135 protein-coding genes, 2 tRNA genes, 1 other RNA gene, 1 pseudogene and 1 riboswitch are annotated in these 165,241 nt (G+C 71.2%); of the genes and pseudogenes, 86 read left to right on the forward strand and 53 right to left on the reverse strand.

Translation table 11 applies throughout. From position 1 onward, the window contains the following. Window positions 1-171: 171 nt before the first annotated feature. Genes ACZ607_RS29065 through ACZ607_RS29085 form a run of 5 tightly spaced genes read right to left on the reverse strand, consistent with a single transcriptional unit; the run spans window position 172 to window position 5,643 of the window. Complete coding sequence (locus tag ACZ607_RS29065; RefSeq protein ID WP_469739412.1) at window positions 172-1,485, reverse strand: DUF58 domain-containing protein; 1,314 nt, start codon at window positions 1,483-1,485, stop codon at window positions 172-174. A 10-nt stretch (window positions 1,486-1,495) separates the two neighbouring features. Further along, window positions 1,496-2,515: an AAA family ATPase gene (locus tag ACZ607_RS29070; RefSeq protein WP_469739415.1), complete on the reverse strand. Its 1,020-nt coding sequence runs from the start codon at window positions 2,513-2,515 to the stop codon at window positions 1,496-1,498. Then, entirely contained in the window at window positions 2,512-3,741 is a 1,230-nt protein-coding gene (locus ACZ607_RS29075; RefSeq protein ID WP_469739418.1) for a DUF4350 domain-containing protein, read from the reverse strand. The genes ACZ607_RS29070 and ACZ607_RS29075 overlap by 4 nt, the downstream gene beginning before the upstream one ends. Then, the gene (locus tag ACZ607_RS29080; RefSeq protein ID WP_469739420.1) at window positions 3,738-4,427 is read right to left on the reverse strand and encodes a DUF4129 domain-containing protein; all 690 of its coding nucleotides are present in this window, start codon (window positions 4,425-4,427) and stop codon (window positions 3,738-3,740) included. Before ACZ607_RS29080 ends, ACZ607_RS29075 begins: the two co-directional genes overlap by 4 nt. A 4-nt stretch (window positions 4,428-4,431) precedes the next feature. Continuing rightward, window positions 4,432-5,643 (reverse strand): proline-rich domain-containing protein, encoded by a 1,212-nt coding sequence (locus ACZ607_RS29085; RefSeq protein ID WP_469739421.1) that lies wholly within the window; start codon window positions 5,641-5,643, stop codon window positions 4,432-4,434. Between the two features lie 140 nt (window positions 5,644-5,783). Between ACZ607_RS29085 and mtnA the strand changes: the two genes are divergently transcribed. From mtnA to ACZ607_RS29120, 7 genes are all read left to right on the forward strand, one after another. Next, window positions 5,784-6,929 carry an S-methyl-5-thioribose-1-phosphate isomerase gene (mtnA, locus tag ACZ607_RS29090; RefSeq protein ID WP_469739422.1) on the forward strand — a complete coding sequence of 382 codons (1,146 nt, stop codon included), beginning with the start codon at window positions 5,784-5,786 and terminating at the stop codon, window positions 6,927-6,929. Window positions 6,930-6,933: 4 nt separating this feature from the next. Continuing rightward, on the forward strand, window positions 6,934-7,623 hold the full coding sequence (mtrA, locus tag ACZ607_RS29095) for a two-component system response regulator MtrA (RefSeq protein ID WP_187281934.1): 690 nt from the start codon (window positions 6,934-6,936) through the stop codon (window positions 7,621-7,623). Window position 7,624: 1 nt separating this feature from the next. Further along, the gene (gene mtrB, locus ACZ607_RS29100; protein WP_469739425.1) at window positions 7,625-9,658 is read left to right on the forward strand and encodes an MtrAB system histidine kinase MtrB; all 2,034 of its coding nucleotides are present in this window, start codon (window positions 7,625-7,627) and stop codon (window positions 9,656-9,658) included. Further along, the gene (locus ACZ607_RS29105; protein ID WP_469739428.1) at window positions 9,648-11,507 is read left to right on the forward strand and encodes an LpqB family beta-propeller domain-containing protein; all 1,860 of its coding nucleotides are present in this window, start codon (window positions 9,648-9,650) and stop codon (window positions 11,505-11,507) included. Before mtrB ends, ACZ607_RS29105 begins: the two co-directional genes overlap by 11 nt. Window positions 11,508-11,593: 86 nt before the next feature. Then, entirely contained in the window at window positions 11,594-12,376 is a 783-nt protein-coding gene (locus ACZ607_RS29110; protein ID WP_469739430.1) for a ComF family protein, read from the forward strand. Window positions 12,377-12,705: 329 nt separating this feature from the next. Next, window positions 12,706-13,395 (forward strand): ribosome hibernation-promoting factor, HPF/YfiA family, encoded by a 690-nt coding sequence (gene hpf, locus ACZ607_RS29115; protein WP_469739433.1) that lies wholly within the window; start codon window positions 12,706-12,708, stop codon window positions 13,393-13,395. 195 nt (window positions 13,396-13,590) lie between these two features. Continuing rightward, complete coding sequence (locus tag ACZ607_RS29120; protein WP_099172962.1) at window positions 13,591-14,343, forward strand: response regulator; 753 nt, start codon at window positions 13,591-13,593, stop codon at window positions 14,341-14,343. On the opposite strand, the gene ACZ607_RS29125 is transcribed toward ACZ607_RS29120, so the two are convergent. Together ACZ607_RS29125 and ACZ607_RS29130 are read right to left on the reverse strand one after the other, a co-directional pair. Continuing rightward, window positions 14,336-15,544 (reverse strand): winged helix-turn-helix domain-containing protein, encoded by a 1,209-nt coding sequence (locus ACZ607_RS29125; RefSeq protein ID WP_469739436.1) that lies wholly within the window; start codon window positions 15,542-15,544, stop codon window positions 14,336-14,338. The two genes, ACZ607_RS29120 and ACZ607_RS29125, sit on opposite strands and share 8 nt — an antisense overlap. A 10-nt stretch (window positions 15,545-15,554) precedes the next feature. Continuing rightward, on the reverse strand, window positions 15,555-16,145 hold the full coding sequence (locus ACZ607_RS29130) for a GNAT family N-acetyltransferase (RefSeq protein WP_469739440.1): 591 nt from the start codon (window positions 16,143-16,145) through the stop codon (window positions 15,555-15,557). 241 nt (window positions 16,146-16,386) lie between these two features. On the opposite strand from ACZ607_RS29130, the gene secA reads away from it, so the two are divergent. Next, entirely contained in the window at window positions 16,387-19,209 is a 2,823-nt protein-coding gene (secA, locus tag ACZ607_RS29135) for a preprotein translocase subunit SecA (RefSeq protein WP_469739442.1), read from the forward strand. Window positions 19,210-19,395: 186 nt separating this feature from the next. Here secA and ACZ607_RS29140 read toward each other — a convergent pair whose 3' ends face one another. Then, the gene (locus ACZ607_RS29140) at window positions 19,396-19,812 is read right to left on the reverse strand and encodes an Rv3235 family protein (RefSeq protein WP_469739444.1); all 417 of its coding nucleotides are present in this window, start codon (window positions 19,810-19,812) and stop codon (window positions 19,396-19,398) included. Between the two features lie 278 nt (window positions 19,813-20,090). On the opposite strand from ACZ607_RS29140, the gene ACZ607_RS29145 reads away from it, so the two are divergent. The 3 genes from ACZ607_RS29145 (at window position 20,091) to ACZ607_RS29155 (ending at window position 26,755) form a co-directional block, all read left to right on the forward strand. Next, complete coding sequence (locus tag ACZ607_RS29145; protein ID WP_469739446.1) at window positions 20,091-20,597, forward strand: DUF6912 family protein; 507 nt, start codon at window positions 20,091-20,093, stop codon at window positions 20,595-20,597. Between the two features lie 79 nt (window positions 20,598-20,676). Continuing rightward, window positions 20,677-21,348, forward strand: coding sequence for an HAD family hydrolase (locus ACZ607_RS29150; protein WP_469739448.1), 672 nt, complete (start codon window positions 20,677-20,679; stop codon window positions 21,346-21,348). A 373-nt stretch (window positions 21,349-21,721) separates the two neighbouring features. After that, a complete protein-coding gene (locus tag ACZ607_RS29155; RefSeq protein WP_469739450.1) occupies window positions 21,722-26,755 on the forward strand; it encodes an NAD-glutamate dehydrogenase in 5,034 nt (1,677 codons plus the stop codon). Between the two features lie 94 nt (window positions 26,756-26,849). On the opposite strand, the gene ACZ607_RS29160 is transcribed toward ACZ607_RS29155, so the two are convergent. Further along, window positions 26,850-27,650: an ABC transporter ATP-binding protein gene (locus ACZ607_RS29160; RefSeq protein ID WP_469739454.1), complete on the reverse strand. Its 801-nt coding sequence runs from the start codon at window positions 27,648-27,650 to the stop codon at window positions 26,850-26,852. Beyond that, the gene (locus ACZ607_RS29165; protein ID WP_469739456.1) at window positions 27,643-28,584 is read right to left on the reverse strand and encodes an ABC transporter permease; all 942 of its coding nucleotides are present in this window, start codon (window positions 28,582-28,584) and stop codon (window positions 27,643-27,645) included. The genes ACZ607_RS29160 and ACZ607_RS29165 overlap by 8 nt, the downstream gene beginning before the upstream one ends. A gap of 142 nt (window positions 28,585-28,726) precedes the next feature. Between ACZ607_RS29165 and ACZ607_RS29170 the strand changes: the two genes are divergently transcribed. After that, a complete protein-coding gene (locus ACZ607_RS29170; protein ID WP_469739458.1) occupies window positions 28,727-29,332 on the forward strand; it encodes a TetR/AcrR family transcriptional regulator in 606 nt (201 codons plus the stop codon). Here ACZ607_RS29170 and ACZ607_RS29175 read toward each other — a convergent pair. After that, complete coding sequence (locus ACZ607_RS29175) at window positions 29,322-32,717, reverse strand: bifunctional glycosyltransferase/CDP-glycerol:glycerophosphate glycerophosphotransferase (RefSeq protein ID WP_469739460.1); 3,396 nt, start codon at window positions 32,715-32,717, stop codon at window positions 29,322-29,324. The two genes, ACZ607_RS29170 and ACZ607_RS29175, sit on opposite strands and share 11 nt — an antisense overlap. Before the next feature lie 99 nt (window positions 32,718-32,816). On the opposite strand from ACZ607_RS29175, the gene ACZ607_RS29180 reads away from it, so the two are divergent. The 6 genes from ACZ607_RS29180 to ACZ607_RS29205 all read left to right on the forward strand — a co-directional run bounded on the left by ACZ607_RS29180 (window position 32,817) and on the right by ACZ607_RS29205 (window position 44,121). After that, entirely contained in the window at window positions 32,817-34,829 is a 2,013-nt protein-coding gene (locus ACZ607_RS29180; protein WP_469739462.1) for a CDP-glycerol glycerophosphotransferase family protein, read from the forward strand. A 115-nt stretch (window positions 34,830-34,944) separates the two neighbouring features. Then, window positions 34,945-35,679 (forward strand): methyltransferase domain-containing protein, encoded by a 735-nt coding sequence (locus ACZ607_RS29185; protein ID WP_469739465.1) that lies wholly within the window; start codon window positions 34,945-34,947, stop codon window positions 35,677-35,679. Between the two features lie 11 nt (window positions 35,680-35,690). Beyond that, the gene (locus ACZ607_RS29190) at window positions 35,691-36,563 is read left to right on the forward strand and encodes a TylF/MycF/NovP-related O-methyltransferase (RefSeq protein WP_469739467.1); all 873 of its coding nucleotides are present in this window, start codon (window positions 35,691-35,693) and stop codon (window positions 36,561-36,563) included. A 117-nt stretch (window positions 36,564-36,680) separates the two neighbouring features. Then, window positions 36,681-40,133, forward strand: coding sequence for a bifunctional glycosyltransferase/CDP-glycerol:glycerophosphate glycerophosphotransferase (locus ACZ607_RS29195; protein WP_469739469.1), 3,453 nt, complete (start codon window positions 36,681-36,683; stop codon window positions 40,131-40,133). Then, window positions 40,130-42,976, forward strand: a complete 2,847-nt coding sequence (locus ACZ607_RS29200) for a bifunctional glycosyltransferase/CDP-glycerol:glycerophosphate glycerophosphotransferase (RefSeq protein ID WP_469739471.1) — start codon at window positions 40,130-40,132, stop codon at window positions 42,974-42,976. The genes ACZ607_RS29195 and ACZ607_RS29200 overlap by 4 nt, the downstream gene beginning before the upstream one ends. Continuing rightward, entirely contained in the window at window positions 42,973-44,121 is a 1,149-nt protein-coding gene (locus ACZ607_RS29205; RefSeq protein ID WP_469739473.1) for a glycosyltransferase, read from the forward strand. The genes ACZ607_RS29200 and ACZ607_RS29205 overlap by 4 nt, the downstream gene beginning before the upstream one ends. 50 nt (window positions 44,122-44,171) lie before the next feature. Here the strand turns inward: ACZ607_RS29205 and ACZ607_RS29210 are convergent, their stop codons facing one another. The 5 genes from ACZ607_RS29210 to ACZ607_RS29230 all read right to left on the reverse strand — a co-directional run bounded on the left by ACZ607_RS29210 (window position 44,172) and on the right by ACZ607_RS29230 (window position 53,879). Continuing rightward, window positions 44,172-46,406, reverse strand: coding sequence for a bifunctional glycosyltransferase/CDP-glycerol:glycerophosphate glycerophosphotransferase (locus ACZ607_RS29210; protein WP_469739475.1), 2,235 nt, complete (start codon window positions 46,404-46,406; stop codon window positions 44,172-44,174). Between the two features lie 172 nt (window positions 46,407-46,578). Further along, a complete protein-coding gene (locus ACZ607_RS29215; protein WP_469739477.1) occupies window positions 46,579-47,493 on the reverse strand; it encodes a carbohydrate ABC transporter permease in 915 nt (304 codons plus the stop codon). 100 nt (window positions 47,494-47,593) lie between these two features. Then, window positions 47,594-48,967 carry a carbohydrate ABC transporter permease gene (locus tag ACZ607_RS29220; protein ID WP_469739480.1) on the reverse strand — a complete coding sequence of 458 codons (1,374 nt, stop codon included), beginning with the start codon at window positions 48,965-48,967 and terminating at the stop codon, window positions 47,594-47,596. Between the two features lie 4 nt (window positions 48,968-48,971). Then, a complete protein-coding gene (locus ACZ607_RS29225) occupies window positions 48,972-50,336 on the reverse strand; it encodes an ABC transporter substrate-binding protein (protein ID WP_469739482.1) in 1,365 nt (454 codons plus the stop codon). 204 nt (window positions 50,337-50,540) lie between these two features. Then, on the reverse strand, window positions 50,541-53,879 hold the full coding sequence (locus ACZ607_RS29230; RefSeq protein ID WP_469739485.1) for an FHA domain-containing protein: 3,339 nt from the start codon (window positions 53,877-53,879) through the stop codon (window positions 50,541-50,543). A 419-nt stretch (window positions 53,880-54,298) separates the two neighbouring features. On the opposite strand from ACZ607_RS29230, the gene ACZ607_RS29235 reads away from it, so the two are divergent. The 4 genes from ACZ607_RS29235 to ACZ607_RS29250 all read left to right on the forward strand — a co-directional run bounded on the left by ACZ607_RS29235 (window position 54,299) and on the right by ACZ607_RS29250 (window position 59,541). Then, window positions 54,299-55,933 carry a serine/threonine-protein kinase gene (locus tag ACZ607_RS29235; RefSeq protein WP_469739501.1) on the forward strand — a complete coding sequence of 545 codons (1,635 nt, stop codon included), beginning with the start codon at window positions 54,299-54,301 and terminating at the stop codon, window positions 55,931-55,933. A 146-nt stretch (window positions 55,934-56,079) separates the two neighbouring features. After that, entirely contained in the window at window positions 56,080-57,318 is a 1,239-nt protein-coding gene (locus ACZ607_RS29240; protein WP_469739503.1) for a serine/threonine-protein kinase, read from the forward strand. A 70-nt stretch (window positions 57,319-57,388) separates the two neighbouring features. After that, window positions 57,389-58,495 carry a peptide chain release factor 2 gene (gene prfB / locus ACZ607_RS29245; RefSeq protein ID WP_469739506.1) on the forward strand — a complete coding sequence of 369 codons (1,107 nt, stop codon included), beginning with the start codon at window positions 57,389-57,391 and terminating at the stop codon, window positions 58,493-58,495. A gap of 359 nt (window positions 58,496-58,854) precedes the next feature. Next, a complete protein-coding gene (locus ACZ607_RS29250; RefSeq protein ID WP_469739508.1) occupies window positions 58,855-59,541 on the forward strand; it encodes an LPXTG cell wall anchor domain-containing protein in 687 nt (228 codons plus the stop codon). A 115-nt stretch (window positions 59,542-59,656) separates the two neighbouring features. Here the strand turns inward: ACZ607_RS29250 and ACZ607_RS29255 are convergent, their stop codons facing one another. The 11 genes from ACZ607_RS29255 to ACZ607_RS29305 all read right to left on the reverse strand — a co-directional run bounded on the left by ACZ607_RS29255 (window position 59,657) and on the right by ACZ607_RS29305 (window position 71,322). Continuing rightward, window positions 59,657-60,961, reverse strand: coding sequence for an MFS transporter (locus tag ACZ607_RS29255; RefSeq protein ID WP_469739510.1), 1,305 nt, complete (start codon window positions 60,959-60,961; stop codon window positions 59,657-59,659). Continuing rightward, a complete protein-coding gene (locus tag ACZ607_RS29260) occupies window positions 60,958-62,268 on the reverse strand; it encodes a hydrolase (RefSeq protein WP_469739512.1) in 1,311 nt (436 codons plus the stop codon). The genes ACZ607_RS29255 and ACZ607_RS29260 overlap by 4 nt, the downstream gene beginning before the upstream one ends. After that, a complete protein-coding gene (locus ACZ607_RS29265; protein ID WP_469739514.1) occupies window positions 62,268-63,521 on the reverse strand; it encodes an ATP-grasp domain-containing protein in 1,254 nt (417 codons plus the stop codon). Before ACZ607_RS29265 ends, ACZ607_RS29260 begins: the two co-directional genes overlap by 1 nt. A 78-nt stretch (window positions 63,522-63,599) precedes the next feature. After that, entirely contained in the window at window positions 63,600-64,544 is a 945-nt protein-coding gene (locus ACZ607_RS29270; RefSeq protein WP_469739516.1) for a transketolase family protein, read from the reverse strand. After that, on the reverse strand, window positions 64,541-65,371 hold the full coding sequence (locus ACZ607_RS29275; protein WP_469739519.1) for a thiamine pyrophosphate-dependent enzyme: 831 nt from the start codon (window positions 65,369-65,371) through the stop codon (window positions 64,541-64,543). The genes ACZ607_RS29270 and ACZ607_RS29275 overlap by 4 nt, the downstream gene beginning before the upstream one ends. Next, entirely contained in the window at window positions 65,371-67,224 is a 1,854-nt protein-coding gene (locus tag ACZ607_RS29280) for a M20/M25/M40 family metallo-hydrolase (RefSeq protein WP_469739521.1), read from the reverse strand. The genes ACZ607_RS29275 and ACZ607_RS29280 overlap by 1 nt, the downstream gene beginning before the upstream one ends. After that, window positions 67,221-68,297: an N-acetyl-gamma-glutamyl-phosphate reductase gene (gene argC / locus ACZ607_RS29285; RefSeq protein ID WP_469739523.1), complete on the reverse strand. Its 1,077-nt coding sequence runs from the start codon at window positions 68,295-68,297 to the stop codon at window positions 67,221-67,223. The genes ACZ607_RS29280 and argC overlap by 4 nt, the downstream gene beginning before the upstream one ends. Beyond that, window positions 68,290-69,609: a DegT/DnrJ/EryC1/StrS family aminotransferase gene (locus ACZ607_RS29290; RefSeq protein WP_469739527.1), complete on the reverse strand. Its 1,320-nt coding sequence runs from the start codon at window positions 69,607-69,609 to the stop codon at window positions 68,290-68,292. Before ACZ607_RS29290 ends, argC begins: the two co-directional genes overlap by 8 nt. Then, window positions 69,606-70,235: a DegT/DnrJ/EryC1/StrS family aminotransferase gene (locus ACZ607_RS29295; protein WP_469739529.1), complete on the reverse strand. Its 630-nt coding sequence runs from the start codon at window positions 70,233-70,235 to the stop codon at window positions 69,606-69,608. The genes ACZ607_RS29290 and ACZ607_RS29295 overlap by 4 nt, the downstream gene beginning before the upstream one ends. A 20-nt stretch (window positions 70,236-70,255) precedes the next feature. Further along, complete coding sequence (locus ACZ607_RS29300; protein ID WP_469739533.1) at window positions 70,256-71,137, reverse strand: RimK family alpha-L-glutamate ligase; 882 nt, start codon at window positions 71,135-71,137, stop codon at window positions 70,256-70,258. Then, window positions 71,134-71,322, reverse strand: coding sequence for a lysine biosynthesis protein LysW (locus ACZ607_RS29305; protein ID WP_469739535.1), 189 nt, complete (start codon window positions 71,320-71,322; stop codon window positions 71,134-71,136). Before ACZ607_RS29305 ends, ACZ607_RS29300 begins: the two co-directional genes overlap by 4 nt. A 230-nt stretch (window positions 71,323-71,552) precedes the next feature. On the opposite strand from ACZ607_RS29305, the gene ACZ607_RS29310 reads away from it, so the two are divergent. Then, complete coding sequence (locus ACZ607_RS29310; RefSeq protein WP_469739537.1) at window positions 71,553-72,479, forward strand: beta/alpha barrel domain-containing protein; 927 nt, start codon at window positions 71,553-71,555, stop codon at window positions 72,477-72,479. A gap of 122 nt (window positions 72,480-72,601) precedes the next feature. After that, window positions 72,602-74,551 (forward strand): helix-turn-helix domain-containing protein, encoded by a 1,950-nt coding sequence (locus ACZ607_RS29315; RefSeq protein ID WP_469739539.1) that lies wholly within the window; start codon window positions 72,602-72,604, stop codon window positions 74,549-74,551. Here ACZ607_RS29315 and ACZ607_RS29320 read toward each other — a convergent pair. Beyond that, window positions 74,527-75,825: an IS701 family transposase gene (locus tag ACZ607_RS29320; RefSeq protein WP_469739541.1), complete on the reverse strand. Its 1,299-nt coding sequence runs from the start codon at window positions 75,823-75,825 to the stop codon at window positions 74,527-74,529. The two genes, ACZ607_RS29315 and ACZ607_RS29320, sit on opposite strands and share 25 nt — an antisense overlap. Before the next feature lie 311 nt (window positions 75,826-76,136). Here ACZ607_RS29320 and ACZ607_RS29325 point away from each other — a divergent pair, with 311 nt between their 5' ends. Together ACZ607_RS29325 and ACZ607_RS29330 are read left to right on the forward strand one after the other, a co-directional pair. After that, a complete protein-coding gene (locus tag ACZ607_RS29325; protein ID WP_469739543.1) occupies window positions 76,137-77,672 on the forward strand; it encodes an Orn/Lys/Arg family decarboxylase in 1,536 nt (511 codons plus the stop codon). 4 nt (window positions 77,673-77,676) lie between these two features. Next, on the forward strand, window positions 77,677-79,239 hold the full coding sequence (locus ACZ607_RS29330; protein ID WP_469739545.1) for a class I adenylate-forming enzyme family protein: 1,563 nt from the start codon (window positions 77,677-77,679) through the stop codon (window positions 79,237-79,239). A 45-nt stretch (window positions 79,240-79,284) separates the two neighbouring features. On the opposite strand, the gene ACZ607_RS29335 is transcribed toward ACZ607_RS29330, so the two are convergent. After that, window positions 79,285-79,476 carry a hypothetical protein gene (locus tag ACZ607_RS29335; RefSeq protein ID WP_099172928.1) on the reverse strand — a complete coding sequence of 64 codons (192 nt, stop codon included), beginning with the start codon at window positions 79,474-79,476 and terminating at the stop codon, window positions 79,285-79,287. A 258-nt stretch (window positions 79,477-79,734) separates the two neighbouring features. On the opposite strand from ACZ607_RS29335, the gene ftsE reads away from it, so the two are divergent. The 5 genes from ftsE (at window position 79,735) to ssrA (ending at window position 83,645) form a co-directional block, all read left to right on the forward strand. Beyond that, window positions 79,735-80,424 carry a cell division ATP-binding protein FtsE gene (gene ftsE / locus ACZ607_RS29340; protein WP_014046319.1) on the forward strand — a complete coding sequence of 230 codons (690 nt, stop codon included), beginning with the start codon at window positions 79,735-79,737 and terminating at the stop codon, window positions 80,422-80,424. 23 nt (window positions 80,425-80,447) lie between these two features. After that, window positions 80,448-81,365 (forward strand): permease-like cell division protein FtsX, encoded by a 918-nt coding sequence (ftsX, locus tag ACZ607_RS29345; RefSeq protein ID WP_099172926.1) that lies wholly within the window; start codon window positions 80,448-80,450, stop codon window positions 81,363-81,365. Between the two features lie 68 nt (window positions 81,366-81,433). After that, window positions 81,434-82,621, forward strand: a complete 1,188-nt coding sequence (locus tag ACZ607_RS29350; RefSeq protein WP_469739548.1) for a S41 family peptidase — start codon at window positions 81,434-81,436, stop codon at window positions 82,619-82,621. A gap of 18 nt (window positions 82,622-82,639) precedes the next feature. After that, the gene (smpB, locus tag ACZ607_RS29355) at window positions 82,640-83,128 is read left to right on the forward strand and encodes an SsrA-binding protein SmpB (RefSeq protein ID WP_469739550.1); all 489 of its coding nucleotides are present in this window, start codon (window positions 82,640-82,642) and stop codon (window positions 83,126-83,128) included. Window positions 83,129-83,258: 130 nt separating this feature from the next. Continuing rightward, window positions 83,259-83,645, forward strand: a transfer-messenger RNA (tmRNA) gene (gene ssrA / locus ACZ607_RS29360). Between the two features lie 70 nt (window positions 83,646-83,715). Here the strand turns inward: ssrA and ACZ607_RS29365 are convergent. Next, window positions 83,716-84,927, reverse strand: coding sequence for an MFS transporter (locus ACZ607_RS29365; RefSeq protein ID WP_469739552.1), 1,212 nt, complete (start codon window positions 84,925-84,927; stop codon window positions 83,716-83,718). Window positions 84,928-85,010: 83 nt separating this feature from the next. Between ACZ607_RS29365 and ACZ607_RS29370 the strand changes: the two genes are divergently transcribed. From ACZ607_RS29370 to ACZ607_RS29430, 13 genes are all read left to right on the forward strand, one after another. Then, complete coding sequence (locus ACZ607_RS29370) at window positions 85,011-85,982, forward strand: LysR family transcriptional regulator (RefSeq protein WP_469739554.1); 972 nt, start codon at window positions 85,011-85,013, stop codon at window positions 85,980-85,982. 303 nt (window positions 85,983-86,285) lie between these two features. Further along, window positions 86,286-86,804, forward strand: coding sequence for a hypothetical protein (locus ACZ607_RS29375; protein ID WP_469739557.1), 519 nt, complete (start codon window positions 86,286-86,288; stop codon window positions 86,802-86,804). Further along, the gene (locus ACZ607_RS29380; RefSeq protein WP_469739559.1) at window positions 86,805-88,997 is read left to right on the forward strand and encodes a glycosyltransferase; all 2,193 of its coding nucleotides are present in this window, start codon (window positions 86,805-86,807) and stop codon (window positions 88,995-88,997) included. Beyond that, window positions 88,994-90,424: an acyltransferase family protein gene (locus ACZ607_RS29385; RefSeq protein ID WP_469739562.1), complete on the forward strand. Its 1,431-nt coding sequence runs from the start codon at window positions 88,994-88,996 to the stop codon at window positions 90,422-90,424. The genes ACZ607_RS29380 and ACZ607_RS29385 overlap by 4 nt, the downstream gene beginning before the upstream one ends. Before the next feature lie 142 nt (window positions 90,425-90,566). Next, window positions 90,567-91,898 carry a nitrate/nitrite transporter gene (locus ACZ607_RS29390; RefSeq protein WP_469739564.1) on the forward strand — a complete coding sequence of 444 codons (1,332 nt, stop codon included), beginning with the start codon at window positions 90,567-90,569 and terminating at the stop codon, window positions 91,896-91,898. A gap of 130 nt (window positions 91,899-92,028) precedes the next feature. After that, on the forward strand, window positions 92,029-93,174 hold the full coding sequence (locus ACZ607_RS29395; RefSeq protein ID WP_469739566.1) for a uroporphyrinogen-III synthase: 1,146 nt from the start codon (window positions 92,029-92,031) through the stop codon (window positions 93,172-93,174). A 20-nt stretch (window positions 93,175-93,194) separates the two neighbouring features. Continuing rightward, on the forward strand, window positions 93,195-93,758 hold the full coding sequence (locus tag ACZ607_RS29400) for a GNAT family N-acetyltransferase (RefSeq protein WP_469739568.1): 564 nt from the start codon (window positions 93,195-93,197) through the stop codon (window positions 93,756-93,758). Between the two features lie 99 nt (window positions 93,759-93,857). Then, window positions 93,858-94,451, forward strand: a complete 594-nt coding sequence (locus ACZ607_RS29405) for a CGNR zinc finger domain-containing protein (RefSeq protein ID WP_469739570.1) — start codon at window positions 93,858-93,860, stop codon at window positions 94,449-94,451. A gap of 130 nt (window positions 94,452-94,581) precedes the next feature. Further along, window positions 94,582-95,169 carry a sigma-70 family RNA polymerase sigma factor gene (locus ACZ607_RS29410; RefSeq protein WP_469739573.1) on the forward strand — a complete coding sequence of 196 codons (588 nt, stop codon included), beginning with the start codon at window positions 94,582-94,584 and terminating at the stop codon, window positions 95,167-95,169. Beyond that, window positions 95,166-96,032, forward strand: a complete 867-nt coding sequence (locus tag ACZ607_RS29415; RefSeq protein WP_469739575.1) for an anti-sigma factor family protein — start codon at window positions 95,166-95,168, stop codon at window positions 96,030-96,032. The genes ACZ607_RS29410 and ACZ607_RS29415 overlap by 4 nt, the downstream gene beginning before the upstream one ends. An 84-nt stretch (window positions 96,033-96,116) precedes the next feature. Further along, entirely contained in the window at window positions 96,117-98,486 is a 2,370-nt protein-coding gene (locus ACZ607_RS29420; protein ID WP_469739578.1) for a HelD family protein, read from the forward strand. A gap of 444 nt (window positions 98,487-98,930) precedes the next feature. Beyond that, window positions 98,931-100,364, forward strand: a complete 1,434-nt coding sequence (locus tag ACZ607_RS29425; protein WP_469739580.1) for an NAD-dependent malic enzyme — start codon at window positions 98,931-98,933, stop codon at window positions 100,362-100,364. 408 nt (window positions 100,365-100,772) lie between these two features. After that, on the forward strand, window positions 100,773-101,054 hold the full coding sequence (locus ACZ607_RS29430) for an HU family DNA-binding protein (RefSeq protein WP_003968811.1): 282 nt from the start codon (window positions 100,773-100,775) through the stop codon (window positions 101,052-101,054). 347 nt (window positions 101,055-101,401) lie between these two features. On the opposite strand, the gene murA is transcribed toward ACZ607_RS29430, so the two are convergent. Next, window positions 101,402-102,742, reverse strand: a complete 1,341-nt coding sequence (gene murA / locus ACZ607_RS29435; RefSeq protein ID WP_015608864.1) for a UDP-N-acetylglucosamine 1-carboxyvinyltransferase — start codon at window positions 102,740-102,742, stop codon at window positions 101,402-101,404. 297 nt (window positions 102,743-103,039) lie between these two features. Between murA and ACZ607_RS29440 the strand changes: the two genes are divergently transcribed. The 13 genes from ACZ607_RS29440 (at window position 103,040) to ACZ607_RS29500 (ending at window position 119,160) form a co-directional block, all read left to right on the forward strand. Next, the gene (locus tag ACZ607_RS29440) at window positions 103,040-103,612 is read left to right on the forward strand and encodes a YqgE/AlgH family protein (protein WP_469739583.1); all 573 of its coding nucleotides are present in this window, start codon (window positions 103,040-103,042) and stop codon (window positions 103,610-103,612) included. Between the two features lie 30 nt (window positions 103,613-103,642). Then, window positions 103,643-103,945: a DUF3039 domain-containing protein gene (locus ACZ607_RS29445; protein ID WP_042837321.1), complete on the forward strand. Its 303-nt coding sequence runs from the start codon at window positions 103,643-103,645 to the stop codon at window positions 103,943-103,945. Window positions 103,946-104,177: 232 nt separating this feature from the next. Further along, window positions 104,178-105,482, forward strand: coding sequence for an extracellular solute-binding protein (locus tag ACZ607_RS29450; RefSeq protein WP_469739586.1), 1,305 nt, complete (start codon window positions 104,178-104,180; stop codon window positions 105,480-105,482). A gap of 2 nt (window positions 105,483-105,484) precedes the next feature. Further along, on the forward strand, window positions 105,485-106,456 hold the full coding sequence (locus ACZ607_RS29455) for a carbohydrate ABC transporter permease (RefSeq protein WP_469739588.1): 972 nt from the start codon (window positions 105,485-105,487) through the stop codon (window positions 106,454-106,456). Further along, the gene (locus ACZ607_RS29460) at window positions 106,453-107,301 is read left to right on the forward strand and encodes a carbohydrate ABC transporter permease (RefSeq protein ID WP_469739590.1); all 849 of its coding nucleotides are present in this window, start codon (window positions 106,453-106,455) and stop codon (window positions 107,299-107,301) included. The genes ACZ607_RS29455 and ACZ607_RS29460 overlap by 4 nt, the downstream gene beginning before the upstream one ends. 7 nt (window positions 107,302-107,308) lie before the next feature. After that, window positions 107,309-108,949: a beta-N-acetylhexosaminidase gene (locus ACZ607_RS29465; protein WP_469739593.1), complete on the forward strand. Its 1,641-nt coding sequence runs from the start codon at window positions 107,309-107,311 to the stop codon at window positions 108,947-108,949. A gap of 249 nt (window positions 108,950-109,198) precedes the next feature. After that, complete coding sequence (locus tag ACZ607_RS29470) at window positions 109,199-110,095, forward strand: FAD binding domain-containing protein (protein ID WP_469739595.1); 897 nt, start codon at window positions 109,199-109,201, stop codon at window positions 110,093-110,095. After that, window positions 110,092-111,711 carry a (2Fe-2S)-binding protein gene (locus tag ACZ607_RS29475; protein ID WP_469739597.1) on the forward strand — a complete coding sequence of 540 codons (1,620 nt, stop codon included), beginning with the start codon at window positions 110,092-110,094 and terminating at the stop codon, window positions 111,709-111,711. The genes ACZ607_RS29470 and ACZ607_RS29475 overlap by 4 nt, the downstream gene beginning before the upstream one ends. A 79-nt stretch (window positions 111,712-111,790) precedes the next feature. Then, on the forward strand, window positions 111,791-114,127 hold the full coding sequence (locus tag ACZ607_RS29480) for a xanthine dehydrogenase family protein molybdopterin-binding subunit (RefSeq protein WP_469739599.1): 2,337 nt from the start codon (window positions 111,791-111,793) through the stop codon (window positions 114,125-114,127). A 188-nt stretch (window positions 114,128-114,315) separates the two neighbouring features. Next, complete coding sequence (locus ACZ607_RS29485; protein WP_469739601.1) at window positions 114,316-114,741, forward strand: hypothetical protein; 426 nt, start codon at window positions 114,316-114,318, stop codon at window positions 114,739-114,741. Window positions 114,742-114,754: 13 nt separating this feature from the next. After that, window positions 114,755-117,094: a hypothetical protein gene (locus ACZ607_RS29490; RefSeq protein WP_469739603.1), complete on the forward strand. Its 2,340-nt coding sequence runs from the start codon at window positions 114,755-114,757 to the stop codon at window positions 117,092-117,094. A gap of 25 nt (window positions 117,095-117,119) precedes the next feature. After that, the gene (locus ACZ607_RS29495; RefSeq protein WP_469739605.1) at window positions 117,120-117,800 is read left to right on the forward strand and encodes a hypothetical protein; all 681 of its coding nucleotides are present in this window, start codon (window positions 117,120-117,122) and stop codon (window positions 117,798-117,800) included. A 379-nt stretch (window positions 117,801-118,179) separates the two neighbouring features. Beyond that, a complete protein-coding gene (locus tag ACZ607_RS29500) occupies window positions 118,180-119,160 on the forward strand; it encodes a MarR family transcriptional regulator (RefSeq protein ID WP_469739607.1) in 981 nt (326 codons plus the stop codon). Between the two features lie 4 nt (window positions 119,161-119,164). Here ACZ607_RS29500 and ACZ607_RS29505 read toward each other — a convergent pair whose 3' ends face one another. After that, window positions 119,165-119,587 (reverse strand): hypothetical protein, encoded by a 423-nt coding sequence (locus tag ACZ607_RS29505; RefSeq protein WP_469739609.1) that lies wholly within the window; start codon window positions 119,585-119,587, stop codon window positions 119,165-119,167. An 84-nt stretch (window positions 119,588-119,671) separates the two neighbouring features. Between ACZ607_RS29505 and ACZ607_RS29510 the strand changes: the two genes are divergently transcribed. From ACZ607_RS29510 to ACZ607_RS29525, 4 genes are all read left to right on the forward strand, one after another. After that, window positions 119,672-120,484, forward strand: coding sequence for a helix-turn-helix domain-containing protein (locus ACZ607_RS29510; RefSeq protein WP_469739611.1), 813 nt, complete (start codon window positions 119,672-119,674; stop codon window positions 120,482-120,484). Continuing rightward, entirely contained in the window at window positions 120,481-120,672 is a 192-nt protein-coding gene (locus ACZ607_RS29515; RefSeq protein ID WP_469739613.1) for a DUF397 domain-containing protein, read from the forward strand. Before ACZ607_RS29510 ends, ACZ607_RS29515 begins: the two co-directional genes overlap by 4 nt. A gap of 245 nt (window positions 120,673-120,917) precedes the next feature. Then, window positions 120,918-123,173 (forward strand): DUF6571 family protein, encoded by a 2,256-nt coding sequence (locus ACZ607_RS29520; protein ID WP_469739616.1) that lies wholly within the window; start codon window positions 120,918-120,920, stop codon window positions 123,171-123,173. Between the two features lie 2 nt (window positions 123,174-123,175). Next, window positions 123,176-123,721 carry a hypothetical protein gene (locus ACZ607_RS29525; protein WP_469739618.1) on the forward strand — a complete coding sequence of 182 codons (546 nt, stop codon included), beginning with the start codon at window positions 123,176-123,178 and terminating at the stop codon, window positions 123,719-123,721. A gap of 135 nt (window positions 123,722-123,856) precedes the next feature. On the opposite strand, the gene ACZ607_RS29530 is transcribed toward ACZ607_RS29525, so the two are convergent. Continuing rightward, window positions 123,857-123,931: transfer RNA gene (locus ACZ607_RS29530), tRNA-Cys, on the reverse strand. Window positions 123,932-124,117: 186 nt separating this feature from the next. Here ACZ607_RS29530 and ACZ607_RS29535 point away from each other — a divergent pair. From ACZ607_RS29535 to ACZ607_RS29550, 4 genes are all read left to right on the forward strand, one after another. Then, window positions 124,118-125,596: an MFS transporter gene (locus ACZ607_RS29535; protein WP_469739620.1), complete on the forward strand. Its 1,479-nt coding sequence runs from the start codon at window positions 124,118-124,120 to the stop codon at window positions 125,594-125,596. Between the two features lie 210 nt (window positions 125,597-125,806). Further along, window positions 125,807-127,588, forward strand: coding sequence for a DEAD/DEAH box helicase (locus tag ACZ607_RS29540; protein ID WP_469739622.1), 1,782 nt, complete (start codon window positions 125,807-125,809; stop codon window positions 127,586-127,588). 529 nt (window positions 127,589-128,117) lie between these two features. Continuing rightward, complete coding sequence (locus ACZ607_RS29545) at window positions 128,118-128,759, forward strand: IclR family transcriptional regulator (RefSeq protein ID WP_099172898.1); 642 nt, start codon at window positions 128,118-128,120, stop codon at window positions 128,757-128,759. 119 nt (window positions 128,760-128,878) lie between these two features. After that, a complete protein-coding gene (locus ACZ607_RS29550) occupies window positions 128,879-129,667 on the forward strand; it encodes a S16 family serine protease (RefSeq protein WP_124276208.1) in 789 nt (262 codons plus the stop codon). Here the strand turns inward: ACZ607_RS29550 and ACZ607_RS29555 are convergent. The 8 genes from ACZ607_RS29555 to ACZ607_RS29590 form a co-directional block, all read right to left on the reverse strand. After that, window positions 129,597-130,952 (reverse strand): MFS transporter, encoded by a 1,356-nt coding sequence (locus tag ACZ607_RS29555; RefSeq protein ID WP_469739627.1) that lies wholly within the window; start codon window positions 130,950-130,952, stop codon window positions 129,597-129,599. The genes ACZ607_RS29550 and ACZ607_RS29555 overlap by 71 nt on opposite strands. A gap of 2 nt (window positions 130,953-130,954) precedes the next feature. Then, the gene (locus tag ACZ607_RS29560; RefSeq protein ID WP_469739630.1) at window positions 130,955-131,137 is read right to left on the reverse strand and encodes a hypothetical protein; all 183 of its coding nucleotides are present in this window, start codon (window positions 131,135-131,137) and stop codon (window positions 130,955-130,957) included. A 14-nt stretch (window positions 131,138-131,151) separates the two neighbouring features. After that, window positions 131,152-131,766, reverse strand: coding sequence for an ArsR/SmtB family transcription factor (locus tag ACZ607_RS29565; protein WP_469739633.1), 615 nt, complete (start codon window positions 131,764-131,766; stop codon window positions 131,152-131,154). 143 nt (window positions 131,767-131,909) lie between these two features. Then, window positions 131,910-132,878, reverse strand: coding sequence for a glycine betaine ABC transporter substrate-binding protein (locus ACZ607_RS29570; RefSeq protein WP_469739635.1), 969 nt, complete (start codon window positions 132,876-132,878; stop codon window positions 131,910-131,912). Continuing rightward, the gene (locus tag ACZ607_RS29575; protein ID WP_469739637.1) at window positions 132,875-133,726 is read right to left on the reverse strand and encodes an ABC transporter permease; all 852 of its coding nucleotides are present in this window, start codon (window positions 133,724-133,726) and stop codon (window positions 132,875-132,877) included. The genes ACZ607_RS29570 and ACZ607_RS29575 overlap by 4 nt, the downstream gene beginning before the upstream one ends. Next, window positions 133,723-134,991 (reverse strand): ABC transporter ATP-binding protein, encoded by a 1,269-nt coding sequence (locus ACZ607_RS29580; protein WP_469739639.1) that lies wholly within the window; start codon window positions 134,989-134,991, stop codon window positions 133,723-133,725. The genes ACZ607_RS29575 and ACZ607_RS29580 overlap by 4 nt, the downstream gene beginning before the upstream one ends. Next, window positions 134,984-135,631, reverse strand: coding sequence for an ABC transporter permease (locus ACZ607_RS29585; RefSeq protein WP_382984144.1), 648 nt, complete (start codon window positions 135,629-135,631; stop codon window positions 134,984-134,986). Before ACZ607_RS29585 ends, ACZ607_RS29580 begins: the two co-directional genes overlap by 8 nt. Window positions 135,632-135,647: 16 nt before the next feature. Continuing rightward, the gene (locus ACZ607_RS29590) at window positions 135,648-136,121 is read right to left on the reverse strand and encodes an Lrp/AsnC family transcriptional regulator (RefSeq protein WP_469739642.1); all 474 of its coding nucleotides are present in this window, start codon (window positions 136,119-136,121) and stop codon (window positions 135,648-135,650) included. 122 nt (window positions 136,122-136,243) lie between these two features. Here ACZ607_RS29590 and hppD point away from each other — a divergent pair, with 122 nt between their 5' ends. Continuing rightward, on the forward strand, window positions 136,244-137,389 hold the full coding sequence (gene hppD, locus ACZ607_RS29595) for a 4-hydroxyphenylpyruvate dioxygenase (RefSeq protein WP_469739644.1): 1,146 nt from the start codon (window positions 136,244-136,246) through the stop codon (window positions 137,387-137,389). An 81-nt stretch (window positions 137,390-137,470) separates the two neighbouring features. Here the strand turns inward: hppD and ACZ607_RS29600 are convergent, their stop codons facing one another. After that, window positions 137,471-139,186 carry a tetratricopeptide repeat protein gene (locus tag ACZ607_RS29600; protein WP_469739646.1) on the reverse strand — a complete coding sequence of 572 codons (1,716 nt, stop codon included), beginning with the start codon at window positions 139,184-139,186 and terminating at the stop codon, window positions 137,471-137,473. A 97-nt stretch (window positions 139,187-139,283) separates the two neighbouring features. On the opposite strand from ACZ607_RS29600, the gene ACZ607_RS29605 reads away from it, so the two are divergent. Further along, complete coding sequence (locus ACZ607_RS29605) at window positions 139,284-140,651, forward strand: FAD-binding oxidoreductase (RefSeq protein WP_469739647.1); 1,368 nt, start codon at window positions 139,284-139,286, stop codon at window positions 140,649-140,651. A 17-nt stretch (window positions 140,652-140,668) separates the two neighbouring features. Here ACZ607_RS29605 and ACZ607_RS29610 read toward each other — a convergent pair whose 3' ends face one another. Then, window positions 140,669-141,151 carry an SsgA family sporulation/cell division regulator gene (locus tag ACZ607_RS29610; protein ID WP_469739648.1) on the reverse strand — a complete coding sequence of 161 codons (483 nt, stop codon included), beginning with the start codon at window positions 141,149-141,151 and terminating at the stop codon, window positions 140,669-140,671. A 217-nt stretch (window positions 141,152-141,368) separates the two neighbouring features. Between ACZ607_RS29610 and ACZ607_RS29615 the strand changes: the two genes are divergently transcribed. Further along, window positions 141,369-142,904 carry an RDD family protein gene (locus ACZ607_RS29615; protein ID WP_469739650.1) on the forward strand — a complete coding sequence of 512 codons (1,536 nt, stop codon included), beginning with the start codon at window positions 141,369-141,371 and terminating at the stop codon, window positions 142,902-142,904. A gap of 123 nt (window positions 142,905-143,027) precedes the next feature. After that, complete coding sequence (locus tag ACZ607_RS29620; RefSeq protein ID WP_469739652.1) at window positions 143,028-143,675, forward strand: RDD family protein; 648 nt, start codon at window positions 143,028-143,030, stop codon at window positions 143,673-143,675. Window positions 143,676-143,682: 7 nt separating this feature from the next. Here ACZ607_RS29620 and ACZ607_RS29625 read toward each other — a convergent pair whose 3' ends face one another. Next, the gene (locus tag ACZ607_RS29625; RefSeq protein WP_469739655.1) at window positions 143,683-143,973 is read right to left on the reverse strand and encodes a hypothetical protein; all 291 of its coding nucleotides are present in this window, start codon (window positions 143,971-143,973) and stop codon (window positions 143,683-143,685) included. 380 nt (window positions 143,974-144,353) lie between these two features. Between ACZ607_RS29625 and ACZ607_RS29630 the strand changes: the two genes are divergently transcribed. After that, complete coding sequence (locus ACZ607_RS29630) at window positions 144,354-146,753, forward strand: immune inhibitor A domain-containing protein (RefSeq protein ID WP_469739659.1); 2,400 nt, start codon at window positions 144,354-144,356, stop codon at window positions 146,751-146,753. A 122-nt stretch (window positions 146,754-146,875) separates the two neighbouring features. After that, window positions 146,876-147,220: a hypothetical protein gene (locus ACZ607_RS29635; protein ID WP_469739663.1), complete on the forward strand. Its 345-nt coding sequence runs from the start codon at window positions 146,876-146,878 to the stop codon at window positions 147,218-147,220. A gap of 46 nt (window positions 147,221-147,266) precedes the next feature. On the opposite strand, the gene ACZ607_RS29640 is transcribed toward ACZ607_RS29635, so the two are convergent. Together ACZ607_RS29640 and ACZ607_RS29645 are read right to left on the reverse strand one after the other, a co-directional pair. Continuing rightward, window positions 147,267-147,851 carry an isochorismatase family protein gene (locus tag ACZ607_RS29640; RefSeq protein WP_469739665.1) on the reverse strand — a complete coding sequence of 195 codons (585 nt, stop codon included), beginning with the start codon at window positions 147,849-147,851 and terminating at the stop codon, window positions 147,267-147,269. Window positions 147,852-147,976: 125 nt separating this feature from the next. Continuing rightward, window positions 147,977-149,305: a nicotinate phosphoribosyltransferase gene (locus tag ACZ607_RS29645; RefSeq protein WP_469739667.1), complete on the reverse strand. Its 1,329-nt coding sequence runs from the start codon at window positions 149,303-149,305 to the stop codon at window positions 147,977-147,979. Between the two features lie 88 nt (window positions 149,306-149,393). Between ACZ607_RS29645 and clpS the strand changes: the two genes are divergently transcribed. The 7 genes from clpS to ACZ607_RS29680 all read left to right on the forward strand — a co-directional run bounded on the left by clpS (window position 149,394) and on the right by ACZ607_RS29680 (window position 154,224). Beyond that, on the forward strand, window positions 149,394-149,702 hold the full coding sequence (gene clpS / locus ACZ607_RS29650; RefSeq protein WP_031100168.1) for an ATP-dependent Clp protease adapter ClpS: 309 nt from the start codon (window positions 149,394-149,396) through the stop codon (window positions 149,700-149,702). A 41-nt stretch (window positions 149,703-149,743) separates the two neighbouring features. Continuing rightward, window positions 149,744-150,331, forward strand: a complete 588-nt coding sequence (locus tag ACZ607_RS29655; protein ID WP_469739669.1) for a DUF2017 domain-containing protein — start codon at window positions 149,744-149,746, stop codon at window positions 150,329-150,331. A gap of 357 nt (window positions 150,332-150,688) precedes the next feature. After that, window positions 150,689-152,119, forward strand: a complete 1,431-nt coding sequence (locus ACZ607_RS29660) for an amino acid permease (protein WP_469739671.1) — start codon at window positions 150,689-150,691, stop codon at window positions 152,117-152,119. 111 nt (window positions 152,120-152,230) lie between these two features. Beyond that, on the forward strand, window positions 152,231-152,665 hold the full coding sequence (locus tag ACZ607_RS29665; protein WP_469739673.1) for a M67 family metallopeptidase: 435 nt from the start codon (window positions 152,231-152,233) through the stop codon (window positions 152,663-152,665). A 96-nt stretch (window positions 152,666-152,761) separates the two neighbouring features. Then, window positions 152,762-152,875 (forward strand): putative leader peptide, encoded by a 114-nt coding sequence (locus ACZ607_RS29670; RefSeq protein ID WP_467263192.1) that lies wholly within the window; start codon window positions 152,762-152,764, stop codon window positions 152,873-152,875. A gap of 111 nt (window positions 152,876-152,986) precedes the next feature. Further along, window positions 152,987-153,274 (forward strand): MoaD/ThiS family protein, encoded by a 288-nt coding sequence (locus tag ACZ607_RS29675; protein WP_404072676.1) that lies wholly within the window; start codon window positions 152,987-152,989, stop codon window positions 153,272-153,274. Then, window positions 153,274-154,224: a PLP-dependent cysteine synthase family protein gene (locus ACZ607_RS29680; RefSeq protein ID WP_469739677.1), complete on the forward strand. Its 951-nt coding sequence runs from the start codon at window positions 153,274-153,276 to the stop codon at window positions 154,222-154,224. The genes ACZ607_RS29675 and ACZ607_RS29680 overlap by 1 nt, the downstream gene beginning before the upstream one ends. A gap of 78 nt (window positions 154,225-154,302) precedes the next feature. Here the strand turns inward: ACZ607_RS29680 and ACZ607_RS29685 are convergent, their stop codons facing one another. Beyond that, the gene (locus ACZ607_RS29685) at window positions 154,303-154,797 is read right to left on the reverse strand and encodes a type II toxin-antitoxin system PemK/MazF family toxin (RefSeq protein WP_469739681.1); all 495 of its coding nucleotides are present in this window, start codon (window positions 154,795-154,797) and stop codon (window positions 154,303-154,305) included. Between the two features lie 172 nt (window positions 154,798-154,969). On the opposite strand from ACZ607_RS29685, the gene ACZ607_RS29690 reads away from it, so the two are divergent. Further along, on the forward strand, window positions 154,970-155,722 hold the full coding sequence (locus ACZ607_RS29690) for an MBL fold metallo-hydrolase (protein ID WP_469739686.1): 753 nt from the start codon (window positions 154,970-154,972) through the stop codon (window positions 155,720-155,722). Between the two features lie 239 nt (window positions 155,723-155,961). On the opposite strand, the gene ACZ607_RS29695 is transcribed toward ACZ607_RS29690, so the two are convergent. Together ACZ607_RS29695 and ACZ607_RS29700 are read right to left on the reverse strand one after the other, a co-directional pair. Beyond that, window positions 155,962-157,227, reverse strand: coding sequence for a PTS transporter subunit EIIC (locus tag ACZ607_RS29695; protein ID WP_469739688.1), 1,266 nt, complete (start codon window positions 157,225-157,227; stop codon window positions 155,962-155,964). Between the two features lie 266 nt (window positions 157,228-157,493). Continuing rightward, a complete protein-coding gene (locus tag ACZ607_RS29700) occupies window positions 157,494-158,753 on the reverse strand; it encodes a PTS transporter subunit EIIC (RefSeq protein ID WP_469739690.1) in 1,260 nt (419 codons plus the stop codon). Window positions 158,754-158,934: 181 nt separating this feature from the next. Between ACZ607_RS29700 and ACZ607_RS29705 the strand changes: the two genes are divergently transcribed. The 4 genes from ACZ607_RS29705 to rdgB all read left to right on the forward strand — a co-directional run bounded on the left by ACZ607_RS29705 (window position 158,935) and on the right by rdgB (window position 161,254). Further along, complete coding sequence (locus tag ACZ607_RS29705; protein ID WP_469739693.1) at window positions 158,935-159,207, forward strand: PTS sugar transporter subunit IIB; 273 nt, start codon at window positions 158,935-158,937, stop codon at window positions 159,205-159,207. 191 nt (window positions 159,208-159,398) lie between these two features. Next, a complete protein-coding gene (rph, locus tag ACZ607_RS29710) occupies window positions 159,399-160,136 on the forward strand; it encodes a ribonuclease PH (RefSeq protein WP_329205832.1) in 738 nt (245 codons plus the stop codon). Between the two features lie 101 nt (window positions 160,137-160,237). Further along, window positions 160,238-160,630, forward strand: coding sequence for a hypothetical protein (locus ACZ607_RS29715; RefSeq protein WP_469739697.1), 393 nt, complete (start codon window positions 160,238-160,240; stop codon window positions 160,628-160,630). A 21-nt stretch (window positions 160,631-160,651) separates the two neighbouring features. Continuing rightward, window positions 160,652-161,254 carry an RdgB/HAM1 family non-canonical purine NTP pyrophosphatase gene (gene rdgB / locus ACZ607_RS29720; RefSeq protein WP_329205828.1) on the forward strand — a complete coding sequence of 201 codons (603 nt, stop codon included), beginning with the start codon at window positions 160,652-160,654 and terminating at the stop codon, window positions 161,252-161,254. A 54-nt stretch (window positions 161,255-161,308) separates the two neighbouring features. Here the strand turns inward: rdgB and ACZ607_RS29725 are convergent. The 4 genes and pseudogenes from ACZ607_RS29725 to bcp form a co-directional block, all read right to left on the reverse strand. After that, window positions 161,309-161,395: transfer RNA gene (locus ACZ607_RS29725), tRNA-Leu, on the reverse strand. Window positions 161,396-161,422: 27 nt separating this feature from the next. Then, window positions 161,423-161,533 (reverse strand): annotated as a pseudogene (locus ACZ607_RS29730) (HNH endonuclease); the annotation flags it as partial. A gap of 142 nt (window positions 161,534-161,675) precedes the next feature. Continuing rightward, complete coding sequence (proP, locus tag ACZ607_RS29735; protein WP_469739702.1) at window positions 161,676-163,172, reverse strand: glycine betaine/L-proline transporter ProP; 1,497 nt, start codon at window positions 163,170-163,172, stop codon at window positions 161,676-161,678. A gap of 129 nt (window positions 163,173-163,301) precedes the next feature. Beyond that, complete coding sequence (bcp, locus tag ACZ607_RS29740; protein WP_469739704.1) at window positions 163,302-163,769, reverse strand: thioredoxin-dependent thiol peroxidase; 468 nt, start codon at window positions 163,767-163,769, stop codon at window positions 163,302-163,304. A gap of 129 nt (window positions 163,770-163,898) precedes the next feature. Between bcp and ACZ607_RS29745 the strand changes: the two genes are divergently transcribed. From ACZ607_RS29745 to ACZ607_RS29755, 3 genes are all read left to right on the forward strand, one after another. Then, complete coding sequence (locus ACZ607_RS29745) at window positions 163,899-164,246, forward strand: DUF3618 domain-containing protein (protein WP_469739706.1); 348 nt, start codon at window positions 163,899-163,901, stop codon at window positions 164,244-164,246. Between the two features lie 76 nt (window positions 164,247-164,322). Then, the gene (locus ACZ607_RS29750; protein WP_469739934.1) at window positions 164,323-164,658 is read left to right on the forward strand and encodes a GroES family chaperonin; all 336 of its coding nucleotides are present in this window, start codon (window positions 164,323-164,325) and stop codon (window positions 164,656-164,658) included. Between the two features lie 53 nt (window positions 164,659-164,711). Continuing rightward, window positions 164,712-164,777: riboswitch (guanidine-III (ykkC-III) riboswitch) on the forward strand. Between the two features lie 36 nt (window positions 164,778-164,813). Next, a complete protein-coding gene (locus ACZ607_RS29755; RefSeq protein ID WP_104786197.1) occupies window positions 164,814-165,134 on the forward strand; it encodes a DMT family transporter in 321 nt (106 codons plus the stop codon). Window positions 165,135-165,241: the final 107 nt, after the last annotated feature.

Genomic DNA, 165,241 nt, shown 5'->3' on the forward strand with positions numbered 1-165,241 from the left:
CCCTGTGGGAGAGTAGGACGCCGCCGAACAATTATTGCGGACTAGCCCCGTGCCCTTGTGGCACGGGGCTTTTCTGCGTTTACCGGCCGCCTTCGCCGGCAGCCCCCATGCCGTGGTGGCCGGGAGGGCTGCCGTCCGAATAGCTGGCTTACGAGCTCCGTTTCAAGCGGGCTACAGCCGGCCTGCCGCCTTCAGCGCGAGGTAGGCGTCAGCCAGGGCGGGAGCGAGTTCGTCGGGGGCTGCGTCGACGACCGTCACGCCATGCCGCCGGAGCTGGTCCGCGGTGCGGCGGCGCTGGGCCTGTGCCTGTGTCCCTGCGGCCGCCTCGTAGATCGCGTCCACTGTGCCTCGCGCGCGGGCCATCGCCTCGACATGGGGATCCGCGACGGCCGCCACCAGAACCGTGTGGCGCTGGGTGAGCTGAGGAAGGACCGGAAGGAGGCCCTCCTCGATGGGCGCGGCGTCCAAGCTGGTGAGCAGGACGATCAGGGACCTACGGGGAGCATTCGCCAGCGCGGCTGTGCTCAGGCCGTGAGCGTCGGTCTCCACGAGCTCGGGTTCCAGTGTGGCCAGCGTGCTGACAAGCGTCGCCAGGACGTCCCCTCCCGCTGTTCCGGCCCGCACCTGGGCCCGGACACGACGGTCGTAGGCGATCAGGTTCACGCGGTCGCCCGCGCGGGTGGCGAGGGCGGTCAGGAGGAGCGTCGCGTCCATGGCGGCGTCGAGCCTCGGTACATCGCCCACCCGGCCAGCTGATGTGCGGCCGGTGTCGAGGACGACGAGGATGTGGCGGTCGCGTTCAGGGCGCCAGGTACGGACAGCGACCGCGGACTGGCGGGCAGTTGCCCGCCAGTCGATGGAACGGGTGTCGTCGCCCGGGACATAGGCGCGCAGGCTGTCGAACTCCGTTCCTTCTCCACGTGTCAGGACGCTGGTCCGGCCGTCGAGTTCTCGCAGCCGAGCGAGGCGTGAAGGCAGATGCTTCCGGCTTGTGAAAGGCGGCAGCGCCCGGACCGTCCACGGCACGCGGTGATACCCCTGGCGCGAGGCGAGCCCCAGCGGGCCGAACGACCTGACGGTGACGCGGTCGGCCTCACGATCCCCGCGCCGCGAAGGACGCAGGAATGTGGTCAGACGACGGCGCTCGCCGGCGGGCACCTCGAACTGGTGCCGGGACGAGGCATGTTCGGCCTCCGTCGTCCAGCTGCTGGGAGGCCAGGCGTCGCGGAGGTGGGCGCGGAGTCGACGACGGGACGGATTGGTCACTGTGAGTTGCACTTCTGCGGTCTCGCCGAGTCGAACGGATGTATCACCGGATCGGGTGAACTGCAGCGTACGTACTGGCGCTGCCAGGGCGTAGTCGCACAGAATTGCCAGTGAGAGCGGGACTTCGACGGTGAGTATGCCTGTCCAGCTCGGAGCCAGGATGCCTACAGGGAGTGACCCCAGAGCCGCCACCAAGGCGGCTCGACCGGTGAGGGCCATGGTCACCGCCTCACCGGGGGACGGGGACGTGGGCGAGGACAGAAGTGATGACGGAGTCCGCGGTGACTCCCTCCATCTCCGCCTCGGGCCGCAGCTGTATGCGATGGCGAAGTGTGGGCAGGGCGAGGGCTTTCACATCGTCCGGGATGACATAGTCCCGGCCGGTGAGCCAGGCCCAGGCCCGTGCGGTGGAGAGCAGTGCGGTGGCTCCTCGGGGGGAGGCGCCGAGGTTGAGCGAGGGGGATTCACGCGTGGCACGACAAATATCCACGACATAGGCCGCGATCTCGGGGGAGACCGAGGTCTTGGCGACGGCGGCACGTGCCGCTTCCAGGTCGGCGGGGCCGGCCACGGGCTGTATGCCCGCTGCCTTGAGGTCGCGAGGGTTGAACCCGTCCGCGTGGCGGGTGAGCACGTTGATCTCGTCCTCGCGCGTGGGAAGGGGGACCGTCAGCTTGAGGAGGAAGCGGTCCAACTGGGCCTCGGGCAACGGATAGGTGCCCTCGTATTCGACAGGGTTCTGGGTGGCTGCCACCAGGAAGGGGTCGGGCAGCGGCCGGGGGGACCCGTCGATGGTGACCTGGCGTTCCTCCATGGCCTCCAGCAGGGAGGACTGCGTCTTGGGCGGGGTCCGGTTGATCTCGTCGGCGAGCAGCAGGTTGGTGAAGACCGGGCCGGGCTGGAAGGAGAACTCGGCGGTGCGGGCGTCGTAGACCAGTGAGCCCGTCACGTCGCTCGGCATCAGGTCGGGCGTGAACTGGACGCGCTTGGTGTCCAGTTCGAGCGAGGCGGCAAGCGCGCGGACCAGGAGTGTCTTCGCCACTCCGGGGACGCCCTCCAACAGGACATGGCCTCGACAGAGGAGAGCCACGACCAGGCCCGTCACGGCGGGGTCCTGGCCGACGACGGCCTTGGCGATCTCGGAACGCAGGGCTTCCAGGGATGCGCGGGCGCTGTCGGAGTCCACGGAGGCCGCAGGGGCCCCTGTGGGTGCCGCAGGTTCGGCGGTCTCCGGGGTCGGGGCGCTCATGACGTGCGTACCTCTCTTTCGAGGGCGTCGAGTTGATCGGTCAGAAGGACCAGCGCGGCGTCATCGGCCGGCGCCGGGCCGAAGAGGAGGGCGCCGGCATCGCTGCGCTGACTGCTGAGGCGTGCGGCAAGGGCGGGAAGGAGCACGGCGGGGGAATCGGTATCACGGGGTGACACACCGAGGAGGGGTGAGATGCGGTTCCGCGTGGCGGAGCGCAGGGCGGCCGCGGCGCGGCCGCGGGCGTCGGCCCTGCGATAGAGGCGGGCCCGTCCTTCGGTGGATTCGGAGGCACGGATGGCGACCGGCAGCTTCTCGGTGACCAGGGGGCCGAAGCGGCGGCCGCGCCAGATGGCGGCGAGGGCGGCGGCGAGGGCCAGTTGAAGGGTGGCCCAGAGCCAGCCCGAGGGGATGAGGCCGATGAAGCCGCTCTCTCCTTCGGCTCCGCCGTCGGTGTCGTCGCCCGGGCCGGCCGTTGCGCCTTCGGCCGCTGAGGGATCGTCGAGCGAGGGGAGGTACCAGAGGAGATGTGGGCGGGATCCGAGGAGTTGCAGGCTCAGCGAGGCGTTGCCCTGCTGGTCGAGACGGTCGTTGTGGAGGAGGTCGGGGGAGCCGAGCAGCACGGTGTCGCCGGCTTCCTGGCCCGGCAGGACGAGGAGGGAGGCCAGTCCGTTGTCCGGGTAGCAGGCGGTGGTCCCGGGTGCGTCCGTCGCGTAGTGGATGCCACCCAGGTCGGTGGTTCCCGCGGTGCGGGCCGCGGGGAGCTCGCAGCGGGGGAGACGGGCGGTCACCGGGCCGTGTGCTGCCTGGTGCACACCGGGTGCGAGGCGGGCCACGGAGGGGCCGCCGGGGGCGATGAGGACGGTTCGGCCCGCGGAGTCGGCGGTCTCGGTATGAAGGCGCTGCTGCTGGTGCGCGGTGAGCGTGTTGGGCGCGGTGACGAGCAGTGTGGTGTCGGGGCCCGCCGCCCCTGTGGCCTCGTCGAGGGTGGTGGCGATGTCGATGGAGACGCCGCGGTCCTTGAGGAGTTCGGCGATGGCCCGGCTGCCGTGGGGGTCCGTGGAGCGGGGGTCGAGCGGACCGTGCCGGTCGCCGGAGCGTACGGCGGCGAGGGCGACCCCGGCGACGACGAGGATGAGGACGGCGAGCAGCAGCCCTCGGACGCGCTGCCAGATCTGTTGGGGGCTGCGGGACTGCGATGTGGTGGGGGCGGCCGCAGTGGCGGTCATGCGGCGGCTCCCCGCGCAGTGCCGGCGGCCGACAGCGGTTTGGCTGCTTCGAGATCGCGGTCGAGGGTGCACAGGGCCAGATACGCGGGCTCGTCGGCGGTGCGGCCGCCGTATGTGACGTCGTCGAAGACCCGGGCGGCGGCGCGGAGCCGGTCGGCATGCGCGGGCATCAGCCTGCCCGCCTCGGAGGCTGCCTCGTCGGCGGTGCGGCCGGGGCGCGGGTCGAGCACGGCCCGGTCCTCCAGGGAGCGTACGAGGGCGCGCATCCGTTCCTGGACGGCTTCGGTCCAGCGTCGGGCTTCGGCGTGTGCGGCGGCCGTGGCGCGGTGGTCGGCCGCGCTGCGCAGGGTGTCGCCGAAGAGCGTCTCCGGGGAGTGCGCGCTGCGCCGGGGGGTGCCGAGCCTCCACCACAGGGCGGCTCCCAGGCCGGCCAGGATCAGGACGAGCACGACGAGCCCGAGCGGGCCGCCGGGGGCGGACCCGGCGGCGCCGGAGAAGAGGTCTCCGACCCAGTCCCAGAAGCGGTCGAAGCCACGTTCGAGGAGGTTCGGGTCGTGTTCGTGGTACATCGGGTCGGACAGTTCGTCGCGCGCCGCTTCGCGGGCAGGGACGCGTGGTGTGTCCACGGGTATGTCCTCGCCCGCCCTGATGAACCGTACGGCTGTGGTGCCCCCCGCCCCCGTCACCGCATCAGCTCCTGGGGGTGTCGTAGCCGGGAACACCCGCGGCCCGGGCGAGTTCCAGGTCGAGCGCTTCGCGGCGGATGCGCTGGTCGACGTAGAGCAGGGCCATCACTCCGGCGGTGAAGGGGTAGGCGAGCGTCGAGACGATCACTTCGCCGATGCCCGTGATGACGAGGAAGGGCCAGCCGAAGTCCGCGGAGTTGCCGTTGAGGAGCTCGCTGAGGCCGTCGCTGTCCACGGTCACGGCGATGATGCCGAACGGGACCGTGATGATCAAGGTCACGACGATGACCAGCAGGTAGGTGAGGGCCAGGATGCCGAAGGTGCGCCACCAGTTGCCCTTGACCAGCTTGGCGGAGCGGCGCAGCGAGGTGAGTACGGGCTGCCGTTCCAGCATCAGCGCCGGCGCCGCGAGCGTGAAGCGGATCATCAGCCAGAGAACGACGGCACAGGCGCCGAGGAAGCCGAGGACCGTCAGGGCGAGTCCGCCCCCGCCGTCGCCGAGGGCCAGGCCCGGAAGCAGGCCCACGGCCGTGATCGCGGCGCTCATCAGGCTCAGCAGAAGGGTCAGCCCGAGGAGTGGCAGGAGCCGGGGGCGGGCCTCGGACCAGGCTTCGGCGAGGGTCACGCCCCGGCCCAGTACGGAGCGGCTGATCACCACGGTGAGCACCGAGGTGGTGATGAGGGTGGCGATCATCGCGATGAGCGTGCTGGGCGCGCTGGTGATCAGCTGGGACTGCGCCGAGTCGGTCGCCTGACGGATGGCCTCCGCCCCCGTCGCGTTGGGGTCGACCGACTTCTGCTCGGGCAGGACGAAGCGCTGCATGAGGATGATCAGGAGCTCGGCGATCACGGAGACGGTGAGGCTGATGCCCAGGACCGTGCGCCAGTGCGCGCGCATGGTGGACACCGCGCCGTCGAGGATCTCGCCGACGCCCAGCGGGCGGAGCGGGATGACACCCGGCTTCGCGGCCATGGGCGGGCGGCCCCATCCGGGCCCTCCCTGCGGCATGCCGCCCCAGCCCGGTGCGGGCGGTGGGGCGCCCGGGCCGCTGCCGGGGGCGCTCGGCGGGGACCACTGGCCCGGCGGCGGCTGTGCGGGAGACCACTGTCCGGCGGGCCCGCTCCCGTCGACGGGAGCGGAGGGCCTGGGAATGCCCTTCTCCTGGCCGTCGGAGGGGGCGGATCCGGGCGAAGCCCAGCCCGGAGAGTCGTTCATCGTCGCTCCTTCACAGTCCTGCCCGCTCATCGGGGCGGCAGGTTGCCAGCCATCGTGCCACGCGTGGGTCCGGTGCGGGCCTGGCGCCGTATCTCCTTCTTGCCTTCGTGTGCGGGCGGTTCAGCGGGCAGACTGGGCAGATGGCTGATCAGGACGCGCAATCGCCGGTGGGCATCGAGCCTCCGGCCCTCTCCGTACTCCGCTGGGCCGAGCCTCCGGAAGGTCCTGCGGTGGTGCTCCTCGACCAGACGCGGCTGCCCGCCGAAGAGGTCGAGCTGGTGTGTGCCGATGTGCCCGCGCTGGTGCGGGCGATCCGGACGCTGGCGGTGCGGGGAGCACCCCTGCTGGGCATCGCCGGAGGGTACGGGGTGGCGCTGGCCGCTGCCCGGGGTGAGGACGTGGCGCAGGCCGCGGAGCTGCTGGAGCGGGCGCGGCCCACCGCGGTGAATCTCGGGTACGGGGCGCGGCGGGTGGCGCGGGCCCACCAGGAGGCCGCCGGGAGCGGGTCCGGTCCGGAGGCGGCCGCCGCGGCCCTGGCCGAGGCGCGGGCTCTGCACCGGGAGGACGCGGAGGCCAGTGGCCGCATGGCGCAGTACGGCCTGGAGCTGCTCGCGGAACTCCTGCCCGGGGGCGGCGGACACCGGCTGCTGACCCACTGCAACACCGGGGCGCTCGTGTCCGGCGGCGCGGGGACGGCGTTCGCGGTGGCCCTGAGGGCGCACCGGAAGGGCGGCCTGCGGCATCTGTGGGTGGACGAGACCAGGCCGCTGCTCCAGGGTGCCCGGCTGACGGCGTACGAGGCGCGGCGGAACGGGATGCCGTACAGCTTGCTCGCGGACAGTGCGGCGGGTTCGCTGTTTGCGGCGGGGGAGGTGGATGCCGTAATCATCGGGGCGGACCGCATCGCCGCGGACGGCTCGGTGGCCAACAAGGTGGGGAGCTATCCGTTGGCGGTGCTCGCGAAGTACCACCATGTGCCGTTTGTCGTCGTGGCCCCGACGACCACCGTCGATCTGGGGACGGTGGACGGCACATCGATCGTCGTGGAGCAGCGTTCCGCGACGGAAGTGACAGAGTTCACATCGAAGCCGGGTGTCGGGGGCGGAGGTGAAGGGGGCGGGACGGTCGTCGCGCCGCCGGGGACCAAGGCGTACAACCCCGCATTCGACATCACGCCGCCCGAACTGGTCACGGCGATCGTCACGGAGGAGGGCGTAGTTTCCCCGGTCACGGGGGTCGGACTGGCAGAGCTGTGTGCCAGATCATCGCAGGTAACGATTAGCTAATGGGATGATGTCGTTTATGAAGGGACGCGTCCTTGTCGTCGACGACGACACCGCACTGGCCGAGATGCTCGGCATTGTGCTGCGGGGAGAAGGTTTCGAACCGTCGTTCGTAGCGGACGGCGACAAGGCACTGGCCGCATTTCGTGAGGCCAAGCCGGACCTGGTGCTGCTGGACCTCATGCTGCCCGGAAGGGACGGCATCGAGGTCTGCCGGCTGATCAGGGCCGAGTCAGGTGTGCCGATCGTCATGCTCACTGCCAAGAGCGACACGGTCGATGTGGTGGTGGGCCTGGAATCCGGGGCCGACGACTACATCGTCAAGCCGTTCAAGCCGAAGGAGTTGGTCGCCCGGATCAGGGCCCGTCTGCGGCGGTCCGAAGAGCCCGCGCCGGAACAGCTGGCGATCGGTGACCTGGTCATCGACGTGGCCGGCCACTCGGTGAAGCGGGAGGGGCAGTCCATCGCCCTCACCCCGCTGGAGTTCGACCTGCTGGTCGCTCTCGCCCGCAAGCCGTGGCAGGTCTTCACCCGTGAGGTGCTGCTCGAGCAGGTGTGGGGTTATCGCCACGCCGCCGACACCCGACTGGTGAACGTGCATGTCCAGCGGCTCCGCTCCAAGGTGGAGAAGGACCCGGAGCGGCCCGAGATCGTCGTGACCGTCCGTGGTGTCGGTTACAAGGCCGGACCGAGCTGACATGACCCTGGGCAGCGCTGCTCCGCCACCCGGGGTGCCCGGGGCCCGTACGGAGCGGGCTGCCGGTCCGGCACGGAGTGCTTCTCGTTTCGGGCGGGCCTCGCTGGGCGGCCGGTTGTTCCGCGACCGGACGCCCGGCGGCCCCGTGCCGCGGCTGCTGATGCGATGGATCCGCGGTCCGCTGCTGCCGGCCGTCCGCCTGTGGCGCCGCAATCTGCAGCTCCGCGTCGTGGCGGGCACGCTGCTGATGTCGATCGCCGTGGTCCTCCTCCTCGGCTTCGTCGTGATCGGGCAGGTCCGCAACGGGCTGCTGGAAGCGAAGGGCAAGGCCGCCCAGACACAGGCGGCCGGCGGTTTCGCCGCCGCCCAGACGAACGCGAACGCGCCGCTCGTCCCGGGTGACCAGAGCGAGGAGGGCGCCGACGGGATGACCGCCAACACCTCCTGGCGCACCGAACTCGTCGACCAGCTCGCCAGTGGCGGCACGAACGCCTTCAACGTGGTGGCGCTCAGCCCCGACTCCGTGGGCCACGGCACCACCAGCAGGGCCCCGCGCGGGTCGGGCAGCGTGGAGGCGTCCAGCATCCCGCAGAAGCTGCGGGACGACGTGGGCAAGGGCGCGGGTGCCTTCCAGACGTACTCGCTGATCCGGTACTCGTACGGGAAGGATCCGGAGCCCGGTCTCGTCGTGGGCAAGCGGCTCTACGACGTCGACCACAACCCGTACGAGCTGTACTACCTCTTCCCGCTCACGCAGGAGGAGAAGTCGCTGACCCTGGTGACGACGACCCTGGCCACGGCCGGTCTGTTCGTCGTCGTGCTGCTGGGTGCCATCGCCTGGTTCGTGGTGCGCCAGGTCGTCACGCCCGTACGGATGGCGGCGGGGATCGCCGAGCGGCTCTCCGCGGGCCGGCTCCAGGAGCGGATGAAGGTCACCGGCGAGGACGACATCGCGCGCCTCGGCGAGGCCTTCAACAAGATGGCGCAGAATCTGCAGCTGAAGATCCAGCAGCTGGAGGAGCTCTCCCGCATGCAGCGGCGCTTCGTCTCGGATGTCAGCCACGAGCTGCGCACCCCGCTGACGACCGTGCGGATGGCCGCCGACGTCATCCATGAGGCGCGCGTCGACTTCGACCCGGTCACGGCCCGGTCCGCCGAGCTGCTGGGCGACCAGCTCGACCGCTTCGAGTCGCTCCTGTCCGACCTGCTGGAGATCAGCAGGTTCGACGCGGGGGCCGCGGCTCTGGAGGCGGAGCCGATAGACCTGCGCACGGTCGTGCGGCGGGTGATCGGTGGCGCCGAGCCGCTGGCGGAGCGCAAGGGCACGCGGATCCGGGTGGTCGGTGACGAACAGCCCGTGGTCGCGGAGGCCGATGCCCGCCGTGTGGAGCGGGTCCTGCGCAATCTCGTCGTCAACGCCGTCGAGCACGGTGAGGGCCGGGACGTGATCGTGCGGATGGGTGTCGCGCAGGGTGCCGTGGCCGTCGCGGTCAGGGACTACGGCGTGGGGCTCAAGCCGGGTGAGGCGACCCGGGTCTTCAACCGCTTCTGGCGGGCGGATCCGGCACGGGCCCGTACCACCGGGGGCACCGGGCTTGGCCTGTCGATCGCCGTCGAGGACGCCCGGCTGCACGGGGGCTGGCTGCAGGCCTGGGGCGAGCCCGGTGGCGGTTCGCAGTTCCGGCTGACCCTGCCGCGTACGGCGGACGAGCCGCTGCGCGGTTCGCCGATACCGCTGGAGCCGGAGGACTCCCGGCGCAACCGGGAGGACCGTGAGCGTGCCGAGGCGGCACCGGCGGTGAGCGATCACCGGCTGATGTCCGTACCGAGCCAGACCGGTTCCCCGGCGCGTTCGCAGCTGGCCGGACCGGCGCACGGGTCCACGGCGTCGCGTACGACGGCGTCGGTCGATCCGGCGGCCCTGCCGGGCAGTGGGGCACGCGTGGTGTCGCGTCCGGCCGGGGAACGGCCGGGCGGGGGCACCGACCCAGAGGCGCAGGACCGGGAGCAGGAGGACACGACACGTGGACACTGACCGCCGTCGGGACCGCCGCGCGGTGCGGTTGTCCGTGCTGCTCGGCTGCGGCGTCATGCTGCTCGCCGGGTGCGGAGCGATGCCGGTCACCGGGGACGTGAAGGCGGTCGACGCCTCGCAGCCGGGCGATTCCCAGGTCCAGGTGTACGCCGTCCCTCCGAGGGAGGGGGCCACGCCCATCGAGGTCGTCGACGGCTTCCTGGAGTCGATGACCAGTGACGACCCGGACTTCCGTACGACCCGCCAGTACCTGACGGCGGAGGCCGGCGAGGCGTGGCAGCCGGGCGAGGGCATCACGGTGCTCGCCAAGGCGCCGAACCGCAACGGGCCCACCATCCACGACAAGGAACGCCGGAACACCGAGACCACCTACGCGCTGACCGGCGAGCAGGTGGCGGCGGTCGACGCGCAGAGTTCGTACCGGCCGCTGGCCCCGTCGGAGTACGACCAGATGCTGCACCTGGTCAGGGAGAAGGGGGCGGACGGCAAGCAGGAGTGGCGCATCGACATCGTCCCGGACGGACTGGTGCTCGGGCAGTCCGACTTCAAGCGCCTCTACCGGTCCGTGAACAAGTACTACTTCGCCGCCGGGCTGACGGACGAGTCGGCGGCACTGGTCGCCGATCCCGTCTACGTGCGGAACCGCACGGACCCCGTCACGCGGATGGACACGGCCACGCAGACGGTGCGGACGCTGCTGGAAGGCCCCTCGAACTGGCTGCGGCCGGTGGTCGATTCGCGCTTCCCGGAGGGGACGGCGCTGAAGAGCGGGGTCACCTCACTGACGACGGACGACCAGAACGTCCTGAAGGTGCCGCTCAACAAGAAGGCCGACGGGGCGGGGCAGGGCGCCTGCCGGATGATGGCGGCCCAGGTGCTCTTCACGCTGCGGGACCTGACGTCCGCCCGGGTGGGGCAGGTCGAGCTGCAGGGTGACCGGGGGCCCTTGTGCTCCCTCGGCGCCGACGAGGCGGAGGACTTCGCCTCGGGCAACGGCTCCGGCGAGCCCGCCAGCCAGTACTTCGTGGACGACAAGGGGCACGTCCAGCGCATCCCCGGGAGCAGCAAGGGCGGCGGGGAGCCGGAGCCGGTGATCGGCCCGCTGGGCAACGGGGCGGCGGCCATGAGCGCCGTGGGCGTGGCCAGGGACGAACAGCAGGCCGCCGCGGTCTCGCAGAACCAGCAGCACCTCTACGTGTCCTCCCTCGGCGAGGAGAGCGAGCTGGCGGCCCCCGTGGTGTCCAGCGCGGCGAAGAAGGCCTCGGACCGCCTGTCGGCACCGAGCTGGGACGGCCGGGGTGATCTGTGGGTCGCCGACCGCGATCCGGCGGATCCCCGGCTGCTGCGTCTGGCCGGCGGTTCCGGAGAACCGCAGGAGGTCTCGGTGCCCGGCCTGAACGGCGGGCGGATCGAGGCGCTGCGGATGTCGTCCGACGGGGTGCGGATCGCCCTGCGGGTGTCGAGGGACGGGCATACGACGCTGCACATCGGCCGGGTCGAGCGGCACGGCTCGGGGGACACCGAGCAGGTCTCGGTGGAGGACCTGCGCCAGGCGGCGCCCCAGCTGGCCGAGGTGACGGCGGTCTCCTGGTCCGGGCGCAGCCGTCTCGTGGTGGTCGGCAAGGAGGAGGGCGGCGTGCAGCAGGTGCGTTACGTCCAGGCCGACGGGTCCACCTCCTCCTCGGGGGTCCTGCCGGGCGTGAACCAGGTGACGGCCGTGGCGGCCGCCGACGACGACCAGCTTCCGCTGATGGCGGACACCGAGGGCGACGGGATAGTGAAGCTGTCGCCGGGCGACAACTGGCAGACGGTTCTCAAGGAGGGCTCCTCGCTGGTCTACCCGGGCTGACCAGCCCCGGTGCGGGCGGCCCCGGTTGTCCACAGGGGTTTTCCACAGGGGTGGCGCGTGCCTGACCGCCCGGTCACAGTGGGACCGTGCGCGGCTGGTGGCAGGAGATCGTCGGACTGGTGCTGCCCGTGGCCTGTGCCGGCTGCGGGTGGCCGCGGACGGAGTTGTGCGAGGAGTGTGCCGCCGGGCTGGCGGCCGGGCCGCGCCGGGTGAGGCCCACGCCCGAGCCCGCGGGACTCCCGGCGGTCCATGCGGCGGCGTCGTACGAGAACGCCGTACGGGCGATGCTGCTGGCCCACAAGGAGCGAGGGGCACTCGGCCTCGCCGGAGTACTCGGCGGGGCGCTGGCGGCCGCCGTGCGGGCCGGAGCGGGGGCTTCCGGTGAGCGGGGTCCCTTGCTGCTGGTCCCCGTGCCGTCCACGCGGCGGGCGACGGCCGGGCGCGGTCATGATCCGGTGCGCAGGATCGCGGCGGCCGCCGCGGCCGGACTGCGGCGCGGAGGGACGCCGGCCCGGGTGCTGGCCGTGCTGCGGCAGCGGCGCGCGGTGGCCGACCAGGCGGGGCTGGGTGCCCGGGAGCGGCAGGCGAATCTGGCGGGTGCCCTCGTCGTCGCGGACGGCGGCCGGAGGCTGCTCGGCGGAGGCCGGGTGGTGCTGGTGGACGACCTGCTGACGACGGGGGCGTCACTGGCGGAAGCGGCCCGTGCGGTTCGTGTGGCCCGTGGGATCCGTGGTGTCCGTGCCGCGGGCGACAGCCGTGCCATGGGCGACGTGGGGGGCGCGTGGGATCAGGCTGAGGGCGCGCCGGACGGGCTGCGCGCTGCTGTTGTCGCAGCTTCTCCGTCTGCCTTCGAAATAAACCGGAACTGACAGATAACTTTCATCGTTGCAGGTAGTGCGTGGGTAAAGGGCCCCGATCGGAGGTACGCGTGAGTAGCGGGTGCCGACACGGTGGTGGGCAGGCTATGTTCGGTTGTGAGGGACGGTGAATTCCGTACCTCCGTGAATGCGCCACCAGGTTTCGGGCAGGTAACTCACCAGTACGCCAGAAGCATGGAAATCGGTGGGGTGGAGTCCCTGCCGACGGGGGAGGAGGAGGTGACAGCCACCGAGTCCGCGGCTCCGGCGATCACCGGAGCCTGGTGCAAAAGGGAGATGCTCCGCCGCCGAAGCGGAGCGATCCGGGAACGGAGTTCTGCGTGGACATCGTCGTCAAGGGCCGCAAGACCGAGGTACCCGAGCGGTTCCGCAAGCACGTGGCCGAGAAGCTGAAGCTGGACAAGATCCAGAAGTTCGACGGCAAGGTGATCAGCCTCGACGTCGAGGTGTCCAAGGAGCCCAATCCCCGTCAGGCCGACCGTGCGGCAAGGGTGGAGATCACGCTCCGCTCGCGTGGGCCGGTCATCCGGGCGGAAGCGGCAGCAGGCGACCCGTACGCAGCGCTTGACCTGGCCACGGACAAGCTGGACACGCAGTTGCGCAAGGAGCACGACAAGCGCTACAGCAGGCGGGGCAACGGCCGGCTGTCGGCGGCCACGGTCGGCGAGGTCGTGCCGGACGCCGCCTCGTTCAACGGGGACGGGGAGCTGATCCCCACCGAGCCGGAGCCGTCCGTGCCCACCACCAGGATCGGCTCGCTCGAGGTACAGGGCGAAGGACCGCTCGTGGTGCGCGAGAAGATGCACGTCGCCGCGCCGATGACGCTCGACCAGGCGCTCTACGAGATGGAGCTGGTCGGGCACGACTTCTACCTGTTCGTCGACTCCGAGACCAAGGAGCCCAGCGTCGTCTATCGGCGGCATGCCTATGACTACGGTGTCATTCACCTGAGGACCGACCCGCTGGCCGCCGACGAGGCGGGCGGCGCGGGTGGTGCGCTCGGCGGCTGACACCCATCGCTCACAGCCGATACGCGGTGCCCCTGGAAGCGTCAGCGCGCTCCCGGGGGCACCGCGTGCGACCGCGGGGGCACCGCTTCGGCGGCCGGGCATGAAATCATGGCGCCCCAGGCCAATCAGTGCTCCGTGCACTGCCGTTGGCGGACAGCCTGTGACCTCAGGCAGTGGCCTTCAGGGGGAGGAACGATGGCGGACACCTTCGGGCCCGTGCGCGGGACGAACGATGCCGACAGCGCTGCCGGTGCGGATTCCGTTGCGGACGACGGCAGTTCCCGCAAGGAACCCATCAGGGTCCTCGTGGTGGACGACCACGCGCTCTTCCGCCGGGGCCTGGAGATCGTCCTCGCGCAGGAGGAGGACATCCAGGTCGTCGGAGAGGCGGGGGACGGGGCGGAGGCCGTCGACAAGGCGGCGGATCTGCTGCCCGACATCGTGCTGATGGATGTGAGGATGCCCAAGCGCGGCGGCATCGAAGCCTGCACCTCCATCAAGGAGGTGGCCCCCAGCGCGAAGATCATCATGCTGACCATCAGCGATGAGGAGGCCGACCTCTACGAGGCGATCAAGGCGGGCGCCACGGGCTATCTGCTCAAGGAGATCTCGACCGACGAGGTGGCCACGGCCATTCGCGCGGTGGCGGACGGCCAGTCCCAGATCAGCCCCTCGATGGCGTCCAAACTGCTCACCGAGTTCAAGTCGATGATTCAGCGCACCGACGAGCGCCGGCTCGTTCCCGCGCCGCGGCTCACCGAGCGTGAGCTGGAAGTGCTCAAGCTCGTCGCCACGGGCATGAACAACCGTGATATCGCCAAGGAATTGTTCATTTCCGAGAACACGGTGAAGAACCACGTCCGCAATATTCTGGAGAAGCTCCAGCTGCACTCCCGGATGGAAGCCGTGGTCTATGCCATGCGGGAGAAGATCCTCGAGATCAGGTAGCGGAAGGGCGCACGGCGTCCGGTGCCTGCCGAAGGGCCCGGGCGATCTCCGCCATGAGCGGCTCGCGCAGCTCCGCCGCGTCGACGCGCTCCAGCCGTACGTCCGTGCAGCCGACCCAGGACGCCGCCTCCACGAGGGCCTCGGCCATGGGCGCCGCGGACTTGACGCCGTCCAGGGACACCTGGCGGGCGACCAGCGTGGTGCCCTCCCTGGCCGGGTCGACCCGGCCCTGAAGCCTGCCACCCGCCAGCAGCGGCATCGCGAAGTAGCCGTGGATCCGCTTGGCCCGGGGGACGTACGCCTCCAGGCGGTGGGTGAAGGTGAAGATCCGCTCCGTGCGCGCGCGCTCCCAGATCAGTGAGTCGAACGGCGACAGCAGCGTCGTACGGTGCCGTCCGCGCGGCTCCGAGGCGAGGGCGTCGGGATGGGCCCAGGCCGGCTTCGCCCAGCCCCGCACCGACACCGGTACCAGCCCGGACTCCGCCACGACGGAGTCGAACTGCTCGGCCTTGATCCGGTGGTAGTCGGCGATGTCCGTCCGGGTGCCCACGCCCAGCGACTGCCCCGCCAGGGCCACCAGCCGGCGCAGGCACTCCCTGTCGTCCAGGTCGTCGTGGAGCACGGCCGCCGGGATCGCGCGCTCGGCCAGGTCGTAGACCCGCTTCCAGCCGCGCCGCTCGGTGCACACCACCTCGCCGTACATCAGGGCCCGCTCGACGGCGACCTTGGACGCCGACCAGTCCCACCACTCCCCGCCGTTCTTCGCGCCGCCGAGCTCCGTCGCCGTGAGCGGGCCCTCGGCGCGCAGCTGGTCGATCACCGTCCTGTAGGCCCCGTCGGGCAGGTCGTGGTTCCAGTGCGGCCGGGCCCGGTAGGCGCGGCGGCGGAACGCGAAGTGCGGCCACTCCTCGACCGGCAGGACACAGGCGGCGTGCGACCAGTACTCGAAGGAGCGGCCGCCCGACCAGTAGGCCTCGTCGACCGCACGGCGGCCGAGCGCGCCGAGACGCGCGTACGGCACGAGCTCGTGCGATCGGGCCAGGACCGAGATGGTGTCGAGCTGGACGGCTCCGAGACGGCGCAGCACCCCGGGCACCCCGCCCCGGCGGTCGGGAGCGCCCAGGAGTCCCTGGGCGCGCAGCGCGATACGGCGCGCCTGGTCGGCGGAGAGTTCCAGGACGGGCGGCGGCACAGACGTCATGCGTCGAACCCTAGAGCGCGCCACTGACATCGGGGGCCGGTCGGTGGGGATGGGTGCCGGGCAGCCCCAGATCGGCCGGGAGGAGGGCGCCGACCCAGGTGTCGCGTCGTATGCCCTTGTTGAACAGGGCCGACCGCTGCTCACCCTCCATGCGGAACCCCGCACGCAGGGCGACCGCCCTGGACGGAGCGTTGCCGATCTCGGCCCTCCACTCCAGGCGGTCCGCGGCGAGGGCGGTGAACGACCAGCGGGCCGCCGCCAGCACCGCTTCCGTCATGTAGCCGACGCCACGGTGCTCCTTCGCGATCCAGAAGCCCACCTCGTACGTGCCGGGAAGGGTACGGCGGTTGACGCCGAGCGCGCCGATGAGCGGCCCGCCGTCCCGCAGGAGGACCGCGAAGTTGTACATCGTGTCGTCCTGCCAGCCCGAGGGGGAGAGCTTCCGGGTGAAGAGTTCCGCGTCGGCACGGGTGTACGGCGACGGGACAACCGTCCAGCGCTGGATCTCGGGATCCTGGCACGCGAGGTACGCCGCGTCGGCGTCCTCGGGCGCGAAGGGGCGCATGAACAGGCGTTCAGTGGTGAGCGCGGTGGGTTCCATGCACGAATTCTGGTGAGGGGGAGCGCGGGAAGCGAGCACTTTTCGGTGCTTCCCGGCACCTTCCGTCCCCTCCGGCCGTTGTCCTGGAAGGGCGCGGCGGGGAGAACGCCGTGGCAGCCCTCCCGGCGTGGCGGGGTCCTCGCTTACGATGGCCGTTGCGGTGGGGCCCACCTGCCGTGCCCGCGCCAGAGTCCATCACACGACCCAGTGCCAGGCCCGACCGGCAAGGAGACCAGCCTCAGTGTCCGTCTTCAACAAGCTCATGCGTGCAGGCGAAGGCAAGATCCTGCGCAAACTGCACCGCATCGCGGACCAGGTCAGCTCCATCGAAGAGGACTTCGTCAACCTCTCCGACGCCGAGCTGCGGGCGCTCACCGACGAGTACAAGGAACGGTACGCGGACGGCGAGAGCCTGGACGACCTGCTTCCCGAAGCATTCGCGACCGTCCGTGAGGCCGCGAAGCGCGTCCTCGGACAGCGCCACTACGACGTCCAGATGATGGGCGGTGCCGCCCTGCACCTCGGCTATGTGGCCGAGATGAAGACCGGTGAGGGCAAGACCCTCGTCGGTACCCTGCCCGCGTATCTCAACGCGCTCTCCGGCAAGGGTGTGCACCTGATCACGGTCAACGACTACCTGGCCGAGCGCGACTCCGAGATGATGGGCCGGGTGCACAAGTTCCTCGGCCTCGAGGTCGGCTGCATCATCGCCAACATGACTCCGGCCCAGCGCCGCGAGCAGTACGCCTGCGACATCACGTACGGCACGAACAACGAGTTCGGCTTCGACTACCTCCGCGACAACATGGCGTGGTCCAGGGACGAGCTCGTCCAGCGCGGCCACAACTTCGCCATCGTTGACGAGGTCGACTCGATCCTCGTCGACGAGGCCCGTACGCCGCTGATCATCTCCGGCCCGGCCGACCAGGCCACCAAGTGGTACGGCGACTTCGCCAAGCTGGTCACGCGTCTCACCAGGGGTGAGGCGGGCAACCCGCTGAAGGGCATCGAGGAGACCGGCGACTACGAGGTCGACGAGAAGAAGCGGACCGTGGCCATCCACGAGCCCGGTGTCTCGAAGGTCGAGGACTGGCTCGGGATCGACAACCTCTACGAGTCGGTGAACACCCCGCTCGTCGGTTACCTGAACAACGCGATCAAGGCCAAGGAGCTCTTCAAGAACGACAAGGACTACGTCGTCATCGACGGCGAAGTCATGATCGTCGACGAGCACACCGGCCGTATCCTCGCCGGCCGCCGCTACAACGAGGGCATGCACCAGGCCATCGAGGCGAAGGAAGGGGTGGACATCAAGGACGAGAACCAGACGCTCGCCACGATCACCCTGCAGAACTTCTTCCGCCTGTACGGCAAGCTCTCCGGCATGACCGGTACGGCGATGACCGAGGCCGCCGAGTTCCACCAGATCTACAAGCTCGGCGTCGTGCCGATCCCGACGAACCGGCCCATGGTCCGTGCCGACCAGTCGGACCTGATCTACCGCACCGAGGTCGCGAAGTTCGCCGCGGTCGTCGACGACATCGCGGAGAAGCACGAGAAGGGGCAGCCGATCCTGGTCGGCACGACCTCCGTCGAGAAGTCCGAGTACCTCTCGCAGCAGCTCTCCAAGCGCGGTGTGCAGCACGAGGTCCTCAACGCCAAGCAGCACGACCGTGAGGCGACGATCGTCGCGCAGGCCGGCCGCAAGGGCGCCGTCACGGTCGCCACGAACATGGCCGGCCGAGGCACCGACATCAAGCTCGGCGGCAACCCGGACGACCTCGCCGAGGCGGAGCTGCGCCAGCGCGGCCTCGACCCCGTGGAGCACGTCGAGCAGTGGGCGGCCGCCCTGCCCGCCGCGCTGGAGAAGGCCGAGCAGGCCGTGAAGGCGGAGTTCGAAGAGGTCAAGGAGCTCGGCGGGCTGTACGTGCTGGGCACGGAGCGGCACGAGTCGCGCCGTATCGACAACCAGCTGCGCGGTCGTTCCGGCCGCCAGGGCGACCCGGGCGAGTCCCGGTTCTACCTGTCGCTGGGCGACGACCTGATGCGGCTGTTCAAGGCGCAGATGGTCGAGCGCGTCATGTCGATGGCGAACGTGCCCGACGACGTCCCCATCGAGAACAAGATGGTGACCCGGGCGATCGCCTCCGCGCAGTCGCAGGTCGAGCAGCAGAACTTCGAGACGCGTAAGAACGTCCTGAAGTACGACGAGGTGCTCAACCGGCAGCGCGAGGTCATCTACGGCGAGCGTCGCCGCGTCCTGGAGGGCGAGGACCTGCAGGACCAGATCCGCCACTTCATGGACGACACGATCGACGACTACATCCGGCAGGAGACGGCCGAGGGCTTCGCCGAGGAGTGGGACCTCGACCGGCTGTGGGGCGCCTTCAAGCAGCTCTACCCGGTGAAGGTCACGGTCGAGGAGCTCGAGGAGGCCGCGGGCGACCTGGCCGGCGTGACCGCCGACTTCATCGCCGAGTCGGTCAAGGACGACATCCACGACCAGTACGCGGAGCGTGAGAAGACGCTCGGCTCGGACATCATGCGTGAGCTGGAGCGGCGCGTGGTCCTGTCGGTCCTGGACCGCAAGTGGCGTGAGCACCTCTACGAGATGGACTATCTCCAGGAGGGCATCGGGCTGCGGGCCATGGCGCAGAAGGACCCGCTGGTCGAGTACCAGCGCGAGGGCTTCGACATGTTCAACGCCATGATGGAAGGCATCAAGGAGGAGTCCGTCGGCTACCTGTTCAACCTGGAGGTCCAGGTCGAGCAGCAGGTCGAGGAGGTCCCGGTGCAGGACGACGCGGAGCGGACCTCGCTCGAGAAGCAGGACGCGCCGGTGGCGGCGGGTACCGGACGCCCGGAGATCCGGGCCAAGGGCCTGGACGCCCCGCAGCGCCCGGACCGGCTGCACTTCTCCGCCCCCACGGTGGACGGTGAGGGCGGTGTCGTCGAGGGTGACTTCTCCAACGGCGACGGTGCGCGGGCCGAGGGTGACGGCATGACCCGGGCGGAGCGTCGTAAGGCGCAGAAGAGCGCGAGTGGGCGGCGCCGCAAGAAGTAGCGGCCCTGCCTGCCTGGCCCGGATGCCCTTGGGGTGTCCGGGCCAGGTGCGTTTGGTGGGCTTCTGCGGGGTTCTCCGGGTCGGTGGGTGTGTGCGGGTGCCTCCCTGGCGCCCCGGGGCCGGAGAGGCGCTCCTGCGGCCCCCTGGGGCTGTTGTGCGGGTTCGGCGCGGTGTGTCCTCGACTCCCTACCTGACCGCCGGGAGGCGTTCGCCGCCCAGGTCGATGGCGGCGCAGCGCCAGCGGAGGTCGGGGCCCTGTTCCAGGCGGAAGGCCATGGCGCGGACCTGCTCGCCCGTGGCGATGCTGGCGAAGGCCTCGACCACGCCGTCGGCCGGCCGGCTCCCGTGGCAGGCGCGGACGACCGGGCGCCGGCAGCCCGCGCCGAGCGGCGCGTCCGGGGCGAGCTCGGCGAGCTGGTCGTAGGCCTCGCCGATCGTGTGGCCGAGCATCCAGTGGACCGGCCGCTGGCCGCTGAGGACGGCGAGCAGGCGTTCCGCGAACCACTGGTGCGGGCGCAGCGGCCGCCGGGGCCGTTGCGGCGGTACCGTGCCCGGCCTGCTGCCGTCGCGTCGTCCGGCCGGCCTCGTCCTGTCCTTGCTCATGCTCGTAGCCCCCGTGGCTGCTGTCCGGAGCCCGGTGAGTACCGGGCGGTAACTTTGCTGGGGATCTTCTACGGGCCGGGGCGTCGGCCCCGCAACCGGCGACGCGGGCCCGTCGCGCGTCCGGGGAGATCACCTATCCGGGTGAGGGGCCCGGCGCCGCAAGGGAACAGCGGGGGTGACGGCCGTCGCGCGGTGGACAGCGGCGGGCGGATCGGCAACCCCGAAGGGGGACGTCGCACGTATCCTGATGGCGTCATCGACTACGAAAGCGGTCAGCCATGCGTGTGTACGTCCCCCTGACCCTCTCCGGTCTCGCCGCCGTGCAGAAGGCGGGCGAGGTCGGTCCGGGGCCGCTCACCGCCTACGCCGTGACGCCCGGTCTGCGCGAGTGGTACGTCTCCGACGACATCGAGGAGCTGGAGTACGCGGCGCTCAACCGGGCCGCCTCCGCCTCCCTGCGGCTGATCGCGGGCCGGCCCGAGGAGACCCGGCGCCGGGTCGTCGTCGCCCTGGACGTGCCGGACGGGGCGGCGGTGGCCGATCCCGACCACGTCCTGGACGCGTCCTCGCTCGGCGAGGTGCGCATCGCGGACGCGGTGGCGCTGGCGAAGGCCGCCGCCGTGCACGTGGACGCCGACGACGCCGAGAAGGACGTCGCCGCCGCGGCCGCGGCGCTGGGCGCCGCGGACCTGGGCGACGACGACGCGCAGTTCACCGTGGACGGTGCGGAGGACCACGAGCTGCTGTGGTTCGGGATCCAGGAGATCCCCGGCCTGCTGGCCTGACCGCCTGCCGGCCTCACCGTCCGGCCGCCCGACCGGCCGCCCGGCGGTGGCTGTCGTACCCGGCGAGTACGTTCTACTCATGGCGACATCGGGGAAGCACCGCACACATCTGGTCTGGGACTGGAACGGCACACTGCTCGACGACATCCACGCGGTCCTCGGGGCGACGAACGCCGCCTTCGCCGAGGTCGACCTGGAGCCGCTCACGCTGGACCAGTACCGCGAGATGTACTGCGTGCCGATACCCAAGTTCTACGAGCGGCTCATGGGCAGGCTCCCCACCCCCGCCGAGTGGGAGCGGATGGACGGCCTCTTCCACCGGCACTACACCGAGCAGCGGACGGCCTGCGGGCTGACCGACGGCGTCGAGGAGCTGCTGACCCGCTGGCAGGCCGGCGGCCGGAGCCAGTCGCTGCTCAGCATGTACGGCCATGAGCATCTGGTCCCGGTGGTCCGGGGATACGGCATCGAGCGCCACTTCGTCCGCGTCGACGGCCGTACGGGCCCCTCCGGCGGCAGCAAGGCCCAGCACATGGAGCGCCACTTCGAGGTGCTCGGCGGGATAGCTCCGGAGTCCGCGGTGGTCATCGGTGACGCGGTGGACGACGCCGTGGCCGCCGCGCACGTCGGCGCGCGCGCCGTGCTCTACACCGGTGGCTCGCACAGCCGCAGCAGCCTGGAAGCGGCGGGTGTGCCCGTGGTGGACACGCTCGCCGAGGCCGTCGCGCTGGCCGAGCTGATGGCGGACTGAGCGCATCTGCCCGTCTGTGCGCCCTTACGTGCAGGAACGGTCCCGTGCGATGTCCAGAGTGTCAAAGTTCGGGGTCTTCTTTTGTACATATGCGGCTCATGACGGTTGTGGGTGCGGGAGGGATAGCCTGGTGCGGTGATCAGCGCGATACGCCTCGGGGGCAGCGAAGCCCCCGGCCTGCGCCCGGAGTGCCACAGCACCCGGGCGATGCGCGATCTCCGCGTCCCGGGCCGTCTGCCGAACATGGCCGATATGGGCCCGGGAATCTCCCCCGGCGGCATAGCGTCGAACCAGACCGGAAACCCCGCGTCGTGGCGGTACGTCGCCTTCTTCACCTACGTCACGCAACGGCGCGCGACAGGAGCCAGAGGACATGCAGACCAAGCTGGACGAAGCCAAGGCCGAGCTGCTCGCACGGGCGGCCCGGGTAGCTGACAACAGTCCGGGCGGTGGTGTCGGTGGCCCGGGAGGTGGCCTCCGGGTGCACCTCGCCGAAGGGGCCGGCAGCGGCGCGGAGGAAGGCACCGAGGCCGGCCGGGACCAGGGCGCGGGCCCGGACCCGCTGCTCGCCTATCTCCAGCGCTACTACCTGCACACCGCTCCGGAGGACATCAGCGACCGCGACCCGGTCGACATCTTCGGGGCTGCCTCCTCGCACTACCGTCTCGCCGAGAACCGCCCGCAGGGCACCGCGAACGTCCGGGTGCACACCCCGACCGTCGAGGAGAACGGCTGGACGAACAGCCACTCCGTCGTCGAGGTCGTCACCGACGACATGCCCTTCCTGGTCGATTCGGTCACCAACGAGCTGTCCCGGCAGGGCCGCGGCATCCACCTCGTGATCCACCCGCAGGTCATCGTCCGCCGCGATGTCACCGGCAAGCTGATCGAGGTGTTCGCCGACCCGGCCAGGAGCAACGGATCGAAGCGCTCCGGCGGCCGCAAGGAGGCCGGAGCCGAGCTGCCGCACGACGCCGTCGTCGAGTCCTGGATCCATGTCGAGATCGACCGTGAGACGGACCGCGCGGACCTGAAGCAGATCACCGCCGACCTGCTGCGCGTCCTGTCCGACGTACGGGAGACCGTCGAGGACTGGGAGAAGATGCGCGACGCCGCCCTGCGGATCGCCGACGACCTCCCCGCGGAGCCGCTCGACGAGCTGGGCGACGAGGAGGTCGAGGAGGCCCGTGAGCTGCTGCGCTGGCTCTCCGCCGACCACTTCACCTTCCTCGGGTACCGGGAGTACGAGCTCCGTGACTCCGACGCGCTGACGGCCGTCCCCGGCACCGGTCTGGGCATCCTGCGCTCCGACCCGAAGCACACGGAGGACGAGGCGCACCCGGTGAGCCCGTCGTTCGACCGGCTGCCCGCGGACGCCCGCGCCAAGGCCCGGGAGCACAAGCTCCTCGTCCTGACGAAGGCGAACAGCAGGGCGACCGTGCACCGCCCCAGCTACCTGGACTACGTCGGGGTGAAGAAGTTCGACGCCGAGGGCAACGTCGTCGGCGAGCGGCGCTTCCTCGGTCTGTTCTCCTCCGCCGCGTACACCGAGTCGGTGCGCCGGGTGCCCGTCGTGCGCCGCAAGGTCGCCGAGGTGCTGGAGGGCGCCGGCTTCACGCCCAACAGCCACGACGGCCGCGACCTGCTCCAGATCCTGGAGACGTACCCGCGCGACGAGCTCTTCCAGACGCCCGTCGACCAGCTGCGTTCCATCGTCACGTCCGTGCTGTACCTCCAGGAGCGCCGCCGGCTGCGGCTCTACCTGCGCCAGGACGAGTACGGGCGCTACTACTCCGCCCTCGTCTACCTGCCGCGCGACCGCTACACCACCGGTGTGCGGCTCCGCCTGATCGACATCCTCAAGGAGGAACTGGGCGGCACCAGCGTCGACTTCACGGCCTGGAACACCGAGTCGATCCTCTCCCGGCTGCACTTCGTCGTCCGGGTCCCGCCGGGCACCGAGCTCCCGCACCTCACCGACGCGGACGCCGACCGCATCGAGGCGCGCCTCGTCGAGGCCGCCCGCTCCTGGGCCGACGGCTTCCAGGAGGCGCTGGGCGCCGAGTGCGGTGAGGAGCGCGCCGCCGAGCTGCTGCGCCGTTACGCGCACTCCTTCCCCGAGGGCTACAAGGCCGACCACTCGCCGCGCGCCGCCGTGGCCGACCTGGTCCACCTCGAGGAGCTCAAGAGCGAACGCGAGGACTTCGCGCTCAGCCTGTACGAGCCGGTCGGCGCCGGCCCCGCCGAGCGCCGCTTCAAGATCTACCGGACCGGTGAGCAGGTCTCCCTCTCCGCCGTCCTCCCCGCGCTCCAGCAGCTCGGCGTCGAGGTCGTCGACGAGCGTCCGTACGAGCTGCGCTGCTCCGACGGCACGCACGCCTGGATCTACGACTTCGGGCTGCGCCTGCCGAAGAAGGCCACGGGCAACGGCGACTACCTCGCCGACGACGCCCGGGACCGCTTCCAGGAGGCGTTCGCCGCCATCTGGACCGGCGAGGCGGAGAACGACGGCTTCAACTCCCTGGTGCTGGGCGCCGGTCTCGACTGGCGTCAGGCCATGGTGCTGCGCGCCTACGCGAAGTACCTGCGCCAGGCGGGTTCGACGTTCAGCCAGGACTACATGGAGGACACCCTCCGCAACAACGTCCACACCACCCGGCTCCTGGTCTCCCTCTTCGAGGCCCGGATGTCCCCGGTCCGCCAGAAGGCCGGCACGGAGCTGACGGACGGGCTGCTGGAGGAGCTGGACGGGGCCCTCGACCAGGTCGCCTCCCTGGACGAGGACCGGATCCTGCGGTCCTTCCTCACCGTCATCAAGGCCACGCTGCGGACCAACTACTTCCAGCTGGCCGACGACCACGAGCCGCACGGCTACGTGTCGATGAAGTTCGACCCGCAGGCCATCCCGGACCTCCCGGCACCGCGCCCGGCGTTCGAGATCTGGGTCTACTCGCCGCGCGTCGAGGGCGTCCACCTGCGCTTCGGCAAGGTCGCCCGCGGCGGGCTGCGCTGGTCGGACCGGCGGGAGGACTTCCGTACGGAGATCCTCGGCCTGGTCAAGGCGCAGATGGTCAAGAACACCGTGATCGTGCCGGTGGGCGCCAAGGGCGGGTTCGTCGCCAAGCAGCTCCCGGACCCGGCCGTCGACCGTGACGCCTGGCTCGCCGAGGGCATCGCCTGCTACAAGATCTTCATCTCGGCCCTGCTCGACATCACCGACAACATGGTGACGGGCGAGGTCGTGCACCCCGCGGAGGTGGTCCGTCACGACGAGGACGACACCTACCTCGTCGTCGCCGCCGACAAGGGCACCGCGAGCTTCTCCGACATCGCCAACGACGTCGCCGTCTCCTACGGCTTCTGGCTCGGCGACGCCTTCGCGTCCGGAGGCTCGGCCGGCTACGACCACAAGGGCATGGGCATCACCGCCCGCGGTGCCTGGGAGTCCGTGAAGCGGCACTTCCGCGAGCTGGGCCACGACACCCAGACCGAGGACTTCACCGTCGTCGGCGTCGGCGACATGTCCGGTGACGTCTTCGGCAACGGGATGCTGCTCTCCGAGCACATCCGGCTGGTCGCGGCCTTCGACCACCGGCACATCTTCATCGACCCGGACCCGGACGCCGCGACCTCGTACGCCGAGCGGCGCCGGCTGTTCGACCTGCCGCGCAGCTCCTGGGCGGACTACGACACGGACCTGCTGTCCGCGGGCGGCGGCGTCCACCCGCGTTCCGCGAAGTCGATCCCGATCAACGCGCACATCCGCGCGGCGCTCGGCATCGACTCCAAGGTCACGAAGATGACCCCCGCCGAGCTGATGCAGAACATCCTCAAGGCGTCGGTCGACCTCGTGTGGAACGGCGGCATCGGTACGTACATCAAGTCGACGGCCGAATCGAACGCCGACGTCGGCGACAAGGCCAACGACGCGATCCGGGTCAACGGCGCGGACCTGCGGGCCCGTGTCGTCGGTGAGGGCGGCAACCTCGGTGCCACCCAGCTCGGCCGGATCGAGTTCGCCCGGTCCGGCGGCCGGATCAACACCGACGCCATCGACAACAGCGCCGGCGTGGACACCTCCGACCACGAGGTGAACATCAAGATCCTGCTGAACGGCCTGGTGCGGGACGGCGACATGACCGTCAAGCAGCGCAACAAGGTGCTCGCCGAGATGACCGACGAGGTCGGACAGCTCGTGCTGCGCAACAACTACGCGCAGAACGTCGCGCTCTCCAACGCCTGCGCCCAGGCGCCGTCCCTCCTCCACGCCCACCAGCGCTTCATGCGCAGGCTCGGCCGTGAGGGGCACCTGGACCGTGCGCTGGAGTTCCTGCCGAACGACCGCCAGATCCGCGAGCTGCTGAACCACGGCAAGGGCCTCAGCCAGCCGGAGCTCGCCGTGCTGATCGCCTACACGAAGATCACGGCGGCCGAGGAGCTGATCTCCACCAGCCTTCCGGACGACGCGCACCTGCAGAAGCTGGTGCACGCCTACTTCCCGAAGCAGCTGAGCGAGCGGTTCCCCGAGGCGGTCGACGGGCATGCGCTGCGCCGCGAGATCATCACGACGGTGCTGGTCAACGACACGGTGAACACCGGTGGTTCGACGTTCCTGCACCGGCTGCGCGAGGAGACCGGGGCGTCGCTGGAGGAGATCGTGCGGGCCCAGTTCGCGGCCCGTGAGATCTTCGGCCTCTCCGAGGTGTGGGACGCCGTGGAGGCGCTCGACAACACGGTGGCCGCCGATGTCCAGACCCGGATCCGGCTGCACTCGCGCCGGCTCGTCGAGCGCGGCTCCCGCTGGCTGCTGGGCAACCGGCCGCAGCCGGTCGAGATCGCGGAGACCGTCGGGTTCTTCCGGGACGGGGTCGAGCGGGTCTGGGCGGAGCTGCCCAAGCTGCTCAAGGGCGCCGACATCGAGTGGTACCGGTCGATCCTCGACGAGCTCACCTCGGTGGGTGTCCCCGAGGAGCTGGCCGGGCGGGTCGCGGGCTTCTCGTCGGCCTTCCCGGTGCTGGACATCGTGGCGATCGCGGACCGTACGGGCAAGGACCCGCTGGCCGTCGCCGAGGTGTACTACGACCTCGCCGACCGGCTGGGGATCACCCAGCTGATGGACCGGATCATCGAGCTGCCGCGGGGCGACCGCTGGCAGTCCATGGCCCGCGCCTCCATCCGCGAGGACCTGTACGCCGCGCACGCCGCGCTCACGTCGGACGTCCTGTCCGTCGGCAACGGCGCGTCGTCGCCCGAGCAGCGGTTCAAGGACTGGGAGGAGAAGAACGCCGCGATCCTGGCGCGTTCGCGCTCCACCCTGGAGGAGATCCGGGGTTCGGAGTCCTTCGACCTGGCGAACCTGTCGGTGGCCATGCGGACGATGCGGACCCTGCTGCGTACGCACGCCTGACCCGGGGCGGCCGCACGGCCGTCACAGAGCCGTCCGCCGGACGGGCCTCATCGGCCCGTCCGGCGGACGGCTTCGGGGTTTTAGGGGCTTCGCGTTACTTCTTGGCCTTCTTCGGCTTCGCGGGCCCGGTGAACTCCTCGTACGCGGCGACGACCTCCTTGGCGGGCCCGTCCATGCGCAGGGTGCCCGCCTCCAGCCAGATCGCCCGGTCGCAGGTGTCGGTGATCGACCTGTTGCTGTGGCTGACCAGGAACACCGTGCCGGCCTCCTCGCGCAGCTCCATGATCCGGTCCTTGCTGCGCCGCTGGAACTTGGCGTCGCCGGTGGACAGCGCCTCGTCGATCAGCAGGACGTCGTGGCTCTTGGCGGCCGCGATGGAGAAGCGCAGCCTGGCGCCCATGCCCGAGGAGTACGTCCGCATGGGCAGGGTGATGAAGTCGCCCTTCTCGTTGATGCCGGAGAAGTCGACGATGTCCTGGTAGCGCTCGCGGATCTGTTCGCGCGTCATGCCCATGGCCAGGCCGCCGAGCACGACGTTGCGCTCGCCGGTCAGGTCGCTCATCAGGGCGGCGTTCACGCCGAGCAGCGAGGGCTGGCCCTGGGTGTGGACCCGGCCCTTCGACGGGGGCAGCAGCCCCGCGATCGCCTTCAGGAGCGTCGACTTCCCGGATCCGTTGGAGCCGATCAGGCCGATGGCCTCGCCCTTGTACGCGGCGAAGCTGACGCCCTTCACGGCGTGCACCTGGCGCGCGCCCCGGGGCTGGCTCCGGGACACGATCCGGTTCAGGGCGGAGGTGGCGCTGCCCCGTCCGGTGCGGGCGCCGTTCACCGTGTAGGTGATGTGGACGTCGTCGACGACGACGGTGGGGACACGTGTGTCGGTGATGTCAGCCACGTCCGTACCTCTCTTCCGCCTTCCAGAAGAAGACGAATCCGCCGATGCCGCAGACGAGCGCCCAGCCCGTCGCGACGGCCCACACATGCGGGGGCAGCTGTGCGCCGGTGAAGCTGTCGATCAGGGCGAAGCGCACCAGGTCGATGTAGACGGCCGCCGGGTTGCACTCCAGGGCCAGCAGGACGAGCCGCGGGACCCGGTCGCCGCTGAGCAGGTGGTCGAGGCTCCACATGACGCCCGACGCGTACATCCAGGTGCGCAGGATGAAGGGGGTCAGCTGCGCGATGTCGGGGGTCTTGGCGGCCAGCCGGGCCATGACCATCGAGACGCCCGTGTTGAACAGGGCCTGCAGGGCCAGCGCCGGGATCGCGAGCAGCCACGACGGCCGCGGGTACTGGCCGAAGGCCAGCAGGATCATGAACAGCGCGGCCAGCGAGAACAGCAGCTGCTGGAGCTGCTGGATGGCCAGGGCGATCGGCAGGGAGGCGCGCGGGAAGTGCAGGGCCCGGACGAGCCCGGTGTTGCCGCTGATGGCCCGGGTGCCGGCGGTGATCGAGCTTGCGGTGAACGTCCAGATGAAGACGCCGGTGACCAGGAAGGGCACGAAGTCGGGGACCCCGCGCTTGGTGTCCATCAGGATGCCGAAGATGAAGTAGTAGACCGTCGCGTTGAGCAGCGGGGTCATGATCTGCCAGATCTGGCCGAGCTTCGCCTGGCTGTACTGCGCGGTCAGCTTGGCCGTGGCGAAGGCGGTGATGAAGTGCCTGCGCCCCCAGAGCTGCCGGACGTACGCACCGAGCGTCGGCCGGGCCCCGCTGACGGTCAGCCCGTGCCGGGCCGCGAGCGCGGCCAGCTCGCCGGGTTCGTACACGGGCAGGAGGTCGGGGGAGGCGGTGTCCACCGGGGCCGGCGGGGCTGCTGTCTGGCTCACCACGGTCGCTTTCGACAGGAGGCGGGGGGATCAGGGCGGACGGATCCGGCTCGATGGGACGGCACCGTATCGTCGCAACGCCGACAGTAGGACGTTTGTACGTCGCAACGCAACCGTTTCGTCGTTACGGTCTATCATTCGGGCCATGACCACCGAACGGCGAACCGGGCGCCGCACCCCGGCAGGTGCCGCGGTGCTGCGGGAGGACGTGACCGACGCGATCCGCGGCGCCGTCTTCGAGGAGCTGGCCGCCGTCGGATTCGCGCGGATGTCGATCGAGGGCATCGCGCGGCGCGCGGGCGTGGGCAAGACGGCCGTCTACCGCCGCTGGAAGTCCAAGCTCCACCTCGTCCTTGACCTGGTCGCGGCCGTCGCCGCGCAGGGCATGCCGGCGCCCGCGACGGGTTCGCTGTACGGGGATGTGCGCGCCGTGCTGGAACTGGCCGCGTACGCCCTGCGTCACCCCGTGGCCTCGCAGGTGATCCCCGACCTGCTGGTCGAGGCGGCCCGTAACCCGGAGATCTCCGAGGCCATCAAGGCGGCCCTGCTCGACCAGCAGCAGGGGGTGGCCGCCGTGGTCGTACGGGCGGCCGTGGAGCGTGGTGAACTGCCCGAGGGCAGCGATCCCGACCGGGCGCTGGACCTCATCGTGGGGCCGCTGTACTGGCGGCTCGTCGTGGTCCGGGGCGACCTGCCCAAGGGGTATCTGGACGACCTCGCGGCCTCGGCGGTCCGGGCCCTCAAGGCCTGACGGGCCCCGGGGAGCCTCCCTCGTCCAGCAGCCGGTCCACGACGCGGCGGGCGGCGGCACCGTCGGCGGGCCCGCAGTGGTCCCGCCGGAACGCCTCGTACGCCTCCGCGTGGCGGCAGGCCGACGCCGGTGTGGCCCGCAGGGCCTGCGCCACCTCCTCGGTGGTGACGAGCAGCGGCCCGGGCGCCCTGGTCTCGAAGTCCAGGCAGAATCCGCGCACGGTGTCCCGGTAGTGCTCCAGGTCGGGGGTGTGGAAGAGCATCGGGCGGCCGGTGTGCGCGAAGCCGAACGCGACCCCCGAGTAGTCGGTGACCAGCACATCGGCGATCAGCAGCAGCTCGGTGGTGTCCGGGTGCGCGGACACGTCACGCAGGGCGGGGTGCGCCGGCACGCTGCCCGTCACCCGGGGATGCCTGCGGACCAGCACGGTGGTCCGGCCGTCCAGCGACCGGGCCAGCGCGGGCAGGTCGAGCGCCGGGTCCCAGCGGTACAGCGGACCGGAGCCCGGGGGGACGAGGGCCGGCGGGTGTGCGAGGTGGTCGCGGTACGTCGGCGCGTACAGCACCACCCGGTGGCCGTCCGGGACGCCCAGCCCGCGGCGCACCCGCTCGGCCGTCTTGTCCCGGCCCGGGGCGCACAGCAGGTCGTCGGCCGGGCAGCCCGCCTCCAGCACCTCGCCGCGGTAGCCCAGGGCGCGCCGGAGGTGCGGGGTGGCGTAGGCGCTGGGGGAGACCAGGACCGACCACTGGGCGGAGCGGTGCTCCAGCGTGCCGAGGTCCTGGTGGTCGGCGTACAGGGTGCCCGTGAGGTCCAGTCCGAAGCGGCCGAGCGGCGTGCCGTGCCAGGTCTGGACGACGGTCTGGTCCGGCCGGCGCTCGAACCGGACCGGCAGCTGCCCGGCCGCGACGATACGGCGGGCCCGCGCCAGCGCCTCGTACCAGGCGGTGCTGTACGCCACGACGGGGACGGCCGTGGACGGTACGCGCGTCGCGGCCCCCGGGGAACCGTCGGTGACCCAGAGGTGCTCGGCATCGGTGCTCCGGCGCACGAGTTCGGCGTGCACGGCGCGAAGGGAGCCCCCGCCCGCGTCGCCGGCGTCTCCGGCGTAGAGCACGGCGTCCCGGAGCGGCAGCGTCCGCCGCGCCGGGTAGTGCGCCGTCCGCAGCAGGCCCTGCCGGTACGCGCTCCGCTCCGCGTCGTCGAGCGCCGGCGCGCCGTGCACGGTGAGCCGGTCGCCGTGACGGCGGTCGAGGCGGAAACGGCCCCCGGGAGCGTGCAGCGGCAGGAGAGCTCCGAGCGCAGTCCCCACACGCACGGGCCGGTCGTCCAGGAAGACCTCCCAGTCGCCTTCGCGGGGAGGCGGCGCGAGTACGGCGGTGAAGCGGCCCCCGTGCCGGTCCGAGTGCCCCCGGCCGGCGACAGGAACGGGCAGGGGCACGGCCACCGTCTCGCCCAGCGTGCTGTGCCGCAGTTCGAGCAGCGCCCCGCGCCCGGTCCCGCCGATACGCAGCCCGCCGTCCGGAGCGGCCTCCGCGTGGTCCAGGCGCGGCTCGCCGGACGGGTCCACCACCAGGACGCCCGCCGCGTCGGCGCACGCGGGCGGCGCCAGGTCCGGGGCCGCGGCGAGCGGCACGCGGACGCCGTCGGTCAGGAGCGCGGCCCGCCACCGGCCGCCGGACCCGGCGGTGAGCGCGGCAAGGGGGATCCGGGTGCTGAAGCCGTCCCCGCACCGCACCGGGCAGACGTGCTCGGCGCCCCCCTCGCCCGTCAGCACGAGGGCCGTCGGCCGGGCGTCCCCGTACAGCCGGCCGGTCAGCTCCAGGGTGTCCGGCCCGGGGCGGTGGCCGGTGGCCAGGGCGGGGAGGCGGGTCACGGACAGCGCCAGCCGGCCGTCCCGGTAGCCGAGCACCGCGCGCAGCCCGTCGCCCAGGTCGTGGACCAGCGGCTGCGCGGCGGCCGCCTCGACGGCCCGCAGCGCCGCCCGCCGTACGACGCCGTGTCCGGCCACCACGACGCCCACCAGCCAGTGGCCGGGGCCCAGCCGCCCCGGGTCGAGGACCATCTCGAAGCCCGCGTGCGCGTAGTGGTGCAGCTCCTGGCCGGAGTCCTCGGTGGCCCGTTCGGTGCGGACCGTGCGCACCGGCACGGGCCTCGGCCGGCCGCCCGACACCTCCCGCACCAGGCCCGCCTTCAGCGAGTGCCGGGCCGCCCGGGCCGGGAGGTTGCGGATGTACGCGTACCCGCTCAGCCGCAGCCTTCCGTCCTCGCCCCACCGGGCCTCCACCAGCCGTGCCACGGCGGGCAGATCGCCCCTGCCCAGGCGCGCCGACGGGCTCCGGCCGCCCGCGACCGCGGGGTGGACGGCGCGCCGCCGCCCGGGCGGGCCCGTCACGGCGAACGTGCCCGTCCCGTTGGCCCGTTCGAAGTCCAGGACCGCCAGCAGGTCGTCGGCCCTGCGCTCCCGCACCAGCTGCCAGCGGATGCGCGCCTCGGCCGGCAGCCCCGCCAGGGCCGCGTCGCCCGCCCGGTCGAGGAAGGCGCCCGCGTCCGCCATGAACGCGGCGCGGTAGGCGGGGCCGCCCATCGGCAGCCCCTCCAGGAAGTACACGAAGTCGTCGCGCAGGCACGAGATGTCGTAGCGCAGGCGGTGCCCCGCGCCCCGGTCCGCCAGGAACGCGCTGACCTGCTCGCAGGCCGCGATCCGGTCCCGTACACCCCGTACGTCCGTGCGCCGCCGGGTGATCGAGCCCTCCCGGACCCGCCAGAGGTAGACGTGCTCGTGCAGCACGTCCACCGATCCGGCGAGGTAGTGCGCCGGGATCATCACCGGGGTGTCCTCGTAGAGCTTGCCCACCGGGAAGGTGAAGGCGTGCCGGTCCCAGAAGGAGCGCCGGAACACCTTGTTCCAGGCGACCCGGTCGGCCAGCAGCCGGGGGTCCCGGGTGATGTGGGTGCGGGGGCGGTCGGCGGTCAGCCAGCGGTACTGCCAGGCCTGCTGCCTGCCCTGCTCGTTGAGCCGCCAGACATTGCCGGTCACCAGGTCCGAGCCGGTCGACTCCAGGGACGCCAGCATCCGTTCGTACGCGTCGGGGACGACGAGGTCGTCGCTGTCGGCGAACGCCAGGTAGGGAACACCGGCGGTGGTGTGGGCGACCCCCGTGTTGCGGGCGGCGCTCAGGCCCGCGTTGGGCTGGTGGACGCAGCGGAAGCGGTCGTCCCGCGCGGCGAAGTCCTCGGCGATCCGGCGGCTGCCGTCCGTCGAACCGTCGTCGACGAGCACCACCTCGATGTCCTTCAGGGACTGTTCACCCAGCGAGGCGAGGCACTCCTCCAGGTAGTCCTCGACGTTGTGCACCGGGACGACGACGCTGAGGAGTGGCTTCATGTACGGCTCAACCCGGGGGAGCGCCCCGGGTCACGCCGCTGACCCGAACGGGTGAAGATCCGTAGGGCGGGCCGGAGGCCGCCGTTACGCTCGGCTGCCATGCTCCTCACCGTCGTCGTGTCCGCCCACCGTGCTCAGGGGTATCTGAGGGCGGCGCTGGAGTCCGTGACCGCGCAGTCGCCGGCGGAGAGCGGGCCACCGGGCGCCCTGGAGGTGATCGTCGTCGGCGCGCCCGACGGGGATCTCGGCACCGCCATCGCGCGGGAGTCCGCCGAGCGCGATCCCCGGGTGCGCGTGCTGGTCACGGACGGCCCCTGGGAGGCGGGCGCGGCCCGCAACGCCGGGGCGGCGGCGGCGCGCGGGACGTATCTGCTCTTCCTCGACGGGGACGACCTGCTCCTCCCGGGGGCTCTGGCCGACGTCTCCGCGCGGCTGGCGGAGGACCGGCCCGACGTGCTGCGCCTGGGCCACGACCGGGTCGACTGGTGGGGTGCGGAACGGCCGGGCGAGGACCTCCCGGCCGCCCGGAACCAGCTCTTCCGCCGCGCCTTCTGGGAGGCTCACCGGCTCCGCTTCACGGACGGCCCGTACGGCGATGTGGTGCCCGTGCTCCGGGCCGCGTTCCTCGCCTCCGACGCGGGCACCCTCGCCTCGCTGGACCGGATCTGCGTACGCCACCGGCTGCGCCGTCCCGGGACGTCCGCCGTGCCGCCGGGCCGGGCGCACTTCGCCGTCATCGACGCCTACGCGCGGCTGGCCGCCGGGACCGGTGGCGACCACCGGGTCCCGGCCGTGCGCACCGCGCACCTGACGGCCGTGCTCGACGACCCGGAGCGGATCGCCCCCGGGGACCGTGCCGCGTTCTTCCGGGCGGCCGGGCTCCCCGGCCGGTACGCCGCGCACCGGGGCGGTGAGGCGGTGCGCGCCGGGCGCACCCGGGCGCGAGCCGTCGCACGCACGGGCAGGAAGGCGCTGCGCTCCCGCGCGATGAGCGCCGTCTACCGCGCCGATCTGCGCCGGCCGCTCGACCCCGCTCTCGCCGTCTACGGGGCCTACTGGAACAGGGGCTTCGCCTGCAATCCGGCCGCCGTCTACACCAAGGCCCGCGAACTGGCCCCGCACATCCGGGGCGTCTGGGTCGTCTCCTCCCGTCACCGGGACCGGATGCCCCCGGGGGTGCCGTACGTCATCGAGGGGTCCCGCGCCTACTGGCGGACCATGGCTACCGCCACGTACCTCGTCAACAACTCCAGCTTCCCCGGCGGCTTCACCAAACGGCCCGGCCAGATCTACCTCCAGACCCACCACGGGACCCCGCTGAAGACGATGGGCCTGGACCAGCTCCCGTACCCGGCCCTCACCAAGGGCGTCAGCTTCGAACGGATCGTCGCCCACACCGACCAGTGGGACCTCAGCCTCTCCGCCAACCCGCACAGCACCGAGATCTGGGACCGGGCCTACCCCTCCTCGTACGAGCAACTGCCGTACGGATACCCGCGCAACGACGTCCTGTGCGACGCCACCGCGGAGCAGGGCGACAAGATCCGGGCGGAGCTCGGCATCGCGCCCGGGGCGACCGTGCTGCTGTACGCCCCGACCCACCGCGACTACCGCGAGGGCTTCCTCCCCAGGGTCGACCTGGAGCGCCTCGCCCGTGCTCTGGGGCCCGGCTGCGTGCTGCTGGTGCGCGCCCACTACTTCTACGGGAGGTCGGCCGGGACGGCGTCGGGCGGCCGGGTCCTCGACGTCACCGGCCACCCCCGTGTCGAAGAACTCTTCCTGGCCTCCGACGCGTTGATCACGGACTACTCGTCGCTGATGTTCGACTACGCCTGTCTGGACCGGCCGATCGTCGCCTATGTGCCGGACTGGGAGGCCTACCGGGCCGCGCGCGGCACCTATGTCGACCTGCTGTCCGGCCGCCCGGGCGACACCCCGGGGGCGGTCGCCACCACGGAGGACGAGCTGCACGAGGTGCTGTGCGGCGGTGCCTGGAGGTCTCCGGAGTCCGCCGTGCTGCGCGCCGCCTTCCGCCGCCGCTTCTGCCCGTACGACGACGGACACGCGGCGGAGCGGGTGGTGCGGCGGCTCTTCGGGACGCCTCCGGACTGAACGGGCCGTCGCGCCTTCGCACTGGGCACCGGGTCACCCGTACGGGGCGACCCCTCCGTGCCCCGCCGTCGTTGTGCTCAACAGCGCGCGCACACGGCAACGTTGGGAGAAGCTCATGCACCGGTCCGCCTACGAGCAGATGCAGCTCTGCATCGAGGAGTATCTGCCCAGGTCCCGCAGGCACCGCGTCGTGGACCTCGGCTCACGGATCTCCGGCAAGCAGACCCGCACCCACCGCGGGCTCCTCGCGGACCACGACATCGACTACTTCGGGGTCGACGTCCTCGACGGCCCCAACGTCGACGCGGTCATGACCCGGCCCTACCGGATCCCCGCGAAGTCGCGCAGCGCCGACGTGGTGCTGTCCGGCCAGGCGTTCGAGCACATCCCCTTCTTCTGGGTGTCGATGATGGAGATCGCCCGGGTGCTCAAGCCCGGCGGCCACGCCTTCATCACCGCGCCCTCGCGCGGCCACGCCCACGACGCGCAGGACTGCTGGCGCTACTACCCCGACGGCTTCCGGGCGATGGCCGCCCACTCCCGCCTCGAACTCCGCGAGGCCTACACGGACTTCCCGCCCGCCAAGGGCATCTGGCACGACTACGCGTCCATCGACACCGAGGCCGCCTACTGGGGCGACTCGGTGGGCGTCTTCCGCAGGCCGATGCCGGACCGCCGTCCGGTGACCCGGCTGAAGAACACGCTGGCCGACCTCGCCGTCCGGGAGACCGCGGTGTGGTGGGCCAACCGGGCCGGCGGAGTGGACCGGGTGCCGCTGCCGCGTCCCCTGGACGGACGGGGGCGCTGCGGGCGGCCGGACAGCCGTACGGTCGCATCAACTACAGGTTGACGAAAGATGACATGAGCCGCAAAACGCGCGTACTGTCCCGCCCCATGGCTTGGCGCAACGCCGTCAACGGCGTCCTTCAGCAACTCACCGGATACCAGCTCAGGCGCGCGACCCTGCCCGCCCCCCGCAGGGCACCCGCGCAGCCGCCGGTGGCGGCCCCGGAGCAGGCGGAGCGGCCCGCCCCGAAGGCCGCGGCCAAGAAGCCGCCGCAGTTCCCCGCGGACTACGACGACGAGGCGAAGGACATCATCCGTGCGGTCAAGCCGTACACGATGACCTCCCCGGAGCGGCTCAACGCCTTCGTCCTCGCGACCCGGCACATCGTCAGGCACGGCATCCCGGGCGACATCGTCGAGTGCGGTGTCTGGCGCGGCGGTTCCATGCAGGCCTGCGCCAAGACCCTGCTGTCGCTCGGTGAGACGGACCGCGACCTCTACCTCTTCGACACGTACGAGGGCATGACGCCGCCCACCGCCGAGGACCTCCGCCGCGACGGCAGGCCGGCCCGGGAACTGCTGGACGCCCAGGGCAAGGACCGCCCCATCTGGGCGGTGGCCTCCCTGGAGGACGTACGGGCGGGGTTCGAGCAGGTCCCGTACCCGGAGGACCGCGTCCACTACGTACGGGGCAAGGTCGAGGACACCGTCCCGGAGCAGGCCCCGGAGCAGATCTCCATCCTCCGGCTGGACACCGACTGGTACGCCTCGACCAAGCACGAGCTCACGCACCTGTACAGCCGGCTGGTGAGCGGCGGGGTGCTGCTGATCGACGACTACGGCTACTGGCAGGGATCGCGCCAGGCCGTGGACGAGTTCCTGGAGGAGACCGGCGAGCGGCTCCTGCTGCTGCGCATGGACGAGGGCCGCATCGCCGTCAAACCCTGAGCCCGACAAGGCCCGTGCGGGCAGCGTCCCGTCGTGAGCCCCGTGCCTCCCCGGCACGGGGCTCGTTCCCCATGCAGGAAGTCCGTTCGTCCGTCCGGAAGGATCGTGCGCAGCGCCATGGCACCCCGTCTCACCGTCGTCGTCCCGCTCTACAACGTCGAGGAGTACCTCGGAGCCTGCCTGGACTCGCTGGCCGGGCAGACCTTGACGGACCTGGAAGTCGTCATGGTCGACGACGGTTCGACGGACGGCAGTCCGGACGTGGCCATGGAGTACTCCCGGAAGGACACGCGCTTCCGGCTGATCCGGCAGAAGAACGCCGGGCTCGGCGCCGCGCGCAACGCGGGCGCCGCACAGGCCCACCCGGACGCGGAATTCCTGACGTTCGTCGACAGCGACGACGTCGTACCGGCGGACGCCTTCGCGAGGATGCTCGGCGAACTGGACGCGTCGGGCTCGGACTTCGCGACGGGCAACGTGCTCAGGCTCCGGGCGAACGGCGCCCTCGAACAGTCCCCGATGTTCCGCAGGCCGATGGAGAGGTCCCGCCGGGCCACCCACGTCACCCGGGACTGGATCCTGCTCGGCGACCGCATCGCGTGCAACAAGGTGTTCCGCAGGTCCTTCTGGGACGAGCACGCCTTCGCCTTCCCGACCGGTGTGCTGTACGAGGACATCGCCGTGGTCCTGCCGGCCCACTTCCTGGCCCGGAGCGTCGACGTGGTGGCGGAGCCCGTCTACCACTGGCGGGACCGCGACGGCTCGATCACCACCCGGCGCGCCGTGCCCCGGGGCATCCGCGACCGGGTCACTGCGGTCTCCACGGTCAGCCGCTTCCTCGCCGACCGGGGCATGACGGACGCCAAGCGGCGCTATGACGAGCACGCGCTCTCCGGTGACCTGTGGCTGTTCATCGAGGCGCTCCCGGAGGGCGACGAGAGCTTCCACGAGGCCTTCCTCACCCACGCCAACGCCTTCGCCGCGACCGTCGAACCCGCCGTCCTCGACGCGCTGCCCCTGCATCTGCGGGTCAAGTGGCAGCTCATCCGGGAGCGCAGGACGGCGGAGCTGCTCGCGCTCCTGGCCCACGAGTCCACCGACCGCGACACCTTCCACGTCCGGGGGCGGCTGCGGCCCCGTGCCCAGTACCCCGGCGTAGAAGGGCCCCTGCCGCGCAAGGTCACCGCCCTGTCCGCCGGTGACCTGCCCGTGCACGCCCATCTCACCGAGGCCGTGTGGCGCGACGGGCTGCTGCACCTCAAGGGGTACGCGTACGTCCGCAACGCCCCCGGGCGGTCGGCCGGGGCCGGCTGGCTGAGGTCGGGCCGCCGGCTGATCCCGCTCCGGATGCGTCGGACGGTGACGGACGAGGCGACCGCCGGATCGGGCCGCTCGGCGCACCGCTACGAGCGGTCGGGCTTCGAGACCGTGGTGGACCCGCGCCGCCTCCTCACCCGGGCCACGGCACGGGGCACCAAGACCCTCTGGAAGCTGGAATCCCTCGTCGTCGGCGCGGGGCGGCCCCGCCGGGGCCCGATGCGGCTGATCGGCAACCCGGCGGCCCCCGCCGTGCGGTACGTCGACGAGCGCACCCGGGTCGTCCCGCTGCTCTCCGGGAACAAGCTGGAGCTGCGTGCCGAGCGGGTCGACGCCGTGCTCGCCGGACACGGGCCGACGGAGACCGGGGACGGCATCCGGATCGCGGTGCGCGTGCTGGACGGTGAGGTGCCGACGGCCCTGCGGATCCAGGAGTGGCGTACGAAGGAGACCAGGGAGTTCCCCCTGGTCGACGGCGAGGGCACGGACGGCCGTACGGTCTTCGCCGAGGTGCCGCTGGTGGCGTTCCGGGGCTCCGACGGCGACTGGGGCGTCCAGCTGTCCGGCGGCGGGCGCCGGCTGACGGTCGCGGCCCGGCCGGAGACCGACGCCGTACGGTATCCGCTGCCCGGCGGCCGCGAGGTCTACGCCGCGGCCAACCCCTCCGGGGACCTGGTGCTCACCGACCGGGAGGTACGGCCCGTGGTCACCGGCGTGACCTGGACGGACGACACGGGTCTCGTCCTGGAGGGAACCTTCCCCGCGGTGCGCTACCGCCCGGTCGAGCTGGTCCTTCGGCACAGCGGCCACCAGGAGGAGAACGCCTTCGCCGTGGAACGCACCGGTGCCGCCTTCCGCGCCGAGCTGACGCCCTGGGCGGTCGAGGGCGCCGGTGGCACGCTGCCGCTCGCCGAGGGCCGCTGGTACCCCTTCCTGCGGTCGCAGGGCGAGACGGACCCGGAGCGCTACGTGCCGCTGCGCGTGGTGCACCAGCTGCACCCGGGGCTGCCCCTGGCGCGCGAGTCGGGAGGGCGTGCCTTCACCCTGGAGCGGCGCTTCCACGACCGGCTCTCCCTGCGGTCGGGCAGCGCCCTGGCCCCGGAGGACCGGGGTGCGTACGGACAGCGCCGGCTGCGCGAGTGGTACGGCGGCCTGATCGGCAGGGAGCTCCGGGACACCGTCCTGTACTCCAGCTTCGACGGGCGCCAGTACTCCGACTCGCCCCGCGCCGTCCACGAGGAGCTGGTCCGGCGCGGCACGGGCGTCCAGCACCTCTGGGTGGTGCGGGACCAGCAGGCCGTCGTGCCGTCCGGGGTGCGTGCCGTCGCCCTGCACAGCGCCGAGTGGTACGAGGCGCTGGCCCGCAGCCGGTGGATCGTCACCAACACCCAGCTGCCGGACCGGTTCGAGCGGGCGGAGGGGCAGTTCGTCGTGCAGACCTGGCACGGCACCCCGCTCAAGCGCATCGGCCGCGACCTCGCGGGCACCCCGTACGCGGACACCGCGTACATGGAGTCCATGCCGCACAGGGCCGCCCAGTGGAGCGTGCTCGTCTCGCCGAACCGCTTCTCCACCCCCGTCCTGCGCCGCGCCTTCGGCCACACGGGCGAGGTGCTGGAGTGCGGCTACCCCCGCAACGACCTGCTGTACGCGCCCGACCGGGCGAAGGTCGCCGCCGCCGTCCGGGAGCGGCTCGCCGTCCCTGAGGGCAAGCGCGTCGTCCTGTACGCCCCCACCTGGCGCGAGGACCGGCCCAAGCAGAGCGGGCTGTACGGGCTGGACCTCCAGCTCGACCTGGACCAGGCGCGGAAGGCGCTCGGTGACGACCACGTCCTGCTGGTGCGCCGCCACTACCTGGTCGGCGGGAGCGTCCCTTCCAGCGACTTCGTCCGCGACGTGTCCCGGTACCCCGACGTCGCCGAGCTGATGCTGATCAGCGATGTGCTGGTCACGGACTACTCGTCGCTGATGTTCGACTTCGCGCAGACGGGCCGGCCGATGCTGTTCCACACCTACGACCTGGAGCACTACCGCGACACCCTGCGCGGCTTCTGCTTCGACTTCGAGAACCGGGCGCCGGGCCCGCTGATCACCGGGTCGGCCGACGTCGTCGAGGCGCTGCGCGACCCGGAGGCCGCTACGGCGGGCCACCGTGAGGCGTACGCCCGTTTCCGGGAGTCGTTCTGCGATCTCGACGACGGGACGGCGGCCGCCCGGGTCGTGGACCGGATGCTGAAGGGGGCACAGGCATGAGCACGCCCGACTTCAGCTGTGTGATCACCGCCGGTGAGGGCGGGCCGGAGGCCCTCACGGCATCCGTGGAGTCCGTGCTCGACCAGAGCCTGCGCGCGGTGGAGGCACTCGTCGTCCTGCCCTCCGGCGCCCCCGCGGCGCTGCGGGCGGCGGCCGGCGCGCTCACCGGACGCTCCCCGGACCGCGTCCGCCTGCTCGACCCCGGTACGGACTCCGTCGCCTCGCTGCGCAACGCCGGCCTGGACGCGGCCAGGGGCACGTACGTCCTCGTCCTCGACGTCGGTGAACGCCTCCAGCAGCACGCCTGCCGCAACCTCTGGGAGGCCGGGGCGCGGACCCGCGCCGACCTGGTCGCCGGCCGCTGGAGCCGGTGCACCGGGGACGGGACGAAGGAGCGGGAACCCTCCTGGCAGCACACGCTGTTCGCCCGCTCCCGCACCGTCGGCCGGTTCGCCGAGGCCCCCGAACTGGTCGTGCACGACGCCCTGGTGACCGGGTTCTGTCTGCGGCGCGACGCCCTGGAGCGGCACGGGCTGCGCTACGACGAGGACCTCACCCACTGCGGGATCCCGTTCGGCCCCCTGGCGGCGTCCGTGGTCGGCCGGATCGCGCTCGTACGCCGCAGGATCGTCACCGGGCGGGCCGTGCCCGACGCCGGCCGGGACCTCGCCGGTCTCGTGGAGGCGCACCGCCGTGTCCGCCATGTGCTGGTCGCCCAGGGGCTGGCGGACCTGTGCGAGGAGCGGGACCGGGCGTTCCTGCTGGACCACCTCGTGCCGCTCGTGCGGACCTTCCCCGAACGGCCCGGCGCCGCCCGCGAACACCTCGCGGCGACGGCGGCCCGGGTGCTGCCCGAGGTCGTCCCGGAGCCGGCGCTGCTGACCCTGCCGCCCGTCGAGCGCGTCGGCGTCCGGCTGCTGGAGCGGGGCGACGCGGACGGGGTGCTCACCGCGGCGTACGCGCTGCGCAGGAGGGGCACCGTGGCCGCGCCCCTGATCACCGGGGACGACGGCCGGGTGTACTGGCCGGGCGGCCCCGACCCGGTGCTGGACGTCACGGAACTCGGCCATCGGTACCGCGCGTTCGGCGAGCTGAAGCTGATGAACAGGCTCACCCGCTACGAGGCCGAGGGCCGTCGCGTGCTGATCGAGGGCCGGCTCGTCCTGCCCGCGCACACCGGCCCCGACCCGGACGGCCCGCTCACCGCACATCTGGAGTTCCGGGTGCGCGACGGCTCCCGCGCCTTCCGCACCCCGGTGGACACGCTGCGGCCCGACGCGACCGGCATCGGCTGGTCGGTTCGCGCCGACCTCACGCGCCTGCTGCGCCCCCTGGGCCCCCGCGACACGGTGTGGGACGCGCGGATGGTGGTCGAGGACGGCCGGACCCGCTCGGTGAGCGACCTCTTCGCCGCTCACGACCTCGTCGGACCGTCGGAGCGTTCGCCCGCGCGGCCCCGGCTGGGCCGGGTCACGGGCGACACCTGGCAGCCCTACATCACGCTCCGGGACCATCTGGCGCTCCGGCTGGAGGCCCGCCGCCGTCCCGCCCGTACGGCCCGCCGACTGGTCCACTACGCCACCCACTTCCGCCCCGCCCGCCGGGCCAGGCTCCTGCTGCGGGGCCTGCGCAAACGCCTGGACGGGCTGCGGGCCAGGGGGTTCAAGACCTCCGTGTACCGCACCTGGCTGCTGCGGCTGCCCGTGCGCAAGGGCTCCGTGGTCTTCGAGAGCCACATGGGCACCTGTTACGGCGACAGCCCCCGGGCCGTCCACGAGGAGGTGCGCGCCCGGGGGCTGCGGCTGCGCTGCGTCTGGTCGTACGCCGATTCCCCGGCCGGCTTCCCGGCGGACGCGACGCTGGTGCGCCGCTGGTCCTGGCGCTATCTGTGGGCCCTGGCCCGCGCGGAGTACTGGGTCGACAACCAGGGGTTCCCGCTCACCCTCGACAAGCCGTCCGGCACGTCCTACCTCCAGACCTGGCACGGTTCGGCGTACAAGCGCATGGGCTTCGACGAGACCAGGGTGCGCCTGCAGAACGCCCCGCAGCGTGAGCGGCTCCAGCAGGCCGTGGGGCGCTTCGACCACTTCCTCGTGCGGTCCGCGCACGACGAGCGCACGCTGGCCCGCGCCTACCGGCTGCCGGAGCCGGCGCTGCTGCGCACCGGTTACCCCCGTAACGACGCGCTGATCGCCGCCCGGGCCAGGGACGAGGCCGAGGGGCGGCTGCCCCGGCCGGCGCTCGCCGCCGAGCTGGGCCTGCCCGACCACCGCAAGGTCGTGCTGTACGCGCCGACCTTCCGGGGCGGTCCGGGCAGGCGCAAGCGGCAGCGGCTCCTGCTGGACGCCGCGCGCTTCGCGGAGCGCTTCGGCGACACGTACACGCTGCTGGTGCGCGCGCACTACCTGGAGGCGGCGAGCCTGCCCGCCTGCCCGCCGGGGACGGTCGTCGACGTCTCCGGCCACCACGACGTCAGCGAACTCCTGGTGCTCGCCGACGTCCTGGTCACCGACTACTCGTCGATCATGTTCGACTACGCGCTTCTGGACCGTCCGATTGTCCTGTTCGCCCCCGATCTCGACGCCTACGCGGCCGAGCGGGGCAGCTACTTCGACCTGCGGGAGAAGGCGCCGGGGCCGGTGACGGCGACCGAGGAGGAGCTGTTCGCCGTGCTGTCCCGGCTGAAGACCGCCGACACGGGTTTCCAGGAGCGCCGCGCGGCGTTCGCCGAGGAGTTCGGGGCGTACGACCGGGGGGACGCGGCCCGCCGGGTCGTCGACACCGTGTTCGCCCGGCACCTCGTCCCGTCCCGCACCGCCCGCACCGGGGAGGCCCGCCGATGAACCGCAGCCGTGACGTCTTCATCGTCTCCAACAGCACCGACGAACTGGGCGGGGTGACCGGCTGGATGCACCGGACCGCCCAGGTGTTCCAGGAGGCCGGCCACCGGGTGCACACCATCGGTATCCACGCCGCCGAGCGGAAGATGGCCCTGCCCGACCCGCCCGGTTATCCGGTGACGGCCCTGTACCCGGCGCACCCCCCGACGCCGTGGGCGCCCAAGGGGGTGCGGGACCGCTTCCGGATCGCGGCACGGCGGGCGGAGGCCCGCCGCGCGGCCCGTAAGCGGCGGGCCGTCGAGCAGCTCTCGGAGATCTTCCGGGGCGCCCGGCCCGGCGGAGTGGTGATCGTCAGCCAGGTCTGGGCGATGGAGTGGGTCGGCGAGGCGGACACCGGCGGGCTGCGGGTCATCGGGATGAGCCACGAGTCGTACGACTACTCCCGGGCGAGCCACCGCTACCGCTGGATCAAGAACCACTACCCGCCGCTCGACCGCTGGCTCGTCCTCACGGAGGAGGACGCCGACACATGGGCCGGTGACGGCATGAACAACGTCGGCTTCATGCCGAACGCGCTGGCAGCGCTGCCCGAACTGCCCTCTCCCCGGAGCGAGAAGTCGGTCGCCAGCATCGGCCGGCTCACCGACCAGAAGGGCATCGACATGCTCCTGGACACCTGGGCGCTGGTGGCTCCGCAGCGCCCGGACTGGCGGCTCGACGTGTACGGGACGGGCGAGGACGAGGCGGAGCTCAGGGCCCGCTGCACCGAGCTGGGGCTGGACTCCTCCGTCGGCTGGCGGGGGCGCACGGACGACGTCCCCGGGGCGCTCGCCGGCTCCTCCGTCTTCGTCCAGTCCTCGCGCGGCGAGGGGTTCCCGCTCGCGCTGCTGGAGGCCATGGCGAGCGGGGTGCCGTGCGCGGCGTTCGACTGCGCGCCGGGCGTACGGGAGATCGTGCGCGACGGCGAGGACGGGCTGCTGGCGCCCGCCGGCGACATCGGGGCGCTCGCCGACCGGCTGCTCCGGCTCACCGGCAACCCCCGGATGCGGGACGCGATGGGGGACCGGGCGCGGGCCAACGTCCAGCGGTTCTCCGAGGCGGAGATCATGAGCCGCTGGGACGAGCTGTTCGCGTTCCTGGAGCGCTGAACGAACGGGTGCCCCGGGGCGGTCGGCACCCCGGGGCGCCCCGGTGGGGCTCACCCGTTGGTGTACTCCCGCACGGGCACCTGCCGTGGTACCCCGGTTGCCCCGAGGTCCGTCTGCGGGGCGGGCAGCGGCAGCCCCGAGGTGTCGTCCAGGAAGACCCGCCGCACCACCCGCTCCGCCGCGTGCCCGTCGTCGTACGGACAGAACCGGGCCCGGAAGGCCGCCCGGCGCTGCGCGGACCGTGGCCCGCGCCAGTGGTCGGTGGCGAAGATCTCGTGCAGCTCCTCCTGGTCACGGGCCACCGCGCCGGGCGGGAAGGCCGCCGGGTCGAAGTACGTGCCGCGCGCGGCCTCGTAGGCCTGGGCGTCCTCCAGGTGCAGGACGACCGGCCGGTCCAGGTTGACGTAGTCGAACATCAGCGACGAGTAGTCCGTGATCAGCGCGTCGGAGGCGAGGCAGAGCTCCTCGACGGACGGGTGGCCGCTGACGTCGATGATCCGGGGGTGCCGGAGGTGGCCGGCGGTGGCCCGGGCCGTCGCGTCCAGGTAGTGCGAGCGGGCCAGGATCACGAAGCGCGGGCCCAGGACGCGGACCAGCTGCTCCAGGTCCAGGGAGTGCCGCTGGGCGCGGCGGTAGTCGCGGTGGGTCGGCGCGTACAGCAGGGCGTGGCTGCCCTCCGGGACGCCGAGGCGCTCACGCAGCCGCGCGGTCTCCTCGGGGCCGGTGCGGTGGAAGACGTCGTTACGGGGGCTGCCGTACTCCAGCGTGGTGTAGCCGGACGGATAGGTGCGCTCCCACACGAGGGTGGAGTGCTGGTTGGCCGAGAGCGAGAAGTCCCACTTGTCGACGTTGCGCAGCAGCCGGCCGAAGTCCATGGAGCCGGCCGCCGCCGGGTGGTGCACCAGGTCGGTGCCCATGGTCTTCAGGGGGGTCCCGTGATGGGTCTGGAGCAGCACCTGGCCGCGTCTCTTCACCAGCCGGCGGTCGAAGTTGACGTTGTTCACGAGGTACTTGGAGCGGGCCAGGGCCGTCCAGTACGCGGCCGTCCCCGGGTGCAGCACCCGGGTCGCGTCGGGCACGGTGTGGGCGTCCTCCGGGTGGCAGATCCAGGAGGTGCGCAGCCCGGGCACGAGCGCCCTGGCGGTGGCCTCCAGCGCCGCGGGGCTACAGGTGTAGCCGCGGTGCCAGTAGGCGGCGAACACGGCGTCCCCGCCGCGCACGGGCAGCCGCAGCTGGACGCGGTAGTGCAGCTGGAGCGCCGCGCCGCGCACCGCCCGGCGCGCCGTCGAGGCCGCGCGTCCGAGCCGGCCGCGCAGGCGTTGCGCGGCCCACAGGGCGCGGTAGGTGCGGTGGGCGCCCAGCCGGAAGAGCGCGTGCCGCAGCCGGGCGCGGCGGGGGGCGGGGGCGCCGGGGGTGCGGTAGCGGCGGCAGTGGGCGCGGGCCCGGCGGAAGAACTGTGCCCGGCTGCCGCGCGGCAACCGGCCCCGGGAGGTGAAGAGGGTCGAGAAGTGGTCGAGCATCCGACGGAATATCACCGGTCGCCAGACGGCGAGTTCGGGCCGGGCGTCGATGAAGGCGAAGACCCGGTCGTACTGGTCGAAGACGTCGAAGTGCCGGAGGGTGGTGGTGGACAGGATGTTGCCCCGGCGCCGCTGGCGGTACCCGACGCAGACGGTGTCCAGCACGGCGATCGACCCGGCGGCCATCAGCACCGGGTAGGTCCAGGGGGTGTCCTCGTAGTAGCCGGGCGGGAAGGTGAAGCCCTCGGCCTCGACGAACTCGCGGCGGTACGCCTTGTTCCAGACGACCATCAGGACCTTGAGCAGCTCGGGGCGCTCCGTGAGCCGGAAGGAGGCGGGGCCGGTCTCGGCGAGGTGCTGGGAGAACGTGTTCCGCACGCTCTCGCCCGACCAGTACGTACGGGCGTAGTCGTAGACCAGGACGTCGGGTCCGCCGGTGGTCTCCAGGCGGTCGGCGATGGCCTGGAGCGCCTCGGGGGCGAAGGTGTCGTCGCCGTCGAGGAAGAGCAGGTAGTCCCCGGTGGCCCTGGCGACCCCGGCGTTGCGGGCCGGTCCCAGGCCGGAGTTGTGCGGCAGGTGGACGGCGCTGACCCGGGGGTCGCGTACGGCGTACTCATCGGCGATCGGGCCGCAGGCGTCCGGTGAACAGTCGTCGACCACGATGATCTCGTAGTCCTTGAAGGACTGGTTCAGCACGGAGTCGAGACACGCGTGCAGATACGCCTGGACCCGGTACGCGGGCACGATGACACTGAACCGGGGCACAACACATCCAGGGGTCGCTCGCGGGCGGGCAGGTGGCCCGCAAACGGCCGATGGAGTGACTTGGTTACGCGGGATGTGGCATTGGAGGGAAATACGAGGTAGGGCGGCCCGATCACGAGTGAACGGGCCGCCCAGGCATTGACGAACGTACGTACGTGTCGCGGCTCGCCCTCTACTTGACGGCGCCCGCCATCACGCCGGAGACGAACTGCCGCTGGAAGGCGAAGAAGACCGCCAGCGGGATCACCATGGAGACGAAGGCGCCGGGCGCCAGTACGTCGATGTTGTTGCCGAACTGACGGACCTGCTGCTGGAGCGCGACGGTGATCGGCGGGGACTCCGAGTCCGCGAAGATCAGCGCCACCAGCATGTCGTTCCACACCCAGAGGAACTGGAAGATGCCCAGCGAGGCGATCGCGGGGCCGCCGAGCGGCATCACGACCCGGGTGAACAGCCGGATCTCTCCCGCCCCGTCCAGCCGTGCGGCCTCCAGCAGTTCGCGCGGGATCTCCGCGAAGAAGTTGCGCAGCAGGAAGATGGCGAACGGCAGGCCGAACGCCGTGTGGAACATGATCACACCGAAGGTCGTCTCGAAGATCCCGATGGTGCCGAAGAGCTCCGACACCGGGATGAGGGCGACCTGCACGGGGACCACCAGCAAGCCCACGACCACCAGGAACCACCAGTCGCGGCCGGGGAACTCCATCCAGGCGAAGGCGTATCCGGCGAGCGAGCCGATGACGACCACCAGGAGCGTGGACGGGACGGTGATCATGACCGTGCTGAGCAGCGAATCGGTGATGGTCGAGTTGTCCAGCAGGCGCTGGTAGTTGTCGAAGGTGAGCTCGGAGGGCGCGGTGAAGACCTTCCACCAGCCGGACGCCGCGATGTCCTCGGGGCCGCGCAGCGAGGAGAGCAGCAGCCCGATGGTCGGCATCAGCCAGAACAGGCCCACCAGGACGAGGAAGACCCGCATGACGCCGCCACCGGCCCGCGCGGCGATCCGCGCGCCGAGGGACTCCTCGGCCTTCCTGGCCGACGTGGCCCGAGCGGCCTTCGCGCCCTGTACTGCCTCGGTCGTGGTCACCGGCGCCCCTCCTTCCGCATCCTGCGGATGTTGCTGTGTCTTTCCGGGGGGCGACCCCCGGACCCCCGGCAGGGGCCTGGTGCGACGTGGGCCCGCGTGGTCACCGGCGCCCCTCCTTCCGCATCCTGCGGATGTTGAACAGCATCACCGGGATCACCAGCAGCAGCAGGAGTACGGCGATGGCGCTGCCGACCCCGAGGTCCGCGTCCGTGCCGAACGAGGAGCGGTACAGCTGGAGGGCCAGGACGTTCGCGTCGTCCTGGGAGGAGCCCGGGGCGATGATGAAGACCAGGTCGAAGATCTTCAGGACGTTGATCATCAGGGTGACCAGGACCACCGCGAGCACGGGGGCCAGCATCGGCACCGTGATCCGCCGGAACACCTGCCACTCGTTCGCGCCGTCCACCCGGGCCGCTTCGAGGAGTTCGCGGGGCAGCCCCGCCAGGCCGGCGGCGATCAGTACCATCGCGAATCCGGCCCACATCCAGACGTAGCTGCCGATGATGCCCGGCGTCACGAGGGACGGACCGAGCCAGTCGACCCCGTTGTACGGCTCCCGGAAGTTGTCGGCGGGAAGCCGGAGCAGGGAGCCGTCGGCCGAGGCGGGCAGGGTGAACACCCCGTCCGCGCCGGCCGTCGCCGAGGCGACGACCTTGCCGTCCTTCACCGCCTCGACGGTGATGCCCTTGAGGCCGAGCTCCTTCGGGTCGACGACGTTGGGCTTGCCACCGCCGCCCCTGGTGAAGTCGAGCCAGGCCGTCCCGGTGACGCCGTCACCGGACGCGGTGGGCGCCTTCGCGGGCTTCGCGTCGCCCGGCATCTTCGCCGGGACGACACCGACCAGCGGCAGGTGCACCGGCTCACCGGCCCGCACGGGCTCCTTCGTCACGAAGGAGCCGCCGCCACCGGCCTTCAGCGGATGGACCGGCAGCGGGTGCGCCTTCGGGAAGCCCGAGGACCGCGCGAACGTGTCGTGCACCCCCACCGCCACGGCGTTGGCCACCCCGCGCTCCGGCGCCTGCTCGTACACCAGCCGGAAGATGATGCCGGCGGCCAGCATGGAGATCGCCATCGGCATGAAGACGATCAGCTTGAACGCCGTGCCCCACCGGATCCGTTCGGTGAGCACCGCGAAGATCAGGCCCAGCACGGTGGCGACCGTCGGTGCGAACACGACCCAGATCGCGTTGTTCTTGACCGCCGTCCGGATGGTGTCGTCCGTGAACAGCGCCCTGTAGTTGTCCAGTCCCGCGAATCCGGTGCCGGACTGGTCGAGGAACGAGCGGTAGACGGAGTACACGATCGGATAGACGACGAGGGCGCCGAGCAGCACCAGGGCGGGCAGCAGGAACGCCGCCGCGACGGCCCTCCGGGTGCCCGTGACGCTCCGGGGCGTGCGCGTGCCCGTGTCAGGGTCAGGACGCTTGTCGGCGGGGGGCGCGCTCTCCGCGCCCCCCGCTGTCGCTGTGGTCATCCCGTCAGCTCGTGTACGCCTTGGCCGCGGCGGACTCCAGCTCGGCTTGAGTCCCCGCGATGTCCTTCGGGTTCTTCAGGAAGTCCTGGAGGGTCTTCCACTCACCCTTGCCGGGCGTCCCGCCGAACGACTGCGGGGCCTGGTCGGACATGTCGAACCGGACGTCGTCACCGGCGTCGATGAGCGCCTCGGCGATCTTGCGCTGCACGTCGTTCGGGTACGCGGACGAGTCCAGCCCCTTGTTGGGCGAGATGAACCCGCCGGCCTCGGCCCAGATCTTCGCCGAGTCCTTCGAGGCGAGCCAGGTCAGCAGGGCCTGGGCGCCCTTGGTGTCCTTGAGCGCCACGGCCGCGTCGCCGCCCGTCACCACGGGGGAGTCCGCGCCGACGGCCGGGAACGGGAACACCTTGGCGTCCGTACCGATCTTCGCCTCGGTCTGCGCGATGTTGATGGAGACGAAGTCGCCCTCGAAGACCATCGCGCCCTTGGGCTGGTCGCCGCCGGTGAACGTCTGGGTGACCGACACGGGGAACTCGGTCTGCAGCGCGCCGTCCGCGCCGCCGGAGATCAGGGCGGGCTTGCCGAAGAGCTCGGCGAGGGTCGTCAGGGCGTCCTTGACGGACGGGTCCGTCCACTTGATCTCGTGCTTGGCCAGCTGGTCGTACTTCTCCGGGCCGGCCTGGGAGAGGTAGACGTTCTCGAACCAGTCCGTGAGCGTCCAGCCGTCGGCGCCGCCGACCGAGACCGGGGTGACGCCGGAGGCGGAGACCGTCTCGGCCGTGGCGATGAAGTCCTTCCAGGTCTTCGGCTCGCTCGCGCCCGCGTTCTCGAAGGCCTTGGTGTTGTACCAGACCAGGGACTTGTTGGCGGCCTTGAAGTAGACGCCGTACTGGGTGCCGTCGACCGCGCCGAGGTCCTGCCAGACCTGCGCGTAGTTCTGGCCCAGCTGGGCCCGCGCCTCGTCGCCGACCGGCTTGGCCCACTTCTTGGCCACCGCCTGCTGGATCGCCCCCACCTGCGGGATCATCGCGACGTCCGGCGGCTGGCCGCCCGCGATCTTCGTACCGAGGAAGTTGACGATCGGGTCCTGCGCCGGGACGAAGGTGACCGTGGCACCCGTCCGCTTCTCGAACTCGTCGAGGACCTTGGTGAAGTTGGCCTGCTCGGGGCCGGTCCAGACCGCGGCGACCGATATCTTCTCGCCGTCGAGCTTCGGCAGGTTGACGGTCGACGTGCTGTCCTCGGTCGTGCCGGACCCGTCTGCCGCCTTGTCCTTGCCGTCACCGTCGCCGCTGCACCCGGCGACGGCCAGCGCCCCGATCGCGGTGAACACCAGTGCGGCCCTACGCATGCGAAGGGTTCTGCGCATTCCCTGCCCCGTCTCTCCTGCGCGCGCATGAGCCCCGACCGGCACCAACGGGAGGACTCCGCAGGGCCGTTCACGTCTCACATCGTGCGGTTCACATCGTCCGTGCGCACAGTCCTATGCCCGGCGCACCGGAGCCGCAATACCGCTGTCGGCGCCAACTCCGTGATCGTGATGGGCTCGTGACGTCGCACCGGGACGTGGTGTCTAGGAGATCAGCGGGGGGAGCGGCTCCGCGTTCACCGAGCGGGCCGCCCGGTCCAGGGCGCTGGCCAGCAGGGCCAGGTCGGTGGGGCCGTTGCCCAGCTCGCGGACCGGCCTGCGGGCCGGCGGATCTCCCATCCGCTCCCACTCCAGCGGTACGACGGTGGGGCGCAGGGTCGCCGTACGAGGGATGCGGCCGGTGACCCGGCCACCCTGGAACGGCGTCACCCGGCCGTCCGGATGCCCCAGCCGCCCACGGCCGGGCGCGGCCTCGTCCGGGGACGGGGGGACGACGGGCGGGTCGAGCACGATGCGCAGCCGCGCGCCCCGGGCCAGCTCCGTGTCCTCGGTGCGGTCGGGGCGGGCGGAGGTGGCGACCAGATGGACGCCGAGGCGCCCGCCGTCCCTGGCCACGGCCTCCAGCACCCGGACGACGGACCCGGCGGACGGGCGGCCGGGACTGCCGAGCGCCGGGGCCACCAGGGCGTCGAAGTCGTCGGCCAGGACGACCAGCCGGGGCAGGGGCGAGGGCCCGGGATCCGCCGGGCGGGCCGAGGCGGGCCGCAGCCGCAGCGTGCCGCTGGCGGGCGATTCGAGGTCGCCGCGCTGATCGGCGGCGCCGGTGGCGCGACGGCCGGTGAGCCCGAGCGACTCCTCGTACCGCGCGTGCCACGCGTCGAAGTCCAGGGTGCCCAGCAGCTCCGCCCGGCGCTTCAGCTCGCCGCCCAGCGCCTGGGCGAACTCCCGCATCCGTACGGGATCGGAGGCCACCAGGTGGGTGAAGACGTGCGGCAGTTCCGTACAGGGGCGGAGCCCCTCGCCCCGCTCACCCTGCTCGCCGGCCGCCCCGTCGATGAGGAGGATGCCGAGCCGGTCGGGGCGGGCGGCGGAGGCCAGGGAGGCGGCGGCGGCGCGCAGCAGCTCCGTACGGCCGCTGCCCGTGGGGCCCTCGATCAGCAGGTGCGGGCCCTCGTCGGCGAGGTCCACGGAGAGCGGGCCGCGGGGGCCCGCGCCGAGGACGATCACGGGCCGCCCCGCGTAACCCGGGGCGGTGGACGCCGGGGCGCCGCTGTCGCGCCGCTGCGCGCCGATCCGGGGGGTGTCGGTGCTCGCGGGGGCGTACGCGGAGAAGCCCGAGCCCGAGCTGGTCGGCCCGCTGCCCCGGAACGGGGTGTGCCCGGGGTCGGGGGACTCGCGCTGTGCGCCCACCCGGGGCCCGGTGCTCAGGGTGCGCCCGGAGCTGGTGGTGTCCAGGTCCCCGGAGCCGGAGGCGGCCGTGCGCACCGTGGCGCCCGGCTGGACCTCGGCGGCGGAGGCCCAGCGCGCCATCAGGGAGGCCGGGGTCGCCCTGGCGAGGCCCAGCTCGTCCAGCAGCCGGGCGGACGGGGGCAGAGCCGCCGCCATGGGCCGGCCGAGCAGCGTGGCCGTGCCCTCGTCCCGCAGCGGGGCCAGGGCCCGTCCGAACCGCTCGGCCCAGGCGGCCGACACGGCGTCCACCGCGGCGACGGTGCCGTGGCCCGCCGCCTGGCCGCCCGCCGTGCGCAGCAGCCGCAGCGCGGTCGCCACATCGCCGCTGAGCATGGCGACGGCCCCGCACTCGCGGAACGCGATCGAGGCCCGGCACGCGGTGTCGTACGTCGCGGCTACCGGGGAGGTGGGGGAGGCGGCCGGGGTCTCGGCCAGGCAGATCAGGTGGATCCCGGCGGCGGACCCGGCACCGGCCAGCGCGGCCGTGGTCTCGCGCAGGGCCGCCGAACCGGGGTCGCCGTCCACGATCACCACGGTGTACGGCCCGGTGTGCCGCCGGGCCGCCTCGGCCACGGAGGCCGGGTCGGCGCTCGCCCAGCCGGGCCCCAGCGGCCCCTCCTCCACCCGGCGCACCAGCTCCGCCGCCCGGGCGCCCGCCTGCTCACGGTCGTACGCGAGGAGCAGGCGGCAGTCCTGGCCGTGCATGGGGCGCAGATGGGGCAGCCAGCCGAGCCAGGACCACTCGCGCCGCCGCTCCTCCAGGCTCCGGTTGCGGTCCGCGCTGATCAGCACGATCTCCACGTCGAAGGGGGAGTGGAGCGCGGCGAGCTGCGCCACGGTCGAGCGGGCGAGTCCGGCCAGCCGGGCCCGGGGGCCCGCGAGCCCCAGCGAACCGGCCTCGCGCAGCCCCACGGTGACCGGCACGGCCGGCAGGTCGGCCCGCTCCGTCGTGCCGAGCCGGACGACCAGGGCCTCGGGATGCGCGGTGCCGCGCTCCCAGAGGCGGGGGCCGGGGCCGAGCGCCGTGAGGAGCACGGTGGCGGGGTCCGGCCAGGTCCCGGCCGGGGCCGAGGGCGAGTGCGGGGGGACGGAGGGGGCGTGCGGGGCGGCCCCGGGCTCCGGTCCTGCCACCGGCGGGCCGTCGGGCGTCCCGTGCGCCTGCTCTCCTCTGCCGCCCTTGAGCCGCCGCGCCCAGGCGCCTATGCCGCCGCGTCTCGCGGGGTCCCCGGGGGCGAGCTCGGAGCCGCGGCCGTGGGTGACGTGCGCGGGTGGCCCATCGCGGTGGGCACCGGGCCGGGACGGGCCGTCGCCGGGTTCCTCGGGCGGGACGTGACCGGCGGGGGCCTGACCGGCAGGGACGTGTCCGGCGGAGGAGCTGCCGGCGGCGGGATCCGGGCCGTCCGGACCGCGTTCCCCGGCCGCCCCCGGGGCGCCGCCCACCGCGTCCGCGCGGGCCACCCGCAGATGGCCCTCGCCGTCCGGCGTCGTCGTCAGCACCGGCGTACGGGTGCCTGGCGTGAGGCGGAGCGTGGACTCGCCGAGCCGCAGCAGGGCGCCCGGCACCAGCCGGACCGGGCGGTCGGTGACGTCCGCGCCGTCCAGCGAGGTGCCGTTGGTGGAGCCCAGGTCGGCGACGGACACCCGGCCGTCGTCCGAGACCGTCACCGCGCAGTGCAGGCGGGACACGTCGGGGTCGTCGAGCGGGACGTCGGCCTCGGCGGAGCGGCCGATCCGGATCTGCCCGCCGTGCAGCAGATGGACGCCTCCGGCGTCCGGCCCCGCGATCACGTGCAGCCGCGCCGGAACGGCGTCGTCGGCCGCCTCGTCCTCGCCGGGCACCTGGAGCGAGAGGACCGTGCCGTCCACCAGGGGCGGTTCGCCGAGGGCGCAGCGCTGCGGATCGAGCCGCTCGCGCCCCGCGTACAGCACGGTGGCGCCGCCGCCCTGGGAGCCCTCGGGGCCGGAGACCGCGGCGGCCAGGCTGGAGGCGACGGCCGCGAGGGCCGTCCCCGCGGGGGCGGTCACGAGCACGTCGCAGGCGCGCGCCGGGGTCTGGCCGCTGCGCGGCGCGAGGACGGTCAGCCGGATCTGCATCGCCGTCAGCGGTCCCTTCTGCGCGGGGTGCCCGGCAGGGGAAATGCCCTGTGATTCCCCCCACCCGGCACGGACGCGTCGTCCGGTACAGGTCGTCACGGACCGTGAGGCTCCCGACCTGACGGTTCCGTGCTGCAGGCATCCTCGCACCTGCCACTGACAACACGCCCGGGGGTGACCGCTTAGTGATCTTGAATGGCCGAGTGTGGGTGTAAAAGTGCCTGCTTGGTCCTGCCGGGGACGTGCTGCACACTCGTTCGGCAACCAACTCTTCCGTGAAGGCGTCTTCCCGCTGACACCGTGGCAACACGGCCGGAGGACGACCGACCGGTGCCCCGTACGGCGGCATTAGAGTGGGCCGGAACATCGGGCGGGCCCCGGGGGACCGCAAGCACATCGATCAGCAGGGAGCGCGTGACGTGCGGCCAGTCGGCAGCAAGTACCTGCTCGAGGAGCCGCTCGGACGCGGCGCCACGGGCACCGTCTGGCGAGCCCGCCAGCGGGAGACCGCGGGCGCCGAGGCGGCCGTCGCCGGGCAGCCCGGCGAGACCGTCGCGATCAAGGTGCTCAAGGAGGAGCTCGCCAACGACGCGGACGTCGTGATGCGGTTCCTGCGGGAGCGCTCCGTGCTGCTGCGGCTCACCCACCCCAACATCGTGCGCACCCGGGACCTCGTCGTCGAGGGCGATCTCCTCGCCCTGGTGATGGACCTGGTCGACGGCCCCGACCTGCACCGCTACCTCCGTGAGAACGGCCCGCTCACCCCGGTCGCCGCCGCCCTGCTCACGGCCCAGATCGCGGACGCGCTCGCCGCGAGCCACGCCGACGGCGTGGTCCACCGGGACCTGAAGCCCGCCAACGTGCTCCTCGACGAGCGCGACGGCGGCATGACGCCGATGCTCACCGACTTCGGCATCGCGCGTCTCGCGGACTCCCCGGGGCTCACCCGGACCCACGAGTTCGTCGGCACCCCCGCCTATGTGGCGCCCGAGTCCGCCGAGGGCCGTCCGCAGACCTCGGCCGTGGACGTCTACGGCGCGGGCATCCTGCTGTACGAGCTGGTCACCGGCCGTCCGCCGTTCTCCGGCGGCACCGCGCTGGAGGTCCTGCACCGGCACCTCAGCGAGGAGCCCCGGCGCCCGAGCACCGTCCCGGAACCGCTGTGGACGGTCATCGAGCGCTGCCTGCGCAAGGACCCGGACCAGCGGCCCAGCGCCGTGAACCTCGCCCGGGCGCTGCGCACCGTCGGCTCCGGCATCGGCGTGCACGCGAATTCGGCGCAGATCGCCGCCGCCGAGGGCGTGGGCGCCCTGCTCGCTCCCGACCCGGCGCCCGCGGCCGTCCCGGAGACCCCGGGCGCGGCCGACCCGACGCAGGTGCTGCCGAGCAACGCGGGATCGTACGACCCGGCGGCCCCGACCAGCGTCATGCGGCAGACCCCCGGCGGGGGCGGCCAGGCCGACCCGACCGCGATGATGCCGCCCGTACCGCCGCGCCCCGACGGCGCTCCCGGGCCCGACGAACCGCACCCCTGGCAGTCCCAGCTCCGGGCAGCCCGGGACCGTAACGAGCAGACGCAGGTCCAGTACCTCGACCCGAGCCAGGACCCGCTGCGCCGCCGCCCGCAGCGCCAGCAGCCGCCGCAGGACCGGCAGCCCCCCCAGCGCCAGCAGCAGCGGGCCCAGCAGTACCCGCCGCAGCAGCAGCAGCCCCAGCGCTACCAGGCGCCGCCCCAGCAGCAACAGCAGCGGCCCCAGCCGGCGCAGCGGCAGCAGTACGCGCCCCCGCAGCAGCCCGCGCCCCAGCCGCCGGCCCCGCGCCAGCCGAGGCAGCGCAGCGCCAACCCGATGCGCATCCCCGGCCTCGGCTGCCTCAAGGGCTGCCTGTTCACCGTGGTGCTGCTGGTCGTCGCGGCCTGGCTCATCTGGGAGCTGACACCGCTTCAGGACTGGGTCGCCCAGGGCCAGAGCTTCTGGGACGCCATAGGGGACGGCATCGGCAAGGTCACCGACTGGTTCAAGGAGATCGGCGACAGCGGCACGACCGGCCAGTAAAACCCCCCACTCTGTGTCTTTGTCGACTTCTGCGGGCCCAATTCGCCCGCAGAAGTGAAGGTTGGCGCCATCCCGGGCACGCAACACCCCGTTCGCCGCGTAACTTTGTCGACCGGGGGTCAACGCCAGCCGCTGAGGGAGCAGTCTTGGCACGGAATATCGGCAGCCGGTACACCGCCCACCAGATCCTGGGGCGCGGCAGCGCCGGAACGGTGTGGCTCGGCGAGGGGCCGGAAGGTCCCGTCGCCATCAAGCTGCTGCGTGAGGACCTCGCGTCCGACCAGGAGCTCGTGGGCCGCTTCGTCCAGGAGCGCACCGCGCTGCTCGGGCTCGGCCATCCGCACGTCGTCGCCGTACGCGACCTCGTGGTGGACGGCACCGACCTGGCCCTGGTCATGGATCTCGTGCGGGGCACGGATCTGCGCACCCGGCTGGACCGGGAGCGCCGCCTCGCGCCGGAGGCCGCCGCCGCGATCATCGCGGACGTCGCCGACGGCCTCGCCGCCGCGCACCGCGCCGGAGTGGTGCACCGCGACGTCAAGCCGGAGAACATCCTGCTCGACATGGAGGGCCCGCTCGGCCCCGGCGGCTCGCACCCCGCGCTGCTCACCGACTTCGGCGTGGCCAAGCTGATCGACACCCCGCGCCGCACCAAGGCCACGAAGATCATCGGTACGCCGGACTACCTGGCCCCCGAGATCGTCGAAGGCCTGCCGCCGCGCGCCGCCGTCGACATCTACGCCCTCGCGACCGTGTTCTACGAGCTGCTCGCCGGCTTCACCCCCTTCGGCGGCGGCCACCCCGGGGCGGTCCTGCGCCGCCATGTCACCGAGACGGTCGTCCCGCTCCCGGGCATCCCCGAGGAGCTCTGGCAGCTCCTGGTGCAGTGCCTGGCCAAGGCCCCCGCCTCCCGGCTGCGCGCCTCCGAGCTGGCGACCCGGCTGCGGGAGCTGCTGCCGCTGCTGGCCGGGATACCCCCGCTCGACGTCGACGAGCCGGACAACGAGGCCGAGCCGCAGGCGTACGACGAGCAGCAGTACACCCCGGCGCCCGAGGAGCCCCGCCGCCGCGGCGCGGTCCCGCTGGTGCCCGGCTCCTCCCCGGACTCCAACCGGGACACCCACACGAGCATGCGCGTCCCCGCCCCCGACGAACTCTCCGGAGGCCCCCTCGGCACGGCCCGCGCCCCCCGCGCGCCCGGCCGGCCGCGCCCCGGCTCGGCCCGCAACAAGTCCGCGGCAGTCCGCAAGCGGCGGATCACCCTGGGTGCCGCCGCGGTCGCCCTGTGTGCGGCGATAGGGGTGGGCGGCTGGTTCGCCACGAGCGGCGACGACCCGGGCAGCGCCCCCGAGGACACGCGGAATTCGGCTCCGTCGACTCCCTGAGGGCCGCCCCGGAGGGGGTGCGGGACCGGGGGAGGGACGTGTTCACCCGTCCAGCCGTTACGCTGGACCCGTGGCAGTCGTCGATATTTCCGAAGAGCTGAAGTCCCTCTCCTCGACCATGGGGTCGATCGAGGCCGTCCTGGACCTCGATGCGCTGAGGGCTGACATCGCCGCGCTCGAGGAGCAGGCGGCGGCGCCGTCCCTCTGGGACGACCCGGAGGCGGCGCAGAAGATCACCAGCAAGCTTTCGCACCTCCAGGCCGAGGTCCGCAAGACCGAGGCCCTGCGCGGCCGCATCGACGACCTCGAAGTCCTCTTCGAGCTCGCCGAGGACGAGGGTGACGCCGACGCGCGCGCGGAGGCGGAGGCCGAGCTGGAGTCCGTCCGCAAGGCGCTGGACGAGATGGAGGTCCGCACGCTCCTCTCCGGCGAGTACGACGCGCGCGAGGCCCTGGTCACGATCCGCGCCGAGGCCGGCGGCGTCGACGCGGCCGACTTCGCCGAGAAGCTCCAGCGCATGTACCTCCGCTGGGCCGAGCGGCACAACTACAAGACCGAGGTTTACGAGACGGCCTACGCCGAGGAGGCCGGCATCAAGTCGACCACCTTCGCGGTGGAGGTTCCGTACGCCTACGGCACGCTCTCCGTCGAGCAGGGCACGCACCGGCTCGTCCGCATCTCGCCGTTCGACAACCAGGGCCGCCGCCAGACGTCCTTCGCGGGCGTCGAGGTGCTGCCGGTGGTCGAGCAGACGGACCACGTCGAGATCGACGAGTCCGAGCTCCGCGTCGACGTGTACCGCTCGTCGGGCCCCGGCGGCCAGGGCGTCAACACCACGGACTCCGCGGTGCGCCTGACCCACCTGCCCACCGGCATCGTCGTCTCCTGCCAGAACGAGCGCTCGCAGATCCAGAACAAGGCGTCCGCGATGAACGTCCTCCAGGCGAAGCTCCTCGAGCGCCGCCGCCAGGAGGAGCAGGCCAAGATGAACGCGCTCAAGGGCGACGGCGGCAACTCCTGGGGCAACCAGATGCGTTCCTACGTCCTCCACCCGTACCAGATGGTCAAGGACCTGCGTACGGAGTTCGAGATGGGCAACCCCGAGGCGGTCTTCAACGGCGAGATCGACGGCTTCGTCGAGGCCGGCATCCGCTGGCGCAAGCAGAGCGAGAAGTAGCCTCAGCCGTACGGCTTCCGGGCCCGGACAGGATCCCCTGTCCGGGCCCGTCCGCGTTCCCATCCGGGCGAGGGCGCAGGGGAGTTGGGGGGAAGGTGTGGCGAATGAGTCACAGTCGTGATTCCGAATACCCGTCAAGAACCCCCATAGCGGGCCGTATGGTCCCGGAACGCCCTTGACGTAGTCCTTATCTCTGGACAGGGTGCTAGAGCAGCACGCTTATGTCTGGGACAGGTGTGATCGGGGGCGGGCGGGATGACCACGGTACGGCGTGGCCCTGCAGAGTGTGTGACCCCGCAGGGCCGTGGACCGCATAGGGCTGCTCCATCGACAAGATCAGCTACTGGGGGTAGCAACAGATGACCAAGAAGACGCGAATCCGCGTCGCGCGGATAGCCGCCGGTGCGGTTATCGCCGCGGGTGCCTCGCTGACCGCCGCAGGTGCGGCGCAGGCTGTGGGCGTCGACGTCAACATCGCCGGACTCGGCGCGAGCGTCGAGGCCGACGAGCAGGGCCTCGAAGTCGGCGTCAGCGCCTACAACGACGAGGACCCGGGCGAAGAGGACCCGAACAACCCGGGTACCCCGACCGATGGCCCGACGGAGCCGGGTGACCCGACCGACGAGCCGACGGACCCGGGCACGCCCACCGACGAGCCCACCGACCCGGGCACCCCGACCGACGAGCCGACGGACCCGGGTACTCCGACCGACGAGCCCACCGACCCGGGCACCCCCACCGGTGAGCCGACCGACGAGCCCACCGACGGCCCGACGGACACGCCCACCGATGAGCCCACCGACGGTGCGACGGACGCGCCCTCCGGCACCCCGTCGGACCCGTCCTACCCGGACGCCGGTGACAACACCGACACCGACAGCGTCGGCAACCAGCCGGTCGAGCAGGGCAAGGGCAAGGACGAGCTCGCCGAGACCGGTGCGGCCGAGACCACGTTCCTGCTGATCGGCGCCGCGACCATGATCGCCGGTGGTATCGGCTTCCGCATCCTGCCGCGTCTGGCGGGCGGCGGTCGTACGGCCGCCTAGTAGGCGCCTGCGGTAGGCGTACGCCGCCTGTACGCACAGAGGGACCCGGCCCGCTTCCGCGGGGGCCGGGTCCCTCTGTGCGTGGGGGGTGGAACGAGCCGGGTGCGACGAACCGTCAGGCCGTCGAGTCGGCCGCCTGACGGGGCTCCGCCACGGGTTCCGTGACGGCTGCCGCCTCGGTCGTCGCGAAGGCCGGGGTGCCCTCGGTCTCCTTCGGCGTGGCGCTCTCCTTCTTCGCGGAGGAGAAGCTGACGGCGGCGCAGACCAGCGCGATCGCCCCGACGGCGTACCAGTTGAGGCCCGGGATGTCGGTGGAGCGCGAGAGGTCGTAGAGCGCGCCCGCGGCGAGCGTGCCGACCATGTTGCCGAAGCTGCGGAAGAAGTGCATGGCGCCCATGGCCCGCGCCAGCCGGTCCGCCGGCATCCGGTCGGCGACCCAGAGGTCGAAGGACGGCGTGAACAGGATGTCGCCGAAGACCACGACCAGGCAGCCGACGACCACCCACACCGCCGTCTGGCCGGCCCCGAACAGGGCGTACGCCGCCGCCATCGCGAGGAACGCGGCGCCCATGACCTGACCGGGCCGCAGGTGCTTGGACATGAATCGGAACGCCGGGTACTGGAGTACCAGGAGCGCCAGGCCGGTGATCCAGAAGGGGGTGGAGACCGGCAGGTCCGCGGCGAACTCCTCCATGTGCAGCGGCATGCCGACCAGGAAGCTGATCGACAGGATCCAGAAGACGCTGGAGAGCAGGAAGTAGCTTCCGCCACCGCCCAGTTGCAGACCCTTGAGGATCGCGACGTTGACCAGCGGGGTGTCCTTCGCCGCCGGGTCGCCCAGGTCGCCCGCGTCGGCCGGGATGAACGAGGCCGCTGCCGCGCAGTAGCCGGCGAACAGGACGAACACCACCAGGAACAGGATCGTCATGGAGGAGCCGAGGAACAGCCCGCCGATCACCGCACCGGCGATGACACCGAGCTGGCAGGACATCTGGAACGAGGAGAAGGCCTTGGGCCGGTCCGCGGCGGGCAGGGTGCCGAGGATGTTCTTCAGCCCCGGGAAGGAGATGCCCGAGCCGAAGCCCACGAAGAAGGCCAGCAGGCTGTAGAACGCCACCCCGTGCGCGAAGCCCATCCCGCCGAGCGCGACGGCCTCCAGGGCGATGCCCGCGATGATGCTCGTACGGGTTCCGAAGCGGGCCGCGACGCCCTCGTAGAAGAAGGTCGCGCTCAGCCGGCCCACGTACGTCAGGAACATCACGAACCCGGCCCAGAAACCGCTGTACTCCACGCCGAGCGTCGAGATCAGGTGGGGGAACCAGATGTAGTTGCCGATGTGGGCGAGCGCGATGCCGGAGTTGACGCCCAGCAGGACCTTGCGGGTCTGCGGGCTCAGGACATGGCGTTCCTGGCGGCTCATACGGTGACCTTTCCTCGGGTGGGGGTGGAGCGCAGGTCCCGGATGGCCCGCACGAGGGCCGCGCGGTCGACGGCCGTGCCGCCCACGTACGTGGCCCGGGGGAGCTGCGACAGCGGCTGTCCGGCGGCGGCCGGGTCGATCAGGTTGAACGTGGCCGGGCTGCCCTCGGCGATGAGGTCCGTCGCGGGCTCGCGGCCGGAGAGCTCGTCGAAGAAGCCGCGGGCCGTGGTCGTCGCCGTACGCAGCAGGGCCTCGCGCAGACCGGGCTTGCCCAGGTCGTCGCCGGCCAGCAGGTCCAGCTCGCCCTTGAGCGCGTCGCCGTGGAACGCGCCGGTGTTGCCGCAGTCCGTGCCGATCAGCAGCGCCCCGCGCTCCAGCGCGGCCAGGCTGTTGTCGCGCATGTTGACCAGCGCCGCGGTCCTGGTGTCCTGGACCTCGTACTGGATGCCGAACGGCTCCTCGATCTTCGATACGAAGTCGAGGTTGGCCAGGTCCTGGGTCTCACGGAACCCGGGCCGCCGGTACTCGCGCAGGAAGTCCTCGCGCTCCATGATCATGGGGCGCAGACCGCTGAGCGTGGAGGCGAACCGGGCGCCTTCGAGCGCCTGCCAGTCCGCCGCAGACAGCCCGACGTCCCGTACCGGGTGGGCGAAGATGCGGAAGCCGAAGGCGTAGGCCTGCATCACCTCGTCGCGGGTGTTGCAGTCGATGACCGCCTTCAGCCCGTGCTCGGCGGCCACCCGCGGTACGTGGGCGAGGAGATTGCCCGGGAGCCGGGAGAAGCGCTTGCTGCTCTCCGGCTGTTCGGCGCCCTCGGTGTACATGACCTTCAGGAAGGTCGCGCCGCGGGCCTTGTTCGCCGCGAGCACCGTGGCGAGGTCGTCCTGCACGCTCAGCATGAAGACCGGCGCGGGGAACTCGACGCCGTGGCCGTAGTGGCCGTCGATGTCCTTGGTCGCGGTGGCGGCGTAACCGCAGTGGGCCACCTCGGGCCAGGGCAGGCCCAGCTCCCGCTTGCCCTGCTCCCAGCCTTCCTTGACCAGCGGGAAGCCGAACAGGTCCGCGACGTGGGTGATGCCGTGGTAGAGGTACTGGAGCGCGGAGATGCGCGGGTCGTCGAGCGAGTCGTCGAAGTTGGCCGGGAGCGCCAGGTGGGCGTGGGCCTCGACGAAGCCCGGCCACAGTTCCGGCGTGTCCGCGTCGTTCTCGTCGCGGTCCGCGACGGCGCGGACGGAGGAGAAGTGGCCGTCATCGACGGTGACGTCGTACAGGACGGACGGGTCGAGTTCCGGGATCGCGACGCGCATCAGCGGGCCACCTTCACCGAGAGGTTGAAGTCGATGTCGTCGAGCGCGGCCCGGACCCGGCCGGTGGCCTCGTCGCGGTCCTTGCCGGTGTAGATGAGGTGGCCGAGCCAGTCGAAGTTGCTCTTCGACAGCCGGGACACGGTGCGGCCGGGCTTGGCGTACGCCAGTGCCTCCACGAAGCCGGGGGTGCCCTGGAGCTTGTCGAAGCCGATGGAGACGATCTCGCCGTCGACGGGCGAGCCGAACCAGTGGCCGCCCGCGATGACGTCACCGGGGATGGGCAGTTCGGGCTTCTCGCCGAGGGCCTGGCGGATGACCTCCAGGTAGGCGTTGACACCGCTGGACAGCTCCATCAGCTGCGGCACGATGCCGCCGGTGAGCCGGCCGTTGACCTCGCACAGCACCGGTCCGCCCTCGGCCAGGATGTACTCGGCGTGGATGAAGCCGAAGTCGACGCCGAGGCCCTTGAGGACCTTCTCGTTCATCGCGAACAGCTCGTCCTGGAGCGGGTGGCCGCGGAAGTAGGTGAGGCCCATCTCGATGAAGTACGGGAAACCGCTCAGGTTGCGGTCGGTGATCCCGAGGTTGACGATCTCGCCGCCCTGGAGCACGCAGGCCTCGACGGAGACCAGCTCGCCCTCGACGAACTCCTCGACGACGATCTCCGGGATGCGGGTCACACCGCGGCCGTAGTCGTCCACCTTCGCCAGCTCGGCGAGGTAGTCGGTGAGCTCCTGGTCGTCGCGGAGGAGGAGCACGTGCAGGCTGGCGGTGCCGTCGGACGGCTTGACCACGCAGGGGAAGCCGATCTCGTGGACCGCGGCCGCCATGTCCTTCGGGTCCGCGACGGACACGAAGCGCGGCTGGCGTACGTCGGTCTTCTCCAGGGTCAGACGGGTGCGGTGCTTGTGGCGTGCGTTGAGGGCGCCCTCCACGCTCATCCCGGGCAGGCCGAGCGAGCGGGCCACCGAGGCGGCGTGCACCGTGTGGTACTCGCTGTAGGTCATGACGCCGTGGACCGGCTTCTGCGCGTTGATCTCCTTGGCGAGCCGCTCCAGCTCGTCGATGGAGAAGGCCTCCGTGCTCTTGACGACATCGCACTTGTCGTGGGCGAACGCGGCCTCGGCCAGGGGCGAGGCGCCGAGGTAGAAGTCCGGGTCGGCCGAGACGAACGTGACGTCGTGGCCCAGCTCCAGGGCGTTGGCGATGCCGGCGATGCCGTTCGGGTTGCATTCGATCATGAGGATGTGCATGGGAAGTCCTTAAGTTCGAGGGAGTTCGAGGGAGTTCGGCGGAGTTCGGAGAGGGTCCGGAGAGGGTTCGGAGGTGGTTCAGGGGGTGCGCGGACGGGACGCGGCGGAGAGGACGGCCGGCAGGTCGAAGCCGAGCCGGGCCATCACCTCGTGGTGGTCGCCCCCCTCGGCCGGCCAGGCGTGGCCCGCGTTCACGCCCACCACCTCGCACCGGGGCATCAGCAGGGCCAGCGCCTCGGCGACGCCGCCCTCCCGGCGGTGTTCCTCGACGACCACGAACCTGCTGTGTCTCCCGGCCAGTTCGGCGGCCGCCCGGGCCAGGTGGTCGTGGTCCAGGTACACGAGGTGGGCGTGGTCGAGTCCCGGGTCCCGCTCCCGTGCCTCCAGCGCGAGGCGGGTGCCCTCCTCGCCCACGGAGACCAGACAGGGCCCGTCGGCGTCCGCACCGGCGGAGTCCCAGGCGACCGGCGGCAGTTTGCCGTCCTGGCCGGGCAGGGAGGTGTACGCCGCGTTGCGCCCGGTACGGATGTAGTACGGCTTCCCGGACCGGGCCGCGGCGCGGACGACCGCCCGCATCTCGGCCTCGCCGTACGGTGCCGCGATGGTCACTCCGGGCACGCTGCGCAGGACGGCCAGGTCCTCCAGACAGTGGTGCGTCGTCCCGAACCAGGCCCCGGAGACACCGGCGTACGGTGCGACGACGGTGACCCCCGCGTTCAGATAGCCCAGCGTCAGCTTGAGGCTCTCCGCCGCCCTGAGCGCCGCGAACGGCGCGAAGGTGGAGAGGAACGGCCGGTAGCCGCCCACCGCGAGCCCGGCGGCCATGTCCACCATGGCGCCCTCGGCGATGCCCAGGTTGAAGAACCGGTCCGGGTGGGCCCGTTGGAAGGGGTGGTTCTTACCGCCGAGGTCCGCCTCCAGGCAGAGCACCCGGGGGTCCTCCCCGGCGATCCGGGTGAGCTCGTCGCGGTAGGCGTCCCGGCCCGCGAGGGCCGGCCGGGCCTCCGTGATCGTCGCCGTCATCGGATCGCTCGCTTCCACTTGGCGGCGCGGGCCGCGTCGATGGTGACGTAGTGGGAGGCGGCCTTGCCCTCCACGGCGGGCACGCCCTTGCCCTTGACCGTGTCGGCGACGACCGCGAGGGGCCGGGTGGCCTCCGTACGGTCGCCGGACAGCACGGCGGTGAGGGCGGTGAGGTCGTGTCCGTCCACCTCGGCCGTCTCGAATCCGAAGGCGGCGAAGCGTGCGGCGAGCTCCGGCAGCGGCGAGACGTCCGCGACCATGCCGTCGTTCTGGCCGCCGTTGCGGTCGACGACCAGCACGAAGTTGCCCAGCCGCTGGGCGGCGGCGACCTGGCAGGTCTCCCAGACGAGCCCCTCCTGGAGCTCGCCGTCCCCGGTCACGGCGATGCCGAGGCCCGGCTGACCGCCGAGCCTGCGGGAGAGGGCCCAGCCGGCCGCGTACGGCACACCGTGGCCGAGGCTCCCGGTCGGGAAGCGCACCCCGGGGACCTTGGGGCCCGGGTGGCCGGTGTACGGGTGACCGGCCATGCCGTACAGCGGGGCCGGGTTCTCGGGCAGCACGCCGTTCACGTACAGCGCCGCGTACAGGCCGGCGGCCGCGTGGCCCTTGCTGAGGACCACCTCGGTGCCGTCACCGGAGGAGGCCCGGTGCAGCGACGCGATGAGGATGTCCAGTACGGACAGGCTGCCGCCGAGGTGGCAGCCGCGCGGGCTCGCCGCCATGTCGACGACCAGCCTGCGGGCCTCCCGCGCCCGCTCGGCCAGCAGGTCCCGCTCGGTGGCGGGGGCGCTGTCGACCGGCTCCAGGACATCGGTCAGCACGGTCATCATCGGCTCCCTTCGGGCAGGGCGAACCAGCGGGCCACCGCGTCGGCCAGGAGCGACCGCGCGGCGCGGTACTCCTCGGCGCCGATGCGCTCCTCGTCGGTGTGGTCGAGCGCGGAGTCGCCGGGGCCGTAGGCGACCATCGGCACCCCGCGCCAGGTGGTGGCGAGGGTGTTCATGTCGGAGGTGCCCTTCTTGACCACGAACCTCGGCCGGACGCCGGCCTGCCCGAAGGCACGGCTGAACACCTTCGCCAGGGAGCTCGTACGGCCCCCGCTGTGCCCGGGCGTGGCACGCTCCACCGCGATCTCCACGGTGTCGCTCCCGTGGGACAGGGCGGCGGCGCGCAGGGCTTCGAGATCGGCTCCCGGCGGTACCCGGAAGTTGAGGATGCCGACGGCGCGGTGGCGTTCGCGGCCCGTCTCGCAGCGGACGTCGATGAGGGCGCTCAGGGCGTCCGGCGCCCGGTCCAGGACAGAGGCCCTGATGGACGCGACGGCCGCGGTCAGCGCGTCCGGCGCGGACACGGCGTCCATGCCGGCGGAGTGACCGCTGTCGACCCACGCGGTGACCCGGAGCTTGAACAGGCCGTAGTAGCCGAGCGTCAGCTTGTCGCTGCCGCTGGGCTCGCCGATGACGACGGCGTCGGCCGGATAGTGGTCGCGGGCGTGGAAGGCGCCCTTCGAGGAGGAGATCTCCTCCTCGACCGCGCCCACCACCCGCAGCGAGCCGTCGGCGGGGACGTCGGCCGTGGCCAGCACCTCCAGGAAGGCCGCCAGGCTGCCCTTGGCGTCCACGCTGCCCCGGCCGTGCAGTTCGCCCTCGCGCCACTCGGCGGGCCAGTGGTGCGGCACGGTGTCCAGATGGCCCATCAGCAGCAGGGAGCGGTCCCCGGTGCCCCGGGTCGCCACCAGGTTCCCGGCGGCGTCGATCTTGGCGTCGATCCCGCGTTCGGCGCACCAGTCGGCCAGGTAGGCGGCCAGCTCGTGCTCGTCCCCGGAGACCGAGGGCACCCCGACCGTGCGGCCGAGCAGCTCCAGGTCCGCGTCCGGGGCGGTGCCGCGCCAGAACCGGGTCCAGCCGGCCGGCTCGGCCAGCGTGTGCGGGCCGGTGATGGCGATGTCGGCGCTGCCGCCCTCCAGCGCCATCTCGGCGGCCCGTACCTTCTGCCGCATCCTGCCGCCCGCGTACCGGGCCGCCTCGCCCTGGTGGGCGTGGGGCAGCGTCGACGCCGGGTCCGAGGGGTCGGTGAGCAGCCCCGCGGTGCCCGTGACCAGGCGCAGATGGTCGGCGCCCAGGGCGTTGGACAGGGCCGCGGCCAGCACGTCGGCGTCCACGTTCAGCGGGGCGCCGCCGTCCCGGTCACGCACCGGGGCGGAGAGGCACACCACGTCGTACGCCTCCAGCAGGGCCAGCAGCCGGGCGGTGTCGGCCTCCACCGGTACGCCGGCCCGGTGGTCGCGGACGACGCGGGTGCGGCCCTCGGGGCTCACGGTCTTCAGCGGCCGGTTGGCGCGGCCGGTGACCAGGCCGCCGCGTGCGGCGACCGCGGTGAACACGTCGAGGCCGAAGGCGCGCAGCCCGTCCTCGACGCCGGGCAGGGTGACCCGCTCGTAGGCGTCGACCAGGTGGGTCATCTCCTCGGGCGGGCAGTAGCGCACCGAGTCGCCGTTGGCGAGCCGGAGTTCGGGCATCGGGCGGCCGAGGGCGGCGTAGTGCTGCTCGATGCCGACCGCGCCGCCCGCGACCAGCAGCAGCCGGGCGCCGCGGGCGACGAGGGCCGCCAGTTCGGTGTGGATGGTGCCGCGGTCGAGGGTGGCGCTGCCGACCTTGACCACGTACAGGGGGCGGGTCACGGCGCCACCGCCGCACAGCTCAGCCCGGTCCACTCGGTGTAGCCGAGGGCCAGGTTCATCGCCTGCACGGCCTGGCCGGCCGCGCCCTTGATGAGGTTGTCGATGGCGGCGATGGACACGCACTGGTTCCCGTCGACGGAGACCGCGACCTCGGCGATGTTCGAGCCGACGACGGCCTTGAGCATCGGGAAGTCCTGCGGCGCCTTCGGCGAGGGCCGCACCCGCACGAACGCCTTGCCCGTGTACGCCCTGGCGTAGGCGCGCTTGACGTCGAGCGGGCTGACGCCGTCCTTGAGCCGGCTGTACGCCGAGATCAGGATGCCGCGCGGCACGTCCAGGCTGTGCGTGGAGAAGCGCAGCTCGGGCGCCGAACCGGTGAAGTGCGTCAACGCCTGGGTGATCTCCGGCAGATGGCGGTGCCCGTGCAGCTTGTGCACCCGGAAGTTCCCGGAGCGCTCCGCCGGCTGCTCGGAGCCGCCCCGGCCGCCGCCGGTGGAGCCGGTCTTCGCGTCGACCACGACATCCGGTTCGACGAGGCCGTCGGCGAAGAGCGGGTACAGGGCGTAGACCGTCGCGACGGCCATGCAGCCGGGCAGGTTGATGAACCTGCCCTCCGGCAGGGACTCCGACAGGTCCGGTACGAAGTACTGGAAGTCGTCGGCCGGCGGATGGGCCACCGACGCCGGGTAGTGCTTCGCCCGCTCCTGCGGATTGTCCAGCCGGAAGTCCCCGGCCAGGTTGAGGACGTACTTCGCGCGGTCCGCGATCTGCGGCAGCCGCTCGGGCAGCGCGCCGGTGGGCAGGCACGTGATCGCCACGTCGACCTCGCCCAGCTGGTCCAGCGGACGCAGCTTGATGCCGGTGAGCCGGGGGTGGTTGCGCAGCCACGGGTGGACGGCGCCCACCTGCTTGCCCGCCGCGCGCTCGGCGGAGAGGAACGCGAGTTCCACATGGGGGTGGTTGAGGAGCAGCCGGATGACCTCGCCGCCGGTGTAGCCGCTCGCGCCGATGACGGCGACGCGGATCTTCCGGTCGGTGGAGGGCGGATTCTGGAGTGTCGTCTGCTCAGCCAAGGCGGGCCGCCTTCTCGTAGGGACGGCGGTAGTCGCCGGCCTCGACGAGCTTGCGGACGGCGTCCGGGCGCCGGGCGACCTTGGTGAAGGCGTCCGCGTAGCGCAGGGCCCTCTCGTACTCGACCGGCGAGCGCAGCTCACGGCAGAGGACCAGGGTCGAGTCGAGCATGGCGAGGGTCGCCGGGAAGTCCTCGGGCCTGTGGTCGCGTACCGCGCCCGGGTTGAGCGTGAACGGGTAGCCGTTGCCGAAGCCCGCGCGGTGCACGAACGGAAGGTGGCAGGGGATCGGGGTGTTCTGCCACTCCCGCGCCGGTACGCCCTCGGCGACGAGCAGCTCGTGCACGGCCTCCTTGACCGCCCACACCGGGAGGTCGTCGAGGCCGACGGCCTCGGGCACCAGGGTGATCCGGTACATGTTGTAGGCGTGGACGTGGCCCTCGGGGACGTACGGCGCCCGGAAGAGCCCGGTGGAGTTCAGCGTGTCCGCGATCAGGCGCGAGTTGCGGGCCCGGATCTCGTCGTAGTACGGCAGACGCTCCAGCTGGCTGTGGCCGAACGCGGCGGCGACCCACGACATCTCGTAGTCGATGCCGTTGCGCAGGGTGTACTCGGCCGCACGGCTGTGGGCCTCCTCGGTGGCGAAGAAGGCGATGCCGCCCTCGCCGCCGAGCGGGAAGTTCTTGTCGGCCATCAGGCTCTGGCCGGCGGCGTCGCCGAACGAACCGGCGACACGGTCACCGATGCGGGCCGAGTGGGCGTGCGAGGCGTCCTCGACGAGCGCGATGCCGTGCTTGTCGGCCAGGGCGCGCAGCGCGGGCACATCGGCCGGCAGGCCGTGCACGTGCACCGGCATGATGGCCCGGGTCCGGTCCGTGACCGCGGCCGCGGCGGCCGCGGGGTCCATGCAGTACGTCCGGGGGTCGATGTCGACGAACACCGGGATCGCGTGGGCGGCGACGACGGCCTGGGCGGTGGCGATGAAGGTGAACGCCGGGACGATGACCTCGTCCCCGGGCCGCACCCCGGCGCCGACGAGGGCCAGGTGCAGGCTCGACGTGCCGCTCGCGGTGGGCAGCGCGTACGCGGCGCCCACGTAGGAGCGGTAGGCCTCGGCGAAGTCGGCGACGACCTTCTCGGGTGCCCTCCGCTGGGAGAGCATCAGGTTGAAGACGTCCTCCTTGGTGATGACCGGGAAGAGCGTGCGGCGCAGCTCCTTGGGGATCAGCGCCTCGCCGCCGAGGGCGGCCAGCTCCGAGGCGACCTCCTCGGCGGAGGGCAGCGGGAGCGGGGCGGACGGGAAGTCGGTGATCATGACGGGGCTCCGGTGGTGAGGGGACGTACGGCCTGGCTGAGGGCCATACGGGCACAGGCCGCTACGAGCGGGCTCAGCCGGTAGTTGAACTGCACGCCGGGGATCAGGTCCGTCTCGGACTCCTCCTGGGTCCACATCGTGCGCAGGTCGTACGCGCCGAAGATCTTGAGCCGCTCGGCGCGCGCCCAGACGGTGCGGTCGTCGGTCAGTACGGCGGCGGCGGGGCCGAAGCCGAGTCCGGTGAGGTCGACGACCAGGGCCGGTGCCCGCGAGGCCCGTGCCTGCTCGTCGAGCAGATGGGCCCGGCCGGCGTCCAGCGCGATGTGCTCGAAGGCGGCCGGACCCGGCTCGTCCGCCACTTCGACGCCGAGCCAGGCCAGGAACGCGGCGTCCTTGGGGGACAGCTCCGGCGCGCTGACGGTGTCTCCGTGCCCGATGCCCTGACCGGCGAGCGCCGCGTGCAGGGCGGCGCTGCGGCTGTTGACGAGCACCGCGTGGGCGCGCCCCGTCCGCTTGGTCAGCAGGCGTTCCAGGCCGGGCAGTTCGCGGTCGCTCTTCTCGATGCTCATGACCACACCGGAGGTCATCACCCGGGTGAGCACGGTGGCTGTGTCGAACAGTTCCATGAGATCTGTCTTCCTTCGTGTCACGCGGCCGCGGGGAGCGTGGTGTCGCTGCACAACTCCGCTATGTACGCGGCCAGATGGCCTGCCACATTCACGCCGTGGACGGCGGACGAACGGGCGAAGTCGGGATTCGCGTTCACTTCGAGGACCAGGAGCTCGCCGGTGGCGAGGTCCTCGATGAGGTCGATTCCGTAGAAGCCCTCGCCCAGGGCGTCGACGACCTGGGCACAGAGCTTCTCGATCGGGCCGGTGATCTCCAGGCGTTCGATCCGCGCGCCCAGATGGGTGTTGGTCCGCCAGTTGTCCGAGACCCGCTGGATGGCGACGACAGGGGTGCGCCCCACCACCACGACCCGCAGGTCGTGGCCCGGCTTGTCGATGTACTGCTGCACCAGGACGGGGAACAGCTTGCCGCCGGCGTCCGCCGACTCGCGGCCGCCGACCCACGCCTCCAGCGAGTCGTCGTCGGTGACCTTGGTGACTCCGCGCCCCCAGGAACCGCTGACCGGCTTGATGACGGCCGGCAGCCCGAGCTCCGCCACGGTCCTGCGCACCTGGTCGTAGCTGAAGGTGTGACGGGACACCGGGTGCGGGATGCCGTGCCGGGCGAACAGCAGGGCCTGAAGGCCCTTGTCGTTGCAGGTCTCGATGGCGGACGCGCGGTTCAGGGCGGTGACGCCGGTGAACTCCAGCCGGCGGGCGACCCCGACCGCCTCGCGGTGGGACAGATTGCGGACCACGGCGAAGGCGGGCGGGGGCGTCACCCCCGACACCACCTCGGCGAGGTCCTCCGCCAGCAGCGGCCGGACGTTCAGTCCCTCGTCGCGCAGTGCGTTGAGGAGGAGCTTCTCGTCCGGCCGCAGCATGGTGACCGAGAGCAGTACCTCGGGGGCGTCGGTCACTCGCCCCAGTCCTCTTCGACCTCGGGGGCCAGAGCGACACGTACGGCGGCGTCACTCTTCTCGACGACCTCGTGCTCCTGGCCGCAGGCACCGCACTCGGTGATCTCGCCCCGCTCCCAGTCGTCCTGGATCTCGAAGTCCGTGTCGCACACGAGGCACTGCGGTACGGAAATGGTTGCAGGCATTGCGGTCCTCTCGTCTCGTCGGGCACCGGACCGGTGACCGCAACGAACATCCCGTCCCCGTGGCGGGGCGGCAAAGGGCGACGGGGAATTCCGTCAACTGCCCGGGAATAAGTCACCTGTGCGCCGTGGGACTGACGGAGAACGGCGGACCTGACCGAGGAACGGGGGACCTGACGGAGAAGCCCCGGGCCGCTGTCGCGGGTGTGCGGGCTCCTCTAATCTCGGCTCCCATGATCAGCCCCTTGGCAGCCGCGCTGTTGCGGCAACTGGCCGCCGAAGGCGTGGCCGGATGGCTGGCGGAAGACGCTTCGGCACCCTTCGCACCCGCCCGGCTCCGCCGGCTCGCGGCCGACGGGAACTTCAGCGGCCTGCGCTCCACCGCGGGGTCCGCCGACGCCGTACGCGAGGCATGCGACGCGCTCCTGTGGGTGTACGAGGCGGGCGACGGCGACGCGGGACTGGTGTCCGCCGCCCTGGACCGGGACGCGGGACGCGCGGTGGACCGGCCCAATCTGCTCGTACGCATCAGCCCCGACGGCCCCGGCCTCCGTGCCGTCACCGCGACGGTGGCCGCAGGGCAGGGCGTCGACGTGTCGCCCGTCCGCACCCTGGCCGGCTGTGTCGCGGCCATGGACGCGTACTTCAGCGGGCTGGAGCTGGCGCTCGCCGCCGGGCTGAGCCTGGGCCGGGTCGCCGCCGTCATCTCGGTGCCGGTGGGCGAGATCGACGCCGAGGTCGACGCCCGGCTGACCCGGCTGGACTCCCCGGAGGCCCTGCGGCACCGGGGCACGGCGGCCCTGGCGGTGGCCAGGCTGGCGTTCCGGGTGCGTGAGGAGCGCCTCGGCGGGGAGTGGTGGCGGGTGCTCCGCGCCGCCGGAGCGCGGCCACCGCGCCTCCTGTGGACCGCGCCCCTGCCGCACCAGCTGACCGCGCTGGTGGGCTGGGGGACCGGGCAGGCGGTGTCCCTGGAGCGGCTGGAGGCGGCCGTCGTCCACGGGCCGCCGAACGGCGACACGCTGCTGAAGGCCGAGGAGGCGGGGCACGCCGCCCTGGCCGCGCTCGACGGTGTGGGCATCGACATGGCGGAGGTGTTCCGGACCGCCGGCGGCACATGCCAGGAGGGCAGGGGCCGGATCCGGCCACACGACCGGTTCTGACCAGCGGCTTCGCGCCACCCCTTGGTTGACCGATTCCGCTCGCAGGTTTTAGGTTCGCGGAGGGACGTTCGCGGTCCTACGGCCCGGAGACCCCGGGCCGGCCCTGGGGGAGGGAACGAACGGTGTCGAGCGAGGACCACTCAGTACGTGACGCCCTGTTCGGCCTGTTCGAGTTACTGGCGACGGAGGCACCCCCGGAGCGCTTCGAGGAAGTGATCCGCGGCGCCCTGCCCGACCGCGCCGACCCCGAGTCCGCCGCCCTGCTCGACCGCGCCAGAGGCCTCGCCCTCGACATCCACAGCCTCTTCGCCCGCCGCCACCAGCGCGAGGCGGGACTCGCCGCCCTGGTCGACACCGCGAGGGAACTGACCCTGCCCTACGAGCTGGACGTGCTCCTGAAGGTCGTCACCCGCCGCGCCCGGCGGCTGCTCAACCTCGACATGTCCTGGATCAGCTTCCACGATCCGGCCGAGGACTGTTCGTACGTCCGGGCCGCCGACGGCCACGCCTCGGCGATCACGGTCGGCTTCCGGATCGCCGAGTCCGGTGGCCCCGGCAGCCGTTCCGGCACCCTGGCCGCCCCCTTCTGGTCCCCGGACTTCCCCGGCGACGACCGCTTCCCGCACACCGGCGCGATCGACGGCGTGGTGCGCGCCGAGGGGCTGCGGGCCCTGATGGCGGTGCCGCTGCACGACGGGAACCACGTCTTCGGATCGCTGTACGTCGCCGACCGCAAGGTGCGCCACTTCGCGCCCGACGAGATCACCCAGATGTCCTCGCTCGGCGACCTGGTCTCCGTGGCCATCAAGAAGGCCCGGCTGCTCGACCGGGCCAGGGACGAGATATCGGAGCTGGAGCTCGACTCCTCGCGGGCCATGGACTTCTTCTCGGCGGCGCGCCATCTGCGCGAGACGCAGAGCCGGCTGATCGACCTCGTCCTGCGCGGACGGGACCTGCACGAGCTGACCTCCGTCGCGGCCGGGGCGCTCGACGGCGTCCTGCTCGTCCGCGACGTGGCCGGGCGTGAGCTGGCGGGCGCGGGCGAGGTCCCCGGCCTCGACGAGGGCGAGCTGCTCAGGACGGTGCTCGACGCCCACACCGAGCGGGCCCCGGTCAGGTCGGCCGAGGGCCTGTGGTGCTGTCCGGCCTCGGCGGGCGACGAGATCCTCGCCACGCTGGTGTTCGTGCCGAGGGACGCGTCCTCCGACATCACCGCCCAGCTGCTGCGGATCGTCGCCCAGGCCACCGCGGTCCTCCTCCAGGTGCAGCGCAGCGCGGCCGCCGCCGAGGGGCAGCTGCGCGACCAGCTCTTCCACGAGCTGCTCAGCTCCTCGCAGTACACCCCCGCGCAGCTCGCCGAGCGGGCCCGCAGGCTCGCCGTGGACCTGACGGAGCCCCATGTCGCCGTGGTGGCACGCCCGGAGGGCGGCGCGCAGGGCAAGGCGGTCGTGTGGGCGTCCTCGTACGCCCACCGGCTCTCCGGGCTGAAGACCACCGACGGCGGCTGCATCGTGCTGCTGCTGCCCGGCACCGACCCGGGAGCGGCGGCGCGCAGGGTCTCGCGTGAGCTGTCCTCGGTGCTCGGCCACCCGGTGACGGCCGGCGCCGCCGGGCCCATCACCAGTGCCGGGTCGATCGTCCCCACGTACCAGGAGGCGAGGCGCTGCCTGGACGCGCTGACCGCGCTGGGCGGCGACGGGGCCACCGCGTCGCCGCAGGAGCTGGGCTTCCTCGGCATGCTGCTGTCCGAGCGCCCGGACACCGTCGCCTTCATCACCTTCACCATCGGGCCCGTCCTGGACTACGACAGCCAGCAGTGCACCGAGCTGGTGCGCACCCTGGAGGCCTACTTCGCCTCGGGGAACAGCCCCACGCGGGCGGCCGAGAGCCTGCATGTGCACCCCAACACCGTCTCGCGCCGGCTGGAGCGGATCACCGACCTCCTGGGTGCGGGCTGGCAGGAGCCGGTGCGCGCCCTGGAGGTCCAGCTCGCCCTGCGGCTGCACCGCGCCCGGCACACGCTCCTCAAGGGCGGCGCCGAGCTGCCTCAGGCCGAGGCACCCGCGACATAGGGGGTGGTCAGGCGCTGCGGCCGGGCGGTGCGGAGCTGGACCGGCACGGGGTGGACGGAGGGGACCAGCGCGGGCCAGGGCCCGCGCGTGGTGTTCTCGCCCCAGCCCGTCCCGCCCAGCAGCGCCGCCGCGTGGGCGACCGAGGCCAGGGTGATGTGCCGGTGCCAGCCGCGGAAGGAGCGGCCCTCGAAGTCCCGCAGCCCCACCCGCTCCCCGACCTCGGTGAAGTCCCGCGAGACCCGGCGGGCGAGCCTGCTCATCCGCAGCAGCGCGGGCACCGGGGCCTGCGTCATGTCGGTGAGCAGCAGTTCCCCCGCCGGCCGCAGCGGGTCGTTCCACACCCCGAGCAGCAGCATGCTGCGCTGTCCCCGGCCCGGCGCGTCGGGCCGGCCCAACGGGGCCCGCCGGCCGAACACCACCCGCACGGCGACGACCAGCGCGCTCGACCCGCCCCAGCGGACGGGGTGGCGCAGCCCCTTGACCGCCTCGACGATCTGCTGGGCGGACACCGGCCCCGCGCCGTAACCGGGAAGGGCCGGATCGGCCACCGCCAGCCGGCTCGACGGCCCGATCCGCGCGAGTACGGGAACCCCCGCGTCCCCGAACTCCCGCATCAGCATGGGCAGGTCGTGCCCGCCGGCGTTCAGCAGCAGCGGCCTGGGCGGTACCGGCCAGCGGTCCATCGTCTCCCGGACCGTCGCCACCGCGCACTCGTCCCGCGACTCCGCGACGGTCTCCGCGGGGATGTCCGCGCGCCGCCGCCTCGAGGTGTCCTGCAACCAGCACTCCGGCAGGTGCAGCCGCCAGTTGACGGGGACGCTCATCTCCTCCGAGGCGAACCACAGGCCGTACGCCCGCTGGCCCGGGGCCTCCCCGGTCGCCGGGGATCCGGCCGCCACCCCCACCGACTGGTCACCCGCCTTGGGTATGGACATCTGCTGCAACACCCAGGCCTGCGGCGGGACGGTCCGCTGCACATAGCAGGCCAGCGCCTCCCGGACCGGCGCCCAGTCCCAGGTGGAGCTGGAGATGAAGTGCTGCAGACTCTGCTCGGCGGCCGAACCGCCCACGAGGGAGGCGACGTTACGCATGGTCTTGCGCCCGCCCACCGTCAGCAGCCCGCGCAGGTACTGCTCCCCCTTCGCGCGCTGGTCCCTCCTTCGCAGCGACGCGGAGAACACCGCGCCGGCGAGCTCGGAGACCACATCGGACGGCCCGGCGCCGTCCGGGAAATCGGCGAACACATCCTTGGTCTGATTCAGGGCTCCACTCATACGCCAACGGTGGCCCCGGCAGGGGCCGTGGGGCGAGGTGCGCCGGGCACCAGATCGCTCCCGGCGATGGTGGTCCGGCCACCACGGGGCCGCGTCACCCGGGTCCCGAACTCCCCTGACGCGGCGGTGCGCGGTGTGGCCGGGCCACCGTCCGTACCCCCGGAGGTGACGGATCAAGTGACGGAACACCTGACGAAGTCACCCGCAACTGACGGGGCCCGGCGGAGTCCCTGTCGCCCACGGGCGCGGGGTGCGGAGAGTGGGCCCACGACACCCTCACGGGTGTTCCCTCACCACCTGGAGCCCACGCCATGCCTGAAGCCGGCAGCGCCACCGCTGTACGTCCGGGGCCCGGGGCCCTGCCCGCCTCGGCGAGCGGTGCGCCGCTCGCCGAGGCGGTGCTCTCCGTGGCCCGCCGGGACATCGCCTCGTTCCACGCCCTCCCCCTGTCCCACGGCGGGTCCATCCGGAACTCGAAGATCCGTGATGTCTACGAAGCGCTGTTCGGGCAGGCGCAGCTCGCCTCGGAGGTGTCGTACAGCGGCACGATGCTCGACTCGTTCTTCCGCCCGCGCGGGCCGCTGAGGGCGGCCCAGCAGCTCGCGGCGGCGAGCTTCGGCGCCGACTCCACGACCTTCCTGTCGGCCGGCACCAGCACCGCCAACCGGGTCGCCCTCGGCGCCCTGGTGCCACGCGGCGGCCGGGTGCTCGCCGACCGCAGCTGCCACCAGTCCGTGCACTTCGCGCTCGGCGACATGAACGCCACGACGGAGTACGCGCCGATGCGCCGCTGCTGCGCCTCGTGCCCCCGGACCTTCGCCGATCTGCGGCAGCTGCTCGACATGTTCGCCCTCGCCGTCGCCGAGGGCGTGCCGTACGACACGGTGGTGCTGTCCGCGGTCTCCTACGACGGCGTCCGCTACGACATGCCGGCCCTGCTCGCCGCGCTGGCCGAACTGCACCCCGGGGTGTCCGTCCTGGTCGACGAGGCCTGGGGAGCCGTCCACCGCTTCCACCCCCGGCTCCAGCCGCTGACCGCCCTGGAGGCGGTGCGCGGACTGCGCGCGACCGACCCGGGGCTGCCCATGACGGTCGCGGTCACCCACTCCGCGCACAAGTCCATGTCGGCGCTGCGCCAGGGCTCGTACCTGCATCTGATGGGTGACGGCGAGATGCAGGAGTCCATCGCACAGGCGCTGTTCCAGCACCACACCACCTCGCCGTCCTGGCCGGTGCTGGCCAGCCTCGACCTGGCCAGGCTCCAGGCCGAGGCGGAGGGCGAGGCCCTCCTGGACCGCTCCCTGAACCTGGCCCGGACCCTGCGCGAGGAGATCCGCACGGACCCCCGGCTCTCGGCGTACCGCACGCTCGGACCCGACGGGCACCTGAGCGATCCCGGCCTGCTGGTCCACGACGACCCCACCCGTGTCCTGGTGGACATCGGCGCCCTGGGCATCACCGCCGCGGAGTTCCGCCGCATCCTCTTCGACGAGTACGCCCTGTACGTCGCGCGGGAGAGCGGGGACGCGGTCGTCTTCCACGTCCACATCGGTGTCGACGAGGGGATCCTGCTGCGGCTGCTCGACGCCCTGCGTATCGTCCAGCGCACCTACCGGGCGACCACGGAGGCACTGGCGGGGGACGTCGCCGAACACTTCATCATCGCCTACCCGCCGGGCATCCCGATCACCGTGCCCGGCGAGAGGCTCTCGGAGCGGACCCGCGGCGAGCTCGACGCGCTGCGCACCAGCGGCGTCGAGATCTACACGCTGCGCCAAGGACGTACGGCCGCGGTCTCTCCCGCCGGCGGGACGACGGACACCGCTGCCCCGGTGGATACGGAGTGAACAGATGCTCAAACTCGCGGACATCCGCAGGAACGCCGCCCGGCGCCCGGACGGCACAGCGATCGTCGACGGCCCGACCCGCCTGACCTGGCGGGAGTTCGAGGACCGTACGGCCCGGGTGGCGGCCGGACTGCACGCGCTCCTGCCCCCCGAACGCCCGGCCCGGGCGGCGTTCCTCGCCGGGAACAGCTGGCAGCTGGTCGTCGTCATGGCCGCCTGCGCGAGCCTGGGCGTCCCCTGCGTCGGCCTCGACCACACGGCGACCCCGGAGGCGACGGCGCACGCCCTGGCGCAACTGCGGCCCACCGTGCTGATCAGCACCGCCGCGTGCCGGCCCCTCCTGGAGCGTGCCGGGGTGCCCGACGGCGGTGACGGCGTGCTCGCCGTCCACCTGGACGGCACCACCGGGGACGCCCCCACCTACGCGTCCCTCGCGGCCACCGGACCGCGCGAAGTGGAGCCGGTGGACCAGCCGTTCGCGACGTACTGCTTCACCTCGGGCACCAGCGGCCGGCCCAAGATGGTGATCCGCAACTTCTCGTTCGAGGAGCGCCGACTCACCACCCTGGTACGCCAGTTCGACTTCGGCCCGGACGACGTGCACCTGGTGACGGTCCCGCTGTACCACTCCTCGGGGCCCGGCTGGGCGCGGGTCTTCCTGGCCCGCGGCGGCCGGATCGTCCTCAGCCCGGAGGGCGACGGGGCGGAGCTGGCCCGGCTGATCCGGACCGAAGGCGTCACCACCACCCTGATGGTCCCGCCGGTGCTCGCCTCACTGGTCTCGCACCCCGACTCGCAGGGGCTGGCCGGCACCTCCCGGCTGCGCTTCGTGCTCTCCGGCGGCCGGCAGCTCAACCGGTGGCTGATCGCCACGGCCTGGGAGCGTCTCGGGCCGGTGCTGCACCTGTACTACGGCACGACCGAGACCGGGGTGAACACCCTGATCACCCCGGACGAGCTGCACACCGCACCCGGCAGGGCGGGGAGCGCCTGGGAGGGCAGCACCCTCGCGGTCGTCGACGCGCGGGGACACCTGCTCCCGCCGGGCGTGCGCGGCCGGGTCGCCATCGCGAGCTACCAGCTCATGGACGACTACGCGGCCGAACTCCCCGTCTTCCTGGACCTCGACCCGGGCGACGGCGAAGGGCCCCGGCGCTTCCTGCTCACGGGCGACAGCGGCGTCCTCGACGAACAGGGTCACCTCGAACTCACCGGTCGCACGGACGGCGTCTCCAAGGTGGACGAGACCGCCCCGCTGGACGTGAACGTCTTCGGCCTGGAGTACGACCTGATCGACCTCCCCTGCGTACGGGACACGGTCGTCCTCCGTGTCGACCTGCCCACGCTCGGTGACGCACTGGTGGTGCCCCTGGTCCCGGTCTCCCCGGAGCGGGAACCGGGGGCGCTCAGGGCCGTGCGGGCCGCCTGCGCCGGCCGGGTGCCCTGCCTGCCGGCCCATGTCCTGCCGGTGGCGTCGATCCCGTACAGCCCGACGGGCAAGGTGCGGGCGGGCGAACTGCTCGACGCGGTGCTCCCGCGGGTGCTCGCGGGGGAGGGGGAGGCGTAACGGCGCCGGGACAGCAGGGCGTGGTGACCGGTGGTGATCCCCCGGTCACACGGCCTGGTGCACGAGCAGGGCCAGGGCGGCCGTCAGGATCACCATGAGGGCGATCAGCATCGCCGGATTCAGCCCCGCGAACGGACCCTCCTCCTGCATGCGCTCCCGGCTCGCCCGGCAGACGCGGCAACGACCCTCGCTCACGGGAGCCGCGCAGTTCGCGCACACCAGTCGGTCGTAGGTCATGCGCATTCCTCCTCCCGCGCGGCGGAGCCGCATTCACTTTCTCTCCGCACAACGCTCCGGGAAACCCAACCGTTCCCCCTTCCACTCTGCCAGGTCGCGGGGCATTCGGCGCGCCCCGACGGGCAAGGTCCGGCACGCCCCGGTTCGTACGCCGTCGCGTTCCGTTACATAACGCCCATTACTGGACGCCGACTGCACGCGTCAGCCGGGTTCGCGTATGGTCACGCTCACCTACCCCCGGCCGACCGTGGTGCATCCGTGATCCGATTCGACAACGTCTCCAAGACCTACCCGAAGCAGAGCCGCCCAGCTCTCCGGGACGTCTCACTCGACATCGAGAAGGGCGAGTTCGTCTTCCTGGTGGGCTCCTCCGGCTCCGGCAAGTCGACCTTCATGCGGCTCATCCTCCGGGAGGAGCGCGCCAGCCAGGGCATGGTCCATGTGCTCGGCAAGGACCTGGCCCGGCTGTCCAACTGGAAGGTGCCGCAGATGCGCCGCCAGCTGGGCACGGTCTTCCAGGACTTCCGCCTCCTCCCCAACAAGACCGTCGCCGAGAACGTGGCCTTCGCGCAGGAGGTCATCGGCAAGCCGCGCGGCGAGATCCGCAAGGCCGTGCCGCAGGTCCTCGACCTCGTGGGACTCGGGGGCAAGGAGGACCGGATGCCCGGTGAGCTCTCCGGTGGTGAGCAGCAACGTGTCGCCATCGCGCGGGCGTTCGTCAACCGCCCCATGCTGCTCATCGCGGACGAGCCGACCGGCAACCTCGACCCGCAGACCTCCGTGGGCATCATGAAGCTGCTGGACCGGATCAACCGGACCGGCACCACCGTGATCATGGCGACCCACGACCAGAACATCGTCGACCAGATGCGCAAGCGCGTCATCGAGCTCGAGCAGGGCCGTCTCGTCCGTGACCAGGCGCGTGGCGTCTACGGCTACCAGCACTGAGCTTCGAGTACTGAAAGGACGCCATGCGCGCCCAGTTCGTCCTGTCGGAGATCGGCGTCGGTCTTCGTCGTAACCTCACGATGACCTTCGCGGTCGTGGTCTCCGTCGCCCTGTCGCTCGCCCTGTTCGGCGGGGCGCTGTTGATGCGCGAGCAGGTCAGCTCGATGAAGACCTACTGGTACGACAAGGTCAACGTCTCGATCTTCCTCTGCAACAAGAACGACGCCAAGGACGTGCCCAAGTGCGCCAAGGGTGCCGTCACGGCGGAGCAGAAGAAGGAGATCGAGGCCGATCTCAAGAAGATGGACGCCGTCGAGACCGTCCAGTTCGAGACGGTCGACGAGGCGTACAAGCACTACCAGGAGCAGTTCGGCGACTCGCCGATGGCCGGCAACATCACGCCGGACCAGATGCAGGAGTCGTTCCGCGTCAAGCTCGACGACCCGCAGAAGTACAAGGTGGTCGCGACGGCCTTCGCCGGCCGTGACGGGGTGCAGTCCGTCCAGGACCAGCGCAGCATCCTGGACAACCTCTTCGGGCTGATGAACGGCATGAACGTGGCCGCGATCTTCCTGATGGGGCTGATGCTGGTCATCGCGCTGATGCTCATCGTGAACACCGTCCGCGTCTCGGCGTTCAGCCGGAGACGGGAGACGGGCATCATGCGGCTGGTGGGGGCCTCCGGCTTCTACATCCAGATGCCGTTCATCATGGAGGCCGCGTTCGCCGGTCTGATCGGCGGACTGCTCGCCTGCGTGATCCTGATAGCGGCGCGCTACTTCCTGATCGACGGCGGACTCGCGCTCCAGGAGAAGCTGAACCTGATCGACTTCATCGGCTGGGAGGCGGTCCTGACGAAGCTCCCGCTGGTCCTCGCGATCGGTCTGCTGATGCCCGCCGTTGCCGCTCTCTTCGCATTGCGCAAGTACCTCAAGGTGTGACGAGCGCCCCGTCCCGCTTACGGCCAACGAACCGTGTGCGGACGGGGCGTTGTCCTACACTCGGCCACATGCCGGGCCTTACGTACCATTTGAAACCCCGCGGTATCTGCCGCGGGGCGGCCCTGACGTTGGTGTTCGCGAGCGTGCTGGCCACCGCCGCGGCCACCGGGTCCCTGCCCCGTGAGGACGGGGAGAGCACGGAGATAAAGACCCGTGCGGTGTCCTCCACCGTCGGCTCCGTGGACCGTGAGGAGATCGCCGACGCGGTCGCCGACGCGGAGGCCGACGGCAAGTCCGGCACCGACGCCGCCGAGGAGGTCGTCAGCCGCAGCGGGGACCGCTGGGGTGCGGTCTACGACGAGCGGGAGTACGAGGAGTTCGAGCAGGCCCTCGACGGCTCGTACACCGGGGTGGGGATCGCCGCCCGCCGCTCGGCCCGCGGCGAGGTCACCGTCACCGGGGTCAAGGCCGGCGGACCGGCGGACCGTGCGGGGGTGCGCGAGGGCGACCTGCTGCGCACCGTGGACGGGCGCCCGGTCGAGAAGCGTCCCGTCGCCGAAGTGGTCGCCCTGCTGCGCGGGGACCGGGTGAAGGCGTCGGAGGGCTCCACGGTGGTCCTCGGGCTGAGCCGCGGCCGGCACTCCTGGGTGACGACCCTGCGCAGGGCCCGGCTCGGCACGGACCCGGTGAGCGTCCGGCGGCTCGGCCGGGCCCCGTCGTCGGCCGTGCTGATCAAGGTCGCCGCGTTCACCAAGGGCGCCGGCACAGCCGTCCGCGACGCCGTGGACGAGGTGCCGGGGGACGCCGGGATCCTCCTGGACCTCAGGGCCAACTCCGGGGGCCTGGTCAGCGAGGCCGTCACCGCCTCCTCCGCCTTCCTGGACGGCGGGCTCGTCGCCACGTACGACGTCCACGGCGAGCAGCGCGCCCTCTACGCCGATCCCGGCGGGGACACCGAGCGTCCCGTGGTCGTCCTGGTGGACGGCGGCACGATGAGCGCCGCCGAGCTGCTGACCGGGGCGCTCCAGGACCGGGGGAGGGCCGTGACCGTCGGATCGCGCACCTTCGGCAAGGGATCCGTGCAGCTGCCCAGCAAGCTCCCGGGAGGCTCGGTGGCCGAGCTGACCGTCGGGCACTACCGCACTCCGGCGGGCCGCAGCGTCGAGGGAAGCGGCATCACACCGGACGTCGGGGCGGGTCCTGAGGCCCAGCAGCGGGGCGAGACGGTATTGAGTGGCCTCGGGGGTGGGTCGTAGTGCGAAAATGACCGCACTATGGCCAAGGAAAAAGACACCGGGCGCAAGATGATCGCGCAGAACAAGAAGGCGCGGCACGACTACCACATCATCGACACCTACGAGTGCGGTCTCGTGCTCATGGGTACGGAGGTCAAGTCGCTGAGGATGGGCAGGGCGTCGCTGGTCGACGGCTTCGTCCAGATCGACGACGGGGAGGCGTGGCTGCACAACATCCACGTACCGGAGTACGTGCAGGGCACGTGGACCAACCACGCGGCCAAGCGCAAGCGCAAGCTGCTCCTGCACCGGGCCGAGATCGACAAGCTCCGGTCCAAGTCGCAGGAGACGGGCCACACGATCGTGCCGCTCGCGCTGTACTTCAAGGACAGCCGCGTCAAGGTCGAGATCGCGCTGGCGAAGGGCAAGAAGGAGTACGACAAGCGCCAGACGCTGCGGGAGAAGCAGGACACGCGGGAGACGAACCGCGCGATCGCCGCGGCCCGCCGCCGTCAGCGCAGCGCGTAACCGGGCCTCGCAGCGGACGGGCCCGGGGCCCGCCGCCCCGGGGCGGCGGGAATACGGTGGCATCCGCGTGCGTTGGTCACGTACGATGGGCGTGCACCCCACAGAGGGCGCACGATTGAAAAATCAACATGGGGATGATCGGTTTCGACAGCGGATGTCGAAGCAGGGGAAGCGAGTCGAGGAAGCGGCAATGATCTCGTAAACCATATGTCGCAAAAAATAATCGCCAATTCCAAGCGCGATTCCTCCGCCTTCGCCCTCGCTGCCTAATTAGCAGCTAGCGAAGACTCTGCGGAGTGTCAGCCCGGGAGTGATCCCGACCCGGATCCTGGCATCAACTAGGGATCTAAACTTCTAAGCCCGGCCACGGGGTTTGGAAGGAAATCAAACAGTGGCTGGGCCTGTCGGAGGCTTGTTCGCGTGACCTCCGGGGCCGAGAAAAGCGTAGCGAACTGCACTCGGAGAAGCCCTGGTTCCGCACCGTTGGACGCGGGTTCGATTCCCGCCATCTCCACAATTCCCATGTGAACGAGGACCCCGTTGCCGCTGGCAGCGGGGTCCTCGTTCGTTCGCGTGCCCGTATGCCCTCAGGCTCTGCGCGTGCCCACGGCCGCCACGGCCAGGGCGAGTGCCGCCGCGCACATCGGCGCCGCGTATCCGGTCACCGTCCCGGCGTGCTCCACCGTCCAGCCGCCCGCCGCGGAGCCCGCGGCTATGCCGCCCAGCAGTGCGGTGACGGCGAGCGTCATGCCCTCGTTGAGCTGCGCCGGCGGGGTGAGCCGCTGGACCAGCGTCATGCCGGTGACCATGGTGGGCGCGGTGGCCGCCCCCGCCAGCAGCAGGCAGCCCGCGAGGACGGGCAGCGAGCCGGTGGTGGCCGCGGCGATCAGCGGGAGCGACATCAGTACGGTCATCCCCGTCAGGCAGAGCAGCAGCCTGCGGCCCACGGCCGCCGCCGGGCGCAGCGACCCGTAGAGCAGCCCGGCCACGCAGGAGCCGCCGGCCTGGAGTGCGAGGATGGCGCCCCCGGCGTGCGCGATGGAGACGACCTCCATCGCGCCGAAGACCGCCCCCGTCGCGAGGAAGACGGCGAGCAGCGCGGGGATGCCCGGCGTCCGCAGGGGAGAGGCGGCCGGGGTGCGGGGCGCCACCGGCGGCTCGGTCGCGCGCTGCGCGGCGAAGAGCAGGACGCCGGTCATGAGCAGCACCGCGCCGGTGAGGGTGCCGGCCTCCGGGAAGAGCGCCCCGCACAGGGACGCGGCGAGGACCGGGCCGAGCATGAAGCACAGCTCGTCGGCGGCCTGTTCGAAGGAGTTCGCGGTGTGCAGGGCCGCCGCGTCGCCCCGGTGCAGATGGGCCCAGCGGGCGCGCGACATGCCTCCGGTGTTCGGGGTGGTGGCCGTCGCGGCGTAGGCGGCGAAGAGGGTCCAGACCGGGGCGCCGTAGTGCACGCAGAGGACCAGGGCCAGCGAGCCGAGTGCGGCGATCGCGGTGGCGGGCACCGCGACCCGGGCCTGGCCGTACCGGTCGACGAGACGTGCCGTCCAGGGGGCGACCACGGCGGTCGCGGCCAGTCCGGTCGCGGTCACGGCCCCGGCGAGGGCGTACGAGCCGTGCGCCCCGGCGATCATGATGACGGCGCTGACGCTGAACATCCCCATGGGCAGCCTGGCGAGGAGGTTGCCCGCGGTGAACGCGCGCGCCCCGGGGGTGGCCAGCAGGCGCAGGTACGGATTGGACGGGGCGGGGGAGGAGGGCGGGGTGGGGGCGAGGGCCGGGGCGGCGGTTTCCTGAAGCACGCTTCCACCCTCGGATCGCGCGGCCTGTGGCGTCCAACACCTGATCCGGACCCATTGACGCACCTCTGTTGTAAATTGGGCCCGTGCCCGCACCCGACACCGACCCCCGGCTCCTCCGCGCCTTCGTCGCGGTGGCCGAGGACCTGCACTTCACCCGGGCCGCCGCCCGGCTGTACGTCGCCCAGCAGGCGCTGAGCCGGGACATCCGCCGGCTGGAGCGCGAGCTGGGCCGGGCGCTGTTCGTCCGGACCACCCGGCAGGTGACGCTCACCCCCGACGGCGAACGGCTCCTCCCGCACGCCCGCCGGGTGCTCGACGCGCACGCCGCGCTCCGGGCGGCCTTCGCGGACCCGGCGGACCGCCCGCTGCTCGTCGATCTCAACACCGACGGGATGACGGCGGCCCGGGTGCTGGCCCGGGCCCGCGAACTGGCCCCCGAGTGCGAGCTGATGGCGCGCTTCGAGAGCGGGCTGACCTGGGCGGCGGGCGAGGTGCTCGCCGGGCGGCTCGACGTCTCCTTCGGCCGGGCGGCCGGCCTCGATCCCGCCGTGCTCGCCCAGCTCTCCGTACAGCCGGTGCGGTACGAGCCGATGGCCGTTCTCCTGCCGGCCGGTCATCCCCTGGCCGGGCGCGAGACGGTCGCCCTGAGCGATCTGACCGGCGAAACCGTCTACGCCGGGGCGGGCAATGCGCGCACGCTGGAGTGGACCGACCTGGCGGCCGCGCTCTTCGCGGAGTGGGGCATCGTGCTGGCTCCGCCCGCCCCGCTCGCCGTCGGAGTGGCCGAATTCCAACGGGTCATGGCGAAGACCGGGAACCCGGTGCTGGCCGTCGCCGGCTTTCCGCCCCTGCCGGGGACGGTGCTGCGCCCCCTCGTGCGCCCGGTGCCCCTGTCCCCGCTGCTGATGGTGTGGCGCAAGGGTCTCCACCACCCCGGACTGGCCGCTCTACGTGCCGCGGCCACCGAACTCGCCGGTAAGGAAGGATGGATGGTGCGGCCACCGACCTCATGGCTACCGGAAGCCGATCTGTCACTCATGGGTCACTGTTCATGAACAACAGGTGATACAGCCCTCTCCCGGTCGCCGGCGTGCGCTACATTCGTGGCTTCGGGTGCTCGGTGACGAGTGCGAACGGACGGGTGGGGGCCCGGTCCGATGGCACGATTCCAGTCATTTCCCGCGCACCTGGTTCATTGAGTGGGGGAAGTGCGAACACCTGTGGAAAATTGGCGCGAAGGTACCCGAACCGGGCACACGCATGAGCCGAACGACGTCACCGTCCAACTGGACGGACTCGGTCGTCAGCTCTCCGAGCTACCCGTTGAACCCAGCCCTCCGGACCCGTCCGACGGCCCGGTGTTCGTCGACGAGAGCGGCCGCCGCAGCAAGACGTACCGGCGTGTGGGGTGGGTGCTCGCCGCGATCTGCGCCGTCTACGCCGTGACGCTCGTGGTCGCCGTGCTCGGCGGGAACTCCAGCGCCCCCTGGCTGCCCCTCTCCGGGCAGGAGGAGAAGCACGCGGAAGAGGTCGAGGTCCGGCCCGCGCCGAGCGACGCCGCCGTGTCCGAGAGCCCCGGTGCCACGCCCACCGCCTCCGCCTCGGCCTCCGACGCCGCCGGGGCGACCCCCTCGGGCGGCGCCACCTCCGCGTCCGGCGGTGCGGCCGGGGCCGGCGCGAGCGCCTCCGCCTCCACCTCCGGCAAGCCTCCCCGGACCGGCACGTCCTCCAACCCCGTCGTCCCGGGCGGCCAGGTCTCCGAACAGCCGACCGGTGATCCGTCGCCGTCGGTCACCGCCGACCCGCCCGTCGAGGAGAGTCCTCCGGCCTCCCCGGACCCCTCGGAATCACCGGTGCAACCAGAAGGCGTTCAGTAAATGACAACCCCCGTTTCGCGGGGCAGACACAACAGGAAGAAGAAGCGGACCGTCCGGCGCAGACTTCCCATGCGCTACCTGCTTCCGTCACTCCTTCTTGTGGCCCTGCTCGCCATGCTCATGCTGCGCGGATACGTGCACAGCGAGATCCTCGCCGACCACCGCGTCCAGCCGCCCGCTCCCACCACCCAGGTGCCGGACAAGGTGCTCGAAGGCGGCCCCGTCATCGACGCCCGGGCGAAGGGCGAGGAGGCCACGACGCTCCGGATACCCGATCACAAGATCGTCATCACCTTCGACGACGGCCCCGACCCGGTCTGGACCCCGCGGGTCCTGGACGAGCTCAAGAAGCACGACGCCCACGGCGTCTTCTTCGTCACCGGCACCATGGCATCGCGCTACCCGGACCTCGTGAAGCGGATGGTCGACGAAGGGCACGAGGTGGGGCTGCACACCTTCAACCACCCCGACCTCTCCTTCCAGTCCACCAGCCGCATCGACTGGGAACTCTCCCAGAACCAGCTGGTGCTGGCGGGCGCCGCCGGCATCCGCACCTCGCTGTTCCGGCCCCCGTACTCCTCGTTCTCCGACGCCATGGACAACAAGTCCTGGCCGGTCACGCAGTACATCGGCAGCCGTGGCTACCTCACCGTCGTGAACAACACCGACAGCGAGGACTGGAAGCGCCCCGGCGTCCACGCGATCATCAAGCGCGCCACCCCGAAGCACGGCGACGGCGCGATCATCCTCATGCACGACTCCGGCGGCGACCGGTCCCAGACCGTGGCCGCCCTCGGCCGGTTCCTGCCGGAGATGCAGGAGCGCGGCTACGAGTTCACCAACCTCACATCGGCGCTCGGCGCCCCCAGCGCGCACACCCCGGTCACCGGGCTCGCGCTCTGGAAGGGCAAGGCGTTCATCGGGGCGGTCAAGATCTCCGAGAACGTCACCAGCGTCCTGGTGGTGGGGCTCGCGGCCATCGGCGTCCTGGTGATGGTCCGCTTCGGCCTGATGCTGCTGCTCTCCTTCCTGCACGCCAGGAAGGTGCGCCGCAGGAACTTCCGCTGGGGCGAGCCGTTCACCCGGCCCGTGTCGGTCCTCGTGCCCGCGTACAACGAGCGCGAGTGCATCGAGGCCACCGTGCGGTCGCTGGTCGCCAGCGACTATCCGATCGAGGTCATCGTCATCGACGACGGCTCGACGGACGGCACGGCCGACCTCGTCGAGGCGATGTGGATCCCGAACGTCCGGGTCGTGCGGCAGCGCAACGCCGGCAAGCCCGCGGCCCTCAACAACGGCATCGCGCACGCCCGTTACGACATCGTCGTGATGATGGACGGCGACACCGTCTTCGAGCCGTCCACCGTGCGTGAGCTCGTCCAGCCGTTCGCCGACCCCAAGGTCGGAGCGGTCGCGGGCAACGCCAAGGTCGGCAACCGCGACTCGCTGATCGGCGCCTGGCAGCACATCGAGTACGTGATGGGCTTCAACCTCGACCGCAGGATGTACGACCTGCTGGGCTGCATGCCCACCATCCCCGGTGCGGTCGGCGCCTTCCGCCGGGACGCGCTGGACCGGATCGGCGGCATGAGCGAGGACACCCTCGCCGAGGACACCGATGTCACCATGGCGCTGCACCGCGACGGCTGGCGCGTCGTCTACGCGGAGAACGCCCGCGCCTGGACCGAGGCGCCCGAGTCCGTGCAGCAGCTGTGGTCGCAGCGCTACCGGTGGTCGTACGGCACGATGCAGGCCATCTGGAAGCACCGCCGCGCCGTCATCGAGCGGGGGCCCTCGGGCCGCTTCGGACGCGTGGGTCTGCCGTTCGTCTCGCTGTTCATGGTCGTCGCCCCGCTGCTGGCGCCCCTCATCGACGTCTTCCTGCTGTACGGACTGGTCTTCGGCCCGACGGGGAAGACGGTCGCGGCCTGGTTCGGCGTCCTGCTGGTGCAGGCGGTCTGCGCCGCGTACGCCTTCCGGCTCGACCGGGAGCGCATGACCCACCTGATCTCGCTGCCGCTCCAGCAGATCCTCTACCGGCAGCTGATGTACGTCGTGCTGCTCCAGTCGTGGATCACCGCTCTCACCGGTGGCCGGCTGCGCTGGCAGAAGCTGCGGCGTACGGGCGTGGTGGAGGCACCCGGCGGCACACAGAACCGCCGTAAGGACACGGACCGGAGGCCGGTGGCATGACCTATCCCGACCGGCCTCTTCAGGACGGCGCCGGATACCGCGACGGACACGGCGGCGCATACGACGGCGGATACGGCGAGGGCGCCTGGCCGTCCTCCGACGCCGCCTGGCCGCCTTCGCAGCCGGGCGGCGGCCACCCGGCACCCGCACCCGCCGGTGCCGCGCACACCGCCCCGCTGCCCGTCGCCTCCGCGGCGTACCCGGAGTCCGCCCCCGCTGCGTACCCGGAGCCCGCCCCGGCGGCGTATCCGGAGCGTGTCGCCGGACCCGTCCTCGCCGCCCCGGACGCGCCCGCGCCCCGTGCCAAGCCCGGCCGGGACCGCTACCTCGACCTGCTCAGGGCCGTGGCCCTGGTCCGCGTCGTCGTCTTCCACCTCTTCGGCTGGGCCTGGCTGACCATCCTCTTCCCGTCCATGGGCGTGATGTTCGCCCTGGCCGGTTCGCTGATGGCCCGCTCGCTGTCCCGGCCGGCCGTGAGCGTCATCCGGGGCCGGCTGCGCCGGCTGCTCCCCCCGATGTGGGCGTTCTCGCTCGTCGTCGTGCCGATCATGTTCGCGCTGAGCTGGAAGCCCGTCCGGGAGGAGGGGCTGTGGTGGTTCATCAAGCTCGGCAGCTACGTCCTGCCGCTCGGCTCGCCCCCGTACCCCGACGAGAGCGGTTCGGCCGGCGGCTGGCTGGAGCTGACCTGGGCGGACCAGGCGGCCGGACCGCTCTGGTACATCCGGGCCTACCTCTGGTTCGTGCTCGCCTCGCCGCTGCTGCTCAAGGCGTTCCGCAGGCTGCCGTGGGTGACGCTGCTCGCCCCGGTCGCCCTCACCGCCGTGATCGGCACCGGCCTCGTGACGGTGCCCGGCACCTTCGGCGAGGGGCTCACCGACTTCGCCGTGTTCGGGTCCTGCTGGATCCTGGGCTTCGCCCACAACGACGGGCTGCTGAAGGAGATCCCGCGCTACATCGCGGTGTCGTCCGCCGCGATCGTCATGGGCTTCGGCCTGTGGTGGGCCTCAGGGCACCTCACCGAGGAGGGCTGGAACCTCGACGAGATCCCGCTCGCCCAGGCCACCTGGTCCCTCGGCTTCTGCGCGATCCTCCTGGTCTACGCCCCGTCCTGGCAGAAGCTCCCCGGCAGGTTCGCCGGGTGGGACAGCCTGGTCACGCTGGCCAACAACAGGGCCGTGACGATCTACCTGTGGCACAACCTGCTGCTGATGGCGGCCGCCCACCTCGTGGACGAGCTCTGGTCCGTCCCGTGGTTCGGCGACACGTTCGGTACGTACATAGAGCAGTCGTACGAGGTGCTCGTCCTGATCGCCATATGGCCGCTGATAGGGCTCGCGATCCTGGCGTTCGGCTGGGTCGAGGACGTCGCCGCCAAGCGCCGGCCACGCCTGTGGCCCAACGGCGTGGTCCGGGCGCGCAAGGCCTGACGGGGGCGGGGGGTGCGGCTCACCGCACCCCCCTCCGCCGAGTGAGAGCAAGGTTGCGCACCGGTCACCTCACGGCACCGCGCCGAAACGCGGGCTCCCTAGCGTCGGAGGCACAACACCCCGACCCCTGTGGAGGCGCGTGATGGCCGGTCGTTGGATCGAGCAGTGGGAGCCGGAGGACGAGACCTTCTGGCGGCGGACGGGCGAGCGGGTGGCCCGGCGGAACCTGTGGTTCTCCGTGCTCTCCGAGCACATCGGGTTCTCGGTCTGGTCCCTGTGGTCCGTCATGGTCCTGTTCATGGGACCGGAGTACGGCATCGACCCGGCCGGGAAGTTCTTCCTGATCTCCACCGCCACCCTGGTCGGCGCCTTCGTCCGGGTGCCGTACACCTTCGCGGTCGCGCTCTTCGGCGGGCGCAACTGGACCGTCGTCAGCGCCCTGTCGCTGCTGCTGCCGACCCTCGCCGCCTTCTGGGTGATGGAGCCCGGCACCTCGTACACCACGTTCCTCGTCGTCGCCGCGCTCACCGGCATCGGGGGCGGCAACTTCGCCTCGTCCATGACGAACATCAACGCCTTCTTCCCGCTGCGCGAGAAGGGCTGGGCGCTCGGGCTCAACGCGGGCGGCGGCAACATCGGCGTCCCCGTGGTCCAGCTGGTCGGTCTGCTGGTGATCGGCACGGCGGGCGCCGCGCACCCCAGGATCGTGCTCGGCGTGTACGTACCGCTGATCGTCGTCGCCGCGCTCGGTGCCGCGCTCGGGATGGACAACCTCCGGCCCGTCCGGAACGACACCGGGGCGGCGCTCCAGGCCGTGCGCGAGCCGCACACCTGGATCATGTCGGTGCTCTACATCGGTACCTTCGGCTCGTTCATCGGCTACAGCTTCGCCTTCGGGCTGGTCCTCCAGACCCAGTTCGGCCGGACCCCGCTCCAGGCCGCCTCGCTCACCTTCATCGGCCCCCTGCTCGGTTCCGTGATCCGGCCCGTGGGCGGCCGGCTCGCCGACCGGTACGGCGGCGCCCGGATCACCCTGTGGACCTTCGCGGCCATGGCCGCCGCGACCGGAGTCGTGGTGTACGCCTCGGGCATCGAGTCGCTGGCCGTGTTCCTCGTCGGCTTCATCGCGCTGTTCGTGCTGACGGGACTGGGCAACGGGTCCACGTTCAAGATGATCCCGGGCATCTTCCACGCGCAGGGCGTCGCCAGGGGGCTGGGCGCCGAGGAGGCGACGGCGTACGGGCGCCGGCTCTCCGGGGCGGCCATGGGGCTCATCGGGGCGGTCGGGGCCCTGGGCGGTCTCGCGATCAACCTCGCGTTCCGCCAGTCCTTCGCGACCTCGGGCGCCGGAACGGCCGCCTTCTGGTGCTTCCTCGGCTTCTACGCCGTCTGCTTCACCCTCACGTGGGCGGTATACCTTCGGCGTACCGAGACGGTGGCCGCGAAGCCCCAGCTCAGCTATGCCGAGGTGTGAGGATGGCCGGAGCACGTCGTACGACGTAACGGGCGGGAAATACAGGAGAACCGAGACTGTCACGCGGGATTGACAGTCTCGGTGCTCCGCATCATCGAGCAACAGCGGGACGAGAGCCGGGTATCACGCCATGCACGACGACGACGCACAGCACGGGCCCCTGGCGGGCTTCACGGTCGGGGTGACCGCCGCCCGTCGCGCGGAGGAGCTCGGGACGCTCCTCACGCGCAGGGGCGCCGCGGTCCTGCACGCGCCCGCACTGCGGATCGTTCCGCTCGCGGACGACAGCGAACTCCTCGCCGCCACCAAGGAACTGATCGGCCACACGCCGGACGTCGTGATCGCGACGACCGCCATCGGTTTCCGGGGCTGGGTGGAGGCCGCCGACGGCTGGGGCATCGGCGACCAGCTCCTGCGACTGCTCCACGGGGTCGAGCTCCTCGCCCGTGGCCCCAAGGTCAAGGGCGCCATCCGGGCGGCCGGGCTCACCGAGGCGTGGTCGCCGCAGTCGGAGTCGATGGCCGAGGTCCTCGACCGGCTGCTGGGCGAGGGCGTCTCCGGCCGCCGGATCGCGCTCCAGCTGCACGGCGAACCCCTGCCCGGGTTCGTCGAGTCGCTCCGCGCGGCCGGCGCCGAGGTCGTCGGCGTACCCGTCTACCGGTGGATGCCCCCGGAGGACATCGCCCCGCTCGACCGCATGCTCGACGTCACCGTCGCCCGCGGTCTGGACGCCCTCACCTTCACCAGCGCGCCCGCCGCCGCGTCCTACCTGAACCGGGCGGAGGCCCGCGGCATGCTCCCGGAGGTGCTGGACGCCCTGAGCCACGACGTCGTCAGCGCCTGCGTGGGACCGGTCACCGCCCTCCCCCTCCAGGCCAAGGGCATCGACACCGTCCAGCCGGAGCGCTTCCGGCTGGGCCCGCTCGTCCAGGTCCTCTGCGCCCAGCTCCCCGCCCGGGCCCGTACGCTCCCCGTCGCCGGCCACCGGGTCGAGATCCGTGGCCACGCCGTGCTGGTCGACGGCGCCCTGCGCCCGGTGCCCCCGGCGGGCATGGCGCTGCTGCACGCGCTGGCCCGCCGACCGGGCTGGGTGGTGGCCCGCGCCGACCTGCTGCGCGCCCTGCCGGGCAGCGGCAGCGACGAGCACGCGGTGGAGACGGCGATGGCACGGCTGCGTACGGCGCTGGGGGCGCCGCGGCTGATCCAGACCGTCGTCAAGCGCGGCTACCGGCTGGCACTGGACCCCTCGGCGGACACCAAGTACGACGGTTCCTGACCGACCGCTACGGTGCGGGGATGATCAACGACATCCACCCCCTGACCGACGGTGTCCGGCTGAGGCCCGTGACCCTCGACGACGCCGGGTCGTTCGCCGAGACCCTGACCCGCAGCCGCGCGTACATGCGGCGCTGGGACCCCGTGCGCCCCGAGGCCTTCTACACCACGGCGGGCCAGCACCAGCGGCTGACCGCGCTGCTGGCGGACCGCGACGCGGGGCGCGCGATGCCCTGGGCGCTGGCCGACGACGAGGACCGCGTCGTGGGGGCGATGACGCTGGCCTCCATCGAACGCGGCCCGTTCCGCAACGCCCGGCTCGGCTACTGGATCGACGTCGACCTGGCCGGCCGGGGCCTGGCCACGGCCGCCGTCACCCGGGTCTGCGAACTGGCGCGCGACGGGCTCGGCCTGCACCGGATCGAGGCCGGGACGGTCCTGGACAACGCGGCCTCGCAGCGGGTCCTGGCGAAGTGCGGATTCGAGCTGTACGGCACGGCCCCGCGCTATCTCCACATCAACGGCGCCTGGCAGGACCACCGGATGTTCCAGCGCATCCTCCACGACGGCCCGCCGCAGCGCTGAGGGCCGCCCCGACAGCGCGGCAGGAGGGGTTCCGGGCCCGGCCGGATGCGGGCACTCTGGGGGTGACTCACCAGGGACCCCCGAGGCGGTGGCTGGCTCATGGCGGCGGGTACGGGCACGGGCGTGTACGACCGGCGGTTCGACCCGGGGCGTGTCTGCCTGGACCTGGTGGCGACCGGGCCGGCCTCCGGGGCGTACGAGCGGCTGGACCGCCCCGCGCGCCTCGCCGAGTGGCTGGTGGCCTCCGGGCTCGTCCCGTACGGGACCCCGCTGGCGGCCGTCGACGAGACCTGGGTGGCGCGCTTCCGGCAGTTGCGTACGGGAATCGACCGGCTGATGTCGGCCCAGCTGACCGGCGGGAGCGCCGACCGCGCGCTGGAACGCGTCAACACGCTGGCGGCGGGCGCCCCGCCGGGGCTGCGCGCCGTACGGGACCAGGGCGGGGCCCTCGTACGGGCGCCGATCACCGACCCGGGGTGCGGGGAACTGCTCGCCGCGGTGGCCCGGGACGCCGTGGACCTGCTGACCGATCCGGTCGCGCGGGCGGGGCTGCGCCGGTGCGAGGGCGACGCCTGCCGGCGGCTCTACCTGGACACCTCGCGGGGGCGGCGGCGCCGCTGGTGCTCCAGCGAGGTCTGCGGCAACCGGGAGCGGGTGGCCCGCCACCGGCGGCGCGTCAGGGCGGTGACGTGACGCCGTGGACGTCATGAACGGTCCCGAATCGGCTGCCACGAAAGAAAGTTGCCCATCCGTTGAATGAACTCGCGCCCCCTTCCGTACCGATGGCCACAGAGCTCCACAGGGTCTCGACCGGGAGGTTCGGGTGCGCAAGGATGCGGCCGTGGCCGATGACCGTCCGCACAGGGCTCGACATCGTGGTGCACCGCCCCGTCCTGCCTCCGACGTCCCCGACGAGGAGCTGATGCGGGCGCTCTACCGCGAACACGCCGGGCCGCTGCTCGCCTACGTGCTCCGTCTCGTCGCGGGTGACCGCCAGCGGGCCGAGGACGTGGTGCAGGAGACGCTCATCCGTGCCTGGAAGAACGCCGGTTCGCTCAACCGGGCCACCGGCTCCGTCCGCCCCTGGCTGGTGACGGTCGCCCGGCGCATCGTCATCGACGCCCACCGCAGCCGGCAGGCCCGGCCGCGTGAGGTCGATCCGTCGCCGCTGGAGGTCATTCCCGCGGAGGACGAGATCGACAAGGCGCTGTGGCTGATGACGCTCTCCGACGCCCTCGACGATTTGACCCCGGCCCACCGGGAAGCATTGGTCGAGACCTACTTCAGGGGCCGTACGGTCAACGAGGCCGCCGAGGTGCTCGGCATCCCCAGCGGGACCGTGCGGTCCCGGGTGTTCTACGCACTCCGTTCCATGAAGCTGGCACTCCAGGAGAGGGGGATCACGGCATGAGCGACCAGGAATGGCAGCCCTTCGGGCCCCGTCCGGGCGGTCCCCGGCGTCCCCCTGGCCCGCCGGACCCGCCGGGCGATCCCTTCGCGTTCCCCGCGCGGGGCGAGGCGCACGACGCCGCCGGCGCCTATGTGCTGGGCATCCTCGACGACGCCGAGGCGAGCGCCTTCGAGGCCCATCTGGCCGGCTGCGCGCTGTGCGCGGCCCATCTCGACGAGTTCGCCGGGATGGAGCCCATGCTGGCGATGCTCGCGGAGTCACCGGCCGCCGTGCCGGGCGCGCGCCCGGTCCCGCACGTCCCGGAGCCTCCCGCGCCCCGGATGCTGGACGGCCTGGTCGACGAGGTCGCGCGCAAGCGCGCGCAGCGGCGCCGGCGCACCCGGTATCTGATCGCCGCGGCGGCCGTCCTCGTGATCGGCGGCCCGGTGGTCGCGGTCACCGCGACGGCCGGTGAGGACCGGGGCCGGCAGGTCGAGGCGGCCGACCCGCATCCCACGAGCCCCGCGGAGGACGCCTTCTTCCACCACATGCCGGAGAAGCTGAGTGCGACCGATCCCGTCACCCGGGTCGACGCCACGGTCGGCATGGAGCCCAAGGCCTGGGGCACGCACACGGTCCTGGAACTGAAGAACGTCAAGGGCCCGCAGAAATGCAGCCTGGTCGCCGTGTCCAGGACGGGTGACGAGGAGGTCGTCACCTCCTGGTCCGTGCCGAAATGGGGATACGGCATCGAGGATTCCTCCCACGCGAGCGCACAGCACCCTCTGTATGTGCACGGCGGCGCGGCGATGGCGCGCGGGGACATCGACCATTTCGAGGTGCGCACCTTCGACGGGGAGCGGCTCGTGGAGATCGACGCGTAAACGCGACCGGGGCGGCAGGTGCGCTCGGGGCCCTTTTTCGCGTACGGTTGACGGCTGCCCGATGCACGTCAGAAGGGGGCCTCGGTGGCCGCGCAGGATGCCGCTGTCGATTCGTTGCGGGACCGGGAAATCGGTGTCGAGCAAGAACATCTGGACCGGGTCTACCGCCGTCTCGAGGAGAAGATCGACGAGGCGGAATTTCTCATGCGGGACGCCGGCAAACGGGGCCAGGTAGGCACCCCGGGGGCGCTCGCCGAGAGGGACGCCCAGGTCTTCCGTGCCGGTGTCCATCTCAACCGGCTGAACAACGAGTTCGAGGACTTCCTCTTCGGGCGGATCGACCTGCTGCACGGCAAGGACGGCGAACGCGGTCCGGACGGCGCCTTCACCTCCGTGGAGGCGGCCGACGACGCCGTGGCGGAGGACGACACGGCCGAGATCGCGGAGACCCTCCACATCGGCCGCATAGGAGTACTCGACTCCGACTACGCGCCGCTGGTCATCGACTGGCGGGCGCCGGCCGCCGCGCCGTTCTACCGTTCGACACCCAAGGATCCCGGCCGGGTCGTACGCCGCCGGGTCATCCGCTCCAAGGGCCGCAGGGTCCTCGGGGTGGAGGACGACCTGATGCGCCCCGAACTGACCGCCTTCCTGGGCGGCGAGGCGCTGCCCGTGATCGGCGACGGCGCCCTGATGGCCGCGCTGGGCCAGGCCCGCAGCCACACGATGCGGGACATCGTCTCGTCGATCCAGGCCGAGCAGGACCTGGTGATCCGTGCCCCCGCCGCCTCCGTCACCGAGGTCTCCGGCGGTCCCGGCACCGGCAAGACGGCGGTGGCCCTGCACCGGGCCGCGTACCTCCTCTACCAGGACCGGCGGCGGTACTCGGGCGGCATCCTCGTCGTCTCGCCGACCCCGCTCCTCGTCGCGTACACCGAGGGCGTCCTGCCCTCGCTCGGCGAGGAGGGCCAGGTCGCGATCCGCGCGGTCGGCTCACTGTCCGACGAGGCCGCGGGGGCGGAGGGCGCGACCACGTACGACGAGCCCGCCGTCGCCCGGATCAAGGGTTCCTCCCGGATGCTCCCCGTGCTGCGCAAGGCGGCCCGTGGAGCCCTGGAGCAGCCCGCGCCCCGGCCCGCCCCGCAGGAGGGTCAGCTGGAGTTCGGGGAGGCCCCGGCCGAGGCGGGCACCCCCACCCGGCTGCGGGTGGTGGCCTTCGGCGCACGGGTGGAGCTGGAGGCCGACGAGCTCCGGCGGATCCGGCACAACGTCCTCGGCGGCACGGCACCGGTCAACCTGCTGCGTCCGCGCGCCCGCAAGCTGCTCCTGGACGCCCTGTGGAACAAGTCCTCGGGCCGGGGCCGCTACACCGACCCCGAGCTGGTCGCTGAGCTGCGGTCCTCGTTCGACGAGGACGTGTCCACCGAGACCCCGTTCCTCACCTTCCTGAACGCCTGGTGGCCGGAGCTGACCCCGCGCGGGGTGCTGGCCGCGATGTCCGACGAGCGGCGGCTGAGCAGATGGGCGCGCCGGATCCTGAACCAGGGCGAGGTGCGCCGGCTCGCGCGTTCGCTGAAGCGGCTGGACGAGGACGGCAAGGGTCCGCTCTCCGTCCACGACGTGGCGCTCCTGGACGAGCTGCAGACCCTGCTGGGCACCCCGGCCCGCCCGAAGAAGCAGCGGGAGGCGGATCCGCTGGACCACCTCACGGGTCTGGAGGAGCTGATGCCCCAGCGCGAGGAGACGCAGCGGGAGCGGGCCGAGCGGCTGGCGGCGGAGCGTACCGAGTACGCGCACGTCATCGTCGACGAGGCGCAGGACCTGACGCCGATGCAGTGGCGGATGGTCGGGCGCCGCGGCCGGCACGCGACCTGGACGATCGTCGGTGACGCGGCGCAGTCCTCCTGGTCGGACCCGGACGAGGCGGCCGCCGCCCGTGACGAGGCGCTCGGCAACCGGCCGCGGCGCCGGTTCACCCTCACGGTGAACTACCGCAACCCGGCGGAGATCGCCGAGCTCGCTGCCAAGGTGCTGGCGCTGGCCATGCCCGGCATGGAGTCGCCGACGGCGGTCCGCTCGACGGGGGTCGAGCCGCGCTTCGAGACCGTACGGGACGGGGACCTCGCCTCGACCGTCCGGGAGGAGGCCCGCAGGCTCCTCGCGGAGGTGGACGGCACCGTGGGCGTGGTCGTCGCGATGAACCGCCGCGCCGAGGCCCGTGCGTGGCTGGAGGAGCTCGGCGAGCGTGTCGTGGCGCTGGGCAGCCTGGAGGCGAAGGGCCTGGAGTACGACGCCACGGTGGTGGTCTCCCCGGCGGAGATCGCCGACGAGTCCCCGGCGGGGCTGCGGGTGCTGTACGTGGCCCTCACCCGTGCGACGCAACAGCTCACCGTGGTCTCGGGGGACCGCGACATGCCGGACGAGGACGGTGTCCCGGACCTGCTGAGGGACTAGGGCCTTTCGGAGTCAACCCGGCGCACGGGAATCACTTTTCCGGGGTCTTTGTTAGCCTGGTGTTGGCACCGGCTCGATCCAAGCCCCCGGGCCCAACCTTCGTCGCTTCGAGCGACCACTTGCCGCGAGGCGAGCATGGCGGGCCGGTGTCACCTGACAGCGAGAAGACAGACCCGCGTCACCTGATGGTGGCGCGGGTCTGTTCGTGTTCCGGGGGGCTCAGGGCCCGGCGTCCCGGGCTTCCAGGGCCCCTGGGACCAGCGGGACCACCGGGAAGACGGGGGTTCCGCAGAACCGTCACTTCTCGTATGGTGGAAAAAAGTTTCCGAAAGGTGGCAGTCATTACCTGCTACCGGCCGGTAGGTGCGACGATCGGAACGCACGTACGGGGGTGAACCCCGTCCGCGTGCGGCAACGAAGCTCAGGAAAGCGAAGGACTCGGCCATGGCAACGGCGCCCAGCGTCTCGTACTCGATGACGGTCAGGCTGGAGGTGCCCGCGAGCGGCACAGCGGTCTCCCAGCTCACCACGGCCGTGGAGTCCTCCGGGGGCTCGGTCACCGGCCTCGACGTGACCGCCTCCGGCCACGAGAAGCTGCGGATCGACGTCACGATCGCGGCCTCCTCCACCTCGCACGCGGACGAGATCGTCGAAGGTCTGCGCGGCGTCGAGGGCGTCATCCTCGGCAAGGTCTCCGACCGTACGTTCCTGATGCACCTCGGCGGCAAGATCGAGATGGCGTCCAAGCACCCCATCCGCAACCGTGACGACCTCTCGATGATCTACACCCCGGGTGTGGCGCGGGTCTGCATGGCGATCGCCGAGAACCCCGAGGACGCCCGCCGCCTCACCATCAAGCGGAACTCCGTCGCGGTGGTCACGGACGGCTCGGCGGTGCTCGGGCTCGGCAACATCGGCCCGAAGGCCGCGCTGCCGGTCATGGAGGGCAAGGCGGCCCTCTTCAAGCGGTTCGCGGGCATCGACGCCTGGCCGATCTGCCTGGACACCCAGGACACCGACGCGATCGTCGAGATCGTCAAGGCGATCGCCCCCGGCTTCGCGGGCATCAACCTGGAGGACATCTCCGCCCCCCGCTGCTTCGAGATCGAGGCACGGCTGCGTGAGGCCCTGGACATCCCGGTCTTCCACGACGACCAGCACGGCACCGCCATCGTCGTCCTGGCCGCCCTGACCAACGCGCTCCGCGTGGTGGGCAAGTCCATCGGTGACGTACGGGTCGTCATGTCCGGTGCGGGAGCCGCCGGTACGGCCATCCTCAAGCTGCTCATCGCGGCCGGCGTCAAGCACGCGGTCGTCGCCGACATCCACGGTGTGGTGCACGCGGGCCGCGAGGACCTGGTGGACGCCACCCCCGACTCCCCGCTGCGCTGGATCGCCGACAACACCAACCCCGAGGGCGTCACCGGCACCCTCAAGCAGGCCGTCGCCGGCTCCGACGTCTTCATCGGCGTCTCCGCCCCCAACGTCCTGGACGGCGCCGACGTCGCGGCCATGGCGGAGGGCGCGATCGTGTTCGCGCTCGCGAACCCGGACCCCGAGGTGGACCCGGCGGTCGCCCGCGAGACGGCGGCGGTCGTCGCCACCGGGCGCTCCGACTTCCCGAACCAGATCAACAACGTGCTGGTCTTCCCGGGCGTCTTCCGCGGTCTGCTGGACGCCCAGTCCCGCACCGTCAACACGGAGATGATGCTCGCCGCCGCGCGCGCCCTCGCCGACGTCGTCGCGGAGGACGAGGTGAACGCGAACTACATCATCCCCTCGGTCTTCAACGACAAGGTCGCGGGCGCCGTCGCCGGGGCCGTCCGGGAGGCCGCGAAGGCGGCCGGAGTCGCCGAGGCGGCGTCCGACCCGGCATAGGACCGCACGACCGTACGACCGGGGGGCCCTGTCGCACGCCGTCCACGGGGGCCTGCCGAGGCTCCCGCGGACGGTGCCGTAGCTCACGTCCGGCGGCCCGTCCGGCGCGTCGCGGGTCGCGGCGTCCCAAACGCCCCTTTAGGGTGGGCGGGCAGCGAGCCCCACAGGCCCGGCATCCGCTGCGGACCGCTCCGACCAGTCGACGGAACGTCATCACAGGCATTCGGTGGTGCATTTCGTGTGACGTCGAGGGGTTCGGATTGGCGTTAGCGCCGCAGGTGGGGGCAGGATGCGTATTCGGGCGCGAGGGTCTGACATCAGACCCGGGTCCGGGGACTGTCAGAGGGCCCTGGCAGCATCGGCTTCGATCTCACGCCTCACAGGCAAGAAGAACACGGGAGTACAAACATGAACCGCAGTGAGCTGGTGGCCGCCCTGGCCGACCGTGCCGAGGTGACCCGCAAGGACGCCGACGCCGTTCTGGCCGCCCTCGCCGAGACCGTCGGCGAGATCGTCGCCAAGGGCGACGAGAAGGTCACCATCCCCGGCTTCCTGACCTTCGAGCGCACCCACCGTGCCGCTCGCACCGCTCGTAACCCGCAGACCGGCGACCCGATCAACATCCCGGCCGGCTACAGCGTGAAGGTCTCCGCGGGCTCCAAGCTCAAGGAAGCCGCCAAGGGCAAGTAAGGCCCCGAAGGCATCAAGAAGGGCGGCCGTCCTGACCGGGACGGCCGCCCTTCGGCATGCCCGGACGCCTTCGTGTACGCCTTCACCCGCGCGCACACCGCCCGTGCGGGCGCTGGGAGGCGGTCTGCGGCCCCTCGGCGCCCCCGGACGGCCTCCCGGGCGGCGGACCGCCCCGTTCGGCTCTGTACGGGCGTTCTGCGGCACCTGTACGGGTGCCGGGACCGGGTCCGCGCACAGGAACGCCGCCCCGGTCCCTCACGGGGGCCGGGGCGGCGGACTGTGGTGCGGGGTGCGCAATGCTGTGTGCGGCAGCACTGTGCGCGCGCCGGAGCGCGCCGGGTGGAGCGTCAGACGAGTGAACCGCCCGGCAGCTCGACCTTGGCGCCGAGCTTCTCCAGCTTGTCCATGAAGTTCTCGTAGCCGCGGTTGATCAGGTCGATGCCGTGCACCCGGGACGTTCCCTGGGCCGCCAGTGCGGCGATCAGGTACGAGAACCCGCCGCGCAGGTCGGGGATGACCAGATCCGCGCCCTGGAGCTTCGTGGGCCCGGACACGACCGCCGAGTGCAGGAAGTTCCGCTGCCCGAAGCGGCAGTCGGAGCCCCCGAGGCACTCGCGGTAGAGCTGGATGTGCGCACCCATCTGGTTGAGCGCCGAGGTGAACCCGAGCCGGGACTCGTAGACCGTCTCGTGGACGATCGACAGACCGGCGGCCTGGGTCAGCGCCACCACGAGCGGCTGCTGCCAGTCGGTCTGGAAACCGGGGTGCACGTCCGTCTCCAGGGCGATGGCGTTCAGCGCGCCGCCCGGGTGCCAGAAGCGGATGCCCTCGTCGTCGATCTCGAAGGCGCCGCCGACCCGGCGGAAGGTGTTGAGGAAGGTCATCATCGAGCGCTGCTGGGCGCCGCGCACGTAGATGTTGCCCTCGGTCGCCAGCGCCGCGGACGCCCAGGAGGCCGCCTCCAGGCGGTCCGGGATCGCCCGGTGGGTGTAACCGTCGAGCTTGTCGACACCGGTGATCCGGATGGTCCGGTCGGTGTCCATGGAGATGATCGCGCCCATCTTCTGCAGTACGCAGATGAGGTCCTCGATCTCCGGCTCGACGGCCGCGTTGGACAGCTCGGTGACGCCCTCGGCGAGGACGGCGGTCAGCAGCACCTGTTCGGTGGAGCCCACCGACGGGTACGGCAGCCGGATCTTCGTGCCCCGCAGCCGCTGCGGGGCCTCCAGGTACTGGCCGTCGGCCCGCTTCTCGATGGTCGCGCCGAACTGGCGGAGCACCTCGAAGTGGAAGTCGATCGGCCGGCCGCCGATGTCGCAGCCGCCGAGGCCCGGGATGAAGGCGTGCCCGAGACGGTGCAACAGGGGGCCGCAGAAGAGGATCGGGATGCGCGACGAGCCCGCGTGGGCGTCGATGTCGGCGACGTTCGCGCTCTCGACGTGCGACGGGTCGAGGATCAGTTCGCCCGGCTCGTCACCGGGGCGTACGGTCACGCCGTGCAGCTGCAGCAGCCCCCGGACCACCCGCACATCGCGGATGTCGGGCACGTTGCGGAGCCGGCTGGGCCCGCTGCCGAGCAGCGCGGCGACCATTGCCTTCGGCACCAGGTTCTTGGCGCCTCGGACGCGGATCTCGCCCTCCAGCGGGGTGCCGCCGTGGACAAGCAGGACATCGTCTGTGCCGGTCATGTATCTCGCGTTCCGGAGTGGTCGGGCAGGGGGCCATCAAAAGGGTAATGGGCTCCCGCCCCCCTTCCGTAAGGCGCCGGGGGGTATACGAACGTCATGAATCCGCCACAACACGTTCTGCTCCCCGCCCCTTGCGGAGGGTCACCGTCCGCACGGGCCGTCCGGCGGCCCGCCCGTCGTGCGCTCCCTGTGCGCCCGTGCCACGTCCGTACGCCCTGAGCTGCGCGGCTGCGCCGGCCGGGGCCGGGCGGGCCACTTGGCCCCCACGGAGGGCCGGGATGCGGGATCATCTGTGCCATGACGGAGGTGTCCTCGCTCACAGGACGGCTGCTCGTGGCCGCACCCGCCCTTGCGGACCCGAATTTCGACCGTGCGGTGGTGCTGCTCCTCGACCACGACGAGGAGGGCTCGCTCGGTGTGGTCCTGAACCGTCCGACCCCGGTCGGCGTCGGAGACATCCTCGCGTCGTGGGCCGGACTGACCGGCGAGCCGGACGTGGTCTTCCAGGGCGGCCCGGTCTCGCTCGACTCCGCGCTGGGGGTGGCGGTGATCCCCGGGGGCGAGGGGCCTTCCCCGGCCCCCATCGGCTGGCGCCGGGTGCACGGGGCGATCTGCCTGGTGGACCTGGACGCACCGCCCGAGCTGCTCGCGGCGGCGCTCGGCTCGCTGCGGATCTTCGCCGGATACGCGGGCTGGGGACCGGGCCAGCTGGAGGCCGAGCTGGCCGACGGCGCCTGGTACGTCGTCGAGTCGGAGCCCGGCGACGTCTCGTCGCCACGCCCCGAGAACCTCTGGCGTGCGGTTCTCCGGCGCCAGCGCAGCGAACTCGCGATGATCGCGACGTATCCGGACGACCCTTCGCTGAACTGATGCGCGGAGCTTTCAGTACGCTTGGCAGTTATGAGCACTCTTGAGCCCGAGCGCGGGGCAGGTACGGGGACCCTCGTAGAGCCGACGCCGCAGGTGTCGAACGGCGACGGTGACCACGAGCGCTACGCCCATTACGTCCAGAAGGACAAGATCATGGCGAGCGCCCTGGAGGGCACTCCCGTGGTGGCACTGTGCGGGAAGGTCTGGGTTCCGGGCCGCGACCCGAAGAAGTACCCGGTCTGTCCCATGTGCAAGGAGATCTACGAGTCCATGGGCGCCGGCGGCGACAAGGACAAGGGCAAGGGCGGCAAGGACAACAGCGGCAAGAAGTAGCCCGCCCGGCCTCTTATCCTTTTTCTCCTTTCCGGACCGTTACCCCTTACTTCTGACCACGGCCCCCGGGGCACGCGCGCAGGCGCGTGCCCCGGGGGCCGTTCGCATGCCCGGGTCACAGAGTGGTTGAGACCACTTGTCGGCGTGGGGAGGCGCCCTTAGTCTCCTGCAAGTTGTGCAGAACGAAACGCACGTTGCATGGAATGCAACGATTGACCGGTAGGGGTCCCGGATGAAGCTTTCTGCCCGAATCGCCGCTCCCGCCGCGGCACTTGTGCTGGCCGGCCTCACCGCCACCGCCTGTGCGCCGCAGACCTCCGACACGAGCGCCGAGGGCGACAAGAAGTCCGGGACGCTCCGCGTCTGGCTCTTCCAGGAGGTCGGCAACAAGCCCAAGGAGAAGGTCGTCGACGCCGCGATCGCCGACTTCGAGAAGGCCCACGAGGGGGCCGAGGTCGAGGTCGAGTACATACCCGTCGACACCCGGGCCCAGCGCATCAAGGCCGCCTTCAACGACCCGAAGAGCGCCCCCGACCTCATCGAGTACGGCAACACCGACACCGCCGGATACGTGAAGGACGGCGGGCTCGCCGACGTCAGCAAGGAGTTCGCGGCCTGGGACGAGGCCAAGGACACCGACCCGACCGCCAAGCAGTCCGTGACGGTGGGCGGCCAGGTCTACGGGGCCCCGTTCTTCGTCGGCGTACGGGCGCTGTACTACCGCACCGATGTCTTCGAGGAGCTCGGCGTCGAACCCCCGAAGTCCCAGGACGAGCTGATCTCCACCGCCAAGAAGATCCACGCGAAGAAGCCGGGGCTGTACGGCCTCGCGGTCGGCGGCGCGTACACCTACGGCGCGATGCCCTTCATCTGGGCGCAGGGCGGCGAGCTGGCCGACGAGACCGGGGTGACCTACCGGTCGGCCATCAACAGCGCGAAGGCCCGCAAGGGCATCGAGGCCTACACCTCGCTCTTCGGCGACGACAACTGCCCCGCGGCCAAGTGCGCGGCCATGGGCGGCAACGCGACGGTCACCGCCTTCGCGTCCGGGAAGGCGGCCATGGCGATCGGCGGCGACTTCAGCCACGCCGCGGTCGAGGCGGGCGCCGTGAAGGGCAAGTACGCCGTCGTGCCGCTGCCCGGCGTCAAGGAGGGCACCATCGCCCCGGCGTTCGCCGGCGGCAACAACATCGGCGTACTCAAGAGCAGTTCGCACCGCACCCTCGCCGTCGACCTGATGAAGTCCCTGACCGGCAAGAAGACGCAGGCGAAGATGTTCGACGCCATGGGCTTCCTGCCGACGTACACGGACGTGCTGGACACCGCCGGCGAGAAGGAGCCCTTCGTCGGCCCCTTCGTCGACACCCTCGGCGCGGGCGCCAAGTTCGTCCCGGCGTCCCCGGCCTGGGGCCAGATCGACGCCTCCCTGGTGCTCCCGAACATGTTCCAGGAGATCGTCAGCGGCCGTAAGGACGTGGCCACCGCCTCGGACGACGCGGCGAAGAAGATGGACGCGGCGTTCGCCGAAGCGGGCTGACGATGACCGCGAACACCGCACCGCCCAAGGTCCCCGCCGTGTCCGGGGCGAGCGGGGCTCCGGCCCGCCCGCCCCGGCGGCGCCCCGCCTCACCCGCGCGGCGCCCCGGCTGGACCCCCTGGCTCTATCTGCTGCCGGCGCTCGTCCTGCTCGGCGGGCTGCTCGTCTACCCGATCTACCAACTGGGCCTGATCTCCTTCCTGGAGTACACCCAGGCCCAGGTCAGCGGCGGCGCACCGACCACCTTCCAGGGCTTCGGCAACTACGCCACGCTCTTCGGCGACAGCCAGTTCTGGCAGGTGCTCCTCGCCACCGTGGTCTTCGCCGCGGCCTGTGTGCTCGCCACCCTGTTCGTCGGCTGCGCCCTGGCCGTCCTGCTGACCCGCGTCCGCGCCCTGCCCCGGCTCGCGCTCATGATGGCCGCGCTCGGGGCCTGGGCCACACCGGCGATCACCGGCTCGACCGTCTGGGTGTTCCTCTTCGACCCGGACTTCGGCCCGGTCAACAAGGTGCTGGGGCTCGGCGACTTCTCCTGGACGTACGGGCGCTGGAGCGCCTTCGCGCTGGTGCTCCTCGAAGTCCTCTGGTGCTCCTTCCCGTTCGTGATGGTCACCGTGTACGCGGGCATCCGGGCGATCCCCGCCGAGGTGCTGGAGGCCGCCTCGCTGGACGGCGCCTCGCAGTGGCGGATCTGGCGGTCGGTCATGGCACCGATGCTCCGGCCGATCCTGATCGTCGTCACCATCCAGTCGGTCATCTGGGACTTCAAGGTCTTCACCCAGATCTACGTCATGACCAACGGCGGCGGCATCGCCGGACAGAACCTGGTGCTCAACGTCTACGCGTACCAGAAGGCGTTCGCGTCCTCGCAGTACAGCCTCGGATCGGCGATCGGCGTCGTGATGCTGCTGATCCTGCTGGCCGTGACGCTGGTCTATCTGCGCCTGGTGCGGCGCCAGGGGGAGGAACTGTGAGCGCACGCACACTGCTGCGCGTCCGCCGGCCCGGGAGGCTCGCGGCGGAGGCCGCCGCCCTCGTCATCGCCGTCGTGGTCGCCTTCCCGCTCTACTGGATGGTGCTCTCCGCCTTCAAGCCGGCGGGCGAGATCCAGTCCACCGAGGCCCGGCCCTGGACCCTCGCCCCGTCGCTCGACTCATTCCGACGGGTTTTCGAACAACAGGAATTCGGCCGCTACTTCCTCAACAGCCTGATCGTCGCCGGAACGGTCGTCATCGTCTCCGCGCTGATCGCCTTCCTCGCCGCCACGGCCGTGACGCGATTCCGCTTCAAGTTCCGCACGACCCTGCTCATCATGTTCCTCGTGGCGCAGATGGTGCCGGTCGAGGCGCTGACCATCCCGCTCTTCTTCCTGATGCGGGACTTCGGCCAGCTGAACACCCTGGGATCACTGATCCTGCCGCACCTCGCCTTCTCCCTGCCGTTCGCCATCTGGATGCTGCGCGGTTTCGTCAAGGCCGTCCCGGACGCCCTGGAGGAGGCCGCCTACATCGACGGGGCGAGCCGCACCCGCTTCCTCTGGCAGATCCTCTTCCCGCTCGTCTTTCCGGGGCTCGTGGCGACCAGCGTCTTCTCGTTCATCTCGACCTGGAACGACTTCCTGTTCGCGAAATCGTTCATCATCAGCGACACCTCCCAGTCGACGCTTCCCATGGCGCTGCTGGTCTTCTTCAAACCCGACGAGAACGACTGGGGAGGGATCATGGCGGCCTCCACCGTGATGACCATTCCCGTCCTGGTCTTCTTCGTCCTCGTACAGCGGCGCCTGGTCTCCGGACTCGGCGGCGCGGTGAAGGACTGATCGACGTATGGACCACCTGATCCCGGCACCGGTACGCACCGGCGGCGACGGCTCCCGCGCCGGATTCCTCCTCGACGCGGCCACGACCCTCACGGCGGGCCCCGGCACCGGGGGCACGGAACGCTGGCTGCGCACCACGCTCGGCGCGGCCTTCGGGCTGCCGCTCGCCCCCGGAACCCCTGCGGACCAGGGCGGCAACACCGTCGAGCTGCTGATCGACGGCACCCTGGAGCCGGAGGGCTACCGGCTGTCGGTGACGTCCGGAAGCGGCGTACGGATCACCGGGGGGAGCGCCGCCGGAGTGTTCTGGGGGGCCCAGACCCTCCGTCAGCTCCTCGGCCCCGAGGCGTTCCGCCGGGCGCCCGTCGCCCCAGGGGTGCGGCGGGCCGTCCCCCTCACGGAGATCGAGGACGCCCCCCGCTTCGGCTGGCGCGGTCTGATGCTCGACGTGGCACGGCACTTCATGCCCAAGGACGGCGTCCTGCGCATGCTCGATCTGCTGGCCGCCCACAAACTGAACGTCTTCCACTTCCACCTCACCGACGACCAGGGCTGGCGCGTCGAGATCAAGCGCCACCCCCGGCTCACGGAAGTGGGCGCCTGGCGCGCACGCACCAAATACGGCCACCGCGCCTCGGAACTGTGGGACGAGACCCCGCACGGCGGTTTCTACACACAGGACGACATCCGCGAAATCGTCGCCTACGCCGCCGAGCGGCATATCCGGGTGGTCCCCGAGATCGACATCCCGGGCCACTCGCAGGCAGCCATCAGCGCGTATCCGGAACTGGGCAACACCGACGTCATCGATACCTCCGCGCTTTCCGTGTGGGACACCTGGGGGGTCAATCCGAACGTACTCGCCCCCACTGACAACACCCTGCGCTTCTTCGAGGGCGTCCTCGAAGAACTGCTCGACCTGTTCCCCGCCGAGACCTCGCCGTTCATCCACATCGGCGGCGACGAATGCCCCAAGGACCAGTGGAAGGCGTCACCGGCGGCGCAGGCCCGCATGGCCGACGCCGGCCTGGCCGACGAGGACGAACTCCAGTCCTGGTTCATCCGCCACTTCGACCGCTGGCTCACCGCCAGGGGACGGCGCCTCATCGGCTGGGACGAGATCCTGGAGGGCGGCCTCGCCGAGGGCGCGGCCGTCACGTCCTGGCGGGGGTACGCGGGCGGGGTCGCGGCCGCCGAGGCGGGGCACGACGTCGTGATGTGCCCCGAGCAGCAGGTGTACCTGGACCACCGTCAGCACGGCGGCCCCGACGAGCCGATGCCCATTGGCTTCGTCCGCACCCTGGAGGACGTCTACCGCTTCGAACCGGTGCCCCCGGGCCTCTCCGATGAGGCCGCCGGGCACATCATGGGCGCCCAGGCCAACGTCTGGACCGAGGTCATGCAGAACCGGGACCGCGTCGACTACCAGGTGTTCCCGAGGCTCGCCGCCTTCGCGGAGGTCGCCTGGTCACCGCTCCCGGCCCCGGACGAGCGGGACTTCGCCGACTTCGAACGCCGGATGAACACCCACTACGCCCGGCTCGACGCCCTGGGTGTCCGCTACCGGCCGCCGACGGGCCCGCTGCCGTGGCAACGCCGGCCCGGCGTCCTGGGTCGCCCGATCGAGGGACCACCCCCGGTCGTGTGACCCCCGCTCCCTCCGCCGGCCAGGGGAACCGAATAAGTCGTACGAACCCGCTGAAGAGTGCCAATTCGTGCGCAGGGCAGAAGGACTGCCAAAGGTTACTTTTCCCCTGGTCGGGGACGGAAACACCCTTCGTGGACCCTCGCGTCGGACAGCCCGGAAGATGTGCCAGAGTTGCCACGTCCCGGCCGTGAGCACGTACCGTACGGCGGACAGGCGGGACTGCCGGGACACCGGGAAGGGGCAGCTGGGTTGACCACGCACGCACCGCAGGCGATGCAGTCGGTGACGCTCCCGGCCTCGCTCGACGAGGCCGTGGCGGCTCTCGGCGCCATGCCCGCAGCCGTCCCCGTCGCCGGGGGCACGGACCTCATGGCGGCCGTCAACAAGGGGCTCCTGCGGCCCTCGGGGCTGGTCGGCCTCGGCCGGATCAGCGAGCTGCGCGGCTGGCACTACCAGGACGGCCACGCGCTGCTCGGAGCCGGGCTCACCCACGCGCGCATGGGCCGGCCCGACTTCGCCGCGCTCATCCCCGCGCTGGCCGCCTCCGCGCGCGCCGCGGGCCCGCCCCAGATCCGTAACGCCGGGACGCTCGGCGGGAACATCGCCACCGCCGCCCCGACCGGCGACGCCCTGCCGGTGCTGGCCGCCCTGGAGGCCGAGCTGGTCATCGCGGGGCCCGGGGGCGGCCGCCGTGAGATCCCCGTCTCGCACCTGCTCGCGGGCCGCGAGATGCTCGAACCCGCCGAGCTGATCGGCTTCGTCCGCGTACCGCTGCTGCACGCCCCCCAGGTCTTCCTCAAGGCGACCGGCCGCACCGGCCCCGGCCGCGCCACCGCCTCCGTCGCGATCGTCCTGGACCCGGCGCGGCGCGGGGTGCGCTGCGCGGTCGGCGCGATCGCCCCGATGCCGCTGAGGCCCCTGGAGGCCGAACGCTGGATCGCCTCCCTGATCGACTGGGACGGCGAACGCGGCCTGGCCCCCGACGCGCTGGCCGCCTTCGGCGAGTACGTCGCGGCGGCCTGCATCCCGGACCAGGCTCCACCGGACGACGGGGGAGAGGCACCTCCGCTGTCGCCCGCCGTCCTGCACCTGCGGCGCACGGTCGCCGCGCTCGCCCGACGCGCACTGGGGAGGGCACTGTCGTGAGCAATGAGGAGAACCCCGAGCAGCAGCACGGGCAGCCCGATCCGTACGCAGGCTGGCAGCCGACCCCTCAGGGCGGTGAGTACGACGCCGAGGCGACCGCCTTCGTCCACCTGCCCCCGGAGGACCTCGCCGACCTGGGGAACGACCCGCTGGCCGCCCCCGGGCACAGCTACGTCCCGCCGATGATCCTGCCGCTGACCCCGGCCGCCGGGCTCGACCCGGCGGCGACGGGCAGCTGGGTCGTGCAGACGCAGAGCCAGCAGGAGCGGGCCGCTGGCCACTCCACGGGGACGGAGCCCGCGCCGGAGGCGGTGCACTGGCCCGACCCGAACCAGCAGCAGGACCCGTACCAGCAGCCGTACCCGGACACCTCGCAGTACGGGCAGACGTCGTCCACCACGGCCCAGTGGAACTTCACCGAGGCCGTCCCCGCCGAGCCCGAGCCCGAACCGGCTCCCGAGCCCGCCGGGCACACCGGCGAGTGGACGATCCCGGTGGCGAACGGTGATCTCCCGGAGGAGTCCGGCGAGTTCGCGTCGTCGGCGATGGCCGCCCAGTGGTACACGGAAGGCGCCCCGGCCACCCTGCCGGGCGGCGCGCCCGCGCCATGGGCGACGCAGCCGGCGCCCGAGCCCGCACCCGCCGTGGAGGAGGCCCCGCACGGGCCCGCCGAGCCCGCACCGGGCCCCCTGGAGGCCCCGGAGGCTCCGGAGCACGCGGAGCCCGCCGCGGAGGCCCCTGAGACCGCCGCCGAGCACACCGCGCCCGCTACCGAGGACGCCGGGACCGCCGAGACCCCCGAGCCCTCCGGGTTCGTCGATGAGCAGGCCGCCCCCGCCGGCGAGCCGGAAACCGCCGATGAGCCCCCGGTGGCCGCCGGCCCGGACTCCGCGCCGGAGGCCGTGGAGCCGCCGGCCGAGGCACCCGAGGCCGGTCCCGACGCGGCCCTCGGCTCCGACCCGCACCCGGTCGCCGGACACGGCCCCGTGCCCACGGAGGAGCCCCCCGGCACCGCCGCCCCCAGCGAGCACCCGGCGGCGTCGTACGTCCTCCATGTGAACGGCGTGGACCGGCCCGTCAGCGACGCCTGGATCGGTGAGTCCCTGCTGTACGTGCTCCGGGAGCGCCTCGGCCTCGCCGGCGCCAAGGACGGCTGTTCGCAGGGCGAGTGCGGTGCCTGCAACGTCCAGGTCGACGGCCGGCTCGTGGCCTCCTGCCTGGTTCCCGCCGCCACCACGGCCGGCAGCGAGGTCCGTACGGTCGAGGGGCTCGCGGTGGACGGCGAACCCTCCGACGTCCAGCGGGCCCTGGCCGAGTGCGGCGCCGTCCAGTGCGGCTTCTGCATCCCCGGGATGGCCATGACCGTCCACGACCTCCTGGAGGGCAACCACGCCCCCAGCGAGCTGGAGACCCGCCAGGCCCTGTGCGGCAACCTCTGCCGGTGTTCCGGCTACCGGGGTGTGCTCGACGCCGTACGCGAGGTCGTCGAGGGCCGGGAGGCGACCGCGGACGCGGCGGCGGCCACCCCGGACGACGACGGACCGCGCATCCCGCACCAGGCGGCCCCCGGCGCGGGCAGCGTCCAGGCACACGAGCACGAGGGAGACGTCCGGTGAACACCGCGCCGTCTCCCGCACCACCGGTCACCCCCACCAACAGCCGCCAGCACAGCGGAGCGAACGACAAGGAGGCGGCGTGACCAGCGACGCAGCCACCGCGACCAGCACCACGCGCACGACGCCGCCGCCCGAGGGCCCCACCCCGGACCAGGAGCCGCCCGCGCTCGGCCTCGGCACCTCCCTGCCGCCCGCCGACGCCCGCGCCAAGACGGAGGGGACCTTCCCGTACGCGGCCGACCTGTGGGCCGAGGGGCTCCTGTGGGCCGCTGTGCTGCGCTCCCCGCACCCGCACGCGCGCATCCTGTCGATCGACACGACGGCCGCCGCCGGGATGCCCGGGGTGCGGGCCGTCGTCACCCACGAGGACATCCCCGGGGACGGCTCGTACGGGCGCCGCGTCGTCGACCGGCCCGTGTTCGCCGCCGAGCTCGTACGCCACCACGGCGAGGCCATCGCCGCCGTCGCGGCGGACCACCCCGACACCGCCCGGCTGGCAGCCGCGGCGATCGCCGTCGAGTACGAGGTCCTCGAACCGGTCACCGACCCCGAGAAGGCCTTCGCCGCCGAACCGCTGCACCCCGACGGCAACCTCATCCGCCACATCCCGCTGCGCTACGGCGACCCGGACACCGTCGGCGAGGTCATCGTCGAGGGCCTGTACCGCATCGGCCGGCAGGACCCCGCCCCGATCGGCGCGGAGGCCGGCCTCGCCGTGCCCCGGCCCGACGGCGGCGTCGAGCTCTACACGGCGTCCACCGACCCGCACACCGACCGCGACCTGGCCGCCGCCTGCTTCGGCCTGGACCCCGAGCGGGTCAAGGTCGTCGTGACCGGTGTCCCCGGAGCGACCGGCGACCGGGAGGACCCGGGCTTCCAGATCCCGCTTGGCCTGCTCGCCCTGCGCACCGGCTGCCCCGTCAAACTGGCCGCCACCCGCGAGGAGTCGTTCCTCGGGCACGCCCACCGCCACCCCACCCTGCTGCGCTACCGCCACCACGCGGACACCGAGGGCAGGCTGGTCAAGGTCGAGGCGCAGATCCTCCTCGACGCGGGCGCGTACGCCGACTCCTCGTCCGAGTCCCTGGCCGCCGCCGTGGCCTTCGCCTGCGGCCCGTACGTCGTCCCGCACGCCTTCATCGAGGGCTGGGCGGTCCGTACGAACAACCCGCCGTCCGGGCACGTGCGCGGCGAGGGCGCGATGCAGGTCTGCGCCGCGTACGAGGGCCAGATGGACAAGCTGGCGGCGAAGCTGGGCATCGACCCGGTCGAACTCCGCCTGCGCAACGCCCTGTCCACGGGCGACATCCTGCCCACCAGCCAGACCGTGACCTGCCCCGCGCCCGTCGCCGAACTCCTCGGCGAGCTGCGCGACTTCCCGCTCCCCGCGCTCCCCAAGGACTCCCCGGAGGACGACTGGCTGCTCCCCGGCGGCCCGGAGGGCGCCGGCGAGCCCGGGGCCGTACGCAGGGGTGTCGGCTACGCCCTCGGCATGGTCCACATGCTCGGCGCCGAGGGCGCCGACGAGGTCTCCACGGCCACGGTCCGGGTCCACGACGGCGTCGCCACCGTCATCTGCGCGGCCGTCGAGACCGGGCAGGGGTTCACCACGCTCGCGCGCCAGATCGTCCAGGAGACCCTGGGTATCGAAGAGGTCCATGTGGCGGCGGTGGACACCGACCAGCCCCCCGCGGGCCCGGCGACCCACGGCCGGCACACCTGGGTCTCGGGCGGCGCCGTCGAACGCGCCGCCAAGATGGTCCGCACGCAGCTCCTCCAGCCCCTGGCGCACAAGTTCGGGATGTCCACGGAGCTCCTCCAGATCGCCGACGGCAAGATCACCTCGTACGACGGTGTGCTGTCCACGACGGTGACGGAGGCGATGGACGGCAAGGAGCTCTGGGCCACCGCCCAGTGCCGCCCGCACCCCACGGAGCCCCTCGACGAGTCGGGCCAGGGCGACGCGTTCGTGGGCCTGGCCTTCTGCGCGGTCCGCGCGGTGGTCGACGTCGACATCGAGCTCGGCTCGGTCCGCGTGGTCGAGATGGCCGTCGCCCAGGACGTCGGCCGGGTCCTCAACCCGTCCCAGCTGGCGACCCGCATCGAGGCGGGCGTCACCCAGGGCATCGGCGCGGCCCTCACGGAGAACCTCCGCACCGCCCGCGGCCTGATCCGCCACCCGGACCTCACCGGGTACGCACTGCCGACGTCCCTGGACGCCCCGGACATCCGCATCGTCAAGCTGATCGAGGAACGCGACGTGGTGGCCCCCTTCGGCGCCAAGCCGGCCTCGGCGGCCCCGGTGGTGACGTCCCCGGCAGCGGTGGCCTCAGCGGTCCGCGCCGCCACCGGCCGCCCGGTCAACCGCCTCCCGATCCGACCCCAGGCGGCGGTGGCGGCTACGCCGAAGTCGTGACCTGACGGCTTGTGCCGAGATCTCGTAGGCGTTCGTCCCCGACCCGTTTCGTCGAGACGTCGTACGGGCCCCTCGTCCGGGATTCCTGTCCGCTCATTGCCGGTGAAGAGGAAACCGATACGGTGAGAAGATCGGTGACCGCCTGTCTCGGACGTAGCGGTCTGTAGGGACGGACTTGGGGGATATTCGTGAGCTTCGAACAGGAATGGGCGGAACTACGTGCCGCCGCGGCCGCACGGGGCGCCATGCAGATCAACAGTGCCCCGGCCGAGGGTGGCAGCGGCGGTTCCGGTGATCTGGTGGTCAACCGGGATGATCTCGGCGCTATCGGAAATGACGCCTATGACCTGCGGGTGAAGGTATCGCGAGAGGGCGACCACGCCCGCCCGGCCACCTTCGAAGCGGCGATCGCGCTCACCAACGGCAACTTCGCCAGTGGTTCGGCGGTACTCAAGGTGCATGACCGCTGGAACACGCATCTGAAGACCCTGCTGGATTCTCTGGCGCACATTTCGAACCACCTGGATTTCACGAAGGCCCAGCACGCGAAGGACGACGTGAAGATCGAGGGAGATCTGGCGCCGATCTCCAAGCTCACGGAATACATGAAGTAGGGGGCGCGGAGACATGGGTTCGCTCAAGTACGAGGACATAATCGACGCCCCCGTGGCGAAGCTGAAGGCCGCGGCCGACGACTGGTCGAAGATGGCGGGCGATCTGGAGAAGCTCGCCACCGAGGCCACCGACGGGATGAAGGCCAAGGCGGACAAGGCGGAGTGGGAGGGCCTCAACGCCGGGGTCACCAAGGCCTTCGTCAGCAAGACGGCCAAGGAGGTCTCGGACGCCGCAGCCGAGGCCAAGGGCGTGAAGCAGATCCTCGAAGAGGGTCACACGGCCATCAAGAAGGCCAAGGACGACCTGATCGACATCCGGGACCACGAAGGCCCCGCCGCCGGGATCAAGGTGGACGGAAACGGAAAGGTCACCGCACGCCACCCGGTCGCGGACATACCCGCCCAGCAGAAGGCCCACGACCCCGACTATCCCGCTCTGGTGCAGCAGGAGAAGGAAAACATCGCTGCCTGGCAGAAGAAGATCGACCTGATCGTCGACAACTGCAACGACACCGATGTGTCCTTCAAGAACTCCCTTGAGGCCAACGTCACCGACCGCAAGGACTTCAGCGCCCCGAAGTACACGAAGATGGACCAGGAGGAGGCCGCCCGGGCCGCCGCGCTGGCTTCCAAGGGGCGCGACATCACCCACACCGAGCTTCAGCAGCTCAACGAACTTCTGGCGGACAACAGCAAGTCGGTGGAGTTCTCGAAGAACTTCTACGAGAAGCTCGGCCCGGAGAAGTCCCTGGCGTTCTTCGGTCAGCTCTCCACGGACACGTACGAGTACGGAAAGCTCGACAAGGAGCGGCTCAAGGACGTCCAGGCGCTCCAGAAGAACCTGGGGCTCAACCTGGCCACCGCCTCCCACGACAAGGACTTCAGCGAGAAGTGGGGCCCCGAGCTCCGCAAGATGGGTACGGAACGTATCCCGCTGGCCAAGAACGACTACAACGGGCCGTACGGCTACCAGCTGCTCGGCGGCATCATGCGGTACGGGAACTACGACAAGTCGTTCCTCAACCCGATCGCCGAGCATGTGGCACAGCTGCACCAGAAGGACCCGTACATGTTCGCCGACAACAAGGTGGTGAACAGCCCGTTCAAGAACCCGTTCAACCCCTCCGGCGTCAACGGCGCGGGTTACGACCCGACGACCGCCATGCTGGAGGCGCTCGGCAACAGCCCGGACGCGGCCAAGCACTTCTTCAACGACCCGCCGACCGCGTACAACGAGGACGGCACGGTCAACAAGGGCGCCACGGCCGACCTCGGCAAGGGAGTCGACAACTATCTCGACTTCTTCGGCAACGAGAAGTGGGAGTCCTTCGGGGACGTCAACTCGCTCGACGAGAAAGAGCTCAAGGGCTCCCTCGACCACATGCCCGACGCGCTGGGGCACGCCCTGGAGGCCGCGACGTTGGGCTACCCGGCCGGGCACCCGGATGGAAGCGTGGTGCGGGACGACGACAACGCGGCGGTCATGCAGCAGGTCATGGAGAAGTACGGGGCGGACGCCGGCCTGCTCAAGCAGCAGGAGGCGATGTCCGACAGTCTGGGCACCATGGGCGCCGGCTACATCGACGACATCAACTGGGCCCTGGACAAGGGCGACACGGACAGTGTGTTCGCCCCGAAGGACTCGAAGGGTCACATCGACTTCGAGGATGACACGGAGGGCAGGAGCATCACTCGCGGCTTCCTCAGCGCCCTCGGCCAGCACCCGGACGCCTATGCGACGGTCTCGGCCGCGGAAGAGGTGTACACGCGGAGTGTGCTGGAGAACCAGGTCGACTCCAACGGCGTGATCGACAAGGGCAGCGCCCGGAATGCCGTGCACGTCGGTGCGGAGGTCCAGGGCATGCTCGACCAGTCCCGGGCCGACCAGGTCCAGGCCGACAACATGAAGAGCCACGAGGACTACGAGAAGGCCGTCGAAAAGCGCTCCGGATGGGTCGAGTTCGGCGCGGCGGCGGGCATCGCCGCGGGCGTCGCCTTCCTGCCGGCCACCGCGGCGGTCGGGACGGCCGCCGTGCTCATCCCCCTGGCCACCGACACGGCCAGCAGTGGGGTGGAGCAGCTCGCGGGGCAGTTCATCGGTGACATCTCGGACAACTCGGTCGACAAGAGCAAGGAGAAGGCCGAGGAGCTGACCAGGGAGGAATGGAACAAGATCTATCGGGCCGGCGAGTCCACTGCCGAAGCGCCCATGGAGGACTTCCTCGACCGCAACACCGGGGACTCGAAGGAGGACAAGGAGTTCCGTCAGGACATGAAGGAGTCCATGAGGAACGGCTATTCGACCGGTAACGAGCGGGAGAACCAGCAGGGCCAGGATCCGGAAACGGGCTGACGAGAACATGGGTACCGGTGGAGGGATGAAGAGCGTGGGACTGGCACGGGCAGGGCGCCTGGCAGCCGTCGTCGGCCTGGTCGTGGCCGCGGGGGCGGGCCTGGCGGCCTGCGGCTCGGACGCGGAGGGCAAGAGCACCGAGGAGACCTTCGTAGGGGCCGACAAGGTCTGCGGCGGTCTGTTCGATGCGTCCCTGGCGAAGAAGGTCGAGACGGTCACGGCGGACTCGGAGTTCTTCAACCGGAGCGACGAGGGCCTGAAGGACGTCGTGGAAGCGCTGACGGACGGATACGAGTCCGGGCGCAGCTCGGCCACGGGTGCGGCCCTGTGCGAGCTCAGCCCCAAGGGCGGCGGAGCGGGCGACGGCGCGAAGGTCAAGTTCTCCATGTACGCCCCGCAGGACGTGAAGGACCTGAGGACCGACCCCGGCACGGTGTCCTACACGATGGGCAAGAGGTCCGAGGCGAGGGCCACCGGAGCCTCGCTCTACCTCGAGTGCGTGAGTCCGCGGCTCAAGGGCTCGGAGACCGAACCCCTTCGCGTCTACGGGAGCTTCACGGTGGGGGAGAGCGATGCCCCGGACACCCCTGAGACCCGTGACGCCAATCTGGAGATCCTTCACACCGGGGCCCTCTCCGTGGTGAAGGAGTTGGGCTGCGAGGACAACGCGGGGCTGCCCGCGACGCCTGATCTCACGCCGAAGTAGATGCTGCTTCGCGAGGCCGGATCATGACCCCGGCGCTCGGGCCCCGAGTCTCGGGGGTCGAGTGCCGGGTGTGGCGCTATCACTCGTTCGGGGTCGGGGGATGCCTGCGGGGCCGACGCTTGAGCTTCGGGCTTCGAGGGCTGAGACGCGAGGGCCGAGGTTCGAGCGGTGTTGTTCATCCGGGGGGTAGGTAAGGGCTTTTGGGGAAACCTCCCCTCCCTCCCACCCCGTCACGGCCAGCAAGTATGACTAATCGTGATCGAGTTGCAGCGGAGAGTCGCGACTGCATACGGTGCCCCCAATGAGACGACCCCGACGCGGTGTTAGCAGCACCGGCCGGGGTCTGACCCAAGATCGCACACCAAAGAAAGACGATCTCGTGGCTACCCAGCAGCTTAGCTCCGCCCCGCCCGCCCCCGCAGCCTCGCGCCCGTACCGCAAGGCGCACCCCGGCTACGGTAAGCAGACCGTCCCAGCCCAAGGCCCCGCCGGTGCGGGCGCCTTCGACCTCCTGCCCGAGCGCGAGCGTTACGTCGCCGGGTACGTCGACCACCTGCCCGACGGCGCTGCCATGGACATCAAGTCGCTGGCCAAGGACCTCCCCCTGTACGGCCAGATGGCCATCGGCACCGCACTGCGCGCCCTCGCCCTGGCCGGACATCTGCGTCGTGTGCGCTGCCGGGTGGAAGGCGCCGGTCAGTGCCGGTGGGTGACGCTCACCTACTGGTCCCGGACCGCCCACGACAACGAGTGGTGGGCCGCCAGGCTCGCAGGCGAGGCGGACGCTGCCCCGGAGCGGGCACCCTCTGCCGAACCGGCGGTCGTACCCCAACAGCGGCGGCCCGGCCCGAACGCGCCCACGCCGCCCCCGGCGCCGGATCGCGAGCCCGGCGAAGGCACCCCCACGGCTGTCGCGCCCCCTTCCCCCGCCTACCTCACCCTCGCCGAACTCGGCCGCAGAGAACCCCGCCTGGCCCTCTCCGCCGCCGACTGCGCCGCACTGGAACCGCTCGCCGCCGCATGGTTCACGCGCGGTGTCAGCGCCGACTACCTGACCTCGGCGCTCACCGCCGGACTGCCCGAGCGCATCGGATCGCCCATCGGCCTGGTACGCCGCCGCCTCACCGACAAGATGCCGCCCCACCTGCCCACGGCACCCGCACCGGCACCGGGCGCCACGGTCCGTAGCGTCCTGGTCGAGTGCACCGAATGCGGCCGCCCCGGGCCGGCCGCAGCGCTCCCGGACGGCCTGTGCCGCGCCTGCGCGACCACATCGGCCGAAGATGCGACGCCCGCCGAGGTCGAACGCGACGTCCCGGCCCTCGTCGCGAGCCTCCGCAACCTGATGCGTACTCCCTGAGCAATCACGCGTCGGCTACGTGCAGGGCCTCAGGGGCGAGTTGGGCCACCACCAGCCCGTACAGCAGCTCCGCGTCCACGAAGTCCCCGTCCTGCGGAGGCCCGCACCGCCAGCTCAGCGGATACGTGTTGCCGTGGGCGGCCGGAATCCCGACGTACTGGTCGCGGGCCGCCGGGCCGAAGCACTTCGCGCCGGGCGGCCAGTCGAAGTCCTGGCTGGCGCCCGGTTCCAGCAGGAAGTACGTCCACCGCGCCCCCGCGATCTCCCGCACGACGGGCCCCGGATCGCCGTCCGTGAGGGCGGCGAGGTGGTGCAGCACCGCCTCCCCCCGGAAGCCGCGCAGCCGGATGGCGTCGAAGTGAATGCCGATGAGGCGGAGTTGGAGCCCCGATGCGGGTACCCATTCGGGGAGCTTCTTGCTCGTCATGGCAATGAGCATCGCGGTGACTGCGTACCGTGACCAGGGGGACACGATCCACATCGGTGCAGTGTGGGGAACGGTGGTGAGTTTGTGGGGAAGACCGAGGTATCCCATATTCGGCGGCTCGTGGGGGAGCTGATTCGCGTCCACCGGGTGCGTGCCGGGTTCACGCAGAAGACGGCGGCGCAGGGCTTGCTGATCTCGGAGTCGCTGATGGGTGCGGTGGAACGCGCGGAACGGATTCCGTCGATCGGTCTGTTGCTGGCGGCCGATGAGCTGTTCGCCGCGAACGGCACTCTGGGGGAGTGCTGCGACATGCTGGACGAGGAGAAGTATCCGCCGAAGTTCGTGGGCTGGGCACAGTCTGAGCGGACCGCGCGGGTCATCAACGGGTACGAGGCGATGGTGATGCCAGGCCTGCTCCAGTCCGAGGCGTACGCCTATGCACTGCACCGCGTGCGGGTGCCCGCGTACACGGAGTCCGAGGTCCTCCGCCGCGTGGAAGCGAGGCTGGAACGGCAGGCGATTCTGACGCGCACGCCGCCTCCGCACATCGGATTCGTTGTGGAGGAGTCGGTGTTGGAACGGTGCTTGGGCGGGCCGGAGGTGATGAAGGCGCAACTGCGGCACATGCTCGACTGCATCGAGCGCTACAACCACTTGACAGTGCAGGTGATGCCGACAGCGCAGCACACTCATGCGGGACTGATGGGGTCCATGAACCTGATCTCCCCGGCGGAGGGACGCGCGTTCGTGTACGTGGAGGCATGTGGCGGGGATAAGTTCATCTCGCAACCGGACAAGGTCGTCGACCTGTTCGACCTCTTCGGTACCTTGCGGGCTCAGGCACATAACCCCTGGGAATCCGCAGAGATCATCGAGAAGAAGATGGGGCAATTGTGAGCTACCACGCCACCGGACTGACCTGGTTCAAGTCCAGCTACAGCGGCAATGAGGGTGCGACCTGCGTAGAGATCGCCGCCTGCCCGCACACCGTCCACGTCCGTGACTCCAAAGTCACCGACGGCCCGACCTTCACCGTCACCCCCGCCGCTTGGGCCGCATTCGTGGCGGGTGCGGTCAGCGGCTGACCGACCGCCCGCCATCCCTGATCGCGCAAGACATCCGCAACGCCGAGCCGTCGGCGGTGGGGTCCGGATACAGGGAAGGGCGGACTTCATCCGACCCTGCATCCGTTGAGTTTCCGCCAACTGGGCAGCCCGGGGGCCAGTGCGAGCACAGGGGGTGAGAGGCTCGTGACAGTCGTGGGAGTAGTGGTCGGGGGAGCAAAGAAGTGAAGTCGGGACTGACGTACGCGGACGTAGTGAATGCCCCTGTGGCCAAGTTGAAGGCTGCCGCTGATGACTGGGCGGAGATGGTCACCAAGCTGGAGACCCTTGCCGACGAGGCCCGTAACGGTATGAAAGCGAAAGCGGACAAGGCCGACTGGGACGGCGTGAACGCGGGCGTCACCAAACCCTTCATTTCCAAGACGGCCAAGGAGATCGAGGACGCGGCGACCGAGGCCAAGGGCATCAAGCTGCTGCTCGCGGATGCCCACACCTCCTTCAAGATCGCCAGGGATGAGCTCGTCAGGATCAGGGACGAGGAGGCGGGGAAAGCCGAAATCCTGATCAGTGCCGCAGGGAAGGTGTCGCCCCGGTACGACCTGGAGAGCGACGCCGGCGCGCGCAACGACCCCGACTATCCGGAGGCTCTGCGTAAGCAGAAAACCGCCGTGGCCGCTTGGCAGAAGCGGATCGACCGGCTCGTCGAGGACTGCTCCGACGCCGACGAATCGCTGAACCGGGCCCTTCTGGCCAATGTGCGGGACGGCAAGGACTTCGGCGCGCCCAAGTTCTCCAGCCTTGACGCGGAACAGGTGGACCGCGCCGCCGACCTGATGAAGACCGTCACGGGCGAAGGCGGCACCGCCCGCAACGTGAAGGCGCTCAAGGCACTCGAAGACCTCATCGACGACAACCGCGACGATCCCGAGTTCGCCACCGGTTTCTACCGCAGGCTCGGTGCGGAGGGAACGCTTGAGGCCTATACGAAGATGTCCCTGGACGCGACATCGCTCGGCCCCCTCGGCCAGGACCGGGCCACCATGGTCCGCAACATGCAGAACGACATGGGGGCGATGCTCGGCCTGGCCACCCAGACTTCGACGCCGAACCATCTGGATGCCGCCTGGACCACACAACTCCTGAAGGCCGGCCGTAAGGAGATGGACGTGTCGGACGTGACGGGTTTCGGCACCAAGGTCTACGGCTACCAAGCGCTCGGAGCGCTTCTCCGGGAGGGGACGTACGACAAGGACTTCCTCACCACGGTGGGCCGCGACATGGTGGCGCTGGACAAGAAGAGTCCGGAGATCTGGTCCCAGAACCTGCCGCACGACCTGAAGATGGCCATCAACCTCGACGAGACCGGTGGAAAGGGCTTCAACCCGATGACCGGCCTCATGGAAGCGATGAGCAACAATCCAGCTGCGTCCACGGAGTTCTTCAACGAGGGAATCCGGGAGGACACCAACAAGGACGGCATCGTCACGCTGTCGGACGCCGAGATCAAGGGCAAGGACGCGCAGGGCGTGGTCGAGTACATGCTCGACAAGAAGCCGACGGCGGACTGGTACGACGCGACAGTCAACGGGGAGGGAACCCCTGGTCAGACGGCCATGGGTAACGCCCTGGAGGCGGCGGTCACCGGCCGCGTGCCGGGTGATGACGACGCACCGCCGGTCTCCCACAGCAAGGCCATGGCCGCGGTCATGGAGCAGGTCGTGGAGAAGATCGGCGCGGAGCCCGAACTCGTGGCCGCCAAGCCCGGCGACCCACCTGGCCCGCTCAACGGGCTCTCCCAGCAGTTCGGGAACATGGCCGCCGAGTACATGCCGGATTTGCAGGCCACGGCAGAGAACGGGGCCGGTCAGATCAAGCCGTTCGGGAAACTGGCGGAGTTCGAAAAGTCACAGATGGCAGGGTTCCTCGGCTCTGTAGCACAGGACCCGCAAGCCTACGGCGCGATCACGAACGCACAGCAGGCTTACACGACGGCGCTGGTCAGTGATGCATTCAGCCATCCCGAGAACCACCACGACATGGGTGAGGCGGTACGCAATGCTGTTCATCCTGGAGGGGAGATCGCGGGAATGATGACTGAGGCTAGAGCTCAGGCGGTTCATGAGGCGAAATCTCACGAAGCAGAGGAATACGATAAGGGAACGGAAGAAAATGCAAAATGGACGAATCGCGTCCTCACGGCGGCCGGTGCCAAGTACCTGGAAATGGTCCCCCTGGCCGGCGACGTAGTGGGTTGGATGCAGGAGGATGTTACCGAATCTGCACTGAAAAGTGCAGAGAAGGACACTTCAGGTGAGGCGCGCCGAGAGTCCGGGACTGGCTACACGGACTCGGAATCTGCAGCAAAGAACGCAGCCGTGGCGGCGGTCGATGCAGGCGGCAGAGCGGCAGGGTTGTCGCCCGACCAGGTCAATGACTACAAAGGTTCCGCCTCCACACAGACCGCGACGGCTCACTCTGTTGGGCGCGACCTGGTGGCCAGCTCTATGCCCAGGGGGAAGTAGCCGTGTTGCAACTCAAGAGGGCCGCCGCCGTTGCAGCTCCCGTAATGCTGGCCTCGCTCCTGACCGGATGCTCCGGAGAGACCGAGGCCGTACCGGAACTCCCCGACCGGCTCTGCTGGGACGTCTTCACCGCCGACTCCGTAGCCCCGCTGCTACCGGCAGGCAACGAGGCCGGGCTGCGCACGCGCGCATTCGTGCTGGCCAAGAACCTGGATATGCCGACCTGCGATGTCGATATCGATGGCCGTCCGTCCTTTCAGGCGATGGCCATCCGCCGGAGCTACGAGAAGTGGATCGACTGGAAGTCCATCGTCGGGCCCGACCCCGACCCGGTCGACGTGGGAAAGAAGGGGCTCGTATGGGCAAATGGGGCAGCCTCGTACATTGCTTGTCAGCCCTCGAAGGATCCCTCTACCCCCGGCTCGTACATCGAGCTGCGCTTGACCACCTTCCGCTCGGAGAATGACGAACAGGAGGTTCGCAGAGTTCTGCCGATTCTGCTGAAGCAGTTCGCCGCCTTCACGCAACGCGAGCTGAAATGCGTGTAAGCGCTCGCCAGACTGGGCATGGCCGCGGCCTTACTCGGGCTCGCACACGGTGGGCCCGGCGTGAAGGTAGATGGCACACGAAAACGGCCGCCCCCGCGCCATGGGGGCGGCCGTTCCCTTTCGGGTTCTCCCGCGTGGAGGCCGTGACCGGATTCGAACCGGTGTAACTCGAGTTGCAGTCGAGCCCCTGAACCTCTCGGGCACACGGCCGTGCGTTTCTTGATCTGCTTTCGACCGTACGGGCCCGGCGCGGCCAGGCCAAGAGAAGCGGGCGGGCCGCAACACGACTGCCATACCGCGTTCATGGAACAGGGTGCGGGCCTACGACCAAGGGACCAGCCGGATACCGCCCACCGACAGGGGTCACCCGGGGTGGTGGCCCTTACTCTGGGGCTCATGACTGCCCTGGAACCCCGTGACGCCGAGGTCACCGCCGCCCTCGTCGAGACGTCCGTCGCCGAGCCGGAGGAAGGCGTACTCGGGCGGACCTACCGGGCGCTCAGTATCGGCATCGTCTCCGTCGTCCTGCTCATCGCCTTCGAGGCGACCGCCGTCGGTACGGCGATGCCGGTGGCGGCCCGTGAGCTGCACGGGATCCCGCTCTACGCGTTCGCGTTCTCCGCGTACTTCACGACCAGCCTCTTCGCCATGGTGCTCTCCGGGCAGTGGGCCGACCGGCGCGGGCCGCTCGCCCCGCTGGCCACCGGCATCGGTGCCTTCGGGGCCGGGCTGCTGCTCTCCGGGACCGCGGGCAGCATGTGGATGTTCATCCTGGGGCGGGCCGTCCAGGGCATCGGTGGCGGGCTCGTCATCGTGGCGCTGTACGTGGTGATCGGGCGGGCCTACCCGGAGCGGATCAGGCCGGGCATCATGGCCGGGTTCTCCGCCGCCTGGATCGTCCCGTCCGTCGTCGGGCCGCTCGCCTCGGGGACCGTGACCGAGCACCTCGGCTGGCGCTGGGTCTTCGTCGGTATCCCGGTCCTCATCCTCCTGCCGCTCGGCCTGGCGCTGCCCGCGATCCGGCGGATGGCGGGAGGGGCGGCGGACGCGGAGGCGGCGGCCGAGCCGTTCGACCGGCGCCGCATCCGGCTCGCGCTCGGGATCTCGGCGGGCGCCGGGCTGCTCCAGTACGCCGGGCAGGAACTCCGCTGGCTCTCCCTGGTCCCGGCGCTGGCGGGCGCCGCGCTGCTCGTCCCCGCCGTACGCGGGCTGCTGCCGCCGGGGACCGTGCGGGCCGCGCGGGGGCTGCCCGCCGTGATCCTGCTGCGGGGGATGGCGGCCGGCTCGTTCATCGTCGCGGAGTCCTTCGTCCCGCTGATGCTCGTGACCCAGCGCGGACTCTCCCCGACCCTGGCCGGCCTCTCCCTGGCCGCCGGCGGTCTGACCTGGGCGCTCGGCTCGTACGTACTGGCCCGGCCCCGGCTGGAGCCCCACCGGGGGACGCTGATGGTGGCGGGCATGGTGCTCGTGACGCTGTCGATCGTCGCCGCGCCCGCCGTGCTGATCGAGGCCGTACCGGTGTGGACCCTGGCCGTGGTCTGGGGCGTCGGATGCTTCGGCATGGGCATCGTGATCGCCTCGACGAGCGTGCTCCTGCTGAAGCTGTCGGCCCCGCACGAGGCGGGGGCCAACTCGGCGGCCCTCCAGATCTCGGACGGCCTGTCCAACGCGCTGCTGCTCGCCGCGGGCGGAGCGGCCTTCGCCGCGCTCGGCGGCGGCGCGGTGGGTGGTGCGGCGCACGGGGCGGTGGAGAGCGGTGCGGGCACGGCGCACCCCGGCGCGTTCATGGTGGTGTTCCTGCCGATGGCGGCGGTGGCGCTGGTGGGGGTGTGGGTCGCGGGCCGGGCATGGACTCGGGATCCGGTACCGGAGTGACCCCATGCCTGCGGGGGCGCGATGGGCAGCCTTGTCGATGTCGGACCGATCGCTCGGCCTTGTCGTCCCCGCGCGCGGGAATGTGAGGTCAGTCGCACCCGCGTCGACCGCTGGCCTGTTCGTGCGAGGTTCCGCGCGTGGGCGCCGTAGGGTGGCCCGGTTGTCGTATCGGCAGCCGCCCACGTACCCGAGTGCCCCGAACCGGAGACCGTGACTACTACCGCCTCCCACCACCTCTCACCCGCCTTTCCCGGTCGCGCCCCCTGGGGGACGGCCGGGAAGCTGCGCGCCTGGCAGCAGGGTGCCATGGAGAAGTACATCCAGGAGCAGCCGCGTGACTTCCTCGCGGTCGCGACCCCCGGCGCCGGGAAGACCACCTTCGCGCTGACCCTCGCCTCATGGCTGCTGCACCATCACGTGGTGCAGCAGATCACCGTGGTGGCGCCCACCGAGCATCTGAAGAAGCAGTGGGCGGAGGCCGCGGCCCGCATAGGCATCAAGCTCGACCCGGACTACAGCGCCGGCCCCGTGAGCAAGGAGTACCACGGGGTCGCGATCACGTACGCAGGTGTGGGTGTGCGGCCCATGCTGCACCGCAACCGCTGTGAGCAGCGCAAGACGCTCGTGATCCTCGACGAGATCCACCACGCCGGTGACTCGAAGTCCTGGGGCGAGGCGTGCCAGGAGGCGTTCGACCCGGCGACCCGGCGGCTCGCGCTCACCGGTACGCCGTTCCGGTCGGACACCAACCCGATCCCCTTCGTCGCGTACGAGGAGGGCAACGACGGCATCCGGCGCTCCTCGGCCGACTACACCTACGGCTACGGCAACGCGCTGGCCGACGGGGTCGTCCGTCCCGTGATCTTCCTCAGCTACAGCGGCAACATGCGCTGGCGCACCAAGGCCGGGGACGAGATCGCCGCACGGCTCGGCGAGCCGATGACCAAGGACGCCATCGGGCAGGCGTGGCGCACCGCCCTCGCGCCCACCGGCGAGTGGATCCCCAACGTGCTGGCCGCCGCCGACAAGCGGCTGACGGAGGTGCGCAAGGGCATCCCGGACGCCGGCGGGCTCGTCATCGCCACGGACCAGGAGTCGGCGCGTGCGTACGCCAAGATCCTGAAGAAGGTGACGGGCGAGACCCCGGCCGTGGTCCTCTCCGACGAGAAGGCCGCGTCGAAGAAGATCGACACGTTCAGCCAGGACGACTCGCGCTGGATGGTCGCGGTCCGGATGGTGTCGGAGGGCGTCGACGTCCCGCGCCTCGCGGTCGGCGTGTACGCCACGACCATCTCGACCCCGCTCTTCTTCGCCCAGGCCGTCGGCCGCTTCGTACGGTCGCGGCGCCGGGGCGAGACCGCTTCCGTCTTCGTACCGACCATCCCGATGCTCCTCGACTTCGCCAACGAGATGGAGGTCGAGCGCGACCACGTGCTCGACAAGCCGAAGAAGGGCAGCGACGAGGAGAACCCGTTCGCCGAGGAGGACCAGCTCCTCGCGGACGCGGAGAAGTTGGAGGACGAGGAGACCGAGGACCAGCTGCCCTTCGAGGCGCTGGAGTCCGACGCGGTCTTCGACCGGGTGCTGTACGACGGCGCCGAGTTCGGCATGCAGGCGCACCCGGGCAGCGAGGAGGAGCAGGACTACCTGGGCATCCCGGGCCTCCTCGAACCCGACCAGGTGCAGCTGCTGCTCCAGAAGCGGCAGACCCGGCAGATCGCGCACAGCAGGCAGAAGCCCGCGGAGGAGGCGGACCTGCTGGAGAAGCCGGCCGAGGGGCGGCCGGTGGTCACGCACAAGAAGCTGCTGGAGCTGCGCAAGCAGCTCAACACGATGGTCTCGGCGTACACGCACCAGAGCGGCAAGCCGCACGGGGTGATCCACACCGAGCTGCGCAGGGTGTGCGGCGGCCCGCCGAGCGCGGAGGCGACGGCCGGGCAGATCCAGGACCGGATCAAGAAGGTCCAGGAGTGGGCCACCCGGATGCGCTGAGCCGGGCGGCTCCACGGACCCCGGTGCGCGAGCGGATCACACCGCTCGGGCGCCGGGGTCCGTCGTGTCATCTCCGGGACCGGGCGTCGGGGAAGGCGCCGGGCGGTGCGCGTGCGAGGCGGCGCGCTCCGCTCGTCCGGGGCGTGCGGGAGAGCTCCTGGCGCCCCGGCCGGAAAAAATTTTCCGGCCCTCATTCACAGCGGGTTAACAATCGTTCACGTGTGATGCACGGAGCGTTGCCGCGGCGTCACCCGACTTGAACGCGCGTAGATGTTCGCGTTCCGGACGGTCTTCCGCTGACCGGCGGTTATGTGGCGCCGTTCCGGAGGGAGACCGGATTCTGGACGAGGTCTTCCGCTGAGCGGACCCTCTCGCTAATGTCCCCGAAACATGAACGCCCCGTGGCAGCGTGGCCGCGGAGCGCAGCCGGTGCCATGCACAGTCGGCGGCCTCTCGGTGCGTCGCCGTGGGACCGGCGTCGGCATCCCGGAGAGCAACCGCCCCGCTCACCACGAGGGGAGAGGGCGTCGTGACCGCGGAGACTTCTCAGACGCTCGACCGGGGACTGCGTGTCCTCAAACTGCTCGCCGACACCGATCACGGCCTGACCGTCACCGAGTTGTCGAACAAACTCGGTGTCAACCGCACCGTGGTCTATCGACTGCTCGCCACCCTGGAACAGCACGCGCTCGTACGGCGTGACCTGGGCGGCCGGGCCCGCGTGGGTCTGGGCGTGCTGCGCCTGGGCCGGCAGGTGCACCCGCTGGTCAGGGAGGCGGCGCTGCCCGCGCTGCGTTCGCTGGCCGAGGACATAGGGGCCACCGCCCACCTCACGCTCGTCGACGGGGCGGACGCGCTCGCGGTCGCCGTCGTCGAACCGACCTGGACCGACTACCACGTGGCCTACCGGGCCGGCTTCCGGCACGCCCTGGACAGGGGCGCCGCGGGCCGGGCCATCCTCACCGCCCGGCAGAAGACGGTCGACCACCCGGGCTACACCCTCACCCAGGGCGAGCTCGAAGCCGGGGCCTGCGGGGCCGCGGCGCCGCTGGTCGGGGTCTCGGGCGTCGAGGGCAGCGTGGGCGTGGTCATGCTCGCCGACGCCGTGCCGGAGCGGGTCGGGCCGAGGGTCCTCGACGCGGCCCGCGAGGTGGCGGACGCGCTGCGCTGAGCGAACACCGGCCTGACCCCTTGACCACCGCGCCCGCCCCGACCGCCCCGACCGCCCCGGCGCCACCGGGGCGGTCGGGGCGGTCGGGGCCGACGGCGTACGGCGGATAGATTGGACGGGTGGCCATTCGTTTCTCCCGCCCCCGCGCCCTCGCCCTCTGTGCGCTGCCCGTCCTCGCCCTGTTCGGTACGGCCGCCTTCGCGCCCCTGCCGTTCACGGTGGCCCAGCCCGGCACCACCGCCGACGTCCTGGGCAAGGACAAGGGGACACCGGTCATCACGATCAAGGGTGCGCCGACCCACCCCACCGACGGCAAGCTGCTGATGACCACCATCCTCGCCACCGCGCCGACCGCCGACATCGGCGTCGGGGACGTGGTGGACAGCTGGTTCAGGACGGACCGTGCGGTCATGCCGCGCGACTCCGTCTACCCGACCGGCGACTCCGAGAAGGAGATCGAGCAGCACAACCTCCAGGACATGAAGGAGTCGCAGAACGTCGCCGTCGACGCGGCCCTGAACTACCTGGACATGAAGCCCGGTTCGGTGGACGTCACCCTCCACCTCGCCGACGTCGGCGGTCCGAGCGCGGGCCTCTTCTTCTCGCTCGGCATCATCGACAAGCTCTCCGACGACGGCTCCGGGGGCGGACTGACCGGCGGCCGCACCATCGCCGGCACGGGCACGATCGAGGCCGACGGTACGGTCGGCGCGGTCGGCGGGGTCTCCCTCAAGACACAGGCCGCCCGGCGCGACGGCGCGACCGTCTTCCTGGTGCCGAAGGCCGAGTGCAAGCAGGCGAAGGCAGAGCGGCCCGAGGGCCTGCGGCTGGTCGCCGTCACGACACTGAGGAGCGCGGTGTCCTCGCTGCGGGCCCTGGATCAGGGGGGCTCGGTTCCGGGCTGCTGACCTGCGGTTCCGGGGCCTCCATGGTGCGCCAGGACGGGAAGACCAGCGGGCTCAGCGTCGCCAGGAAGTACACCCCGCCCATCGCCAGCAGCGCCCCCGTCGCGCCCAGGCCCTCGGCCAGCAGACCCGCGGCCAGCCCGCCCACCGGCATGGCGAGCTCACAGCCCGCCGTGAGGGCGCCCGAGACCCTGCTGCGCAGCTCCTCGGGGACACGTTCGTACGTCACCGTCGTCAGGATCGGGTTGAGCATGCCGCCCGCGATCCCGCCCAGCGCCATCGTGACCGCGAGCGGCAGCGTGGTCCCGGTCAGGGCGGCGACCACGAACCTCGGCGCGCCGCACAGCACCACGCACACCGTGAACACCGTCCGCCGCGAGAAGCGGTGCCCCACCGCCCCGTACAGCAGGGCGCCGGTCAGTCCGCCCGCGCCGAACAGCGCGGTGAGCAGCCCCAGGTCGGTGGCCCCGCCCAGCTCGGCCTCGGCGTGCACGGGCAGCAGGACGGCGTACCAGCCCTGGTCGGTGCCGTTCATGAACATCACCATCAGGACCACGGCGAGCAGCAGCCGGTTGCCCAGTAGAAAGGTGTACCCCTCCCGCAGCTCGGTGCCGTAGCGGCGCAGCGACACGGGGGCCGCGGTCCTGTCCGGCTCGGCCGAGCGGACCCCTCGTACGCCCGCCGCGACCAGCAGGGCGGACAGCCCGAACGTGGCGGCGTCCAGCAGGAGTACGGTCTCGGCGCCCGTGAAGGCGATCAGCACGCCGGCCAGCGCCGCGCCGACCATCCGGGCGCCCCGCGACACGGCGTCGAAGAGGCTGGCGGCGCGGGCGAGGGTGGTGCCCGCGTGCTCGGCGAGGTCGGGGACCAGGACGTAGCGCGCGGTGTTGCCGGGCGTGTGGGACAGCCCGTTCAGCGCCATCAGCGCGCACAGCATCCAGAAGTGGAGCACTCCCGCCTGGTGCAGCAGCGGTACGGCCGCGACCGCGGCGCCGCAGACCGTGTCGGAGGCGACGGAGACCCGGCGCCGCCCGACGCGGTCGATGAGGGGGCCGCCGACCAGCGCGGCGACGACGATCGGCAGGGTCGCGCAGAAGGCGACGACCCCGGCCCGGCCGGCGCTCCCGGTGGTCTCCAGGACGAACCACGGTACGCCGATGAGGGTGAGCGAAGTGCCCGCCGTGGAGATCGAGTTGGCCGCCAGGACGGAGGCCAGCGGAGTGCGGCTCCGCTGGCGTTCCGGGTGTTGCGGGCGTTCCGGGTGTTGCGCCTGTTTCCCCCCGTCCATCGTCAGACCGCCCGTGCGGCGCGTGCGGGAGCCGGCCGGCTCTGTGCCATCCGCAGGCCCAGCTCGATCATGGTCCACCCCATCCGCTGGCGCAGGCGGGGGCGTACGGGGCGGAACTCGGCCGCCGTGTCGTGGAGTTCGGCGGCGCGGTAGGTGTGCAGCAGGAAGTGGATGTCGCTGTGCATGGCGGTGAACCCCCTCAGTCGGTGGGACGCGGGAACATGTGCACGTGGGTGCGGATGATGGCCGAGCCCTCGGCGTCGTCGGGAACGCGGCCCCGGTAGCTGTTCACCAGCTCCTGCATCTTCTCCGCGAGTTCCACGGAGAGCTCAGGGGTGAGCCGCAGCTTGAAGTCGCTGAGGTCGAAGGTGCGGCGCCACTCCTCGGGCCACTCGTGCATGGTCCCGAGCCAGGTGTTCAGCTCCTGGGCGTGCGTGCCGGCGATCTCGTGGAGCACGACCCCCACAGCACCGCGCACCTCGGCGTCCGGGTGTTCCAGGAAGGCGCTGGTGTTGAAGGTGGTGCCCATGTGGACGGCCCTCCACCACCGCTCACGCCCCTTGCCGCGCTCCGGGTCGTCCTCGACGAAGCCGTACGTCGCGAGCTGGCGCAGGTGGTAGCTGGTCGCCCCGCTGGACTCGCCGAGCCGCTCGGCGAGTCCCGAGGCGGTGGCGGGGCCGAACTCCCGGAGGGCGTTCAGCAGCCGGATGCGCAGGGGGTGGGCGAGCCCGCGCAGGGTGCGGGCGTTGACCTGGTGCATGGTCGGGTCGTCGGCGTACGGGGTCGGCCGGTTCTCGGACTCGTTCGGTGGCATGCCATGACCATAAAGTTGCAAAGACTGCTTTGCAACAGATTTTTTGCAACGACTTCTTTGTAAGTCTTCCGGAGGTACGCGAAGGCCCCTGGAAGCCCCCCGGGGGGGCTTCCAGGGGCCTTCGGAGGCCTGGTCCGGTCCTCTCAGCCCTCCGTGATGAATCCTTCCTTCACCAGCCAGTCCTTCGCGACCTCGTGCGGGTCCTGGCCGTCCACGTCCACCTTGGAGTTCAGCTCCTGCGCGAGCGGCGTCGTCAGCTTCTCGGTGATCGGCGCCAGCAGCTCGGCGATCTCCGGGTACTTCTCGAGGGTCGCCGTGTGGATGGCGGGGGCGGCGTTGTAGTTCGGGAAGAACTGCTTGTCGTCCTCCAGGACGTCCAGGTTCATCGCCTTGATCCGGCCGTCGGTGGTGTACACCTCGCCCAGCAGGCAGCCCCCCGAGTTCACCTGGGTGTAGATGATCCCCGCGTCCATCTTCTTGATGTTCGAGGCCGGCAGCTTCATCCCGTAGTGCTTCTGCATGCCGGGCAGCCCGTCGTCACGCGAGGCGAACTCGTTCTCCACGCAGACCGTCACGGCCTTCGGGTCCTTCTTCGCGAGCGCCGCCACGTCCGAGAGGTTCTTCAGCTTGTACTTGGCGTTGTTCTTCTTGCTGATGGCCAGGGCGTACGTGTTGTCGAGGGTGGCCGGATCCAGCCAGGTCACGCCCTTGCCCAGATCCTCCTCCCGCACGGCCTTCCACTGCTTGTGCGGGTCGACGATCGGCTTCGCGTGACCCAGATAGGTGATCCACGCCGTACCCGTGTAGTCGTACAGCGCGTCGGCCTCGCCCTTGACGACGGCCTCGCGCGCGCTGATCGACCCGGGCAGGTTCGTGCGGTCCAGGACCTCGGCGCCGGCCGCCTTGAAGACCAGGCCCATGATCTGCCCGAGGATGATGTTCTCGCTGAAGTTCTTCGAGGTCACCGTCAGGGACGCGCCCTTGAGCGGCTGCCCCTTCCCGATGGACCCCGGTTCCACCTCGTCCACCAGCGGTGATCCGCTCTTCAGCCCGCACCCCGTGAGGAGGAGGGCGAGCGCGGCCGCCGATGCCAGGCCCGTACGTACCCTCACGCTTCCTCCAGTCCGCGCGGCGTCAGCCACAGTTCGACCAGCGACGCCAGCCAGTCCACGAGCAGTGCCAGCACCACCGTCAGTACGGAACCGAGCACCAGCACGGGCATGCGCTGGGTCTGGATCCCGGAGGTGATGAGGTCGCCGAGGCCGCCGCCGCCGCCGAAGGTGGCGAGGGTCGCCGTGCCGACGTTCAGCACCAGGGCAGTACGGACGCCTGCCAGGATCAGCGGGACGGCGAGCGGCAGTTCGACCCTGGTGAGGGTGCCCACGGCCGACATGCCGATGCCCTTGGAGGCCTCCACGAGCGTCGGCTCGATCGCGTTCAGGCCGGCCACGGTGTTGGAGAGCACGGGCAGGACGGCGTAGATCACCATGCCGGTGATGGCCGTCGACGGGCCGATGCCCAGCCAGATCACCAGCAGCGCCAGCAGCCCGATCGCGGGCGTCGCCTGACCGATGTTCGCCAGGGCCGTGACCCAGGGGGCGGCCTTCTTGAGGCCGCGCCGGGTCAGCGCGATACCGACGGGGAGCGCGATGATCAGCACCCAGAAGGTGGAGATCGCGGTCAGCCTGACGTGCTGCCACCAGCGGACCTGCACGTTGTCGCCGGCCAGTGAGTTCTCCGCGATCGAGTCGAGGTCGACGTTGGAGATCCACAGGTAGGTCACCGCGAGCACGACCGCGCAGACGGCCGGCACCAGCACGAGCTTCTTCCAGGTGATACGGCGCGAGGGCGTGGACGCCGGCGTGGGCTCGGCCTCCTCGTCACGGAAGGCCTTGCCGCCCACGTCGTGCTCCCCGGGCGGCCGTTCCCCCTTGGGGGGAGCCTGATGACTGGGGCTCACAGTCCGCCGTCACCCCCTTCCAGCTCCTGCTCCGTACGGTGGGAGCGCAGCTCCTCCAGATCGTGCTCGTGCTCCATCGCGGCGAGGCGGTCCGCCTCCAGGAGCTCCTGCACGGAGTTCATCAGGGTCTGCATGTCGACGACGCCGATGAACTCGCCGCGCCGCCCCGTCACCGCGACCCGCCCGCCGCTATCGGTCAGGACCGCCTCCAGCGCGTCGTGGAGCGTGGCGTCCCGCGTCACCGTGTCGTGCACCAGCTGGCCGGCCCTGGCGAGCGAACCCTTGGCCCGCATCAGGTCGCCGCGCCGCAGCCACTTGTACGGACGGTTGCGGCGGTCCAGCATCAGCAGCTCGTTGTGCTGACCGTCCCGCAGCTTGTTGAAGATCGACTGGAGCGGGTCCTCGACGGTCACCGTGGGGAACTCGGCGATGCCCACGTCCCGTACACGGGTGAGGTTGAGCCGCTTCAGGGCCGCGCCCGCCCCCACGAAGCCGGAGACGAAGTCGTCCGTCGGGTTGGTGAGGATGGCCTCGGGGGTGTCGAACTGCGCGATGTGCGAACGCTCCCGCAGCACCGCGATCCGGTCGCCCAGCTTGATGGCCTCGTCGAAGTCGTGGGTGACGAAGACGATCGTCTTGTGCAGCTCGTGCTGGAGGCGGATCAGCTCGTCCTGGAGGTGATCGCGGGTGATCGGGTCGACGGCCCCGAACGGCTCGTCCATCAGCAGCACCGGCGGGTCGGCGGCCAGGGCCCGCGCCACGCCCACACGCTGCTGCTGGCCGCCGGAGAGCTGACGCGGGTAGCGCCCGTGGAACTCCCGGGGGTCGAGACCCACCAGGTCGAGCATCTCCTCGACCCGGTCCTTCACCCCCGACTTCGACCAGCCCGTCATCTTCGGCACGAGCGCGATGTTCTCCGCGACCGTCATGTGCGGGAAGAGACCGGAGGACTGGATGGCGTAACCGATCTTGCGGCGCAGCTTCACCGGGTCCATGTCGGTGACGTCCTCGTCACCGATCCTGATCCGCCCGGACGTGGGCTCGATCAGCCGGTTGATCATCTTCAGCGTGGTGGACTTCCCGCAGCCCGAGGGGCCCACGAGGATCACGGTCTCACCGGCCTTGATGTCCATGGACACGTCCTCCACGGCCGGGGCCGGGCTGCCGGGGTAGGACTTGGTGAGGTTCTCCAGCTTGATCGTCGCGCCCGAGGTGGGCGGGCGGGGCGGGGCCGACTCCGTCGACGCGGCGGTGGTCTCAGGCACGGATCCCCCTAGGGATGGTGAGCCGCCCGAGAAGCACGTACGCGGCGTCGAAGAGCAGGGCGAGAATGACGATGCCGATCGTGCCGGCGAGGACCTGGTTGATGGCGTTGGCGCTTCCGAGTGAGGCGAGGCCCCGGAAGATCTCGTTTCCGAGTCCGGGGCCCGAGGCGTAGGCGGCGATGGCGGCGATGCCCATCAGCATCTGGGTGGAGACCCGGATGCCGGTGAGGATCGGCGGCCATGCGAGGGGCAGTTCGACTTTCAGCAGCCGACGGGTCCGGGACATGCCGATACCCTTCGCCGCGTCGACGAGCGCGGGGTCGACCCCGCGCAGCCCGACGATGCAGTTACGGACGATGGGCAGCAGCCCGTACAGGGTCAGGATGATCACGGTGGGCGGGACCCCGAGACCCACGAGGGGGATCAGCAGACCGATCGCGGCGAGCGACGGGATGGTCAGGATCGCCGAGGTCGACGTGATCGCGAGGGATCCGCCCCAGCCGCTGCGGTAGCTGATCACACCGATCAGGACGCCGAGCAGCGTGGCGATGACCATGCACTGGAAGACGGCGCTGGCGTGCTGATACGTGTCGGTGAGCAGTTGCTGGTGGCGGGTGCCCACATACTCCCAGAAGTTCACATGGTGCTCCGTAGGCTCAGTCGATGTCCTCTGCAGCCTGCTCGATCAGCGGGATAATACGCAGGGGCACCGGATTTTCCATGACGATCGCCGTGGAGGCCCGGACGATGCCATCAAAGCCGAGGACCAGGTCGATCACCCGCTGGAGATCGGCGTTGGAGCGGGCGACGAGCCGGCAGAGCATGTCCCCCTGACCGGTCGTCGTGTGCAGTTCGAGTACCTCGGGCACGCTGCTCAAATGAGCCCGTACGTCGGCACCTTGGCCCTGCTTGATCTCCAGGGTGGCGAACGCGGTGACCGGGTAGCCGAGCGCCACCGGGTCCACGTCCGGTCCGAAGCCGCGGATGACGCCATTGGACTGAAGACGGTCGAGGCGCGCCTGGACCGTCCCGCGCGCCACCCCCAGCCGCCGCGACGCCTCCAGCACACCGATCCGGGGCTCGCGGGCCAGCAGCACGATGAGCCGGCCGTCCAGTCGATCGATCGCCATGATCCGCCTCCCGATGGTCAGCCTGTACAGACAGCCCGCCCATCCTGGCGGCCGGGTGGACAGATTGACCAGGGGTTCCGCGAACTGTTGCGCACCTTGCGGAGCGGCGGGAACCTTCGGACATGACTGAGACTGTGCACACCACCCCCGACACCGCCCGGCAGGCCGATCCCTTCCCGGTCAAGGGAATGGACGCGGTGGTCTTCGCGGTGGGCAACGCCAAGCAGGCGGCGCACTACTACTCGACCGCCTTCGGCATGAAGCTCGTCGCCTACTCCGGACCGGAGAACGGCAGCCGCGAGACCGCGAGTTACGTCCTGACCAACGGCTCCGCCCGCTTCGTCCTCACCTCCGTCATCAAGGCGTCCTCCGAATGGGGCACCTTCCTGGCCGACCACGTGCACGCCCACGGCGACGGCGTGGTCGACCTCGCGATCGAGGTGCCCGACGCCCGCGCGGCCTACGCGTACGCCGTCGAGCACGGCGCGCGGGGCATCACCGAGCCGTACGAGGTCAAGGACGAGCACGGCACGGTCGTCCTGGCCGCCATCGCCACGTACGGCAAGACCCGCCACACGCTGGTCGAGCGCGGGGGCTACGACGGTCCCTACCTCCCCGGCTACACGGCCGCCGCCCCGATCGTGGAGCCGCCGGCCAAGCGCACCTTCCAGGCCGTCGACCACTGCGTCGGCAACGTCGAGCTCGGCCGGATGAACGAGTGGGTGGCCTTCTACAACAAGGTCATGGGCTTCACCAACATGAAGGAGTTCGTCGGCGACGACATCGCCACCGAGTACTCCGCCCTCATGTCGAAGGTCGTCGCCGACGGCACGCTCAAGGTCAAGTTCCCCATCAACGAGCCGGCGATCGCGAAGAAGAAGTCGCAGATCGACGAGTACCTGGAGTTCTACGGCGGCGCGGGCGTCCAGCACATCGCGCTCGCCACCAACGACATCGTCTCGTCCGTACGGGCCATGCGGGCCGCCGGTGTGCAGTTCCTGGACACCCCGGACTCGTACTACGACACGCTGGGGGAGTGGGCGGGCGAGACCCGCGTGCCCGTGGAGACGCTGCGCGAGCTGAAGATCCTCGTCGACCGTGACGAGGACGGCTACCTGCTGCAGATCTTCACCAAGCCGGTCCAGGACCGCCCGACGGTCTTCTTCGAGATGATCGAGCGGCACGGCTCGATGGGCTTCGGCAAGGGCAACTTCAAGGCCCTGTTCGAGGCGATCGAGCGCGAGCAGGAGAAGCGCGGCAACCTGTAGTCACCACGGCTGCGGCCACCTGTGGTCACCACAGCTGAGGGGCCCCTTCCCGGCCGGGAAAGGGGCCCCTCACGCATGCGGTCACGAGGACGCGGTGGCCGCTCCGGGCTTCGCGGGCGGAGCCGCGGAGGCGCCCTGCCCCGAAGAGCCCCCCGAACCCGCGAGCCCTCCCCGTCCCGTGGACGCCGAAGGCTCCGGTGCCGAGCCCGCCCCCTGCTCCCGGCGGGACTCCTTCTCGTCGTCCTTGCCGGTGTCCTTGCCGGTCTCCTTGTCCGGACCCCGTGAGGCCTCCGGCGACGGGGCGGCCTCCTCGGCGGGCTCCGGACCCGACGGCTGCACGGCTTCCGGGCCGCCCGCCGCCGGCTCACCCAGCGCGTCCAGGGCCTCCCTCGCCAGCGGGGCGGCCAGCGGCGAGAAGTACGGGTTCGTGCGCAGGGCCTCCTCCAGATGGCCGCGCGCCGGACCGTCCTGGCCGAGGGCGCTCTCGATCGCCCCCAGGTGATAGGCGTACGAGGCGTCCCGCACGCCCGTCTCCACCGCCCGCTCCGCGTACTGCATGCCCTCCTCGCTGCGCCCCGCCCGGTGCAGCGCCCAGGCCAGGGTGTCCGACACCGCCGCGCTGCGCCGCTGCGCCGCCCACTGGGTGCGCATCAGCTCCACCGCCGCCTCCGGGTCACCGTGGTCGGCCTCGAAGCGCGCCTCGGTCAGGGACTCGTCGACCCCGGCCGTCCTCGCCCGCGTCAGCATCTCGCGGAGAGCCGTGTACTGGGTGCGGGCATCGCCGTCGAGGCCCAGCGACTCGTACAGCTCGCCCAGTTCGAGCACGTACTCGGGGCGGGGGAGCTTCGACGTCACCGTCCGGTACTCCGCCAGCGCCTCGTCCGTACGGTCCAGGGCCGCCAGGGCGCGCGCCCGGCCCGCCAGTGACGGGAGGTGGCCGCGGTCGGTGCGCAGGGCGGCGTCGTACTGCGCGAGGGCCTCCGCCGGCTCGCCGCGCTCGGCGGCCAGGTCCCCGAGGCGGTGCAGGGCCACCGCCTTCGCGGCCGGGGCGCCGGCGAGGTCCGCGGCCTCCTGGGCGGTGGCCAGGGCGTCCTCGCGCCAGCCCTGGTTGCGGTACATCTCGGACGTCCTGGCCAGGGCGGGGGCGCCCTTGCGCAGGGTGCCGAACTTCTCCGTGGCCTTGGCCGCCGCCGCGTACTCCCCGAGGCCGTTGTACGCGTCGATCAGCACCGGGTACGCCGTCCACTCCTTCGGCTGCCGCGAGCGGACCGTCTCCCCCCACTTCTTCCCGGCGAGGAAATCGTTCCGGGCGTTGGCGAGCGCCCCGAGTCCCACCCAGGCCCGCACGTTCCCGCGCTCACCGGGCTGCGCGGCCAGCGACCGCTGGAGTGCCTGCTCGGCCCGGGTGTAGTACGCCGAGTCCGCCGCCCGGCGCCCCCACTCCACGTACGCCGTGCCGAGCACCGCCCAGGACGGGGCGTCCGCGGGGTGGGTCTCCACCCACTTCTGCCGGTCGCCGATGAGGGCGGTCAGGTCGGACAGGGAGGCGGGGGAGCCGGCCGCCACCGCGGTCTCGGCCCGTGCCACGGGACCCTGCGCGGGCGGCGCGGCGTCCCCCTCGTCGTCCGGTACGGCGATCACCGCGCCGGCCACGAGCACGGCTCCGGCCACCGCGCCGAACGCCGCCCTGCGCAGCGTGGTGTGCATCGGAGGGGGAGGCGGCGGGACGGACGTCGCACCCTGGGGCGGCAGGGGGGAGGGGGTCGGCTCCGGGTTCTGCTGCGGCTTGGCATCCATGGCCATCACTCTGCGTCAGTACGAAGATCGCATCGCGCTCCACGAAGGGTGACGCAGACGGGTTCACACCATTGGCCCCGGGTGCCACGCTTGGATCATGGACGCTCTCCTCGAACGACTGCGCGCGGGTCTCCCGGCCGAGGCACTGATCACGGACCCGGACATCACCGCCTCGTACGCCCACGACATGGCGAGCTTCTGCGACGCGGGTTCCCCCGCCGTCGTGGTGCTCCCGCGCACGGTCGAGGAGGTCCAGCACGTCATGAGGACCGCCACCGCCCTGCGGGTCCCCGTCGTCCCCCAGGGCGCGCGGACCGGACTGTCGGGCGCCGCCAACGCCTCCGACGGCTGCATCGTGCTCTCCCTGGTGAAGATGGACCGGATCCTGGAGATCAGCCCGGTCGACCGGATCGCGGTCGTCGAGCCCGGCGTCGTCAACGCCACGCTGTCCCGCGCCGTCAACGAGCACGGGCTGTACTACCCGCCGGACCCCTCCAGCTGGGAGATGTGCACGATCGGCGGCAACATCGGCACCGCGTCCGGCGGCCTGTGCTGTGTGAAGTACGGCGTCACCGCCGAGTACGTCCTGGGCCTGGAGGTCGTCCTGGCCGACGGGCGGCTGCTGAACACCGGTCGGCGCACCGCGAAGGGCGTCGCGGGCTACGACCTCACCCGGCTCTTCGTCGGTTCGGAGGGCAGCCTCGGTATCGTCGTCAAGGCGGTGCTCGCGCTGCGGCCCCAGCCGCCGCGGCAGCTGGTGCTCGCCGCCGAGTTCGCGTCGGCGGCGGCGGCCTGTGACGCGGTGTGCCGGATCATGGAGCGCGGGCACACGCCGTCACTCCTCGAACTGATGGACCGTACGACGGTGCACGCCGTCAACGGGATGGCGTCCATGGGCCTCCCCGAGACCACCGAGGCGCTGCTGCTCTGTGCGTTCGACACGCCGGACCCGGCGGCCGACCTCGCCGCCGTCGGTGAGCTGTGCACGGCGGCCGGCGCCACCGAGGTCGTGCCCGCCGAGGACGTCGCCGAGTCCGAACTCCTGCTGCAGGCCCGCCGGCTGTCCCTGCCCGCCCTGGAGACCGTCAGGTCCGCCACGATGATCGACGACGTGTGCGTGCCGCGCTCGAAGCTCGGCGCGATGATCGAGGGGACCGCGGCCGTCGCCGAGAAGTTCGGGCTGACCATCGGTGTCTGCGCCCACGCGGGCGACGGCAACACCCACCCGGTCGTCTGCTTCGACCACACCGACGCCGACGAGTCCCGCAGGGCCCGCGAGTCCTTCGACGAGATCATGGCGCTCGGTCTCGAACTGGGCGGCACCATCACCGGTGAACACGGCGTCGGCGTACTGAAGAAGGAGTGGCTCGCCCGTGAACTGGGCGAGGTGGGCGTCGAGGTGCAGCGCGGCATCAAGGCCGCCTTCGACCCGCTGGGGCTCCTCAACCCCGGCAAGCTGTTCTGACGCCCGCGCGCCACCGCTCAGGCCTCCCCGTCCTGCGTCTCGTCCGGGGACTGGGACCAGGGGTCGCCCAGCCACAGGTCGTCGGCCGGCAGCGGGGTGAGCAGCTCGGCGAGGGCCGCGTCCAGGCCGAGCAGCGGGCTCTCGGTCCCCGGGGGCACCACCCGCAGGGTGCGCTCCACCCAGGCGGCCACCGCGGCCGACGGCACCTCGAGGAGGGCGTTGCCGTCGGGCGAGGTGAGCGCGACGCAGATGACGCCCCGGTCCTCGACCTTGGTCGGCCAGATCCGTACGTCCCCGTGCCCGCACGGCCGGAACACGCCCTCCACCAGCAGCTCACGGGCGAACGTCCAGTGCACCGGCGACTCGGAGCCGATGTGGAACGTGATGTGCACGGCGTACGGGTCGTCGGTGAAGTAGGAGAGCCGGGCGGGCACGGGCACGGACCGCTCGGGGGAGAGGACCAGCTTCACTTCCAGCTCGCGTTCCACGGCGTTCTGCATGGGGGTGCACGACCTTCCGTTACGTGTAGGGGCCGGTCCCTCGACCGGTCCGCAGAAGGAGAGAGCGCCCTCCTGGCCATCCATGACGCGACTTCCCAGAAAAACTTCCCCGGACCCTGAAAGTGGTCCAAACGGCAGGACAGGCCCGGGGGTGCTCGGAGGTCTGATAGATGTGGACCCTTGTATTGAGGACTCGAAGAGATACGGGACCACGGTGATGAGCGCCCCAACCCCGGCACCCGGTGACGAAAGCCCCCGCGAGGGGTACTACCCCGACCCGTCCATTCCCGGCTACGTCCGGTACTGGAACGGCGCTTCGTGGGTCCCCGGCACCAGCAGGCCCGCGCCCCGGCAGGGCGGGACGACTCCCGCGACGCCTCCCGCCCCGGCGGCCGACGCGGCCCCGCAGCGGCAGGCTCCGGTGGACGAGACCGGGCCGATGTACCTCGACGAGGTCGACGGGACGGACCCGGCCGGAACGGACGGCGGGCCCGGCGGCGGCGAGGCGGACGTGACCCCAGGCCGGCCGCTGCCGGCGTCCGCCTGGCAGGCCGACACCTCCCGGCAGACCGGCTTCGGCGGCGAACGCGACCACCGCGTCTCGTGGGGCGGCGGGGATCCCCGTACGCCCGAGGCGCCCGCGCCCGAATCCGGGGCGCCGGCCGCGACGCCGCCCTCCGTCCCCGCCCCGGCGGAGGAACGCCCCGCCGATCCCCGGCAGTCCGGCGCCCAGGACCCGACGCGCGGTGCCCTGCCCGGCATGCGGGACGGCAGCGACGAGGTGAGCGACGGCACCGTCACCATCCGCAGGGAGCGGCCCGGCGGCGACGCGGGCGGCCGTCCGCCGACCGACGGCACGGTCACGATCCGCGCGGTCGGCCCCGGCGGCGCCCGTCCGCCGCGTCCGCGCGAGGAGGGCCCCGCCCCCGCCGACGGCACGATGGCGATCCGCGCCGTCCCGCCGGGCGGCACCCCGCAGCCCCCCGCCGCCCCCGCACCGTCCCCCACCCCGCCGCAGGCGCAGGCGCCGGGGCTGAACACGCCGCTGACACCGGGCCCGGGAGGCGGCTCCGCGTCCTGGGCGCAGCAGGTCCACCAGCTCGCCCAGCCCGAGCAGGCGGCCCGCCCGCAGCAGCCGCGCCCCCAGCAGCAGAGCCCGGGCCCGGTGCCCGCGCAGCAGCACGGCGTCAGGCCCGAACAGCAGCAGCCGGTGGTGCCGTGGAAGCCCCCGGTCGACGACCCCTTCCAGCAGCTCGCCCGGTCCCAGGCCTCGGCCAGGCCCGCGGCGCTCGGCAAGCGGCTGGCCGCCCGGATCGTCGACACGGTCGTCCTGGGCGCGCTCGTCGGCGCGGCCGGCTTCCCGCTGGTCACCCGGGCGATGGACCACGTCGACCAGAAGATCGAGGCGGCGAAGCTGTCCGGCGAGACGGTCACCGTCTGGCTCCTGGACGCCACGACGGCCGGGCTGTTCGGCGGGGTGCTCGCCGCCTTCCTGGTCCTCGGCTTCGTCCTGGAGGCCCTGCCCACGGCCAAGTGGGGCCGCACGCTGGGCAAGAAGCTCTGCGGGCTGGAGGTGCGGGACATCGAGTCCCACGACTCGCCGACGCTGGGGGCCGCACTGCGCCGCTGGCTGGTGTACGGGGTGCTGGGCCTGCTCGCCGTCGGTGTGCTCAACGTGCTCTGGTGTCTGATCGACCGTCCGTGGCGCCAGTGCTGGCACGACAAGGCGGCCCGCACCTTCGTCGCGGGCTGAGAGCGGGCCCGGGACCTGACGGGCGGCGGGCGCGAGCGGCCCGTACGCCCGTGTGCTGACGCCCCGTCCCCCGAAGAGACCCCAGCCGTTGCGGGCCTTCGCGGGCCGGGGTGCACTGCCCCCATGAGTAACGAACCACCGCCTCCGCCGCCCGACGACGACCCCTTCTCGAAGCGGCCGCCGCAGGGGCCTCCGCCTCCGCCGAGCGGTTCGCCCTACGGTGGCGGCGCGCCCCCGCCGCCGAACGATCCGTACGGCGGCGGCGGTCCGTACGGCGGCGCGGATCCGCTGGCCGGTATGCCGCCGCTGGCGGAGCCGGGGAAGCGGATCCTGGCGCGGCTGATCGACTTCCTCATCATCTCGATCCCGCTGTACCTGATCTCGCTGCCCTTCGGCGGTGCGGTCGACGTCTCGTCGGACGACGGCAACGACGACTTCGGCAACGCCATCGGCAACACCTACACCGGTCATCAGCTGGTGTGGTCGCTGATCGGCCTGGTGGTCTACGTCGCGTACGACACGTACTTCACGCACAAGGACGGCCGGACACTGGGCAAGCGGCTGCTGAAGATGCGCGTCGCGATGCTCAACGACGGCTCGGTCCCCGACACGAGCTCCTCGCTGATGCGGGCCGTCGTGCTGTGGCTCCCCGCGCTGCTGTGCTGCCCGTGCCTGTGGTGGCTCATCAACATCGTCCTGATGTTCACGGACAAGCCCTACCGGCAGGGTCTGCAGGACAAGGCGGGCAAGACCGTGGTCGTCAGCACCTGAGCGGGGGTCAGCGGTGCAGCGAGTGCTCGCCGATGTGCTCCCGCCGGGCGGTGGCGATCTCGATGTCCTCGATCGTGCGGTGGGTGCGGGCGGCGGTGGGCGGTGCCGTCGCCGGCCGGGCCGTCCTCGCACGCGCGGGCAGGGCCAGGGCGACCAGCAGGCCGAGCAGCAGCGCGACGGTGCCGACCGCGGCGACACCGAGGCCCGACTCCGTCCGGAACAGCAGCAGCAACGCGAGGGCGGAGAACACGACGGTGGCCGAACCGTAGGAGAACTGTGCGGCAGTCGGACGCGGCATGGCGATTACCGTCCTCGGGGCGTCGGATAGGGAAGTCTCTCAACACGTTCGCACGGTCAATCGACTCTACGACGGGGGATGCCCGTGAGGAACGGGTAGTAAGCGTGACCTAACCCACGGTACCGGTGCACAGGGGGCGCACGGAGTCACGCGGGTGCCCCCAGGAGTCGTCGGCGCGCCGGTCGGCGGTCCGGAAGGCCGCGATCCGCGTCCGGATAGCGGAAGAGGCCTCCCGCATAGTGCACTTGGTATGTGCAAGTCAAGATCTGTCTTTTCTCTCATAACTCCGATCGAATGTCGTCACTTGTGACGCGTTGAACGCGCGCGGCCCGCACTCACCCCCTGGCCGCGGACGCGAACGCCGGGGAGGACTGCATCAAGTGACCACTCAGAGACGGGCGCTGCGCGCCACCGCCGTAGCCGTGGCCCTGGCCGCCACCGCCGCGACGGCATCCACCTTCGCCACCGCCCAGGCGGATGACAAGGTGTCAGGATCGGGCGCCTCCATCGTGGACCGCCGCGACCCCGCGTCGGCCGAGGCGCACGAGCACGACCTGGAAGGGCCCTTCAGCAAGGAGCAGGCCGCACAGCGCAAGGCCGCGCTGGAGCAGGTCCTGTCCGGCGACAAGAAGGTGACCGCCAAGGGCGGCTCCAAGGTCGTCAAGCTCGGCAGGAGCAAGTACGTCGAGCTCGGCCGGGAGAAGACCGACAAGATCTTCACCATCCTCGTGGAGTTCGGCGACCAGGTCGACGACACCACGATGTACGACCCCGACGGCGACGGCCCGAAGCCGCCCGTCAAGAAGTACGGCGGCACACCCGGCCCGCTGCACAACGAGATAGCCGAGCCCGACCCGGCGAAGGACAACAGCACCGCCTGGCAGGCCGACTACAGCCAGCAGCACTTCCAGGACCTCTACTTCGGTGAGGGCAAGGGCAAGGACTCGCTGAAGACGTACTACGAGAAGACGTCCTCCGGGCGCTACTCCGTCGACGGCGAGGTCTCGGACTGGGTCAAGGTCCCGTACAACGAGGCCCGTTACGGTTCCAACTACTGCGGCTCGACCAACTGCGCCAACGTCTGGGACACGGTCCGCGACGGCGTCAACGCCTGGGTGGCCGACCAGAAGGCCAAGGGCCGCACCCTGGACCAGATCAAGGCCGACCTCGCCCAGTACGACCAGTGGGACCGCTACGACTTCGACGGCGACGGCGACTTCAACGAGCCCGACGGCTACATCGACCACTTCCAGCTGGTCCACGCCGGCGAGGACGAGTCCGCGGGCGGCGGCGTCGAGGGCACCAACGCGATCTGGGCGCACCGCTGGTACGCGTACGGCACCAACGCCGGTGCGACGGGCCCCGCGAACAACAAGGCCGGTGGCGCCGAGATCGGTGACACGGGCATCTGGGTCGGCGACTACACCGCGCAGCCCGAGAACGGCGGCCTGGGCGTCTTCGCCCACGAGTACGGCCACGACCTCGGCCTCCCGGACCTCTACGACACCTCCGGCGGCGGCGAGAACTCGGTCGGCTTCTGGTCCCTGATGTCGGCGGGCTCCTGGCTCGGCACCGGCGACGGCCAGATAGGCAACCTCCCGGGCGACATGACCGCCTGGGACAAGCTCCAGCTCGGCTGGCTCGACTACGACACGGCCAAGGCCGCCACGAAGTCGACCCACAAGCTGGGTGTCTCGGAGTACAACACCAAGGACAAGCAGGCGCTCGTCGTCGAGCTGCCCGAGAAGGCCGTCACCACCACGGTCACGAAGCCCGCGGAGGGCTCCAAGCAGTGGTGGAGCGACATGGGTGACGACCTGTCGAACACCCTGACCCGCTCGGTCGACCTCACCGGCAAGACGTCCGCCTCGCTGGACCTGTCCGGCTGGTACGACATCGAGGCCGACTACGACTACCTCTACACCGAGGTCTCGGACAACGGCGGCAGCAGCTGGACCGCGCTCGACGGCACCGCCGACGGCAAGGCCATCCCGCGCGACGCCAGCGACAAGCCGGCCCTGACCGACGTCTCCGGCGCGTACAAGAAGCTCTCCTTCCCGCTGGACGCCTACGCGGGCAAGAAGATCGACCTCCGCTTCCGCTACCAGACGGACGGCGGCGCGGGCGGCAAGGGCTTCGCGGCCGACGCCATCACCGTCACCGCCGACGGAGCCGTCCTCTTCTCGGACGACGCCGAGGGCGACGACAACGGCTGGACCGCCAAGGGCTTCTCGCGGATCGGTGAGTCGTTCACCAACGACTACCCGCAGTACTACATCGCCGAGAACCGCCAGTACGTCTCGTACGACAAGACCCTCGCGGTCGGCCCGTACAACTTCGGCTTCTCCACCACCCGTCCGGACTGGGTCGAGCACTACGCGTACCAGAACGGCCTGATGGTCTGGCTCTGGGACACCTCCCAGAAGGACAACAACACCTCGGTCCACCCGGGCCAGGGTCTGATCCTTCCGGTGGACTCCCACGCCAAGCCGCTGAAGTGGAAGGACGGCACGATCCTGCGCAACAAGATCCAGCCGTTCGACGCGCCGTTCAGCTGGTACCCGAACCAGGGCTTCACGCTGCACAACGCGGACGTCGCGCTGAAGATCAAGCCGTCGCTGGGCGTCCCGGTCTTCGACGACCGCAAGGGCACCTACTGGTACAAGGAAAACCCGACAGGAAGTGTCAAGGTTACTGACACCAACACCCGGATCACCATCGTGAACGAGCCCCTCAGCGGCTCGACGATGACCGTGAAGGTCGGCCCCTCGGGCAAGTAGTCCGAAAAACACCTGGTCAGAGCGCGATCGGCCGTCGCCCACTAGCGGGGCGGCGGCCGGTCGTGTTTAGGTGCGTCCTACCGATCCTTATTGACACGAAGTCTTACGGGGGAGCGCGAAGCATGGCAGGCGGAGGTTTCTGCAGGTTGCCCAACGGCACCGTGGTGGTGGCACTGGCCCTGAACGGCCCGGCCGGCGGATCCGGCCCGGGAGAGCCGGTACGGGTGCTGGTGCACGCGGCGAACCGGGCGCGCGCCCTGACCAGGCTGCGCAACCTGGGACTGCGTGCCGTCTACCTCAGGGGCAACTCCCACCCGCCCACCCCGGACGAGATAACGGCGGTCCTGCACCACCCCGACGGCCTGCTCTGGCGCACGGCGCCGCAGACCGGCCAGGAGCTCTGGCACCCGATACGGGCGCTGCTGGGCTCCGCCGGCTACGCGGGACCGGCCCGCCCGGCGGCCTGAGGGCGCCCGTGGCCGCGGGGGCGCCGCAGGGGCGCCCCGGGGCCCGTCAGACGACGGGCTTGCCGGACAGCTCCACCCCGGCGGTCCGCATCTCCTCCAGGGCCCGCTCCGTGGTCCCCTCGGCCACCCCGGCGGTCAGGTCCAGCAGCACCTGCGTGGCGAAGCCCTCGCGGGCCGCGTCCAGGGCCGTGGCCCGGACGCAGTGGTCCGTGGCGATGCCCACGACGTCGACCGCCGTCACGGAGCGGTCCCGCAGCCACTGGGCGAGCCCGGTGCCGTTCTCGTCGACCCCCTCGAAGCCGCTGTACGCCGCTTCGTACGCCCCCTTGTCGAAGACGGTGTCGATCGCGCCGGAGGCGACGGCGGGCGCGAAGTTCGGGTGGAAGCCCACGCCCTCCGTGCCGGCGACGCAGTGCGGCGGCCAGGAGTGCTCGAAGTCGGGTGCGGCGGAGAAGTGGTCCCCGGGGTCGATGTGGTGGTCCCGGGTGGCCACCACGTGGCTGTAGCCGGGCTGGGCCTCGGCGATCAGGTCCGTGATGGCGGCGGCGACATCGGCGCCGCCCGCCACCGCGAGGCTGCCGCCCTCGCAGAAGTCGTTCTGAACGTCAACGACGATCAAGGCGCGATGCATGACGGTTGTCCTTCGGTGGGGGTTCGGCGGTCGTGCGTACGGGTGCGGTGGGGATGCCACCGAGCCTAGAGACTCGGCGGACCCTGCGGGAGGGGGTGGGCAGGCCTCACGTCTACCCGGGGTCCTCAGGCGTACTCCGTGGGGAGCACCGGCTCCCCGCGGGACAGCTGCATCGCCGACATCGGCAGCCCCGACCGGGCCGCGATGTGCCGCTCCCGCGCGGCCTCCAGCGGCTCCCTGCCGACGACCTCGCCGCCCCTGACCAGCTCCACGAGCAGCTGCCGGTCCGCCAGCTCCGCCGGGACCTCGCCGCTGCCGATCACCTCGGCCTCGGCCACCCCGGCCTCGTCCAGCCGGCGCGCGGCCCACTTGCGGCCGCCCCTCGACGACTTCGCGCCCAGCGACTTCTTCGCCACCGGCAGCAGCGGGTCGGCCGGATCGGCGGACCGCGCCCGCGCCACCAGCTTGTAGACCATGGAGCACGTCGGGTGACCGCTGCCCGTGACCAGCTGTGTGCCCACCCCGTAGGTGTCGACGGGCGCGGCGGCCAGCGAGGCGATCGCGTACTCGTCCAGGTCGGACGTCACCACGATCTTCGTCTCCGTGGCGCCCAGCTCGTCCAGCTGCTGCCGCACCCGGTGCGCGACGAGCAGCAGGTCGCCCGAGTCGATGCGTACGGCACCGAGCTCCGGCCCCGCGATCTCCACCGCCGTACGGACCGCCTCGGTCACGTCGTACGTGTCGACGAGCAGCGAGGTGCCCCGGCCCAGCGAGTCCACCTGCGCCTGGAAGGCGTCCCGCTCGCTGTCGTGCAGCAGCGTGAAGGCGTGCGCGCTCGTCCCGACGGTCGGGATGTTGTAGCGGAAGCCGGCCGCCAGGTCCGAGGTGGTGTGGAAGCCGCCGACGTACGCGGCGCGCGCCGATGCCACCGCCGACAGCTCATGGGTGCGGCGCGCGCCCATCTCGATGAGCCTGCGGCCGCCCGCGGCGGCCGACATCCGGGACGCGGCGGCCGCGATCGCCGAGTCGTGGTTGAGGATCGAGAGGATCACGGTCTCCAGCAGCACGCACTCGGCGAAGGAGCCCTCGACCCGCAGGAGCGGCGAGCCCGGGAAGTACACCTCGCCCTCCGGGTAGCCCCAGATGTCCCCGCTGAAGCGGTAGTCGGCGAGCCAGTCCACGGTGGGTCCGTCGACGACGTTCTGGTCACGCAGGAAGGCGAGCATCTCGTCGTCGAAGTGGAAGTTCTCCACCGCGTCCAGCACCCGCCCGGTGCCCGCGACGACGCCGTAGCGCCGCCCCTCGGGCAGCCGTCGGGTGAAGGCCTCGAAGACGGAGCGCCGGTCCGCGGTGCCCGCCTTCAGTGCGGCCTGCACCATCGTGAGCTCGTACTGGTCGGTGAAGAGCGCGGTCGACGGCACACCGACCCGTCGCCCAAGGTCCGCTGAGTTCATGCCGGGGATGCTACTCCCTATTCGTCAAAGTGACGAGATGGGGGCGCCGTTTGTGCGCCGGCCCCTCTCTGGTGGCAGCATGGGGTAGGTGAGCGTTGCTGCCCCCGTAGAGATCGAACGTCCCGAATCGGCCGAGGAGACCTTCGCCGTCCCCGAGCCCGACGTCCCCTGGGTGACGCTGGTGCACAACGACCCGGTCAACCTCATGAGCTATGTGACGTATGTCTTCCAGGCCTACTTCGGCTACTCCAAGGACAAGGCGCACAAGCTGATGCTCGACGTCCATCAGAAGGGCCGCGCGGTCGTCTCCAGCGGCAGCCGCGAGGAGATGGAGCGCGACGTCCAGGCCATGCACGGTTACGGGCTCTGGGCCACGCTGACCCAGGACCGGAACTGACCCACCGCTGCCCCTCCGTCCGACCCATCATCGGAGAATTCATGGCCGGCCATTTCGAGGCCACCCCAGGCGGCGGCGCGGCCGTCGCGCTCGACGAGGTCGAGATCGCCATCCTGCGCTCCCTCGCCGTCCAGCTGCTCGAACTGATCGGCCCCGGCGACCAGCCGGCCGAGGGCGAGGACCCGCTCGCCGCGCTCTTCGCCGAGGGGCCCAGCGAGCCGCCCTCCGACCCCGCCCTGGCGCGCCTCTTCCCCGAGGCGTACGGGGACGAGGACAAGGAGCTGCGCGAGGCGTCCGCCGAGTTCCGCCGCTTCACGGAGAACGATCTGCGCACCCGTAAGCGCGAGGACGCCCTCGCCGTCGTACGGTCGCTCGACGCGCTCGCGCCCGACGCGGACAGCGGGGCGGTGCTCACCCTCACCCCCGAGGAGTGCCACCACTGGCTGGGCTCCCTCAACGACCTCCGCCTCACCATCGGCACCCGCCTGGAGGTCTCCGACGAGGACGAGGGCCAGGACGGCTCGCTCTACCGGCTCCCCGACAGCGACCCGCGCAAGCCGATGGTGATGGCCTATCTCTGGCTCGGGGCACTGCAGGAAACCCTCGTCGAAACACTGATGCCCGACTGAGCGCGGATCACTGATCGGATCGTTGATCGGATCACTGAGCACGGGCCGCCCCGGCCGCCCGACGGTTCGCTCAACGGATGCTCAAATCCGAATAACGATCCCGTCACCTGAATGGCTCTGTTTGCAGCGCCTGGAAACGCTTGTCCGCTTTTTCCTGTGGCGTGCGCCACATAATGTCCGGTGGCCTCATCCGGTGCCCGTGATAAATCTTCACGACCGCCCGGGGACGCCACCCCTGTCCCCGGGGGCGCTACAAGCCGGCCGAACGCCGGCGGCACTCCATCCATATCCGGGGGGATCAGGACCTGATCCGACGCCGACGACGGCGCGGATCGGCGTGGAGAAAGGCGCACCAACATGACATCGGCGCAGGTCGACAACGGGCAGCCGGACGGCCAGGAGGCCGTCGACGCCCCGGCGGGCGAGGGCTACCAGCGTGGACTGGGGGCCCGCCAGATCCAGATGATCGCCATCGGCGGAGCCATCGGGACGGGGCTCTTCCTCGGCGCGGGCAAAGCCATCGACAGGGCCGGCCCCAGCCTCATCCTGGCGTACGCCATCGCGGGCCTGGTCATCTTCTTCATCATGCGTGCCCTGGGCGAACTCCTCATGTACCGCCCGGTGTCGGGCTCCTTCTCGGAGTACGCCCGTGAATTCCTCGGCCCGTTCTTCGGATTCGTGACCGGCTGGACGTACTGGCTCTTCTGGGTCGTCACCGGAATCACCGAAGTCACCGCCGCGGCCACCTATATGACGTACTGGTGGGATATCCCGCAATGGCTGTCCGCACTGGTGTTCACCTTCATCCTGTACGGCGCCAACCTGATCTCGGTGAAGCTCTTCGGTGAGCTCGAGTTCTGGTTCTCGATGGTCAAGGTCACCGCCATCCTCGGCATGATCCTCATCTGTGCCGGCGTGCTCACCGTCGGCTTCTCCGACGCCGGGGACACCGCGACCGTCGCCAACCTCTGGAACGACGGCGGCTTCTTCCCCAGCGGCATCAGCGGCACGCTCATGACGCTCCAGATCGTCATGTTCGCGTTCCTCGCCGTCGAACTCGTCGGCGTCACCGCCGGTGAGTCCAAGGACCCGAAGACCGTCCTGCCCAAGGCCATCAACACCGTGCCGTGGCGCATCGCCGTCTTCTACGTCGGCGCGCTGATCATGATCCTGTCGGTCGTCCCGTGGAGCACCTTCAAGCCGGGCGTCTCCCCGTTCGTCGCCGCGTTCGAGGAGATGGGCCTCGGCATCGGAGCCGCGATCGTCAACTTCGTCGTGCTCACCGCCGCGCTCTCCTCCTGCAACTCCGGCATGTACTCCACCGGGCGCATGCTGCGGGACCTCGCGCTCAACGGCCAGGGCCCCAAGGCCTTCACCAAGCTGACGCGCAACGGCCTCCCGCTGACCGGCACCACCTTCTCCGCCGCGCTGATGCTCGTCGGCGTCTGGATCAACTACCAGTGGCCCGGCGACGCGTTCAACTACGTCGTCTCCTTCGCCACCATCTCCGGCATGTGGGCCTGGATCATGATCCTGATCTGCCAGATCCGCTTCCGCGCCAAGGCCGACCGCGGCGAACTGCCCCAGTCCACCTTCAAGGCCCCCGGGGCGCCGTTCACCAGCTGGTTCGCGCTCTGCTTCATCGGCCTCGTCATCACCATGATGGCCATCGACAAGGACGCCAGGATCTCGCTGTACTGCGCGCCCGTCTGGGCGCTGATCCTCGGCGTCTCCTACCTGGTGCTCAGGGCCCGCAACCCGCAGGGCGCCGCCTTCACCAAGCGCTGAGCCCCCGCACGGCGCCCCGGGACACCGGCCGCCCCAACGGCCCTGTCCGGCATCCGGGCCCTCCCGTACCACCCCTCGGTACGGGAGGGCCCGTCTGTCTATCCTGGCGCCATGCTGACCATCACCCAGGCGCTGTACGACCAGATCGTCGCCCACTCCCGCGCGGACCACCCCGACGAGGCGTGCGGAGTGGTCGCGGGCCCCGCCGGGACGGGCCGTGCCGAGCGCTTCATCCCCATGCTCAACGCCGCCCGCTCGCCCACGTTCTACGAGTTCGACTCCGCGGACCTGCTGAAGCTCTACCGCGAGATGGACGACCGCGACGAGGAGCCGGTGATCATCTACCACTCCCACACCGCGACCGAGGCCTACCCCTCCCGCACCGACCTCACCTACGCCAACGAGCCCGGCGCCCACTACGTCCTGGTCTCCACCGCGGACACCGACGACGCCGGACCCTTCCAGTTCCGCTCGTACCGCATCGTGGACGGCGAGATCACCGAGGAAGAGGTCGAGGTCGTCGAGGCGTACCCCGCCGTCGCCTGACCCGAAGAGAGCCCGTGTCCCACATGGCGAACGCTCACCATCCACCATGTGGGATCACACTCCGGATCCCGGGTGGGGAATCGATACGATGAGCGCATGGTTCCCCATGACGTGAGCGAAAAGGCCCCGGGCACACTGCTCGTCGCGCGGCTGCACGTCGACCTGTGCAGGCTGTCCAGCGCCATGTGTCCGGCCGTCGCCTGCCCGTGAACCGCACGGCCTGAGCCGCGGTCCGAGCGCCATCACGCACGCACCACCCCCGCGCGGGGGCACCAACGCGCGCCCCACGCCACCTCCCCGCATTCGACAGGAGCCCACGCCATGGCCATCGAGGTCCGCATCCCGACCATCCTCCGCACCTACACCGACGGCGCCAAGGCGGTCGAAGGCAGCGGGGAGACCCTTGCCGACCTCTTCGCCGACCTGGAGAGCCGCCACACCGGCATCCGTGAGCGACTCATCGACAGCGCGAACGGGGACCAGCTCCGCCGCTTCGTGAACGTCTACCTCAACGACGAGGACGTCCGCTTCCTCGACGGCATCTCCACCAAGCTCGCCGACGGCGACAACGTCACGATCCTCCCGGCCGTCGCCGGCGGCATGCGCTGATGCGGTACGACTCCCCGCTGGCGGCCGTGGGCAACACGCCCCTGGTCCGCCTCCCGCGGCTGTCCCCGTCCGAGGACGTCCGTATCTGGGCCAAGCTCGAGGACCGCAACCCCACCGGCTCGATCAAGGACCGCCCCGCGCTCCACATGGTCGAGCAGGCGGAGAAGGACGGCCGCCTGACACCCGGCTGCACCATCCTCGAACCCACCAGCGGCAACACCGGCATCTCGCTCGCCATGGCGGCCACCCTCAAGGGCTACCGCATCGTCTGCGTCATGCCGGAGAACACCTCGCAGGAGCGGCGCGACCTGCTCACCATGTGGGGCGCCGAGATCATCTCGTCCCCCGCCGCGGGCGGCTCCAACACCGCCGTACGCGTGGCCAAGGAGCTCTCCGCCGAGCACCCCGACTGGGTCATGCTCTACCAGTACGGCAACCCGGACAACGCCGGCGCCCACTACGCCACCACCGGACCGGAGATCCTCACCGACCTCCCCTCCATCACCCACTTCGTGGCCGGCCTCGGCACCACCGGCACCCTCATGGGCGTCGGCCGCTACCTCCGCGAGAACAAGCCCGACGTCGCCGTCGTCGCCGCCGAACCGCGCTACGACGACCTCGTCTACGGCCTGCGCAACCTCGACGAAGGCTTCGTCCCCGAGCTGTACGACGCCTCCGTCCTCACCACCCGCTTCTCCGTCGGCTCCGCCGACGCCGTCACCCGCACCCGCGAGCTCCTCCAGCAGGAGGGCATCTTCGCCGGCGTCTCCACCGGAGCCGCACTCCACGCCGCCATCGGCGTCGGCCGCAAGGCCCTCAAGGCCGGCGAATCCGCGGACATCGTCTTCGTCGTCGCCGACGGCGGCTGGAAGTACCTGTCGACCGGCGTCTACACCGCGCCCACGACGGAAGCCGCCATCGAGACCCTGCAGGGCCAGCTCTGGGCCTGAGAGGCCCCTCACGTACGGCGCAACGGCTCCGGGAGGCGTGGAGCGGGAGGACGATCCCGCTCCACGCCTCCCGCACGCTCAGCCCAGCCCGCGCACCCGGTCCCACAGCCCCGGATCCACCTCGCCCGCCTTCCGGCGGAACCCCGCCACCGCCACGTCCCGCAGCTCGTCCGTCTCCAGGAAGCTCTGCCGGCCCCGCGCGTCCCCCACCGCACCCGGCGGCAGAGCGATCACCCCCGGCCGCTCCTCATGGTGCTTGCTGGTGATCTTGGCGACGACCGCCGTGCCACCCCGCACCGACAGCACCAGGCACGGCCGGTCCTTGGACCCGGGCCCGTCCTCGAACGGCACATCCGCCCACCAGATCTCCCCGGGCCGGGGCACCCCGTGCGGCCGCCCCTTCTTCCGCTCCGGAGCGCGCCCCGGAGCCCGTTCCGGAGCCCGCCCCGGCGGACGCGTCCGCCCGCCCGGACGCCGCGGACCGCGCCCGCCCCGCCCCCGCGCGTCGGAGACCGTCGCCACGAGCGCCAGCAGGACCACGGCGGCCAGTGCCACCCACCACCACGTGTTCATGACCCGACCGTACCGGCGCCCGACGACACCCGGGTTTCCATCGAACCGGTGACAGCACAGGTGAGTTCCCCCACAACGGCAGGCGGTGGAGGAGCGACCAGCGGTTTCGCGCCTTACGCTCGACGGACCGCACGAACCCTCCCCGTTCCCACGCCTCGGAGGTTCACGCTCCATGAAGCTCACCGTCGTCGGCTGCTCCGGCTCGTTCCCGTCCGCGGGTTCGGCATGCTCGAGCTACCTCGTAGAGGCCGACGGCTTCCGGCTGCTCCTCGACATGGGCAACGGCGCCCTGGGCGAGCTGCAGCGCCATGTAGGTCTCTACGACCTCGACGCCATCTTCCTCAGCCACCTCCATGCCGACCACTGCATCGACATGTGCGCGTACTTCGTCGTCCGCTACTACCGCTTCGACGGCGGACGCCCCGCCCCGATCCCCGTGTACGGACCCGAGGGCACCGAGCGCCGGCTCACCACGGCCCACGCCGACACCCCGTCCGACCACGCGATGAGCGAAGTCTTCGACTTCCACACGCTGAAGTCGGGATCGTTCGAGATCGGCCCCTTCTCGGTCCGTACGGAGAAGCTCTGCCACCCCGTCGACACCTTCGGCATCAGGGTCGAGCACGACGGGCGCGCCCTCACCTACTCCGGCGACACCGGCACCTGCGAGGCGCTGGCCGAACTCGCCGAAGGTTCCGACCTGTTCCTCTGTGAAGCATCGTTCATCCACGGCAAGGAGGACATCCCGGACCTCCACCTCAACGGCCGCGAAGCAGGCGAGTACGCCGCACGCGCCGGAGCGGGACGCCTCGTCCTCACCCACATCCCGCCGTGGACGGACGCCGAACGCAACCTCGCCGACGCACGCGAGGTCTACGACGGCCCGGTCGAGCTGGCGGCCCCCGGCGCGGTGTACGAGGTCTAGGGTCTTTCGTTTGGATCAGGCCGGATCAGGGAGCGGGGTCTGGTGCGTGCAGCTGCAAGGCGGAGGAGGGAGTCAACGCGGAGCGTTGCCGACTGACGACAACGCCGCAGATGTGCGTGCCAGACCCCGCGAGCCCGGCATGATCCAAACGAGAGGCCCTAGGCCCCCTGCCACGCAGAAGCCCCCATCTCCCGCGCGGGAGATGGGGGCTTCTGGTGTGCCGTACGAAGAGGGCCGGACTACTTGGCCTCGGCCTTCTGGAGCTCGGCGAGCTCCTCGTCGGACTCGCGGCCCGGCGTCGGCAGGTTGAACTTGGTGATCGCGAACCGGAAGACCACGTAGTAGACGACCGCGAAGCAGAGGCCGACCAGGACCAGCAGCCAGGGCTTCGAGGCGATGCCCAGGTTCAGACCGAAGTCGACGAGACCGGCGGAGAAGCCGAAGCCGTCCTTCATGCCGAGCGCCCAGGTCAGGGCCATCGAGACACCGGTCAGCACCGCGTGGATCGCGTACAGCACCGGGGCGATGAACATGAACGTGAACTCGATCGGCTCGGTCACACCGGTGATGAACGAGGTCAGCGCGAGCGAGAACATCATGCCGCCGACGACCTTGCGGCGCTCCGGACGGGCACAGTGGACGATCGCGAGGCAGGCCGCCGGGAGGGCGAACATCATGATCGGGAAGAAGCCGGTCATGAACTGTCCGGCGTTCGGGTCGCCGGCCAGGAAGCGGGCGATGTCACCGTGGGCGCCGTTGTACTCGCCGGCCTGGAACCACGGGAACGAGTTCAGCAGGTGGTGCATGCCGACCGGGATCAGCGCACGGTTGGCGACACCGAAGATGCCCGCGCCGACGGCACCGGAACCGACCAGCCACTCACCGAAGTTGTGCAGACCCGTGCCGAGCACCGGCCAGATGAGACCGAAGACGATGCCGATGACCAGACCCGCGAAGGCGGAGAGGATCGGGACCAGGCGACGACCGCTGAAGAAGCCCGCCCAGTCGGGCAGCTTCGTCCGGTGGAAACGCTGGTACAGCAGGGCCACGACTATGCCCATCACGACGCCGCCGAGCACACCCGCGTTGACCGGGGCGTCGCTCATGACGATCTTGCCGTCCGCGACGCTGGCGACCTGGGGCAGGTTGCTGTCGGTGAAGGTGGCCAGCACCTTCTGGAAGACCAGGTAGCCGGTCACCGCGGCGAGTGCCGTCGAGCCGTCGGACTTCTTGGCGAAACCGATCGCGATACCGACGGCGAACAGCAGAGCCATGTTGTCCAGGATGGCGCCACCGCCGGCCGCCATGTAGCCGGCCAGCTTGGTGACGACGGTGGGGAACGACTCGCGGCCGAGCATGTCGGCATTGCCGAGCCGGACCAGCAGCGCGGCCGCGGGCAGGACCGCGACCGGCAGCATGAGGCTGCGACCGATGCGCTGCAGGACAGCCATCACACCGGCGCCCCGCTTCTTTGCGGGCGCGGCCGCAGCGGTGTCCGTACTCATGAACTTCCTCCGGTAGGCAAGGCGCCGCCGAGTGAAGGGTTCGGGGGGCGGCGACTCGAGGAACGCGGCGGCGAAAGAACGGCCGCGTGGTCTGTACCACTCAGTGGTGTAGACCAGTTTTAGCACGGTGAGGGTGAGATAAGGAACCTGCGATTCCCTCCCTTTTGCCGCGTAGTTCCGCCACCACCCTGGGTGATACGGCGAAGCCCCCGGACCATCGGGTCCGAGGGCTGCGGGGAAGGCCGGGGGAGGCCGGAGGGAGGCCGCTACTTCGTCAGGTCGTCCTCGATCTTCTGCTCTTCCTCCAAGGGCTCGCGCCCCGGGGTCTGGAGGTTGAACTTGGTGATCGCGAACCGGAAGATCACGTAATAGACGACAGCGAAGCACAGCCCGATGGGGATGATCAGCCAGGGTTTCGTGTCCAGGTGCCAGTTGACGACGTAGTCGATCAGGCCGGCCGAGAAGCTGAAGCCGGCGTGCACACCCAGCGCCCAGGTGACCCCCATCGACACCCCGGTCAGGATCGCGTGCACCCCGTACAGCAGCGGTGCGACGAACATGAACGAGAACTCCAGCGGCTCCGTCACGCCCGTCACGAAGGACGTCAGCGCCACGGACACCATCAGGCCCGTCACCTCCTTGCGCCGCTCCGGCCGCGCCGTGTGGGCGATGGCCAGGGCCGCGGCGGGCAGGCCGAACATCATGATGGGGAAGAACCCCGAGGTGAACTGCCCGGCCGTCGGGTCCTCCGCGAAGAAGCGCGAGATGTCGCCCTGCACGGTCTTGCCGTCGCTCCCGGTGAACTCGCCCGCCTGGAACCAGAAGAACGTGTTCAGGAACTGATGCATGCCGATCGGGATCAGCAGGCGGTTCGCGAAGCCGAAGATGGCCGCGCCCCACGCGCCGAGGTCGATCAGATGCTTGGAGAACCAGGTCAGCGCGTCACCGACGGGCTGCCACAGCAGACCGAACAGCACGCCCAGGATCACGCAGAGGAACGCCATCAGGATCGGGACCAGCCGGCGCCCGTTGAAGAAGCCCAGCCAGTCGACCAGCTTCGTACGGTGGTACCGCTGCCACACGACCGCGGTGAGCAGGCCGATGATGATGCCGCCCAGGACGCCCGGGTTCTGGGGCTCGCCGTCAGGCAGCGCCTCCGTCACGGAACCGTCCACGGGGAAGGCCTCCAGTACGCCCCGGTAGACGAGGAAGCCGACCACGGCGGCCAGCGCGGTCGAGCCGTCCGCCTTCTTCGCGAAGCCGATCGCGACGCCGATGCAGAACAGCAGGGGGAGCCCCACGGTGCCGTCCAGGATGGCGTTCCCGCCGTTCAGCAGGACCTTGGACGTCTTGTTCCAGAAGGCGCCGTCCAGATACGAGTCGAAGAGGTTGCCGAGGCTGACGAGGAGGCCCGCCGCGGGCAGCACGGCCACCGGCAACTGGAGGCTGCGACCGACCTTCTGCAACCCCTGGACCGGCCCGCTCCACCATTTCCGCTGTGATGCTGCCGCCGCGTTCGCACTCATCGGCATCCTCCCGGAACACACCTGGTTTGGCGGGCGTTGGAAACTGGTGTAGACCAGTCGCGGTACGGTACGGAGCCCGCCGGAAGGCAGGGCACCGGTGATCGTCATCATTGGGGACCGTGCGGTTACCCGCCCGTGAAGTTGGGCCAACCGTGCGTTACCGTGACGAAACGGACCCACGGTGGGCCGCCCCCCGCACGCACAGACCAGGGAGAAGGACATGGCCAGCAAGGCTGAGAAGATCGTCGCCGGCCTCGGCGGTATCGAGAACATCGACGAGATCGAAGGCTGCATCACCCGCCTCCGCACCGAGGTCCACGACCCCAGCAAGGTCGACGAAGCCGCGCTGAAGGCCGCCGGGGCCCACGGCGTCGTCAAGATGGGCACAGCGATCCAGGTCGTCATCGGCACCGACGCCGACCCCATCGCCGCCGACATCGAAGACATGATGTGACCGGCTGACGCGACAGTCGGCCCACCCGAGTCCCACACAGGCCCCGCTCCGCCCCCGACCGGCTCGGAGCGGGGCCTGTCGTGCACCCGGGACACACCCCGCCCCGCACCGGGACGCCGTCCCGCCCGCGCCCTCACACGTCCCCGTGCACCCGAACGGACCCCACCGCCCCAGCCGATAGGCTCGACGGCATGTCTCGTATCGACGGCCGCACCCCCGAACAGCTCCGCCCCGTCACCATCGAACGCGGATGGAGCAAGCACGCCGAAGGCTCCGTACTCATCTCCTTCGGTGACACCAAGGTCTTCTGCACCGCCTCCGTCACCGAAGGCGTCCCGCGCTGGCGCAAGGGCAGCGGCGAGGGCTGGGTCACCGCCGAGTACTCGATGCTGCCCCGCTCCACCAACACCCGCGGCGACCGTGAATCCGTACGCGGCAAGATCGGCGGCCGCACCCACGAGATCAGCCGGCTCATCGGCCGCTCCCTGCGCGCCGTGATCGACTACAAGGCGCTCGGCGAGAACACCATCGTCCTGGACTGCGACGTCCTCCAGGCCGACGGCGGCACCCGCACCGCCGCCATCACCGGCGCCTACGTCGCCCTCGCCGACGCCATCGCCTGGGCCCAGGGCAAGAAGATCATCAAGCACGGCCGCAAGCCGCTCACCGGCACCGTCGCCGCGGTCAGCGTCGGCATCGTCGACGGCGTCCCCCTCCTCGACCTCTGCTACGAGGAGGACGTCCGCGCCGACACCGACATGAACGTCGTCTGCACCGGCGACGGCCGCTTCGTCGAGGTCCAGGGCACCGCCGAGGCCGAGCCCTTCGACCGCGCCGAGCTCAACGCCCTCCTCGACCTCGCCACCGCCGGCTGCACCGACCTGGGCAAGCTCCAGGAAGAGGCGCTCGCCCGCACACTCGGCGAGTAAAGAAGCAACCAAATACGCAGCGCACAGCGTCGTGACGGGTACGGGCGCACGGGTCGAACCGTGCGTCCGTCCACGTATCCGCCCTGGGGAGGGACCGCATCATGGCCTCGCGCCGCCGTCACCACCGCACCGCACTCGCCGTCACGGCCACCCTGCTGACCCTCACCGCCGCCGTCGGCTGCGGAGCCGTCGACAAGGCCCTGGACTGCGTCCGCACCGCCGACGCCATAGCCACCAGCGTCGACAGCCTCCAGCAGGCGATATCCAGCGCCTCCGACGACCCGACGCAGGCCTCGGAAGCACTCGACCAGATCGACAAGGACCTCAAGGACCTCGGCGACACCACCGACAACGCCGACCTGAGCAAGGCCGTCGACGACCTCCAGGCGGGGGTCGCCAACGTCCGCGAATCCCTCGACAAGGGCGACGCCACCCCCGACATCAGCCCGGTCACGGACGCGGCCACCGAGATAGGCAAGGTCTGCACCCCCTGACCCGGCGGCGATAATCGACGCATGACGCGCCTGATCCTCGCCACCCGCAACGCCGGGAAAATCACCGAACTCCACGCGATCCTCGCCGACGCGGGTCTCTCCCACGACCTCGTCGGCGCGGACGCGTACCCCGACATCCCCGACGTCAAGGAGACCGGCGTCACCTTCGCCGAGAATGCCCTGCTCAAGGCCCACGCCCTGGCCCAGGCGACCGGCCACCCGGCCGTCGCCGACGACAGCGGCCTCTGCGTCGACGTACTCGGCGGGGCCCCCGGCATCTTCTCGGCCCGCTGGGCCGGAGCCCACGGCAACGACAAGGCCAACCTGGACCTGCTCCTCGCCCAGCTCGGCGACATCTCGGACCCGCACCGCGGCGCCTACTTCGCCTGCGCCGCGGCCCTGGCCCTCCCCGACGGCACGGAACGCGTGGTCGAGGGCCGCCTCACGGGCACCCTGCGCACCGCTCCGGCCGGTGCGTACGGCTTCGGCTACGACCCGATCCTCCAGCCCGACGACGAGACCCGGACCTGCGCGGAGCTCACCCCGGCGGAGAAGAACGCGATCAGCCACCGGGGCAAGGCGTTCCGGGCGCTGGTGCCGGTGGTGCGGGAGCTGGTGGGCTGAGGCCCCAGATGCAGAACGGCCTGTGCATCGATCCTTCGATGCACAGGCCGTTCGTGGTGCGGCGGAAGGGATTCGAACCCTCAAGCCGTTTCACGGGCCACAGATCCTAAGTCTGCTGTGTCGCCATTGCACCACCGCCGCTAGCCGCCAGTCATCGTACCGGGCGGGCCGGGTCGAACTCTTCGGGGCCACCCCGAGCTTCGTCAGTGCCTCCGAGAGTGTCCGCGACGACGAGACCGCCTCTGCGAGGCGCTCGCGCGTGTACGGGCTCACCGGCATGTCCCTCCGTATCCGGCCGCACGTTCGCAGCCTCGTACGGAGCAACGAACCGCTTATCGGATGGTCACGTCCGGAATGCGATGCGATACGGAAGGGCCCGTACCGCTTAGTGGCGGTACGGGCCCTTCCGTAGGGGTGTGCGTCAGAACTTCGGGTCCGGGCTCTGCGCGTGGACCAGTTCCGCCGCTTCCTCCTCCGTCTCCACCGAGGGCGGGGAGCCGGCCAGGGGCTTGTTCGCGGTCTCCTTCATGCAGGCCACCGCGATCACGCCGATCAGGGCCGCCGCCATCGCGTAGTACGCCGGCATGAGGTTCGAGCCGGTCCAGCTGATCAGGGCGGTGATCACCAGCGGGGTCGTACCGCCGAAGATCGAGGCCGAGAGGTTGTAGCCGACCGACAGGGAGCCGTAGCGGACGTTGGTCGGGAACAGGGCCGGGAGCGCGGCGGACATCGTGCCCAGCATGCAGACCAGGGAGAGGCCGAGCATCAGCATGCCGATGATGATCGCCGGGATGCTGCCCTGGCGGATCAGGAGGAACGCCGGCAGGGACAGGAACAGGAAGCCGAGCATTCCGGCCATCAGCAGCGGCTTGCGGCCGAAGCGGTCGGAGAGCTTGCCGAACTGGCTGATGATCAGCATCAGGAACACCATGACGCCGAGCAGGATGAGCAGGCCGTGGGTCTCGCTGTAGCCGAGCTCGTCCGAGAGGTAGGTCGGCATGTACGACAGCAGCATGTAGTCGGTGATGTTGTACGCGCCGACCAGGGCGATGCAGAGGATCAGCGTCGGCCAGTACTGGCGGAAGATCTTGGCGAGGTCGCCCTTGGCGGTGGACTCGACGTGGTCCGCGGCCTCCGTGGCGTGGGCGGTGCCGCCCTCCAGCTTCTGGAAGGCGGGGGTCTCGTCCAGGCGGAGTCGCAGGTAGAGGCCCACGAGGCCGAGGGGGCCCGCGACGAGGAACGGGATGCGCCAGCCCCAGGACTCCATCTGGGCGGTGTCCAGGAGGGCGTACAGGAGGGTGACGAGGCCGGCGGCGCCGACGTAGCCGGCGAGGGTGCCGAACTCCAGGAAGCTGCCGAAGAAGCCGCGGCGCTTGTCGGGGGCGTACTCGGCGATGAAGGTCGAGGCGCCGCCGTACTCACCGCCGGTGGAGAAGCCCTGGAGCATCCGGAAGAAGATCAGCAGGACCGCCGCCCAGACGCCGATGGTGTCGTGGGAGGGGATGAGGCCGATCGCGAAGGTGCCGACCGCCATGAGGATCATGGTGAGGGCCAGGACCTTCTTGCGGCCGATCTTGTCGCCCATCGGGCCGAAGAACATGCCGCCGAGGGGCCGGACGAGGAAGGCCACGGCGAAGGTCGCGAACGACGAAAGGAGCTGGGTGGTGTCGTTCCCCGAGGGGAAGAAGACATGCCCGATGGTGACGGCCAGGTAGGAGTAGATGCCGAAGTCGAACCACTCCATGGCGTTACCGAGCGACGCCGCCTTCACCGCGCGCTTGACCGCCTGGTCGTCGGTGATGGTGATGTCGGTCCGACGGAGCCGGGGGTTCTGGCGCTTCCGGATGGCGCGGAAGAGCGCTGGATGGCGTTTGACCGCATCAGGGTCGGCCGCCTGGTGGGGGTCGGAGGCCGCCATGGCCGGTTCCTTTCGTCGAACGGTGTTCCAGGAAAGGCTTCTGCGCAGTCATGGCGGTTGCAAACCGAATCAACGGATGATTGCGATCTCGCTCACACCCATTTGGGCTGATAACCCTACGAATCGGGGTCAGATTCCGAGGTCCTTGATGATCTTGGCAACGTGTCCGGTCGCCTTGACGTTGTAGAGGGCCCTCTCCACCTTGCCCTCTTCGTCGACCACAATCGTGGAACGGATCACGCCCGTCACCACTTTGCCGTAGAGCTTCTTCTCGCCGAACGCCCCGTATGCCGCAAGGGTCTCCTTGGAGGGGTCGCCGACCAGGGTGACCTTGAGGTCTTCCTGCTCGCGGAACTTCGCGAGCTTCTCGGGCTTGTCCGGCGACACGCCGATGACGTCGTAGCCGGCCCCGGCGAGCAGCTCCAGGTTGTCCGTGAAGTCGCAGGCCTGCTTGGTGCAGCCGGGGGTAAGCGCGGCGGGGTAGAAGTAGACGATGACCTTGCGGCCCTTGTGGTCCGCGAGCGAGACCTCGTTGCCGTCGGCGTCCGGAAGGGTGAAGGCGGGGGCGGTGTCGCCGGTCTGGAGTCGCTCGCTCATGTTTCTCCTCGAGTGGCACGCGTGCTGTGTGGCACCGAGCGTAATAGGGGGTGCCGCCGGGTGTGGGGGCGCCCGAGCTGACAGACTGTCGATGACGGTTTACCCGACGACGACCACGGAGGCGGCGCAGTGTCGGATACCAGGACCCCTGCGCAGATCGAGGCGGACATCATCAGCAGGCGTGAGCAGCTTGCCGTGGTGCTGGACGAGATCGGGGTGCGGGTGCACCCGAAGACGATGATTGGTGACGCGAAGGCCAAGGTCGCGTCGACGGTGGACCGGACGGCCGGGCGCGCGTTCGTCGCGGTGAACCGTTCGGTCTCGGACGTGAAGGCGCAGTTCGTGGCGGAGGACGGTTCGCCGCGGCTGGAGCGGGTGATTCCGGTCGCGCTGGTGCTGGCCGGTGCGGTGGCCCTGCTGACGGTGTCCTCCCGGTCCTCGCGGTCCTCCGGGCCCGTGCGGCGTAAGAGGCGCTGAGGCCCGTCTCCCGGCGGCCCTGGGGCGTGGGGAGCGGCTCGGGGCAGGTAGGTTTCTGCGCGTGAGCGACAACGGTATGAGCGACACCGACGACAAGCTGCCGATCCGGATGCTGCACGACCGTGTGCTGGTCCGGTCCGATTCGCCGGAGGGCGAGCGGCGGTCGGGCGGCGGCATCCTGATCCCGGCGACGGCGGCGGTCGGCCGGCGTCTGGCGTGGGCCGAGGTGGTCGCGGTCGGGCAGAACGTGCGGACCGTGGAGCTGGGGGACCGGGTGCTGTACGACCCCGAGGACCGTGCCGAGGTCGAGGTGCGGGGTGTGGCGTACGTGCTGATGCGTGAGCGGGATCTGCACGCGGTGGCGGCGGACCGGTTCGAGGGGTCGGTGGATTCGACCGGTCTCTATCTGTAGGCAGCGGTGGGGTGAGTGGGCCTGGTGACGGTGGTCACCAGGCCTTTCTGCTGTTTTTGCTACGGTGGTGGGACCCCGACGAGACGCGCCGTACCGGGTTTCCGCAAAGACGACGCACCCGTGTTGTTCGCGAGTTCCGTCGTGGAGGTGCCGTCGTGGCGTGGGTTCTGCTGGTGGTCGCCGGTCTGCTGGAAGTGGGCTGGTCGATCGGGATGAAGTACACCGAGGGGTTCACCCGTCTGTGGCCGAGTGTGTTCACCGGTCTGGGCATCGTGGCCAGCATGATGCTGTTGTCGCAGGCGGCGAAGACGCTGCCGATCGGTACGGCGTACGGCGTGTGGGTGGGGATCGGCGCGGCCGGTGCCGCGGTGCTGGGCATGGTGGTGCTGCATGAGCCGGTGACCGCGGCCCGCATCTTCTTCGTCTGTCTGCTGCTGGTGGCCGTGGTGGGGCTGAAGGCGACGTCGGGGCACTGACGCGGTGGCGCGGGCGGGCCGGGTATGGCGGCCCCGCGCCCCGGGGATACGCGGGTCGGGGACAGGCCGCACGGGGGGGTTCAATTGGAGCCCCAGGGGCCAGGTCA

This window comes from Streptomyces sp. NPDC104381 (assembly GCF_055583745.1).

Bases quoted from the DNA above. Each gene is read 5' to 3' on its own strand.
- ACZ607_RS29610 (WP_469739648.1), bottom strand. From the start codon at position 141,151: ATGCAGAACGCCGTGGAACGCGAGCTGGAAGTGAAGCTGGTCCTCTCC.
- ACZ607_RS29445 (WP_042837321.1), top strand. From the start codon at position 103,643: ATGAGCACTCTTGAGCCCGAGCGCGGGGCAGGTACGGGGACCCTCGTA.
- ACZ607_RS29700 (WP_469739690.1), bottom strand. From the start codon at position 158,753: ATGAGTGCGAACGCGGCGGCAGCATCACAGCGGAAATGGTGGAGCGGG.
- ACZ607_RS29190 (WP_469739467.1), top strand. From the start codon at position 35,691: ATGAGCCGCAAAACGCGCGTACTGTCCCGCCCCATGGCTTGGCGCAAC.
- ACZ607_RS29695 (WP_469739688.1), bottom strand. From the start codon at position 157,227: ATGAGTACGGACACCGCTGCGGCCGCGCCCGCAAAGAAGCGGGGCGCC.
- ACZ607_RS29605 (WP_469739647.1), top strand. From the start codon at position 139,284: ATGGACGCTCTCCTCGAACGACTGCGCGCGGGTCTCCCGGCCGAGGCA.
- ACZ607_RS29305 (WP_469739535.1), bottom strand. From the start codon at position 71,322: ATGCCTGCAACCATTTCCGTACCGCAGTGCCTCGTGTGCGACACGGAC.
- ACZ607_RS29175 (WP_469739460.1), bottom strand. From the start codon at position 32,717: ATGAAGCCACTCCTCAGCGTCGTCGTCCCGGTGCACAACGTCGAGGAC.
- mtrA (WP_187281934.1), top strand. From the start codon at position 6,934: ATGATGTCGTTTATGAAGGGACGCGTCCTTGTCGTCGACGACGACACC.
- ACZ607_RS29415 (WP_469739575.1), top strand. From the start codon at position 95,166: ATGAGCGACCAGGAATGGCAGCCCTTCGGGCCCCGTCCGGGCGGTCCC.
- ACZ607_RS29205 (WP_469739473.1), top strand. From the start codon at position 42,973: ATGAACCGCAGCCGTGACGTCTTCATCGTCTCCAACAGCACCGACGAA.
- ACZ607_RS29655 (WP_469739669.1), top strand. From the start codon at position 149,744: ATGGCCGGCCATTTCGAGGCCACCCCAGGCGGCGGCGCGGCCGTCGCG.
- ACZ607_RS29635 (WP_469739663.1), top strand. From the start codon at position 146,876: ATGGCAGGCGGAGGTTTCTGCAGGTTGCCCAACGGCACCGTGGTGGTG.
- ACZ607_RS29290 (WP_469739527.1), bottom strand. From the start codon at position 69,609: ATGATCACCGACTTCCCGTCCGCCCCGCTCCCGCTGCCCTCCGCCGAG.
- ACZ607_RS29255 (WP_469739510.1), bottom strand. From the start codon at position 60,961: ATGAGCCGCCAGGAACGCCATGTCCTGAGCCCGCAGACCCGCAAGGTC.
- ACZ607_RS29185 (WP_469739465.1), top strand. From the start codon at position 34,945: ATGCACCGGTCCGCCTACGAGCAGATGCAGCTCTGCATCGAGGAGTAT.
- ACZ607_RS29455 (WP_469739588.1), top strand. From the start codon at position 105,485: ATGACCGCGAACACCGCACCGCCCAAGGTCCCCGCCGTGTCCGGGGCG.
- ACZ607_RS29450 (WP_469739586.1), top strand. From the start codon at position 104,178: ATGAAGCTTTCTGCCCGAATCGCCGCTCCCGCCGCGGCACTTGTGCTG.
- ACZ607_RS29425 (WP_469739580.1), top strand. From the start codon at position 98,931: ATGGCAACGGCGCCCAGCGTCTCGTACTCGATGACGGTCAGGCTGGAG.
- ACZ607_RS29440 (WP_469739583.1), top strand. From the start codon at position 103,040: ATGACGGAGGTGTCCTCGCTCACAGGACGGCTGCTCGTGGCCGCACCC.
- ACZ607_RS29335 (WP_099172928.1), bottom strand. From the start codon at position 79,476: ATGACCTACGACCGACTGGTGTGCGCGAACTGCGCGGCTCCCGTGAGC.
- ACZ607_RS29200 (WP_469739471.1), top strand. From the start codon at position 40,130: ATGAGCACGCCCGACTTCAGCTGTGTGATCACCGCCGGTGAGGGCGGG.
- ACZ607_RS29325 (WP_469739543.1), top strand. From the start codon at position 76,137: ATGCCTGAAGCCGGCAGCGCCACCGCTGTACGTCCGGGGCCCGGGGCC.
- ACZ607_RS29385 (WP_469739562.1), top strand. From the start codon at position 88,994: ATGACCTATCCCGACCGGCCTCTTCAGGACGGCGCCGGATACCGCGAC.
- ACZ607_RS29180 (WP_469739462.1), top strand. From the start codon at position 32,817: ATGCTCCTCACCGTCGTCGTGTCCGCCCACCGTGCTCAGGGGTATCTG.
- ACZ607_RS29395 (WP_469739566.1), top strand. From the start codon at position 92,029: ATGCACGACGACGACGCACAGCACGGGCCCCTGGCGGGCTTCACGGTC.
- mtnA (WP_469739422.1), top strand. From the start codon at position 5,784: ATGGCTGATCAGGACGCGCAATCGCCGGTGGGCATCGAGCCTCCGGCC.
- ACZ607_RS29660 (WP_469739671.1), top strand. From the start codon at position 150,689: ATGACATCGGCGCAGGTCGACAACGGGCAGCCGGACGGCCAGGAGGCC.
- ACZ607_RS29225 (WP_469739482.1), bottom strand. From the start codon at position 50,336: ATGCGCAGAACCCTTCGCATGCGTAGGGCCGCACTGGTGTTCACCGCG.
- ACZ607_RS29270 (WP_469739516.1), bottom strand. From the start codon at position 64,544: ATGACGGCGACGATCACGGAGGCCCGGCCGGCCCTCGCGGGCCGGGAC.
- ACZ607_RS29685 (WP_469739681.1), bottom strand. From the start codon at position 154,797: ATGAACACGTGGTGGTGGGTGGCACTGGCCGCCGTGGTCCTGCTGGCG.
- ACZ607_RS29070 (WP_469739415.1), bottom strand. From the start codon at position 2,515: ATGAGCGCCCCGACCCCGGAGACCGCCGAACCTGCGGCACCCACAGGG.
- ACZ607_RS29065 (WP_469739412.1), bottom strand. From the start codon at position 1,485: ATGGCCCTCACCGGTCGAGCCGCCTTGGTGGCGGCTCTGGGGTCACTC.
- ftsX (WP_099172926.1), top strand. From the start codon at position 80,448: ATGCGCGCCCAGTTCGTCCTGTCGGAGATCGGCGTCGGTCTTCGTCGT.
- ACZ607_RS29350 (WP_469739548.1), top strand. From the start codon at position 81,434: ATGCCGGGCCTTACGTACCATTTGAAACCCCGCGGTATCTGCCGCGGG.
- ACZ607_RS29600 (WP_469739646.1), bottom strand. From the start codon at position 139,186: ATGGATGCCAAGCCGCAGCAGAACCCGGAGCCGACCCCCTCCCCCCTG.
- ACZ607_RS29150 (WP_469739448.1), top strand. From the start codon at position 20,677: ATGGCGACATCGGGGAAGCACCGCACACATCTGGTCTGGGACTGGAAC.
- ACZ607_RS29310 (WP_469739537.1), top strand. From the start codon at position 71,553: ATGATCAGCCCCTTGGCAGCCGCGCTGTTGCGGCAACTGGCCGCCGAA.
- ACZ607_RS29130 (WP_469739440.1), bottom strand. From the start codon at position 16,145: ATGGAACCCACCGCGCTCACCACTGAACGCCTGTTCATGCGCCCCTTC.
- ACZ607_RS29380 (WP_469739559.1), top strand. From the start codon at position 86,805: ATGACAACCCCCGTTTCGCGGGGCAGACACAACAGGAAGAAGAAGCGG.
- ACZ607_RS29390 (WP_469739564.1), top strand. From the start codon at position 90,567: ATGGCCGGTCGTTGGATCGAGCAGTGGGAGCCGGAGGACGAGACCTTC.
- ACZ607_RS29085 (WP_469739421.1), bottom strand. From the start codon at position 5,643: ATGAACGACTCTCCGGGCTGGGCTTCGCCCGGATCCGCCCCCTCCGAC.
- ACZ607_RS29220 (WP_469739480.1), bottom strand. From the start codon at position 48,967: ATGACCACAGCGACAGCGGGGGGCGCGGAGAGCGCGCCCCCCGCCGAC.
- smpB (WP_469739550.1), top strand. From the start codon at position 82,640: ATGGCCAAGGAAAAAGACACCGGGCGCAAGATGATCGCGCAGAACAAG.
- ACZ607_RS29590 (WP_469739642.1), bottom strand. From the start codon at position 136,121: ATGGCGATCGATCGACTGGACGGCCGGCTCATCGTGCTGCTGGCCCGC.
- ACZ607_RS29555 (WP_469739627.1), bottom strand. From the start codon at position 130,952: ATGGACGGGGGGAAACAGGCGCAACACCCGGAACGCCCGCAACACCCG.
- mtrB (WP_469739425.1), top strand. From the start codon at position 7,625: ATGACCCTGGGCAGCGCTGCTCCGCCACCCGGGGTGCCCGGGGCCCGT.
- ACZ607_RS29750 (WP_469739934.1), top strand. From the start codon at position 164,323: ATGAGCGACACCGACGACAAGCTGCCGATCCGGATGCTGCACGACCGT.
- ACZ607_RS29265 (WP_469739514.1), bottom strand. From the start codon at position 63,521: ATGCACATCCTCATGATCGAATGCAACCCGAACGGCATCGCCGGCATC.
- ACZ607_RS29505 (WP_469739609.1), bottom strand. From the start codon at position 119,587: ATGACGAGCAAGAAGCTCCCCGAATGGGTACCCGCATCGGGGCTCCAA.
- ACZ607_RS29670 (WP_467263192.1), top strand. From the start codon at position 152,762: ATGGTTCCCCATGACGTGAGCGAAAAGGCCCCGGGCACACTGCTCGTC.
- hppD (WP_469739644.1), top strand. From the start codon at position 136,244: ATGACTGAGACTGTGCACACCACCCCCGACACCGCCCGGCAGGCCGAT.
- ACZ607_RS29620 (WP_469739652.1), top strand. From the start codon at position 143,028: ATGAGTAACGAACCACCGCCTCCGCCGCCCGACGACGACCCCTTCTCG.
- ACZ607_RS29495 (WP_469739605.1), top strand. From the start codon at position 117,120: ATGAAGAGCGTGGGACTGGCACGGGCAGGGCGCCTGGCAGCCGTCGTC.
- ACZ607_RS29690 (WP_469739686.1), top strand. From the start codon at position 154,970: ATGAAGCTCACCGTCGTCGGCTGCTCCGGCTCGTTCCCGTCCGCGGGT.
- ACZ607_RS29170 (WP_469739458.1), top strand. From the start codon at position 28,727: ATGACCACCGAACGGCGAACCGGGCGCCGCACCCCGGCAGGTGCCGCG.
- murA (WP_015608864.1), bottom strand. From the start codon at position 102,742: ATGACCGGCACAGACGATGTCCTGCTTGTCCACGGCGGCACCCCGCTG.
- ACZ607_RS29430 (WP_003968811.1), top strand. From the start codon at position 100,773: ATGAACCGCAGTGAGCTGGTGGCCGCCCTGGCCGACCGTGCCGAGGTG.
- ACZ607_RS29645 (WP_469739667.1), bottom strand. From the start codon at position 149,305: ATGAACTCAGCGGACCTTGGGCGACGGGTCGGTGTGCCGTCGACCGCG.
- ACZ607_RS29120 (WP_099172962.1), top strand. From the start codon at position 13,591: ATGGCGGACACCTTCGGGCCCGTGCGCGGGACGAACGATGCCGACAGC.
- ACZ607_RS29330 (WP_469739545.1), top strand. From the start codon at position 77,677: ATGCTCAAACTCGCGGACATCCGCAGGAACGCCGCCCGGCGCCCGGAC.
- ACZ607_RS29565 (WP_469739633.1), bottom strand. From the start codon at position 131,766: ATGCCACCGAACGAGTCCGAGAACCGGCCGACCCCGTACGCCGACGAC.
- ACZ607_RS29295 (WP_469739529.1), bottom strand. From the start codon at position 70,235: ATGGAACTGTTCGACACAGCCACCGTGCTCACCCGGGTGATGACCTCC.
- ACZ607_RS29675 (WP_404072676.1), top strand. From the start codon at position 152,987: ATGGCCATCGAGGTCCGCATCCCGACCATCCTCCGCACCTACACCGAC.
- ACZ607_RS29155 (WP_469739450.1), top strand. From the start codon at position 21,722: ATGCAGACCAAGCTGGACGAAGCCAAGGCCGAGCTGCTCGCACGGGCG.
- ACZ607_RS29145 (WP_469739446.1), top strand. From the start codon at position 20,091: ATGCGTGTGTACGTCCCCCTGACCCTCTCCGGTCTCGCCGCCGTGCAG.
- ACZ607_RS29665 (WP_469739673.1), top strand. From the start codon at position 152,231: ATGCTGACCATCACCCAGGCGCTGTACGACCAGATCGTCGCCCACTCC.
- ACZ607_RS29075 (WP_469739418.1), bottom strand. From the start codon at position 3,741: ATGACCGCCACTGCGGCCGCCCCCACCACATCGCAGTCCCGCAGCCCC.
- ACZ607_RS29275 (WP_469739519.1), bottom strand. From the start codon at position 65,371: ATGACCGTGCTGACCGATGTCCTGGAGCCGGTCGACAGCGCCCCCGCC.
- ACZ607_RS29250 (WP_469739508.1), top strand. From the start codon at position 58,855: ATGACCAAGAAGACGCGAATCCGCGTCGCGCGGATAGCCGCCGGTGCG.
- ACZ607_RS29125 (WP_469739436.1), bottom strand. From the start codon at position 15,544: ATGACGTCTGTGCCGCCGCCCGTCCTGGAACTCTCCGCCGACCAGGCG.
- ACZ607_RS29560 (WP_469739630.1), bottom strand. From the start codon at position 131,137: ATGCACAGCGACATCCACTTCCTGCTGCACACCTACCGCGCCGCCGAA.
- ACZ607_RS29640 (WP_469739665.1), bottom strand. From the start codon at position 147,851: ATGCATCGCGCCTTGATCGTCGTTGACGTTCAGAACGACTTCTGCGAG.
- ACZ607_RS29195 (WP_469739469.1), top strand. From the start codon at position 36,681: ATGGCACCCCGTCTCACCGTCGTCGTCCCGCTCTACAACGTCGAGGAG.
- ACZ607_RS29320 (WP_469739541.1), bottom strand. From the start codon at position 75,825: ATGAGTGGAGCCCTGAATCAGACCAAGGATGTGTTCGCCGATTTCCCG.
- ACZ607_RS29715 (WP_469739697.1), top strand. From the start codon at position 160,238: ATGGCCTCGCGCCGCCGTCACCACCGCACCGCACTCGCCGTCACGGCC.
- ACZ607_RS29140 (WP_469739444.1), bottom strand. From the start codon at position 19,812: ATGAGCAAGGACAGGACGAGGCCGGCCGGACGACGCGACGGCAGCAGG.
- ACZ607_RS29625 (WP_469739655.1), bottom strand. From the start codon at position 143,973: ATGCCGCGTCCGACTGCCGCACAGTTCTCCTACGGTTCGGCCACCGTC.
- ACZ607_RS29400 (WP_469739568.1), top strand. From the start codon at position 93,195: ATGATCAACGACATCCACCCCCTGACCGACGGTGTCCGGCTGAGGCCC.
- ACZ607_RS29680 (WP_469739677.1), top strand. From the start codon at position 153,274: ATGCGGTACGACTCCCCGCTGGCGGCCGTGGGCAACACGCCCCTGGTC.
- rph (WP_329205832.1), top strand. From the start codon at position 159,399: ATGTCTCGTATCGACGGCCGCACCCCCGAACAGCTCCGCCCCGTCACC.
- bcp (WP_469739704.1), bottom strand. From the start codon at position 163,769: ATGAGCGAGCGACTCCAGACCGGCGACACCGCCCCCGCCTTCACCCTT.
- ACZ607_RS29615 (WP_469739650.1), top strand. From the start codon at position 141,369: ATGAGCGCCCCAACCCCGGCACCCGGTGACGAAAGCCCCCGCGAGGGG.
- ACZ607_RS29490 (WP_469739603.1), top strand. From the start codon at position 114,755: ATGGGTTCGCTCAAGTACGAGGACATAATCGACGCCCCCGTGGCGAAG.
- rdgB (WP_329205828.1), top strand. From the start codon at position 160,652: ATGACGCGCCTGATCCTCGCCACCCGCAACGCCGGGAAAATCACCGAA.
- ACZ607_RS29535 (WP_469739620.1), top strand. From the start codon at position 124,118: ATGACTGCCCTGGAACCCCGTGACGCCGAGGTCACCGCCGCCCTCGTC.
- ACZ607_RS29230 (WP_469739485.1), bottom strand. From the start codon at position 53,879: ATGCAGATCCGGCTGACCGTCCTCGCGCCGCGCAGCGGCCAGACCCCG.
- ACZ607_RS29465 (WP_469739593.1), top strand. From the start codon at position 107,309: ATGGACCACCTGATCCCGGCACCGGTACGCACCGGCGGCGACGGCTCC.
- ACZ607_RS29405 (WP_469739570.1), top strand. From the start codon at position 93,858: ATGGCGGCGGGTACGGGCACGGGCGTGTACGACCGGCGGTTCGACCCG.
- proP (WP_469739702.1), bottom strand. From the start codon at position 163,172: ATGGCGGCCTCCGACCCCCACCAGGCGGCCGACCCTGATGCGGTCAAA.
- ACZ607_RS29260 (WP_469739512.1), bottom strand. From the start codon at position 62,268: ATGCGCGTCGCGATCCCGGAACTCGACCCGTCCGTCCTGTACGACGTC.